222 protein-coding genes and 4 tRNA genes (2 of these 226 only partly in view) are annotated in these 230686 nt (G+C 32.5%); 114 read left to right on the plus strand and 112 right to left on the minus strand.

The genetic code is table 11. The annotated features are described in order from the left end of the window. The 5 genes in view from N534_RS0104120 to N534_RS0104140 are tightly spaced (at most 34 nt apart) and all read left to right on the plus strand, a layout consistent with a single transcriptional unit that may run on beyond the window. A protein-coding gene (locus tag N534_RS0104120; protein WP_028891269.1) for a queuosine precursor transporter crosses the window boundary here: on the plus strand, positions 1-106 show its end. Its footprint begins 584 nt before the window's first position; only the last 106 of its 690 coding nucleotides appear in the window; its start codon lies beyond the left edge, outside the window; it ends in the stop codon at positions 104-106. 12 nt (positions 107-118) lie between these two features. Beyond that, a complete protein-coding gene (locus N534_RS0104125; RefSeq protein ID WP_028891270.1) occupies positions 119-1384 on the plus strand; it encodes a mechanosensitive ion channel family protein in 1266 nt (421 codons plus the stop codon). Beyond that, positions 1377-2444, plus strand: a complete 1068-nt coding sequence (locus tag N534_RS0104130; protein WP_028891271.1) for an ABC transporter permease — start codon at positions 1377-1379, stop codon at positions 2442-2444. Before N534_RS0104125 ends, N534_RS0104130 begins: the two co-directional genes overlap by 8 nt. A gap of 34 nt (positions 2445-2478) precedes the next feature. Then, positions 2479-2922: a thioesterase family protein gene (locus N534_RS0104135; protein ID WP_028891272.1), complete on the plus strand. Its 444-nt coding sequence runs from the start codon at positions 2479-2481 to the stop codon at positions 2920-2922. Beyond that, positions 2923-3729 (plus strand): DNA/RNA non-specific endonuclease, encoded by an 807-nt coding sequence (locus N534_RS0104140; protein WP_081728282.1) that lies wholly within the window; start codon positions 2923-2925, stop codon positions 3727-3729. Between the two features lie 2 nt (positions 3730-3731). Here the strand turns inward: N534_RS0104140 and N534_RS15005 are convergent, their stop codons facing one another. The 11 genes from N534_RS15005 to N534_RS0104195 form a co-directional block, all read right to left on the minus strand. Further along, a complete protein-coding gene (locus N534_RS15005; protein ID WP_028891274.1) occupies positions 3732-4694 on the minus strand; it encodes an AraC family transcriptional regulator in 963 nt (320 codons plus the stop codon). Positions 4695-4817: 123 nt separating this feature from the next. After that, on the minus strand, positions 4818-5390 hold the full coding sequence (locus N534_RS0104150) for a TetR/AcrR family transcriptional regulator (RefSeq protein ID WP_028891275.1): 573 nt from the start codon (positions 5388-5390) through the stop codon (positions 4818-4820). Positions 5391-5402: 12 nt separating this feature from the next. Then, a complete protein-coding gene (locus tag N534_RS0104155) occupies positions 5403-6818 on the minus strand; it encodes an efflux transporter outer membrane subunit (protein WP_028891276.1) in 1416 nt (471 codons plus the stop codon). A 2-nt stretch (positions 6819-6820) separates the two neighbouring features. Next, a complete protein-coding gene (locus N534_RS0104160; protein WP_028891277.1) occupies positions 6821-9958 on the minus strand; it encodes an efflux RND transporter permease subunit in 3138 nt (1045 codons plus the stop codon). 19 nt (positions 9959-9977) lie between these two features. Next, positions 9978-11105, minus strand: a complete 1128-nt coding sequence (locus N534_RS0104165) for an efflux RND transporter periplasmic adaptor subunit (protein WP_028891278.1) — start codon at positions 11103-11105, stop codon at positions 9978-9980. 10 nt (positions 11106-11115) lie between these two features. Next, positions 11116-11610 carry a GbsR/MarR family transcriptional regulator gene (locus N534_RS0104170; RefSeq protein ID WP_028891279.1) on the minus strand — a complete coding sequence of 165 codons (495 nt, stop codon included), beginning with the start codon at positions 11608-11610 and terminating at the stop codon, positions 11116-11118. Between the two features lie 114 nt (positions 11611-11724). After that, positions 11725-12765, minus strand: coding sequence for an META domain-containing protein (locus tag N534_RS15010; RefSeq protein ID WP_051435841.1), 1041 nt, complete (start codon positions 12763-12765; stop codon positions 11725-11727). 222 nt (positions 12766-12987) lie between these two features. Then, positions 12988-14430 (minus strand): cardiolipin synthase, encoded by a 1443-nt coding sequence (cls, locus tag N534_RS0104180; protein ID WP_038005494.1) that lies wholly within the window; start codon positions 14428-14430, stop codon positions 12988-12990. 77 nt (positions 14431-14507) lie between these two features. After that, positions 14508-15110: an NAD(P)H-dependent oxidoreductase gene (locus N534_RS0104185; RefSeq protein ID WP_028891281.1), complete on the minus strand. Its 603-nt coding sequence runs from the start codon at positions 15108-15110 to the stop codon at positions 14508-14510. 240 nt (positions 15111-15350) lie between these two features. After that, positions 15351-16382, minus strand: a complete 1032-nt coding sequence (locus N534_RS0104190; protein WP_028891282.1) for an MsnO8 family LLM class oxidoreductase — start codon at positions 16380-16382, stop codon at positions 15351-15353. A gap of 248 nt (positions 16383-16630) precedes the next feature. After that, positions 16631-16712: transfer RNA gene (locus N534_RS0104195), tRNA-Leu, on the minus strand. Between the two features lie 100 nt (positions 16713-16812). On the opposite strand from N534_RS0104195, the gene N534_RS0104200 reads away from it, so the two are divergent. Then, a complete protein-coding gene (locus tag N534_RS0104200; RefSeq protein ID WP_028891283.1) occupies positions 16813-18201 on the plus strand; it encodes a dipeptidase in 1389 nt (462 codons plus the stop codon). A gap of 37 nt (positions 18202-18238) precedes the next feature. On the opposite strand, the gene N534_RS0104205 is transcribed toward N534_RS0104200, so the two are convergent. Both N534_RS0104205 and N534_RS0104210 read right to left on the minus strand, forming a co-directional pair. Next, positions 18239-18895, minus strand: a complete 657-nt coding sequence (locus N534_RS0104205; RefSeq protein ID WP_028891284.1) for a DUF2490 domain-containing protein — start codon at positions 18893-18895, stop codon at positions 18239-18241. Continuing rightward, positions 18895-19458, minus strand: a complete 564-nt coding sequence (locus N534_RS0104210) for a hypothetical protein (protein WP_028891285.1) — start codon at positions 19456-19458, stop codon at positions 18895-18897. Before N534_RS0104210 ends, N534_RS0104205 begins: the two co-directional genes overlap by 1 nt. A 143-nt stretch (positions 19459-19601) precedes the next feature. Between N534_RS0104210 and N534_RS0104215 the strand changes: the two genes are divergently transcribed. From N534_RS0104215 to N534_RS14420, 6 genes are all read left to right on the plus strand, one after another. Then, positions 19602-19970: a BlaI/MecI/CopY family transcriptional regulator gene (locus N534_RS0104215; RefSeq protein WP_028891286.1), complete on the plus strand. Its 369-nt coding sequence runs from the start codon at positions 19602-19604 to the stop codon at positions 19968-19970. Continuing rightward, a complete protein-coding gene (locus N534_RS15015) occupies positions 19970-22045 on the plus strand; it encodes a M56 family metallopeptidase (protein ID WP_081728283.1) in 2076 nt (691 codons plus the stop codon). Before N534_RS0104215 ends, N534_RS15015 begins: the two co-directional genes overlap by 1 nt. 80 nt (positions 22046-22125) lie before the next feature. After that, positions 22126-23226, plus strand: a complete 1101-nt coding sequence (locus tag N534_RS0104225) for a DUF4407 domain-containing protein (RefSeq protein ID WP_028891287.1) — start codon at positions 22126-22128, stop codon at positions 23224-23226. 68 nt (positions 23227-23294) lie between these two features. Next, on the plus strand, positions 23295-25208 hold the full coding sequence (locus tag N534_RS0104230; protein WP_028891288.1) for a DUF3857 domain-containing protein: 1914 nt from the start codon (positions 23295-23297) through the stop codon (positions 25206-25208). A gap of 7 nt (positions 25209-25215) precedes the next feature. Continuing rightward, positions 25216-27237, plus strand: a complete 2022-nt coding sequence (locus tag N534_RS0104235; RefSeq protein WP_028891289.1) for a DUF3857 domain-containing protein — start codon at positions 25216-25218, stop codon at positions 27235-27237. 104 nt (positions 27238-27341) lie between these two features. After that, positions 27342-29189: a DUF3857 domain-containing protein gene (locus N534_RS14420; protein WP_197017693.1), complete on the plus strand. Its 1848-nt coding sequence runs from the start codon at positions 27342-27344 to the stop codon at positions 29187-29189. A 14-nt stretch (positions 29190-29203) separates the two neighbouring features. Here the strand turns inward: N534_RS14420 and N534_RS0104245 are convergent, their stop codons facing one another. Further along, on the minus strand, positions 29204-29662 hold the full coding sequence (locus tag N534_RS0104245) for an Lrp/AsnC family transcriptional regulator (RefSeq protein ID WP_028891290.1): 459 nt from the start codon (positions 29660-29662) through the stop codon (positions 29204-29206). 164 nt (positions 29663-29826) lie between these two features. On the opposite strand from N534_RS0104245, the gene N534_RS0104250 reads away from it, so the two are divergent. Both N534_RS0104250 and nhaC read left to right on the plus strand, forming a co-directional pair. Further along, complete coding sequence (locus N534_RS0104250) at positions 29827-31026, plus strand: aminotransferase class I/II-fold pyridoxal phosphate-dependent enzyme (RefSeq protein ID WP_028891291.1); 1200 nt, start codon at positions 29827-29829, stop codon at positions 31024-31026. Between the two features lie 194 nt (positions 31027-31220). Then, positions 31221-32705: a Na+/H+ antiporter NhaC gene (gene nhaC / locus N534_RS0104255; protein WP_038005498.1), complete on the plus strand. Its 1485-nt coding sequence runs from the start codon at positions 31221-31223 to the stop codon at positions 32703-32705. 56 nt (positions 32706-32761) lie between these two features. On the opposite strand, the gene N534_RS0104260 is transcribed toward nhaC, so the two are convergent. Together N534_RS0104260 and N534_RS0104265 are read right to left on the minus strand one after the other, a co-directional pair. Next, the gene (locus tag N534_RS0104260) at positions 32762-33010 is read right to left on the minus strand and encodes a hypothetical protein (protein WP_028891293.1); all 249 of its coding nucleotides are present in this window, start codon (positions 33008-33010) and stop codon (positions 32762-32764) included. A gap of 4 nt (positions 33011-33014) precedes the next feature. Then, entirely contained in the window at positions 33015-34976 is a 1962-nt protein-coding gene (locus N534_RS0104265) for a putative porin (RefSeq protein WP_028891294.1), read from the minus strand. Positions 34977-35046: 70 nt separating this feature from the next. Between N534_RS0104265 and N534_RS0104270 the strand changes: the two genes are divergently transcribed. Continuing rightward, entirely contained in the window at positions 35047-35646 is a 600-nt protein-coding gene (locus N534_RS0104270) for a ribonuclease HII (RefSeq protein WP_028891295.1), read from the plus strand. A 33-nt stretch (positions 35647-35679) separates the two neighbouring features. Continuing rightward, on the plus strand, positions 35680-36735 hold the full coding sequence (locus N534_RS0104275; protein ID WP_028891296.1) for a nucleoid-associated protein: 1056 nt from the start codon (positions 35680-35682) through the stop codon (positions 36733-36735). Between the two features lie 42 nt (positions 36736-36777). Here N534_RS0104275 and N534_RS0104280 read toward each other — a convergent pair whose 3' ends face one another. After that, on the minus strand, positions 36778-37368 hold the full coding sequence (locus N534_RS0104280) for an alkylphosphonate utilization protein (RefSeq protein WP_028891297.1): 591 nt from the start codon (positions 37366-37368) through the stop codon (positions 36778-36780). A gap of 51 nt (positions 37369-37419) precedes the next feature. Between N534_RS0104280 and N534_RS0104285 the strand changes: the two genes are divergently transcribed. Next, complete coding sequence (locus N534_RS0104285; protein WP_028891298.1) at positions 37420-37923, plus strand: GNAT family N-acetyltransferase; 504 nt, start codon at positions 37420-37422, stop codon at positions 37921-37923. Between the two features lie 539 nt (positions 37924-38462). On the opposite strand, the gene rimM is transcribed toward N534_RS0104285, so the two are convergent. The 3 genes from rimM to N534_RS0104305 form a co-directional block, all read right to left on the minus strand. Further along, entirely contained in the window at positions 38463-38990 is a 528-nt protein-coding gene (gene rimM, locus N534_RS0104295) for a ribosome maturation factor RimM (RefSeq protein ID WP_028891300.1), read from the minus strand. A 17-nt stretch (positions 38991-39007) separates the two neighbouring features. Further along, on the minus strand, positions 39008-39511 hold the full coding sequence (locus N534_RS0104300) for a 30S ribosomal protein S16 (RefSeq protein ID WP_028891301.1): 504 nt from the start codon (positions 39509-39511) through the stop codon (positions 39008-39010). 172 nt (positions 39512-39683) lie between these two features. Continuing rightward, positions 39684-39875, minus strand: a complete 192-nt coding sequence (locus tag N534_RS0104305) for a cold-shock protein (protein ID WP_028891302.1) — start codon at positions 39873-39875, stop codon at positions 39684-39686. A 240-nt stretch (positions 39876-40115) separates the two neighbouring features. On the opposite strand from N534_RS0104305, the gene dnaE reads away from it, so the two are divergent. Both dnaE and N534_RS0104315 read left to right on the plus strand, forming a co-directional pair. Next, positions 40116-44489, plus strand: coding sequence for a DNA polymerase III subunit alpha (dnaE, locus tag N534_RS0104310; protein WP_028891303.1), 4374 nt, complete (start codon positions 40116-40118; stop codon positions 44487-44489). A 6-nt stretch (positions 44490-44495) separates the two neighbouring features. Further along, positions 44496-44852: a hypothetical protein gene (locus N534_RS0104315; protein ID WP_028891304.1), complete on the plus strand. Its 357-nt coding sequence runs from the start codon at positions 44496-44498 to the stop codon at positions 44850-44852. Here N534_RS0104315 and gldA read toward each other — a convergent pair. From gldA to N534_RS0104355, 8 genes are all read right to left on the minus strand, one after another. Further along, positions 44830-45738, minus strand: a complete 909-nt coding sequence (gene gldA, locus N534_RS0104320; RefSeq protein ID WP_028891305.1) for a gliding motility-associated ABC transporter ATP-binding subunit GldA — start codon at positions 45736-45738, stop codon at positions 44830-44832. The genes N534_RS0104315 and gldA overlap by 23 nt on opposite strands. Positions 45739-45801: 63 nt before the next feature. Continuing rightward, positions 45802-46293: a dihydrofolate reductase gene (locus N534_RS0104325; protein ID WP_028891306.1), complete on the minus strand. Its 492-nt coding sequence runs from the start codon at positions 46291-46293 to the stop codon at positions 45802-45804. 18 nt (positions 46294-46311) lie between these two features. After that, the gene (locus N534_RS15285) at positions 46312-46488 is read right to left on the minus strand and encodes a hypothetical protein (RefSeq protein ID WP_156025549.1); all 177 of its coding nucleotides are present in this window, start codon (positions 46486-46488) and stop codon (positions 46312-46314) included. A gap of 64 nt (positions 46489-46552) precedes the next feature. Next, positions 46553-47377: a thymidylate synthase gene (locus tag N534_RS0104335; protein WP_028891307.1), complete on the minus strand. Its 825-nt coding sequence runs from the start codon at positions 47375-47377 to the stop codon at positions 46553-46555. Between the two features lie 136 nt (positions 47378-47513). Then, the gene (locus N534_RS0104340) at positions 47514-49259 is read right to left on the minus strand and encodes a NupC/NupG family nucleoside CNT transporter (protein ID WP_028891308.1); all 1746 of its coding nucleotides are present in this window, start codon (positions 49257-49259) and stop codon (positions 47514-47516) included. A 15-nt stretch (positions 49260-49274) separates the two neighbouring features. Then, a complete protein-coding gene (locus tag N534_RS0104345; RefSeq protein ID WP_028891309.1) occupies positions 49275-49892 on the minus strand; it encodes a bifunctional nuclease family protein in 618 nt (205 codons plus the stop codon). A gap of 148 nt (positions 49893-50040) precedes the next feature. Continuing rightward, positions 50041-50994: an electron transfer flavoprotein subunit alpha/FixB family protein gene (locus tag N534_RS0104350; RefSeq protein ID WP_028891310.1), complete on the minus strand. Its 954-nt coding sequence runs from the start codon at positions 50992-50994 to the stop codon at positions 50041-50043. Positions 50995-51076: 82 nt separating this feature from the next. Further along, a complete protein-coding gene (locus N534_RS0104355; RefSeq protein WP_028891311.1) occupies positions 51077-51817 on the minus strand; it encodes an electron transfer flavoprotein subunit beta/FixA family protein in 741 nt (246 codons plus the stop codon). A gap of 213 nt (positions 51818-52030) precedes the next feature. Between N534_RS0104355 and N534_RS0104360 the strand changes: the two genes are divergently transcribed. From N534_RS0104360 to N534_RS0104425, 14 genes are all read left to right on the plus strand, one after another. Beyond that, on the plus strand, positions 52031-53011 hold the full coding sequence (locus tag N534_RS0104360; protein WP_028891312.1) for a pyruvate dehydrogenase complex E1 component subunit beta: 981 nt from the start codon (positions 52031-52033) through the stop codon (positions 53009-53011). Positions 53012-53088: 77 nt separating this feature from the next. Next, positions 53089-55593, plus strand: coding sequence for a DUF5686 family protein (locus N534_RS0104365; protein WP_028891313.1), 2505 nt, complete (start codon positions 53089-53091; stop codon positions 55591-55593). A gap of 102 nt (positions 55594-55695) precedes the next feature. Then, positions 55696-56223 (plus strand): inorganic diphosphatase, encoded by a 528-nt coding sequence (locus N534_RS0104370; protein ID WP_028891314.1) that lies wholly within the window; start codon positions 55696-55698, stop codon positions 56221-56223. A 119-nt stretch (positions 56224-56342) separates the two neighbouring features. Continuing rightward, the gene (locus N534_RS14425) at positions 56343-58781 is read left to right on the plus strand and encodes a sodium-translocating pyrophosphatase (protein ID WP_038005503.1); all 2439 of its coding nucleotides are present in this window, start codon (positions 56343-56345) and stop codon (positions 58779-58781) included. 67 nt (positions 58782-58848) lie between these two features. After that, positions 58849-60165, plus strand: coding sequence for an aminodeoxychorismate synthase component I (gene pabB, locus N534_RS0104380; RefSeq protein WP_028891315.1), 1317 nt, complete (start codon positions 58849-58851; stop codon positions 60163-60165). Between the two features lie 65 nt (positions 60166-60230). After that, a complete protein-coding gene (locus tag N534_RS0104385) occupies positions 60231-60740 on the plus strand; it encodes a hypothetical protein (protein ID WP_028891316.1) in 510 nt (169 codons plus the stop codon). Beyond that, on the plus strand, positions 60740-61561 hold the full coding sequence (locus N534_RS0104390; RefSeq protein ID WP_028891317.1) for an alpha/beta hydrolase: 822 nt from the start codon (positions 60740-60742) through the stop codon (positions 61559-61561). Before N534_RS0104385 ends, N534_RS0104390 begins: the two co-directional genes overlap by 1 nt. A gap of 22 nt (positions 61562-61583) precedes the next feature. After that, complete coding sequence (gene tilS / locus N534_RS0104395) at positions 61584-62897, plus strand: tRNA lysidine(34) synthetase TilS (RefSeq protein ID WP_028891318.1); 1314 nt, start codon at positions 61584-61586, stop codon at positions 62895-62897. Between the two features lie 23 nt (positions 62898-62920). Continuing rightward, positions 62921-64885, plus strand: a complete 1965-nt coding sequence (locus N534_RS0104400) for a cytochrome c biogenesis protein CcdA (protein ID WP_028891319.1) — start codon at positions 62921-62923, stop codon at positions 64883-64885. A gap of 73 nt (positions 64886-64958) precedes the next feature. Then, on the plus strand, positions 64959-65543 hold the full coding sequence (locus N534_RS0104405) for a DUF4126 domain-containing protein (protein ID WP_028891320.1): 585 nt from the start codon (positions 64959-64961) through the stop codon (positions 65541-65543). A 58-nt stretch (positions 65544-65601) separates the two neighbouring features. Continuing rightward, positions 65602-67137, plus strand: coding sequence for a YifB family Mg chelatase-like AAA ATPase (locus N534_RS0104410; RefSeq protein WP_028891321.1), 1536 nt, complete (start codon positions 65602-65604; stop codon positions 67135-67137). A gap of 133 nt (positions 67138-67270) precedes the next feature. Further along, a complete protein-coding gene (locus tag N534_RS0104415; protein ID WP_028891322.1) occupies positions 67271-68278 on the plus strand; it encodes a TlpA disulfide reductase family protein in 1008 nt (335 codons plus the stop codon). Positions 68279-68382: 104 nt separating this feature from the next. Then, positions 68383-68676 carry a hypothetical protein gene (locus N534_RS0104420; protein WP_051435844.1) on the plus strand — a complete coding sequence of 98 codons (294 nt, stop codon included), beginning with the start codon at positions 68383-68385 and terminating at the stop codon, positions 68674-68676. An 81-nt stretch (positions 68677-68757) separates the two neighbouring features. After that, positions 68758-69264: a ferritin gene (locus N534_RS0104425; RefSeq protein ID WP_028891324.1), complete on the plus strand. Its 507-nt coding sequence runs from the start codon at positions 68758-68760 to the stop codon at positions 69262-69264. A 72-nt stretch (positions 69265-69336) separates the two neighbouring features. Here N534_RS0104425 and ahcY read toward each other — a convergent pair whose 3' ends face one another. Then, complete coding sequence (gene ahcY / locus N534_RS0104430) at positions 69337-70653, minus strand: adenosylhomocysteinase (RefSeq protein WP_028891325.1); 1317 nt, start codon at positions 70651-70653, stop codon at positions 69337-69339. A gap of 62 nt (positions 70654-70715) precedes the next feature. On the opposite strand from ahcY, the gene N534_RS0104435 reads away from it, so the two are divergent. From N534_RS0104435 to arfB, 5 genes are all read left to right on the plus strand, one after another. Further along, positions 70716-71342, plus strand: a complete 627-nt coding sequence (locus N534_RS0104435; protein WP_028891326.1) for a 4'-phosphopantetheinyl transferase superfamily protein — start codon at positions 70716-70718, stop codon at positions 71340-71342. 127 nt (positions 71343-71469) lie between these two features. Further along, a complete protein-coding gene (locus N534_RS0104440) occupies positions 71470-71730 on the plus strand; it encodes a hypothetical protein (RefSeq protein ID WP_028891327.1) in 261 nt (86 codons plus the stop codon). Beyond that, a complete protein-coding gene (gene pnuC / locus N534_RS0104445; RefSeq protein ID WP_028891328.1) occupies positions 71714-72346 on the plus strand; it encodes a nicotinamide riboside transporter PnuC in 633 nt (210 codons plus the stop codon). The genes N534_RS0104440 and pnuC overlap by 17 nt, the downstream gene beginning before the upstream one ends. After that, positions 72307-72960 (plus strand): AAA family ATPase, encoded by a 654-nt coding sequence (locus N534_RS0104450; protein WP_028891329.1) that lies wholly within the window; start codon positions 72307-72309, stop codon positions 72958-72960. Before pnuC ends, N534_RS0104450 begins: the two co-directional genes overlap by 40 nt. A 395-nt stretch (positions 72961-73355) precedes the next feature. Further along, on the plus strand, positions 73356-73757 hold the full coding sequence (arfB, locus tag N534_RS0104455; protein WP_028891330.1) for an alternative ribosome rescue aminoacyl-tRNA hydrolase ArfB: 402 nt from the start codon (positions 73356-73358) through the stop codon (positions 73755-73757). 287 nt (positions 73758-74044) lie between these two features. Here arfB and N534_RS0104460 read toward each other — a convergent pair whose 3' ends face one another. The 10 genes from N534_RS0104460 to N534_RS0104510 form a co-directional block, all read right to left on the minus strand. Further along, complete coding sequence (locus tag N534_RS0104460) at positions 74045-74755, minus strand: aromatic aminobenezylarsenical efflux permease ArsG family transporter (protein WP_028891331.1); 711 nt, start codon at positions 74753-74755, stop codon at positions 74045-74047. After that, positions 74756-75196 carry a nitrophenyl compound nitroreductase subunit ArsF family protein gene (locus N534_RS0104465; RefSeq protein ID WP_028891332.1) on the minus strand — a complete coding sequence of 147 codons (441 nt, stop codon included), beginning with the start codon at positions 75194-75196 and terminating at the stop codon, positions 74756-74758. Positions 75197-75215: 19 nt separating this feature from the next. Further along, positions 75216-76193: a permease gene (locus tag N534_RS0104470; RefSeq protein WP_028891333.1), complete on the minus strand. Its 978-nt coding sequence runs from the start codon at positions 76191-76193 to the stop codon at positions 75216-75218. Continuing rightward, positions 76186-76593, minus strand: a complete 408-nt coding sequence (locus N534_RS0104475) for an OsmC family protein (protein ID WP_028891334.1) — start codon at positions 76591-76593, stop codon at positions 76186-76188. Before N534_RS0104475 ends, N534_RS0104470 begins: the two co-directional genes overlap by 8 nt. Before the next feature lie 12 nt (positions 76594-76605). Then, complete coding sequence (locus tag N534_RS0104480) at positions 76606-76842, minus strand: thioredoxin family protein (RefSeq protein ID WP_038005507.1); 237 nt, start codon at positions 76840-76842, stop codon at positions 76606-76608. A 51-nt stretch (positions 76843-76893) separates the two neighbouring features. Beyond that, positions 76894-77199, minus strand: coding sequence for a helix-turn-helix transcriptional regulator (locus N534_RS0104485; RefSeq protein ID WP_028891336.1), 306 nt, complete (start codon positions 77197-77199; stop codon positions 76894-76896). 249 nt (positions 77200-77448) lie between these two features. Continuing rightward, positions 77449-78720, minus strand: a complete 1272-nt coding sequence (locus tag N534_RS0104490; RefSeq protein ID WP_028891337.1) for a DUF6161 domain-containing protein — start codon at positions 78718-78720, stop codon at positions 77449-77451. A 431-nt stretch (positions 78721-79151) separates the two neighbouring features. Next, positions 79152-80693 carry an acyl-CoA carboxylase subunit beta gene (locus N534_RS0104495; protein WP_028891338.1) on the minus strand — a complete coding sequence of 514 codons (1542 nt, stop codon included), beginning with the start codon at positions 80691-80693 and terminating at the stop codon, positions 79152-79154. 190 nt (positions 80694-80883) lie between these two features. Beyond that, positions 80884-82320, minus strand: a complete 1437-nt coding sequence (gene accC / locus N534_RS0104505; protein ID WP_028891339.1) for an acetyl-CoA carboxylase biotin carboxylase subunit — start codon at positions 82318-82320, stop codon at positions 80884-80886. A gap of 1 nt (position 82321) precedes the next feature. Then, entirely contained in the window at positions 82322-82807 is a 486-nt protein-coding gene (locus N534_RS0104510; RefSeq protein ID WP_028891340.1) for a biotin/lipoyl-containing protein, read from the minus strand. Positions 82808-83303: 496 nt separating this feature from the next. Here N534_RS0104510 and N534_RS0104515 point away from each other — a divergent pair, with 496 nt between their 5' ends. Further along, positions 83304-85646, plus strand: a complete 2343-nt coding sequence (locus N534_RS0104515; RefSeq protein WP_197017694.1) for a TonB-dependent receptor — start codon at positions 83304-83306, stop codon at positions 85644-85646. Positions 85647-85699: 53 nt separating this feature from the next. On the opposite strand, the gene N534_RS0104520 is transcribed toward N534_RS0104515, so the two are convergent. The 12 genes from N534_RS0104520 to N534_RS0104575 all read right to left on the minus strand — a co-directional run bounded on the left by N534_RS0104520 (position 85700) and on the right by N534_RS0104575 (position 101841). Beyond that, positions 85700-86080: a rhodanese-like domain-containing protein gene (locus tag N534_RS0104520; RefSeq protein ID WP_028891342.1), complete on the minus strand. Its 381-nt coding sequence runs from the start codon at positions 86078-86080 to the stop codon at positions 85700-85702. Between the two features lie 5 nt (positions 86081-86085). Beyond that, the gene (locus tag N534_RS0104525; protein ID WP_028891343.1) at positions 86086-87495 is read right to left on the minus strand and encodes a rhodanese-like domain-containing protein; all 1410 of its coding nucleotides are present in this window, start codon (positions 87493-87495) and stop codon (positions 86086-86088) included. Positions 87496-87507: 12 nt separating this feature from the next. Then, positions 87508-89238: a SulP family inorganic anion transporter gene (locus tag N534_RS0104530; RefSeq protein ID WP_028891344.1), complete on the minus strand. Its 1731-nt coding sequence runs from the start codon at positions 89236-89238 to the stop codon at positions 87508-87510. Positions 89239-89240: 2 nt separating this feature from the next. Further along, the gene (gene ruvB, locus N534_RS0104535; protein WP_028891345.1) at positions 89241-90263 is read right to left on the minus strand and encodes a Holliday junction branch migration DNA helicase RuvB; all 1023 of its coding nucleotides are present in this window, start codon (positions 90261-90263) and stop codon (positions 89241-89243) included. A 152-nt stretch (positions 90264-90415) separates the two neighbouring features. Beyond that, positions 90416-92185, minus strand: a complete 1770-nt coding sequence (locus N534_RS0104540; protein WP_028891346.1) for a cbb3-type cytochrome c oxidase subunit I — start codon at positions 92183-92185, stop codon at positions 90416-90418. A 33-nt stretch (positions 92186-92218) separates the two neighbouring features. Next, the gene (locus N534_RS0104545; RefSeq protein ID WP_028891347.1) at positions 92219-93226 is read right to left on the minus strand and encodes a cytochrome c oxidase subunit II; all 1008 of its coding nucleotides are present in this window, start codon (positions 93224-93226) and stop codon (positions 92219-92221) included. Positions 93227-93260: 34 nt separating this feature from the next. Next, positions 93261-94832, minus strand: a complete 1572-nt coding sequence (locus tag N534_RS0104550; RefSeq protein ID WP_028891348.1) for a hypothetical protein — start codon at positions 94830-94832, stop codon at positions 93261-93263. A gap of 22 nt (positions 94833-94854) precedes the next feature. Further along, on the minus strand, positions 94855-95403 hold the full coding sequence (locus tag N534_RS0104555; RefSeq protein WP_028891349.1) for a cytochrome c: 549 nt from the start codon (positions 95401-95403) through the stop codon (positions 94855-94857). Between the two features lie 9 nt (positions 95404-95412). Next, a complete protein-coding gene (locus N534_RS0104560) occupies positions 95413-95940 on the minus strand; it encodes a DUF3341 domain-containing protein (RefSeq protein WP_028891350.1) in 528 nt (175 codons plus the stop codon). Continuing rightward, the gene (gene nrfD, locus N534_RS0104565) at positions 95930-97330 is read right to left on the minus strand and encodes an NrfD/PsrC family molybdoenzyme membrane anchor subunit (protein ID WP_028891351.1); all 1401 of its coding nucleotides are present in this window, start codon (positions 97328-97330) and stop codon (positions 95930-95932) included. Before nrfD ends, N534_RS0104560 begins: the two co-directional genes overlap by 11 nt. Positions 97331-97357: 27 nt before the next feature. Next, positions 97358-100516, minus strand: a complete 3159-nt coding sequence (locus N534_RS0104570; RefSeq protein ID WP_028891352.1) for a TAT-variant-translocated molybdopterin oxidoreductase — start codon at positions 100514-100516, stop codon at positions 97358-97360. Between the two features lie 32 nt (positions 100517-100548). Beyond that, the gene (locus N534_RS0104575) at positions 100549-101841 is read right to left on the minus strand and encodes a c-type cytochrome (RefSeq protein ID WP_028891353.1); all 1293 of its coding nucleotides are present in this window, start codon (positions 101839-101841) and stop codon (positions 100549-100551) included. Positions 101842-102054: 213 nt separating this feature from the next. Between N534_RS0104575 and N534_RS0104580 the strand changes: the two genes are divergently transcribed. Next, positions 102055-102417 (plus strand): SPOR domain-containing protein, encoded by a 363-nt coding sequence (locus N534_RS0104580; RefSeq protein ID WP_028891354.1) that lies wholly within the window; start codon positions 102055-102057, stop codon positions 102415-102417. A gap of 72 nt (positions 102418-102489) precedes the next feature. On the opposite strand, the gene N534_RS0104585 is transcribed toward N534_RS0104580, so the two are convergent. Together N534_RS0104585 and N534_RS0104590 are read right to left on the minus strand one after the other, a co-directional pair. After that, positions 102490-104388, minus strand: coding sequence for an amidophosphoribosyltransferase (locus tag N534_RS0104585; protein WP_028891355.1), 1899 nt, complete (start codon positions 104386-104388; stop codon positions 102490-102492). Positions 104389-104466: 78 nt separating this feature from the next. Beyond that, entirely contained in the window at positions 104467-105393 is a 927-nt protein-coding gene (locus tag N534_RS0104590) for a PfkB family carbohydrate kinase (protein WP_028891356.1), read from the minus strand. 187 nt (positions 105394-105580) lie between these two features. Here N534_RS0104590 and N534_RS0104595 point away from each other — a divergent pair, with 187 nt between their 5' ends. From N534_RS0104595 to N534_RS0104620, 6 genes are all read left to right on the plus strand, one after another. Next, positions 105581-106000 carry a SufE family protein gene (locus N534_RS0104595; RefSeq protein ID WP_028891357.1) on the plus strand — a complete coding sequence of 140 codons (420 nt, stop codon included), beginning with the start codon at positions 105581-105583 and terminating at the stop codon, positions 105998-106000. Positions 106001-106021: 21 nt separating this feature from the next. Continuing rightward, positions 106022-106342, plus strand: coding sequence for a DUF59 domain-containing protein (locus N534_RS0104600; protein ID WP_028891358.1), 321 nt, complete (start codon positions 106022-106024; stop codon positions 106340-106342). 84 nt (positions 106343-106426) lie between these two features. Further along, the gene (locus tag N534_RS0104605; protein WP_028891359.1) at positions 106427-106936 is read left to right on the plus strand and encodes a DUF2480 family protein; all 510 of its coding nucleotides are present in this window, start codon (positions 106427-106429) and stop codon (positions 106934-106936) included. Positions 106937-106968: 32 nt separating this feature from the next. Next, positions 106969-107919, plus strand: coding sequence for a DUF3078 domain-containing protein (locus N534_RS0104610; protein ID WP_028891360.1), 951 nt, complete (start codon positions 106969-106971; stop codon positions 107917-107919). An 80-nt stretch (positions 107920-107999) separates the two neighbouring features. Next, entirely contained in the window at positions 108000-108839 is an 840-nt protein-coding gene (locus N534_RS0104615; RefSeq protein WP_028891361.1) for a DUF3078 domain-containing protein, read from the plus strand. An 87-nt stretch (positions 108840-108926) separates the two neighbouring features. Beyond that, entirely contained in the window at positions 108927-110003 is a 1077-nt protein-coding gene (locus N534_RS0104620; RefSeq protein WP_028891362.1) for a CNNM domain-containing protein, read from the plus strand. A 77-nt stretch (positions 110004-110080) separates the two neighbouring features. On the opposite strand, the gene N534_RS0104625 is transcribed toward N534_RS0104620, so the two are convergent. The 7 genes from N534_RS0104625 to N534_RS0104655 form a co-directional block, all read right to left on the minus strand. Further along, entirely contained in the window at positions 110081-112825 is a 2745-nt protein-coding gene (locus tag N534_RS0104625; protein ID WP_028891363.1) for a TonB-dependent receptor domain-containing protein, read from the minus strand. A gap of 43 nt (positions 112826-112868) precedes the next feature. Beyond that, a complete protein-coding gene (locus tag N534_RS14430) occupies positions 112869-113600 on the minus strand; it encodes an energy transducer TonB (protein ID WP_156025551.1) in 732 nt (243 codons plus the stop codon). 111 nt (positions 113601-113711) lie between these two features. Continuing rightward, positions 113712-114416 carry an energy transducer TonB gene (locus tag N534_RS15020; RefSeq protein ID WP_051435845.1) on the minus strand — a complete coding sequence of 235 codons (705 nt, stop codon included), beginning with the start codon at positions 114414-114416 and terminating at the stop codon, positions 113712-113714. Positions 114417-114787: 371 nt separating this feature from the next. After that, entirely contained in the window at positions 114788-115987 is a 1200-nt protein-coding gene (hflX, locus tag N534_RS0104640) for a GTPase HflX (protein WP_028891364.1), read from the minus strand. 73 nt (positions 115988-116060) lie between these two features. After that, positions 116061-116624, minus strand: coding sequence for a uracil-DNA glycosylase family protein (locus N534_RS0104645; RefSeq protein WP_028891365.1), 564 nt, complete (start codon positions 116622-116624; stop codon positions 116061-116063). Positions 116625-116739: 115 nt separating this feature from the next. Then, a complete protein-coding gene (locus N534_RS0104650; RefSeq protein WP_028891366.1) occupies positions 116740-117099 on the minus strand; it encodes a hypothetical protein in 360 nt (119 codons plus the stop codon). Beyond that, positions 117099-118454: a DEAD/DEAH box helicase gene (locus N534_RS0104655; RefSeq protein ID WP_028891367.1), complete on the minus strand. Its 1356-nt coding sequence runs from the start codon at positions 118452-118454 to the stop codon at positions 117099-117101. Before N534_RS0104655 ends, N534_RS0104650 begins: the two co-directional genes overlap by 1 nt. Positions 118455-118522: 68 nt before the next feature. Between N534_RS0104655 and N534_RS0104660 the strand changes: the two genes are divergently transcribed. Next, positions 118523-118984, plus strand: coding sequence for a hypothetical protein (locus tag N534_RS0104660; protein WP_038005515.1), 462 nt, complete (start codon positions 118523-118525; stop codon positions 118982-118984). Positions 118985-119287: 303 nt separating this feature from the next. Here N534_RS0104660 and nqrF read toward each other — a convergent pair whose 3' ends face one another. The 6 genes from nqrF to N534_RS0104690 all read right to left on the minus strand — a co-directional run bounded on the left by nqrF (position 119288) and on the right by N534_RS0104690 (position 125390). Then, positions 119288-120604: an NADH:ubiquinone reductase (Na(+)-transporting) subunit F gene (gene nqrF, locus N534_RS0104665; RefSeq protein WP_081728284.1), complete on the minus strand. Its 1317-nt coding sequence runs from the start codon at positions 120602-120604 to the stop codon at positions 119288-119290. Then, a complete protein-coding gene (gene nqrE / locus N534_RS0104670; RefSeq protein WP_028891370.1) occupies positions 120604-121353 on the minus strand; it encodes an NADH:ubiquinone reductase (Na(+)-transporting) subunit E in 750 nt (249 codons plus the stop codon). Before nqrE ends, nqrF begins: the two co-directional genes overlap by 1 nt. A gap of 85 nt (positions 121354-121438) precedes the next feature. Further along, entirely contained in the window at positions 121439-122083 is a 645-nt protein-coding gene (locus N534_RS0104675) for an NADH:ubiquinone reductase (Na(+)-transporting) subunit D (protein ID WP_028891371.1), read from the minus strand. Between the two features lie 2 nt (positions 122084-122085). Continuing rightward, complete coding sequence (locus N534_RS0104680) at positions 122086-122826, minus strand: Na(+)-translocating NADH-quinone reductase subunit C (RefSeq protein ID WP_028891372.1); 741 nt, start codon at positions 122824-122826, stop codon at positions 122086-122088. 2 nt (positions 122827-122828) lie between these two features. Beyond that, on the minus strand, positions 122829-124034 hold the full coding sequence (locus N534_RS0104685) for an NADH:ubiquinone reductase (Na(+)-transporting) subunit B (protein ID WP_028891373.1): 1206 nt from the start codon (positions 124032-124034) through the stop codon (positions 122829-122831). Positions 124035-124037: 3 nt separating this feature from the next. Next, positions 124038-125390: a Na(+)-translocating NADH-quinone reductase subunit A gene (locus tag N534_RS0104690; RefSeq protein ID WP_028891374.1), complete on the minus strand. Its 1353-nt coding sequence runs from the start codon at positions 125388-125390 to the stop codon at positions 124038-124040. 161 nt (positions 125391-125551) lie between these two features. Between N534_RS0104690 and N534_RS0104695 the strand changes: the two genes are divergently transcribed. From N534_RS0104695 to N534_RS0104705, 3 genes are read left to right on the plus strand one after another with little or no spacing between them, the layout of a single operon-like run. Beyond that, complete coding sequence (locus N534_RS0104695; RefSeq protein ID WP_028891375.1) at positions 125552-126784, plus strand: DUF5103 domain-containing protein; 1233 nt, start codon at positions 125552-125554, stop codon at positions 126782-126784. A gap of 50 nt (positions 126785-126834) precedes the next feature. Then, positions 126835-127221, plus strand: a complete 387-nt coding sequence (gene apaG / locus N534_RS0104700) for a Co2+/Mg2+ efflux protein ApaG (RefSeq protein WP_028891376.1) — start codon at positions 126835-126837, stop codon at positions 127219-127221. Then, positions 127221-128312 carry a DUF3667 domain-containing protein gene (locus N534_RS0104705; protein ID WP_028891377.1) on the plus strand — a complete coding sequence of 364 codons (1092 nt, stop codon included), beginning with the start codon at positions 127221-127223 and terminating at the stop codon, positions 128310-128312. Before apaG ends, N534_RS0104705 begins: the two co-directional genes overlap by 1 nt. 3 nt (positions 128313-128315) lie before the next feature. Here N534_RS0104705 and N534_RS0104710 read toward each other — a convergent pair whose 3' ends face one another. From N534_RS0104710 to N534_RS0104725, 4 genes are all read right to left on the minus strand, one after another. Continuing rightward, complete coding sequence (locus N534_RS0104710; RefSeq protein ID WP_028891378.1) at positions 128316-129644, minus strand: hypothetical protein; 1329 nt, start codon at positions 129642-129644, stop codon at positions 128316-128318. Between the two features lie 5 nt (positions 129645-129649). Then, positions 129650-131428: a hypothetical protein gene (locus tag N534_RS0104715; protein ID WP_028891379.1), complete on the minus strand. Its 1779-nt coding sequence runs from the start codon at positions 131426-131428 to the stop codon at positions 129650-129652. Between the two features lie 108 nt (positions 131429-131536). Then, positions 131537-132208, minus strand: a complete 672-nt coding sequence (locus N534_RS0104720; RefSeq protein ID WP_028891380.1) for a hypothetical protein — start codon at positions 132206-132208, stop codon at positions 131537-131539. Between the two features lie 35 nt (positions 132209-132243). Beyond that, on the minus strand, positions 132244-132960 hold the full coding sequence (locus N534_RS0104725) for an NRDE family protein (protein ID WP_028891381.1): 717 nt from the start codon (positions 132958-132960) through the stop codon (positions 132244-132246). A 139-nt stretch (positions 132961-133099) separates the two neighbouring features. Here N534_RS0104725 and pruA point away from each other — a divergent pair, with 139 nt between their 5' ends. Beyond that, entirely contained in the window at positions 133100-134725 is a 1626-nt protein-coding gene (gene pruA / locus N534_RS0104730; RefSeq protein ID WP_028891382.1) for an L-glutamate gamma-semialdehyde dehydrogenase, read from the plus strand. Positions 134726-134816: 91 nt separating this feature from the next. Here pruA and N534_RS0104735 read toward each other — a convergent pair whose 3' ends face one another. Then, a complete protein-coding gene (locus tag N534_RS0104735; protein ID WP_028891383.1) occupies positions 134817-135203 on the minus strand; it encodes a hypothetical protein in 387 nt (128 codons plus the stop codon). Positions 135204-135529: 326 nt separating this feature from the next. Between N534_RS0104735 and N534_RS0104740 the strand changes: the two genes are divergently transcribed. Next, the gene (locus tag N534_RS0104740) at positions 135530-136441 is read left to right on the plus strand and encodes a glutaminase (protein WP_028891384.1); all 912 of its coding nucleotides are present in this window, start codon (positions 135530-135532) and stop codon (positions 136439-136441) included. A gap of 195 nt (positions 136442-136636) precedes the next feature. Beyond that, entirely contained in the window at positions 136637-136870 is a 234-nt protein-coding gene (locus tag N534_RS15420; protein WP_197017695.1) for a hypothetical protein, read from the plus strand. A 138-nt stretch (positions 136871-137008) separates the two neighbouring features. Here N534_RS15420 and N534_RS0104750 read toward each other — a convergent pair whose 3' ends face one another. Next, the gene (locus tag N534_RS0104750; RefSeq protein ID WP_197017696.1) at positions 137009-137644 is read right to left on the minus strand and encodes a YceI family protein; all 636 of its coding nucleotides are present in this window, start codon (positions 137642-137644) and stop codon (positions 137009-137011) included. A gap of 155 nt (positions 137645-137799) precedes the next feature. Here N534_RS0104750 and chrA point away from each other — a divergent pair, with 155 nt between their 5' ends. The 5 genes from chrA (at position 137800) to N534_RS0104775 (ending at position 141755) form a co-directional block, all read left to right on the plus strand. Next, on the plus strand, positions 137800-138921 hold the full coding sequence (gene chrA / locus N534_RS0104755; protein ID WP_028891387.1) for a chromate efflux transporter: 1122 nt from the start codon (positions 137800-137802) through the stop codon (positions 138919-138921). 48 nt (positions 138922-138969) lie between these two features. Further along, positions 138970-140202, plus strand: a complete 1233-nt coding sequence (locus N534_RS0104760; RefSeq protein ID WP_028891388.1) for a DEAD/DEAH box helicase — start codon at positions 138970-138972, stop codon at positions 140200-140202. A 79-nt stretch (positions 140203-140281) separates the two neighbouring features. Then, on the plus strand, positions 140282-140611 hold the full coding sequence (locus tag N534_RS0104765) for a helix-turn-helix transcriptional regulator (RefSeq protein WP_028891389.1): 330 nt from the start codon (positions 140282-140284) through the stop codon (positions 140609-140611). Positions 140612-140659: 48 nt separating this feature from the next. Beyond that, positions 140660-141127 (plus strand): DUF6428 family protein, encoded by a 468-nt coding sequence (locus tag N534_RS0104770; RefSeq protein WP_028891390.1) that lies wholly within the window; start codon positions 140660-140662, stop codon positions 141125-141127. Position 141128: 1 nt separating this feature from the next. Further along, positions 141129-141755, plus strand: a complete 627-nt coding sequence (locus N534_RS0104775) for a low molecular weight phosphatase family protein (protein WP_028891391.1) — start codon at positions 141129-141131, stop codon at positions 141753-141755. On the opposite strand, the gene rsmG is transcribed toward N534_RS0104775, so the two are convergent. Further along, a complete protein-coding gene (gene rsmG, locus N534_RS0104780; RefSeq protein ID WP_028891392.1) occupies positions 141752-142381 on the minus strand; it encodes a 16S rRNA (guanine(527)-N(7))-methyltransferase RsmG in 630 nt (209 codons plus the stop codon). The two genes, N534_RS0104775 and rsmG, sit on opposite strands and share 4 nt — an antisense overlap. A 145-nt stretch (positions 142382-142526) precedes the next feature. Here rsmG and N534_RS0104785 point away from each other — a divergent pair, with 145 nt between their 5' ends. Further along, the gene (locus N534_RS0104785; protein WP_028891393.1) at positions 142527-143618 is read left to right on the plus strand and encodes an acyl-CoA desaturase; all 1092 of its coding nucleotides are present in this window, start codon (positions 142527-142529) and stop codon (positions 143616-143618) included. Positions 143619-143642: 24 nt separating this feature from the next. Next, a complete protein-coding gene (locus tag N534_RS0104790) occupies positions 143643-144830 on the plus strand; it encodes a pyridoxal phosphate-dependent aminotransferase (RefSeq protein WP_028891394.1) in 1188 nt (395 codons plus the stop codon). A gap of 62 nt (positions 144831-144892) precedes the next feature. On the opposite strand, the gene N534_RS0104795 is transcribed toward N534_RS0104790, so the two are convergent. After that, positions 144893-145372 (minus strand): retropepsin-like aspartic protease, encoded by a 480-nt coding sequence (locus N534_RS0104795; RefSeq protein ID WP_028891395.1) that lies wholly within the window; start codon positions 145370-145372, stop codon positions 144893-144895. Between the two features lie 36 nt (positions 145373-145408). On the opposite strand from N534_RS0104795, the gene N534_RS0104800 reads away from it, so the two are divergent. Beyond that, positions 145409-146173: a TatD family hydrolase gene (locus tag N534_RS0104800; RefSeq protein WP_028891396.1), complete on the plus strand. Its 765-nt coding sequence runs from the start codon at positions 145409-145411 to the stop codon at positions 146171-146173. After that, on the plus strand, positions 146166-146660 hold the full coding sequence (locus N534_RS0104805; RefSeq protein WP_038005526.1) for a methylated-DNA--[protein]-cysteine S-methyltransferase: 495 nt from the start codon (positions 146166-146168) through the stop codon (positions 146658-146660). Before N534_RS0104800 ends, N534_RS0104805 begins: the two co-directional genes overlap by 8 nt. A gap of 29 nt (positions 146661-146689) precedes the next feature. On the opposite strand, the gene N534_RS0104810 is transcribed toward N534_RS0104805, so the two are convergent. Continuing rightward, positions 146690-147139 (minus strand): nucleoside deaminase, encoded by a 450-nt coding sequence (locus tag N534_RS0104810; protein WP_028891398.1) that lies wholly within the window; start codon positions 147137-147139, stop codon positions 146690-146692. Between the two features lie 91 nt (positions 147140-147230). Here N534_RS0104810 and N534_RS0104815 point away from each other — a divergent pair, with 91 nt between their 5' ends. After that, a complete protein-coding gene (locus N534_RS0104815) occupies positions 147231-147998 on the plus strand; it encodes a UDP-2,3-diacylglucosamine diphosphatase (RefSeq protein ID WP_028891399.1) in 768 nt (255 codons plus the stop codon). 43 nt (positions 147999-148041) lie between these two features. Here N534_RS0104815 and N534_RS0104820 read toward each other — a convergent pair whose 3' ends face one another. After that, a complete protein-coding gene (locus N534_RS0104820) occupies positions 148042-150651 on the minus strand; it encodes a TonB-dependent receptor (protein WP_231517300.1) in 2610 nt (869 codons plus the stop codon). A 213-nt stretch (positions 150652-150864) separates the two neighbouring features. Here N534_RS0104820 and N534_RS0104825 point away from each other — a divergent pair, with 213 nt between their 5' ends. From N534_RS0104825 to N534_RS0104885, 13 genes are all read left to right on the plus strand, one after another. Beyond that, the gene (locus N534_RS0104825) at positions 150865-151854 is read left to right on the plus strand and encodes a MoxR family ATPase (protein WP_028891401.1); all 990 of its coding nucleotides are present in this window, start codon (positions 150865-150867) and stop codon (positions 151852-151854) included. Positions 151855-151930: 76 nt separating this feature from the next. Then, positions 151931-152797, plus strand: coding sequence for a DUF58 domain-containing protein (locus N534_RS0104830; protein ID WP_028891402.1), 867 nt, complete (start codon positions 151931-151933; stop codon positions 152795-152797). 9 nt (positions 152798-152806) lie between these two features. Next, positions 152807-153724 carry a hypothetical protein gene (locus N534_RS0104835; RefSeq protein ID WP_028891403.1) on the plus strand — a complete coding sequence of 306 codons (918 nt, stop codon included), beginning with the start codon at positions 152807-152809 and terminating at the stop codon, positions 153722-153724. Further along, complete coding sequence (locus N534_RS0104840; protein ID WP_028891404.1) at positions 153711-154718, plus strand: VWA domain-containing protein; 1008 nt, start codon at positions 153711-153713, stop codon at positions 154716-154718. Before N534_RS0104835 ends, N534_RS0104840 begins: the two co-directional genes overlap by 14 nt. A 5-nt stretch (positions 154719-154723) precedes the next feature. After that, positions 154724-155761 (plus strand): VWA domain-containing protein, encoded by a 1038-nt coding sequence (locus N534_RS0104845; protein ID WP_028891405.1) that lies wholly within the window; start codon positions 154724-154726, stop codon positions 155759-155761. 23 nt (positions 155762-155784) lie between these two features. Further along, complete coding sequence (locus tag N534_RS14440) at positions 155785-156480, plus strand: tetratricopeptide repeat protein (RefSeq protein ID WP_051435847.1); 696 nt, start codon at positions 155785-155787, stop codon at positions 156478-156480. Beyond that, entirely contained in the window at positions 156480-157025 is a 546-nt protein-coding gene (locus N534_RS14445; RefSeq protein ID WP_156025552.1) for a hypothetical protein, read from the plus strand. The genes N534_RS14440 and N534_RS14445 overlap by 1 nt, the downstream gene beginning before the upstream one ends. 53 nt (positions 157026-157078) lie before the next feature. Further along, positions 157079-158842: a BatD family protein gene (locus tag N534_RS0104860; RefSeq protein ID WP_028891406.1), complete on the plus strand. Its 1764-nt coding sequence runs from the start codon at positions 157079-157081 to the stop codon at positions 158840-158842. Next, on the plus strand, positions 158842-159594 hold the full coding sequence (locus tag N534_RS0104865; RefSeq protein ID WP_028891407.1) for a tetratricopeptide repeat protein: 753 nt from the start codon (positions 158842-158844) through the stop codon (positions 159592-159594). Before N534_RS0104860 ends, N534_RS0104865 begins: the two co-directional genes overlap by 1 nt. 58 nt (positions 159595-159652) lie before the next feature. Continuing rightward, positions 159653-159952 carry a hypothetical protein gene (locus tag N534_RS0104870; RefSeq protein ID WP_028891408.1) on the plus strand — a complete coding sequence of 100 codons (300 nt, stop codon included), beginning with the start codon at positions 159653-159655 and terminating at the stop codon, positions 159950-159952. Between the two features lie 185 nt (positions 159953-160137). Next, positions 160138-161718 carry a SulP family inorganic anion transporter gene (locus tag N534_RS0104875; protein WP_028891409.1) on the plus strand — a complete coding sequence of 527 codons (1581 nt, stop codon included), beginning with the start codon at positions 160138-160140 and terminating at the stop codon, positions 161716-161718. Between the two features lie 94 nt (positions 161719-161812). Beyond that, positions 161813-162442 (plus strand): carbonic anhydrase family protein, encoded by a 630-nt coding sequence (locus N534_RS0104880; RefSeq protein WP_028891410.1) that lies wholly within the window; start codon positions 161813-161815, stop codon positions 162440-162442. A gap of 140 nt (positions 162443-162582) precedes the next feature. Further along, on the plus strand, positions 162583-163209 hold the full coding sequence (locus N534_RS0104885; protein WP_028891411.1) for a carbonic anhydrase: 627 nt from the start codon (positions 162583-162585) through the stop codon (positions 163207-163209). A 39-nt stretch (positions 163210-163248) separates the two neighbouring features. Here N534_RS0104885 and N534_RS0104890 read toward each other — a convergent pair whose 3' ends face one another. Next, entirely contained in the window at positions 163249-163779 is a 531-nt protein-coding gene (locus N534_RS0104890) for a CvpA family protein (RefSeq protein WP_028891412.1), read from the minus strand. A 73-nt stretch (positions 163780-163852) separates the two neighbouring features. Between N534_RS0104890 and N534_RS0104895 the strand changes: the two genes are divergently transcribed. Next, a complete protein-coding gene (locus tag N534_RS0104895; protein ID WP_028891413.1) occupies positions 163853-164209 on the plus strand; it encodes a hypothetical protein in 357 nt (118 codons plus the stop codon). Here the strand turns inward: N534_RS0104895 and N534_RS0104900 are convergent. After that, the gene (locus N534_RS0104900) at positions 164206-165000 is read right to left on the minus strand and encodes an SDR family oxidoreductase (RefSeq protein ID WP_028891414.1); all 795 of its coding nucleotides are present in this window, start codon (positions 164998-165000) and stop codon (positions 164206-164208) included. The genes N534_RS0104895 and N534_RS0104900 overlap by 4 nt on opposite strands. A 126-nt stretch (positions 165001-165126) precedes the next feature. On the opposite strand from N534_RS0104900, the gene N534_RS0104905 reads away from it, so the two are divergent. After that, a complete protein-coding gene (locus tag N534_RS0104905; protein WP_038005531.1) occupies positions 165127-166512 on the plus strand; it encodes a TlpA disulfide reductase family protein in 1386 nt (461 codons plus the stop codon). Between the two features lie 57 nt (positions 166513-166569). On the opposite strand, the gene N534_RS0104910 is transcribed toward N534_RS0104905, so the two are convergent. Next, positions 166570-166929 carry a YraN family protein gene (locus tag N534_RS0104910; protein ID WP_028891416.1) on the minus strand — a complete coding sequence of 120 codons (360 nt, stop codon included), beginning with the start codon at positions 166927-166929 and terminating at the stop codon, positions 166570-166572. Positions 166930-166968: 39 nt separating this feature from the next. Between N534_RS0104910 and N534_RS0104915 the strand changes: the two genes are divergently transcribed. Continuing rightward, on the plus strand, positions 166969-167175 hold the full coding sequence (locus N534_RS0104915; RefSeq protein ID WP_028891417.1) for a DUF2892 domain-containing protein: 207 nt from the start codon (positions 166969-166971) through the stop codon (positions 167173-167175). 1 nt (position 167176) lies between these two features. On the opposite strand, the gene N534_RS0104920 is transcribed toward N534_RS0104915, so the two are convergent. Then, positions 167177-168160, minus strand: coding sequence for an LD-carboxypeptidase (locus N534_RS0104920; protein ID WP_028891418.1), 984 nt, complete (start codon positions 168158-168160; stop codon positions 167177-167179). Positions 168161-168274: 114 nt separating this feature from the next. Between N534_RS0104920 and metG the strand changes: the two genes are divergently transcribed. After that, on the plus strand, positions 168275-170329 hold the full coding sequence (metG, locus tag N534_RS0104925) for a methionine--tRNA ligase (protein ID WP_028891419.1): 2055 nt from the start codon (positions 168275-168277) through the stop codon (positions 170327-170329). Between the two features lie 51 nt (positions 170330-170380). Here metG and N534_RS0104930 read toward each other — a convergent pair whose 3' ends face one another. Beyond that, positions 170381-171001 carry a 2OG-Fe(II) oxygenase gene (locus N534_RS0104930; protein ID WP_028891420.1) on the minus strand — a complete coding sequence of 207 codons (621 nt, stop codon included), beginning with the start codon at positions 170999-171001 and terminating at the stop codon, positions 170381-170383. Between the two features lie 92 nt (positions 171002-171093). Here N534_RS0104930 and N534_RS0104935 point away from each other — a divergent pair, with 92 nt between their 5' ends. Further along, positions 171094-173217 (plus strand): Tex family protein, encoded by a 2124-nt coding sequence (locus tag N534_RS0104935; protein WP_028891421.1) that lies wholly within the window; start codon positions 171094-171096, stop codon positions 173215-173217. A gap of 63 nt (positions 173218-173280) precedes the next feature. Here N534_RS0104935 and N534_RS0104940 read toward each other — a convergent pair whose 3' ends face one another. After that, positions 173281-173616, minus strand: a complete 336-nt coding sequence (locus tag N534_RS0104940) for a single-stranded DNA-binding protein (protein WP_028891422.1) — start codon at positions 173614-173616, stop codon at positions 173281-173283. 171 nt (positions 173617-173787) lie between these two features. Between N534_RS0104940 and N534_RS0104945 the strand changes: the two genes are divergently transcribed. Continuing rightward, positions 173788-174330, plus strand: coding sequence for a GNAT family N-acetyltransferase (locus tag N534_RS0104945; RefSeq protein ID WP_028891423.1), 543 nt, complete (start codon positions 173788-173790; stop codon positions 174328-174330). Next, complete coding sequence (locus N534_RS0104950; RefSeq protein ID WP_028891424.1) at positions 174320-174670, plus strand: hypothetical protein; 351 nt, start codon at positions 174320-174322, stop codon at positions 174668-174670. The genes N534_RS0104945 and N534_RS0104950 overlap by 11 nt, the downstream gene beginning before the upstream one ends. Here N534_RS0104950 and N534_RS0104955 read toward each other — a convergent pair whose 3' ends face one another. Further along, entirely contained in the window at positions 174671-175135 is a 465-nt protein-coding gene (locus tag N534_RS0104955) for a CBS domain-containing protein (RefSeq protein ID WP_028891425.1), read from the minus strand. 105 nt (positions 175136-175240) lie between these two features. Here N534_RS0104955 and N534_RS0104960 point away from each other — a divergent pair, with 105 nt between their 5' ends. Next, a complete protein-coding gene (locus N534_RS0104960) occupies positions 175241-177541 on the plus strand; it encodes a M20/M25/M40 family metallo-hydrolase (protein ID WP_028891426.1) in 2301 nt (766 codons plus the stop codon). A gap of 52 nt (positions 177542-177593) precedes the next feature. Here N534_RS0104960 and pyk read toward each other — a convergent pair whose 3' ends face one another. The 5 genes from pyk to N534_RS0104985 form a co-directional block, all read right to left on the minus strand. Next, positions 177594-179021: a pyruvate kinase gene (gene pyk, locus N534_RS0104965; RefSeq protein ID WP_028891427.1), complete on the minus strand. Its 1428-nt coding sequence runs from the start codon at positions 179019-179021 to the stop codon at positions 177594-177596. 4 nt (positions 179022-179025) lie between these two features. Further along, positions 179026-179496, minus strand: a complete 471-nt coding sequence (locus N534_RS0104970) for an IPExxxVDY family protein (protein ID WP_028891428.1) — start codon at positions 179494-179496, stop codon at positions 179026-179028. Positions 179497-179579: 83 nt separating this feature from the next. Next, a complete protein-coding gene (rnc, locus tag N534_RS0104975) occupies positions 179580-180317 on the minus strand; it encodes a ribonuclease III (RefSeq protein WP_028891429.1) in 738 nt (245 codons plus the stop codon). A gap of 6 nt (positions 180318-180323) precedes the next feature. Beyond that, positions 180324-181574 (minus strand): beta-ketoacyl-ACP synthase II, encoded by a 1251-nt coding sequence (fabF, locus tag N534_RS0104980; RefSeq protein WP_028891430.1) that lies wholly within the window; start codon positions 181572-181574, stop codon positions 180324-180326. 6 nt (positions 181575-181580) lie between these two features. Further along, positions 181581-181817, minus strand: a complete 237-nt coding sequence (locus tag N534_RS0104985) for an acyl carrier protein (RefSeq protein ID WP_028891431.1) — start codon at positions 181815-181817, stop codon at positions 181581-181583. Between the two features lie 180 nt (positions 181818-181997). Between N534_RS0104985 and N534_RS0104990 the strand changes: the two genes are divergently transcribed. Further along, positions 181998-182567, plus strand: coding sequence for a phosphoribosylglycinamide formyltransferase (locus tag N534_RS0104990; RefSeq protein WP_028891432.1), 570 nt, complete (start codon positions 181998-182000; stop codon positions 182565-182567). Further along, on the plus strand, positions 182560-183198 hold the full coding sequence (locus tag N534_RS0104995; protein ID WP_028891433.1) for a viroplasmin family protein: 639 nt from the start codon (positions 182560-182562) through the stop codon (positions 183196-183198). Before N534_RS0104990 ends, N534_RS0104995 begins: the two co-directional genes overlap by 8 nt. Positions 183199-183254: 56 nt before the next feature. Here N534_RS0104995 and N534_RS0105000 read toward each other — a convergent pair whose 3' ends face one another. Then, positions 183255-183602, minus strand: coding sequence for a toxin-antitoxin system YwqK family antitoxin (locus N534_RS0105000; RefSeq protein ID WP_028891434.1), 348 nt, complete (start codon positions 183600-183602; stop codon positions 183255-183257). 173 nt (positions 183603-183775) lie between these two features. Here N534_RS0105000 and N534_RS0105005 point away from each other — a divergent pair, with 173 nt between their 5' ends. The 3 genes from N534_RS0105005 (at position 183776) to N534_RS0105015 (ending at position 185269) form a co-directional block, all read left to right on the plus strand. After that, on the plus strand, positions 183776-183976 hold the full coding sequence (locus N534_RS0105005) for a dodecin family protein (RefSeq protein ID WP_028891435.1): 201 nt from the start codon (positions 183776-183778) through the stop codon (positions 183974-183976). Positions 183977-184052: 76 nt separating this feature from the next. Further along, entirely contained in the window at positions 184053-184406 is a 354-nt protein-coding gene (locus N534_RS0105010) for a DUF1304 domain-containing protein (RefSeq protein WP_028891436.1), read from the plus strand. 56 nt (positions 184407-184462) lie between these two features. Then, entirely contained in the window at positions 184463-185269 is an 807-nt protein-coding gene (locus tag N534_RS0105015) for a mechanosensitive ion channel family protein (protein WP_028891437.1), read from the plus strand. On the opposite strand, the gene tsaB is transcribed toward N534_RS0105015, so the two are convergent. From tsaB to cyoE, 10 genes are all read right to left on the minus strand, one after another. Continuing rightward, the gene (gene tsaB, locus N534_RS0105020; protein ID WP_028891438.1) at positions 185266-185940 is read right to left on the minus strand and encodes a tRNA (adenosine(37)-N6)-threonylcarbamoyltransferase complex dimerization subunit type 1 TsaB; all 675 of its coding nucleotides are present in this window, start codon (positions 185938-185940) and stop codon (positions 185266-185268) included. The genes N534_RS0105015 and tsaB overlap by 4 nt on opposite strands. A 131-nt stretch (positions 185941-186071) precedes the next feature. Beyond that, entirely contained in the window at positions 186072-187439 is a 1368-nt protein-coding gene (locus N534_RS0105025) for a TolC family protein (RefSeq protein WP_028891439.1), read from the minus strand. A gap of 192 nt (positions 187440-187631) precedes the next feature. After that, positions 187632-187796, minus strand: coding sequence for a hypothetical protein (locus N534_RS0105030; protein WP_369791956.1), 165 nt, complete (start codon positions 187794-187796; stop codon positions 187632-187634). 43 nt (positions 187797-187839) lie between these two features. Further along, positions 187840-188364: a DUF420 domain-containing protein gene (locus N534_RS0105035; RefSeq protein WP_028891441.1), complete on the minus strand. Its 525-nt coding sequence runs from the start codon at positions 188362-188364 to the stop codon at positions 187840-187842. A 1-nt stretch (position 188365) separates the two neighbouring features. Next, positions 188366-189013, minus strand: coding sequence for an SCO family protein (locus tag N534_RS0105040; protein WP_028891442.1), 648 nt, complete (start codon positions 189011-189013; stop codon positions 188366-188368). Between the two features lie 13 nt (positions 189014-189026). Then, positions 189027-189674, minus strand: coding sequence for a hypothetical protein (locus N534_RS0105045; RefSeq protein ID WP_038005538.1), 648 nt, complete (start codon positions 189672-189674; stop codon positions 189027-189029). 63 nt (positions 189675-189737) lie between these two features. Continuing rightward, entirely contained in the window at positions 189738-190079 is a 342-nt protein-coding gene (locus N534_RS0105050) for a cytochrome C oxidase subunit IV family protein (protein WP_028891444.1), read from the minus strand. 19 nt (positions 190080-190098) lie between these two features. Continuing rightward, positions 190099-191082, minus strand: coding sequence for a cytochrome c oxidase subunit 3 (locus tag N534_RS0105055; RefSeq protein ID WP_028891445.1), 984 nt, complete (start codon positions 191080-191082; stop codon positions 190099-190101). 56 nt (positions 191083-191138) lie between these two features. Continuing rightward, entirely contained in the window at positions 191139-191723 is a 585-nt protein-coding gene (locus N534_RS0105060) for a cytochrome c oxidase subunit 3 (RefSeq protein WP_028891446.1), read from the minus strand. After that, positions 191723-192661 carry a heme o synthase gene (gene cyoE, locus N534_RS0105065; RefSeq protein ID WP_081728285.1) on the minus strand — a complete coding sequence of 313 codons (939 nt, stop codon included), beginning with the start codon at positions 192659-192661 and terminating at the stop codon, positions 191723-191725. Before cyoE ends, N534_RS0105060 begins: the two co-directional genes overlap by 1 nt. A gap of 137 nt (positions 192662-192798) precedes the next feature. Here cyoE and N534_RS0105070 point away from each other — a divergent pair. The 11 genes from N534_RS0105070 (at position 192799) to N534_RS0105120 (ending at position 200945) form a co-directional block, all read left to right on the plus strand. Then, positions 192799-192870: transfer RNA gene (locus tag N534_RS0105070), tRNA-Gly, on the plus strand. Between the two features lie 22 nt (positions 192871-192892). Then, positions 192893-192981: transfer RNA gene (locus N534_RS0105075), tRNA-Leu, on the plus strand. A 61-nt stretch (positions 192982-193042) separates the two neighbouring features. Further along, positions 193043-193128: transfer RNA gene (locus N534_RS0105080), tRNA-Leu, on the plus strand. A gap of 106 nt (positions 193129-193234) precedes the next feature. Next, positions 193235-193570, plus strand: a complete 336-nt coding sequence (locus N534_RS0105085) for an arsenosugar biosynthesis-associated peroxidase-like protein (protein WP_028891448.1) — start codon at positions 193235-193237, stop codon at positions 193568-193570. 2 nt (positions 193571-193572) lie between these two features. After that, positions 193573-194625: an arsenosugar biosynthesis radical SAM (seleno)protein ArsS gene (gene arsS / locus N534_RS0105090; protein ID WP_028891449.1), complete on the plus strand. Its 1053-nt coding sequence runs from the start codon at positions 193573-193575 to the stop codon at positions 194623-194625. Beyond that, positions 194622-195140, plus strand: coding sequence for a rhodanese-like domain-containing protein (locus N534_RS0105095; RefSeq protein WP_028891450.1), 519 nt, complete (start codon positions 194622-194624; stop codon positions 195138-195140). The genes arsS and N534_RS0105095 overlap by 4 nt, the downstream gene beginning before the upstream one ends. Continuing rightward, entirely contained in the window at positions 195133-195735 is a 603-nt protein-coding gene (locus N534_RS0105100; RefSeq protein WP_028891451.1) for a TIGR04282 family arsenosugar biosynthesis glycosyltransferase, read from the plus strand. Before N534_RS0105095 ends, N534_RS0105100 begins: the two co-directional genes overlap by 8 nt. A 127-nt stretch (positions 195736-195862) precedes the next feature. After that, on the plus strand, positions 195863-196681 hold the full coding sequence (locus tag N534_RS0105105; RefSeq protein WP_028891452.1) for a purine-nucleoside phosphorylase: 819 nt from the start codon (positions 195863-195865) through the stop codon (positions 196679-196681). Between the two features lie 184 nt (positions 196682-196865). Then, on the plus strand, positions 196866-197834 hold the full coding sequence (arsM, locus tag N534_RS0105110; RefSeq protein WP_028891453.1) for an arsenosugar biosynthesis arsenite methyltransferase ArsM: 969 nt from the start codon (positions 196866-196868) through the stop codon (positions 197832-197834). An 88-nt stretch (positions 197835-197922) separates the two neighbouring features. After that, positions 197923-198573, plus strand: a complete 651-nt coding sequence (locus N534_RS0105115) for a hypothetical protein (protein WP_156025553.1) — start codon at positions 197923-197925, stop codon at positions 198571-198573. A 182-nt stretch (positions 198574-198755) separates the two neighbouring features. Then, positions 198756-200945 (plus strand): transglycosylase domain-containing protein, encoded by a 2190-nt coding sequence (locus N534_RS0105120; RefSeq protein ID WP_028891455.1) that lies wholly within the window; start codon positions 198756-198758, stop codon positions 200943-200945. Between the two features lies 1 nt (position 200946). Here N534_RS0105120 and radA read toward each other — a convergent pair whose 3' ends face one another. The 4 genes from radA to panC all read right to left on the minus strand — a co-directional run bounded on the left by radA (position 200947) and on the right by panC (position 204595). Next, positions 200947-202308 (minus strand): DNA repair protein RadA, encoded by a 1362-nt coding sequence (radA, locus tag N534_RS0105125; RefSeq protein ID WP_028891456.1) that lies wholly within the window; start codon positions 202306-202308, stop codon positions 200947-200949. Between the two features lie 35 nt (positions 202309-202343). Next, positions 202344-203294: a lysylphosphatidylglycerol synthase transmembrane domain-containing protein gene (locus N534_RS0105130; protein ID WP_028891457.1), complete on the minus strand. Its 951-nt coding sequence runs from the start codon at positions 203292-203294 to the stop codon at positions 202344-202346. A 1-nt stretch (position 203295) separates the two neighbouring features. Further along, a complete protein-coding gene (gene panD, locus N534_RS0105135) occupies positions 203296-203646 on the minus strand; it encodes an aspartate 1-decarboxylase (RefSeq protein WP_028891458.1) in 351 nt (116 codons plus the stop codon). A gap of 100 nt (positions 203647-203746) precedes the next feature. After that, positions 203747-204595 (minus strand): pantoate--beta-alanine ligase, encoded by an 849-nt coding sequence (gene panC, locus N534_RS0105140; RefSeq protein WP_028891459.1) that lies wholly within the window; start codon positions 204593-204595, stop codon positions 203747-203749. 96 nt (positions 204596-204691) lie between these two features. On the opposite strand from panC, the gene N534_RS0105145 reads away from it, so the two are divergent. From N534_RS0105145 to N534_RS0105160, 4 genes are all read left to right on the plus strand, one after another. Next, on the plus strand, positions 204692-205507 hold the full coding sequence (locus N534_RS0105145) for a glycogen/starch synthase (protein ID WP_028891460.1): 816 nt from the start codon (positions 204692-204694) through the stop codon (positions 205505-205507). Next, positions 205507-207063, plus strand: coding sequence for a DUF4270 family protein (locus N534_RS0105150; protein ID WP_038005542.1), 1557 nt, complete (start codon positions 205507-205509; stop codon positions 207061-207063). Before N534_RS0105145 ends, N534_RS0105150 begins: the two co-directional genes overlap by 1 nt. A gap of 9 nt (positions 207064-207072) precedes the next feature. Beyond that, positions 207073-208929 carry a glutamine--fructose-6-phosphate transaminase (isomerizing) gene (gene glmS, locus N534_RS0105155; protein WP_028891462.1) on the plus strand — a complete coding sequence of 619 codons (1857 nt, stop codon included), beginning with the start codon at positions 207073-207075 and terminating at the stop codon, positions 208927-208929. Positions 208930-209301: 372 nt separating this feature from the next. After that, positions 209302-209634, plus strand: coding sequence for a hypothetical protein (locus tag N534_RS0105160; protein ID WP_147418470.1), 333 nt, complete (start codon positions 209302-209304; stop codon positions 209632-209634). A 77-nt stretch (positions 209635-209711) separates the two neighbouring features. Here N534_RS0105160 and gdhA read toward each other — a convergent pair whose 3' ends face one another. Further along, the gene (gdhA, locus tag N534_RS0105165; protein WP_028891464.1) at positions 209712-211055 is read right to left on the minus strand and encodes an NADP-specific glutamate dehydrogenase; all 1344 of its coding nucleotides are present in this window, start codon (positions 211053-211055) and stop codon (positions 209712-209714) included. Positions 211056-211234: 179 nt separating this feature from the next. Between gdhA and pheS the strand changes: the two genes are divergently transcribed. The 3 genes from pheS to N534_RS0105180 all read left to right on the plus strand — a co-directional run bounded on the left by pheS (position 211235) and on the right by N534_RS0105180 (position 214271). Then, positions 211235-212254 carry a phenylalanine--tRNA ligase subunit alpha gene (gene pheS / locus N534_RS0105170; protein ID WP_028891465.1) on the plus strand — a complete coding sequence of 340 codons (1020 nt, stop codon included), beginning with the start codon at positions 211235-211237 and terminating at the stop codon, positions 212252-212254. A gap of 167 nt (positions 212255-212421) precedes the next feature. Beyond that, positions 212422-212817 (plus strand): hypothetical protein, encoded by a 396-nt coding sequence (locus N534_RS0105175; protein WP_028891466.1) that lies wholly within the window; start codon positions 212422-212424, stop codon positions 212815-212817. Positions 212818-212906: 89 nt separating this feature from the next. Beyond that, a complete protein-coding gene (locus N534_RS0105180) occupies positions 212907-214271 on the plus strand; it encodes a sodium:alanine symporter family protein (protein ID WP_028891467.1) in 1365 nt (454 codons plus the stop codon). 57 nt (positions 214272-214328) lie between these two features. On the opposite strand, the gene N534_RS0105185 is transcribed toward N534_RS0105180, so the two are convergent. Continuing rightward, positions 214329-214550 carry a hypothetical protein gene (locus N534_RS0105185; RefSeq protein ID WP_028891468.1) on the minus strand — a complete coding sequence of 74 codons (222 nt, stop codon included), beginning with the start codon at positions 214548-214550 and terminating at the stop codon, positions 214329-214331. Positions 214551-214660: 110 nt separating this feature from the next. On the opposite strand from N534_RS0105185, the gene N534_RS0105190 reads away from it, so the two are divergent. Beyond that, positions 214661-215332, plus strand: a complete 672-nt coding sequence (locus N534_RS0105190) for a hypothetical protein (RefSeq protein ID WP_156025555.1) — start codon at positions 214661-214663, stop codon at positions 215330-215332. A 104-nt stretch (positions 215333-215436) separates the two neighbouring features. Here N534_RS0105190 and N534_RS0105195 read toward each other — a convergent pair whose 3' ends face one another. Next, positions 215437-215781: a HopJ type III effector protein gene (locus N534_RS0105195; protein WP_028891470.1), complete on the minus strand. Its 345-nt coding sequence runs from the start codon at positions 215779-215781 to the stop codon at positions 215437-215439. Between the two features lie 115 nt (positions 215782-215896). Here N534_RS0105195 and aspS point away from each other — a divergent pair, with 115 nt between their 5' ends. The 3 genes from aspS (at position 215897) to N534_RS0105215 (ending at position 221381) form a co-directional block, all read left to right on the plus strand. Further along, the gene (aspS, locus tag N534_RS0105205; RefSeq protein ID WP_028891471.1) at positions 215897-217651 is read left to right on the plus strand and encodes an aspartate--tRNA ligase; all 1755 of its coding nucleotides are present in this window, start codon (positions 215897-215899) and stop codon (positions 217649-217651) included. A 107-nt stretch (positions 217652-217758) separates the two neighbouring features. Further along, positions 217759-219522: an APC family permease gene (locus tag N534_RS0105210; RefSeq protein ID WP_028891472.1), complete on the plus strand. Its 1764-nt coding sequence runs from the start codon at positions 217759-217761 to the stop codon at positions 219520-219522. An 86-nt stretch (positions 219523-219608) separates the two neighbouring features. Continuing rightward, positions 219609-221381, plus strand: coding sequence for a chloride channel protein (locus N534_RS0105215; protein WP_028891473.1), 1773 nt, complete (start codon positions 219609-219611; stop codon positions 221379-221381). Between the two features lie 25 nt (positions 221382-221406). On the opposite strand, the gene N534_RS0105220 is transcribed toward N534_RS0105215, so the two are convergent. The 4 genes from N534_RS0105220 to N534_RS0105235 form a co-directional block, all read right to left on the minus strand. Continuing rightward, positions 221407-222114 carry an ion transporter gene (locus N534_RS0105220; RefSeq protein ID WP_028891474.1) on the minus strand — a complete coding sequence of 236 codons (708 nt, stop codon included), beginning with the start codon at positions 222112-222114 and terminating at the stop codon, positions 221407-221409. Positions 222115-222159: 45 nt separating this feature from the next. Then, positions 222160-223140, minus strand: coding sequence for a glycerophosphodiester phosphodiesterase (gene glpQ / locus N534_RS0105225; protein ID WP_028891475.1), 981 nt, complete (start codon positions 223138-223140; stop codon positions 222160-222162). A 3-nt stretch (positions 223141-223143) separates the two neighbouring features. Beyond that, positions 223144-224637 carry a YfcC family protein gene (locus N534_RS0105230; protein WP_028891476.1) on the minus strand — a complete coding sequence of 498 codons (1494 nt, stop codon included), beginning with the start codon at positions 224635-224637 and terminating at the stop codon, positions 223144-223146. A gap of 122 nt (positions 224638-224759) precedes the next feature. Next, positions 224760-225791 (minus strand): zinc metalloprotease, encoded by a 1032-nt coding sequence (locus N534_RS0105235; RefSeq protein WP_028891477.1) that lies wholly within the window; start codon positions 225789-225791, stop codon positions 224760-224762. 411 nt (positions 225792-226202) lie between these two features. On the opposite strand from N534_RS0105235, the gene N534_RS0105240 reads away from it, so the two are divergent. Beyond that, complete coding sequence (locus tag N534_RS0105240) at positions 226203-226904, plus strand: Bax inhibitor-1 family protein (protein ID WP_028891478.1); 702 nt, start codon at positions 226203-226205, stop codon at positions 226902-226904. Positions 226905-226974: 70 nt separating this feature from the next. Here N534_RS0105240 and N534_RS0105245 read toward each other — a convergent pair whose 3' ends face one another. Continuing rightward, on the minus strand, positions 226975-228186 hold the full coding sequence (locus N534_RS0105245) for an aminotransferase class V-fold PLP-dependent enzyme (protein WP_028891479.1): 1212 nt from the start codon (positions 228184-228186) through the stop codon (positions 226975-226977). Between the two features lie 92 nt (positions 228187-228278). Here N534_RS0105245 and N534_RS0105250 point away from each other — a divergent pair, with 92 nt between their 5' ends. Both N534_RS0105250 and N534_RS15550 read left to right on the plus strand, forming a co-directional pair. Then, positions 228279-229604 carry a serine hydrolase gene (locus N534_RS0105250; protein WP_028891480.1) on the plus strand — a complete coding sequence of 442 codons (1326 nt, stop codon included), beginning with the start codon at positions 228279-228281 and terminating at the stop codon, positions 229602-229604. Positions 229605-229607: 3 nt separating this feature from the next. After that, positions 229608-229949, plus strand: a complete 342-nt coding sequence (locus N534_RS15550) for an SdpI family protein (protein ID WP_028891481.1) — start codon at positions 229608-229610, stop codon at positions 229947-229949. Positions 229950-230034: 85 nt separating this feature from the next. Here N534_RS15550 and N534_RS0105260 read toward each other — a convergent pair whose 3' ends face one another. Continuing rightward, positions 230035-230686, minus strand: the 3' portion of a protein-coding gene (locus N534_RS0105260; RefSeq protein WP_028891482.1) for an SCO family protein. The gene runs 23 nt beyond the window's last position; only the last 652 of its 675 coding nucleotides appear in the window; its start codon lies off the right edge, out of view; its stop codon occupies positions 230035-230037.

A 230686-nucleotide genomic window follows, 5' to 3' on the forward strand; every position in this document is an offset into this window, starting at 1 on the left:
TAAAGTAATTATAGCTGCCCTAGATACCCCTATTTTATATATTGTGGTGTATTGGTTCCGAAAAAAATTCGGCTTAAAAGCTGGAGAAGAAATAACAGACTTATAACCTTGTACTACTATGTTAAACAAGTTTTTTTACAGAACTTTTAAAGAGCATTTTTCTCTTTCTGAAACCACCGCTATATACCTTAATCTGGTAGCAAACCTTGTTGTGCTTTCTCTATTAGGGTATATACTTTTTAAAGCTTTCAGATACTTTGGTAGAAAAGCTATTCGCAAAATGGCGAATAAAACATCTACAACTTTTGACGATTTACTTATTAAAAATAGAACTTTTTTAAATTTAACAAGAATTATTATTTTTATACTGATATATAATCTTCTGAAAGAAATTCTTGTTGATTTTCCTAACCTATTTACCTACGCAGAACGTATTACCACTATCGGTATTATTTTTGCCATTATCTGGTTTATCCGTAGTATTTTATTAACGGTTAAAGATTTTTTACGTACCACCGAAGCTTTTAAAGACAAACCTCTAGAAAGTTACGTTCAAATTTTTATGATTGTGTTATGGCTTATTGCTGCTATTTCATCTTTTTCAGTTTTAACAGGTAAACCTCTAATTCGTTTTTTAACTGCTTTAGGAGCTTTTTCAGCAGTCCTTTTGTTAGTTTTTAAAGATACTATTCTTGGTTTTGTATCGAGTATTCAAGTTGCGGTTAACGATACTGTTAGAATTGGTGATTGGATTACTATGGAAAAATATGGTGCTGATGGTGATGTAGTTGAAATCAATTTAACTTCAGTAATTATTAGAAATTTTGACAATACTATTTCCAGCATCCCTACTTATTACTTAACATCCGATTCGTTTAAAAACTGGCGAACAATGAATAGTTCGGGAGGTAGACGTATTAAACGAGCTATTTTGATTAAAATAAATAGTATCCACTTCCTTACCGATGAAGATATCGAGCGTTTTAAAAAGATAGAATTGATTTCCGACTACATTACAAAAAGCAGTGAAGAAGTAAAAGCATATAACGAAAAACACAATGTTGACAAGTCAGTGTTACTAAACGGTAGAAACCTAAGCAATTTTGGAACTTTTCGAATTTATTTAGATAAATACATTGAGAATCACCCCAAAATTAATCAAGACATGTTATTAATGTCTCGTCAGTTAGAGCCAACTCCTAATGGAATTCCGCTAGAGATTTATGCGTTTAGTAGAGAAAAAAATTGGGTAGATTATGAACGTGTTATGGCGAACATTTTTGATCATATTTTAGCTTCTGTAAAATATTTTGATTTGGAAGTTTTTCAAAATCCATCAAGTATTGATGTCAATAACTTGAAAGAAATACAAAAGAGTGAATAATAATACAGGTACATCTTTATGGCAAATAGCCATCCAAAAATTTAAACGTAGTAAAACAGGTATGTTTAGTTTTTGGTATATTGTTTTATGCGGATTTATTGCTGTTTTTTGCTATGTTTTAGCCCCTGATAACAGTAACTCTGCCAATCAAATGCATTTAGAAATTCACTCGAAACCTCCTGGATTTTCTGTTCAACTATTAAGTATTCCTTCAGAAGTAAAAAATCAACAATCTTGGTTTTCTATTTTTATGAAGGGAAAACAAAATTCATCAACAGAAATACCTATAAAATCATTTTCTGTTAAAAATAATCAGTTAGAAGTTATTAAATACTCCGATGGTTTACCAAAAGAGTTTCCTGCTTCCTACGAAAAGTACATTCAGCAAAAAACGTTTTATTTAGGAACTGATAAATATGGTCGTGACTTATTAAGCAGGTTATTAATTGGGGCTAGAATTTCATTTTTTATTGGGTTTATAGCTGTATTTATTTCACTTTTAATAGGAATTCCTATTGGCGCTATTGCAGGCTATTTTGGTGGAAAAATTGATGATTTTATTATGTGGGTTATCAATATCACTTGGTCTATTCCAACACTTTTACTAGTAATAGCTATTACATTGGCTTTAGGAAAAGGTTTTTGGCAGGTTTTTATTGCTGTAGGTCTAACTATGTGGGTAGAAGTTGCCCGTGTAGTGCGTGGTCAAGTAATTACTACTAAGCAGCAGCAATATGTAGAAGCTGCCAAAGCTTTAGGTTTTTCTGATTTTAGAATTATTTTCAAACATATTTTACCTAATATTTTAGCTCCTATCATTGTAATTTCCGCCGCAAATTTTGCAGCTGCTATTTTAATTGAAAGTGGACTGAGTTTTTTAGGTATTGGAGCCCAACCTCCTACTCCTTCTTGGGGTGCTATGATTAAAAATCATTATAATTATATCATTTTAGGCAAACCATTTTTAGCATTGATTCCTGGATTAGCAATTATGAGTTTAGTAATGGCTTTTATGTTAATTGGAAATACACTTCGTGATGCTTTGGATGTGAAAGCTTAAAAATTTGTAATTTCGCCTTCTTAAAATTTTAGATATGAGTTTTAGTGTACAATTTAAGACACGATGGGCAGATTTTGATGCCAACATACACATGCGTCATACCGCATACAATGATTACGCTGCTGAATTACGTTTACGTTTTTTTAAAGAGCATAATGTAACTGTTCAAGATTTCACAAAAGAAAATGTAGGTCCTATTTTATTTGAAGAGAACACCAAGTTTTTACGAGAAATTCACATGGGAGAAGACATTACTGTGAACTTAAAAGTTACTGGTTTATCTGGAAAAGGTGAACGTTGGAAAATTCAACATGAAGTTTTTAATGAAGCTGGAAAACTATCTGCTATTATTACTGTTTATGGTGCTTGGTTAGATTTAGTTAAGCGTAAATTAACAGTACCTCCTATTAAGTTTCAAGAAATTTTTAATGAAGTTGAAAAAACTGAAGATTTTAAAGAAATTTTGTTAGGTAATTAAATGAGTACTTCAAGGAAAATAAAGGTTGTTATTACCATTGTTGCTTTGCTTGTTGGCTATTGGTTACAACAAAAAGACACCAACATTTCTTCTTTAGGTTTAACTCAAACAACAAACAACTCATCTGATAACTTTAATTACTTTCCAACCTCTACAACTGGAGTCATTATAAAACATAATGGCTACCAGTTATCTTACAGTGAACAACACGAACAAGCTGAGTGGGTAGCTTATACTTTAGATAAAAGTGATATTGTTTACACCAACTATAAACGTCCGTTTTTTATTGAAGATCCTAAAGTAAAAACCAAATCTGCTGACTGGAGAAACTATAAAAGATCTGGTTATGACAAAGGACACTTATGTCCTGCTGGTGATAGACGTGCCTCTAAAAGTGCTCATGATGAAACTTTTTACACCTCTAACATTTCTCCGCAAAACCATGAATTTAACGCTGGTATTTGGAATAAACTAGAACAAAAAACTCGTTATTGGGCAAAAAAGTATAATCACTTGTATGTTGTTACTGGTGGTATTTTAGAACCTAATTTGAAAACTATAGGAAAGGAAAAAGTAAGTGTTCCTAATTATTTTTATAAAGTTTTATTAGATTATACTCAGCCTGAAATTAAAGCCATCGCTTTTTTACTTCCACATAAGGAAAGCAACAAGCCTCTATCTGATTTTGTAGTTTCTATTGATGAATTAGAACAAAAAACAGGTATTGACTTTTTCCCTGAACTTCCCGATGATATAGAAAATAAACTAGAAGCTTCTACAAATTACAAAAATTGGAGTTTTAGGTAAACCTACACACTTACTTCGCTAGGTAATATTCCAAAGTGATTTTTAAACGCTTTTGAAAACTGACTTAAATTAGAATACCCCATTAAAAAACCTGTTTCTGACACAGAGTAGTTACCTTGTTTTAAGGTTTCCATCGCTTTTTCCATTTTATTTTTTAAATGATATTTATACGGAGTTGTTCCTAAAACTTGTTTAAAAAGACGTTTAAACTTTGATAAACTCATTCCTGCTATACCTGAAAGATTGTTTAACAAAATTTCTTTTTCAGGGTTTGTATCTAATACTTTTCTTACCTTCATTAACTGCTTTAAATCATTTGGATGTATGTTTTGTTTACCTTCTTTTAAAGGTCTAGTTCCAAAACGAATAAATAAATAATCAACTATTTGTATAATATTAGAAATTGATGTTAACCTATTATCTTGGTTTAAATCAATTTTCTTTAATAACTCTTTGAGTTTATAATCTAAATTTTCCGATAAATATATAGGGCTTTCACAACTAAAAAAACCTCTTAAACTCTTATGATCGTCTAATACGTTTTTAAACAACCATTCTTTAGAAATAAGAATATTAAAAGCTTTTATTCTTTGGTTTTTAGGCAGTAATGCTTTTGATGCTGTGGTAGAAGAACTCAATACCATATTTACATTTTCAAAACTTTGCCTAAATGTTTTTCCTTCTGCACATCTTATTATTTCTGTATCGGACAAATAAAAATCAACTAAATAAAAATCATTTGTGTTTTTAGGTATTCGAAATAAACCTATTTCATCATGCAAAGTATAATCTATTTGTTGCGCCCATAAACCTTCTTGCACTTCTATATATTTCATTTTTCCTTTACCTAACTCTTCTTTAAGAGTAAGCTCAGTTCCTTTGATTTCTATAGGTAATGTTTTACCTAACTCTGCAAAAAAATCTTTGGGTTGTGCAAGTTGATATTTTATTATTCTTTCCTTCATTTACTTATATGACGATCTCTAACACCAAAAATAATTATTTTAAAACAATCTCTTTTATAAAAAAAGAAGTGCCATAAGTTTTAAAACTCTATGACACTTCTAAAAAACCACAAACTTATATCCCTATTTAGTAGTAGGTTTTAAAGAGTTTAAATTATTAACAATCATATATTCTAACAACACCTCTTTGGGGTAATTGTCAAACAAATTATCAGCATCAAACAAACGACGTTCTAAATCACTTAAATATAATTTGCTAAATAATTCAAGATCTACATCTGGTCTTATTTCTCCATTACTTTTAGCTTCTTCAAGTAACTTCATTACATCTGTTGAAACTACATCTTTAGTAATTTCTTTATAAGCATCGTACGCATTAGGGTAGTACTTTTTTAACCCGAAAATAAATGACGGTTTAAATTTAACTACGTACTTAAAAATTACTTCATAAACTGCTATTACCTTATCTAAAGCTAATTCATTAGAATTAAGAATAGGTTCAACATCAATTTTAAATTCATTTATTAGCGCTTTGATACTTTCTATAATCAATTCTTCTTTGGACGAAAAACAAGTATAGATTGTTTTTTTAGATATTCCGAGTAATTCGGCTATTTCATCCATTGTAGTATGTTTACTACCAAAAGCTATAAACTTTTCTTTAGCTACATCGATAAGTTTTTTCCTATTACTCATAATAAAACGATCTTATTTCCAACCGCCTCCTAATGCTTCATATAAATTCACTACACTTAATAACTGATTTAATTTGTTATTAATAACATTTAACTCAGCATTCAATGCACTTTCTCTTGCAGTTAATAAATCCAAGTAGTTTGCATATCCGTTTTTCAATAATTCTTCAGAGTTTACTTCTGCTCTACGCAACGCTTCAACTTCATTTTTTCTATACTCAAACTTCTCTGTTTCTGCGTTATAATCAAAAAGCGCATTAGAAACCTCATTTCCTGCTGTTAGCAATATTTTCTTAAAGTTTAACAACGCTTGTTCTTGTTGTGCTTTTGCTACTTCGTGTTGTGTTCTAATTTTTTTTTGATTGAAAATTGGTTGAGTTAGTCCGCCCACAATATTAGCAAACAACGAATTTGCACTTATCAACTCATCTAACTCTAAGCTTTGAAAACCACCATTTGCAGTTACGGTTAACGATGGATAAAAGTTACTTTTTGCTACATTGGTCATTTCAAAAGCATTGATTAAACCATATTCAGCAGCCATTACATCTGGTCTATTACTTAATAATGTAGCCGGTATGCCAAGGTTAATAGCTGCATTAAGCTCTTGCTGATCTAACTTACTTCTTTCAATAACTACAGAAGTTCTACCTAACAATAGATTTAACGTATTTTCTGCTTTAAAGATTGCTGCTTCTAAATCAACTTTTAAAGCTTTTGCTTTATTATACTGAGCTATATTCTGATCTACAGCAACCTGTGTTACTTGTCCAGCATTTTTCAGTTCTTTAATGGTACTTACACTACTCTCTCTAGTTTCAATAGTTTGTTCAGTAATTTCTAACTGAGCATCTAATGCTACTAACTGATAATAGGTTGATGCTATAGCTGAAACTAATTTTGTTTTAACCGCTTGGTGAGCTGCAACACTTTGTAAATAACCTGCTTTTCCTGCTCTTTTATTACTACGTATTTTTCCCCAGATATCTGCTTCCCATGAAAGATTAGCTGCTAAGTTAAATTGATCAAAATGATCAATATCTAAACCTGAAGCTTCTATTTGTCTTCCTACCTGACTACCTTTTGAAAAATAATTTCTTGACACAGAGCCGTTAGCACTTAAAGTAGGTAAATACCCTGCTTTACCTTGTTTCATATAAGCCTCAGCAGCTGCCATTTGTTGAATAGCCACACGAATATCAAGATTGTTTTGAAGCCCTTCATCAATATATTGCTTTAAATGAGCATCAGTAAACATATCTTTCCAAGACACATCTGCCATTGAAAGACTATCTTGTGGTAAATTATCGGTACGATACAAGTGTTCTGTTTCTTTTAGCTTAGGACGAGCGTAGTCTTTTGCTACAAAACAACTTTGTAAGGTTGTAGCCATTACGACTATAACCAAGGTTTTATTTATAAGTTTCATAATTAATCTTCTTTAGTTTCAACAACAGCTGGTTTACTTGATACTTTTTCTTGTAACCATTGGAAAAGGATGAATAAAATAGGGATTACAAATACTCCTAAAATTGTACCAATTAACATTCCTCCTGCTGCTCCTGTTCCGATAGAATTGTTTCCTTCTGCTCCTACTCCTTTTGCTAATACTAATGGCATTAATCCCAAAATAAAAGCAAATGATGTCATTAAAATCGGACGTAAACGTGCTTTTGCTCCATGAATAGCTGCATCTACTATACTTTCACCATTTTTCCTTCTTTGCACTGCGAATTCTACAATAAGAATTGCATTTTTTGCCAAGAGTCCTACCAGCATGATCAGTGCAATTTGGAAGTAAATATTGTTTTCTAAGCCCATTACTTTTGTTGAGAAGAATGCTCCGAAAACCCCTAAAGGTAACGAGAAGATTACTGCTAATGGTAAAATATAACTTTCATATTGCGCTGCTAGTAAAAAGTAAACAAAAACAAGAACTAATAAGAAAATTACAACTGTTTGGTTACCCGCACTCACCTCTTCACGAGATAAACCAGAATAAGCAACATCATAATTACTTGGTAAGTTTTTAATTTCTTCGTTTACAATAGCTATCGCATCACCTGTACTATATCCTGGGTTTGCTGCTCCGTTAATTTTTGTTGAGTTATATAAGTTAAAACGTGTTACTGATTGTGGACCATACACTCTTTTTAATTTTACAAACTGTGTTATTGGAGCCATTTCTCCACTACCCGTTTTTATATACAATTCATTTAATGAATTAGCATCGCTACGATCTTCTGGTAATGCTTGAACATATACACGGTATTGTTTACCAAACCTTGCAAAGTCAGCTGCATAAACCCCTCCAATATATCCTTGTAAGGTTGAGAAAATACTACTTATAGAGACTCCGTATTTTTTAGCTAACGGTACATCAATATCTAATTCATATTGAGGATATTTTGTATTGAATGATGATTGCCCATACTGAATTTCTGGATGTTTCATCAAATTCCCAATAAACTGTTGTGTTGTCTTATCTAAATCTTCAAAACTTCCTCCTGATTTATCTAATAAGTTTACTTCAAATCCTCCTGAAAGACCAAAACCTGGAATACTAGGTGGGGCGAAGAAAATAATATTAGCATCAGGAATTGTAGCTGCAACACCAAACAGTTTACCAATAATAGCATTAGCTGATTGATCATCTGCCCCTCTCTTATCCCAATCTTCTAACTTCACGAACCCTAAACCGTAATTGGTTCCTGCTCCACTAATTAAACTTCTACCATTAATTACCGTTACTCCTCTAACACCAGGAATTTCTTTTGCTTTCTTATACATTTCCTGTGTTACCACATTTGTTCTATCCATAGAAGCACCTGCTGGTAACTCTACGTTCATAAAGATAATACCACGATCTTCACTAGGAACAAATCCTGTAGGCGTTGTATTAGCAGCCCACCAAATTCCTACTCCTGAAAGAACTAATATTAATCCTGTTACCCATTTATTTTTATATAAAAAGGCTAATGATCTTCCATAACGTTCTGTCGTAGCATTGAATCCTGCATTAAATCGGTCATAAAACTTTTGTAAAAAGCTTTTGTTTTCATCTTCATGATCATCGTGCCCCTTTAAGAATAAAGCACACAACGCTGGACTTAACGTTAATGCATTTACTGCCGAAATTAAAATTGCCACAATAAGCGTAATACCAAACTGCTCGTAGAATACCCCTGTTGGTCCTTGAATAAAGGTTACAGGAATAAATACCGCTGCCATTACTAAAGTAATCGAAATAATTGCTCCTGAAATTTCATGCATTGCATCTAAGGTAGCTGCTTTTGCATCTGTAGCTCCTTCATCTATTTTAGCGTGCACTGCTTCAACAACTACGATTGCGTCATCTACCACAATACCAATTGCTAATACTAATGCGAATAATGTTAACAGGTTAATCGAATATCCGAATAAGTTTAAGAAAAAGAACGTACCTACAATTGCTACTGGTACTGCAATTGCCGGAATTAACGTTGATCGGAAATCTTGTAAGAAAATAAATACTACTAAGAACACTAATAAGAAAGCTTCTATTAACGTATTTCTTACCTTGTTCATTGAAGCTGTTAAGAAGTTATTTGTATCGTAGTTAATCTCGTATTTAATCCCCTCAGGAAAATCTTGTGATAAACGATTTAATTCTAACTTAATATTTTCAATAATTTCTTGTGCGTTAGATCCTGCTGTTTGATAAACTCCCATGTTTACAGAAGGGTGTCCTTCAGTAAAACCAAAAGAATCGTATCCTTGTGCATCTAATTCAACCTTAGCTACATCTTTTAATCGTAAATACTCTCCGTTATCTAATGCTTTTATAATGATATTTTCGTACTGATTTTCTGTTTTAAAGCGTCCGCTATATTTAATATTGTACGAAAATGCTTGTCCGTCGTTTTGTCCTAATGAACCTGCAGAAGCCTCTAAACTTTGCTCTCTTAAAGCAGCTGTAACTTCGGTTGGAACTAGATTATACGCTGCTAATTTTTCTGGTTTTAACCATATACGCATAGCGTAATCTTGGTTAGAAAACACGTTTACATTACCTACACCATTTACCCTTTGAAGTGCTGGTATAACGTTAATTTTTAAATAGTTTTGAACAAAAGTAGCGTTATAATTTTCGTTTTCAGAATATACTGATAAGAACATTAACGCCGATGTTTGTTGCTTTTGAGTTGTTACCCCTGTTTGAATTACCTCTTGTGGTAATAAAGGGTTTGCTCTAGCAACACGGTTTTGTACGTTTACTGCAGCAATATCTGGATCAGTATTTTGATCAAAATATACTGTAATGTTTGCTGTACCATTATTGGATGCAGAAGAAGTCATATAAGTCATTCCTTCTACCCCGTTAATTTGTTCTTCTATGGGAATAATAACACTTTCTAAAATGGTTTCAGCACTCGCACCAGGATAAACTGCATTTACCTGAATGGTAGGCGGTGCAATATCTGGATATTGTTCAACAGGTAAGGTTGTGTACCCTAAAACACCCAGAATAACTATGATAATCGAAATAACGGTAGATAATACCGGTCTTTCTATAAATGTTTTTAACATAATTTACTGATCTAAAATATTATTGAAATAGGGGTTTAATAGGCTTTACAATACTATCGAAAGCCACCTTTTGTGGTTGAACAGGCATTCCATTTCTTAACTTACCAATACCTTTAACTACAATTAAATCGTCCTTTTTTATACCTGATCCAACAACATATAACATTTCGCTTTTATCTTTAACAGTAATTAAAGTTGAATTTGCTGTATTGTTTTCTCCAACGCTATAAACGTACGTTTGTCCTTGTTGCTCATAAGTAGCTGATTTTGGTACTACTAAAGCTTCTTTATACAATTTAGGTATTTTAATTGTTCCACTATTTCCATTAGTTAATAACCTGTTAGGATTATCAAAAACAGCTCTGAAACTCACTGTACCTGTTTTAGCATCAATTTGACCTGTAACAGTTTCAATTGTTCCTTTTTCTTCATAAGCTTGCCCGTTAGCTAAAACTAATTCTACCTCAGGAAAATTCTTAATTTTTTCTTGTAGATTTTTACCTTCTGTTTGCTGAAGAAAATTTAAATATTCTGTTTCATTCATAGAAAAGTATGCAAACACTTTTTTAATACTTGCTACTGTAGTTAACGGTTTTGCACTAGTAGCACTTACAAGAGAACCTTCTCTGTAAGGAATTGCTCCTACATAACCATCTACAGAACTTCTTACTGTAGCATAACCTATATTTGCCACCACACTATTATAAGCACTTTTAGCTTGCGCCAACTTTGCTTTTGCCGTTTCTAATTGAACTGGACTTATAATATTTTTTTCTACTAAAGGCTTTAGTTTTTCTACCTCAACCTGCGCAGCATTAACATTTGCTTTTGCTGCTCCTGCATCTTGGCTTAACGATTGTGTTTCTAGTTTGAATAAAGCTTGACCTTTTCTTACTTTTTGCCCTTCATCTACCAAAACTTTTTGGATATAACCTGAAACTTTAGCTCTTACCTCACTATTAACAGTACCTTCAATAGTTGTTGGATAACTTGTATATGCTGTAACATTTTTTTGAGGAACAGCTACAACTGCTAAAGGCAAAGCTCTTTGTTGGTTGGCAGCCTGTTGTTGCTCTTTCTTACAGCTTGTAAAAGCCATAGCAACAATACCAAGCATGGTAATACCGTATATTCTCGTTTTTTTCATTTTTTTATAATTAGTGTTTGTGGTTTACAATTGTTTCTTTCAATTTGATAATAGATGTTATTGCTCCATCTAAAAATTCGATAAAGCTATCGTGAAAACCTAATTCAAATTGGTTTTCTTCTTCTAAAGTTTCATTAGCTTCTTCTTTATAAGCCTTTATTTCTATATGTAATTGCTTCTCTCCTTTCCATTCTTCAACCATGTCACTAATCCCCTGAAGCATTGTATCTTTATTTAAAACAAAATACTTTTTTCTATCTCCTGTCTTAGTAAAGTAATTCACCTTTTTTAAATCTTGTAAGTGGTTAAGGTGTGTTGATATTGTGCTTTTACTCGCGCAAAGACCAGACACCAGATCTTCAAAAGTTGTCCCTTGTTTTCCTGTTAAAATGATATGTGAAAAAATTCTTGCTGCTACAGGAGCCATTTGTTCTTTTTTCTCTATAAAGATCCCTAGCTTTTCAACTAATTCACATTTTCTCTTTTCTACTTGATTCATCTTCATTTAAAAATTTACTCTGCAAAGATAAGTTTAGTTCGGAACAAACCGAACTAAACGAAGTTAAAAAATTGTTAAATAGTTTTTTAACAAGGATGATATGTATTTGTTTTCAGTGTTTTACTTCACTGCTTTTAAAAATAAGATTGTTTCTACCCCTTCTTTATTGTAAAATTTTAGTGAATCGCCTTTGACTTTAAAACTAACTGAATTCTGTAACATTTTAAGATAATCAGCACCAACTTGCATATCTCTACACATTTTTTGTGTAGCTGCTATGTGCCCTATTTCAATTTTACTTTCTGAAATTTTATTAATCTGCGCTGTATAATCGTTACATCCATTATTTCCAGACAATATCATTTCATCTAATGAAATATTTATACGAGGAGTTTTTACCATTCGATTAATCGGAGCTCCTTCTATTCTAGTAGCAATCCAATTTCCACCCAACGAAACTTCTGATTCTTTTTTAGCTGATTTTGTGAAAGATACGATTTTTTTTCCTTCTTTATTAAAGAAAATCAAGTTGTTCCCTTTAATTAAATAGGTGTTTATTTCTCCTAAAGCTTTATTATAACTATTGGCAACATCCATTATAAAACACGATCTTCTAGTAGTTGCCACGGTTCTAATTTTTAAACTTTGCGAGGTAACATTTGATATTTGACCAGTATAATTATTACAGCTATCATTTCCTGAAACTCTATTTTTATTTAAGTCAATCGATAAACTTGGAGCATTTGTTGTTTCATTAAACTCTCTATTAAACAAACTTGTAACATTCCATTCTCCAGCTAAATAAGTTCTGATGTCTACATGACTCTCAATTTTTTCAATAAACGTATACTTTAAACTAGAGGCATCTGCTGGTACATCTTTAGGGTTTAATCGTTCTACTCTCACTTTTATTTTCTGAAGCATTCCTTCTTCAAAAGTAAATCCTTCAATAGGGGCATAAAAAAATTCCCAAGTCGCATCCGCAATATTATTTCCTTTATAAATATTTAAGCAATTCATCTTGCCAGCACCAGCACTACATTCTGTTTTTATACCACTTACCCAAAATACCTCTTCTGTATTTTTTGTATTCTTTAAACTACCACATGATTGCAACACTAATGAAACAATTATTGGTAAAAACAAACTTACTTTTTTCATCTTACTTATTTTATTTACAGTATTAATAATCTTTACAAAATTAAGCCTCGAAAAACCATACAACTACTCCTCAAGGATTATCAATTACCCCCAAACGTTCAAAAAGTAAACTGACATGAAAACAACTTTTATTAATTAATTGTACAGACTCTGCAAAATGGACTGAAGAAGAACATCAACTAAACCGTAGATCTATGTTTATAATTAAGGAATAATTCTTTTTTACAAAATAGGTGCTAACAAACGAGCTACTCTTTCTGCAAATCTTATAAAAATAGACCTGCTATTCCACTGCTTTACATCTATTTTTTCACTGTGTTTTAAATCTTCTAAAAAAGCTTCTTTTAACTGAAGAGCTAGTTCTTTATCATAAACCAAAGCATTAATTTCAAAATTGAGCTCAAAACTACGTTCATCTAAGTTTGCAGTTCCTACGGAGCTAATTAACTCGTCAAAAACCATAGTTTTTGCATGTACAAACCCTTTTTTATATCTATATACCTCAACTCCAATCTCTAACACTTCTTTATAAAAAGAATTAGACACTCCGTTTACCAATTTAGAATCTGAAACACTGGGTACTAATAATTTTATATTCACTCCACTTAAACTAGCAATTTTAAGCGCATCTAAAAAAGACGCTCTTGGAACAAAATAAGGCGTAGTTATCAGAATTTCTTTTTTTGATAATAAAATTGCTTGAATGAGCGCATACATTATATCTGGGTGATCAGAATCTGGTCCGCTAGAAATTACCTGAACTAACTGAGTATGCTCGCTTGTTATTTTTTGTTTATCTATAGGGAAAAGTTCTTCTTCTACGATAACATTTTGATCAGCACAAAAGTTCCAATCTGCTAAAAAAACACGTTGTAAGTTCAACACAGCCAACCCTTCAATTTTTATATGTGTATCGCGCCAATAACGATTGAACTTATTAGGATTTATATACCTTTCTGAAACATTAATTCCTCCTATAAAACCAACTTGACCATCAACAACAATAATTTTTCTATGGTTTCGATAGTTGATTCTGTTTGCTAACAGTAACCATTTTATTTTATAAAAAGGATATGCTTCAACGCCACATTCAATTAAAGAATCTACGAATGATTTACGAATATCTTTACTTCCAAAATCATCATATATAAAACGTACTTTTACACCTTCAGCAGCTTTTTCTTTTAAAACATCACCTATCTGTTTTCCTATAGCATCGTTTTGGTAGATATAATATTCAATATGTATATGGTTTTTAGCTGCTTTTAATGCTTTGATAACTTCAGGAAATTTGTGCTCTCCGTTTAGTAACAAACTAACTTTATTATTACTTGTTAAAACATTTTCTTGATGTATAAACTTAGAAAGATTGTAAAAGTGTTTTAGTTGAACTTTTGATGTTGATAACGTTTTCTTTGTGTAGTTTTTAAGCTGTTCTTTAAGTTCTATAAAAATACTCTTATCTACTTCGAGTTTTTTATTGTAGAGCTTATAGGTTCTATGGTTTATACCTACAGTTAAGTAAATAATTATTCCTCCGACAGGAAAAAAGATAAGTAAAAATAAGTAAGCTATTGCTTTAGGTGGTGTTGAGGTATTGATGATAATAACCGCAACGGTAAGAACAATAGCTATGTATAGAATTAAGAGTAATGTTGTGAGCACAATATAAATACCTTTTGGTTAAAGATATTTAAAATATCATAAATCCTATACTTAGCTATAAAAAAAGTAATTTATCCTTAATTAACAACCTCAATTACATCTTTATAAGGTCTTCTCGATTTTGGCATAACTTCAGGCTGATAACGATCATCTTCTGCTCTGTATCCTACTGATAATGCAAAAAGAGGTTTGTAAGCTGACATTCCTAAAATATCCATATACTTTTCAGGTTCTATACCTTCCATAGGGGTAGAATCTAACCCTAATGCGATAGAGGTACTCATAGCAACTCCTAACGCAATGTATACTTGTTTTGCTAACCACACTCGTAAATCATTTTCTGGTATGTTATCTTTTATATTATTATACCAGTCACTATGAGCTGTTGGTAGCTCTTTATCAACTACTTTTTGAAAAGCATCTAAATCTTCTGCCACACTAAAAACGATTAATAAATCTGCTTGATTTACTTTTTCTGTGTTATGAAGTGAAGCATCCGCTAGTTTACTTTTTATTGCTGTATTTTGTACAAACGTAAATTTCCACGGTTGAATATTAATAGACGAAGGTGCTAAATGTAATACTTCTTTTAACTCCTCTATCTTTTCTTGTGGTATTCTTTTACTACTATCGTATTTTTTGGTTGCGTAGCGTTTTTTAGCTAATTCTGATGGTTTCATAATTCTTGTTTTTAAACATTTATTATCTTCTACTACATACTCTAACAGGAACTAATTGTTGTTTTTGTGTCAGAGTATTTACTCTTAACAAGACACTCTCTATCTTACTTAAAAGATTCATTATTGTTTTCATACTCATTTTATCCAATAGACTATAATTACTTTACAAATTTACTTCTTATAACCTCTTAATCAATACCCTTAAAAACCTAAACACTACTCCTAAAAGTATATTTTAACCTACTTACCCTTTTTTAAAAATACTTCTGCTAATAGTTTTTGCGATTTTAGTCGTGCCTTGTGATTACCTGTAATAGTTTGCAACATAATTTCATCAGTTCCATAAACTTCAGCTATTTGAGTTAACCAACCGTATAATTTTTCAGGAGTACTTGCTAAAACTTTTGGTGGTTGTTTCGGGTCTATTAATTCTTCTGGTTTCTTAAACCTATCCCCTAGTAATTCTAAAGCAGTATCTTCATCCTCAAGCAAACTTTGAGTATCTGCCTTTGTTCTTAAACGATGTTCAAATAATTGAAAAGGAGCAGTCATTCGATGCGCTTCTTTTTCAGTTTCCGCAGCAAAAACATTCAACGCTAACATTAATTGTGGTTTTCTGCTTCCCGATTCGTGCGCTATTGGTTTGAAATTTTGATGGTAATGCTGAGCTATTCCGTAAGACATTGTAGGGTTGATAAAACCTGCAAAAGCATAACGCAAACCTAACTCGGCAGCAGCATTAGAACTCCAAGGACTAGACCCTAACAACCAAAACTCAGGAGTAGTGCCATTGTGATGTGACTTTATCTCAGAAAAAGGATTTTCAGCATCAAAATCTTGATTCATCCAATGCAACAATTCTATCAACTGATCTGCTGAATCATTTATGTTTTGACGATATACAGATCGATGTCGTTGCAATGCCATATCCACTATTTGTCCTCCAGTAGCCCTTCCAATTCCCATGTCTATCCTTTTAGGAAACAATTCTTCCAAACTATTAAAAGTTTCTGCTACTTTAAACGGACTATAGTGGTTTAACAAAACAGCTCCTGAACCTACTTTGATATTCTTAGTTTGCGCTGCAATAAACGGAATCATAACTTCTGGTGTACGTCCTGCTCCTGTTCCTGCCGCATGATGTTCAGCTACCCAAAAACGAGAAAACCCTAACGCATCTGCTTGTTGTGCTAATTCTAAACTATTCATTAAGCTCTGGTGTCTGTCTCCATTCTTTGGCACGATAGATAAATCTAATACTGAAAGCTTCATAATTTTATACTAAAAAGATTAATAGCACAAATTTACTCTCATTACCCCTTCTTATATACCCTTAAAAGCCTAAACACTACCCCTAAAAGATCAGCTAAAGGATTATAAACACCACTTTTTCAGCCCCTTATTTATTTCTAGATTTTAAAATAAAAATATTTTCTCAAAAAATGTGCAGATTTTGTACAAGTATAAAAACAAAAAAAGCCTTAACTCTTTACGAATTAAGGCTTTACTATTTCTATTTGTACGGGCGGAGAGACTCGAACTCTCACACCTCACGGCACTAGATCCTAAGTCTAGCGTGTCTACCAATTCCACCACGCCCGCGTACTTTGAATTTGTGGATGCAAATATAAACATTACTTGCAAACTACCAAGAACAAGTATACTATTTTTCTTATTTTTGAAGTTCATTAATATTCAACCCATGCAAAACGTAAAAGAATACATAGCTCAACATAAAGATCGATTTATTAATGAGCTTATCGATTTATTGAAAATTCCATCAGTAAGTGCAGATCCAGCTTACAATCAAGATGTATTAAATACTGCTGATGCGGTAAAAGAAAGCTTAGAAAAAGCAGGATGTGATAAAGTAGAGATTTGTGAAACTCCTGGATATCCTATTGTTTATGGAGAAAAAATAATTGATCCTAACTTACCTACAGTTTTAGTTTACGGTCATTACGATGTACAACCTGCTGACCCTATCGACTTATGGACTTCTCCTCCTTTCGAACCAGTTATTAAAAAAACAGACATACACCCTGAAGGAGCTATTTTTGCTCGTGGTGCTTGTGATGACAAAGGGCAAATGTATATGCATGTAAAAGCATTAGAATACATGACACATACAGGAAATTTACCTTGTAATGTGAAGTTTATGATTGAAGGTGAAGAAGAAGTTGGTTCTGAAAGCTTAGCGTGGTTTGTTCCTAGAAACAAAGAAAAGTTAGCCAATGATGTGATTTTAATTTCTGATACGGGAATGATTGCTAACGACATTCCTTCAATTACTACTGGTTTACGTGGATTAAGTTATGTAGAAGTTGAAGTAACGGGACCTAATAGAGACTTACATTCAGGTTTATATGGAGGCGCAGTAGCAAATCCTATTAACATTTTAACACAAATGATTGCTTCTTTACATGATGAAAACAATCATATTACCATTCCTGGTTTTTACGATAAAGTAGAAGAGTTATCTCGTGAAGAGCGTGATGAAATGGCAAAAGCACCATTCTCATTAGAAGATTATAAAGCTGCGTTAGATATTGATGATGTTCACGGAGAAGCTGGTTATACTACGAACGAACGTAACTCTATCCGCCCTACTTTAGACGTAAACGGAATTTGGGGAGGATATACTGGTGAAGGAGCAAAAACTGTGATTGCTTCAAAAGCTTATGCAAAAATATCAATGCGTTTAGTACCAGGACAAGAATGGGAAGAAATTACTGAATTGTTCAAAAAACATTTTGAGAATATCGCTCCAAAATCGGTTAAAGTAGAAGTAAAACCTCATCATGGAGGGCAAGGATACGTAACACCTATTGACAATATTGGCTACCAGGCTGCAAATAAAGCCTACCAAGAAACCTTCGGGGTTACTCCTATTCCACAACGTAGTGGAGGAAGTATTCCTATTGTTGCTTTATTTGAACAAGAATTAAAGAGTAAGACTATTTTAATGGGATTCGGATTAAACTCAGATGCAATTCACTCACCCAACGAGCATTTTGGAGTATGGAATTACCTTAAAGGAATTGAAACCATTCCATATTTCTATCAGTATTTTACTGAGTTATCTAAATAATAACACAAAAAAGTCATTACAATTGTAATGACTTTTTTTATAAAGATATATACCAAGTGGTTCTAAACCACAACGAATTCTTTTTTGGTGTATCTAGCAATTTTCCTAAACGATAGTCAAGACCAAACTCTAGTTTGTCTTTTTTAGAAAGCTGGTATCCTAAATATGGAGATAATCGTACCTCTAAATCTTCTTCATTAAACTGCCACAAATATTCATTTGACAACTTTACATACCATTCTTTAACATCAACTTTATCCCCTGACAATGCTTTTTCTAAAGAGGCTCGATAACGAGTTCTGTATTGAGGTTTAGCTCCTGATTCAAAAAATTGTTCAAAACCAAAGCGATGCCCTAATTTAAGTGCATCAAAACTTTGCACTAAATTAAAATGTTGAACTGCCCGATGAATAACATTATCCTCTTTAAACCGGAGGATATACCCTACATTAAAAGACTTATTCACATCTGATTTTATTGAAAAAATACTAGAAACATCTACTAAACTATGAGAAAAAGTAAACTCGTCTTCATAAAAAACTTCCCTTGCCTCTATACTATTTACCCACTTTGTAGTTGAAGATGTTTTTGCTGATACCACTACTTTAGGTAACCAACCTGATGTAAAACTTGTTTGCCCCTTAACCGACACTACAAACAATACAAGTACTAAAAATACAAGTTCCTTTTTCATTAGAATTCTAAATTTAGTGAATTAGACGGGGTAAACTTTAATTGTTTTACAATTGTTCCGTCAGGGTTAATAAGTACTTCATATAAACTTGTAGATTGTGTTTTTCTTCCTTTAAGTACTATTTCATAAAGCGTGTCTATTTTATATTCTTTATCACCGTTAATCAGCCCTTTCAATGTTTGCTCATCCGATTTCCATTGAACTTGAATTTTCCTTATCGTAAACTTTTCGAATTCATTCTTTAATGAATTTTCAATATTCTTTCTAATAGATGGTTCTATCTCCTTCCATTTAATCTTCTTTTCAACATCTAGCATATTACCTTTTATATCAAATTCTATACTGTACTTATAACTATTTTTATAAGACTTTGCTTCAATCGCTTTTCCATCTTGACTTTCTTCCATGTACCATTTTACTTTTTTATCAAACTTACATTGTTTAATAAAATTTTGTGCTTTTAACGGAACTTCTTCTAATGAAATTCGAAACTCACGCTCAAATTTTTCTTGAGAAAACCCCGAAAACACACAGAATAACAAAAGTGTTATTATAAATCTCATACTTTATTTTTTTCTTCAAAATAACAAATATTTACCTGTTACTTAGATAAGGAATTTATTAATTCTTTATTAAAAAAACACTCTACACTTGTAGAATTAAAAATTATTTCTACATTTGTAGAGTTAATTCTAATTTTGTAGAAATGCAATTATCAAAAACCGAAGAACAAGTAATGCAATACTTATGGAAGCTAAAAAAAGCTTTTATGAAAGATATTTTAGCTGAATTTCCCGAACCGAAACCTGCAACAACAACTGTTGCCACCTTATTAAAAAGGATGAAGGATAAAGGTTTTGTAGATTATAAACTATACGGAAAATCAAGAGAGTATTTTCCTATGGTTAAAAAATCAGATTACTTTTCGAAGCATGTAAACGGATTAATTAAAAACTTTTTTAACAATTCTGCGAGTCAATTTGCTTCATTTTTTACTGAAAAAACGGATTTATCGGTTTCAGAATTGGAAGATTTAAAAAAGATCATCGATCAGCAAATTAAAAAGCAACAATAATGATAACGTATTTTATCAAATCAGGAATTTGTTTAGCGTTGTTGCTTGCCTTTTATCACTTGATATTAGAGCGAGAAAAAATGCATCAATTCAACCGATTTTATCTGTTGGGTAGCGTGTTGTTTTCCTTTTTAGCTCCATTGTATAAAATATATATTGAAGTTACCCCACAAGCTTCCGAACTATTTGTTCCAATGATTGTTGACAGCAACACGGCAACAGAGATTGTTACTTCTCAAACACAAGAAATAGATTATATGCTATATCTAGCCTTTGCTTATACAATAATTGCTTTGATTCTTTTGGTTCGCTTTATAAAAAATCTGGTTAGCATTTATCTCAAAATTAAACATCATCAAAAAATTAAAAAAGAAAAAGCTACCATCATCTTGGTTGATGACCCTATTAGTCCACATACATTTTGGAACTACATTTTCATCAACAAAGAAGAGTACAATTCAAATAAGATTGAAACTGAACTTTATACACATGAATTAACACATGCCTTACAAAAACACACATTTGATGTATTACTTATTGAGTTTTTACAGGTGATGTTTTGGATAAACCCTACGTTTATATTCCTTAAAAAAGCTATTAAATTAAACCATGAATTTTTAGCTGATAACAAGGTAATTACAATTCATAAAAATACTACCGAGTACCAATATTTACTATTAAATAGAGCTGCTTGGAACAACGATTATTACTTGGCCAGTAATTTGAATTATTTATTAACTAAAAAAAGATTACTAATGATGACAAAACAAAGTTCTCGAACCAAAATCTTACTAAAAAAACTGGCAGTAATACCGGTACTAGCAGGATTTACATTACTTTTTGCCGAAAGAGTTGAAGCCTATGAAAATAATGATAAGTTGATAGACTCTGAAATTATACAAAAGGAACTTCCAAAAGAACAAATAACTAATAACTCTTCTTCATTAGAAGATATTAAAAACAAGCTCAATCAGGCAAATTCTCTGAAAATGAGTTTTGCAGAAAAAAAAGACACTTTTAATATAGGTTTAGCGAATGGAGAACAATTAAAAGTCTGGGAAGATAGAGTTACTGACTACAATAAACTAAACAAAGAATATGAGGAACTTAGAAATCAAAAACCTCATTATATTAAAAGTTCTGACGAAAGACAAAAACGATTAAATGACTTGTTCTCTAAATTGGGGTCTTTATATTTTAACCTACCAAAAACTGATAAAACAAAAGTAAAAAGACCTGTAAACCCACATAACCCTTACGTTAGATTAAAAAAAGATGGTGAAGTTTACTATAAATTAAAAAGTGAATTAACTAAAGAAGATAAAAAGTTACTTCCACCTCCTCCTCTAGCTAATAATAAAACTAAACACACATCTGTAAAAAGTGACTCAATACCAAAACTAAAAAGAATAGTTAACGGTAAGAAAGGAACATTTACCTACACAACAAAAGGTGGTAGAGAAATTACTAAAAAGATATCTGAATTAACTGAAGAAGAAAAGAAAATACTACCACCACCTCCACCTCCAGTTAAATTAAAACAGAAGACTTTATCTAATAAACTATTCCAAGATTTTAAAAACACTAAAAAGTATGCCATTTGGATTGACGGAAAAGCAGTTAACAACAATGTTTTAAATAGTTATAAAAACACCGACTTTTATAACTACACTGGAAGTTTTGTTCACAAAAATGCAAGAAGTAAGCGTTTTCCTCAAGAGTATCAATATCAGTTAAACACAAAAGAATACATACAAAAAATCAAAAAACAGTTACCACCTCCTCCTTCAAAAAATAAAAAGAACGTTAATTCCGAGAAAAAATTAGGGTGGATAGTAGGTAATAAAGCACACGAGATTAACATACCTAATAAATCAAATGAAAAACTTAATGTATTTGATATAATTAGTCATGATAAAATTTTAAATAATTATACTATCAAAAGATATTTTTTAAACAACAAAGAAGTTCCAGAGCAACACCTTAAAAAAATAGACTACTTGAATTTGGAAACTACAAGGATGAAAAAGATAAGCGATGAAGAAATTAACATATACATAACCACAAAAAACTAATTTTGTTAAAAGCCTCTTAAATGAGGCTTTTTTTGTAACAGAACCCTAAATAACTCGTTATTAAACTATAAGCTTATTTTATGTTAAAACGATTTTTCCTTCTTTGTTCTGGAGCTGATTTAGATTTGCTACAAAAATGTGCTAATGGAGAGCAAAATAAATATGCGGGTATTGGTGCTACAGTTTTCTTCACTGCACTTATGGCAACTATTGCATCTGCTTACGCTTTGTATACTGTTTTTGACAATATGTATACTTCCGTTTTCTTCGGAATTGTTTGGGGGTTGTTAATTTTTAATTTAGATAGATTTATCGTTTCTACCATTAAAAAAAGTGAATCTAAACGAAAAGAACTTATACAAGTACTTCCTAGATTATTATTAGCAATGATTATTGCTATCGTAATCTCTAAACCGTTAGAATTAAAAATTTTTGAAAAAGAAATCAACCAAGTGTTGTTGACTGAAAAAAACCAGATGACATTAGACAACAAAACTCAAATTGCACAACAATTTACTCCAGAAGTAAAAAAAATTGACTCAGAAATTACTGCTTTAAGAGATGAAATTACCACTAAAGAAAACGAGGTAAACACCTTGTATGAAACTTATATTGCGGAAGCTGAAGGCAGAAAAGGGACAAAACTTCTTGGTAAAGGCCCTGTTTATAAAGAAAAAAGAGAAAAACACGATGCTGCTCTTACTGAATTGAATCAGTTAAAAACTGAAAACACCAATAAGATTCAACAAAAAGAAGCTGCTATTGCTAATTTACTAGAAAATCAAAAACTGAAAGAAGCACAGAGCCAACCTATTATTTCTAATTTTGATGGATTAATGGCGCGCGTTAATGCTTTAAACAAACTACCTTGGCTACCTTCCTTCTTTATATTCCTGCTGTTTTTAGCGATAGAAACTGCTCCTATTTTTGCGAAACTCATCAGTTCAAAAAGTGAATACGATTATAAATTGGAAAATCATGAATCACAAATAAAAACTTGGATTCAGCAACAAGTTTATCAAAGGGAGGCTATTTTACAAACCGATAAGGATCTTAACGATAAAGTCTACTCTGATTTAAAAACAGAAGAAGAACTATACAATTACAAACAAAAAATGGCTCGTAACTTAATGAAACTACAAACCGATTCATTTTATAAAAATCAACAGGAGAATATATAAAGCTACGGTTTTTTATATTCTATTATTTTTTATATTTTCGTTTTTAGAAAACAAAATGAATTAATTGCATGAAAATTAACAAACTCACTATTTTTTTAATAGTGTTTATGCTATGTAGTACTATTTTCTCTCAAGAAGAACAAAACCTCTCTTCTCTTTTCATCTCAAAAGAACTAAAAGAAAATGCCAACGCTATACTACGGTTAAACGAATTAGTCATAACAATAGAAGCCGTAGATCAACTTACAATTAAACAAAAAAGAATTGTTACTGTTCTTAATAAACTAGGGAAAGGTCATATTAATGCTTATAAACATTATAATAATGATACTAAAATCACTCGTTTATCTGCTATTATTTATGATGCGTTAGGAAATAAGATAAAAAAATATTCTAAGAACGATTTTCAAGATGTTAGTGCTATTGATGGAGGTACACTATATTCAGACTCTAGGGTTAAATTTTTAGAACACACCCCTACATCATATCCCTATACAGTAGTTTTTGAATCTGAAGTAAAAAACTCTTCAACAGCTTTTATTCCTATATGGTTTCCTATTGAAGATTATTACTTATCCACAGAAAAAAGTGTCTATATTGTAAAAAACCCTCAAAACATTCCATTTAGAAAAAGACAAAAAAATTTCGATGGTTTTTCTATTAAAAATTTTTCTAGCGATACTAATATAAATTATACACTAACCAACCAACAAGCTATTAAACATGAATATTACACTTTAAATTTCGAAGAACTTGTACCCAATCTTTCCATTTCTTTTAACTCTTTCAGTTATAAAGGAGTTAAAGGTTATGCTAAAAACTGGAAAGAGTTTGGGACTTGGATGTATAAAAATCTCATAGAGAGAAGAAATCAGTTATCACCAGCCACAATTGCAAAAGTAAAAGACTTAGTTAAAGGTGTTAATGACCCTGTAAAAAAAGCTGAAATAATATACAAATTTGTACAAAACAAAACAAGATATATTAGTGTTCAGGTAGACATAGGTGGATGGGAACCTATAACTGCTAATAAAGTTGATAAAGTAAACTATGGAGACTGCAAAGGATTAACGAATTACACTAAAGCTCTATTAGATGTTGTTGGTATTATATCACACCACACTATAGTGTATGCTGATAATAAAAAAAATATTGATAGTAGTTTTACTTCCATGCAAGGAAACCATATGATTCTTAATATTCCTAATAACGGAAATGACATTTGGTTAGAATGTACTAGTCAAACTATGCCTTTTGGCTTTTTGGGTGATTTTACAGATGACAGAGATGTGCTAGTAATAACCCCTGAAGGTGGAATTATAAAAAGAACTCCTGCTTACATTAACAAAGATAATTTACAAATAAACAAAGCAACTATTAAATTATTACCTGAAGGAAGTATTTCAGCTCAACTTGAAAGAAAGTCATATGGAACTCAATATGATGACAAATATTATATTGAAAATTATACTCAAAAAGAGCTTAACAAACATTACAAAACCAATGTTTGGAGTTATAATAATAATTTAGAAATCAAAGACATTAAGCATGTAAACAACAAAGAAAAAGTTGAGTTTACAGAAAGTCTTAATGTCAAAATAGAAAAGTTTGCTACAGTTAGAGATAGCAGTTATTTGTTCAAACTAAATGTATTTAATAGAGTAACTGGAATTCCAAAAAAATACAGAAACAGGCAACGTTCTTTAGAAATAGAAAGAGGTTTTACAGATAAAGACGAATTTATCTTTAGTATTCCTCAAGGTTATACTTTAACGAATCTACCTGATGACATAAACATCACAAATAAATTTGGAACTTACAGTCTTCATTTTGAAAAGATTGATAGCACCTCTTTTAAATATAAAAGAGAGTTTTCTCTTTTTAAAGGAGTGCACCCTAAAGAAAATTACAAAGACTACAGAAAATTTAGAAAAACTGTTGCTAAATACGACAATCTAAGAACAGAATTAACCAAACTATAAAATTATTATGAAAAAAGCATTACTCTTATTTACTTTAATATTTATTTATAATTTAAATGCTCAAGAAATAAAATTTGGAAAAATTTCAAAAGAAGAATTAGAAGAAAGTATACACCCTTTAGATTCTACTGCTGACGCTGCTTATCTGATAAAAGATAGAAGAACTTATTTTGAATTTGATCAAAATAACGGGTTTCAAGTTATAACTGATTACCATGAACGAATTAAGATTTACACAAAAGAAGGACTTGACTATGCTACAAAAAAAATAATCTATTATAAGCCTGAAATAGGCGAAGCTGAAAAAATCACTTATTTAAAAGCTTACACTTTTAATTTAGAAAATGGTAAAACCACAGAACAAAAATTATCTAAAAAAGATATTTTTGAAGAGCAATTAAATAAATATAGAAGCCAAAAAAAAGTTACATTTCCTAATGTTAAAGAAGGGAGTGTTATTGATATTAGATATACTTTAACTTCTCCTTATTGGGATATTAAAACTATTAATTTTCAATACGGAATACCTGTTAAACAACTAAGTGCTCAAGTAGAAATACCTGAGTATTTTAGCTTCAACCAAAGACTTAAAGGTTATTATCATATTACCCCTACTAACACGAAAAAACATAAAAATATTACATTAAACTCAAAATCTAGATCAAAAGATCCTGGATTTTCAAGTGTTGTAACCTCCTTTAATTCTTCAAAAATAGAATACACCTCTAATATTAGTATTTTTAGCCAAAGTAATATTCCTTCTCTAAAAGATAACGAACCATATTCTGGGAATATTGATAATTACAGAGGAGGTATTGTTTTTGAATTAGCAGGAACAAATTTTATAAAAATTGGTGGAGGAGTTAAAAATTATTCAACCAGCTGGGAAAATGTTTGTAAAACAATTTATAACTCTTCCGAATTTGGAAATGAATTAGAAAAAACCAATTATTTTAAAGACGACATAACTAATTTAATAAAAACAACAAAAAATGATGTAGATAAAATAGCATTAATATTCCAATTCGTTAAATCTAAAGTTAAGTGGAATGAATATTATGGAAAATTTACAGAAAAAGGGGTAAAAAAAGCCTATAAGGAAGGAACAGGTAATGTCACTGAGATTAATCTAATGCTAACCTCGATGCTTCGATATGCAGGACTTGATGCAAATCCTGTTTTGACGAGTACAAAAGATAATGGTATTTCACTGTTTCCTACAAGAGAAGGTTTTAATTATGTTATCTCCAAAGTAAACTTACCAAACAATAAATATATTTTACTCGATGCTACCGAAACCCTATCAACCATCAACACACTACCTTTCAGAACTTTAAATTGGTACGGAACAGAAATTCTTAAAAAAGGAAATTCTAAAAGAGTAAGCCTTATCCCTTCAACCCTAGCTGAAGAAAATAACATTTTGCATATAAAAATTGATGAATCTGGAGAAATAAATGGAATGTTTAGAAAATCTTTAAAAGGGCATTCTGCAATGTTTTACCGTCAAAAAAATAACTTAAAAAAGGAAGAAGATCTTATAAATCTCATAGAGAGTCAACATAATATAGAAATTGAAGACTTTAAAATCTTAAATAAAGAAAGTTTATCAAAACCTATTATTCAAAGCATAAAATTTTCTGGTGAAGATTTTATTGAAGAGATTAATAATAAAATGTATTTATCTCCTTTATTATTCCTAGCTACTAAAGAAAACCCTTTTAAATCAGAGGAAAGAAATTTCCCAATAGATTTTGGTATGCCTTGGCAAGATCAATTCTCTGTTTCAATAACAATACCTAATGGTTACTCTGTAGACTCCTGCCCTAAGGAGTTAGCTATTGGTCTTCCAGAAAATATTGGTTTTTTTAAGTACAAAACTTTAGTTCAAGAAAATAAAATAAAAATATCTTCAGTAGTTCAATTTAATTCTAGTTTCATCGCCCCACAACACTATGAAACTCTTAAAGGCTTTTATAAAAAATTAGTTGAAAAACAAACTGAAAAAATTATATTAGTAAAGATATAATGAAAAGTATATTACTAACTTTAACTTGTCTATTCTTTATTAATAGTTTTTCCCAAAAGAAAAGGTCCACAAAAATTGGGAACGTAGACGTACAAGAATTAAATATGAATTGGTATGAAAAAGATACAACCGCAAATGCAGTTGTTCTTTACGAACATGCCAATTACTATATAGATGAAAGTAGAGACTACAAAAAAACTACTGATTATTATTTTAAAATAAAAATATTAAAAAAAGAAGGTACTAATAAAGCTACCATACAAATTCCATTTTATGGTGATGAAAGAGTACACTCAATAAAAGGGATAACTTATAACATCTCAAAAAGTAATACAATTTTTAAAAATCATTTAATTGATAAACAAGTTTATACAAAAGATCTCTATGGGGGATGGAAGGAAGTTACATTTACTTTACCCAACATTAAAGAAGGTAGCGTAATTGAATATACATACTCTGTCACCTCTCCTTACTCTAAAATTGATGATTGGTATTTTCAATCTGATATTCCTAAAATTAGAAGTGATTTTACTGCAGCAATTTTAGGAAACTGGAAGTATAACATAAGACTTGTAGGATTTCTTGATTTGAATAGGAGTGATGTTTCTGTAAAAAAAGGATGCATTTATATTCCTGGGCTTGGTGATGGTGCTTGTTTGATTTTAGATTACGGAATAGACAATATTCCTGCTTTTAAAGAAGAAGATTATATGTTGAGTAAAGAAAACTTTATTTCTAAACTTTGTTTTGATTTAGAATCTTTTCAAAATCCAAGAGGTGGCGTTGATAAATATACTAAAACATGGAACGATGCAGATAAAACTTTGAAATATAATTTCTTAGACAATCAAACCTCTAAAAAAAGTTTCTTCAAGAATAACTTACCCCCTTCTCTTATTTTAATTAACAATGATTTAGAAAGAGCCAAAAAAGTTTATTATTTTATTCAAAAATATTTTACTTGGAATGAAAAATACTGGCCATCAAAAAAAGTAAGAATTAAAGATGCTTTTGAAAATAAAACAGGGAATGTTTTTGATATTAATTTATCATTATACAACTCTTTAAAAGCAGCAAATATTGAAAGCTATCTAGTTTTAACTTCAACAAGAAACAAAGCAGTCCCTACAAGACTCCACCCAATAATTGACGACTTTAATTATTTACTAGTAAAAGCTATTATAAACAATAAAACATACTTTTTAGATGCTACTAATAAACAGTTACCTTTTGGCCTAGTACAACATGAATCGTTAAATGGTGATGGCAGAACTATGAATTTTGCTAGTGGCAGCTACTGGGAAACTATTAAGCTAAACAGAAAAAGCTTTAGAAATATTAAAGCCCAATTATCTTTCAATCAAGAAAATAGCTTAAGTGGTAATTTGATGGTTTCTAGTGATGGTTTCTACGCTGTAAATGATAGGGAGAACTTGAACTCTACAGACTCTGAAAGTTATATTGAAAATTTTGAGTCTAAGTACCCAAACATAGAAGTAATAAATTTAGAACATCAAAATTTAGAAGAAAAAGAAAACACTTTACATCAAATTTATGAAATCACAACCGATCCTATAAATTTTGAAACTAAACTCAGAATCAACCCTTTTTTGATAGACAGGTATACTCAAAATCCTTTCAAACTTAATCAAAGAGACTATCCTGTTGATTATGGCTACCCTAGGAATCATACCTATATGCTTTCTTTAAAACTACCAGAAGGATATATAGTAAATAATTTACCAGAAAATAAAGTTTTGTCTTTACCAAATAAAGGCGGTAGGTTTATTATTAATTTTAAAAACTTAAATAATGTAATTAGTGTATACTCAAGAATAAACCTAAATAAAAGAGTTTATACGAGCGAAGAATATCATTATTTAAAAGAGTTTTACAACCAAATAATAAAAGCACAAGATACTTTTATTGAAATTGAAAAATCGAGTAATTAGTTACTCGATTTTTTTTATAAAGCTATTGCTATAGAATTTTTAACTTCACCAATAGTAAAAATACTATGAGTACTACCTATATGCTTTAAGGCCGTAATTTTATTTACCATAAACTCACGATATTCATCCATATCTTTTACGTAGATTTTTAAAATATAATCGTAATCTCCACTTACATGAAAACATTCAGTTACCTCTTCTAGCTTATTAATTTCTCTTTCAAAAACAGCAATATATTCTTTAGTATGCTTTTCTAATCGAATATGGCAAAACACCAAAAACGATTTTCCTATTTTATTCTTATTTACCAAAGCAACATACTGCTTAATAACCTCTTCTTTTTCTAGTTTTTTTATTCGTTCGTAAACTGCAGTAACCGATAACCCCAATTGCAAAGACAACTGTTTAGTTGTTTGTTTACTATCTACTTGGAGTAATTCCAACAATTTTCTGTCTATTTTATCTAACTTCATCTGAAAAAAAATCTATTTATTTAAGATTCACCACAATAACAGTTGTAATAAAATCTAATAATTATCGCAAATCTAGTCTAAAAAACCACAAAAACTATTTTTAGTTGATTTTTTAACTCATAATATTGATTTTAGTAGTCATTAAATAACTAATTCAATTCAACATGAAATTTAAACCTGCAAACAACATACAAGACTTACAATATTTTGGAGAATTCGGTGGTGTAAACCCTTCTATTTCAGATTCTTCTACTTATACTTTCTTATCAGCAAAAACAATGTTTGATACCTTTGAAGGAAACACAGACGGTTGTTATTTATATTCTCGTCATTCTTCTCCTTCAAACTTATATTTAGCAGAAGCTCTTGCAGCTATGGAAGGAACAGAAACAGCCAATGTTGCTGCTACAGGTATGGGAGCTATTACCCCAACCATTTTACAGATTTGTGGTGCAGGCGACCATATAGTTTCTAGTAGAACTATTTACGGAGGAACTTATGCTTTTCTTAAAAATTTTACTCCTAGAATTGGAATTGAAACTTCGTTTGTAGACATAACAAAGTTAGACATCGTAGAGGCTGCTATTAACAAAAACACTAAGATGATTTACTGCGAAACTGTAAGTAATCCACTATTGGAAGTTGCAGACATTAAAGCACTATCAGTTTTAGCTAAAAAGTATAATTTACAGTTAGTTGTAGACAATACTTTTTCTCCACTGTCAATTTCTCCAGCTCAATTAGGTGCAGATATTGTAGTTCATAGTTTAACAAAATTCATCAACGGTTCATCTGACACCATGGGTGGCGTTGTTTGCGGAAGTACAGATTTTATCAATTCGCAAAAAAGTGTTATTGATGGTGCTAGTATGTTATTAGGAGCTTCTATGGATTCTTTACGTGCTTCATCAATTCTAAAGAATATGAGGACTTTACACATCCGAATAAAACAACACAGTAAAAATGCTAGTTATTTAGCCGAAAAGTTTGAAGCTGATGGTTTAAAAACGGTATATCCTGGATTAAAATCACATCCTTCTCATGAAGTTTTTAAATCAATGATGAATGAAGAATATGGTTATGGAGGAATGCTAACTATCGATGCGGGTTCTTTAGACAAAGCCAATGCTTTAATGGAATTGATGCAAGATAAAAACTTAGGATATTTAGCAGTAAGTTTAGGTTTTTACAAAACATTATTCTCTGCTCCTGGTACCTCAACCTCTTCTGAAATTCCTTTAGATGAACAAAAAGAAATGGGATTAACCGATGGATTAATTCGTTTTTCAATTGGTTTAGACAATGATATTGAACGCACCTATCAGATGATGAAAGAGTGTATGAAGGAAGTTGGTGTATTGTAAACACACTAAATTCATATTTTTAAACCTGTCACTTTAAACAGTATAAAAGCTATTGACTTTTTTCACACTGTTTAAAGTGACATTTTTGTTTATCTATCATTTCTTTTCAATTTTTCTTAAAGAAAGTCTTTAACTGATTCGATTTGTGTAATTCTATTCAAAATCGTAACATTACAATCCGAAAAATACTACACATGCAAGACGACAAAAACCTTTCAGAAATTAAAATTGAAGATCAAAAAATAATTCAAAATAAAGAGCTTAGTATTTGGGAAGCATTAATTCCTGTTTTTGCTTTAATTGCAATGTTAGCTTATAATGTATATGTTTTTGGTGATGATGCTTTAAGTGGTAGTAATCAATTTATATTATTACTAGGAGGTGCTGTTGCTGCTATTGTAGGATTCAGAAACAAGGTTTCTTATGAAAGAATGATAGAGGAAGTTGCTGAGAATATTAAATCTACAGCAGGAGCCATATTAATACTCTTAATGGTAGGTTCTTTAGCAGGAACATGGCTTATTAGTGGTATTATTCCTTCAATGATTTATTACGGACTTCAAATCTTAAATCCTACTATATTTTTAGTAGCCTGCTTAATAATTTGTGCTGTAATTTCTGTTGCCACTGGAAGTTCTTGGACAACCTCAGCTACTGTAGGTATTGCTCTAATAGGTATTGGAGAAGCTTTAGGAATTTCTTTAGGAATGACAGCTGGAGCTGTCTTATCTGGAGCTTATTTTGGAGATAAAATGTCTCCAATGTCTGATACTACTAACCTAGCTCCAGCTATGGCAGGAACCGACTTATTTACCCATATAAGATACATGGCTTATACTACAATCCCTACATTTGTTGTTACCATTATCTTCTTTATCATACTTGGATTTACGCAAACAACTACTGGAGATGCTAACACACAACAAATGCTTACAGATATTAACAAAGCATTTAATATCACACCTTGGTTGTTTATTGTACCTGTGTTAGTTATCATTTTAATTATTAAAAAAACACCTCCCTTAATTGCTCTTTTAGCAGGTACAATTTTAGGCGGAGTCTTCGCTTTAATTTTCCAACCACACATTGTTGCACAAGTTGCTGGAGTTGAAAAATTAAATTTTGAAGCTGCATACAAAGGAGTAATGCAAGCTATTACTGTTGAAACCTCTGTTGCCACAGACAATGAAGTTTTAAAAGATTTATTTACAGCAGGAGGAATGAAAAAAATGTTAGGAACTGTATGGTTAATTTTATTAGCAATGGTTTTTGGTGGAGTGATGGATGCTATCGGGGCTTTAGCTAAAATTAGCAGTTTTATGTTAAGCTTATTTGACTCTGTATTCGGATTATTTGCCAGTACAGTTGCTACTTGTATCGGGTTAAACTTTACAGCTTCTGATCAATACTTAGCAATTGTAGTTCCAGGAAAAATGTATGCCCAAGCCTATAGAGATAAAGGTTTAGCTCCTGAAAATTTAAGTAGAACACTTGAAGATTCTGGTACGGTAACTTCTGTTTTAATTCCTTGGAATACTTGTGGTGCTTACCACTCCGGTGTATTAGGAGTCCCTGTTATAGACTATGCTTTTTACGCTATGTTTAACTGGCTAAGTCCTTTTACTACCCTAATATATGCTGCCTTCAGAATTAAAATAAAACAACTTACATCTAAATAACATATAATAAAACCTCACTTTTTGTGAGGTTTTTTTTATAGAAAAAAGCAAGTATTCTATTTATTTTTTGAGCTTAAAGTTAAAAGGTTTAAGATTATGGAAACTATTAAAAGTATCCAAGGTGTTCCATGTAAAAACACATCAAACCAATCCATAAACTTCATGGCATGCTCTCCAGAAAAAGCATTTCCTCCTGCAATCCATTGTAGCTTTCCTACAATATGAGGTGGTTTAAAAGGTGCTAAACCTAAAGTTAAACTTCCTATTAAAAATAGCTTCCAGTTTTGTCGTAATTTTTCTTTCATATTATTAAATAAACCAATTCCAAACAACTCCAAAACGAATTACAAAATCTCTATATGGATAGTTAGGTGCTGAAAAATAATTCTTTTTTAACACGAAAGAACTAACATTATCTGCTTTAAAATAAATTCGAGTTCTTCTTACTCGTGCGTTAAAAAATAAATCAACTGTTGGATAACCTATTTCTGTATCGTTTTGTAACGTAAACTCTGCTAATAATGGGTTATAAGCATTCGCCTTATATTCTGAAAAGTATTTAAACGTTGCTCCTATCTGTACTAATAAAGGTTTTCCTTTAAACCATTCATCAGTATAATAAAATGTATTACGAGTAACAAATTCAGGCACTCTAAAAACACTTTCTCCGCTTGCTACTTTTTGGTACATTAAAGTATTATCTAAAGCAAATTTTCCGAAGGTAAACTCTTTAGAAACTTTCGCCTTTAAATAATTAACATCTCCTGAAAATTGTTTTGGCTGCCCATTTTCATCAAAATAGGCATAGTTACTAATATTAGTAATATCTAACGAAGCATTACCCCATTTAGAATCAATTACACCTCCTAAACTTCGAGTTCCTATTTGAGAAAAATTATTTTCCCAGTTATAATCATCATAACTACTTTGATGCAGCAAGAAGTTAAAATTTGGAGATTTGGTACTAATACCTAACCTACCTTTCACAGTAAACACACTATCTTTCTTGTAAAAAGCTTCTCCTGAAAATTGATTTCCTGATAAACGTCCGCTTCCTGGAGTAAGACTTCCTGAAGCATTTACATGAAAATTACCTATACGTCCATTCCAATCTGCTCCGAATGAAACAGCATCTCCTTTTAACTTATTTTTTGTTATTCCAACTGTATTATTTTGTAAATTTTCATATCCATAAGTATATGAAGTTACACCTGTTTTAACACGAAACTTTCCTAGCACATACTTTGATTTAAAATCTAAAAACAGTTGATTATCATACAGCAAATATTTTGTCTTATTACTTATTCCGCTAGAAACATTAACATTACCAAATACATCTGGTGTCGCTGTTCCTTGATTAAAACGATAAAATTTTGAATCTCTCGTAAATGAATGTCCTAATTTTAAATTCGAAAAATCTTTTTGCGTTACACTATCTTTCGATGAAAGTAGTTTAAAAGAGTGTTCAAAGTACAAACGTTTAGCATCTAGATTATTTTCCGCATTATCTAAAATCACATCCATCCTACCTCTATTAGTGCTAAAATTAGGATCATCGTTTAGAAAAGCTGTTAAAGAAGTTTCTGTTAACCCTCCACTTTCTTGATTAAAAAAATCTTGATTTACCACATGTCCTCTTATCGCATATTGTCCTTTTGGAGTTTCATAACTAAAACTCACTCTAAAATTACCTGTACTTGCTAATGAATGTCTATATTTTCCTAATGAACGAAGTCCTTTATAGGCTATCGCTAAATTAAATCGTTTAGAAAAATTTGTAGTAAACAATGCGTCTACAACTTGCCCTTGTTCCAAACCTGTTCGATACAGAATTTCAGATGTTGGCGTAGGCACATGGTAATAATTTACATCTTCTACATCCATATAACCAAACATTTTAGCTCTAAAACCTATATCTGGAAATTGTGAAATATTCGTGAAATCGTATGCTAAATTATTAAATGTTTGCCCTTGATTATGAAAAGCCAATAATTCAAAATTATCTTTTCGTAAAAAATTAAACTTATATTCTTTTTGTAGAGTAAGTGTAGTATCTATAATTGTAGTATCGTTCTTATGTGATATAATTTTATAATCGGTATACTTTGTTTTTCCACTAAGTCTTACATTAATCTCATTATCAGAAAGAGAATCTAAGTTTTGATTAAAACCTCCTGTAGGTCTAGCAAAACTTCTGTCAAGAGATTTTTTTTGAGAAAAAATTACCTGAATACTTATCAAACAAAAGAATACTAAAAGATTTTTCTTCATAACAGCAAAAGTAAAATAATTTAACGATTAATTTTAAGTTTAATTTCTTTGAAAACTGTTAATTTGTAGCATGTTGAAATTAAACTATAGCGGATATAAATTAGAAGCAGGCACTGATGAAGCAGGTAGAGGTTGTTTATCTGGTCCTGTAGTTGCTGCCGCTGTTATATTACCTGATGATTTTCAACATGAATTACTAAACGATTCCAAGCAACTTTCAGAGAAAAAAAGACAAAAACTTCGTCCATATATTGAAGAGCATGCATTGGCTTTTGGAGTCTCTTTCATCCATCAAGAAGAGGTAGATGAATTAAATGTTTTACAAGCCTCAATCACAGGTATGCATCGTTCTATTCAACAATTAAATATTCAACCTGAATTTATTATTGTTGATGGGAATAAATTCAAACCGCATGAAGAAATTCCTCATCAAACTATTGTAAAAGGTGATGCTAAATTTATGAGTATTGCTGCAGCTTCAGTATTGGCAAAGACCTACAGGGATGAATATATGGAGAAAATTCACCAAGAATTCCCACAGTATAACTGGAAAAAAAACAAAGGATATCCCACTAAAGAACATCGCGAAGCCATCCGTCAATTTGGAGCAACACCTTACCATCGAAAATCATTTAAATTGTTACCGGAACAATTAAAATTGGAACTTTAATTTTTCTATTTTTGTCTTCCAATTTTTTATAAGATGATTAAAAGAACTCGTACAGAAATTAACAAATGTATTATTCATAAAGTAGCTAATAAATACAATAGCGGACAAAATGCTTTTTCTGAAAGCTTAGTTCGTTTTGATGAAGAAAGTTATGAATTACTACTTCCTTTCTTACTAAAGCCTTTTGGTGCGGTTACACAAAGTTATCGTTTTAGTCATCATGCGGATGTACGTCTAAATGAAATCAACAAATACTCTTCTGATATTTTTGAAGATGACAGCAATGAAGTGTTTATTGAGCATTCTAAAAACATTGTAAATCATTTATACGAACAATCAAACTCTGCTAATATTAAAACAGGAGATGTAATTGTTGCTTATTTTGAAGGCATCGAGTATAAAGATGTTTTAACAGAGGCTGTCGGAATTTTTAAAATTGAAAGTAAGGTAGATTTCTTTCAAACTTATCAAGATGATGATAGTTTTGATGTAGTGGTTCAAAAAGGAATTTCAACCAAAAGATTAGACAAAGGTTGTTTGATATTAAACTCTTCTGACACCGAAGGTACTGTAGTTTTATCTGTAGACAACAATCAATACGATGCTCAATACTGGATTAAAAACTTTTTGAGTGTTAAATATGCAGATGACCGTAACTTACACACTCAGAACTATTTAGAAATGTGTAAAGAATTTTCTGAAGAAGTTATAAAACCTGAGTTCGGAAAACAAGAACAAAGTAACTTTTTAGCCAATACTGTTGATTACTTTAAAGAACACGAAAGTGTAGATTATCATAACTTTAAAGATGAAATCTTTGAAGAAACCAAGCACAAAGATTTATTTGAAGACTACAAACAACACTTTGAAAAATTAAATGATGTATTAATTCGTAATAACTTCGAAGTATCTGATGTTGTTTTAAAGAAGGAAAAAAGTAAGTTCAAAACAGAAATAAAGCTAGACACCAATATCCAAATTAAAATTGATGTTGATGCTCCTGATGCTTCTGCCGAATATTTGGAACAAGGCTATGATGAAGAGAAAAAAATGAAATTTTACAAAGTGTTTTATAACACCGAGAAATAAAAAAAGCAGAGAGTTAACTCTCTGCTTTTTTGCCTTTTAGCATTATTCCTTCTCTGCCATTTTCTTAACGTAATCAGTAATAATAACTATTTGTGTTCCGTCTACTTTACCCTCAATGTATTTAGCATTTTCAGGGTCTAATGAAATTCTACGTACTGCAGTACCTTGTTTAGCTACCATACTAGAACCTTTTACTTTTAAATCTTTAATCAACACCACGTTATCTCCTGCTTGTAAAATCGCTCCGTTCACATCACGATGAATAATTTTTTCGCTTTCATCTAAATGCTCACCAGTAGCTTCTGCAAAACGCACATCTTCATCTTCTAAATATAGCATATCCAACAAATCTTGTGGCCACCCTTCTTTTTTCAAACGATTTAACATTCTCCAAGCTACAACCTTTACCGCTCTATATTCACTCCACATACTATCATTTAAACAACGCCAGTGATTTGCATCGGTAGTTTCAGGGTTTTCTATTTGCTCAATACAAGTGCTACAAGCCAGTAAACTACCATCTACTCCCCCCGTAGAAATAGGTGGCACTTCATAAATTGATAAGTTATCTTTTGATGCACATAGCTCGCATTGATTTCCGCTTCTATCTTGTAATTCTTGTAATAAACTCATTTTGTTATTTTTTTGCTTCGCAAAAGTACATTTTTAATTTATATTTAAACCATGTTATTAGAAAGCGAACGATTAATCATAAGAGACGCTCTAGTGAGTGATGCTCCTTTTTACTTTGAATTATTTAACGATCCTGATTGGATTCAATTTATAGGTGACAAAAACTTAAAATCTATTGAAGAAACTGAAGTCTATTTAAAAGATATTTTATTTAAAAATTTAAAATTAGGTGGATTAGGTTTTTTTACGGTTATTTTAAAAGAAACCAACAGGCCTATTGGTGCATCTACCGCCTTACAAAGAAATACTCTTGATTTTATTGATATTGGCTACGCTTTTTTACCAATTGGAAGAGGCAAAGGTTATGCAACTGAAGCTACTAAATTAATTATTGAATACGTTCGCACAAAATTTAAACAAGAAAAAGTATTGGCTTTAACTATGCCTAAAAACGAAAAATCTCAAAAACTGTTAAAAAACTTAGGTTTTAATTACATAGGAATGCAACAAGTTTTTGAAAATGGAGAAGACTGCGTATTTGAGTATGTTTTCTAGACATTAACAAACATATACACTCTATGTTAATTTTCTTGTTTTTGGATGATTTCAAACTCTTATTTATAAAGTTTTAATTATTATTGCAATGCTTTAACAAAGTACACCTCATAAAAATAATTATACTTTGTTAACATTCCCCTCCCCAATTACATTTATCAGTCTTTTTTTTAAAAAAAGAGGAGTTTTTCTTGTTGTATTACACATAAAATTCTACTCAACCAAACTAAAAAAAGGAAATGAAAATTAACCTAAAACCCGCTCGAAAAAAAGTAAAAAACAAAATTAGTCGCTTTCTAATCTTCCCTTTAATTTTTAAAGGACAGTTCTTTTGGCTAGAAAGAGTTATTATAAAAAGAAATTTTAACGGTAGAAATCTTCAAATAACCGATGTTATTAGATCAAAAGACTTGATTGAAAAAGAGATAAACAAAAAACATTATAAATTAAAAGTTGTTAAAAAAGCTGTATAGTATAAAAAACGGAAGGGTTACTCCTTCCGTTTTTTATACTATCTAAATAAATACCTCTAACTAATTTTACCCTAAATACAACTCAATTAGTCCTTCTGGGGTATTTACTTCAATTACTTGATTTTCTCTGTCTACCTTTTTAATAAAATCGTCTATCATCGGGATAAAGATTTCTTTACCCTCTCTATCAATTTCAAACAAAGGTTGTGCAGAAGCATCATTAATACTAACGATAGTTCCAACTTCACCAAAATTATCATCTACAACCGTAAACCCAATAACTTCATGATAATAAAACTTATTTCCAGAAAGTTTTGGAAGCAAATCTAAAGGTAAATACACTTCTGAACGCAAAATAGCTTCTGCATCAGCTTCCGTATCTACATCTTCAAACTTTACTCTAAACATAGTTCCTTTACTCAACGAAGATTTTTCAATAAAAAAAGGAACCAGATTATTGCCTAAATCGACAAAAACTGATTCCAAATTTTCGTAAAGACCGGGTTCATCAGTATCTAACTTAATAATTACCTCACCCTTAAAACTATGTTTTTTAACGATTTTGCCAAGATAAAAGCAATCTTCTTTTTGCATCATCGTAGTACATGTTTTTATTCTTCGCTATCAGCACCTGTTTCAGCAACAGCAGCATCCTCACTATCAGTAGCAGGAACAGCAGCAGCAATACGTGCTTCGTTTACAGCTTTTTCAGCTTCTAAAGCTTTAGCTTTAGCATCAGCTTCTGCTTTCGCTAAACCATCTGCTTTACCAGCTACTTTAGATGCTTTTTCTTCTAACCAAGCAGTAAATTTAGCTTCTGCTTGCTCTTCAGTTAAAGCTCCTTTTTTTACTCCACCAGCTAAGTGATTCTTTAATAAAGCTCCTTTGTAAGATAAGATAGCTCTAGCAGTATCAGTTGGTTGAGCACCATTTTGTAACCATTTTACAGCTCCATCAACATCTAAATCGATAGTTGCAGGGTTAGTGTTAGGGTTGTAAGTTCCAATTTTCTCTAAGAAACGACCGTCTCTTTTAGCTCTAGAATCAGCAGCTACTACCCAATAAAATGGTTTTCCTTTTTTACCGTGTCTTTGTAATCTAATTTTTACAGGCATAATTTTTAATTTTTAAGGTTCGCGACCTTGGTTATTAATAAATCTTATCATCTCGTGATAAGTGGGCGCAAATTTATAAAATCTTTTTGATTTAAAATCAAAAAAAACACTTTATTAAAATAAAAAAGAGTCTGTAATACAGACTCTTAAGAAAAATAAAATATGAGATATATTATAATACTCTAACGCTAACTGCGTTTAATCCTTTTTTTCCTTCTTTAAGTTCAAACTCTACAGTATCACCTTCTCTAATCTCATCGATTAAACCTGATACGTGTACAAAATGTTCTGTGTTTGACCCTGACTCTGTAATAAATCCAAAACCTTTAGATTCATTGAAGAACTTTACTGTTCCTTCTTTCATTGTTAAAAATATTATATTAAAGTGCAAATGTAATCTTATTAATTGATTATCAATCACTTTTTCTGATATTTATTTTTAATTTAACCTATTAATAACACAATATTTAGTTACAGTCAACCAATCAAGCCTTTACCTCAACTCAAAAACACTCGTTAATAACTTCTCTCTCTAGCAATCTAAATTCTTCGTACTTTTACACTTTGCTTTACTCAAGAAAAACACTTCAAGTAATTTTTGCCCATGTATTTAATTTTCGATACCGAAACTACTGGATTACCTAAAAGCTGGAACGCTCCAATAACCGATACCGATAACTGGCCTAGAGCCATACAAATTGCATGGCAATTACATGATGAGTTAGGTAATTTAGTTGAACACAACGATTTCTTAATACAACCTGACGGATTCAACATTCCATACGATGCAGAACGAATTCATGGAATTTCTACTGATTTAGCTATTGAACAAGGTATTCAACTAAGTGAAGGACTGGAATTATTCAACAATGCTTTACAAAAAACAAAGTTTATTGTTGGACAAAATGTTGGGTTCGATGTAAATATCATGGGATGTGAATTCCATCGTTTGGGTGTTCAAAACAATTTAACTGAATTACCAGTCTTAGACACCTGTACTGAGCATACGGCTGAAATGTGTCAAATTCCTGGAGGTCGTGGAGGAAAATTCAAACTTCCTACCCTTACCGAATTACACAATCACTTATTTGGAACTGGCTTTGGAGAAGCACATAACGCAACTGCCGATGTTGAGGCTACAACTAGATGTTTCTTAGAATTAATTCGTTTACGCCAGTATACCGAAGAACAACTAGATGTTCCTTCAGATTATTTTAAACGTTATACCGAAGCAAACCCTAACCCGATACAAGTTATCGGACTTAAACACTTAAACCTTAAAAAGGAAAGTGAAAAAATCCGCAAAAGAAAATCTTCAGAAACTGAGGAAGCTACCACCATTTCTACTGCAGAAGGTTTAGCTGAACTTGAAGGAGTTAAATTTGCCCATTTACACAACCATACACAATACTCAATTTTACAGTCTACCATCCAAATTGGTAATATCGTAAATGCTGCTGCAAAAGATAACATGTCGGCAGTTGCTATGACCGACACTGGAAATATGATGGCTGCCTTTCATTTTGTACAAGCAGTTTTAGGACATAACAAAGCAGCAGAAGCCGCTAATCAAGAAGCTATAGAGAAAGGTGAAACACCTACAGAAACTATTTTAAAACCTATTGTAGGTTGTGAGTTTAATATTTGTGAAGACCACACCAATAAAAGTCAAAAAGACAATGGGTATCAAGTTGTGTTACTTGCCAAAAATAAAAATGGATATCACAACTTAGCAAAAATGTCTTCCATCGCTTTTGTGGATGGTTTTTACTATGTTCCACGAATTGATAAAAAAATCATTGAACAATACAAAGAAGATGTAATTGTTTTAACAGGGAATTTATACGGAGAAGTTCCTAGTAAAATATTAAATGTTGGTGAAACCCAAGCGGAGGAAGCTTTACTTTGGTGGAAAAAACAATTTGGTGACGATTTATACATCGAATTAATGCGTCATGGACAAGAAGATGAAAGAGTAGTTAATGAAACTCTTTTAGAGTTTTCAAAAAAACATAACGTAAAAATTGTTGCCACTAACAATACCTTTTATTTAGGAAAAGAAGATGCCAACGCACATGATATTTTATTGTGTGTAAAAGACGGAGAAAAACAAGCAACTCCGAAAGGTAGAGGAAGAGGTTATCGTTACGGTTTACCTAACGATGAGTACTACTTTAAATCTACCGAAGAGATGAAAAAACTCTTTGCTGATTTACCAGAAGCTATTATTAACATTCAAGAAATTGTAGATAAGGTTGAGCCTTTTGGTTTAGCTCGTGATGTATTATTACCCGCTTTCGATATTCCAGAAGAATTTAGAGATGAAAAAGATTTGGAAGATGGAGGGAAACGTGGAGAAAACAACTTTTTACGCCACTTAACCTACGAAGGAGCCAAAAAAAGATATGGAGAAATTACAGATAGTATTCGCGAACGTTTAGATTTTGAACTCGATGTAATTGCTAAAACAGGATATCCTGGGTACTTTTTAATTGTTGAAGACTTCATTCGAGAAGCTCGAAACATGGATGTATCCGTAGGACCAGGACGTGGTTCTGCTGCAGGTTCTGTTGTAGCCTATTGTTTATGGATTACTAATATCGACCCTATTCAGTACGATCTACTTTTTGAGCGTTTCTTAAACCCTGAACGTGTATCGATGCCCGATATTGATATTGATTTTGATGATGAAGGTCGAAGTCGTGTAATGGATTACGTAATTGAAAAATATGGTGCTAATCAAGTAGCACAAATTATTACCTATGGTACCATGGCAGCTAAATCATCTGTCCGTGATACCGCTCGTGTACTTGATTTACCTCTATTTGAAGCTGATAGAATTGCCAAGTTAATACCTGGAATGAAATTGGCTAAAATATTTTCTTTAGATGAAGCTGGTTTAAAAGCAAAGCTTCGTTCCGAAGAAATTGAAATGGTAAACGAACTAAAAGCCATTGCCGATGGTAATGGATTAGAAGCAGAGACCATTAACAAAGCCCGAATTCTAGAAGGTTCTGTTCGTAACACAGGGATTCATGCTTGTGGAGTAATTATTACTCCTGATGACATTACCAAATTCGTACCTGTATCGGTTGCGAAAGACTCCGACATGTATGTTACCCAGTTTGATAACTCGGTAGTAGAAAGTGCAGGATTATTAAAAATGGATTTCTTAGGGTTAAAAACATTAACCCTGATTAAGGATACTGTAAAAATTGTAAAAGCGCGTCACGGAGTAGAACTCGACCCAGAGAGTTTCCCTATTGATGATGAAGAAACGTATGCTTTATTCCAACGAGGAGAAACCGTGGGGATTTTCCAATACGAATCTCCAGGAATGCAAAAGTACATGCGTGAATTAAAGCCTACCGTTTTTGCCGATTTAATTGCAATGAATGCTTTATATCGTCCAGGTCCTTTAGAATATATTCCTTCCTTCATCCGAAGAAAACATGGTGATGAAGAGATTCAATATGACCTTCCTGCAATGGAAGAATACTTAGCAGAAACCTACGGAATTACAGTATATCAGGAGCAAGTAATGCTACTTTCGCAAAAACTAGCTGATTTTACCAAAGGTGAAGCCGATGTACTTCGTAAGGCAATGGGTAAGAAACAAGCCGCAGTACTGGCAAAAATGAAACCTAAGTTTGTAAATCAAGCAAAAGCTAACGGTCATGACGAAAAAGCCTTAGAAAAGATTTGGAAAGACTGGGAAGCATTTGCATCCTATGCCTTTAACAAATCGCACTCAACTTGTTATGCGTGGATTGCCTATCAAACTGCTTATTTAAAAGCTCATTATCCTGCTGAGTATATGGCTGCAGTTCTTTCAAACAACATGAATGATATTAAATCTGTTTCATTTTTCATGGAAGAATGTAAACGAATGGGCTTAGAAGTTTTGGGGCCTGATGTAAATGAATCGTATGCTAAGTTTTCTGTAAACAAAGACGGTGCTGTTCGTTTTGGTATGGCAGCAATTAAAGGTGTTGGTGGTTCTGCCGTAAAAGCTATTATTGATGAGCGTAAAGAAAACGGACATTACTCTTCTGTTTTTGATGTAGCAAAACGCGTGGATTTACGTGTAGCAAACAAAAAAGCATTTGAAGGATTAGTATTAGCTGGCGGATTTGATTCCTTTACCAGCACACATCGTGCTCAATATTATGTGAAAGATGAAAAAGGGCAAACTTTTTTAGAGAAAGCTATCCGTTTTGGGAATAAGTATCAAGAAAATCAAAACTCTTCGCAGGTATCTTTATTTGGAGAAGCTTCAGAAGTTGACTTGCCAGAACCTCAAGTTCCAGAATGTGAAACATGGGGAACTATGGAATTATTAGCTCGTGAAAAGGAAGTCGTAGGAATGTATATTTCTGCTCATCCTCTAGATGATTTTAAAAATGAACTAAAGTTTTGCAACGCTAGCTTAGCACATTTTAAAAACATAGCTCAATATGAAGGTTTAGGTTTATCTTTCGCAGGAATTGTTACTGATGTTCAACATCGTGTGTCGAAAGCTGGAAAAGGATGGGCTTCTTTTATTATGGAAGATTACAATGATAGCTATGAGTTCAGAATTTTTGGAGAAGATTATTTAAAATTCAAACACTTTTTAGTTCCGAATTCATTCTTATTTATAAAAACAACGATCAAACCTGGGTGGACCAACAAAGAAGGAATTAAAGGAGAGCCTAGAATCGGGTTTAATGAGTTTTTACTATTGCATGATATCATGGACAAAATGTGTAAAAAATTGACCATTAAAATTCCGTTACAAGAAGTAAAAGAAAACACCATTAAAGAGTTACAACACTTATTTGCTACTAACAAAGGTTCTCAAAGCTTATATTTTACTATTTGGGATACTGAAGAGAAAATTGAGCTAAGTTTACCAAGTAGAACGACTAAAATTAAAGTATCTAGTGAATTTTTAAAAGCTTTAGACGAGCAATTTATTAATTACAAATTGAATTAACCATAAATGCTACCTAGCTATCAAAATAGCGTTGATTTACTAAATAATGTAGCTAATACCAAGTTATACAAAGATCTTATTATTCAACTTAACAAAGATCTTAACTTAACCAGTATTGACATTGCTTTTTTAGAAGATTATTCACCTACACAATTAAAAGAAGCGCTTCAAAAATTGATAAAAGAATTAATTCAATATGATTTTAATTCGTACTCAAATCTCTTGTATCGTATTGATGTTTCTGAAAAGGAAATACAAAATATAGAATCAAGTGATGTTGACAGGTATTCTGAAAATGCTACTTTTCTAATTTTAAAAAGAGTTTGGAAAAAAGTATGGTTTAAACATCAGTTTTCTGGGTAGTCAACTCTCTAAACAAGCTTTCTAAATTTTTATTTTCAGTATTTAAACCGAGGATTTTTAATCCGTTTTCTTGAGCAAAATCGAAAATTACAGGACGCATATCTTCAGTAGTCTCAAAAGTTAAAATCCAGTTGTTTTCTACAGTATTTTTAAAGGCTTTAATATTAGGTAATCGTTTAATAAACTGCTCTTCTAGTTTATAATCAAAAGTTACTCGTATAACTTGTTCCGCATCTGTTTTTAATTCTGATATCGGCTTATCAATTACTATTTCTCCTTTGTTTATTATAATGACACGATCACAAACTGCCTCTACTTCTTGCATAATATGTGTAGATAGTAAAACCGTTTTATCTTTACCTAATTCTTTGATTAATTCACGAATTTCAACCAGTTGGTTAGGATCTAATCCCGTGGTAGGTTCATCTAAAATCAATACTTCCGGATTGTGTAAAATAGCTGCTGCTAATCCAACACGTTGACGGTATCCTTTGGACAATTGATTGATTTTTTTATGTGATTCTACCGATAAACCTACTTGCTCAATTACCTCAGCAACCTTAACCTTATCAATCTTATGTAAAGATGCTTGAAATTGTAGATATTCTTTAACATACATATCTAAGTACAATGGGTTATGCTCCGGTAAATATCCTATCTTTTTTTGAGCTTCAATAGGATTTGTAATTACATTTATACCACTTACCAAAACACTTCCATTTGATGGCTGAATAAAACCTGTTAAGATTTTCATCGTAGTTGATTTCCCTGCTCCATTTGGCCCCAAAAACCCCACTATTTCTCCTTTTTTAGCTTCAAAAGAAATAGCGTTTACTGCTTTTTGTGCTCCGTAAGTTTTTGATATTTCAGTAAGTTGTATTGACATGCTTTTAGATTAATAGATTTTTAGATAAAAGATTCGGGGCTTATTTACTTTAACCTTATCCCCTTAATCTTTTCTCTTTTCGTAAGAAACGAAACTGTAATCATATTTATTTTTCTCGTCTGCTTTAAAATCTTCTCTAGCTACTTCTTTCCAAACAGTTTTATCTATCTCTGGAAAAAAAGCGTCTGCGTCAAAATTATGATGAACAATAGTTATATCTAAACGATCTACTAAGTCTTGTTCTAAAGCTTGCTTATAAATTTGAGCTCCTCCTATGATGAATGCATTATTTCCTTTTGTAAGTTCTATTGCGTGTTCTATAGTATTCGCTATTAAACAACCATCTTTAAAATAATCATTATTTCTGGTAATAATAATAGATGTACGATTAGGTAACGGCTTACCTATACTTTCAAAGGTATTTCGTCCCATTAAAATATGATGCCCAGAAGTAATTTGTTTAAAACGTTTTAAATCGGCAGGTAAGTACCAAATTAAGTCATTATCTTTTCCTAAAGCATTATTTTTTGCAATTGCAGCAATAAGTGTAATCATAAATCTTTGTTGAAGGGTTTACATGCTTTTAACCCACTCTTTAATATATCCTGTAAGATCTCTTTTCTCTATAATCACTTCTTCAGTGCTAATATTATCTACTAAAGTATGAATAGCTCTTAATACATTTTCATCTTGAATATCGGCTATTTTTTCATAGAGAGCATCCTTTAAGGTATCGATATCTGTGGTCATTTTTTATAGATTTTAGCTGGTTTTCTACAAATTTACTAAACAAACTACAAAAAATAAAGTTAAATTATACAGCTACAATTCCTTTGATATGAGGGTGCGGGTTATAATCAATCAACTCAAAATCTTCAAAAGTAAAATCTTCTATATTCTTAACCTCAGGGTTGATTTTCATCTTCGGAAGTGGCCTTGTATCACGTGATAACTGCAACTCTAATTGCTCCATATGGTTGTTATATATATGTGCATCACCAAAGGTATGAATAAACTCTCCAGCCTCGTAACCGCAAACTTGAGCCACCATCATTGTAAACAATGCGTATGATGCTATGTTAAACGGAACTCCTAGAAAAATATCTGCACTGCGCTGATATAATTGACATGAAAGTTTACCATCAGCTACATAAAACTGAAAAAAAGCATGACAAGGAGGAAGTGCCGCTTTACCTTTTGCTACGTTTTCTGCAAACGATTTAGATGTATCTGGCAACACTGACGGATTCCATGCAGACACTAACATTCTACGGCTATTAGGATTACTTTTTAAGGTTTCAATTACTTCTTTTAACTGATCTATTTCATCACTATTCCAATTGCGCCATTGATGACCATATACCGGACCTAAATCACCTTTTTCATCAGCCCATTCGTTCCAAATACGCACTCCATTTTCCTGAAGATATTTAACATTCGTGTCACCTTTAATAAACCACAATAATTCATAAATAATCGACTTTAAATGTAATTTTTTAGTCGTCACCATTGGAAAACCCTCACTTAAATCAAATCGCATTTGATAACCAAAAACACTTTTAGTTCCCGTTCCTGTTCTATCTCCTTTTTCGTTTCCGTTGTCTAAAACGTGTTGTACTAAATCTAAATACTGCTTCATCCTTCTCCGTTTAATCGTTAAACCTTTATGTTATAAAACAAAGTAAAAATAAAAAAGCATCTACACAAAATGTAGATGCTCTTTAAAATTATATTAATAAGTTATTAACTTTTTATCTGTCTCTTGCAACTCACTACTAACCTATAATCATTCCTGCTATAGTTGCCGACATTAATGAAGCAATAGTTCCTCCAATTAATGCTTTCATTCCGAATTCTGATAAGTTTTTACGCTGACCTGGAGCTAAAGAACCAATACCTCCAATTTGGATACCAATTGAAGCAAAGTTTGCGAATCCACACAACATATAAGTTGCCATAATAATAGACTTATTGTATGTTAAATGTGTTGCACTCGCTGCATTTTTTAAATCTGCTAACTGAATATAGCCTACAAACTCACTTGCTGCCAACTTAACACCTAATAACTGTCCCATTAACGCCATATCTTCTTTTGCCACACCAATTAACCACATTAATGGTGCAAAAGCATATCCTAAAATAAACTCTAAGGACAATGCCTCATATGGTGTTACACTAGCAATTAACTCATTCAAAGATGTAAACTTCCAACTGAAATACTCAATTCCATCAAAACCTCCAATTCCTCCTAAAATTCCATTAATCATTGCAATAAAAGCAATAAACACTAATAGCATAGCTGCTACGTTCATAGCTAATTGTAAACCTTCTGTTGTTCCGTTTGCAATAGCATCTAAAATATTTGAACCTATTTTTTCTGACGATACTTGCACATCTGTATTTACCTCTTCAGTTTGTGGATATAATATCTTTGAAATAATAATTGCTCCTGGTGCTGCCATAACAGATGCTGCTAACAAGTGCTTTGCATATAGCAATCGTAATGCTTCATCATCCCCTCCTAAGAAACCAATATACGCAGCTAACACTGCTCCTGCCACAGTTGCCATTCCTCCTATCATTACTAATAAGATTTCAGAACGGTTCATCTTTTCTAAATATGCCTTAATTAATAAAGGCGCTTCTGTTTGCCCTAAGAAAATATTTCCTGCTACCGATAAACTCTCTGCTCCTGAAATTTTAAGGATTTTTGATAAAACCATCGCAAAAATCTTAACAATGAATTGAATAACACCTAGGTAAAATAAAAGTGAAGTTAATGCTGAGAAGAATATAATTGTTGGTAATACTTGAAAAGCAAAAATGAACCCGAAAGAATCCATATCAGCTACCAAACCACTGAATAAAAACTCACTTCCTGCCCTTGTAAAATCTAACACACTTACAAATAAACTTCCTACCAACTCGAATGCTTTTTGTACAAAAGGAATTTTTAATACTCCAACAGCAATCAATAATTGGAAGGCTAATCCTAACCCTACTATTTTCCAGTCAATTGCTCTTCTATTAGCACTAAATAAGAAAGCTAAAATCAATAACGAAACCATTCCTAAAGCTCCCCTCCATAAACTCTGAAAAGAAAAACCTTGACTCGGAATTATTTCACTAACTTTTTGTTGAGCCTCATCAGTTTCAGTAGCTGAAACTAGTACTGGCTCTGTTGTAAACTTATACAACACGTTTTTCTCAGAAAGTATTAATCCGTCTTCTGTTAATTCAACCACATTGTAATAACGAACAGTATCGTTAGGTTGGTTGTAATTAAAAATTAATAAGTTGTTTTGGTGAATGTAGTTTCCTGAAGCTTGTAAACTATCTTTATCAACTAATGAATAGTTGAATTTTCCTTCTGACAGATTAAGAATATCTGCAGAATTTATCGTAACAATTGAATCTCCTTCAGTTGTTGTGATTGATGAGAAATTCCACTTTTTTTCAATGCTTTGACCAAAAGTTATCATCGTAACGCAAAGCATAATGAAAGTAAATAGTTTCTTCATTTTAAATGATTTTAATTAAGAACGTTTGCTGATTTCATCACGGATTTTAGCCGCCAACTCATAGTTTTCGTTTGTTACAGCATCGTTAAGTTGTTCGTGCAATTCTTCTAAAGATAAGTGTGAATAGTAGTCTTCTTCTTTTTCGTCCTCATCTAAAGAAAACTCTATTTCATCTTCTTCATCCGACTCCAAATCTTCTTCAATAGTTAACTCTTCATCCATTTTCAGATAAATACCCGCTTTATCTAAAATATTCTCATATGTGTAAATTGGCGCTTCAAAACGAACTGCTAATGCAATAGCGTCTGATGTTCGCGTATCTATCACTTCTTCTACCCCTTCTCGCTCGCAAATTAAACTTGAATAAAACACACCATCAACCAATTTATGAATGATAACTTGTTTTATTAATATAGAAAATCTATCGGCAAATGTTTTAAATAAATCGTGGGTAAGAGGTCTTGGTGGTCGAATTTCTTTTTCTAAAGCAATGGCAATTGATTGTGCTTCAAAAGCTCCTATAATAATAGGTAGCGTTCTAGTTCCTTCCATTTCACTTAGCACTAAAGCATATGCCCCACTTTGTGTTTGGCTATACGAAATCCCTTTTATAGTTAGTTTAATTAAACTCATGTACAATCAATCATCATAAAATACAAAAAAACTGTCTAAATTTAGGCCTTTTGCTTAAAAATTTAGACAGCCTTCTAAAGTGGGCACAATTTACTAAAAATTATGAGTTGTACTCTAATTTATAGAAAAAGAAAAAATTACCACTATTTTATGCTTGTTTAAAAGCTTTTAATTTCTCTACTAACTGAGGTACAACTTCAAAAGCATCACCAACAATACCATAATCTGCAGCTTTAAAGAAAGGTGCTTCAGGATCTGTATTAATTACCACTTTTACTTTTGATGCGTTAATACCTGCTAAGTGCTGAATTGCACCAGAAATACCAATAGCAATGTATAAGTTTGAAGCTACTGGCTTACCTGTTTGACCAACGTGCTCGTTGTGAGGACGCCATCCTAAATCTGACACTGGTTTAGAACATGCTGTTGCAGCTCCTAAAACCTCTGCTAATTCTTCTACCATTCCCCAGTTTTCTGGTCCTTTTAAACCTCTACCTGCAGAAACAACGATATCAGCATCTGCAATTGTTACTTTTCCTGTAGCTCTACTGATGCTTTCAGATTTAACTCCTAATTCTGGCAATGCAGCATCAAAACTTTCAGTTGATCCACTTACTGCATTTTCATGTGCTCCGTAAGAATTTTTAGCTACACCAACTACTTTTTTCTCTGTTGAAATCTCAGTATTATTAAATCCTTTGTTAGAGAATGCTTTCCTCTTAACTACAAAAGGACTTGTACTGCTTGGTAAAGCTACAGCATTAGATGCATATCCAGCCTCTAAAGCTACCGCTACTAATGGCGCTACTGTTAATCCGTCAACACTAGAATCAATAATTACTGTGTTTGCTCCTTTCGCCTCAGCAACTTGTTTAATAATTGAAGCATATGCTTTAGCATTGAATGAAGACAAATTATTCTTTACCTCAACAACTTTCTCTGCTCCATAAGTATATAATTCAGAAGCATCACCTCCATTAATAGTTAAAACTACTAAATCGCTTCCTGATTGCTCTGCTACTTTTTTTCCGTATGAAACAACCTCAAAAGCTGTTTTTTTGAATTTTCCTTCCGATGAATCGGCAAAAACTAATACAGACATATTTTAATATATTTTATATCATTACGAGTACAAATGACAAGATTGCTTCACTTTGTTCGCAATGATGTGTTTTAAATTTTAATTAGATTACTTTTGCTTCGTTGTGTAATAAATTGATTAAATCATCAACATTATCAACTAACTTTACTGCTCCTTTTGGCGCTGGCTTTTCAAAGTTTTGAGTTGATGTTGCCGCTGCTGCTCCAATTGGTTCAACTACACTTAATGGTTTTTTACGAGCCATCATAATTCCACGCATATTAGGAATACGTAAATCTTTTTCTTCTACAATTCCTTTTTGACCTGCAATTACCATTGGTAACGTAGATGACACTTTTTCTTCTCCTCCATCAATCTCTCTACTTAAAGTTGCATTTGTTCCGTCTACTTCAACACCAACACAACCATTAACAAAGTTAAAATCTAATAAAGATGCTAACATTCCTGGAACCATTTGTCCGTTATAATCAGCAGATTCTTTTCCTGCTAACACTAAATCGTATCCTCCATTCTTAACAACTTCAGCTAACTCTTTAGCAACCATAAATCCGTCTGTAGGTTCAGCATTTACACGAATCGCATCATCTGCTCCAATCGCTAACGCCTTACGTAAAGTAGGCTCTGTAGATGCTCCTCCAACACTCACTACTGTTACGCTTGCTCCTTGCTTTTCTTTAAACCACATTGCACGAGTTAAACTAAACTCATCGTATGGATTTATTACGTATTGAACTCCGTTAGTATCAAACTTTGTGTCGTTATCTGTAAAGTTGATTTTTGAAGTAGTATCAGGTACATGACTGATACAAACTAATATTTTCATATATCGTTGTTTTAAAGAAACTTAATTTTGTGCGACGAAGTTAAGCATTTTTTTTAATTTACTATGCGTGCATAATAAATTTTTTACTCAACTTTAATCTGCCTCAAATTTAAGGTATTAATATGACTTTATCATTTGTTGATTTTAAAGCTACAATATTACCCCTATTTTTATTATTTTTGCACTCTTGATAAACAACTACTTATAAAACGTATGAAAACAGTACAATTTAGAGAAGCCGTTTGCGAAGCAATGAGCGAAGAAATGCGCAGAGATGAAAGCATTTATTTGATTGGTGAAGAAGTTGCTGAGTACAACGGAGCATATAAAGCCAGTAAAGGAATGTTAGACGAATTTGGAGCAAAACGTGTAATAGACGCTCCTATCGCTGAATTAGGTTTTGGTGGTATTGCTGTAGGATCAGCAATGAACGGTAACCGTCCTATTGTTGAGTATATGACTTTCAATTTCTCATTAGTGGGTATTGATCAAATTATTAACAACGCTGCCAAAATTCGTCAAATGAGTGGTGGACAATTTAACTGCCCTATCGTTTTCCGTGGTCCAACTGCATCTGCAGGTCAATTAGCAGCAACACACTCACAAGCTTTTGAGAGTTGGTATGCAAACTGTCCTGGATTAAAAGTAATTGTTCCTTCGAACCCTTACGATGCTAAAGGATTATTAAAAGCAGCTATTCGTGATGATGATCCAGTAATTTTTATGGAGTCTGAACAAATGTATGGTGATAAGATGGAAATCCCAGAAGGAGAATACATTATCCCTATTGGTGTAGCTGATATTAAAAGAGAAGGTACAGATGTAACCGTAGTTTCTTTCGGTAAAATTATTAAAGAAGCTTACAAGGCAGCTGATGAATTAGCTAAAGAAGGTATTTCAATAGAAATTATCGACTTACGTACCGTTCGTCCAATGGATCATAAAGCCATTTTAGAATCTGTAAAGAAAACAAACCGATTAGTTATTTTAGAAGAAGCATGGCCTTTCGGAAGTGTATCTTCAGAAATCACTTTTAGAGTACAAGACGAAGCATTTGATTATTTAGATGCTCCTATTAAAAGGATAACAACTGCCGATACACCAGCACCATATTCACCAGTTTTATTGGAAGAATGGTTACCTAATGCTGATGATGTTATAGCCGCTGTAAAAGAGGTAATGTATCGTAAGTAATTAAAAGAAAAAAAAGAAATTGAAAAAAATAAAATCCTTTTGGCACTCGTCAAAAGGATTTTGTAGTAAGTACACAAATGAAAAACCTACTAACACTACTATTATTCCTAACAACCAGCTACTTAAGTGCTCAAATAACACTACAAGGTAGAATTGTTGATGAATTTAACACTCCTTTACCTTTTGTTAATGTAGTTCTAAAAAACACCACTTTTGGAACTACTACCGATGATGACGGTAAATTCTATTTAAAAACCCCTAAAAATAGAGGTCTCCTAGAGATTTCATTTGTAGGTTTTCAAAAACAAACATTAAAAGTAAATCAAAAAACAAAATTTTTAAATGTTGTTTTAAGAGAAGAAAGTAATCAATTAGACGAGGTTGTTATTGTTACCAAACCTAAAAAACGCTTGAAAAAGAAAGAAAACCCCGCTTATAAAATTCTAAAAGAAGTTTGGAAACGTAAAAGAAAAAACGGGCTTGATTTAGTTAACCATTATCAATACAAGAAGAATACTTCAATAGAAATTGGTCTTAATAACTTAGACACACTTTTCCTGAAGAAGTTATTTAAAAACGAATACAAACAAGCAATTAAAGAAGTTCAATACGATAGTGATGGTATTAATTATTACATACCTATTTATATAAATGAACAGGTTTCTAATATTTATGGTAATAATGTAAGTAATGCTGTAAGAGAAGATATTGAAGCTGAAAAATCGGAAGGATTAAATGCGCAAGGGTTTGTTTTTGATCGAATGGCTAACACTTTTCAAAATATTGATGTATTTCAAAACGATATTACACTATTAAGAAAATCATTTGTAAGCCCGTTATCTACAGATGGTTTTTCTACTTACGACTATGTTTTATATGATAGTATTGTTGACAACAACCGAAAATTATACAATATTTACTTCTTTCCTAGAAGAGATGGTGATTTAGCATTTCAAGGAAATTTATGGATTGCAGACAAAAGCTTTTCAGTGAAAAAGCTAAAAATGAAAGTACATAAAAGTATTAACTTAAACTTTGTAAGAGGATTAACTTTTGAGAAAGAATTTGAGGTTAGAAATGATAGCATATACATTCCTACTAAAAATGCTTACGAAGGAGACTTTACCTTTCTTGACAAAAACGACAGTAATAAAGGATTAACAATTAAGAAAAACATTACGTTTGAAAACTACATTTTAAACAAACCTCTTTCTGAAAAATTCTACGAGGAAAAAATTGAAAAAATAAGACCTAATCAGTATGAAAAAGGAGACGCATACTGGGATTCTGTTCAAAATGATGAAAGTAAGAAAACGTATAAATTAATCAAAAACGTTAAAAAGAAAAAGCAAATCAAAAACATCACAGGACTTATCAACACTGTTTCTAGCGGATATATAAACACTAATTTAGGTTTTCAAGTCGGTCCTTTTTGGACTCTTTTTGCGAACAATCAAGTAGAAGGATTTAGAACTAAATTAGGATTTAGAACCTTTGTAACCAAAGACGATAGATTTCGCCTAACAGGTCATGTTGCCTATGGGTTTAAAGACAAAAAAGTGAAATATGCTGCCGAGGGTCGCTATCTATTATCCTACAAACCTAGAATAGCAATAGGAGCCGCTTATCAAAAAGATATTGAACAATTAGGTAGTACCTTGTTAAACACCACACAACTTTTAGGTAGAAGTTTTGGTACTGCTGCTGTATTTTCAAGAGGCGATAACTATTTCTTATCTAATGTAGAAAAGATTGCTACAAATTTTGACTATCAAATTCAACAAAATTTACACTTTGGCATAAATCTTTCTCATGCTAAAATCTCCTCTGCAGACGAAAGATATTTCTCTATGGATTATATTGATGAAAATGGAGATATACAGTCAAAATTAACAGATGTAGCCTCAGACATCTATCTTACATATACCCCAGGTAGATTTGTATATGGTTTAGGCGTAGAAAGACGTTTTGGAAGTAATGTTTTTCCAACCTTGGTTTTAAACTACCGTAAAGGATATAAAGACGTTTTTAACGGTACACACAGCTATGATAAAATTCAATTCAAATATAACCAGCCTATTTTACTAAGTAAATTTGGTGTTTTAGATGCTACTTTTGAAGCTGGAAAAACTTTTGGAAATGTACCAATAGCTTTACTAAGTCCTGTGCCTGCCAACCAGTCATTTTCACTGGTTAAAGACACTTTCACCTTATTAAACTATTATGATTTTGTTACTGATGAATATTTAGCAGGACATTTTGAACACCATTTTAATGGTTATATTTTAAATAGAATTCCATTATTAAAAAAACTAAAACTTCGAAGTTTAGTAACTTTTAGAGCAGCTTATGGAACCGTTTCAGCAGAAAACAAAGCTATAAACGCTGGAAACGTAAATTATAATGCTCCAAATAAAGTATACTATGAATATGGTTTTGGACTAGAAAATATAGGATATGGTAACTTACGTTTTCTTAGAGTTGATGCTATTTGGAGAAGTAATTACACCCCTCCTGTAGGCTCTACAGTTGCACCAACACCGAAGTTTGCTATTCGTATAGGAATTAAACCTGGCTTATAATCATACAATTAACCATAAAATAAACCACTTTTTTTCTTATAAAAACTAATAAATCGTTACTTTTGCAAACCGATTTTAGAAACGAAGAAAAGTTAAGAATATATGACCGCAAAAGAAAGAAAAACAGTAGATGTTTTAATTGAAATTCCAAAAGGAAGTAGAAATAAGTACGAGTACGATTTTGATTTAGGAAAAATTCGTTTTGACAGAATGTTATTTTCTTCAATGATGTACCCTGGTGATTATGGATTTATTCCTCAAACTTTAGCATTAGATGGAGATCCATTAGACGTATTAGTTTTAGGAGCAGAACCAACTTTCCCAATGTGTGTTATGGAAGTAAAGCCAATTGGTGTTTTTCATATGGCTGATGAAAAAGGTCCAGATGAAAAAATCGTTTGTGTACCTGTATCTGACCCTATTTGGAACAAATACAATGATTTATCTGACTTAAACCCTCACCGTCAACAAGAAATTACTCACTTTTTCCAAGTATATAAAGACTTAGAAAAGAAAAAAGTTGATATTGGAGATTGGGGTAATGCAGATGAAGCTTACGAAATTTTAGATAAATGTTTAGAGCGTTATGAGAATAGCGAACATAAAGCTAATGGAAATTTCAAGATTTAATCTGTAAAAATTATCCTATATAAAACAAAAAACCTCTCAGTTACAACTGAGAGGTTTTTTGTTTAGTTATTGATTTTGTTATATTTACGAACACTTATAACTAATCAAATAACAATAACATGAAACAAAACATGATATATGTGCCAATACTTTTGGCACTTTTAGGACTCATTTTTATGTATATAAAAATGATCTGGGTTAAAAAACAAGATGCAGGAAATGAAAAAATGCAATCCATTTCAAAAAGTATTAAAGAAGGAGCTCTTGCTTTTTTAGCTGCTGAATATCGATTATTACTAATTTTTGTTATTATCGCTTCATTAGCACTATTCGGTATTTCACAATTAGTAGAAACTACAAGTATAATGATTGTTCCTGCATTTATTATAGGAGCAATTTTCTCTGCCTTGGCAGGAAACATAGGAATGCGTATTGCAACCGATGCTAATGCAAGAACAGCAGAAGCTGCCAAAACTAGTTTACCACAAGCTTTAAAAGTATCTTTTGGTGGTGGAACCGTAATGGGACTTGGTGTCGCTGGTTTAGCTGTTTTAGGTCTAAGTTTATTTTTTCTAATATTCGTCGGTCAATTTATTACAGATGATGGAAATTTCTATAATGAAATGACTGTCGTACTAGAAGCTTTAGCTGGTTTTTCTCTAGGAGCTGAATCTATTGCTTTATTTGCTCGTGTTGGTGGAGGTATTTATACCAAGGCTGCCGATGTAGGTGCCGATTTAGTAGGTAAAGTAGAAGCAGGAATCCCAGAAGACGACCCTCGTAATCCTGCTACCATTGCAGATAACGTTGGTGATAACGTTGGCGATGTTGCTGGTATGGGAGCCGATTTATTTGGTTCATACGTAGCAACAGTATTAGCAGCCATGGTTCTTGGAAACTATGTTATTAGAGATATGTCAATAGACTCTACTTTTTCCGATGCATTTAACGGAATGGGACCAATATTACTTCCATTAGTAATTGCTGGAGTTGGTATTGTAGCTTCCATTATTGGAACTTTCTTGGTAGGAATTAAAGACAATACAGCAAAAGAAGCAGAAGTACAAAAAGCATTAGATACAGGAAACTGGGTTGCTATTATTTTAACCTTAGCAGCAAGTTTCTTCTTAATTAAATGGATGCTTCCTGAAACAATGCAAATGAAATTCTTTGGGGCAGGTTTTAAAGAAGTGCCTTCTATAAATGTATTTTGGTCAGCCTGTATTGGTTTAGCCGTAGGTGCTTTAATTTCTATGGTTACTTCTTACTACACAAGCCTAGGAAAAAAACCTGTATTAACTATTGTACAAAATAGTGCTACAGGAGCTGGTACTAATATTATTGCTGGTTTAGCTGTAGGTATGAAGTCTACTTTCTTGTCTGTTTTATTATTTGCAGCTGCAATTTACGGTTCATATTATTTTGCAGGATTTTACGGAGTTGCTTTAGCAGCTTCAGCAATGATGGCAACTACTGCTATGCAATTGGCTATTGATGCTTTCGGACCTATTGCTGACAATGCTGGTGGAGTTGCTGAAATGAGCGAATTAGAAGATCATGTTCGTGAGCGTACTGATATATTAGACTCTGTTGGAAACACAACTGCTGCGGTTGGTAAAGGTTTTGCCATTGCTTCTGCTGCCTTAACTGCTTTAGCTTTATTTGCAGCTTATGTAACTTTTACAGGGATTGACGGAATAAATATTTTTAAAGCAGATGTATTAGCTATGCTATTTGTTGGAGGAATGATTCCTGTAATATTTTCAGCATTAGCAATGCAATCAGTGGGAAAAGCAGCTATGGAAATGGTACATGAAGTTCGTCGTCAGTTTAAAGAAATTCCAGGAATTATGGAAGGAACAGGTACCCCTGAATACGCAAAATGTGTAGATATCTCAACCAAAGCTGCCTTAAAAGAAATGATTTTACCAGGGTTAATAACTATCATCACCCCAATTATTATCGGATTATTATTTGGCCCTGAACCTTTAGGTGGTTATATGGCTGGTGTTTGTGTATCAGGTGTTATGTGGGCTATTTTCCAAAATAATGCTGGTGGTGCATGGGACAACGCTAAGAAATCTTTTGAAGCAGGTGTTGAAATCAACGGAGAAATGACCTACAAAGGTTCTGATGCTCATAAAGCAGCAGTTACTGGTGATACTGTTGGAGACCCTTTTAAAGACACCTCTGGACCCTCAATGAATATTTTAATTAAACTTACATGTTTAGTTGGTTTAGTTATTGCTCCAATATTAGGCGGGCATACTTCTTCTGAAACAAATGAAGAGACAGAAAACATTAAAGTTTGGATTGACAAGAATGGTGAAAAACATGAAATAAAACTTTCTACTGATGCTGAATTTACCACAGAAAACAAATTAGAAAACATCGTTAAAGTAAATATTGAAAAGAATGACGATGGTACTGCTAAAGCAACCATTACAACCACTACTATTAAAAATGGTGAAGAAGTAACTGAAGAAAAAACTTTTAAAGGTACTTTAGAAGAAGTAGAAAAGAAAATTAAAGAATACGAAAATTCAAAAGAAGAATAATCCTCAAATTCGTATAAAACTCAAACCCGATAGCAGTATTTCTATCGGGTTTCTTATTTTTGTGGCGATGTCAAGAACCGTCCGTATTTTTTCTATAGACACCCCTGAGCTCTTCAAACAAAAGCTATTTGTTTGGGCTAAACAGTTTGAAACAGCTATTTGGTTAGATTCTAATAATTATGAACAACAATACAGCTCTTTTGATTGTGCTTTAGCTGTAGAAGAGTTTACTTCTATTAAAACAGATTACTATAACGCTTTTGATAAACTAAAAGAATATCAATCTTTCACCAAAGACTACATCTTTGGCTACATTAGTTATGATGTTAAAAATGATACTGAAAGACTAATCTCTGATAATTTTGATGGGCTTCATTTTCCTGACTTGTATTTTTTTCAACCTCAAAAATTAATTTTCATCAAAGGAAATACAGTTGAATTTCACTATTTACAAATGATTGATGATGAGCTAGAAGAAGATTTTGAAGACATTATTGAAACCAATCCTATTATTCAAAATCATGAACAAGAAGAAACAGATGAAGTAAAAATAAAACTCCGAATACATAAAGATGAATACCATCAAAAAGTAGAAAAAGTACTGGAGCATATCCATAAAGGAGATATTTATGAAGCTAACTTCTGTCAAGAATTCTATGCAGAAGACACAATCATAAATCCGTATAAAGTATACACGCAGTTAAACAAAATATCAGAACCTCCATTTGCTACTTTTTTTAGAAATGACAATCATTACTTGCTTTCTGCTACTCCAGAACGGTATATTAGAAAAGAGGGGGCTAAAATTATTTCTCAACCTATAAAAGGAACTGCAAAACGACTTATCAATCCTATTGAAGACGAGAAAATTGCTTTTGATTTAGCTCGTGATGAGAAAGAACGATCAGAAAATATTATGATTGTAGATTTAGTTCGTAACGACTTATCAAGAACAGCTAAAAAAGGAAGTGTTCAAGTAGAAGAACTATGTAAAGTATACTCTTTTAAACAAGTTCACCAAATGATTTCTACTGTAGTTTCAGAAATTGAAAATACTACACATCCAGTTGATGTAATCAAAGACACCTTCCCCATGGGCAGCATGACCGGAGCTCCCAAAATTTCAGCCATGAAAATCATTGAAGAATTAGAAGAAACCAAACGTGGTTTATACTCTGGAACCGTTGGCTATTTTACTCCAAATGGTGATTTCGATTTTAACGTAGTTATCCGAAGTATTTTATACAATTCAGAAAACAGATACGTTTCATATTCAGTAGGTGGTGCTATTACAGCAAAGTCTACTCCAGAAAAAGAATATGAAGAATGTTTACTAAAAGCCAAGGCTATGAAGTATGTTTTAACACATACTAATAAAAGTTAACTATATTTATAGCAAATACTCACTGAGTATTTTACAATCAAAAAACTATTTAAAAAAATAAAGAGATGAACAACGCCTTTAAAATTTTGCTTTTTGTTGCTGTAATTGCAACAGCAGTTTCTTGTAAATCAAACAAATATTCATTTTTAAATGAGTATCCGACTAAAACTGTTCCTTTAACTGACAGCACTAATTTTAGCAATCATGCAGAAGGTAAACTATTAACAAAATCACAGCAAGAACTTTTAAAATTACCTTCAATTTTTGAAGATCAATTAACTGAAGAAAGTAAAATTGGTGTTTCTTATCTTCCTAAATTATCAGAAAATTTCCAATCAGTTGTTTATTATTTTTATCCAAACAACAACGAGCTTATTTCGATGTTAGTAACTTATGATAAGCAATTCAATATAATTAACAGTCAAGTACTAGCTTATGATGAAATTGCTGAAGGAATGCTAAGAACTACCTCTACTCTTAACAAAAACAGTATTGAATTAGTTGAATACATTTCTGATTCTCCTTCTACCATAATTTTTAATATTTTAGAAGACGGAAACATAACCAGAGACTAATGACACACAATACTTTTACATTCAATTTTCATAAAACCGAGTTTTTTGGTCAATATTGGCAACCTGAAACTATTAAAGCTATAGTTGTTATTATTCACGGAATGGGAGAGCACTCTGGTAGATATGACCATGTAGCGAAAAAGCTAACAGATAATAATTTTGGAGTAATTGCTTTTGACCACTTCGGTCATGGAAAAACCACAGGAAAAAGAGGTCATAACCCAGGGTTTGAATATGTATTAGAAAGTGTAACCAAACTTATTGATAAAGCTAAAGAGGTTTTTGGTGATAAACCAATCTTTTTATATGGGCATTCAATGGGAGGAAATACTGTAATTAACTACACACTTAGAAAAGAACATCAACTACAAGGAACCATAGCTACAAGTCCTTTTTTACGATTAGCATTTGAGCCACCTGCATGGAAATTATCATTAGGAAAGCTTATGCAAAAAATCGCACCTTCAATTACTTTGGGCAATGAGTTAGATGTAAATGATGTATCTCGCGATCCGGTTGAAGTTCAAAAATATATTGATGATCCACTAGTGCACGATAAAGTAAGCCCTAATTTCTCTTTATCTTTTATTGATACTGGCGAATGGGCTATTAACAATGCCAATTCTTTAAAAACACCTATGCTTTTACTACACGGTACTGGCGATAAAATTATTGACTATAAAGGAACTGAAGCTTTTGCTAACAATAGCTCAAAAGCTAGTTTAAAATTATACGAAGGTGGATATCATGAGTTACAAAATGACTTATGTAAAGAAGAAATGCTACAAGACGTAGTTAACTGGTTAAATACTCAATTATAATAGTTACCTCCTGTTGTTTTTTATGCTCCAAGAATTAGCTAAACATATTGACAAACATTTTTCTTTTTTAAAAGGTAAAAAACTACTCATTGCTATTTCTGGTGGAGTTGACAGCGTTGTATTAACACATTTATTACATCAACTTAAATTTGATATTTCCTTAGCGCATTGCAACTTTCAATTAAGAAGTGAAGAAAGTGATAAAGATGAAGAATTCGTTAAAAATCTAGGAAAAAAACTAAACCTTAACACATATACAATTCGTTTTAATACGAATGAATATGCTGTTAACAATAAATTATCAACACAATTAGCTGCGAGAGAACTTCGTTATAGTTGGTTTGAAAAATTAAGCAACGAACATTCTTTTTCACATTTACTTACAGCTCATCATGCCGATGATAATTTGGAGACTTTTTTAATTAACCTATCTCGTGGCACAGGATTGGAAGGCTTAACAGGCATCCCTCCTATTAATGGAAGTATTGTACGCCCGTTACTTGTTTTTTCTCGCGAGGAAATTTTAAACTATGCAAAACAAAATAATATTGAATGGCGTGAAGATGAAAGTAATTCAGAAATCAAATATCTTCGAAATAAAATACGCCATCAAGTTACCCCTATATTAAAAGAACTGAATGCTAGCGTTTTAAAAAACTTCAATAAAACAATTGATCACTTAAAAGAATCTCAACAAATTATTGATGATAAAATAGAGGAAGTTGCCCATGAAATTATTACAAAAGAGGGTGATTTATTAAAAATCAACATTGAAAAACTGTTAAAGTTATCCAATCCAAAACCCTACCTCTATCAGTTGCTAAAGCCCTATGAATTCAAGGAATGGAACGATGTTTACAACCTTATTTATGCGCAATCTGGAAAGCAAATTTTAACAAAAAATTATACTTTGTTGAAAGACAGAGATTTTTTATTACTTTTACGCACTAGTGAAAAATCCTCTAACGAAGAGGAGGTTTACACTATTAGGGAGGAAAACAAAGAAATTACAGCTCCAATTAGGCTGCTACTGAAAAGGGTTCAAAAAAAAACAGATACTGATCAAAAAAGTATTTATGTTGATAATGAACTTCTTAGTTACCCCCTAAAACTTAGACGGTGGAATTCCGGCGATTTTTTTTATCCTGCAGGAATGCTAGGTAAGAAAAAAATAAGTAAGTATTTTAAAGACGAGAAAATATCAATCATAAATAAAAATAAAATTTGGCTCCTCTGTTCTAGTAAAAATGAGATTATTTGGATTATAGGAAAACGACAAGACAGACGCTTTTTACCAACAGAAAGAACGACCAAACTATTACAAATTAGTATTTAATTAACCCCATCAAACTACATAGAATGAAAAAATTCTTTACTCTATTTTTATTATTCATAGGTTTAGCGGTTTATTCTCAATCTGATGATAACCCTGTTGTTGTAACTCCTAAGGTAGAGAAGATCTCTGATACCGAGTACGACCTTATTTTTGACGTATTAATAGCTGAAGACTGGCACTTATACTCTCAGTATAACCCAGAAGACGCTTCTTTACCTATGACAATTTCACCTGCAGAAGGACAAACTGGATATACCCTAAACGGTAAAGCTAAAGAAAGTGAAACAGAAACACAGTTTAGTGAAATCTGGGGAAAAGACGAGATCTTTTTCGTTGAAGAAGGTAAATTAGTACAGCGAATTACTGTTTCTGACTCTACATTAACGAAGGTAACTTTAAATCTTGATGCTCAAGTTTGTAAGGAATACTGTTTACCTTTTGATGAAGATTTTACATTCTCTTTAACAGGCGAAGTTGTAGAACAAACGGTTGCAGAAGTTGATGATAAAAGTAAAGAGTTATCACAATCTTTAAATTTAGATTTAAAAAATACTGTTTTATTAAAAAGCTCAACAGACACAAGTGCTGATGGAGAAGAAAAGGATAACAGTTTATTAAATATCTTTTTATTAGGTTTTGTTGGTGGATTATTAGCGTTTTTAACTCCATGTGTATTCCCAATGGTTCCTTTAACTGTATCATTCTTCACAAAACGTACAGAGAAAAAAGGTAAAGGTGTTGGTAGTGCAGTTTTATATGGTTTCTTTATCGTATTAATCTACGGATTAATAAGTCTTCCTTTCCATTTCTTAGACACATTAGATCCTGAGATTTTAAATAACATTTCTACCAATATTTGGTTAAACTTATTCTTCTTTGTTATTTTAATATTCTTTGCAGGTTCTTTCTTTGGTTTCTATGAATTAACTTTACCTAGTTCTTGGAGTAATAAAGCAGATAGCGCTTCTAACGTTGGAGGTTTCTTAGGAATATTCTTCATGGCATTAACATTAGCTATTGTATCGTTCTCTTGTACCGGTCCAATTTTAGGTTCTTTATTAGCAGGATCGTTAAGCGGTGGTGCTATGCAATTATCTATAGGTATGGTAGGATTTGGTTTAGCTTTAGCATTACCATTCGCTCTATTTGCAATGTTCCCTAACTGGTTAAACACTTTACCAAAGTCTGGTGGCTGGTTAAACACAGTTAAAGTTGTTTTAGGTTTTATTGAATTAGCTTTCGCTTTCAAATTCTTATCTAACGCAGACTTAGTTGGTCACTGGGGACTATTAAAAAGAGAAATCTTTATCGGTATTTGGGCTTTAATTGCATTCTTATTAGCTTTATACTTATTTGGATTTATTGGAAAAAAATATGGAAAAATGACTCTTTTCAGAGTGTTAGTAGGTATAGGTGCATTAGCTTTATCTGTATACTTAGCTCCTGGAGTAATGGAAAAACCAGCTTGGAATCAAAATGAATTATTAAGTGGTTTTGCTCCACCTAAATTCCATAGTATTTATGAAAAAGACAATCACTGTCCACTTAACTTAAACTGTTTTAAAGATTTTGACGAAGGTATTGCTTACGCTAAATCTGTTAACAAACCAGTTTTACTAGATTTTACAGGATGGGCTTGTGTTAACTGTCGTAAAATGGAAGAAAATATTTGGAGTCAACCAAACATCTACTCTTTAATTAATGATGATTATGTATTAATTTCATTATATGTAGATGACCACCAAAGAATGTTACCTGAAGATGAGCAGTTTGATTTTATAAAATCTAACGGTAAGGTAAAAAGAATTAGAACGTATGGTGATAAGTGGGCTACATTACAAGCAGCTAACTTTAAAACTGCTTCTCAACCATTCTATGTATTAATGAGTCCTGAGTTAGAAGTATTAAACTCACCTCAGCAGTATACAGATCATACAACATACTACAATTGGTTAAAAACTGGTTTAGACCGTTTCAATAACAACTAATACAGTATTTCATAATATTTATAAAGCCTCTTTTTTTAAAGAGGCTTTTTTTATATCTTACATAAAAAAATAGATGACGCCAGAAACAATCATCAGTATCTTTTTAGGTATTGGGTTAGCCGCTTCAGTCGGATTTAGAGTCTTTTTACCCTTATTTGCTTTAAGTTTAGCTGGGTATTACCAAATTATTCCTTTAAATGAAAGCTGGGTATGGGTAGCAAGCGCCCCTGCTATTATTACCTTGGGTGTTGCCACTTTACTTGAAATATTTGCCTATTACATCCCTTGGTTTGATAATTTACTCGATACCATAGCAATTCCGTTAGCTGCTATTGCAGGTACAGCAGTAATGGTTTCAACCGTTGCCGATTTATCACCTGTAATTACTTGGGCTTTGGCAATTATTGCTGGTGGAGGAACTGCAAGTGCTATAAAAGGCACTACTGCTTCGGCTCGTTTAACTTCTACAGCTACAACAGCTGGAGTTGCAAATCCTATAATTTCAACAGTAGAAACAGGCTCTTCTGTAGTTATGTCTGCTTTCTCCATTTTTTTACCTATAATAGCTATCATTTTTGTTGTTCTTATCTTCTTAAGCATGCGAAAATTATACAGATTTGTTTTTCCTTCATTAAAAAAAGAAGAAGATCTACCATAACTAAATCATCAATAACACCTTAACATATTTTTTATATCTTTAACAGAAAGAGAAAAATATGCTAGTAAAAGTTTATGGAAGCGCTGTTTTTGGTATAGAAGCAACCACCATTACTGTTGAAGTAAATATTGATAAAGGAATAGGTTATCATTTGGTAGGATTACCTGATAAAGCGGTAAGTGAAAGTTCGTACAGAATCTCGGCTGCTTTGGCAAACAATAACTATAAACTTCCTGGTAAAAAGATAATCATTAATATGGCTCCTGCTGATATTCGAAAAGAAGGTGCTGCATATGACCTAACCTTAGCTATTGGAATTTTAGCTGCGTCTAATCAAATCCAATATGAAAACATAGGAGATTATATAATTATGGGAGAACTTTCTTTAGATGGAGGTTTACAACCTATTAAAGGAGCATTACCTATAGCTATAAAAGCGCGTGAAGAAGGCTTTAAATACTTAATTCTACCTAAAGAAAATGCGAAAGAGGCTGCTATAGTTAATGACCTAAATATTTTGGGCGCAGATAATATTATGGAAGTTATCAATCATTTTGAAGGCAATAAACTAATAGAGCCGACGACAGTGGATACTCGAGCTGAATTTTATAAACACATGGATTTTCCAGAGTTTGATTTTGCCGATGTAAAAGGACAAGAATCAATTAAACGCTGTATGGAAATTGCCGCTGCTGGCGGACATAATATTATATTAATTGGGCCTCCAGGTGCAGGAAAAACAATGCTAGCAAAACGACTTCCTTCAATTTTACCTCCAATGACCTTGCATGAAGCTTTGGAAACTACTAAAATACATTCTGTAGTAGGAAAAGTAAAGAATACTGGTTTAATGTATCAACGTCCCTTTCGTTCACCTCATCATACAATATCTGATGTTGCACTAGTAGGTGGCGGACAATATCCTCAACCGGGTGAAATCTCTTTAGCACATAACGGAGTTCTATTTTTAGATGAGCTACCTGAATTTAAACGTACAGTTTTAGAAGTGATGCGTCAACCTCTAGAAGATAGAGAAGTTACGATTTCTCGTGCTCGTTTTACAGTAAATTATCCCAGTAGCTTTATGTTAGTAGCAAGTATGAACCCTAGTCCTTCAGGGTATTTTAATAACTCAGACGCTCCTATTACCTCCTCTCCTGCTGAAATGCAACGTTATTTAAGTAAAATATCGGGCCCACTATTAGATCGAATAGATATCCATATAGAAGTAACTCCTGTCCCTTTTGAAAAACTCTCTGAAGAACGTAAAGGAGAAAGTAGTATGGATATTAGAAACCGTGTTACTGAGGCTAGAGAACTACAAACGGAACGATTTAAAGAATTTGACAATACTCATTACAATGCTCAAATGAACGTAAAACAAATACGTAAATTCTGTAAAATTTCAGAAGAAAGCAAACAACTTTTAAAAATAGCTATGGAGAAACTAAACCTTTCTGCTAGGGCCTACGACAGGATTTTAAAGGTATCTCGAACCATTGCAGATTTAGCAAACTCAAAAGATATTCAATCAGAACATATTACTGAAGCTATTCAATATAGAAGCTTAGACCGTGAAGGTTGGCTAGGATAATTATAAAGCTAGAATTCAAGCAAGTATACAACTTTAAAACAGTTAGGGAAATGTTAAAAAATTGTGCTTTCATTTAAAATCACTAATTTAGACGCTTATTATAACGCTGGATAGCAAAATTAAACACACCCTAATGAAAAAACTAGTTTACTTATTGGCATTTTCTATTGCCTTAGTTTCATGTAAAGAGGAACAAAAAGATTATGTGACTTTTTCTGGAAAAATAACCAACAAAAACTCTGATTCTGTTGTAATATCTAACCCTCAATTTAAATTCAACAGAGTGATAAAAGTTGATGAAAATGGTATGTTTAAAGATACTATGAATGTAAAAGATGGCTTTTACAGACTTTTTGATGGTAAAGAATACGCTACTTTATACTTAAAAAACGGAGCTGATATTAACATGACTCTTGATACTAATGAGTTTGATGAAACTATCACTTTTACAGGAGAAGGTTCTAAAGAAAGTGCTTTCATCGCTAAATCTTCTATAGAGCAAGAAGCTTTATTTGGAGATAAAGAATTAATGGATTTACCAGAATTAGACTTTAGAGCTAAAGTTTCTGATTTTGTTGATGGATTTAACAAAAGAGTAGATGAAGCTGCTTTAGATTCTACTTTTGCTGCAAATCAAAAACAAAGTATTACTGGTTTAGAAAAATACTTAACTAAAGTATATAACGACAAACAATACTTAGCAAAAAACTTAGCTAAAGGAATGGAGTCTCCTAAGTTCGTAGATTACGAAAACAATGCTGGAGGTACTACTTCTTTAGATGATTTAAAAGGAAAATACGTTTATATCGATTTATGGGCTACTTGGTGTCAACCTTGTAAAAACGAAATTCCTTTCTTAAAGCAAGTTGAAGAAAAATATCACGAGAAAAATATCGAGTTTGTAAGTATTTCTGTTGACAGACAAAAAGATTATGAAACTTGGAAACAAATGATTGTTGACAAAGAATTAACAGGAGTTCAATTATACGCTAAAGAAGACAAGTCTTTTATGGATGCGTATAAAGTATCAGGAATTCCAAGATTTATTTTATTAGATCCTCAAGGAAATATTGTAGATGCTAATGCTCCAAGACCTTCTAATCCTAAATTAGTTGAGTTATTTGAATCATTAAACATCTAAGTCTTAAAAGACATTTATAACTTAAAAAGCCTGCAAAATTTGCAGGCTTTTTTATTACTCTGCTATTCTTCTTTAGATTTATTAAAAATAACTATATTTGCCGAATGAATTTTTTCGTAGAAGATATATCATTTAAAATTTCTTATGGTGGTAGAAACTATTACCAGCTAGATTTAGGTTATAAAGTAATAGACTTTACTTTTTGTCAATTACTAGCCTTTAGGAAAAAAGTCTTAGAATATGCTTCTTACGAATCATTAGAAACGATTATCGACGGCGATAACTTCGTACTCCTTTTTGCAGCAGACAACAAGCACCTATTATTCTTAGATGTACCTCAACTTATAGAGTTAAAAGAGCTTCTTTTATCAGTATTTAAGCAGAAAAGTCTTTACTAAGACTAGCTTTAAATTAGCCCCTCTATTCTTTTTAGAGTCTTATAATCTGTATCTTTATAGTATTAAAACTAAACAAATATTATGGAAACAGCAATAAGAAGAGACATGATTTTAGATGTGGAAGTAGTTGATTTGCTAAACCACCAAATAACGATGGAGCAACAAGCTTCTTCTAAATACCTAGCTATGGCATCTTGGTGCGACCAAAGAGAGCTTAGAAATAGTGCTACTTATTTTTATAAGCAAGCGGAAGAAGAAAGAGCTCACATGATGAAGATTTTTAAATTTGTAAACGATAATGGTGGTAGTGCCATCTCTCCTACTGTAACAGAAGTAGCACATGAATTTGAAAGCTTACGAGCTATTTTCGAGGCTTCTTTGGATGCAGAAATAGAAGTTACTAAATCAATTCATAACGTATTTAAAACTGCAAGAAAAGTAGGTGATTTCACTTCAGAAATCTTTTTACAATGGTTTGTAACAGAACAGGCCGAAGAAGAAGAAAAAGTAAGAGATATTTTAGACTTAATCGATTTAATGGAAGGTATGCCATTAAAAATGATTGATGAGCGTATTCCTACCGAATAAAACTTTTATAAACAGTATAAAAAAATCCCGCAACTAAGTTGCGGGATTTTTTTATGTCTTGACTCTATGAATCTAGTATCTATAGTGTTCTGGTTTGTATGGACCTTCAACAGTTACACCAATATATTTCGCTTGGTCTTCACGTAACTCAGTTAACTCAACACCAATCTTCGCCAAGTGTAATTTTGCTACTTTTTCATCTAAGTGTTTTGGTAACATATACACATCATTTTCATACTTATCAGCATACTTCCATAATTCGATTTGCGCTAGCGTTTGGTTTGTAAATGAGTTTGACATTACAAAACTTGGGTGACCTGTAGCACAACCTAAGTTTACTAAACGTCCTTCTGCCAATACAATAATATCGTTTCCTTTAACTGTATACTTATCAACTTGTGGTTTAATTTCAACCTTAGTATCTCCGTAAGTTTCATTTAACCAAGTCATTTGAATTTCATTATCAAAGTGACCAATGTTACAAACGATAGTCTTGTCTTTCATTGCTTCGAAGTGCTCAGAACGAACGATATCTTTGTTACCAGTAGTAGTAATTACGATATCAGCCTTTCCTACAACAGTTTCTAATTTCTTCACTTCAAAACCGTCCATTGCAGCTTGTAACGCACAAATAGGGTCAATTTCAGTAACAGTAACGATAGAACCAGCTCCACGGAAAGATGCCGCAGTACCTTTACCAACATCACCATAACCACAAACTACTACTCTTTTACCTGCTAACATTACATCAGTAGCACGACGAATTGCATCTACTGCAGATTCTTTACATCCGTATTTGTTATCAAATTTCGATTTAGTAACCGAATCATTTACGTTAATCGCTGGCATTGGTAACGTTCCGTTCTTTACACGCTCATATAAACGGTGAACTCCAGTCGTAGTTTCTTCTGATAATCCTTTAATTCCTGGCGCTAACTCAGGATATTTATCCAATACCATGTTGGTTAAATCTCCACCATCATCTAAAATCATGTTTAATGGCTTCTTATCTTCACCAAAGAATAATGTTTGTTCAATACACCAATCAAACTCTTCCTCGTTCATACCTTTCCAAGCATACACAGGAGTACCTGCAGCAGCAATAGCAGCAGCAGCTTGATCTTGCGTAGAGAAAATATTACAAGAACTCCAAGTAACCTCAGCTCCTAAAGCTTGTAACGTTTCTATTAAAACCGCAGTTTGAATCGTCATGTGTAAACATCCTGCAATTCTTGCACCCTTTAAAGGTTGCTCCTCTTTATACTCTTCTCGTAAACTCATTAACCCTGGCATTTCAGCTTCTGCCAATTCAATCTCTTTTCTTCCCCAATCAGCTAAAGAAATATCTTTAACTTTGTAAGGAACATATGTTGCGGTTTTTGTGCTCATATTTTTGTATATTTATGTATCTTAAATTTGAGTCGCAAAATTACGAAATAACTTTCTAAAATATGCCTCTTTACAAAACATTAACGGTAAACAACCATGCTAAAGCATTGATTTGGAAGATTGAAGAATCTTTTGAACAACTTTCTAACGGCGTTTCTTTAACAAAAGGAAATCAACAAAGAGTAAACGGTATGAAGTCCGATTTACACCAAAGAGGCTTTATGAGCGTACGTCACTTACTAAAAGAAGTTGGCTATACCGATGACGATTTACTGTACGATGGCTACGGAAAACCACACCTAAAAGACGGCAAATTCATTTCAATAACCCATTCATTTACCTTTTCGGCAATAATTATTTCCGATACACAACCTGTGGGGATAGATATTGAAATGCAACGCGACAAAATTCTGAAAATTGCACACAAGTTTACTCCTATAGAAGAATACAAATCTATTGCCAACCACGATGCTTTGGTAAGTAAATTAACCATTGTTTGGGGAGCCAAAGAAAGTTTGTATAAAATCTACGGAAAGAAAAAACTCCGCTTCTTAGAAAACATTTACATTGAAGATTTCTCTTTTGAAACAAATGTAACTACTGGAAAAATTTTATACGAAGGACAAACCTCTGAGTACGACATCCACTTCTTAGAAATGGAAGGATTTACCTGCGTATGTGCTTGTTAAAAAAGGCAACATACCCTCCTACTCCAAAACTCTGCATCTTTGAAACTTTGAAAAAACTCCCAAAACCTTTACCATGCAACAACAACTTAACTTTAGTAACTTTGCATCTTTCTAATTTGGAACAACAATGAAAATATCCGTAGAATTGACTTTAAGTCCGCTTCAGAACGAATTTGAAGAACCAATTATCAATTTCATCAAAAAATTAAGAGCCTCAGGTTTAACCGTATTAGAAAATCCGTTAAGTACGCAAGTGTATGGTGATTATGATACCGTGATGAGTTTAGTTACTTCTGAATTAAAAAATGCTTTTGAATTAATTGACAACGGATTGCTATTTATGAAAATCGTAAAAACCGATCGTAGCGATTATGAGCCAACTTTTTGATTTCCTTTTTGGGCAGTATGCTGATTACAACCCTATCCATGTTTGGCTGGAAATTATTGCGGTAATCTTTGGGTTTTTATCCGTTTGGTATTCAAAACAGAATAAAATTTGGGTATTCCCTACGGGGATGATAAGCACCGCTATTTTTGTATATCTCCTATTAAAATGGGAACTGTTAGGCGATATGATGATTAACGGGTACTACTTTATGATGAGTGTATACGGTTGGTATATCTGGACACGAAAAGTAGACGCCACCCATGTAACTCCTATCTCTAGAACCACCTCTAAAGAAAAAAAACAAAGCATAGCTATATTTGTAGCCACCTTAGTTTTCGTCTATGCTGTTTACACCGTTTTTGATAAATGGACTAGCTGGACAGCTTATGTAGACACCGTTACTACTGCTATTTTCTTTGTAGGAATGTGGCTGATGGCAAAACGAAAAATAGAAAACTGGATTTATTGGATTATTGGCGATATTATCTCCGTTCCACTGTACTTTTACAAAGGATTCACCTTTACCAGTTTTCAATATTTATTATTTACCTTTATTGCAATTGCAGGATATTTAGCATGGAAAAAGCACTTACACAACAACCCATCAACCTTGTAAAGGTGGTATTATTTGGACCTGAAAGCACAGGAAAAACAACACTTTCTGGTCAGTTAGCACGTCATTACAATACCGTTTGGGCTCCCGAATTTGCGCGTGAATACTTGCAAGATAAGTGGAACAACGAACGTAAAACTTGTGAGCAACACGATTTAATTCCGATTGCCGAAGGACAAATGGACTTGGAAAATGAATTGGCTAAAAAAGCGGATAAAGTACTCATCTGTGATACCGATTTATTGGAAACCAAAGTATATTCTGAAGAGTATTATGGCGGATTCGTAGATCCGAAATTAGACGAGGCTGCCATTGAAAACACTTACGATATTTATTTTTTAACCTATATCGATACGCCTTGGGAAGCTGACGATTTGCGCGACAGACCTGAGCAACGTTTGGAAATGTTCAAAGCCTTTGAAAATGCGTTAAAAAAATACAACCGTCCGTATGTGTTGTTGAAAGGTGATAAAGAAACCCGTTTGAAAAAAGCAGTAGAAATTATTGATGCGTTACTCTCTAAAAAAGAAAACTTATACTCTTTTTCCGACACCCTTACCGATTTAGATATGCATTTTATGCACCAATCACCCGACACACCTAATTACGATATGTAAAACACACGTGTTGTCATTACGAGCCTTTCGACTGTCGCTCAAGACAGATTAAAAACGAAGCAATCTTTAAATTATGAGTTCTCAATATACAGATTACTTCGTCGTATTCTCCTCGTAATGACGTTAGGTTTCTTCTTACTCGTCATTGCGAGTGAAGCGAACCAATCTACTTAACTCTAGCTACAAATACTATTGAGAGTTACTAACTTTCAAGTATAAGATTTCTCACTTCCGTTCCACTACAGTTCGAAATGACGCACGTTTTGTCATTTCGACCAGAGAGAGAAACCGCAAGGTTCAGCGGAGCTAAATCTCACCAATAGGAGTAACTTCTATTATTAAGCCCCTTTACAAACAGCAATAGATTTTCTATATTTGAGACATTCACAAACACTATGAACAAAGAACAACTTTTAAAAGAACTCAACTTTAAAGCCGTACGAAGCTCTGGTGCGGGCGGACAGCATGTAAACAAAGTATCCTCTAAAGTAGAGTTGAGTTTTACTATTGAAGACTCGTTAGGACTCTCGGACAAAGAAAAAGCACTACTCCTTAAAAACTTAGCTAATAGACTTTCTAAAGAAAATACACTCATACTAAGCTCTCAAGAAAGCCGCTCACAACACCGTAACAAAGAATTGGTTACGGAACGATTTTTTAACCTAGTAGAACAAGCTTTAGTGGTTCCTAAAGTACGTAAAGCTACCAAACCTAAAAAAGCAGCGATTACCAAACGATTAGATGAAAAAAAACAACACGCTGAAAAAAAAGAAAACCGAAAAAAGTTTCGGTTTTAGTTTTATTAAATAATTTACAATGCTCGTATTTATTATTTCCAATGGTATTTTATATGAAAAAGTAGCAGATTTCACGCACGAACTTTTCGGTTAAACACAGATTTTAAATTTGTAAAATTCATTTTGATTTGACACTTAAACCGTTATTTTTTATATACATCTTAAGTTAGCAATTGGATTTATTCCGTTCAACTTGGTTTTCAGTGTTGGCAAAACATACTCTTTGGCAATTTTTAGAGTAGTGTTGACTGGTGCGAATTGTAAATGTGTATGGCTTTTAACTTTGACTATTTCAAAATTCCCGTGAAAATTAAAACATAATACAATCCTGTCAAAATGAAAACAACTCCTGCAACTGTTCGCATTACTTTTTCGATTTTTGTAATTCTGTTGTAGAATATACCAACTTTTCCTGCTGTAAAAGCCAATAAATAAGTAAAAAGAATTACAGGCAATCCTGTTCCCAATGCGAATACAATGGGCAAATAGAGTCCGTCAGCTGATGTAATTGTCATAGGAATTAACATTCCAAAAAACAATGCTCCACTATAAGGGCAAAATGCCAAAGCAAAAACGACACCTATTAAAAAAGAACCTAAAAGCCCTTTGTTCTTAAATTTTTCAGATAGTTTTTCTTGAAAACTTAATTTTTCTAAAAAATTGAGCCTGATAATATTTAACATAATCAACCCAATGATTATCAATAATGGTCCTAAATATTTCTCTCCATTCTGATTGAAAAATCGAGCGATATGAAATTTACTTGCACCAAAATATAATATCAAACCAATTGTAGTATAACTAAACCCTCTACCTAAAAAATATAACAGTCCGCTTAAAAATACTTTTCGTTTGCTCGAAATGTTCTTGGAAATAAATGCGGTTGCGGTAATGTTCGTCGCCAAAGGACACGGACTAATGGCTGTCATTAGTCCAAGTATTAATGCCGATAAAATAGGAATATTGTAGTTCTCTAAAAGCGATTGCAAAAAATCCATTTAGAGCGTTTTTAATTCCGTATCTATTTTAGCTTTCAACTCTTTGGAAAATGCATCTTGGTCATTTCCATTTATAAAGGCAAAATCCGTAAGATTTATTTGGGTTTCTTTTCCTTTTTTAATCACATTTAAGATTAAAGAAGTTCCTGATGCCTCAAATTTTTCAGCAATTTTTTCATTCTCCTTTTCATCTACATTGATAACCTGAAACGTAATTTTACCTTCTTTAAGTTCTTTTGCAAAGTAAGTGTCCAAAGTGTATTTCGTATTTGCTTCAATTGCATTGCACGTCATACATCTATGTGTAGAATGAAAGTCCAAAACTTCAATTTTTGAAATGGATTTATTTAAATAAGTTGTTTTGTTTTTATTTTGACCATTGCAAGATGTAAGTATTAGTCCGATTGCTAAAACTGAAAAAAAAATGATTGTTTTATTCATTTTGTTTAGATTTTATGGTTTATAATATGATGTTAAATAAGTACCCTGAAATGATGATGCAAAGTGTAACGACTCCAAAAAAGATGGCAATTAATTTTAAGGTCATTACTTTTTTTAATAACATAGCTTCTGGCAATGAAAGTCCAACAACTCCCATCATAAAAGCGATTGCAGTTCCTAACGGAATTCCTTTAGCAACCAATACCTGAACTACTGGAAGTATGCCTGATGCATTTGAATACATTGGTACAGCCAAAACCGTAGCAATAGGAACAGCAAAAAGATTGTCCTTGTCCATATATTTTTCAAAAAAACCTTCTGGAATATATCCGTGCATTAGTCCACCAATTGCAATTCCGATAATTACATAAGGAATGATACCTTTAAGAATTTTCATAACTTCTGCCCAAATAATTGGCAAGCGTTGTTTAAAGGTTTGTTTTTCTGCTTGAAAGATATCTTGTTCTCTTTGTGCGTTTTCTAAAACTTTTTTAACCCAAGGAGTTAAATAGGATTCCAATTTTAATTGTTGAAGTATTATACCAGAAATAGTTCCTAACAAAACGCCACTAACCACATAAATTAAGGTTGTTTTAATGCCAAATAAGCCAACAAAAAGTCCGATTGCAACTTCATTAACCAAAGGTGAAGTAATCAAAAATGAAAAGGTTACACCTAACGGAATTCCTCCTCTAACAAAACCAATAAATAACGGAACTGAAGAACAAGAGCAAAAAGGCGTTACTACGCCAAAAAGACTTGCCATAAGATATTCTAATCCATATAATTTATTTCTTGACAGATAGTTTTTAACTTTGTCAATTGGAAAATAGCTGTTGACGATTCCCATAAAAAATATGACGACAAAGAGAAGTAATAAAATCTTTGTGGTATCATAAATAAAGAAATTTAAAGCTTCTGCAAGATGTTGTTCTTGGTTCAAGTTCAAGACATCATAAACAAACCAATCCGCTATATTTTGTATCCAATCAAACATTTTCAATCATGCTAATAGTACCTGAAATTGAACAAGATAATTTTACTGTATTGTAGATAGTTCCAAACTTTTCAATATTCTTTTTAAGTAAACCAGAATTTAATTTTTTATCGTTACTGTAAATTGTGAGGTTGTAAACAATATTTTCCATTCTTGGTGGGTTTTCAAGACGTGTTGCATTTACTTCAATAGTGGCTTTTGTATAGGTGAATTTCATCATACCTGAAAACCGTTCCACGTTTTTCAATATACAGGAAGCAAAAGACCCCAAGAATAATTCGGCAGGATTTGGCAAGTTTTCGGCAGTTTTTGCAGTTGTTCCGAAATCTATATTTGATTGCTTAACATGGATAATTGCATCTTTATTTGAAATGGAAGATGCTTGGATTTGATAATTCATAGTTAGGTTGAATTAGTTTAAAAGAGCCAAAACTTCATCTTTCGAAGGCACTCTACCTTTTATTGTAATCACATCATCTATAACCAAAGCTGGTGTTGTCATTACGTTAAATTTCATAATTTCCATTATATCTTCAACTTTTTCAATTGTTGCATCAATGTCATTTGCTGAAACAACATCTTTAACTACAGTAGTCATTGATTGGCATTTTGAACATCCTGTCCCTAAAATTTTAATTACTTTCGTCATAATATTTATATTTGTTTATCGCCAATATACGATAGGTTTATTAAAAAAATATCAATCAAAAAAATTCTGAAATAATGTTTTTGCAACTTTCCAGTTTTCTTGATTGATACAGTACCTTATTTTTGGCGGTTTTAATTCTCCTTGTATTAAACCTGCATTTTTTAATTCTTTTAAATGTTGTGAAACGGTCGATTGTGAAATCGGTAATACGTCAACCAAATCTCCAGTAAAACAACACGATTGATTTTCAAGATGTTTTAAAATAGCAATACGAGTTGGGTGTCCTAAAGCTTTAGCAAATTTTGCCAAAGCTTCGGTATCTTCCTTATATTCTATATGTTCTAAACTTCTTTTCATATTTCTTATCGCGAATTTACGATAGATATTCAAAACATAATGTAACAAAAGTCACTTTTTATATATTCTCTGTCGATTGGAAGAAACAGCTCTTTTATTTTTTTGTTGCTTTTCAACGTTTAGAAAAATAAACGTGCTGTTTTGCGTGATGGTTTTCAAGCTTGCAGGTAACGGTCTCGGCTATGATTTATACTTTTATTTTGGTGTGGCACAAAACCACAATGAATTATAGCCATTGTTAGCCACTGGCTATTTATTTATTATTTTACTTATAAAATCATTCGGCATTGTTGGTCCTGAATCTTCTTTTAAAAGTCCTGTTTCCGAGCGACTAAATAAGGATTGTAAAATTAGTTTTCTATCTTCTGAATCCATCGATGTTCCTTGTTCATTTAACAACGATAGGTACACGAAAGTCAGAGCGTGTCTTTCTTCTGCATCTCTTGATAAATGAAGAGAACTGAACATAATTTTATTTACAGCTCTTATCGCAAATGCCATTAATGCTAAAAATGCAATAAAGATTAAAGACCAACGAACAATCGTGACTTCGTTTCCGTTAAACACCTGTTTGAAAATATAATCAGGTGCAACAATCAAAATTGCTCCCAATAATATTGCACAAAAACCAATTAGAACCATTAAAATAGTTCGAGCTGTTTTATAATTCTTAAAATAGATTCTTGCTTTAGTCTGCCAGTATCTTGCAGGTTTTGATAATTCAAGTTTTTTGTCATAAGCAATTTCTAAATTCTCCCTTCTCCCTTTGGATTCTTCGAAAAATTTTATCAGTTCCTTTTTTATTCCATCATTTTCATCATTTCCCTCAAACCAATCATTAATTAGGGTTTCTTTATTATTTTTTAAGGTATCTATCGCTTCTACATAATTTTTGTATTCCGTATTAGCATTGATTAGGTGTTCGGTTAAATCTTTCTCGGATTCAGTAAGTTGTTCTTGAAACTTATTACGCAGTTTGCTTATTGAACTTTTTTCTTTACTCCGTCTGTTTATAATTTCTGAATAGTCTTTGGACTCAAATTCATAAGCCAATAAAGAGCCGATAAAATCATTTCTGTTACTTGCACGATAAGAGCCAACAACATAATAGTATGCTCCTTGAAAACTATCTGGTTTATTCTGATGTATATCAATCAGAAATAACGTGTAAGGTGAATCAGAAGTGAAAAATTTGGAATTACTCGATAATTGTCCTGATTCTTGTCTCCAATAACTATCTAAATTTCCTGAATTTGTCTGATTGTAATGAGAATTAATGAAATTCTCTATTCTGGTCTTTAAGTTAACGAAATGCCTTTTGGACTGCTCAAATTCGTTTGGTAATGAACCATATTCCTCCCAGCCATTTATTTGTTCCGAAAGCCATTTATGTATTGAACTGAATCCTTCTAATTCAATCGAAAAGTTAATATGAGGATAGCTGATATTGGCAGTAGCTGAATTGAACCAATCAGGTAATTCAGTTTCCGCAATTTTCTTTCTTAATTCAGTTGTTGTCATTTTTCAGCTTGTAGCTAACACGTTATATACCAAACTTTAGTTCTTTATCTCGAAAAAAACATGGGATATCATAAGGTTTAGCAATTTTTATACGCTATCAAATATATCAAAAACAATACTTTATCAAAAGTAAAGTTATCAACGAGTTATTGTTATTTATTAATTATAAAAAGCTAATTGCTCTTACAATTCTTGCGAACCTAACACAAAGTGTCTATACATTCTTACGGAATCCCATAAGCTCAACTATTTAGGTAATAAAAGTTGTTTTTTAGAGTAGTAACGGTTCTTTATATCACTGTTTTGGGGCGCTGATATCAAGATATACTAATCATAACAAGGAAAGTCATTGAGTAAATACGAATCCTTATAAAACAAAAAAGACGCTTCAAAAAAGAAGCGCCTTTAAAAAAATATTGACATGTATTTTGTTACAACGGAATATTGCCGTGTTTTCTATTCGGTCTTTCTACCTTTTTACCTTCTAACATCGCAAAAGCTTTGATTAGTTTTCTACGGGTGTCTTGTGGTAAAATTACCTCATCTACAAATCCGCGTTCTGCTGCACGGTACGGATTTGCGAATTTATCAGCATACTCTGCCTCTTTTTCGGCAAGTTTTGCTTCGTGGTCGTCTGCTTCCGCTATTTCTTTTTTAAAGATAATTTCACTCGCTCCTTTGGCTCCCATTACCGCAATTTCTGCACTAGGCCATGCAAAGTTCATATCGGCACCAATGTGTTTAGAGTTCATTACGTCATAGGCTCCACCATAAGCTTTACGGGTAATTACACTTACTCTTGGCACGGTAGCTTCACTCAACGCATATAATAATTTTGCTCCGTTGGTAATAATCGCATTCCATTCTTGGTCGGTTCCTGGTAAGAATCCTGGTACATCTACCAACACCAATAACGGAATATTAAAGCAATCACAAAAACGGGTAAAACGTGCTGCTTTTTTAGAACTGTTTACATCCAAACATCCTGCTAAACTCATCGGTTGGTTGGCTACAATTCCAACACTTCTACCTCCTAAACGTGCAAATCCAACCACGATATTATCCGCATAATCTTTATGAATTTCAAAGAACGAATCAGCATCAGCAATACCGTCAATTACAGCACGCATATCGTACGGCTTGTTGGCATTATCTGGAACAATGTTTGCTAATTCTTCTCTAATTTCATCGCCTAATTCAAACGGTAGCTTTGCTGTAGTTTCTTGATTGTTCTGCGGCATATAACTCAACAATGTTTTAATATCTTCTAAACATTGTACATCGTTCGCTGCCGTTAAATGCGTAACTCCCGACTTGGTTGCATGCGTACTTGCTCCTCCTAATTCTTCCGAAGTTACTTCTTCATTGGTTACTGTTTTTACTACGTTAGGTCCCGTAACAAACATATAACTTGAATTTTCTACCATAACGGTAAAATCGGTCATGGCTGGTGAATACACTGCTCCACCTGCACAAGGCCCCATAATTGCAGAGATTTGTGGAATGACTCCTGATGCTTGTACATTTCTGTAAAAAATATCGGCATAACCACCTAACGAACGTACTCCTTCTTGAATACGTGCTCCACCAGAATCGTTCAATCCGATTAAAGGTGCGCCTACTTTTACGGCTAAATCCATAATCTTACAGATTTTTTCGGCATGTGTTTCCGATAACGAACCTCCAAACACCGTAAAATCTTGTGCAAATACGTACACAAGACGTCCGTTTACAGTTCCGTATCCTGTTACTACTCCGTCACCATAAAACTTCTGATTTTCCATTCCAAAATCAGTCGTTCGGTGTGTTACCAAAATACCTACTTCTTCAAAAGAACCTTCATCTAAGAAATAATTAATACGCTCACGTGCAGTTAATTTTCCTTTTTGATGATGACGGTCGATACGTTGTTGTCCGCCTCCTAATTTTGCTTCGGTTACTTTATCTTGTAATTCTTCTATTTTAGATTTCATCTATATTCTTTTTTGGGCGTTCCCCAAGGGTCGGGCTTTCCGCTGTATCTTTTTTGTGAGTCATTGCGAAGCAAATAACTATTTGCTGTGGCAATCTCTTAAATTGATGAGATTACTTCGTTTCACTCGTAATGACGGATTTATTAACACAAAAAAGGATGCCGCTTTAATCCCTAACGCACATTATGTATTAACAAGTTTTTAAAATACGTTGCTCATTTAAATACTGCTGTAAGGCTACTTGTGCAGCAATCTTTGCTTCTTTTTCATATCCTGCTTCTAACAACTCAGGCGTATAATATTTCTTTACAAAATGAGTATCGAAATTCCCTGAGGTGAAAGCTTCGTGTTCGCATACGAACTTTCCAAACGGCAACGTAGTTTCTATTCCTTTTACTTTATAATTACTAATAGCTTGCTTCATTAGCTCGATGGCTTCTTCACGTGTATTTCCGTAGGTAATCAATTTAGAAATCATCGGATCGTAATAAATAGGAATTTCCATTCCTTCTTCAAAACCATCATCTACACGAATATTTTCTCCTTTCGGATGTTGATACACTTCCAACCCTCCAATACTCGGTGCAAAATTGTCTAACGGATCTTCGGCATATACACGTAATTCTAGCGCGTGTCCGTTAATTTGTAAATCATCTTGAGTGAATGATAGCTCCTCTCCTCTTGCTATTTTTATTTGCTGCTCTACTAAGTCTACTCCTGTAATAAGTTCCGTAACTGGATGCTCTACTTGTAGGCGTGTGTTCATTTCTAAGAAATAGAAGTTTTTGTTTTCATCTAATAAAAACTCTACGGTTCCTGCTCCTAAATAATCACAGGCTTTCGCAACTCTTACCGCTGCGGCTCCCATGGCTTCTCTAATTTCTGGAGTTAATACACTTGATGGTGCTTCTTCAACTACTTTTTGATGGCGACGTTGTACCGAACATTCACGTTCAAATAAGTGTACTACGTTTCCGTGAGCATCTGCCAATACTTGGATTTCAATATGGCGTGGTGACCCTACATATTTTTCTATAAACACCGAGCCGTCTCCAAAAGCTGATTCTGCTTCTGAAATTGCACGCTGCATTTGTTCTTTTATATCAGCTTCTTTTTCAACAACACGCATTCCTTTTCCTCCTCCACCTGCTGAGGCTTTGATTAAGATTGGATAGCCAATTTCATTCGCTACTTTCGATGCATACTCCACATCGGTTACCGCTTCATCAATCCCTGGAACCATTGGAATGTCATAGGCTTTTACCGCATCTTTTGCCGCAAGTTTGCTCCCCATCACCTCAATAGCATGTGTTTTAGGACCTATAAATACAATTCCTGCTTTTGCTACGGCTTCTCCAAAAACTGCATTTTCACTTAAAAATCCGTATCCCGGGTGAATTCCGTCTACATCTAACTCTTTCGCTACTTCAATAATTTTATCTCCTAATAAATATGATTGATTGGAAGGTGCAGGACCAATACATACTGCTTCGTCTGCAAAAGTTACGTGTGGTGAATTTCTGTCTGCTTCCGAATAAACAGCTACCGTTTTAATTCCCATCTTTTTTGCCGTACGCATAACACGCAACGCAATTTCTCCTCTGTTTGCTACTAATATCTTTTTCATATTACTCCATTTCTATTAAAACCGTATTCTTTTCTACTTTATCTCCTGCTTGTATCGCTACCGATTTTACGACTCCGTCTCTTGGTGCTTGTAAGGTATTTTCCATTTTCATGGCTTCTAACACTAAAATCCCATCTCCTTCTTTCACTTCTTGACCAATTTCAACATCTACAGAAACAATTAACCCAGGCATTGGTGCCTTGATATCGTTTTCTTTTTTCTCTGCAGCTACTTCTAATCCTAACTCATCAATTAACATATCTAATTCATCAGCAATATTTACCTCGTAAGTATTTCCGTTGATTTGAATGGTATATGTTTTTTTATTGAAATTTGTTTGAAGTATGGTAGCTTGATACGATTGGTTACCCTCAAGTACATGGTAGTTATTTTTTGATTTTTCTACTATATCTAGCGTCTCTATTTGCGCTTCAGTAAAGTCAAAATCATGCGTTTTATTAACGCTCGTTTTAAAAGATTTACTCATAAATATCTGATATTTTCACCACTAAAATATTAAATTTACAATGGAATGCATGAGTTAAATCTATAAATTGATTAGAATGTTTTTTTACTTACTTAATAACTCCTTATTCTTTTATAAACAAGCCTAGAAAAACCCGCTATTTATCGCGCTTAATTCATATTTCATATTTACCTTTGCACCGTTCTCATAAAGGGGTGCCTTTTTGAGTTATTAATGTTTAATGAATAGTTGTTAGTTAACTTAAAATTCAACATTTATAACTTATAATTAAAAGTAGGGCTGAGATCATACCCAACGAACCTGGAACAGGTAATGCTGTTTAGGGATTTTATCGTCATTGCGAAGTAATTTGGAAAATTACTGTGGCAATCTGTTTATTGATGAAAAGATTACTTCGTCCTAAACTCCTCGTAATGACAAATTTTAATTATTCAATGTTTAACTAAAGAATAATTACCTCTTTTTATTCGATTTTGTTTTTTATAAAATGAGACCGATGTCTTTTCAAAAGAAAGTGAAAGTAATCGCTTTTTTACTCGCAGTGTTTACAACATTAACAACGAGTGCACAAACATTTATTTTGTCTGGTAAAGTAGTTGATGGCAATCAAAAGCCTTTGGTTGGTGCTACCGTTACTGTTACAACTCAAAACAAAGGAACTTCAACCGATTTTGAAGGCAAATTCAAATTAAATTTACCTAAAGGAGCACATTTTATTGAAGTTTCTTATGTAGGATTTAAAACTACCTCACAAGAAGTTGACCTTACCAACAACCAACAAATCACCTTTCAATTAATTTCTGACGAAACGGTTTTAGACGAGGTATTAGTTTCTGCGGTTCGTGTAAAAGCAGATGCCCCAGTAACCCACTCTAACCTTAGCAAACAAGAAATAGAAAAGCGTAATTTAGGACAGGACATTCCTGTATTATTAAACTATTTGCCTTCGGTAACATCTTCATCAGATGCAGGTGCAGGTGTTGGATACACTTATATTCGTGTACGTGGTTCTGATGCTTCTCGTGTAAATGTTACCATTAACGGAATTCCGTATAACGATGCCGAGAGTCAGGGAACTTTTTGGGTTAATATGGGAGATTTTGCTTCTTCTACCCAAAGTTTACAATTACAGCGTGGTGTAGGAACTTCTACGAACGGTTCTGGAGCTTTTGGAGCTAGTTTAAACATCTTAACCGATGCCGTTTCAGAAGAAGCAAGTGGAGAAATTTCGAATGCTTTTGGTTCGTACGGAACAAGAAAGCATACCGTAAAGTTTACTACTGGAAAATTAAACGATCATTTTGAGTTTTCTGGTCGTTTGTCTAACATTTATTCTGACGGATATGTTGATCGTGCTTTCACCGACCTAAAATCGTATTTCTTACAAGGTAGCTATACCGATGATAATACGTTGATTAAAGCTTTAGCTTTTGGGGGAAAACAACAAACATATCAAGCTTGGTATGGGTTAAGCGCTGAGGAATTACAAGAAAACCGTCGTCAAAACCCATATACGTACGAAAATGAAACCGATAATTATTGGCAAGATCACTACCAATTACACTGGAATGAACAATTATCAGAAAACTGGTCTACCAATATTGGTTTAAATTATACACCTGGTAAAGGATATTTTGAGCAGTTTAAAAAAGATAGAGACGCTGATGATTATAACAAAATAATTGTTGATGGAAGTGATGTTATTGTTCGCCGTTGGTTAGACAATGATTTTTACGTGGCTAATGCTAATGTAACTTATAAAACTAAAAAATTCGAGTTAATCTCTGGTGCTTCTTATAGTAATTATAAAGGAGATCATTTTGGTGAAGTTATTTGGGCTACACAATTTGCCGATGGGGCTAATATTAGAGATCGTTATTATTTTAGTGATGCTAAAAAGGATGATTTTAGTGTTTTCTCTAAAGCTACTTTTAATGTTTTTGACAACTTAAAAGCTTTTGTTGATGTGCAAGGTAGATTTATTGATTATACAACTGGCGGATTTACTTCTGACTTAAACCCTTTAAATATTGACACTTCGTTTAGTTTCTTTAATCCTAAGTTAGGATTTACATATACTATAAATAAAGAAAATAGCATTTATGCTTCGTATGCACGTGCGAACAGAGAACCGAACCGTGATGATTTTCAAAATGGTATCAACGTACAACATGAAACGTTAGATGATTTTGAATTGGGATGGCGTTTGCATAATAAAACGGTTCAATTAAACACCAACATCTACTACATGTCTTACGACAACCAATTAATTCAAACTGGTGGATTAAATGATGTAGGAGAATATTTAAGAGAAAATGTGAAAGACAGTTATCGTTTAGGAGTAGAAATTGATGCTAACTTTAACATTTCAGATAAGTTTAGCATTAACCAAAACCTTACCGTAAGTAGTAATAAAATCAAGAATTTCATGTTGGATCGTGATGGTGTTCAACGTAATATTGGGACTACGAATATTGCTTTTTCTCCAAACATTATTGCTGGAAATGCATTAGTTTACAAACCTACAAAAGGGCTACAATTAGCTTTACTTTCTAAATTTGTTGGTGAACAATATTTGAGTAACACTAATACAGAATCCTCTAAACTAGATAGCTATTACGTTAGTGATTTTAATGTTAGTTATGAACTTGAAATGAACAAAATTTTTAAATCAATTGTGTTTACAGGATTGGTTAACAATCTTTTTGATAAAGAATATGTTGATAGAGGATACACCTATTTAAATACTTGGGATACTCCTGGAACTTCTTTTGAAGTACAAGGATACTATCCGCAAGCTACTAGAAACTTTTTAGTAGGCGCAACGTTAAAATTTTAAGTGGGAAAAGAGCTAAGAAAAAGTAAAACCGAGACAATTGTCTCGGTTTTTTTTTATTCTTTATTTTTTTCTTCCCATTCTAAAATTCCTCCTAAAACATTGTAGGCTTTATACCCTTTTTTGGCTAGGAGTTCCGTAGCTTTTTTACTTCTACCTCCAGATCGACAGTAAATATATACAGGTCGAGTTTTATCTAACTTTTCTAAAACCTTTCCTTCAAAATCTTCTCCTGTTATATCTATTTTTATCGGATCTTTAATTACGCCCTCTGCCCATTCTTGCGGTGTTCTAACATCTAATAACTGTACATTATCTTCATTTTCTAAAACTACCTGCAAGTTTTCAACCGTGATATCTTTTGCCTCATTGGTTTGAGGTTTGCATGATAATACCACTGTTAAAAATAAACCTACTAAAAATATACCTCTCTTCATTATTCTTATTTTAAAGTTGACGGACAAACAGCTTCTGATCTTGGAATATCAGTTTCTTTAATTGCCTTATATCCTCCAGCTACATCAATTATATTATGGAATCCTCTTGCTTTTAAAATAGATGCTGCAATTACTGAACGATACCCTCCTGCACAATGCACATAAAAATCTCCTTTTGTTGGAAACTCTTCAATATGATCGTTTAAGAAATCTAACGGTGTACTTGGCGCATCTATAATATGCTCACTTGTATATTCACCTGGTTTACGAACATCAAAAACTGGAGCTCCTTTGGTAAGTTCTTCTGCTAAAACAGTTGCAGGAACCGAACGCAAAGTATCTACTTCTTTTCCTGCTGCTTTCCAAGCATTAAAACTTCCACCTAAATACCCTAATACATTATCAAAACCAACACGAGATAAACGTGTAATAGTCGTTTCTTCTTCTCCTTCAGGAGTAACTAATAAAATTGGCTGTGTAACATCTTTAATCAATGCTCCTACCCATGGAGCAAATGTTCCTCCTAAACCAATAAAGATTGATTGAGGAATAAATCCTTTAATAAATTCTGCTTGATTACGAACATCTAATACTAACGCATCTGTTTCGTTAGCTATTTTTTCAAAGTCTTCTACAGATAAGGCTTTTGCTCCACTCTTGATAACTTCATCAATAGATTGGTACCCTTCCTTATTCATTTTTACATTTAAAGGGAAATATTCTGGTGGAGGTAATAAACCATCAGTCACCTCTTTTACAAATTCCTCTTTAGTCATATCTGCACGAAGTGCGTAATTGGTTTTCTTTTGATCACCAATAGTACCAACTGTTTCTTTGCTTAAATTCTTACCACAAGCAGACCCTGCTCCGTGTGCTGGATATACGATTACTTCATCTTCCAACGTCATGATTTTTGTACGTAAACTATCGTACAATAACCCTGCTAACTCTTCTTGTGTTAAGTTTGCTGCTTTTTGCGCTAAATCTGGGCGCCCTACATCACCTAAGAATAAGGTATCACCACTAAAAATCGCGTGGTTTTTTCCATCTTTATCTTTTAATAAATAAGAAGCACTCTCCATTGTATGTCCTGGAGTATGTAATACCGTAATGGTAATATCACCTAATGTGAACACTTCTCCATCTGTGGCTATATGAGCCTCATAATTTGTTTTTGCTGTTGGTCCGTATACAATTGTTGCTCCTGTTTTTTCAGCAAGCGTAACATGACCACTTACAAAATCTGCATGAAAATGCGTTTCGAAAATATATTTGATTTTAGCGCCATCTTTTTCAGCTCTGTTTATATAAGGATCTACTTCACGTAATGGATCTATAATTGCAACTTCTCCGTTACTTTCAATATAATAGGCTCCTTGTGCTAAACAACCTGTATAAATTTGCTCTATTTTCATAATATTATATAGTTATTTATACGCTTGATGTATGTATTGTGCGTATTTTTTTTGGTTTTGATTATCTCCTGTTTTATAAAAATTTACGGCTCCGTTGGCACGCATAAAAAAGTGATCTAAACTTACAACGTCTAATAAACCTCCTCTAAAAAAGGCATCTCTTACTGGCCCTTTCACTCCTGCAAAATAGAATTGAATATTATGCTTGTTAAAATAAATAATGCGTTCTTTTAACATATCAATACCTGTACTATCTACTCTGTTAATACTCTCTGCATCTAAAACAATCAACTTTAATGCCTTTCCTTTTTCTGCTGCCATTTCGTCTAATCTATCACGAAAATAGTTTGAATTGGCATAAAATAATTGCGCATCAAAACGGAACACTAAGATTTCTTCTTCTATGATAACTTCCTTAAATCTGTTTTTATTACGATAGAAATCTGAATTTGGCACTTTTCCTAACTCAGCCACATAAGGTCTTGACGTTCTAAAAATTAAAACAATCAACGATAAAACTACTCCTATTAAAATTCCGTACTCAATTCCAAAGAAAATCGTTGCTAAAAAAGTAGCTAGCAATAACCAGAAATCTAAATTATTCGCTTTCCATAACCTTCTTGCTTCTTGTACATTTATCAAGTTAAAAACTGCAACTATAATAATTGCTGATAAAATAGTTTTAGGCAAATGATAAAACACCGGTGTTAAGAAAAGTAAGGTGATTACTACTAATAATGCCGAAACAATTGCTGAAACTCCTGTAGTACCTCCTGATTCTGCATTGATAGCCGAACGAGAAAAACTTGATGCCGAAGGATATGATTGAAATAATGACCCAACCATATTACTTAAACCTAAAGCTACTAACTCCTGATTTGGTCTTACTCTATATTCGTCTTGTTTAGCCTCCAACGTTTTTCCGATAGAAATGGTTTCTAAATATCCTACCATAACTAAGGTTGCTGCTATAGGCATCAATTCACGTATTAGAGCTACATCTATAACAGGTATTGAAAATTTAGGAAGTCCTGAAGGAATATCTTTTACAATAGCTACATCTGCAAGTTGATCTCCAAAAAGACGTATTGTTACAATTCCTAAAATCACAACAATTAATGCATTTGGAATCTTCCTATTAACTTTTCTAAAAATTATAATAATTATACAGGCAATTAAACCTATGATGGTAGTATTTGTTTTAAAGTATTGAAGTCGGAATACAATATCTTCTAACAATACATGTATTTGATCACTTTGTACAAAATCTACCCCGAATAAATTTCTAAATTGATTGAGTCCAATAATTAAAGCTACGGCAGATGTAAACCCTGTTATTACAGGTCTCGACAAGAAGTTAACTACAAACCCTAAGCGGAAAATTCCCATTAAAAATTGAATAGAACCTACCACCAACGCTAGCAATATTGCTATGCCTATATAACTCTCAGAACCTGTTAATGCTAAGGTAGAAACCCCTGTTGCTACGATTAATGAATCCATTGCCACAGGACCAATTGCAACTTGGCGTGATGTACCAAAAATAGCATACATTAATTGAGGCATTAATGCTGCATATAACCCATAAATAGGTGGTAAACCAGCAATAAGTGCATACGCTATACCTTGTGGTATTAACACAATAGCAACAGTTATACCTGCAACTACATCACCTCTTAATTGTGATTTTTTATAGTTAGGCAACCATTCTAGTATCGGTATGAGTTTTTTTAACAGTTTCATTTTTAAAAGAGCTCTCCTTGGCTACTTCCTTTAATTCTACCTAAATGTTTATATGCCAAATCGGTTACTTCTCTTCCTCTTGGCGTACGCATAATAAACCCTTGTTGAATTAAAAAAGGTTCATATACTTCTTCTATTGTTTCTGAATTTTCTGCTACTGCAGTAGCTAAAGTACTAATCCCTACTGGACCACCTTTGAACTTATCAATAATGGTAGATAATATTTTATTGTCCATTTCATCTAGCCCATGCGCATCTACATTTAAGGCTTTTAGCGCATATCTAGCTATTTCAATAGTTATGGTACCATCTCCTTTTATTTGTGCAAAATCACGTACTCTACGCAATAATGCATTGGCTATACGTGGTGTTCCTCTACTTCTTCCTGCAATCTCAATAGCAGCTTCCATAGAAATTGGAACTTTTAATATAAAGGCACTTCGTTGGATGATGTTTGTTAACAGTTCAGTTGAGTAGTAATGCAATCGGCTACTGATTCCAAAACGGGCTCTCATTGGTGCAGTAAGTAACCCTGATCGAGTAGTAGCTCCAACTAAAGTAAACGGTTCTAAATTGATTTGTACTGTACGCGCATTAGGCCCAGATTCAATCATAATATCGATTTTATAATCTTCCATAGCCGAATACAAGTATTCTTCTACTACAGGGCTTAATCGATGGATTTCGTCTATAAAAAGCACATCCCGTTCATCCAAGTTCGTTAGTAATCCTGCTAAGTCTCCTGGTTTATCTAAAACAGGACCTGAGGTAACTTTAATACCAACTCCCAATTCATTCGCTAAAATGTGTGCTAAAGTCGTTTTTCCTAATCCTGGAGGTCCATGAAATAAAGCATGATCTAACGCTTCATCACGCTGATTGGCTGCTTCAACAAAAATCTTAAGATTTTCTATTGCCTGATCTTGACCTGTAAAATCATCAAATGATAGTGGACGTAACTTTTTTTCAACGTCTAACTCTTCATTGGAATAATGTTTATTTTCAGGGTTTAGGTTTTCATTCATATAGTTGCAAATATACTTGAAATAAAACGGTTGTTTTGTAATATATGTTACTTAGCTCTTTACTATGCTAAGATACGTATTATAAGGATTTCTTATGCTTATAAAAATAAAAAGCCTCCCAGAATTGGGAGGCTTTTTATTTTTACTTTTTATTAAGATGGCTCTTCTCCATCTAATAATGGTACTGTTTGCGGCACGAAATCTTTTCCGTGAACATACTCACCATTTTCATCTGTTTTACTGTAATCGTAAGCCCATCTGTGAACTTCAGGAATTTCTCCTGGCCAGTTTCCGTGGATATGCTCTACAGGAGTAGTCCACTCTAATGTATTTGCATTCCAAGGGTTTTGCGTAGCTTTTTGACCTCTGTACATAGAGATGAAGAAGTTAGCAATAAAGATTAACTGAGCAGCTCCACCAATAATTGCCATGATAGTCATGAATACGTTGATATCTGCTAAGTCATCAAACATTGGGAAACTTGTATTTGTATAGTAACGACGTGGTAAACCAGCTAAACCAATAAAGTGCATTGGGAAGAATACTCCATAAGCTGTAATAATCGTTAACCAGAAGTGCCAGTAACCTAATGTTTTATTCATCATTCTACCATACATTTTAGGGAACCAGTGGTAAACACCAGCAAACATTCCTAATAAGGCAGATACACCCATTACTAAGTGGAAGTGAGCTACTACGAAATATGTATCGTGAACGTTGATATCTAATGCTGAATCTCCTAATACTAATCCTGTTAAACCTCCTGTTACGAATGTAGAAACTAATCCGATAGAGAACATCATTGCAGGATTTAACTGTAGATTACCTTTCCATAACGTAGTAACGTAGTTAAACGCTTTTACTGCTGATGGAATTGCAATTAATACTGTAGTAAATGTAAATACTGATCCTAAGAATGGGTTCATTCCTGATACGAACATATGGTGACCCCATACGATTGTAGATAAGAATGCAATTGCCATAATAGATCCAACCATTGCACGGTATCCGAAGATAGGTTTACGTGCGTTAGTAGAAATTACTTCAGAACTAATACCTAATGCTGGTAATAAAATGATATATACCTCAGGGTGACCTAAGAACCAGAATAAGTGTTCAAATAATACTGGTGATCCTCCTTGGTAGTGTAATACTTCTCCAGAAATAAAGATATCTGATAAGTAAAAAGAAGTACCAAAGCTTCTATCAAAAATTAATAATAATGCTGCTGATAATAATACTGGGAATGAAATTACACCAATAATTGCTGTAATAAAGAAAGCCCACATTGTTAATGGCAATCTTGTCATTTTCATTCCTTTAGTACGTAAGTTTAAAACTGTTACGATATAGTTTAATGATCCTAGTAAAGATGAAGCAATGAAAATTGCCATTGATACTAACCATAATGTCATACCTGTACCTGAACCTGGAATTGCTTGTGGCAACGCAGATAATGGAGGATAAATTGTCCATCCTGCAGATGCTGGTCCTGCTTCAACAAACAATGAAATGATCATGATTACTGATGATAAGAAGAATAACCAGTATGATACCATGTTTAAGAATCCTGAAGCCATATCACGTGCTCCAATTTGTAACGGAATTAAAAGGTTAGAGAATGTACCACTTAAACCTGCCGTTAATACAAAGAATACCATGATTGTACCATGTATTGTAACTAACGCTAAGTACATATCTGGGTTCATAATTCCATCTGTTTGATGGTTACCTAAGAACGCTTCAACAATTGAAAACGACGTATCTGGCCATGCAATTTGTAAACGAAACAACATAGACATAAAACCTCCTATGATACCCATAAATATACCTGTAACTAGGTACTGCTTAGAGATCATTTTGTGATCTTGACTAAAGATGTATTTAGTTACAAATGTTTCTTTGTGATGATGATCTGACATAATCTATATCTTTATATACTTTTAAAAAATACCTTATTTAATTACTTGAGCTAATGTTTTTTGTTCTGACAACCACTTATTGTATTCGTCTTCTTCAACAACAGTAATTTTCATTTGCATATTGTAGTGAGATGCTCCACAAATTTTGTTACATAATAAAATGTAGTCAAACTCATATGGATCTTCTCCTTTAGCTCTTCTAATTTTGTTAATTCCTTCTGTTTTAGCAACTACTTCTGAATTCTGACGCATTTCAGCAGTTGTATACTTTGGTGTGAAAGCAAATTGAGTAACCATCCCTGGAACACAGTTCATTTGCGCTCTAAAGTGAGGCATATAAGCAGAGTGTAATACGTCTTGTGAACGGAACTTGAATAATATTTTCTTACCCTTTGGTAAATATAATTCTGTTACTTGCTTATCATCTTGTGCGCTTGGGTCTGACATATCAACACCCATAGTGTTAATTCCTTTGATAAAGTTTACATTACCAAGACCTAATTGGTTGTCTTCTCCAGCATAACGAGCATCCCAACGGAATTGTTGAGAATAAACCTCAATAACGATTGGGTTTTCATCATCTCCAACATACATAATGTTGTTCCAAGCCCATAAACCGTATCCAATTAACAATACAATTGTTACTGCTGGAATTGTTGTCCAAATTAACTCTAATTTGTGGCTATCTGCATAAAATAATGCTTTGTTGTTCTTATTTCCTCTGTACTTATAAGTAAAGAAGAAAATTAAAAACTGCATACCAAATTGTACGATACCAATTAACCAAAATGTAATATTGAATAAGTTATCGTCATGCTCTCCTTCAATAGAAGCAGCTTCTGGTAACATAATTACGTTCATGGCAATTAAACAGTAAATCATCATTGCGTAAAGGAATGCTAAGAAACCTAAAGCGTATTTACCTTGTTTTTCGTTGTCTTCATCTGTAGCAATTACAGAACGGAAATTCATTATACGAGTAATTTGCCAAAAACTTACTCCAATTGCAACTGCTATGAAAATATAAAATAAAGCGAGCATATTATCTAAACTATTTGTTTATTAATTCTTTTTATTAATGATGATTACTATCTTCTCCTGTGTGTTCGATGTTATAGTAATGATAGGTTTCACTTTCGTGTAAATATGGATTTCCTTTAGGTACTGGATTCGCTTTAGCAAATGCACTAAACGTAGCAAAGATGAATAACCCTGCAAAGAATAATAATCCGCTTATTTCACCAATTCCGAATCCCCATTGACCACCAACAGTTCCTGGCATAATCATAACAAATAAATCGATATAATGACCTGCTAAGATTACAACACCACCTAAGATTACAAACCAAGGTCTGCTCTTAAAATCACTGTTGATTAATAATAATACTGGGAAAATAAAGTTCATTACAACCATTGCTAAGAATGGTACTTTATATTCGTTAAAACGTAATAAGAAATACGTTGTTTCTTCTGGCATATCTGCATACCAAATTAACATGAACTGAGCAAACCATAAGTATGTCCAGAATACTGAGAAACCAAACATAAACTTCGCTAAATCGTGAATATGACTATCGTTTACTAATGGTAATACTCCTTTTGAACGCAAGTAAATAGTTACCATAGCAATCACTGTTAAAGCTGATACTAAGAAAGTAGCTAATACATACCATCCAAATAATGTTGAGAACCAGTGTGGGTCAATTGCCATAATCCAGTCCCAAGAAGCCATACTCTCTGTAATCATAAAGAATACTAAGAAGATAACTGTTGCATTATAGTTTTTCTTATGTTGTTTTAAATCACCATTATCTTGTGCTAAAGACCACTTTCTGATTAAGAAACGGTATACATTCCAACCTGCTAAGTAGATAATACTTCTAATTAACCATCCTGGTGTATTTAAATACCATTTCTTACCGTCTACAATAGCATCGTAGTTTGGACTTGTAGGGTCGGTTACTCCTTCTCCCATCCAAGTAAATAAGTGGTTCATGTGCATTGCTGTTGCAATTAAGAAAACTAACATTACTAAACTTACATAGTGTAAGTTAGAAGAGATAGCCTCCATTACTCTGTGTAATACTACCGACCATCCTGCTTGAGCAACGATTTGAGATCCGTAAAAAGCTAATACTAATAACGTAATTCCTAAAGAGAATAATAAAGCTACATACATTGCAGACCATGGTCTGTTTTGCATTTGGTGTAAAGCATGTTCTGCGTGAGCATCTCCATGATCTTCACCGTGTGCTTCAGCTACTGCATGTGTTTCTTCTTTTGCTTCTGTGTGTGCTACTTCTTCCTTAACTTCAGCTTCATTAGCTTGAACATTTGTTGAATCTTGTGCTTGTTCTGCAACATTTACTACATGTTCTTCTGCTTGTGTTGCTGTGCTATCTGCTTGAGTTTCTTCAGTAACAACTTCTTCTACATGCTCTTCAACTTTAGCTTCCTCTACATGCTCCTCTTCTGCGTGAGTAGCTGTTGCTTCATGACCACCATGGTGAGCATCTTGTTTTGCTAAAATTTCTTTTGCGTCATCTAATGTTTTAGGTGCTGAAAAGAAACTATAACCTGTTCCTAAAAGTCCTACAGCCATTAAAACAATAGCTAGCATTTTTAATTTTCCTGAAAACTGGTACATATCTTAACTATCTATTATAGACTTATTTTAATTCGCTTCTTAATTTTTCTACGTATTGTACAACTTGCCAACGCTCGTTGTATTGTAATTGTGATGCGTGAGATCCCATTACTCCTTTACCATACATTATTACATGGTAAATATTTCCTGGAGTTAACTCTCTATCAGCGTAATTTGGGATACCGTTGAATTTATCTCTTTGAGATAATACTCCATTACCATCACCTTTTGTTCCGTGACAAGAAGCACAGTAAATTCCGTATAACTCTTTACCTTTTTCTAAGTTTGCCTCAGTTGTTGGTAATGGGCTTTTTAATTCAGCTTTTGCTTTTTCATATCCTTCATTAGTATTAGGAATATCATAAGCTACTACACCGTTTCTACTTACAGTACCTGCAACAGGTAATTTGTTAACCATTTTTCCGTTTAAACCATCTGCACCATTTACATCGTAAGGTACAGATACATACATATCTGGCATGTATTGTACTTGTGGTTTACGTTTATCGTTACAAGAACTTAAGCTTGTTGCTACTACAGCTAAAGCGATAATTATTTTTAAACTCTTCATATCTCTTTATTAGTGCGTTTCTACTACGTTAATTTCTACAGCTCCTGTTGTTTCTAACAATGCCATTAACTCTTCTTCGTTTCCATGAACTGGAACTTCCATTAAGAAGTGATCATCTGTAGTTCTTGGATCTGGGTTTTCAGCTTCTTTAAATGGCCAAATTCTACTTCTCATATAAAAAGTAATTACCATTAAGTGTGCTGCAAAGAATACTGTTAATTCGAATAAAATTGGCACGAAAGCTGGCATGTTAGCAGCCCAAGAAAAGTTTGGTTTACCACCAATGTCTTGAGGCCAATCAGCAATCATAGTATACCATGTTAACCAAACTGCTACTGATAAACCTGTAATACCATATAAAAAAGCAGTAATTGCTAAACGTGTTGGTGCTAAGCCCATTGCTTTGTCTAATCCATGAACTGGGAATGGACAAAATACTTCTTCAATGTGATGATTCTCTGCTTTTACCTTCTTAACGGCATCCATTAAGATATCATCATCATTATATAATGCGTGAATTACTTTATTAGTGCTCATTGTTCTCTTCTCTTGATTTTTTAAAATTCTCACCTGATGATTTCAAAATAGTCTTAATCTCTGCTGTAGGGATTACTGGGAAAGTTCTTGCATATAATAAGAATAATACAAAGAAGAACCCGATAGTTCCTATGAAGATACCTACGTCTACAAACGTTGGCTCAAAACGCCACCAAGTAGATGGTAATTGTCCTTTACTTAATACAATTGCGATAATATCAAAACGCTCAAACCACATACCGATATTAATTACAATCGAGATAATGAAAGACCAGATAAAACTTCTTCTGATTTTTTTAATCCATAATAACTGTGGTGTGAAAATGTTACAAATTAATAACGACCAGAATGCCCATCCATAAGCTCCTGCTTCTGCTCCAAACGATAAGTATGTGTAGTTTTCATAAGGAGATCCTGTATACCATGCAATGAAGAATTCTGTTGCATAAGCTACTGCTACGATACCTCCTGTTAAAATGATTACGATGTTCATATACTCAACGTGTAAACGTGTAATATATGCTTCCATATTTGTAACCTTACGCATAATACCTAATAAGGTTTGTACCATTGCGAATCCTGAGAAAATTGCTCCTGCTACGAAATAAGGAGGGAAAATTGTTGAGTGCCATCCTGGGTTGATAGAAGTTGCGAAGTCCATCGATACAATTGTGTGTACAGAAAGTACTAATGGTGTTGCTAATCCTGCTAACACTAATGACACTTCTTCAAAACGTTGCCAGTCTTTTGCTCTACCTGACCATCCGAAAGATAACAATGCATAAATTTTCTTTTGGAAAGGTTTAACAGCTCTATCACGAATCGTTGCAAAATCAGGTAATAAACCAGTCCACCAGAATACTAATGATACCGATAAATACGTAGAAATTGCGAATACATCCCATAATAATGGTGAGTTAAAGTTAACCCATAATGATCCGAATTGGTTAGGAATTGGTAATACCCAGTATCCGTTCCATGGACGTCCCATGTGGATAATTGGGAACAATCCTGCTTGGAATACCGCAAAGATTGTCATCGCTTCTGCAGAACGGTTAATTGCCATTCTCCATTTTTGGCGGAATAATAACAATACGGCAGAGATAAGTGTTCCGGCGTGACCGATACCTACCCACCATACAAAGTTGGTAATATCCCATGCCCAACCGATGTTTTTACTTAATCCCCAAACACCAATACCTGTTCCTACGGTGTAAAAGATACATCCAAATCCCCATAACATTGCTGCTAAAGAAATATAGAATGCTATATACCAATTTTTGTTTGCTTTCCCTTCAATAGGTCTAGCAATATCTTCAGTAATATCATGGTAACTCTTGTCACCAAGTATTAAAGGTTCTCTATAAGATGATTCGTAATGAGACGACATAAATCTATATACTTATTAATTTTACTATTAAGCTTCGTTTGTATTTCTTACTTTCACTTGATACACTACGTTTGGTTTTGTACCAATATAATCTAACACGTGGAAAGCTCTTTTATCTTCTTTTAACGCTGTAACTGTATCTTCTGAGTTGTTTATATCTCCAAATACCATAGCTCCAGTAGAACAAGCAGATGAACATGCTGTTTCAAACTCATCTTTGTTAACAGCTCTACCTTCTTTCTTAGCTTTTAAGATAGTAGCTTGCGTCATTTGGATACACATAGAACATTTTTCCATAACTCCACGAGAACGAACAACTACGTCTGGGTTTAACACCATTTTTCCGTATTCATTGTTCATGTTGAAGTCAAACTCGTTGTTTTCAGCATAGTTAAACCAGTTGAAACGACGAACTCTATATGGACAGTTGTTTGCACAGTAACGAGTACCTACACAACGGTTATATGCCATTTGGTTTTGACCTTGACGACCGTGTGATGTTGCTGCTACTGGACATACTGTTTCACATGGCGCGTGGTTACAGTGCTGACACATCATTGGTTGGAAAGCAACCTGTGGATTCTCAGCTGGGTTTTCTAAAGCATCAAATAAATCTCCCTTGCTTAATTCTAATACTTTTTCAGTATATCTTCTTTCAACTTCTTGGTTCGCTAAATTAGGATTCTGTGCTTTGAACTCTTCTAAAGTAATTCTAGGCTCACCATTTTCATTTTTCTCATGTTGTTTATCAACAACAGTTGAAGAATAATAACGATCAATACGTAACCAAGCCATATCTCTACCAACTCTCATTTCATCTTTACCAACAACAGGAACGTTGTTTTCTGCGTGACATGCAATAACACAAGCCCCACATCCTGTACAAGATGTTAAGTCGATAGATAAGTTGAAGTGGTGTCCTAAACTTCTATCATGCTCATCCCATAAGTCGATTTTACTTCCTTCAACTTCTTGGTGATCGTAAGAAACCATAAATGGTTTGTTCCATGTATGTTTAGGATCTAAACTAGTATCGTTTACTTCTTTTAATGAAGCTTCTTTTAAAATATCATGGCGTCCTGCTAAAGTACTTTGTACTTGCATACAAGCAAATTTGTGCCATCCTGAAGCTTTTTCAATAGAAACATTAAACTGTACGTTGTTTCCGTTTTGGTAGAAAGGATATGCATTGATACCTACTTGCATCTCTGGTTTTAATCCTTGAGTTCTACCATAACCTAATGCTAAACCAATTGATCCTTTAGCTTGCCCTGGTTGAATGATTACTGGAATTTTATTAATTGTAACTCCATTAACCGTTACATTAGCATAGTTACCATTAATTGCTCCGTTATCTTTTACTGGATTCTCAAAACCTAACTCTTTGGCATCAGCCATAGACATAGTTAAGTAGTTATCCCAAGAAGCACGGGTAAGAGGATCTGGTAATTCTTGTAACCAAGGGTTGTTGGCTTGTTTACCATCTCCTAATGCAGTTGATGAATATAAGTTTAATTCAAATCCTGATGCACTGTTAGCAGATCTTACTAATCCCACTGCTGCAGCATTTACATCTACTGTAGATTCAAAAGCAGTTGCCTCTGCAATAGTTGTAGCTTTAAAGAATCCATCATGTAATGCTTGATTCCATGAAGCTCCTCCTAAAACATTAGTACTCCAAAATTCTTTTAATGTATCATAATAGTTTACAGTACTACCTGTCCACTTTAATAACACATCTTGTAACTGACGTGTATTAAATAATGGTTGAATAGTAGGCTGCATTAAACTATAAACACCTTCTTTCGCCATAACATCTCCCCAACTTTCTAAGTTATGAGGTGCTGGCAATGTATATTGTGTAGCATTAGCTGTTGCATCATTCTGAGTAGATAAAGCAACAGATAATTTTAAGTTTTTAATCCCTTCTGCAAAATCAGCGGCATTAGCTAAAGAGTAAACTGGGTTTACGTTGTAAGTAACTAAACCTTTTACTTTTCCTGCTTTAATATCTGCTACTAATTGTGCAACTTCAGTATCGTTACCTTGGCGAGTTAAGTTTACCGCTTGTGTATCGATTACTTCACTGTTTAATGCTTTGTTAATTGCTAAAGCAATTAATTGTGCATTTTTATCATTTAATCCAGTAACTACAACTCCTTTTGAACCTGCTTTTTTAAGATCATTAGCTAATTGCTTAACTTCTGCATCAAAAGCGGTTGCTTTAGAAGGAAGACTAATTCCTGTTACTGCATTGTATAAATTGATTAAAGCGAAAATTTGTTCAGATGGCTTAGCAACAATTCTTTTGTCGGCACTAGCACCTGTTAAAGACATGTTACTTTCAATTTGAACGTGGTAAGACATCTTACCTGTTGCTACTCTACGACCATCTGCATAAGATTTCTCATATCCACCTTGCCAATCTCCTAAGAAATCTGCTCCGATAGATGCGATAACTCCTGCTTTGCTAAAATCGTAGTCTGGTAAAGCTCTCTTACCATACATAGCTTCAAAGGCATCAGCTGTAGCACTTTCAGAAATTGCATCATATACTACATGCTTAACGTTTGGATAAGCTGCAATAAAATCTGCAATAACTTTATCAGTAGAAGGACTTGCTAAAGTTCCTGTTAATAACACTACTGGTTCGTTAGCGTTCTTTAACTCGTTTAACTTAGCCACGATTTCTTTATCAGCATCAGCCCAAGAAATTTCAGTTTCACCTTTTCTTGGTTCTCTTAATCGTAATTTACCATCGTATAATGATAAAACCGATGCTTGCGTACGTGCGTTGGTTACTCCTCCTGCCTCTTTGTTAGGCATGATTTGAATTGGACGCCCTTCACGTGTTTTTACTAATACGTTTGCGAAATCAAAACCGTCTGCGATTGTAGTTGCGTACCAATCAGCAACACCTACTACGATATCATTAGGTTGCACTACATAAGGAATTGATTTTCTTACTGGACCTTCACAAGCCGCTAAAGAAGCTGCTGCTGTGGTAAATCCAACATATTTCAAGAAATCTCTACGCGATGTTGATGAAGTTTCTAAGGTCTCTTTATCACCTAAAAACTCATCTGTAGGGATATCTTGTACAAACTCATTATTACGTAGCGTTTCAACAATAGAACTTCCTTTAAGTTCCTCAACACTTTGCCAGTATTTTTTGTCTGAAGCCATTTATATATGTGTTTTTCTACTTTCTAATTTGATTAATAGTGGCACTTACCACACTCTTTTCCTCCTAATTGTGCAATTGTTACTTGCTCAACACCGTACTTTTTAGCTAAATCTTCATGAATCTTAGCATAGTACTCATTACCTTTTAAGTCAACCTTAGTATCCTTATGACAGTCAATACACCAACCCATTGTTAATGGAGAATGTTGATATACTTCTTCCATTTCTTCCACTGGTCCGTGACATTTTTGACAAGCAACTCCACCTACTGTTACGTGTTGTGAGTGGTTAAAATATGCAAAATCTGGTAAATTATGAACTCTAACCCATTTTATTGGCTTAGTATTACCTGTGTACTCTAATTTATCAGGATCCCACCCAGCAGCTTCGTAAATCTTAGCGATTTCTTTATCTAAATCTGCTTTTACTAAGGTATGATCATCCATTACAACTTTAGTGTCATCTGCTACTTCTGAAATATTTTTATGACAGTTCATACAAACATTTACTGAAGGAATTCCAGATGTTTTACTATGTTTAGCAGAAGAGTGACAGTACTGACAGTCAATCTTATTATCTCCTGCGTGAATTTTATGTGAAAACGCGATTGGTTGAATTGGCTGATAACCTGTATCAACACCAACTTTAAACAACGTACCGAATAAGAAGTATGCCGCCACTAAAGCACCAAAAATTACCGTTAACACTTTTAAGAATGTATTACGCTTAATTCCTTCCCATAATTCAGCAGTTTGCCCCATTAAACCTGGAGTTTTCGGAGCTCCTTTTAATTCACTAATAGTCTTTAATAAACTACCAATAATTAAAAATGCCACAACGATTGCTGCTGCTAATATATAGATCAACCATTGAGGAGCTTGATCTCCTTGAGGCTGACCAGTAACTTCTGCACCTGCAACAGGAGCCTTCTTCAATTCACCAACAGTTGTATAATACAAAATATCATCAACGTTCTGATCAGTTAACTGAGGAAAAGCGGTCATATTAGACCCATTGTACTCTTCAAAAATTGCAATAGCATCTTTATCTCCAGAAGCTCTTAAAGCAGCATTATCTTTAATCCATGCTTTTAACCACTCATTGGTTCTTTTGTCTTCAATACCAGCTAAAGCAGGCCCTACAAGTTTTTTATCTAATTTGTGACATGATGCACAAAGAGACTTAAATAATTTTTTTCCTTCTTTTTGACGCGCTTCGTCTACATCTTGCGAGAACGCCGAAAAACTTACTAAGAAAACTAAAAAGAAAGCTAAACTCCTTACTAGAGTTTTGGTTAACCGACTGTGATGATTCACACTTTTCATACTATAAAATATAAGTTTTGTATCTATTTTGGTACAATTTTTTCTGTACAACTAATTTTAATTTAGCACACAGAAAGTTGCACAAAAGTACTACTTCTGTCTAAATTGTGAAATGCAAAGAGATTGCTTATTTGCAATTTATAACAATTCTAAATAATAAACATTAACAATCTATTAACGGACAAGTCGTTACTTTTGTAAAAAGATTCAAAAATGAAGAATAGTAGTTTAATAATAACACTTATATTTCTATTATCAGCTGGTGTTTTTAGCGTAACCGCACAATCTAAATATGCTGACAACAAAAACATTAACTCTTTAATAGAAAAAAAGAGAGCTTACAATAAGCACAACGGAACTGGTTATAGAATACAATTATATAATGGTCAGGAAGGACGCGCTAGAAGCTTACGAAATAGATTTCAGGTTGAATACCCTGGTGTATATACCAAACTAACATATTCTGCTCCTGAATGGAAAATACAAGTAGGAAACTACAAAACTCGTTTACATGCAGACAGAGCTTTAAATGAAATTCGCGAGAAGTTCTCTGGAGCCATTGTTGTACCTATGTAAAACAATGCTTAAATAAATAAAAAAAAGAGTGATCGTTCGATCACTCTTTTTTTTATCACTAATACTTACTTATTAATAAGCTCTAGCATTGCTTCCTTCATAAAAATTGATGAACGCTTGGTTTACTACTCTATGTCCACCATCAGTAGGATAATCTCCTGTAAAATACCAGTCTCCTAAATTATCAGGGCATGCCTTATGTAATTCACTAACAGGCTGGAAGATTACTTCTACTTCCGCTTTAATTTCTTCAGTTTTTAACATCTGAGCAATCTTTGCTGAAACTTCTTCGTCAGTAAAAGGAGCATAAATTTCTTTTACGTAGTTCACTACGTCTTTATCCTCACTATTTTCTTGCTGCTTACACTTTTGATACACTTCGTCAACAATATGATATTGATCTGTTTCTTTCAACAACTCTAAAGCAGCTTTGAATGCAATAAAATCATTAATCTTAGCCATATCAATACCATAACAGTCCGGGTAACGAATTTGAGGCGCTGATGAAACCACTACAATCTTCTTCGGATTCAATCTATCTAATATCTTGATGATACTTTTCTTTAGTGTAGTTCCTCTTACAATACTATCATCAATAATAACCAAGTTATCGGTTGGTTTTACAACCCCATAAGTAACATCATACACGTGTGCTACTAAATCATCACGACTACTATCATCAGTAATAAAAGTACGAAGTTTTGCATCTTTAATAGCTATCTTTTCAAAACGTGGTCTTTTAGATAGAATTTCAATTACCTTTTCTTTTGATAATTTTCCTTCACCAGCTAAAATAGCATCAGTTTTTTGCTGATTTAGCACATCTTCTGCTGCTTCCATCATTCCGAAGAAGGAAGTTTCTGCTGTGTTTGGAATGTATGAAAATACTGAATTTTCTATATCACTATCAATAGACTTTAAAACTTCAGGAAACACATATTTCCCTAAATTTTTACGTTCTTCATAAATTGAAGCATCACTACCTCTAGAAAAATAAATACGCTCAAATGAACATGCTTTTTTAGGACGTTGCTCTAAAATTGGAGACATGCTTGTTTGACCATTTTTCTTAATAATTAATGCATGACCTCTTTCAATTTCTTTTATTGAATCGATATCTACATTAAAAGTTGTTTGAATTACTGGACGTTCAGAAGCTACAACTACCACTTCTTCATCTTCATAAAAGAAAGCTGGACGAATAGCTGATGGATCTCTCAACACAAAGGCATCTCCGTGCCCTAACATACCCGCCATAGCATAACCTCCATCCCAATTTTTGGCTGAACGTTTTAAAATACGTTGAATATCTAAATGTTCTTCAATGTAAGGAGAAGCATCTTTTTTATTAAACCCTTCCTCTTTTGCTTTTAGGTACAAATCAGAAACTTCTGACTGTAAAAAGTGTCCTATTTTTTCTAAAATAGTAACCGTATCTGTAGACTCTTTAGGGTGCTGTCCTAACTCTATTAAATCATTTAATAACTGTTTAGAGTTCGTCATATTAAAGTTACCTGCAACAATTAAGCTTTGGTGCTTCCAGTTACTTTGACGTAAAAATGGATGAACATTTTCGATAGAATTCCCACCAAAGGTACCGTAACGAACATGCCCTAAAAATAAATTACCTAAATAAGGTACATTTTCTTCTTGCCAATTAACGTCATCAACTTTATCAGGATTTTCTTCAAAAACCCCGTTGATTCTTTTATTAATCTTCCCAAAGATATCTTGAATAGGTTGTGATTCATTTGATCGAACTCTACTTATATACCTTGTTCCTGGCTCTACATTAAATTTAATACTTGCTAATCCAGCTCCATCTTGACCTCTGTTGTGCTGTTTTTCCATTAACAAATACATTTTGTTTACACCATAAAACGCGGTACCGTATTTATCTTTATAATATTGTAATGGTTTTTTTAATCGAACCATTGCAATTCCGCATTCATGTTTAATAGCGTCACTCATTTAATTTCAAGTATTTAGTTGTGTTGTGGTTTTGTGTGTTGTATAAAAAAATCCGCACCAAAAAGCGCGGATTTATTGTTATGATAGTTCAATATCAAATTGTGTTAATTCTTTAAAAGCTTGTAAACGTGTTTGCACTTCTTGGTTTGTTAGCTCTTCCATACGTTCTGTTCCAAATTTTTCAACACAGAACGATGCTAAGTTAGATCCGTAGATAATAGCACTCTTCATGTTTTCAAAAGAGATATCTTCAGTCTTCGCTAAATATCCACAGAAACCTCCAGCAAACGTATCTCCTGCTCCTGTTGGATCAAACACTTCTGCTAATGGTAAAGCTGGCGCAAAGAACATGTTACCTTCATTGAATAATAAAGCTCCGTGCTCTCCTTTTTTAATCACTACATACTTTGGCCCCATTTCATGGATTTTTTGAGCTGCATTAACTAATGAATACTCTCCACTTAACTGACGAGCTTCTTCATCGTTAATTGTGATTACGTCTACACGTTTCAATACTTCGTGCAAATCGTTTAAAGCGATGTCCATCCAAAAGTTCATAGTATCTAATACTACTAATTTTGGGCGCTCATTCATCTGATCTAATACAGATGCCTGAGTTAATGGGTGTAAATTACCTAACATTACAATCGGCGCATCTTTGAAAGATTCTGGAACTACGGGTTGAAAATGCTCTAACACATTTAATTCGGTAACCAAAGTATCGCGAGAATTCATATCGTTGTGATATTTTCCACTCCAAAAGAAAGTTTTTCCTTCTTTTACGATTTCAACTCCGTCGGTATTAATTCCTTTGTTGTTCATCATATCTAAATATGACTGAGGAAAATCTCCTCCAACAACAGAAACTACTCCTGTTTTTACTCCAAACTGTGAAGCTGCTAATCCTACAAACGTACCTGATCCTCCTAAGATTTTATCAGTTTTTCCAAATGGCGTTTCAATAGCATCAAATGCTACCGTACCTACTGCTAATAATTTACTCATAACTCTACCTAATCTTCTGTACTAGAAGAAATGTTTCTTTTCTTTTTGCCTTAACAAATTAAGACTTAAAGTTTTACTAATTATATGTATTAAGACGCAAACTGTCATGTTAACTGCCTTTTTTGTCGTAATTTTGCCCCTTTAATTAAAAACGGTCTTTTTGACTTTGCAAAAATAGTTTTAAAAAATGACTATCAAAGAAATACAAGAAGAAATTATTGATGAGTTTTCAATGTTTGAAGACTGGATGGAACGTTACGAGTACATCATAGAATTAGGGAAATCATTACCATTAATAGATGAAGCTTACAAATTAGATGAAAATTTGATAAAAGGCTGTCAATCAAAAGTATGGCTACATTCTGAATTAAAAGGTGATACTATCGAATTTACTGCAGATAGCGACGCTATTTTAACCAAAGGAATTGTGGCTTTATTATTGAGGGTATTTTCAAACCAGACACCAAAAGCTATTTTAGAGGCTGACACTAATTTTATTGATGAAATTGGGCTTAAAGAGCATTTAAGTCCAACCAGAGCTAACGGATTAGTATCAATGGTAAAACAAATAAAAATGTATGCGATTGCTCAGCAGTCGAAATTATAAGATTATAAAGAGTTAGAACTAATGACTGAAGATCAATTAGAAGAATTAGGAGATAAAATAGTTCGTGTATTAAAAACGATATACGATCCTGAAATTCCAGTAGACATCTACGAATTAGGATTAATTTACGACGTATTTATTTCGGAGGAAAATGACGCCAAAATATTAATGACGTTAACTTCTCCTAATTGCCCTGTAGCAGAAACTTTACCTGTTGAAGTTGAAGAAAAGGTAAAAACACTAAAAGAAATTAACAACTGTGAGGTTGAAATCACTTTTGATCCTACTTGGACTCAAGACATGATGAGTGAAGAAGCTAAATTAGAGTTAGGAATGTTATAAAAATGTTTCTCTTTTTAGAGATGCTTTTGCAATACTTAAACCTGAAGCAGTCAAGTTTTAACTCAACAACTATTGAACAAAAATATGGCAGAAGAAATTATTAACAGAATAGCAAATAGTAATCTTACTACGATAGACCTTGAAGACTTTTATCCAAAAGGAAATCGCATTGTATTTGATATTAAAGGTTGGCTGTATGAAGAGTTAATACTACGTGAAAAGGATTTTAGAGAATCTGTAAAAAATCACGATTGGTCTCAATACCAAGATAGTTATGTTGCTCTTACTTGTTCTTCTGATGCTATTATTCCTTCGTGGGCTTACTTATTACTAACTGTAGAGCTTACTCCTTTTGCTAAACAAGTTGTTGTTGGTGATTTAGCTCTACTTGAAACTGTTATTTATCAAGATATTATAAACCAAATTGACATATCTGATTATCAAGACAAGCCTATAATTATAAAAGGTTGTGCAAACAAACCTATACCTTCTTCTGCATACACCTTACTAATTCAAAAAGTTAAACCTGTGGCAAAAAGCGTTATGTTTGGTGAAGCTTGTTCAACCGTGCCTCTTTACAAGAAAAAAAAGTAATTCGATTTATAAACTCCTTAACTTAACTATAGATGAAAAAGCTCTTTTTATTTCTTTTTGTATGTTATTCTTTCTCTGTCTTTTCCCAGAAAACTAAAAAGGATAGCATTTCAGCATTAAAATTAGTTAGTGCTCCTGTAGAAGTTAACTATAGTTCTACTATTATAAGACGATTCCTTGCTCCTGAGGTATTAATAAAAAAGAATCCACCAAAAAAATGGATGGTTACAGGAAAATATACTTTTTTGTTCAATCAATCTTCTTTTGCCAATTGGTCCGCTGGGGGAAACAATACTGTTGCCGGAAACATGACACTAGGCTACGATTTCAACTACAAAAAAAAGAAGTGGAACTGGGATAACAAAGTTATATCTGCCTACGGGTTAAGTTATGTTGACGGTCAAGGAATTAGAAAGACAGAAGACCAGTTTGAATACAACTCTTTACTAGGTTTAAAAGCCTCTAAGCTTTGGTTTTTCTCTTTTTTCAGCAACTTTAAAACACAATATTCTAGAGGATATGATTATAAACAAGAACCAAAACTAGCTGTTTCTGACTTTTTCTCTCCTGCATATTGGAGTTTCGGTCCTGGTATGCTTTGGAAACGAAATGATGATGCTAGAATAAACATTGCACCAGCTACTGCTCGTTATACTTTTGTTTCTAAAGAGTTCTCTGGAAAATATGGTGTTGAAGAAGGCAAAACCTCAAAACTAGGTTTAGGTTTCAACCTTTCCGCTTACTACAAGAAAGAAATCATGAAAGACGTAACAATGGAAAACATTCTTGCAGTCTATTCAGATTACTTAAACAAACCACAAAACATTGATATAGATTACCAATTAAACATCTTTGTAAAGATTAACAAAAACCTTTCTACAAACCTTGGCTTGCATGCTATTATTGATGATGATGCTTCTAAAAAAATACAATTTAAAGAGGTTTTCGGACTCGGCTTAAATTATATTTTTCACAAAACGTGACTTTTAATCAATAACTTTGTCTAAGCTTTATGTAAAGCGTACATTCGCGCCCTCAAAAAAATAAATTAAAATTCATTAAAATGAAAAAATTATTAGCAATCGCTGTTTTGTTTGGTGCTTTAACAGCTAATGCACAAGAAGAAAAAAAAGAAGAACCTAAAGAAGGGTGGAAAAGAAACGGTAACATCTCTTTCCTATTTAACCAATCTGCTTTTAATAATTGGTTAGCTGGAGGTACAAATAACATTTCTGGTACCATTGGTTTAAACTATGATTTCAACTACACAAAAGGTGATTGGACTTGGGACAATAAATTAATTGCTTCTTATGGTTTAACAAAACTAAAAGGAGAAGAAATGAAAAAAACGGATGACCGCTTAGAGTTAAACTCTTTAGTAGGTAAAAAAGCTATCGGAAACTGGTACTACTCTGCTTTTTTCAACTTTAAAACACAAATGTCATCAACTGATGTTAATGGCGAACAAACTTCTCACTTCTTTTCTCCTGCATACTTTCAATTAGGACCTGGTATGCTATGGAAAAAACATGATAACTTAAAAGTTAACATTGCTCCTGCAACCTCTAAATTAATAGTAATGCACGGGCATTTAACTGAAATGGGAAACGCTTTTGGTGTTGCACAAGGAGAAACTACTCGCTATGAATTAGGGGCTGCTTTAAACGCTTACTACAAATTAGACGTAATGAAAAACGTTTCGGTAGAAAACATTTTAAACCTTTATAGCAACTATTTAGAAGATTTTCAAAATGTAGATATTGATTATACTGTTAATGTTGTTATGAAAGTTAATAAGTATCTATCTGCAAACCTTTCTATGCAAGCAATTTATGATGATAATGCTTTTGAAGGATTTCAAACAAGAGAGGTATTTGGTTTAGGTATTAATTACGGTTTTTAAAAACATTACTAAACACATATTCAAAACCTCAAGAAGAACTTCTTGAGGTTTTCTTTTTTATGTATTTTAGCTTAAAAATTTTAACGAATGACACTTTTAATTGTTTACGCAACTTTATCTATATTTTTTTCCTTTTTATGCTCCATACTCGAAGCTGTTTTATTAAGTGTAACACCCACTTTTGTTAATGTAAAAAAGAAAGAAGGAAAAGCCTACGCTGACGGTTTAGAAGCTTTAAAAAAAGATGTGGACAAACCTCTTATTGCTATCCTTACTGTTAATACTATTGCTCATACTGTAGGAGCTATTTTAGTAGGTGCGCAAGCAAAAAAAATATTTAGCGATGATGGTAATGGGGTATTTATTGTTTCGGCTGTAATGACAATTTTAATTTTAGTTGCTTCTGAAATTATCCCTAAAACTATAGGAGCTACTTACTGGAAATCTTTAGCTGGCTTTTCAACAAAGGCTTTAAACATTTTAATCTTTTTCTGCAAATACACAGGAATTATCTGGACACTTCAACTTTTCACCAAAATATTTGGAAAAGGAGCACATGGTGAAAGTGTACTTAGTAGAGAGGATTTTACCGCAATGACCGATATTGCAGAACAAGAAGGGGTTTTTCATGAAAGTGAAGGGAAAGTAATTAGAAATATGCTAAACTTTAAACAAGTACAAGCTAAACATATTATGACTCCTCGTACAGTTCTAACTACAGCAGATGAAAATCAAAGTATAAAATCATTCTTTGACGAAAACAGACCTTTACGCTTTTCTAGAATACCTATTTACGCTGAAAATCCAGATAACATAACTGGTTATGTTTTAAAAGACCAATTATTACTTTCATTAGTAGATAATAAAGGAGATGAACCTTTAAAAACTATTAAAAGAGAAATTATAATAGCTAGTAGAGAGCTATCTATTCCAAATTTATTCGAACGTTTAATTGAACAAAGAGAACACTTAGCTTTAGTGGTAGATGAATATGGTTCTGTTAGTGGTTTAGTTACTCAAGAAGACGTTATAGAGACACTTTTAGGCTATGAAATTATGGATGAAAGTGATAATGTAGCAAACCTTCAAAGTTTAGCTAGAAAAAGCTGGGAACAGCGTGCAAAGCGATTAGGAATTATTAATGACGATACAGAAAATGAATAAATCATTTTTATCTTTATACAAAAAGAGGCGTGAATTACAATTCACGCCTCTTTTATTTTATACGACTACTAAGTTCATTAGTCATTAATAGTCCAAGATATGTAATATAAAGAACCTATTGATCCTGCTCCAGGTGCTATAAAATACTCCTTACCCGTTAAGTTAGTTCCTCCTATTTTAAACCTTGATTTAATTGCTGGAACCGTATAGTTAACTTGAGCGTCTAATACTGTTCTAGAATCAACTAAACCTTGTAAGAAAGATGATTGCCAATAGTATTCATCTTGCCAACGAGCGTTAATATTAAAACCAAAGTTTTTAAATAAGTTAGGGTGACCAAACTGAACTTTTACTTTGTGTTCTGGTGTGTTAAATGCTGGCTCAAAATCTAGGTCTGAAGCTTCATCAAAATCAAACTTAGCATAATTATAACTTGCTCCTAATTCAAATCCTTTAAATATTTTGGTCAACATTCCTATTCCGATACCATAAGAAGTTACATCTGCATTCGAGTTGGTATTTACAGAGAAAGATGTTATATCATTATTTTGAAGCGCTAATAACGCTTCAGCATTTGGAGTTCCATCAGCATCAAATCCACCATAGTGAGGTACAATAACATCTTTTATTGCTGTAAAAGATTCATAATTGTTATAGTAACCATTAATATCTAACTCTAAAATCTTATCTGAATTTAAATTGATAATACTTCTATATCCTAATTCGTACGAGATAACTTTTTCAGGTTCTATTGTACTTAATTGAGATTTTTTATAATTTCCTCTATCAAGCTCAGCCTTTGAAAAAGAATTTTGAAAAGCGTCAACCCCTGTTAAAGTTTTTCCTCCTTCAATATTAACTACGTATCTGTCTAAATTATCTGCTACACCTCCTATTAAATGTCCTGTTCCAATAGGAAGACCAAAATATTGTTCTTGTAAAGTTGGGTTTCTAAATCCTGTTTGATAAGAAGCTCTTATTACGTGATCTTTATTTTCACCTAATGAGTAATTTAAAGATACCCTTGGAGAGTAGTTTCCTTTAAAGTTTGTTGACTTGTCATAACGAACAGATCCTGTAAACTTTAATCTTTCATCAAAAAACTTCTTTTGTAACTGAGTGTAAATACCAAATTCATCAAATGAAATTTTAGAATCTCCATCTGTAAATACTGAACCCTGAGAGTTTAAGTTCATTTTTCTATAAGAACCTCCAACTTGGATTTCTCCGAATTTAATAATATCACGGAAGTTATAGTTTCCATCAGCATGGTAATATGATGTTTGATCTGATAATTTCGCTCCTCCTTCTGCAACTGATTTAGAAACTACATCAGCTGCAGCTTCATTAAACTCTGCAGAACCTGGCATAAAACGACCACTATTTGCAAAATCTCTAGCTTTAGAGTGATCTCTTCCTTGGTTTAAATAAGCATTCAAATAATCACCAAACCAATTTTTATCTTCTTTCCAAACTCGGTTTATGTTAATTGCCTTAAAACGAGAATCAAAATAATCTCCTGAATCATTTGCAGTGTAATATCCTCTTAAGAAAAAGTTTTTTCCTAAAAACTCTAACCTATGTTGCTCAAAAGAAAACCCGTCTTGAACATATCTGTTTGCTCCTTGATAAATGTTTTTACCTCTTGCAAATCTTGAATTCCAAATGATTTCTAAATTTTCATTAGCCCAAGGACGATAATGTAATGAAGCATCAAACTTTAACCCGTTTGAATTATAATCTACTAAACTTGCTTCATCATACCCTGTTCTTGAAATTTTTTCATCAGGTAACGAATTGATAAGATCTTGTGTAATTAATGGATTTGTTTTACTTGCTTCAGTTGCAATTTGCTTTAATGTAGCAAACACTTCATCTCCGTATACATTAATACCATCATACCCTGGTAAAGATCTATCTCCATCTATTTCAACACCTCCAATTTCAGTAGAGTTCCCTGTGTTATTAGCGTGCCATTCCTCAGCACTGAAATAAGTAAAGTTTACTTTACCTGCAAATTTATCATTGAACTTATAAGCCATACGCATTCCAAAATCATAGAAAGGATTGTTTCCTCCTGCTTCTTGAGAACTATACCCTGATTTGAAATAAGTGCTAATACCAGAGTATTTAAATGGGCTTTTACTCTTTAACAACATGATTCCATTAAAAGCATTCGCTCCATATAAGGCTGAAGCGGCTCCTGGTAATACTTCAACACTCTCTACATCTAAATCTGAAGTTCCTGCTAAATTACCCATTGAAAATGTTAATGCTGGCACCGCTGTATCCATACCATCAACTAATTGTACAAATCGAGTGTTTTCAAAAGAAGAAAAACCTCTTGTGTTGATTGATTTAAAACCATAACCAGTTTCTCTAAGGTCAATACCTTTTAAATTAGCCATTCCATCGTAATATGTTACAGATGTATTTTTTCTAATATCATTAATCCCCATTCTTTCAATAGTAACGGGAGATTCTATAACTCGTTCTGGAGATCTTGATGCTGAAATTACAACTTCATCCAACGCTATATTCTCTTTTAAAATAACGTTTACTTCTTGACCTGCAGATAATACTTCTACCAATTCAGTTTTATATCCAAAAGCAGAAACCTGAAGGCTTATCGGGAACGTTTCTTTTACAGTAATAGAAAAGTTTCCATCAAAATCAGAAGTAGCTCTTGTATCTTTAGAAATAATTACAGCGTTAGAAAAAGGCTCTAGATATTCATCATAGACTTTTCCTTTTATAGTAGTTTGTCCATATACTGATATAGCACAAACTACTAAAAATATAGATAGTAGATTTTTAAACATAATGTTTATTTTAATTGATTTTTGTAAATTATTATTGATTTATTTACTCATCTAGAGCAAACATAATAGGGAATCCGTATTTAACTGAAGTATTACCTCCTTGCTTTATAGCTGGTATAAATTGAGGTAATTGTGATACCACTCGAACAGCTTCATTATTTAATAACTCTCCATTCGTTGGTCCTAGGGTTTTAATATTCTTTACCTGTCCGTTTTTATCAATAATAAAACGAACCCAAACCTCCCCCTGAATTGATTCTTTCACTGCTTGACTAGGGTATCTGAAATGTTTTTGAATATGTTTTACCATTTCAATATTGAAACAATCTAACCTATCTCCTTTTTTAGCTTTTTCACAAGCAGTAAAAAGAGGTATTTTATCTACAGTACTAAATTTTTCAGCTTTTCTTATTTCTTCGGCTGATAATTTACTGGTTAAATCTTCAATATTATTTTTAATTATTAAGGATTTGGCAATCTCTGTTGATTCTTGAGTATCATCAACTTTTGCTGTTCCTGCACCTGATAATTCTGTTGCAGTAGTGACAGCTTTCTTTTTAAAGATTTCTCTTTTCTTTAAATATCTTCTATTAGCAGAAACCTTTACGGAAATTTGACGTGTTCCTTTATTGTTTTTACTTTGAGGCTCAATAGTACATTTAGTAATACTATTTAAATCTAAATTTTCTTCGGGAGTTTCACAAACTTCACGCTGAGCCATTACATTAGTTGCATACAAACAAACTAAAAATATAAATATAACTACTTTTTTCACACTTAAGGGTTTTAATGATTTCCTAGTCAATTAATTAATTTATTAATCTATCCAGAAAAATCGGCGGGCAAAAGTACTCTTTTTTTGTGAAAAATTAAATTATTTATATAACTAATATGCTTCTGCATTTAACGTAAAACTCATTGGAAAACTATACAATACTTTTGAAGGTTCACCTCCTTGTTTTCCTGGTTTAAAATTTGGAAGCAACAACACAATTCTCTTAGCCTCTTCTTTTAAAAGTTCATGAACACCTTCTCCTTCTGTTTTTATATTGGTTACTTTACCTGTTTCATCAATTATAAAACTAACCAACACATTACCTTCTATACCTTTATCCAATGCCTTATTAGGATAAACTAAGGTGTTAAGTATATGTTGCTGCATTTCATAATTAAAACAATCTATTTTATCCATTGAAGAATCTGAGCATGATACAAACACAGGGATTTCATCAACTACATCAAAAGAAACACCTTTGTGTTCTGTTTTTCTTATAATCGGAGTAAGATTACTTAAGTGATATGAGTTTAATTCATTAATTGTTTTTAGAGAATGTAATTCTTTCGCTTTTAATTCTTCAGCTAAGCGAGTAGCTTTTTCAAAATAAATACGTTTTTTTAAATATCTTCTACTAGAAACCGTAGTTACTATTACAGGAGATTCGTCTTGATTATCATTATCTTTTTCAATCAAGCATTTATCTATCGTATTTACATCTTTTGAACCATGATCTTGAGAGGTACATTTTTCTTGCGCATTTAATAAATGCGTACTATACAAAATAGCTAACAAGAATATAATTATTTTTTTCATCACGATCTGTTTTGTTAAAACACGGTAACTCAATATAAAATTGAGCAGACAATTCTTTAGGCCTTTATTAAAAAATTAAAAGCTTTATGAATACTAACAAGTTTTAAGGCTGTATTAAACTAAATTAAGAGTATTAACAAATGAACTCTTACCTACTTGATGTTCTAATAAAAATCGTGCTGATTTTTTTTGTGAAGTTATTTTATTTTTCATTTTTTAGGGGGATAAAATGTTTAAAAATACTGATTAACAATGTTTAAAAAAACATAGAAAATTCTATGTTAACAATTATAAAGATAGTAAAAAAGAACTTAAACAGCAATTATCTAAGTTCTTTTTGTGTTATCGTTATGTTTTTTTAGCGTAAAAAACTAGTACTCTTGATATAAGAAATCGTTATAAGGAAAACGTTGTATATGTATCTTTTTTACCTCTTCATACACCTTTTCTTTAAAGTCTTCTAGGTTATCTTTGTTTAAGGCAGATATAAAAATACTTTCAGTTTCTAAATCATTCATCCATGTTCTTTTCCAATCTTCTAAAGTATAATGCTCTTTTGTTTTCTCTGTTATTAAATCGTCTTCTTCAATAGTTTCATGAGTGTAAGCATCAATTTTATTAAACACCATAACAGTAGGTTTATCTTTACTGTCAATCTCGTCTAAAATTTTGTTTACAGAAGCAACATGATCTTCAAAATTTGGATGTGAAATATCAACAACATGCAATAATAAATCTGCTTCTCTAACTTCATCTAAGGTAGATTTAAATGATTCTACTAACTGAGTTGGCAACTTTCTAATAAACCCAACAGTGTCTGTCATTAAAAACGGAATGTTTTTAATGACCACTTTTCTTACTGTAGTATCTAGTGTTGCAAATAATTTATTCTCAGCAAAAACCTCACTTTTACTAATTACATTCATTAAAGTAGACTTACCCACGTTGGTATACCCCACCAAAGCAACACGCACCATTTTTCCACGATTTTTGCGCTGTATTGACATTTGTTTATCAATCGTTTCTAATTTCTTTTTAAGTAATGAAATTTTATCACGAATAATACGACGGTCAGTTTCAATTTCCGTTTCTCCAGGTCCACGCATACCAATACCCCCTTTTTGTTTATCAAGGTGGGTCCACATACGTGTTAATCGAGGCAATAAATATTGATATTGAGCCAATTCTACCTGAGCTTTTGCCGAACTTGTTTGTGCTCTACTTGCAAAAATGTCAAGGATTAAGTTAGTTCTATCTAAAATCTTACAATCTAAAAAACGTTCAATATTTCTTAACTGTGCAGGTGATAATTCGTCATCGAAAATTGCTGTTCCGATATCGTTTGAATCTATATACGCTTTTACATCTTCTAACTTTCCTGTTCCTAGAAAGGTTTTAGGATTAGGCTTATCTAGTTTTTGCACAAAACGCTTTACTGCAACTCCTCCAGCTGTTAGTGTTAAAAACTCTAACTCATCTAAGTATTCTTCTGACTGTTTTTCGTCTTGATTTTGGGTTATAATTCCTATTAAAACCGCTTTTTCTGATATGGCTTCACGTGTTTCTATCATACGTTGCAAAAGTACGAATTTATCGATGTAAAGTAATTAACTTATTTCTTTGAGAACTGGGTTATTTTTAATTCTACAGTAACTCTTTAATTATCTTCTTAAATTGAGGTAATACCTCTTTTTCAAACCAAGGATTTTTAGTTAACCAAAATCGATTTCTTGGTGATGGATGTGGTAACACAAAATAGTCTGGTAAATATTCTTGAAAAGCATCTACTGTTTCTGTAAGCGTTCGTTTTGCTCTATCTTTTAGATAGTAATTCTGAGCATACATCCCAATTAAAACAACCAATTTCACCTTACTCATTTCATCTAATAAGGGTTGATGCCATTGAGGTGCACATTCTTTTCTTGGTGGTAGATCTCCAGATTTTCCTTTTCCTGGATAACAGAATCCCATCGGAATAATTCCGAAGTTATTAGCATCGTAAAATTGTTCGTTAGTAACTCCTAGCCAATTTCGTAATTGCTTTCCGCTCGCGTCATCCCAAGGAATTCCTGATTGATGTACTTTAGTTCCTGGTGCTTGACCTACAATAATAATCTTTGATTTTTTACTTGCTAAAACAACAGGATTAGGTTCTATAAAATCTTTACAGATAGTGCATTTTCGAATATCAGATAGTAATTCTTTCATAGTTAAAAATACTAAAACTCTATCGATTTAAAAATGCTATATCAGTAAGGTGTCTCGATACAATTTTGTTCTTGTTCGCTTCACTCAAGAACAAAATCACTCGATATGACAAATACTAAAACTTGATAAAATCATCAAAAGCTATGTAATACGGTTGATCTTTAAAAACAGGTAATTCTATACTTTCTGCATTAGCAATACCAATTCCTGCATACCAAACTTTTGCGTTTTGATTTTTTGCGTGTTCTTTAAAAGTTTCCATCCATAACACATCATATTCTTGTGGTGACTGAATGTTATTTGTAGTTTTTACCAACACAAAAATGGTAGGTTCTCCTTTTTTATACAATACAAACTGTGGATGCTTTTTTAGCTCGCTATTTATTGCAACAAATTCATAACCCATTTCCTGCAGTTTCTTACCCACAATGTTCATTCCTAAATTGTGGAGCTCTTGTTTAGTAAGTTCTTGCATTATTTCTTCTTATTGCGTTTGTTATAGTTTTTATCGCCTCTAGTCTTTGGTTTTTTATATTTCTTAGCCAACTCTCTTCTATAAGAACCTCCTTGATTTGTTTTTTTGTTCTTCTCCTTCTTTTCGTGGAAAGCTGGACCTGCTTCATACTCTTGAGAAGTTCTATTTTTATTTACTTCTCTTTCTTCCTTCGGACGCTCTTCTTCAGTTAATTGTTTGGTTATTTCAACTTGTTCAGGAATTTCTAACTTCGGAATTGTATAATCCATCAACTCCTCTATACGTTGTTTTGCTTCCTGCTCTTTTTCAGTAGCAAATAAAATCGTTTTTCCTTCGTGTTCTGCACGACCTGTACGACCTATTCTATGCATATAGTTTTCAGGGAAATGTGGTACATCAAAATTGATTACATGAGTAACTTCTTCTAAATCCAATCCACGAGCTATTACGTCAGTCGCAATTAAAATTCTTTTTTCTCCTTTGTTGAATTGTTCAATAGAACGCAAACGATAATTTTGTGTTTTGTTCGAGTGAATTACACAAGCTTGTGATGGATATTCTTCAGCTACACAATCAAACAACCTATCCGCATTTCGCTTGTTGGGAGCAAACACTAATACTTTACTAAATTCTGATTTATCAAATAACAAATAGTTCAACAAATTAACTTTTGTATAGAAATTTGGAACATCATAACTTGTTTGCTGAATATTATCTAACGGAGTTCCACTAACGGCAATAGCAATTTTATGTGGAGCTATAAAGAAATCATCAATCAAAGCTTCTACATCTTCGGTCATGGTTGCCGAAAACATGATATTTTGACGTCGTTGTGGCAACAAATCAAAAATGTTTAATAACTGAAAACGGAAACCTAAATCGAGCATTACATCTACTTCATCAATCACCAATTTTTGAATAGATTTTAACTTCAACACATTACTCAGTGCTAAATCGTATAAACGCCCAGGAGTAGCTACAATAATATCTGCTCCTTGCATTACTGCTTCTTTATGACGGTTCAAGTTAACACCACCATAAACCCCTACAGTTTTTAATGTAATGTATTTTGCTAACTTTTCAATTTCTTCAACCACCTGCACAACTAATTCACGTGTAGGTACTAAAATCATTACTCTAGGATGTTGTTGTTTTGAAAACTTTAAATCGCGGAGTATGGGTAATAAATATCCAAAGGTTTTACCTGTACCTGTTTGAGCAATACCTACAACGTCTTTTCCTGAACGAATTACAGGAAATGCTTGTTCTTGAATAGGTGTTGGATTAACGAAACCTAATTCTTCAATTGAATTTCTTAATGGATTTGATAAGTCTAAATCTTGAAAAGTAGTCATTAACAATAATTTGATGCAAAGGTACAACCAATATTTTGTATATTTAAAGGACTTAATTCATTTTGATTATGGAAACACCTAAAAGATTAGAGCAGGCACTTATAAAGCTTTATAATGCTTTTCATAATGACGAATTAAACCCAGAATGTTGTTCAGCTTGTGCTGTAGGTAATATTCTAGATAACCGAGATAGCTGGAAACACCTAACTAATGGTCATGGTTCGTTAGAGTTAAGCTATGTGGGTAGAGTGCATCAAAATTTAGGCAGAAAATTTAATGGCTACTCACCTTTAGAGCTTTTACAGATTGAAAAAGTATTTTTAGAGGCTTGCGGATTTACAGTTCCTCTATGTCATTACAACCCTAAACCTCAAAACCCAACCAATAAAGAAATTTTATTTAACGGTTTGTGTTTAGTGGTTAAGCATTTATGCGAGCTAGAAAACATACCTAATGTTATGGATTATGCTAAGGTTTTTGAATATGAACAAGATAATCCTGTTTATAAATTTGATGTGATTTACGAATAAATCATCTTGCAAAAAACATTGTTTTACAATCAAAACACTTAAATTTTTTCTTATTAAAAAAGATTATCTTTTGAAAGAGACTTCTTCTTTTTCTTCTAACCGAAATAGATTGGCAATTTGGACAATTCATAGATTTAGTTTGGTTTAAATATTTAGTAGATAGCTACAAAAGAAAACCATTCAGTTTAACTAAACGTTAAAAAATCTATAATTGGTTGATTATTAATTATAAGTGGTTGTTTTTATTGTATAAAAAAACCGATACAGTATTGTATCGGTTTTATATGTAGAGTCAATAAGTGATTATCCTCCAAAGTCATCAAAGCGAATGTTTTCGTCATCTAGACCAAAATCTTCACCCATTTTTTGTACTGCTTTATTCATTAATGGTGGTCCACAGAAATATAATTCTAAATCCTCAGGACTTTCATGCTTAGATAAATATTGGTCTATTACAACTTGGTGAATAAACCCAACAAAACCATCTCCGCTTTCATCATTAATATCTTTTTTAACCTTCCAGTTATCTTCTTCTAATGGCTCAGATAATGCCAAGTAGAATTTAAAGTTTGGAAAGTCTTTTTCTAATGCTCTAAAGTAGTGAATGTAGAATAATTCTGCTTTAGAACGACCTCCGTACCAGTACGTTACCTTTCTACCAGTCTTTAAAGTTCTAAATAAATGATAAATATGTGAACGCATTGGTGCCATACCAGCTCCACCACCTACATATAACATTTCAGCTTCAGAATCATTGATGAAGAATTCACCATAAGGTCCAGAAATTGTTACTTTATCTCCTGGCTTTTGATTAAAAATATACGAAGATGCCACCCCTGGATTTACATCCATCCATCCGCCTTTAGCACGGTCGAAAGGAGGTGTTGCTACACGAACATTTAACATGATCTCTCTTCCCTCTGCAGGGTAAGAAGCCATAGAGTATGCTCTCTCTACAGTTTCTTCATTCTTCATTACCAATGGCCTTAGGTTAAATTTATCCCAATCAGCCTCAAATTTATTAGGTTCACCTGGATGATCTTGTGGATGAGCAGAAATATCCATGTCAGCATATTTTACTTCACATGGTGGTATTTCAATTTGAATATACCCACCTGCTTTATAATCCATTTCTTCTGGAATCTCAACTACAAACTCCTTAATAAAGGTTGCTACGTTATAGTTTCTTACAACAGTTGCTTCCCATTTCTTAATTCCGAAAATTTCTTCTGGAATAGAAATGTCCATGTCTTGTTTTACTTTTACCTGACATGCTAAACGAATACCATGTTGTAATTCTTTACGTGTAAAGTGTGGCGTTTCTGTTGGTAAAGCTTCACCTCCACCAGAGTTTACGTGACACTCACATTGTACACAAGAACCACCTCCACCACATGCTGATGGTAAGAAGATTTTTTCATTACCTAAGGTAGATAATAAAGTTCCTCCTGATGGTACTTCTATTGTTTTTTCACCATTGATTGTAATTTTTACAGGTCCAGATGGTGCTAACTTTTGTTTTACAAATAATAATAATGCTACTAAAACTAAGATTACCGCTAAAAACGCTAATACTGTAATAGCAACTGTTCCTCCTGTGCTTACTTCTAAAAATACCATTATTCTGTAATTTCTTTAGTGTTATTAGCTAATTCTTCAGCTTTCTCTTCGGTTGTTTCAACTTTCTTCTCTTCTACTTCTTTCTTTTCAACCTGAACTGCTGTAGTTTCTTCTTTTTTACCTTCATCATCACCTCCTGTTAACATTCCACCGAAACTCATAAATCCGATAGCCATTAAACCTGTAATGATAAATGTAATACCTAATCCTCTTAATGCTGGCGGTACAGATGAATATCTAATTTTTTCACGAATAGCTGCAATTGCTAAAATTGCTAAGAACCATCCAATACCAGATCCTACTCCATAAGTTAATGATAAACCTAATGTTGGGATTTCACGAGATTGCATGAATAATGATCCTCCTAAAATTGCACAGTTTACAGCAATTAACGGTAAGAAAATTCCTAAAGAGTTATATAATGCTGGCGCAAATTTTTCTACAATAATTTCTACCAATTGTACCATGGTTGCAATTGTTGCAATAAACATGATAAATGATAAGAAACTTAAATCATAATCTGCATACTCAGCTCCTAACCACTTTAAAGCTCCTGGTTGTAATAAATACTGATCTAACAACCAGTTTACTGGTACAGTTACCGCTAATACAAAAATAACGGCTGCTCCTAAACCTACGGCTGTTGATACTTTTTTAGATACTGCTAGGTACGAACACATTCCTAAGAAGGTTGCGAATACCATGTTATCTATAAATATCGACTTGAAAAATAATTCTATATGTTCCATATTTTTATAGTATTTAGTATTGAGTAGTTAGTATTGAGTTTATTGATAGCATCTCAATTCTCATATCTAACGTCTCATTACTATTTTAATCTTCTACTAATGCTTTATTTCTTGTACGTTGTACCCAAATAATGATACCTACAACGATTAATGCCATTGGTGATAATAACATAAATCCGTTGTTTTCATATCCTAAAGCATACAATCCTGTTTTCTCAATAGGATCACCTAATACTTTAAATCCTAATAAAGTACCAGAACCTAATAACTCTCTAAAGAAACCTACAATAATTAAGATTACTGCGTATCCTAAAGCATTACCAATACCATCTAAGAAAGATCTCCAAGGTCCGTTTCCTAAAGCAAATGCTTCAAAACGCCCCATGATAATACAGTTTGTAATAATTAACCCAATAAATACCGATAGGGTTTTACTTAAATCGTACGCAAATGCTTTTAACACTTGGTCTACAATAATTACTAAAGTAGCTACTACAATTAACTGTACAATAATTCTAATTTTTGATGGAATAATATTTCTCATTAACGAGATTACCACGTTTCCTACTCCTAATACAAATAATACCGATAAAGACATTACAATAGAAGCTTTTAACTCTGCCGTAATTGCTAATGCAGAACAAATACCTAATACTTGAATAGTAATTGGGTTATTATCTGCTAATGGATCAGTAATTAACGCTGCGTCTTTTTTTGATAAAAGTCCCATATTTATTTTAATGTTTTAAAGTAAGGTACGTATAAACCTAATTCAGATTTAATCATTGCAGCCACACCGTCTCCAGTAATAGTAGCTCCTGCAATTGCATCTACCTCGTTATCATTTTTATCTTCATTCTTTGGATCATTGTTTGATTTAGAAACTGCAATTCCTTTAAAAGAACCGTTGTTCATTAAATCTTCTCCAATAAAATCATCCATAAAGTAACGTTGCTTAATGTTAGCTCCTAAACCTGGTGTTTCTCCTTTATGATCAAAGAAAACTCCTTGAACCACCATGTTTTTATCCATTGCAACATACCCCCAAATAGCATCCCAAAGACCTTTACCTCTAATTGGTGCGATGTAAAATGTAGTTCCATCTTTTTCACCTACAAATAATGGTAATTTTCTTGTTTTACCTTCTTTAGCTGCTGTTTGTTGTTTTTTAACATCAATTAAATATGCTTTAGCATCTTCAGAAACATTTTCTCCTTCAATTACTAATTGCTTTTTGATGTATTTAGCAAACTCTTCTGCTACTTTATCTTTTGAAACAAATACAATACTTGTTTCATCATTTTCGTTTACACCCATTGCATACAAAATATTTTGTTGCTTTTCGATACGTTTGTTAGCATCGATTGTTGGGCGAAGTGATGACGCTGTAAAAGCTAACAACGCACCTACTACTAGTACCATTCCTATTGCGAATACTACTGTATATACATTACTATCTGTCTTCTTACTCATAATTAGGCAGTTTTAGCTTTTAAACGTTTTAATCTTCTCTTTACATTTCCTTGAACCACATAGTGATCGATAGTTGGAGCAAATACATTCATTAATAAGATTGCTAACATTACTCCTTCTGGATATGCTGGGTTGAATACACGAATCATAATTGAGATAAACCCGATTAAGAAACCGTAAATCCATTTTCCTTTGTTAGTTTGTGCTGCAGTTACAGGGTCAGTTGCCATGTATACCGCACCAAATGCAAATCCTCCAATTAATAAATGCTTCCAGAAATCTAAACTCATTAATCCGTAAAACTTACTAGTTTCACCAACCCACCCCATATCAACTACTTGATTAAAGATGAATCCCATTACTAAAGCTCCGATTACTGAAGATAACATGATTCTCCAGCTTCCAATCTTTGTAAAGATTAAGAATAAAGCTCCTAATAAGATTAATAATGTTGACGTTTCTCCTACAGAACCTGGAATAAATCCGAAGAACATATCAGAAACTGAATAACTAATTGGTTGTGATTGTGCTAAACTCCCTAAAACCGTTTCACCTGAAATTGCATCAGCAGTTCCTGCAGCTTCTACTGCTCCGTGAACCCATACTTTATCTCCCGACATCCAAGTTGGATATGCGAAGAATAAAAATGCACGAATTGTTAACGCTGGGTTTAAGATGTTCATTCCTGTACCACCAAATACTTCTTTACCAATTACAACACCGAAAGCTACAGCTACGGCTAACATCCATAATGGTAAATCTACTGGTACAATTAACGGAACTAACATTCCTGTTACTAAGTAACCTTCTTCTACTTCATGTCCTTTAATTACAGCGAAGATAAATTCGATTACTAAACCTACTAAATACGATACAATTACTAATGGTAAAATTTTAGTTAAACCAACTAAGAAATTGTCCATATTCCAAAAGTCTCCACTAAAGAAAGACATTCCTTCTGTAAAGCCATTAATTGCAGCGTTATGTTGGTACCCTGCATTAAACATACCGAAAAGTAAACATGGTACTAATGCCATAATTACCGTATTCATAGTACGTTTTAAATCATCGGCTGCCTTGATATGAGTTCCTCCATGAGTAGTCTCATTTGGCAAATATAAAAAGGTGTGGATTGCGTTAAACGCAGGTGCCATCTTAGTACCTTTATATTTCTCTTTTAAATTATGTAAATTTTGTTTTAAGCCCATATCTTATCCTAATTCTTCTCTCATTAAATCTAATCCTTCACGAATTATTTTTTGGTGAGGTTGTTTCGATACACAAATAAATTCTGTTAATGCAAAATCTTCTGGTGCAATTTCATAAGCTCCTAATCCTTCCATTTCGTCAAGATCTTTATACATACAAGCTTTTAATAATTGCATCGGATAGATATCTAACGGAAAAATCTCTTCATACGAACCAGTTACCACAAATGCTCTGTGTTCTCCATTAGTATTCGTATTTAGGTCATATTTTTTCTTTGGGTTTAACCAAGAGAACGTCAATGCTCTAGAAGCAGATATCTTGTTAAAGATTGGCTTATTCCATCCGAAGAATTCATAATCATCTCCTTCTGGAATTGCAGTAATCATATTGTCATAGTATCCTAAGAAACCTTCTTGACCTACCTGCTCTCCGCTTAACACATTTCCACTAATAACACGTGCATTATCGGCATCTAAGTTTCCTTTAACAACATCAGCAATTTGCGCTCCTGCTTTTGCAGTTACATACTGTGGTTTGTTAAATTTAGATCCTGCTAATGCAATTGTACGGGTAATGTTAAACTTACCTGTTAATAATAACTCACCAATAACCACTAAGTCTTGAGGTGTAACTACCCACACAACTTCTCCTTTGTTAATAGGATCAATTTGTGCTATTTGAGTACTTACATTTCCTACTGGATGCGGACCTGAAACTTTATGCAACTCAACTCCTTTCACATTTTTAAATGGTGATAATGTTGAGTTTTTAGCTACAGAAACATGTACTTTACCAGCTGTTAATTTTGTTAACGCTGTTAAAGCTGCTTGTAATTCTGCTTCTTTGCCTTTTAACGCATAATCATAATCGGCTGCTAAAGGTGCACTTGCGTAGGCTGATACAAAAATTGCTTTTGGTGCTTGATTAGGGTTTGCAACCACGTCGTACGGACGTTGTTTTACAAACGGCCAACAACCTGAAGCAAACAAGTGGTTTTTAACCTCTTCTCCAGACATTGCGTCTACATCTTTTTTACCAAAATCTTTGTATTCCTGCTGTGCATCAGCAGTGATTTTAATTGCTAAAACTTTTCTTCGTGCTCCACGAACGATTTCTGTAACTTTACCACTAACAGGGCTAGAGAATAAAATACGCTCATCACTTTTTGAATAAAAAAGTGCTTCACCTGCTTTTACTTCTGTACCTTCTTTTGCTAAAATTTTAGGAATAACGCCGTGAAAATCATCTGGCTTCACTGCAAACACACCACCTAATGGAAGTTCGGTAGTTACCTGTTCTGCCTCGCCAACTAGCTTGATATCCAAGCCTTTCTTAATACGGATGTCTTTTGACATAGGAACTGATTAATTTGATTTTCTTAAAAACACGCAAATTTAAAAATTTTACCCCCCTTTACAGAACAAAACAATCCATATCTTTACTTTATCTTCTTATTTATATTTATTCTAAATAAAAACCTTGTCTTTGGCGTATATTTTGATATTTTTGTTACATCATGAAAACAAGAAACTTATTTATTGCTGTTTTTTTCTGTGCTATTTCAAGCTATGCTCAAAACATAAAAACAGTTCAGCTACGTCCTAAGAATAATACTGAACGGCATACTCCAATTGTTCGCTTAGGTGATATTTTAAAACTTTCTTTTGATGATTTAAACGCTGACAGCAAACAATATCAGTACAAAATTGAACACATGACACATGACTGGAAACCTAGTTCACTGTCTAGCAACCAATACATTCAAGGTTTTGAACAAAACGAAATTATCAATTTTGCAAATTCTTTCAATACACTTCAACCTTACACTCATTATTGGGTTGAAATTCCAAATCAGAATACTATTATTACCAAAAGCGGTAATTATTTAATTTCTGTTATTGATGAAAATTATGATGTCGTCTTTACTAGAAAATGTGTATTTTACGAAGATATAACTACTGTAGGTGTAGCAGTATTCAGAAGTAGAAATACCTCAACAGCTAATCAACAACAAACTGTTCAATTTTCAATAAACCACCCTGGTTTACAAATTAACAATCCTTCTCAAGAAATTAATGTAACATTGTTTCAAAATCACAATTGGAATACAGCCATTAATAACTTACAGCCTATTTTTATTAAACCTCAACAATTACTATACAATCATACTGTTGAAACTAATTTTTGGGCAGGTAACGAGTTTTTAAATTTTGACACCAAATATATTAGAAGTAGTAGTTTAAATGTAGCTAGAATTACACGCGACAATTTATATCATAGTTATTTATACACCGATGAACCTCGAGCTGATAAAACCTACACATATAACCCTGATATAAACGGGCAATTCGTGATAAGAACCACCGAACGAGACGTAAACAATGAACAAGACGATACTGAAGCTGATTACTCTTTAGTTCATTTTTCGTTAGACGCTTTTGAACCTTATGAAAACAAAGATGTATATGTGTATGGTGCTTTCAACAATTATGAATTATCAGAAGATAACAAAATGACGTACGATTCTAGTCAAGGAATATACAAAGCTATCTTACCTTTCAAACAAGGCTTTTATAACTATAGCTACGCAACCTTAAATTCAAGCGACGTTATTAACTTACATGAAATCGATGGGTCATTTTCCCAAACTGAAAATGAATATACTGTTATTGTTTACTACAAACCTTTTGGCGAAATTTACGATAGAGTCATTGGAGTAGGTAATGGTTATTTTAATCAAAACAGGTAAGTATTACAATAAACATTGACTGAAAAATGAAAAAGAACTATCTTTATCCTATGTTTCAGCAAGTAACTAAGGGGATAAAAATTTCGGTAAAAACTTCTTTTAAGGGTACCGTTTATAGGGGCTATCAGCAGTACTATGCCTTTAGCTATTATATCACTATTGAAAACAGATCTAAGGAAACCGTAAAACTACTTGAACGTTTTTGGGTCATTTTCGATGCTCTTAACAACACTGAATATGTAGAAGGTGAAGGCGTTGTTGGAGAAACCCCTACCTTAAAACCAAACGACATTTACAACTATAAATCTAATTGCTTCTTACTTTCAACAACTGGAGCAATGGGTGGTAACTACAAAATGATTAACACAAAGACTTTAGAAGAGTTCCTAGTTATCATACCAACTTTTCAACTAACTACTACGTCTATTTTAAACTAATGAGCAAAAAAAATAAAGTTACAGTTATAAAAGACCCTAACTGTTTAAATTGCGGATATCCTTTTACTCGTGGTGAAAAATTTTGTCCTGAATGCGGACAACATAATCGAGGAAAAAAAATCACCTTAAGTGTTTTTCTTCGTGAACTTTTTGCTGGTTTCTTTTCTTTAGACACAAAGTTTTGGAGAACATTAATTCCTTTGTTAATTAACCCTGGGAAAGTTTCGAAAGATTATATTGAAGGAAGAAGAATTCGATACACAAATCCTTTTCGATTTTATTTAGCTACAACAATTATTTTCTTTTTAATTCTGGGTGCAATTAATAGTTATGACCATTTTGAAAAACTTAGAAATGGAAATCCTAATAGCTCATTTTTGAATATTAACGTTGAAAACAAAAAAGAAACACAACTTAATATTAGTCAGCTACACGACCTTATATTTGGCGAAATAAAACTTAATCAAAAAAAGTTAGACTCTTTAAATCCTAATAAAAAAGACTCAATAACCGAATTAGGTTCAGTTGAAAATCATATCAACAATTCTGTTTTTTATAATTTTTTAAAGTTTGAAGAAGAAAACCCAACACTTTCCACCGAAAGCGCTCTAGATAGCTTAAAAATTGAAAAAAACTTTAGTAATCGATTTTTATACTCTAAAGTTAAACTCGTTAACTCATACGTAAGGAATGACGATGAACGCAATAAGTTTAATAAGCAACTTTTTTCTTATATCTCTATTTCTTTGTTTGTATTACTTCCTTTATTTACTCTTTTCTTGGCATTTATATACATTCGAAGAAAGTACACTTATGTTGAACATCTAGTATTTGTTTTTCATGTACAAACCGTATTTTTTCTACTCGCTAGTATTTTTTATATCATAGGTTTTATTAATAAAAGTAGTAATAATTTACCTCCAATTTTTTCAACACTATTTTTACTGTATTTATTTATAGCGATGAAAAAATTTTACGGTCAGTCATTCTTTAAAACCCTAATAAAATACTTTATTGTAAACACCGTTTTTATAAGCTTAATGTTTATAGGTATTGTAGTTGTTTGGGCTATAACCTTCGCCCTGTATTAATTTTTAATTTAATACTTGTAAAAAGAAATTTTTTGAAGTGTTATTTAGTTTTATAGTTCCTTTTAACTGATTGTTATTAGCTACTGACAATTGTAATACCTGAACTCTATCTAAATATTTGTTTTTGAAAGAATATACCCCTCTGTCTTTTGCTTGATATTGAGCTACATTGAATGAAAAATAAAACTTATCCTCTAGTTTTTTCATTTCATTTAAAACTGGCTGTTTTTGTGAAGTAATTTGTAACTTATCCTTATCACAAAAACTATAGGTAGTAAATAGAGGCATTAGGGTCAACACTTCATTACCACCCACTTGTTTTATTACCTCTTTTTTATGCAAATATTCACACAAGTCCCCTCCTTCTAGGTTAAAAATTATATTAGGAGTTATGTTATTTTGGATTTCTTTTTTGACTACTTTATTAAAATCATCATCGTACTCATAAGTTACGATAGTATCAGATTTTTCAACAAAAGAAGAAAGTTGAAAATCCATCGCTCCATTCCATTTAGTAGCAATGGAATCTAACGATAATGTGGTAAGCTTTCTAAACTTCTCTGAAGCGTTTTCAGGTAAGATCTTTGTTAGTTTTTTAGTATTTAATTTCCCTGAAATAATAGCAATACCATTAGTATCAAAACCTGTTTTAAAAGGCAAGAAAATATCGTTAGTTTCATTTAATTGCCCATCAATATTTAACTGACCTTTATCAACTAAAACCTTAAAAAAATCTCCTTTAGTTGTAGTAAAAGTTATCGGGCTTTTATGCTTTTTACTATTGATGAAAATTTCAGCATCTTCTGAAAAGTAATCCCTTTTATTAAGGGCTTCTATCAATTCATGGGGAACTTTATCATTTTTATTAACCTTATATATTACCTGAGCTTCTTTATTACTAACTACACAGGTAATTTGTTGTTTATCGTAAATGATAACTCCATCGCTCTTTTCTTCTTTAAATCCTTTTTCTTTTAAAACCTCAGCAAAGTTATTTTTAACTGAAATTTTACTACTAATTAAAAACCCTTTAAACTCTTGTTGATTTGTATACAGAAAGACACTACTAGGAATTTCAATTTCATCTAGTAAAGAACGTTGTTCCTCTTTTTTTGCTGCAGATTGTTTTTTAAAGTCTAGCTGAGAAAATGGGTGTTTTAAAAAACTAGCAAGTATGTTGTATTCTATTTCTCGAAGGTTGATATGTATAACCGTTTCAGCAGAAACAGGAACCTTTTCTGCATAAATTACGGTTGGATTATATCTAAAAAACCCAACCGTAACTATAATACAGCATACTATTATAAAGGTATATGCTATTTTTTTTATCATTCAGTTTATTTAGCTACCGAGTTGATAAATTTTAATAATAATTTTAAAGTGTTTTCTTCTGTACCCTGAGTAGAAAGCTTTAACTCAGATGAAATCGTATTTCCTTTCATTCTAGATACTCTAAATACAGCATCACTCATATTATCAGTAGAAAAATGCAACGCTTCTTTTTCTGACTTACTCATCCACTCGTTTGGCACCTTCTTTAAAATTCCGTTTACATCAACATACAATACTGTTGAGTTGTTTCTTACCAATTTATTGTGCTTTTTAGTATTGAAATTTGTAGTACCATTAGCAATATTTAAAGCTCCTGTTTTAGAAGTCGTTAAATACAATACATTGTTTTTCACTACAGAATACAACCCGAAAGGTAAGTCAGCTTTTTTAGTTACAAACTCAACTACACCGTTTTCAATTTTTACCGCTTTATGCTTTTCTCCTATCTGGTAGAACTTATTTAATAAATCTTCTTTTTCAGAACCAATCATTAAGGTAAAATCTGGTACAAAATCTTCTTTTGTCTTTGTTACCTCTTTGCGTTTGTAATCTTTATCATACTCATAGGTAGTGTACTCGATTTCTTTTTTTGCAAAATCATTCAATACCAATAACGCATCACCTGTAATTAATTCCCCTATCGCTTTTTCGTCAATTACTAAAGAAAATAAATCTCCAACAATTTCAATTTCTTCTTGAAACTTTGGTAAAATACCTCCGTACATTTTATTTACCAATTCTGGATATTGCTTTAATGTTTCTTCAGTATTTAAAGAAATACTCCAAAAAGCTAAAGCTTTATCATGATCAAAACTGTTAACTAAATTACGATCCATTCTCTTATTATAAATCTTTTTAAAAGATTTTTTCATATCCGAACTAACCGCCATATCTAACAAAACTCTTGCATCTTCCTTTTCAAAAAATAAGTTAGCAGTTACCTCTTCTACACCATAAACATTACGATCTCCTTCAGCATACAAAGGATAAAAGCTGCTTCCGAAAGACTTAAAAATATCAGTCATTAACTCACCATAATTACGTACCCATAATGTTGCTGATGAATTCTTCTTTTTGCTTTTTTGAAATTTACTATTTGATGCAATAGATCTAGAATAGTTTTTATCAAAAATATTCAGCCCATGTTCTTTTGACCATTCTCTAGCTAATCTTCTCTTGAAGTTATAATTGTATTCTCCTTCTTCTTTTAACTTCTCTAAACGCTCTTTATTATCAGAGAAAAATGATTTAGACATACTTCCGTTTACAAGTAATAATGCATGATCATTCCAAATTTTAAAAGAAGAACGCCCTGCTATATAACTATAGTTTCCTTCTGTTTTAAGTTTCTTTTTTTCTCTTTCATACAACAATGACTCAAATGTTTTTCTATCCTTTAACTCAACATAAAAGTTATGATACGAAACACTATCAGTCTTTGTTAAAAAATAATATGCATTTGCTTTAACATTTACGCCTGCATTAGCAACAGAAGAAACTTTATGTTTTATTACTTGATTTTCTTTGTTTCTTTCCTCATTCTCATCAACAACTACTGCTTGAGACTCAACCTTAGAAATATTATAATCTCTATTTAAATCTTTTAAAATTTCTTTTCCAATAGCATTTTCATCAATATCTGATACATTTATTAACTTAAATAAGTTTTCTGCATTTGCAGAGATTAGCACATCAACATTCTCAGGTATTTTAGTTTCTAATTTTTGAGCTTGTATAACTGTAAATGTGTTTAAAAGCAGTAGTGTAGCAATAATTTTTTTCATCTGTTTGTTTTTACTTTTTTAAAATCACATGTAACCTTTAATGATTAAAGTAATCTTTATATTTCTTATTTAAAAGATTCTTTTAATCATGTTGGTTTCACCCTAATTTTAATTTTCTAATTGAATTTTATTTTTGATTGATTGTTTGTTCGATATGATATCTTGAGCTTGTAAATGCAGCATAATTGCTTTTTTACTTTTTGATATTCTTGCTTGGTTATTTTCGGTTGATTTTATGGGTGTTTCAAATCTATAAACACTTGTGTAAGTAGCTGTTTCAAACACTTTTCGATCTTGATTTTTTGTTTTTTGAAACTCTTTTCCTAAATCGAAATGATGGCTACGTGTAAATGTTTTGTTTTCTTTATTATATGTAAAATGCTTATTCTTTTTAATCACTTCTATATGTTTTTTTGAACTGAAGTTAGAAATTACCTCATTTAAAGCTTCAACATTATCAAAATCACACGAAACCGTTACAATAAACTCGTTAAAATCTAAGGTGTTTTTTACATTATGAACCCCTTTAGTTTGCTTAATTTTATAAACTATTTCGTTTACTTTGTTCCTTATAGTAGTTTTAGATGGCACTTTGTAACCATTAATACTATCAAGCAACATTATTGAGGCTAATTTTGTTTTGCTTTTACTTAAATTGATTGTTAACACAGCACTACCCGAACCATCTTTATTAAAACTAACTTCCTCTACAAACTCAAAGCAGCTTGTAAACAAAAAAGTAGAAATAAGAGAGAATAGCAATATTAATCTTTTGTTCATATTAAATTTTTGGCAAAGATACCAAATAGGTTTAATTACGAACGAATGATTTCTTCTTGTATTGTGTTAATATTTGAGTGTAAATCGTAGTAAGTCATCCTAAGTTCATTGTCATTTTTTACAACAGAAGTAATACTTACCGTTTCAACATAACTACGCTTCATTTTTAATGAAATTTCTGGAGTTCCTCTAGTTTCATCTTGATGAAAATCAACAATATTTAACTGATTAATCTCTTGAGTAGTATTTAACCATTCTGAAAACCATTCTCTTCTTAACTGTTTCATTTCTTCACCATATAAGGTAGAAGATGACCATATTTTTGGTTCATTGCCTAGTTTTTGAAAATGCTTTTCAACTCCATCCCAAACCAGTTCGTATGTTGTTAATTCAGTAGCCCAATCTACCAGTACGATCGTAAACGGTTCTATTCCTTCAAAATTAAAATCATTAATTATTTCAACAGGATTATCAACCTTTAACAACTGCTTTACAATAACTCCCCTACTCATTCTGTACGATTCAGCTCTTTGATGTTTGGTAAAACCTCCATTCAACAAACATATCAATCTATGCTTTTCGCTTAAACCAATCCATGTTCCTCCTGCTAATTCATCTTTCGGATAGGTTAACTTCACTCCTTCTTCGCAATAGGTTTTTGGCGCAATTGTTTTACGCTTCGGATCTTCATCTCTGTTTGAAGTTAAAATAAAATTATTATCCCTTAAAGGTAAATAAGTTACCGTACACATGCTGTTTTCCTTTTATTAAATTCAAGCCTTTTGTCCACCTGTATATTCCCAAAATAACCTTAACTTTGTCATTTAAGAAAGTTTTTATAGACTTTTCAATAACAAAGAAAGAAATTTAATTCAACAAACAACATACAAAATGGGAAAAGGATTTTTTCACGTACCGACTGCCATTAATGAAACTGTAAAAGGATACGCTCCTGGATCTCCAGAGCGCGAAGCAGTTTCTAAACAATACAAAGAATATTTTAACGGATCTATGGATGTACCAATGTATATCGGTAGTGAAGAAGTTAGAACAGGAAAGACTGAAAACATGACTCCTCCTCACGATCACCAACACGTAGTAGGACAATTTCATGTTGGAGACAAATCGCACGCTGAAAAAGCAATTGCTGTTGCCTTAGAAGCTCGTAAAGAATGGGCACAAATGCCTTGGGAGCAAAGAGCTGCTATCTTTTTACGTGCTGCAGAATTAATCGCTGGTCCTTACCGCGCAAAAATTAACGCTGCAACGATGATTGCTCAGTCTAAAACAGTTCATCAAGCAGAAATTGACTCAGCTTGTGAGTTAATCGACTTCTTACGTTTTAACGTAGAGTATATGACTGATATTTACAGTGAGCAACCTAATTCTGACGACGGAATTTGGAACCGCGTTGAATACAGACCATTAGAAGGATTTGTGTACGCTGTAACTCCGTTTAACTTTACTGCTATTGCTGGAAATTTACCTGCATCTGCAGCAATGATGGGGAATGTTGTAGTTTGGAAGCCTTCTAGTAGCCAAGTTTTTTCTGCTAACGTAATTATGCAAATCTTTAAAGAAGCTGGTTTACCTGATGGTGTTATTAATTTAGTTTTAGGAAATCCTGCTGATATTACTGAAGTTGTATTAGCTTCTCCTGATTTTGCTGGAATCCACTTTACAGGTTCTACAAACGTATTCCAAGATATTTGGAAGAAAATTGGGGAAAACATCCACATCTATAAAACATATCCAAAAATTGTTGGTGAAACAGGAGGTAAAGATTTTATCGTTGCTCACCCATCAGCAAACGCTAAACAAGTAGCTACTGGTATTTCTCGTGGAGCTTTCGAATTCCAAGGACAAAAATGTTCTGCAGCTTCAAGAGTATACTTACCAAAATCATTAGCTGAAGAAACGTTAAACTATGTAAAAGAAGATATCGCTTCTTTTAAAATGGGTTCTCCAGAAGATATGAGCAACTTTATCACAGCTGTAATTCACGAAGGATCTTTTGATAAATTAGCTAGATATATTGATCAAGCTAAAGCTGATGCTGATGCAGAGATTTTTGCTGGTGGTAACTATGATAAATCGAAAGGATACTTTATTGAGCCAACTGTTATCTTAACTACCAACCCTAAATATACTACTATGGAAACTGAATTATTCGGACCTGTAGTAACTGTATATGTGTATGAAGATGCTGATTGGGCTGAAACATTACAATTAGTTGATGGAACTTCTGAATACGCTTTAACTGGTGCTGTATTCTCTACAGATCGTTATGCTATTGCAGAAGCTACAAAAGCATTAGAAAACTGTGCTGGTAACTTCTATATTAACGACAAACCAACAGGTGCTGTAGTAGGACAACAACCATTTGGTGGAGCTAGAGCTTCTGGAACAAATGATAAAGCAGGATCTGCTCAAAACTTATTACGTTGGGTATCTCCTCGTTTAATCAAAGAAACATTTGTTTCTCCTGTAGATTACCGTTACCCTTTCTTAGGATAAGAAAAGAACTTCCTAACAAGGAGTCTTACTATATATTAAAAGCAACCTCAAATGAGGTTGCTTTTTTATTTTCCTTCAAGAAGAAAAGTTTTTATTCGTGTTTTTTAGCCCACAATTCACCTTCTCCTTGATAGCCATCTTGTAGCCACATTTTATCAAAAGCATGACTAAGTGTTTTTCCAGTCTCTGCTCCTAAACAATCAAAAGATACATTTCCTTTTCCATGATCTTTCATTATCCATTCTTCTCCTTCTCCTTGCACACCATCTTGCAACCATAATTTACCAAAAGCATGACTAAGATACTTTCCTTTTTCAGCTCCTTTACATGCTAAGGCTACACGATTATCTTTTAATTTTTTAAGTTCAAAAACTTCTCCTTTTCCTTGCACTCCGTTTTGAAGCCATACCTCATCATTGGCATGACTAAGGAATTTACCTACCTCTGCTCCTAGAGCTTCTAATGCTATACTTGACATAATATAAAAATTTGGTTAGTTAATTTCCTACTCTATTTATAATAGGTTTTTCGGATTCCACCTTTTAAAATTCATAGTACTACCAAACCTTTTTCATTTTATACCTCTATAATCACTATACATAGATTTCTTGCTTTAATAGCACTTCATTTCGACAATGCTAAGTTCAAAAATAAATAAACTCGACATACAAAAAACACCATAAAACACTGATAATCAATCATGAATACATTTTAAAACAGTATAAATGAAGTAGTTACTTTCCTTTTTGTTTTCAAATAGAATTCAACTAATTTCGTTTAACACATATTTAGTGTTTAAAAACAATGAACTACAAAGAAATACTTGAAACTGTATATCAAAAAATAGCTCCTATTGAAAATGTTGGGGAGTTAGCTACCTATATTCCTGAATTGGCTACCATTGATGCTGATAAATTTGGCGTACATATTTCAACAGTTACTAATACTAATTTTGGATTAGGAAACTTTCAAGAAAAATTTTCTATTCAAAGTATTGCTAAAGTATTATCACTTTGTTTGGCGTATAAGCATCTTGGTGAATCTATTTGGGACAGATTAGGTGTTGAGCCATCTGGAAATAGTTTTAATTCATTGATACAACTGGAAACGGATAATGGTATTCCTAGAAATCCGTTTATCAACGCAGGTGCTATTGTTATTGCCGATATTTTAATTAGCAGTTTGGTAAACCCGAAGGAAGATTTATTGAATTTCATTAAAAGTCTTTCCAAAAATAAAAACATTGACTACTCAGCAAAAATTGCAGCTTCTGAAAAATCGGTAGGATATCGAAATGTTGCCTTATGCAATTTTATCAAGTCCTACGGAAATATATACAATGATCCTGAAGTGGTGCTCGATTTCTATTTCGATTTATGTTCATTGGAACTGACGTGCGAACAACTTTCTGAATTATTTTTCTTCTTAGCCAATAACGGACAAACACGACAAGGAGAACAAATATTGACCAAAAGTCAATCGAAAAGAATTAATGCACTAATGCAAACCTGTGGGTTTTATGACGAATCTGGTGAGTTTGCTTTTAAAGTTGGATTAGCGGGAAAAAGTGGAGTTGGTGGAGGTATTATTGCCATACACCCTAACCAGTATGCCATTGCTGTATGGAGCCCTAAATTGAACAAAAAAGGAAATTCCTATAGAGGAATGCGCTTTTTAGAAGAGTTTACCACACTCTCTGAACAGTCTATTTTTTAGGTTTGATTATTTACACCATTTAACCTAACTTAGCTACCATTGAATATAAATCAACAGGTTTATATTCCTAAAAGTTACATAACATTGAAAGCAATAATGAAAAAAAACATATTTCTAATTATTACAATTACAATGTTAATTGTTATTGAACTGTATTTAGTCTTTTATGTAGGTTATAACAATGAGATCTTCGTAATGAAATATGAATTCAAAGATTTTATTTACATCGGGTTATTTTTTAGTTTTTTATTTAGAGGGGAAGAAAAATTAGGATTACTATTTATAGCTTCATACCAAATAATCATAGGAATGATATATTTTTCTCATACCCCTGGGCTTGGAAATTGGATTTTGATGATATTACATCTGTTTGCAGCACCTCTGATATTTTTCCATAATCGGATTGAAGAAAAATTTGAATTAAAATAACATTTTATAACACTGTATACCTTAATCAGCTTGGAATTACTAAAGTCTGCCTTAACCCTAAAAACATACAAAATCATTATTTTAATAAAAAGCCCCAAATAAGTATCTAGATACTTATTTGGGGCTTTTTATATTCAATTAACTCAACTCAATTTTCATATTCAAATACAACCATTTTGTTGGAACGTTTGATGATTGCCCATTTACTAATTTATCATAATCAATACCCCAGTCTAATAAGTTTACCTGACCTTGCAATACCAGTTCGCTAGACATGCTTTTGTATGAATCTCTAATTCCTGTGGCAAAAAACTTCACTTCCTTTTCAACTCCTTTAATAGACATCATTCCGTTAATTTGATACCAATCTACCCCCATCACAAAAACATTCGTAGTTCTAAACGTTATGTTGTCGTTTTGATCATTAATAAACACTCCTTTGGTTTTAATTCTTGCAGTTAAATCAGCTTCATCACCTCTACATACTCTAAATGAGTTTGGGTCAACCTCAAACGAAATACGCATGTTTTCCAACGGATTTCCAGCATCCATTCGTACAGGAATATCCACTTTTAAATCGTTTACAATACCACCAAACGGTGTGCTACAATGACCATGTGTTACAAACATATTAATTGTCTTGTTTTTTACAACTTCGGTTACCTCTTTTATTTCTTTTGGTGTAACTGTTGAAGTACTTTTAGCAAACCCGCTTACAAGTACTATAACTAACAATGCGCCAACTAACAAAATTCTATTTTTAATGGTTTTCATACTATTCGTTTTTAAAGTTTTCATCAAAACTATCGCAACCTTCCGTTAAAAGTGTAAATCAATTGTCAAAAAAGTGTAAAAAAGCTTTAACCAGTGTACTTTTATTTAAATTTACCTCCAAAAACCACTAAAATCTATTTTTCTAACACTTTAAAATGTCACAAAAAACTCAACTTAAAGAAGTCGCCAAACTATTTTTTAAACTAGGTTGTATTGCTTTTGGCGGACCTGCCGCACATATTGCTATGATGGAAGACGAAGTTGTTAAGAAAAGAAAATGGATGACTCAGCAACATTTTCTAGATTTAATGGGAGCTACCAATTTAATACCAGGACCCAACTCTACTGAAATGACCATGCACTGCGGACATGAAAGAGCTGGTTGGAAAGGGCTAATTGTCGCTGGCTTTTGTTTTATTTTTCCTGCCGTAGTAATTACATCAATAGTAGCGTGGTTATACCAAGAATATGGTCAGCTTCCTAAAGTTGAACCCTTTATTTACGGAATAAAACCCGCAGTAATTGCCATTATTGTTATGGCAGCTTATCGATTAGGTAAAAAAGCTATAAAAAATACATCTTTAGCTATTTTAGGATTAATCACTTTAGTTGCATGCCTTTTAGGTGTTAATGAAATAGTGGCTTTGTTTGGCTGTGGCTTACTAGGTGCGTTACTCTATTTTTTCAACCAAAACCGTACTAATTTAATCAGCATACTTCCTTTTTTTCTATTTCAAGCAAGTGAAACGCTTCAAGCTAACAACCTGAAAATTTTATTGACTTTTTTAAAAGTTGGTGCAATTTTATATGGAAGTGGTTATGTCTTATTTGCTTTTTTAGATGCAGAACTGGTTGCTAACGGATGGCTTTCTAGACAAGTATTAATAGATGCTGTTGCTGTAGGACAAATAACCCCAGGTCCTGTTTTATCTACCGCTACTTTTATTGGTTGGCAAATGAACGGAATAACGGGTGCACTTGTGGCAACTGTTGGAATATTTTTACCTTCCTTCTTTTTTGTTTTAGTTTTAAATCCGTTGATTCCTAAAATGAGGGAATCGAAGCTTATTGGTGCTATTTTAGATGCTGTAAATGTAGCTGCCGTTGCGTTAATTATTGCTGTTTGTATAACAATGGCTAAAGATACTATTACAGATTGGCGCACTATTGTTATTGCCATCATAAGTCTGCTTGCTGTTTTTTATTTTAAAAAAGCAAACAGCGCTTTTATTGTTTTAGGAGGTGCTATGTTAGGATATATTTTAACTTATTGGTAAACCTCATAATATCATTCCTTTTAGCCTACCTTTGCAAAAAAATATTTGATGCAGTTTTCAGACCTACAACTTAGCAAGTCTATCTTAAAAGCACTTACCGAAGAAAGACACCACAAACCAACGCTGGTACAACAAGAAGTAATTCCGTTAGTACTTAACAAAAAAGATGTCATTGTAGCTGCACAAACAGGTACAGGTAAAACAGCTGCTTTTGCGTTGCCTATTATTCAAGAGCTTTCTAAAGAGGAAGATGTTGAAAAAAGAGCTAAGAAGATAAAAGCACTAATTGTAAGTCCTACTCGAGAACTGGCAATTCAAATTGAAGAAAACTTTAAAGCATATAGTAAGTATACTAATTTAAGAAGTACTGTTGTGTATGGTGGTGTGGCTACACAACCTCAAAAAGATGTATTGGCAAAAGGAGTTGATATTTTAATTGCTACTCCTGGTCGTTTTATCGATTTACACAAACAAGGAAGTATTGATGTTAGACAACTAAAAACATTGGTGTTAGATGAGGCTGATTTAATGCTAGACATGGGCTTTATTGACGATGTACAGAAAATTGAAGAGTTATGTCCGCGTAAAAAACAAACCTTATTGTTTTCTGCTACAATGCCTGATAAGGTAAACGATTTAGCTAAATCGATGTTGCGTAATCCTGAAAAAGTAGATATTTCACCTGCGGAAACCACTTCTAAAAACATTGGTCAGTTACTATACTACACCCCTAAAAAACACAAAGTCGACTTGTGTTTACACTTACTACGAAACACCATAAAAGGACGCATCATTATATTTCGTCGTACCAAATTTGGAGTTGACAAGTTAGAAAAAACACTACAAAAAAACGGTTATAAAGCAACCAGTGTACATGGTGATAAATCGCAAAATTTACGTAATCAAGCTATAGAAGACTTCAAAAATAACAAAGTCAATATTTTAATTGCCACTGATGTTGCTGCCAGAGGAATTGATGTAAGCAAAGTAGATGCTGTAATTAATGTAGATTTACCAAACATTCCTGAAACGTATGTACACCGAATTGGTAGAACAGGTAGAGCTGGTAAATCTGGAATCGCCTTTTCGTTATGTAGTGCTGATGAAACTTCTTACATCAAGGCAATTCAAGAATTTATGGATAGAACTATAAAAATTGTAGAAGACCATCCATTCCCTCTAGCAAAACCAAAGAAGAAAAAACAACCCAACACTGTTAGTAAACACAAAAAAGGAAGAAAATCAGAAGCTTCTAAAAAGAAGAAAAAACGCTGGTATTAAACTTTTTATAAAAAATAACACTAAAAAATAGTTGGTGTTTTATTTATTAATCGTAATATTGCAATATAATAATTAATCAATGGGGTTAACTAAATCAGAAATATTTACTGAAGAGCAAAATCAATTAGCTACGATTGCGAAAGTGTTAGGGCACCCAGCTCGTATTGCTATTATACAACACTTATTCAAATTGAATTCTTGTGTTTGTGGTGATTTGGTAAATGAAATTGGTTTGGCACAACCTACTATTTCGCAACATTTAAAAGAATTAAAAAAAGTTGGTATTATTAAAGGGACTATTGAAGGAACTAGCGTTTGCTATTGTATTAATCCTTCAACCTGGAAAGAAATTAAAACCTTACTTTCTTCTTTTTTAGACCTTGATACAAACAATAAAAATTGTTGCTAAAAAAAATTTGGAATCATTAATCGTAATATTGCAATAAATACTATAACCATGAAACTATCAGAAATCAAACAACACTTAAGCACACTAAAAACTATTGCTTTTCAATTACCTGACGGTAGCCTAGTTCCTAATCATTTTCATGTAACGGAAGTTGGAAAGGTTACTAAAAACTTTATCGACTGTGGTGGAACAGTTAGAAATGAAGAAGTAGTTAACTTTCAATTATGGAATGCAAATGATTACGATCACAGATTACACCCAGAAAAATTAATTCACATTATTGAGTTATCAGAAAAAGTATTAAATATTCCTGATTTAGAAATCGAGGTAGAATACCAAGGAAACACCATAGGAAAATACGGATTGGATTTTGACGGAACCAACTTCTTACTTACTACGAAACAAACGGATTGTTTGGCGAAAGATAACTGCGGAATTCCAACAGAAAAGCCAAGAGTAAAACTATCAGATTTACAAAAACAAACTGCTTGTGAACCAAATTCAGGGTGCTGCTAATATGAATACACAAACCTCATCACTATTTACTGAAATACAGCAAACTCTTTCAAGTTTACCAACTGTTTCAGAAGAGCGAAAACAAGTTTTACAATCTCTTGTAAGTTACATTCAGGAAAAATTGAGCAATAAAGAAGTCATAAATCTGAATTTTATTTGTACTCATAACTCAAGAAGAAGTCATTTATCGCAAGTATGGGCACAAACAATGGCGTTTTATTATCAAATTCCGAATGTACTTTCTTATTCAGGAGGAACAGAAGCTACTGCTATGAATGCAACAGTTGTAGATACTTTAGTAGGTAACGGATTTAGAATTCAGCAATTATCTGAAGGCACAAACCCTATTTATGCAATAAAGTACGCAGAAAACACGTCTTCTATAATAGGGTTTTCTAAAAAATATGATGATACATTCAATCCTACTTCTGCATTTTGTGCTATCATGACCTGCTCACAAGCCGACGAAGGATGTCCTTTTATAGCTGGTGCTGATAAGAGGATTCCTGTTACCTACGAAGATCCTAAATTATACGACGGTACATCTTCTGAAAAAGAGAAATACTTGGAACGTAGTTTACAAATTGCAGCTGAAATGCACTATGTGTTTTCTACTATAAAAAATTAACCTTTAAATTTCATAGGTAAATGCACTACTTTTTTGGTTTCAAAGAAATCTTCTTCAAAAAAGTCGGGCAAATTATAAATGGTGGCTTTAGGGAAGTTCGCAAGTTCTTCTGTAAGGTCACCTCCTTTTAAATATAAGATTCCGTTTTTTAACGCGTGGTTTTCTTTCTTTTTTACCTTATTTTTTACCCAACGATGAAAAGTTTCCATTTGCGCTACCGCTCTACTCACAATAAAATCATAAGTTTCATCTACCTCCTCTACGCGTCCGTGAGTTGTTTTTACATTTTCTAAACCTAATCCTTCAACAACTTCGTTAACCACTTTAATTTTCTTTCCGATAGAATCTACCAAATGAAATTGTGTTTCTGGAAATAAAATAGCTAACGGAATTCCTGGAAAACCTCCACCGGTACCTACATCCATCACATTTGCCCCTGGCTGAAACTCCATAACCTTCGCAATTCCTAACGAATGTAATACGTGACGTAAATACAATTCATCAATATCTTTACGAGAAACAACATTAATTTTTAAGTTCCAATCTTGATACAGTTCTTGCAACTTAGAAAATTGTTCTAATTGTGTTTCTGTTAAATTGCTAAAATATTTTTTTATAAGTTCCATGAAGTGATTTTTTCCTTTGCAAAAATAAAAAACTAATTGGTATTGTTAATTTTTATGCAAAAGATATTAATCTGGTTAAAAAGTTAGTCTTTAGCAATAACCATGAACCAAAAACGTTTATTTTTGCGATACAAACAAACAACAAATGACAACAGTAAACTTCTCAAGAATAGACAAAACAAAGTTTTTTAGAACTTTAAACAAAAGAGTTAATACTTACTTTAAAGAAAACGAGATTAAACGTACAGGAAACTGGAAGTTATACACAAAGGCAATAATTATGTTAGCTATGTTTATTATTCCTTTCGTATTAATTTTAACTATTGACATGTCTCAATGGATAAAATTAGCCTTAACTGTATTAATGGGAGTTGGAATGGCTGGAGTTGGAATGAATGTCATGCACGATGCTAACCATGAATCTTTCTCAAGCAAAAAATGGGTAAACAAACTTTTTGGAAGTAGTATTTATATCTTAGCTGGTAACGTATATAACTGGAAAGTACAGCACAATGTATTACACCACACCTATACAAACATTCAAGACCATGATGAAGATATGGATGCTGGTAGAATAATCCGTTTTTCTAAACACTCACAATGGTTATGGATTCATAAATTCCAAAAATACTATTCAATCTTTTTATATGGATTGTTAACTATTAACTGGGCAATTACTACCGATTTTAAACAAATGCACAGCTATTTAAAGCGTAAGTTATCGTATGGTGAGTTTCCAAATCCAGCTAAAGAATGGACTAAATTAGTGGTTTCTAAAGTGATGTATTATGCTCTTTGGCTTGTATTACCTATCGCGGTTATGAATGTTGCTTGGTGGAAGGTTTTAATCGGATTTTTTGTAATGCACTATACTGCTGGTATTATTTTAAGTGTAGTTTTTCAATTAGCACATATTGTTCCAAAAACAGAAACTCCTTTACCTGATGAAGATGGTAACATGAAAAACACATGGGCTATTCATCAGTTATATACCACTGCAAATTTTGCACCAAGAAACTGGTTTATTAATTTTTACACAGGTGGGTTAAATCATCAAGTAGAACACCATATCTTCCCTCATATTTCTCATATTCATTATGATAAATTAGCTAAGATTGTAAAAGAAACTGCCAAAGAATTTAACCTTCCTTACAACGAATACAATACTACACGTAGAGCAGTTATTGAGCACTTTAGACACTTAGCTGAATTAGGGAAAAAACCGCAATTAGCATAAATCAACATACAACATAACAACACAATGTCAAACGCATTATCAAACAGAATTAACAGTTTACCAGTATCGCAAACTTTAGCAATGGCTGCTAAAGCAAGAGAATTAAAAGCTGAAGGTAAAGACATCATTAGTTTAAGTTTAGGAGAACCAGATTTTAACACTCCTGATTTTATTAAAGATGCTGCAATTGAAGCTATTAATCAAGATTATAACTCATACACTCCAGTTGATGGATATGTAGAATTAAAAGAAGCTATTTGCGAGAAGTTTAAGCGTGATAATAACTTAACATATGCTCCAAACCAAGTAGTTGTTTCTACAGGAGCAAAACAATCTATTGCTAACGTAGCTCAGGTATTATTAAACCCTGGTGATGAAGTATTATTGCCAGCTCCTTATTGGGTAAGCTATTCTGCAATTGCAACTTTGTGTGAAGCTAAATTTACCGAAATTCCTTCTTCTATTGAAAATGATTTTAAAATCACTCCAGAACAATTAGAAGCTGCTATTTCGCCAAAAACAAAAATGATTTTCTTTAACTCGCCAAATAACCCAAGTGGAACAATTTATAGCGAGGAAGAATACAGAGCATTAGCTAAAGTATTAGAAAAGCATCCAGATATTTATATTTTATCTGACGAAATATATGAGCACATTAACTACGGAACAAAACCGTTTAGTTTTGCTGCTATTGAAAGCATGTACGACCGTACCATAACTGTAAACGGATTGGCTAAAGCTTTTGCCATGACAGGATGGAGAATTGGTTATATTGGAGCTCCTGAATGGATTGCTAAGGCTTGTACTAAAATGCAGGGTCAAATTACTTCAGGAACTAACTGTATTGCTCAACGCGCTGCAATTACAGCTGTAAAAGCATCGCCAGAAAAAGTACAATACATGGTAGATGAGTTTAAAAAACGTAGAGATTTAGTTTTACAGTTATTAGGAGAAATCGATGGGTTTAAACTAAACGTACCTGAAGGGGCTTTTTATGTATTCCCAGATATTTCTGATTTCTTCGGAAAAACAATCCAAGGAAAAGAAATTAAAGATGCCAACGACTTTTCTATGCTTTTATTAGAAGAAGCCAACGTAGCTACAGTAACTGGTGAAGCTTTTGGTGCTCCAAACTGTGTTCGTTTATCATATGCTGCTTCTGAATTACAATTACGTGAGGCAATTAAAAGAATTAAAGAAGTTTTAAGTTAATTAACTTAAATAAATTAAGTATAAAAAAATCCGTAAGACGTGTCTTACGGATTTTTTATGCTCTAAAATGGAACTTTTAATTTTCTAACTTTTTTCTTTTTAAGCTTCTTTAAATACAATGCTTTTTTGTTATAATCAATAAAGGCTTTTCCTTGCTCTAAAATATCTGCGCCTATAATTCCGTCTACCTCATCAGCATCATGTTGTTTTAAAGCTGTATTTACATGCGTTAAGTCAAACAATACTAAATCACACTCATTCGCTTTCCACTTTCCTATTTTAAGAGAATTATTTTCTGACTTGTGTGTTTCCATATCCGTCGCTCCTGCTCCAGCAGCTTTTACTTCACTTTCCTCAGAAACAAGTTTAAAACGCTCTATTAAATCTAACCCAACACACGAATTAGAAGCGCCTGTATCTAAAATAAACCTTCCTTTAACACCATTTATCTCCGCATCTAACTCTAAATGATTTGTAATCATTTTTTTGAGTTTTATTTTAATGTATTTCTTTTTTCGTAATACTTTTTTCAAACTTGCCATTTCTTGTACTTTTGTCTCGTAAAGATACGGCAATAAATGATTACAGATACACACACACACTTATATTCAAGTCAGTTTGACGAGGACAGGAACGAAATGATACAACGCGCTAAAAAAGCTGGTGTTTCTCGTTTTTTTATTCCTGCTATTGACAGCTCTTATACTGAACGTATGTTCGATTTGGAAAAAAACTATCCTGATGATGTGTTTTTAATGATGGGCTTACACCCTACTTCGGTAAAAGAGAATTACCAAGAAGAATTAGCACATGTAAAAGAATGGTTAGATAAACGTGATTTTTATGCGATTGGTGAAATTGGTATCGATTTATATTGGGACAAAACTTTTTTACCACAACAACAAGAAGCCTTCCGTACGCAAATTCAGTGGGCAAAAGAAAAAAAATTACCAATTGTAATCCACTGTCGTGATGCCTTTGATGAAATTTTTGAAGTATTAGAAACTGAAAAAGGAGAGGATTTATTTGGTGTTTTTCACTGCTTTACAGGAACCTTAGAACAAGCTGAAAAAGCAATTTCATACAACATGAAATTAGGAATTGGTGGTGTAGCGACTTTTAAAAATGGAAAGATTGATAAATTTTTAAATCAAATTGATATCAAACATATTGTCTTAGAAACCGATTCTCCTTACCTAGCTCCTACTCCATACCGAGGTAAACGTAATGAAAGTAGCTACATAACTAATGTTGTGGATAAATTGGTAGATATTTATGGATTGACTTTCGATGAAATTTCGGAAATTACAACACAGAACTCTAAAGACGTTTTTGGTGTCTAACCTACAGACCACATATTATAAAACTCCTATAGGAATTGCCAAAATAGAAGGTGACGAAAACGGAATTCAATCCATTTCTGTATTGGATGATGATACCTCAACCACAATCAGCTCCTCAAAGGAAATTCCAGCTTGCTTACAAGAATGTATTACCCAACTAAATGAGTATTTTGCTGGAACCAGAAAAGAGTTTATCCTAAAGTTAAACCCACAAGGAACAGCCTTTCAACAATCTGTTTGGGATGAGTTATTAAATATTCCTTTTGGTAGAACCAGAACCTATTTAGAACAAACCAAACAATTAGGGGACGTAAAAGCAATTCGTGCTGTGGCTTCTGCTAACGGTAAAAATCCTATTTGGATAGTAATTCCGTGTCACAGAGTCATAGGCTCTGACGGTTCTTTAACAGGATATGCAGGTGGTGTTTGGCGTAAAAAATGGTTATTAGAACACGAAAGTGGAGCAAAACAGCAAACGTTGTTTTAATTACATATTGATAACCAAGAGATTAAACCTTAATTTAAATTGCGTTTTTCTATAAAGAATTTCTTCAATAAAAAACCACATTCTTCTTCTAAAACCCCTGATACTACTTTCGTTTTCGGATGTAGTTTTGTTTTCAACACACTAAAGCCAAGTTTTGGTTCACTTGCTCCATACACTATCTTTCCTATCTGCGCCCAATAACTCGCTCCTGCACACATCTGGCAAGGTTCCAACGTAACATACAACGTGCAATCTTTTAAATATTTACCTCCTAAAAAATCTGCTGCTGCAGTAAACGCTTGCATTTCAGCATGTGCGGTAACATCATTTAACAACTCTGTTAAGTTATGTGCTCGTGCTATTATTTGATCTTTAAAAACAATAACTGCACCAACAGGAACCTCTCCTTTATCAAAAGCTAACTCAGCTTCCTGTAAAGCTTTTCTCATAAAGTAGGCATCATCAAATGGATTCATCAACAAGAGTTTTTGTAAATACGAAAACAAATGTAGCCAAAATTTGTTTGTGTAAACTCTAGGTAAAATACTTATTTTTACCAAAATTTACGATTTGATTTCAACCAATACTTCTGAGAATAAAAAAGTCTATTTTGCTTCTGACCAACATTTAGGAGCTCCAACTTCTGAAGCTAGTTTTCCTCGTGAACAAAAGTTTGTAACATGGTTAAACGAAGTTAAAAAAGATGCTGAGGCTATTTTTATTTTAGGTGATTTATTCGATTTTTGGTTTGAGTATAAAACTGTTGTTCCAAAAGGCTTTGTTCGTGTTTTAGGTAAACTTGCTGAAATAAAAGATAGTGGTATTCCGATTTACTTTTTTGTTGGAAATCATGATTTATGGATGCATGATTATTTTGAAAAGGAATTAAACATTCCTGTATTTCATTCACCTCAAGAATTTAAAATCAACGATAAATTATTTTTAATAGGTCATGGTGATGGGTTAGGCCCTGGAGATAAAGGATATAAACGCATGAAAAAAGTGTTTACATTCCCGTTATTTCAATGGATGTTTCGTTGGCTACATCCAGATATAGGTGTTCGATTAGGACAATACATGTCGGTTAAAAACAAATTGATTTCTGGTGATGAGGATGCTAAATTTTTAGGCGAAGACAATGAATGGCTAGTACAATATTGTAAACGTAAATTAGAAACCAAACACTACGATTATTTTGTTTTTGGACACAGACATCTTCCTTTAGAAATTCAACTTAAAGAGAACAGTGTTTACCTTAATACGGGGGATTGGATTCAGTATTATACCTATGCGGTTTTTGAAAACGATAAACTATTTTTAAAAGAATATAAACAATAAAAAAAGCACCTCAAAAAGGTGCTTTTTTATCTAACAATTAAGCTTAGAACTTAAAAGTTAATCCTGCTTTAAAAGTCATACCATTGAATCCAAATTGATTTACCTCCCATGGATACTTAAAACGACCACCTAAATCAGTTACAACATCTCCTTTTGTATCAATTTCATCTGGGTACACATCAAATAAATTATTTACTTGCGCATTAAAAGAAATCATATCAGAAAACTCATAACCAAAAGACACGTCGGTTATTACTTTCCCACTAAATGTTTGATCTTTATTGGGATCTGTTGCATGTTGCCAAGTTACTTCTCCAAAATAGGTGTTATTTAAAAAAGCGGTAAACTTTTTATACTTGTAATCTGCACCAAACAAAAGTTTGGTATTTGGTCTTGCACTAATAATTCTTGACTGCTCTTTTCTATTAAAAATAGCATTCTTATAATTTGCCAACTTAGTTGGGGTTTTCACTTCTCCTTCTAATTTAGTTTTATTAATGTTTAATGCTAAGTTTAACCCTAATTTACCTGCCGCAAAATCAATGTTTTTATAACGCATTGTATAATCAAAACCTTCTGTTTTAGTATCAGCAGCATTGATAAAAAACTTAATACTTGTTACTGAGTTATCATCTAAAATCTGTTGAACATCTGCATTTGGATTACCATTATCATCAGTTCCTCCAATTTCACCTGAAAATACAACTCTATCTTCTACTTTAACATTATAATAGTCTAATGAAATAGTAAAATCATTAGAAGCCTTAACAGTTAATCCTGCTGAAATATTTTTTGATGTTTCTGCAAACAATGAAGCTACTCCTAAATCTTTAATCACAGGACTAACGTTGTTGAATGTTCCTTGATTAGAGATTGTACCTCCAGAAACCAAAGTTTGTACATTACTTAAATATACTTGATGTAATGAAGGCGCTCTAAACCCTGTACTGTATGAAGCTCGTAACACTCCTGCTTCTCCAACTTTGTACCTAGAACTCACTTTCCATGAAAAATTATCTCCAAAGTCAGAATAATTCTCATAGCGTAATGCTCCACCTATTAAGAAATCTTCTGAAACATCCCAATCTAAAGTTCCGTAACCTCCAATATTTGTTCTTGTTTCATTTAGAGCGTTTCCTGGTTGTAAACCTGGAAATGACTGTGCTCCTCCATCAACATAAGACGCTTCTTCTCCTGCTGTTACTTCAAATCGTTCTTGACGTCCTTCAAATCCAAACCCTATACTTACATCGCCAAAAGAACGACTCATATCAAAGTTCCCAACAATATTACTAAAAGCATATGCTCCAGCATCAAAAGAAGTAGGACTATTAGCTCCTAAACTTACATTAATAGTATTACCTATTGTATAGTCAACAGAGTTACGTCCATAACTACCACTTAAATCAGCATTAAATCCTCCTAACTTAAATCTACTCCCTGCTGTAAACAAAATATCTTGAATATCTGTTTCAAAAGTTGGTTGAAATCCATCATAAGTTTCTCCCGGAGGTGTTAACAACCCAAAATCATCTGTAATCCAATATGGAGGTCTATAAAGAGCAAAACTTTTACCTTGACGCATATTAAATCCTCCAAAACCATATAGTGTAGTATTCTCATTTAAAGGATATTCTGCATTCACAAATAAATCTCCTTTTTTCATTTCTGGTTGTCCAATAATCATTCCTAAATCTGGATTATCTTGTGTCCATTGATTATCTACACCAAACAAATCATCTTTTCCTGGTTCTCCAGCCCTATCGGTTTTCTCTTGATAACTTAAACCAAGTGTAGCATTCACAAAACCTCCTTCACCAAAGGTAAATGTATGGTTAACATCTCCATCAATATTAAAACCATCTCCTTCTTTGGTTACCCCTGAGTTTACATTTACCTGAGTGAAGTCAATATTCTTCTTCAATATTATATTAACAACACCAGCTACTGCATCAGAACCATACTGAGCAGAAGCTCCATCACGTAAAATTTCTACTCTTTCAATAGCAGCAGTAGGGATACTTTTCATATCTACTCCAACTTCCCCTTTACCTGGTGTATCATTTACATACACTAAAGCACTTTGATTTTTACGCTTTCCGTTTACCAGAACTAAAGTTCTACTTGGTCCTAATCCACGTAAATCGGCAGGATCAAAATGTGCTGTTGCATCAGAAATTGTTTGATTACTTGAATTGTAAGAAGGAACTGTGTACGTTAACATTTGGTCTATGTTTGTTTGACCTGTAGCTTGCAACTCTCTCACACTTACATTATCAATAGGCACTGCAGAATCTAAAATTGTTCTAGGCTTAGCACGGTTACCTGTTAACATAACTTCTTCTAAAACATTATCTTCCTTTAAAACTATAGTAACGTATGAAACATTATATAATGTTTTTTCTAACGTAGTAAAACCTACTGAAGAAAACACTAGCGTAGCAGGCATCTGTTTAACATTGAGTACAAATTCACCCTGTTCATTCGTACTTACTCCATTAACTGTCTCCTTTTCCAAAACATTAACCAAAGCAAGTGGTGTTCCACTTTCATCAGTCACTTTACCTTTAATTGTCTGACCAATCATTGATGTAAATGACATCAATAAAATAAAGACAAAAATTTTGTTTTTTGCTTTCATAAGTGTATTCATTAGATTTAGTTTATATACAATGTTAAAAGTGTTAATTTTATATCAGAATAGCAAATTTTTTAATATAAAATTAACGCATGCATAAATAAAAAAGCTATTATTTAGCAAAAAAACATTCAATCACGGCTTTTTACCTTTAACCATACTTTAACAACTCTTATTTTCTTATTATTGTAGCTTTGTTTCATAAAATTCTAATTTATTTCAAATACTATGGATATAGACGTAAGAGCCATCAATGAAAAAATAGAAAGAGAGAGTGCCTTTGTAGATTTATTAACTACAGAAATGAATAAAGTAATTGTTGGTCAAAAACACATGATTGAACGATTACTTATAGGGCTTTTAGGAAACGGACATATCTTACTAGAAGGTGTTCCTGGACTAGCTAAAACATTAGCTATTAATACACTTTCTAAAGCTGTTGACGCAAGTTTTAGCCGTATACAGTTTACTCCAGACCTGCTTCCTGCCGATGTAGTAGGTACGATGATATACAACGTAAAAGAAAATGACTTCTCAATTAAAAAAGGACCAATTTTTGCCAACTTTGTATTAGCTGACGAAATTAACCGTGCCCCTGCTAAAGTACAGTCTGCTTTATTAGAAGCAATGCAAGAGCGTCAAATCACCATTGGAGATGAAACTTTTAAATTGGATGAACCATTCTTGGTAATGGCAACTCAAAACCCAGTTGAACAAGAAGGTACATACCCTCTTCCTGAGGCGCAAGTTGACCGTTTTATGTTAAAAACTGTAATTGACTATCCAAAATTACAGGACGAACAACTTATCATGCGTCAAAACTTAAATGGAAGTTTTCAAAAAATAAATCCTGTAATTTCTATAGAACAAATTATCAAAGCTCGTCAGGTAGTAAATGAGGTGTATATGGATGAAAAAATCGAAAAATATATTTTAGATATCATTTTCGCAACTCGTTACCCTGAAAAATATAACCTAGAAAAATTACAACCATTAATTAGTTTTGGATCTTCTCCTCGTGGTAGTATCGCTTTAGCAAAAGCAGCAAAATGTTATGCGTTTATTAAACGAAGAGGATATGTAATTCCTGAAGATGTTAGAGCTGTGGTAAATGATGTATTACGCCACAGAATTGGAATTACTTACGAAGCAGAAGCAGAAAACATTACTTCAATAGATATTATTAATTCTATTATTAACGAAGTACAAGTACCTTAATCAATTATCAATGAACAATTATCAGCCGAATATATTTTTACTGATTATTGATAACTGTTAACTGAGAATTGAAAACATGGATACAAAAGAATTACTAAAAAAAGTTCGAAAAATAGAAATTAAGACACGTAGGTTGTCTAATCATATTTTTGGAGGAGAGTACCACTCAACCTTTAAAGGGCGTGGTATGACTTTTTCTGAAGTACGCCAATATCAATACGGAGACGATATTAGAGCTATTGATTGGAATGTTACCGCTCGCTACAACGAACCTTATGTAAAAGTTTTTGAGGAAGAACGCGAACTTACTATGATGTTAGTAGTTGATGTTTCTGGTTCTGAGTTTTTTGGTACTTCCGAACAATTTAAAAAGGATACTATTACTGAAATTGCCGCAACGTTAGCTTTTTCAGCCATTCAAAATAACGATAAAGTTGGTTTAATCCTGTTTTCCGATCAAGTTGAATTATACATTCCTCCTAAAAAAGGAAAAAGTCATGTGTTAAGAATTATCCGTGAGCTTATCGAATTTCAGCCTAAAAGCAGACAAACCAATATTAGTGAAGCTCTTAAATTTTTATCTAATATTATGAAAAAGAAAGCGATTGTTTTTATGCTTTCTGATTTTATGGATGATGGCTACGAACGAACCTTAAAAATTGTTGGTAATAAACATGATGTAACAGGTATTCGTGTGTACGACAAACATGATGAGGAAATTCCGAATTTAGGTATGGTTCAAATGTTAGATGCTGAAACAGGAAAAACTCAATTGGTTAATACGAGTTCAAAATCAGTTAGAACTCACTATAAAGCTAATGCTCTACGTTTAACTGATTATTTTGAAACTACATTTACAAAGAGTGGTGCAGGAACTATTAATACTAGAGTTGATGAAAGCTACGTGCGTAAATTATTAGGTTATTTTAAACGAAAAGGATAAGAACAAACAATGAAACACAAACTACTTTACATATGCTTGTTTTTAACTTCTTTTGCCTTTGCACAACAACCTCAGGTAAAAGTAGAAATTGACACAACAAACATCAGAATTGGTGAACAGTTTCAATATAAAATATCTGTTGATGAAACAGAAAATGTTATCATTCCTAAATTAGAAAACCTAAAAGGGTTGGAAGTAATTGATACCCTAAAAATTGACACTATTGAAAACAAATTGGTTCAAAAATATATTTTAACAGGATTTGATAGTGGTGCATTTTACATTCCAAGGCAGCAAATATTTATTAGAAACCAAGCCTATTTAACGGATAGTTTATTAGTAAATGTTACTACTGTTCCTATCGATACTACCAAGGTTAAAAAATTCCCTATTAAAGGAATTAAAGGAGAACCTTATCAGTTTGATGATTTTAAACAATACATTTGGTGGAGCGTAATAGTTATTCTAGTCATAGTACTGTTACTTTATTTCTTTGTTTTCAAAAAGAAAAAAGAACAACAAGAAAAAGTTGTTGTTCCATTATTGGCTCCTTATGAAGAAGCAATGCAAAAACTAACCGAATTAGATAAGAAATTATTGTGGCAAAATAATCAAGTAAAACAATATTACAGCGAGTTAACTGATATTATTAGGGGATATATTGAACGAGAGTTACATGTACCTGCCTTAGAAAGTACTACTGATGAATTAATTGACATTTTAAAAGATTTTAACGATACAAAATCAATAGAAACATCTAGGGAAATTATTGACAAATTAAAAGGCCTATTACAAGAGTCTGACTTAGTAAAATTTGCAAAGTCTAAACCTTTATCATACGAAATAGAAGAAGACCGAAAAGATGCAAAGCTTATTATAGACAATTTAAAACCTAAAAAACAAGTAGAAGAAGATGAAGTGGAATAATTTCGAATTTCATAATCCTGAGTTTCTATGGTTGCTAGTATTAATTCCTTTATTAGCTTTTTGGAGTTTTTATACCCGAAAAAAAGATAGTGCAAAATTAAAAATGTCAAGCACCAAAGGTTTTAAAACACAAGGCTCTATTTTACCTAAACTAAAACCTTTATTACATCTATTACGTTTGCTAGCGTTAGCTTGTTTAATAATTGCTTTAGCTCGCCCAAGAAATGTGGCAGTTAGCAAAAAAACAAAAACAAATCGCGGTATTGATATTGTAATGGCTATTGATGTTTCAGCAAGTATGTTAGCCAAAGATTTACAACCTAATCGACTGGAAGCTTTAAAAAGAGTAGCTACCGATTTTGTAAATCGACGTCCAAACGATCGTATTGGTATTGTTGTTTATGCAGGAGAAAGTTTTACACAAACCCCCATTACTAGTGATAAATCTATTGTAAAAAGAACCATTTCTGAAATTAAATGGGGACAATTAGAAGATGGTACCGCTATCGGAATGGGATTAGGATCTGCTGTAAACAGATTAAAAGAAAGTAAAGCAAAGAGTAAAGTAATTATTTTGTTAACCGATGGTGTTAACAATGCTGGTTTTGTTGATCCTAAAACAGCTACCGAATTAGCGAAAGGAAACGAAATAAAAGTATACACTATTGGTATTGGAACTAACGGAATGGCTCCTGTACCTTGGGCAAGAGATCCTAGAACAGGCAAAATTTCATTTAAAAATCAACCCGTAGAAATTGATGAAGCTCTATTAAAACACATAGCATCAGAAACCAATGGAAAATATTTTAGAGCCACTAATAACACTAAATTAAAAGAGATTTACGACGAAATTGATAAGTTAGAAAAAACTAAAATCGAAGAATTTAAATATTATAATTATTCAGAGAAATACCGTTTTTTGGTATTTCTAGCAGGAATATTTTTATTATTAGAATTCACCTTAAAAAACACCCTTTTTAAAAGTTTTATTTAAACAAAATGTACAAACTAGAAGAACCAATATATTTTTATCTTTTTGCAATTATTCCAGTAATAATTGTGGTTTTCCTACTAGTTTTATGGTGGAAAAAACGAACACAAAAAAAGTTTGCTAGCGTAGTTACATTCGCTAAAATAGCGCCGAACACCTCAACCTTTAAATCAGTATTAAAACTTGTTTTCTTTTTAGTAGGATTATCGTTTTTAATTCTTTCGTTAGTAAACCCTAAAATGGGAACAAAATTAAAAACTGTAAAAAGAGAAGGTGTAGATGTTGTTTTTGCTCTAGATGTATCTAAAAGTATGTTGGCAGAAGATATTGCTCCTAATAGACTAGAAAAAGCAAAACAAATTATCTCTAAAACTATTGATAAATTAGGAAGCGATAGAGTTGGTATTATTATCTACGCAGGTAATGCCTATCCTCTACTACCTATTACTACCGATCATGCTGCCGCAAAAATGTTTTTGCAAAACGCAAGTCCAGATATGGTTTCTAGTCAAGGTACAGCCATCAATGAAGCTTTAAACTTAGCAAAAACTTATTATGATAACGACGAACAAACTAATCGTTTTTTAATTATTATTTCTGACGGTGAAGATCATCAAGAAGAAACCAAACAAGTTGCTCAAAATATCGCTAACGAAGGTGTAAAAGTTTACACCGTTGGAGTGGGTACTGAAAAAGGTGGTCCAATTCCCATCAAATTAAATGGCGCACTTATTGGTTATAAAAAAGATAGGATGGGAGAAACAGTAATTACCCAACGTAAACCTGATGTTTTACAAGGAATTGCTGATGCTGCTGACGGACAATATTTTGATGGAAATAAAACTGAAAATCCAGTTGAAGCTATCGAAAAAATTATTGGTAATGCACAAAAAAGCGAGTTTGAAACCAAACAATTCTCAGACTACAAAGATCAATTTCAATGGTTTGTAGCTATTGGTTTGTTATTTCTAATTCTCGACATGTTTTTGTTTGATAAGAAAACCAAATGGTTAAAGAAAGTAGATTTATTTAATGAGGAATCTTAAATTCCATTAAGTAGTAATGTAGTATGAAAAGTTTACAGCAATTAATATTTATTCTAGCTTTTATCACTTCAGCAGTGGTTAACGCACAACAAGACACGTTGAAGTTACAACGTGAAGCACGTGCTTTATTAAGAGACGGTAACAAACTATACAACAAAGAAAAATACAGTGATGCCGCTATTGCTTATAGAAAAGCCTTAGGTAAAGATAGTAAATACGAAAAAGCAAGTTATAACTTCGGAAACACCTTATATCAAGAAAAAAAATACAAAGAAGCTATTGAACAATACGAAGTAACTACTAAAACCTCCAAAAATAAGATAGCTCAGGCCGAAGCTTATCACAACATAGGCAATGCTATGATGGAAGAAAAACAATTTCAGCAAGCAGTTGAGGCATACAAAAATGCTTTACGAAGAAACCCTAATGATGATGAAACTCGTTATAACCTAGCGGTAGCTCAAAAAGAAGCCAAGAAACAAGAACAAAACAAACAGAACAACAATAACGATAAGAACAAAAATAACCCTGATGATAAAGACATTAAACCATCAGAGTATGCAAAAAGCATGAAAAGAAAAGCTGATAGCGCGTTAAACAATAATGATTTTTCTAAAGCATTAAGTTTAATGAAAGAAGCTTTAAGTAAAGACCAAACAACCAAACATTATCAAGACTATATTAAAAGACTTGAAGATATTAATCAAATTATTAAGTAATGAGAAGTTTTTTATTCATATTAGTTTGTTTGACTTCAGTACTGGTACAAGCACAAAATTCTGCTACTAATTTTTTTAATGCAGGAGCACAGTTATACACCTACGGAAAAACACAATCTGCAAAAGAAGTTGTTAATAATGGGCTACAAGCTTTTCCTAATGACAGAAAGCTAAATGCTCTAAAGAAAAAAATTGAAGAAGAAGAAGAGAAAAAAAATAAAGATCAGAAAGATCAACAAAATAAAGACCAAAAGGACAACAAAGACAAGCAAAACGATAAAAACAAGGATCAAAAAGGCGACGACAAGGATAAAAAGGATGATAAACAAGATCAGAAAAACGATGATCAAAACAACCAACAAAAACCTAATCAAGACCAAAAAGACAAACAAAATCAACAACCTAAACCTCAACAGGGTAAAATGACTCCCGAACAAATGAAGCAGTTATTAGAAAGTTTAAATAATGAGGAAAACAAAACACAAAAGAAAATAAATGCGCAAAAATCAAAAGGAAGAAAAGTAAAGCAAGAAAAAGACTGGTAATTTTTTCAGTTGTTAAAATCTTAATTATTTTTAGGCATTTTTGAAAAATGAATATGAAGTTGAAAGTATACATAACGTTATTAGTTAGTTTTATAACAATTGCCATTAGTGCACAAGACGCTGCATTAACAGCTATGGTTAGTAAAAACAAATTGGGGGTTAACCAGCGATTACGTATTGAGTTTTCAATTAACAAACAAGGAGGCGACAACTTTACTCCACCAAATTTTACTAATTTTAAAATAGTTGGTGGCCCTAGTCAATCAGTAAGTCAATCTTGGATTAATGGTAAAGTTTCTTTTAACCAATCCTATACTTTTATTCTTCAACCATTACGAAAAGGAGAATTCAACATTCCTTCTGCAAGCATTGAAATAGAAGGAAAGACCATTAAATCTAATCCTGTAAAAATTGTTGTTTTAGATGCTGTAGACATTCCAAAAAACCCAAATGACCCTAGTTATATTGCCGAACAAAACATTCATTTAGTTGCAGAAGTTTCTAAATCACAACCCTATGTTGGTGAAGGAGTTTATATAGAATATCGTTTATATGTTAGCGATAATGTAAGCATTTATGATTTTGGGGTTACAGAGGCACCGCAATACAATGGTTTTTGGAATCAAGAAATAAAAATTAATGGAACTCCAGTAAAAATAGGTACTTATAATGGAGAACGTCATCGTTACGCTGTTTTACACAAAGCATTATTAATTCCTACAACTTCAGGTAAACTGACAATAGACCCTATGAAAATGGATATTGTCGTAGCTGTACCTACTGGAAAAGCAGACTTCTTTGGAAACTTAATTACACGTCAAATACGTAAAGAATTTTCTTCAGCAAAAAAAGTAATTAACGCTAAAGCATTACCTCTTCAAAATAAACCTGAAGATTTTGCAGGTGCTGTTGGTGAGTTTTCTTTTGATGTTTCCCTTAGTAAAAACACCTTAAAAGCAAACGAGTCATCTCAAATTAGAGTTGCTGTTAATGGAAAAGGAAACTTGAAACTATTTGAACTTCCTAAAATTGAAACTCCTAAAGAACTAGAGGTTTACCAACCTGAAAGAAAAGAAAATGTTAGTGTTCTTTCTGATGGTTTAAAAGGATCAGTTACTGATAGCTATACAGTGGTTCCAGAATATAAAGGGAAATACAAAATCCCTAAAGTTAGTTTTTCTTACTTCAATCCTAAAGAAAAAGTATACCAAACCATAACTACAGATGATTTATATGTTGATGTATTAGAAGGAAAAGAAATTACTACAAATTCTGATAATAATGCTGCAATTAAACAAGACGTAAAAGTTACGGGTAGTGATTTTAGATATATTCAAACATCAACTAGTTTTCAACCTAAACAAAGAGAAGATTTCTTTAAATCAATCATATTTTATATTCTTTTATTACTTCCAATCTTAGCGATTCCTTTTGGAATATTTATTCATAAGAAAAAAGAAGAACGCGATGGCGATGTTATAGGAAACAAACTACGAAAAGCTGATAAACTGGCTAAAAAATACTTATCAGAAGCTCAAAAACAATTAGGCAATAAAGAAGCTTTTTACGAAGCGTTAGAAAGAGCTCTGCACAATTATTTAAAAGCAAAATTAAACGTAGAAACTTCTGATATTAGTCGTGAGAAAATCACTGAATTATTAGCTAATAAGAATGTTGATAGCACAACAATACATAGTTTTATTGATGTTTTTAATGATTGTGATTTTGCTAGATACACTCCTATTACCAATGTACAAATGAAAGAAGAGTACGAAAAGGCAAAACAAGTAATAACGCAATTAGACCGACAATTATAATGAAAAAGCTAGCTATATTATTATTCTTATTGGTGTCATTTAGTACGTTAGCACAAAACACCAACGATTTATTTTCAAATGCAAATTCTTTGTATAAAGAAGGTAATTATGATGAGGCAATTAAATTATATAAGCAAATTGAAAGTCAAAACATTGCTTCTTCTGAACTATATTACAACTTAGGAAACTGTTATTATAAACTTAACAAAGTAGCTCCTACAATTTATAATTACGAAAAAGCATTACAACTAAACCCTTTAAACGAAGACGCTAAAAACAATTTAATTTTAGCTAAACGATTAACTTTAGATAGAATTGAAGCCTTACCTAAATCAGTATTTCAAAAATTTAATGAAAATTATTTACAAAAGCTTACTTATAACGCTTGGGCTATCGTTACTGTAGTAATATCTTTTATTGCTTCAATATTGTTTTTACTTTTTTATTTTGCTTACAGTCCTAACAAGAAAAGACTTTATTTTTCAACAAGTATCATCTCTTTTTTACTTTTAATAATTTCAATTACCATTACTTATTCACAGTACAGTCAGTCTAAAAACACGGTTGAGGCTATCATTTTTACAGAAGAAATTTCTATTAAGAATGAACCTATTTCTGATTCAGACGATGTTTTCAGTTTACATGAAGGAACTAAAGTTTTTATTTTAGATTCGGTAGACAATTGGAAGAAAATAAAACTAGCTGATGGGAAGATAGGTTGGACTCAATCTAAAAATTTAAAAGAATTATAACACTTTAGCTTTAAAAAAATAATTACTTTTGCAGCTGAACTTATAATAGTTATATAGATTGAAGTCTAAAATCGCCATATTTTTTGTTGTACTATTCGTAGGAATCATTGTTGCTCCTTCGATAATTACGTTGGTAGATAAAGACCAAGATATTACTATCTTCTTAAGTTTAAGTGAAGAAGAAGAAAACACAAAACATGTTAAGGTTGCAGAATTAAAGGCTCATCCTAACGGTGATTACACTTCTTTTTTATACAGAACTATTCAAAAAAAGAAAAACGTACGTTTTGAATCTAAAAACTATGTTTCTCAGTACCCTAAAATTCTAACTCCACCTCCCGAGTTTTTTACTGCTTAATTTTTTGACTAATTATTTCATGGAATAAAACTCCGTGTGACATTTAGTATCTAAAAATATCGTTGTTTGGACGAAGATTTAATAAGTTTTCGTACCCAAAACTTAAATAAGTAAAATAATTCATTTATAATTTTAAAAATACACTCTAAATTTTCATTTGGAGTATCAAAATATACACATATATTATGTTTAAAACTATTAAAAGCGACTTGCCTGCAAGTATCGTCGTATTCTTTGTTGCCTTACCTTTATGTTTAGGTATTGCCTTAGCTAGTGGAGCCCCTCTTTTTTCAGGAGTAATTGCAGGAATTGTTGGAGGTGTTGTAGTTGGAGCCATTAGTGGTTCTAAAATTGGAGTTAGTGGACCTGCTGCTGGTTTAGCAGCTATTGTATTAACAGCTATTGCTTCTTTAGGAGGTTATGAAAACTTTTTAGTAGCTGTAGTTTTAGGAGGTATTATTCAAATTCTTTTTGGAATTCTTAAAGCTGGTGTAATCGGATATTATTTCCCTTCATCTGTAATTAAAGGAATGCTTACTGGTATTGGAGTTATCATTATTTTAAAACAAATTCCTCACTTCTTCGGATATGATGCTGAACCAGAAGGAGCGGATAGTTTTATTGAATCATCTGGTGAAAATACATTTTCTGCAATCTTTAATATTGTAGATAATATTACAATAGGGTCAATGGTTATTGGTTTTATCGGATTAGCTATTTTAATCCTTTGGGATAAAGTTTTAAGTAAAAAAGGTAAAATATTTCATATAATCCAAGGTCCATTAGTTGCTGTTGTTAGTGGTATTATTTTCTTTACTCTTACTCAAGGAGACGGAACATTAGCAATTCAAGCTTCTCACTTAGTAAGCGTACCAATTCCTGAAAGTGTAGATTCATTCTTAGCTCAATTTACTTTCCCTAATTTTAGCGCTATTACCAATTATGAAGTTTGGGTAACTGCGTTTACTATTGCTTTAGTAGCTAGTTTAGAAACTTTACTTTGTGTTGAAGCTACTGATAAATTAGACCCTGAAAAAAATGTAACCCCAACCAATAGAGAATTAGTTGCTCAAGGAACAGGAAACATTTTATCTGGTTTAATCGGTGGTTTACCTATTACGCAAGTAATTGTAAGAAGTTCAGCAAACATCCAATCTGGAGGTAAATCTAAAATGTCTGCTATTATTCACGGTTTATTATTATTAATATCGGTAATCTTAATTCCAACTTTATTAAATAAAATACCTTTATCAGTTTTAGCAGCTATTTTACTTGTAGTAGGTTACAAATTAGCAAAACCAAGCTTATTTAAGCAAATGTATGCTTTAGGATGGAAGCAATTTGTACCATTTATTATAACAGTTTTAGGTATAGTTTTTACCGATTTATTAACTGGTATCTCATTAGGTTTAGCAGTAGGAGTTATTGTTATTTTAATTAAGAGCTACCAAAACTCACACTTCTTACACATTGAAGACAAGAGTAATGGTGCACACAAAATAAAAATGACACTTGCTGAGGAAGTAACTTTCTTTAACAAAGGCGCTATCTTAAAAGAATTAGATAGTTTACCAAGAGATACGTATTTAGAGCTAGATGTACGCAAGACAAGATATTTAGACAATGATATTGTTGAAATATTAGAAGATTTCGCCGTTAAAGCCAAAGAAAGAAATATTAATATTAAACTTATTTCTGAACGTGGTGAGGTTGAAAATCCAGATAGCTTTATTCAGTTCTTCAAATTAAGACCGAAAGTAGCATAATACATTTAAAAAATACTATACTAAGAATACCTCACATAAAGTATAATTAGTATTCATTAAAAAGACATAAATAATTTTATAAAAAATATAAATCATGAAAGCACATACTAAAGAAACTCAAGCTACTATGACTCCTGAAAAGTCATTACAATATTTAAAAGAAGGAAATTTAAGATTTCAAAATAACTTAAAAGCAAACCGTAACTTATTAGAGCAAGTTAACGATACCAGAGAAGGTCAATTTCCTTTTGCTACTATTTTAAGTTGTATCGATTCTAGAGTTTCTGCTGAATTAGTTTTCGACCAAGGTTTAGGAGATATTTTTAGCGCAAGAATTGCAGGTAACTTTGTTAACGAAGATATTTTAGGTAGTATGGAGTTTGCTTGTAAGTTAGCTGGTACTAAATTAATCGTAGTATTAGGACACACAAGTTGTGGCGCCGTTAAAGGAGCTTGTGATAATGCTGAGTTAGGTAACTTAACCTCTATGTTAGCTAAGATTAAGCCAGCTGTTGAAGCTGTAACTGAGCCTAAAGATGAAAGTTTGAGAAACTCTTCTAACATCGAGTTTGTAAATAACGTTGCAGAAAAGAACGTACAATTAACTATTGACAGAATTTTAAACGAAAGTGAAGTGCTAGCAGATATGCATAAAAACGGTGAGATTATGATCGTTGGAGCTATGTATAACATTGAAGACGGTGCTGTTACTTTTTTCGAATAAAAATCACCCCTCTTGATTTTACACCACAAAGAGAATCTAAAATTAAATTTAGATTCTCTTTTTTTATTAACTTCGGAAATTATTTTTTTCTCGTTAATTAGAAACGATAAAAACTCTTCTAATAAACAATACTTACAACTATGAATCTATCTAAAATTTTTGACAACAATAAAGAGTGGGTAAAAAACAAACTTTCTTCCGATAAAGACTACTTTAAAAAATTAAACGAAGGGCAAAACCCAGAATTATTATATATAGGTTGTTCCGATAGTAGAGTTTCTGCTGAAGACTTAATGGGACTAGACCCTGGTGATGTTTTCGTACATAGAAATATTGCCAATATGGTTCCTGCAATTGATTTGAACTCTGCTTCAGTAATTGAATATGCTGTAGAACATTTAAAAGTAAACCATATTGTCGTTTGCGGTCATTATTCTTGTGGTGGTGTAAAAGCTGCAATGCAATCTGCCGATTTAGGGTTATTAAATCCATGGTTGCGTTATATCAGAGATGTGTATCGTTTACATAAAGATGAGTTGAATAAAATTGAAGATGATAATGAACGTTATGACCGTTTAGTTGATTTAAACGTACAAGAACAATGCGTTAACCTTATTAAAACTGCTGCTGTACAAAAAGCTTACAGAGATAGAGGTTTAAAAGTACATGGTTGGGTTTTTGATATTAAAACAGGTAACCTCATCGATTTAAAAATCGATTTTGAACACATATTAGCAGATATTATGGAGATTTACCATTTAGACTAAAAAACAAAAACGGATGAAACTTTTCATCCGTTTTTGTTTTTATATACTGAGATCTAATTCTAAAGTATTCTTTTCTTCTTCATTTTCATCATCCTTAATGATTGAAGGAAAAATGGTTGGTGCTATTTTTTTTACTGGTTTATATAATATAGACTCTTCTAAACTTTCTTGCTTTACAAACGGAATAGTATCATTCATCTTTCCGAAGAAAATAAAAACCACACTTAAAATCAATCCTATTTTTAAAGCTCCAAAAACACCTCCAAGTATTTTATTTAAAATTCCAAGGGAAGCAAAATCAGCTATTTTCGTTAATATTTTCCCTAGTAGAGCTATTACAATAATTATCACTACAAAAGTTCCTGCAAATGCTGCTAAAGAAATGTACTTTTCGTCCCAAGTAACACTATTTTTCAACCAATCTCCAATAAAATACGAAAAGTGAATCGCTCCATATACTCCAGCAACTAAGGCTACCAACGAAGCTATTTCAACAAATAATCCTTTCATTATACCTCTTACAAAACCGAAGAGTAACAAAGCTGTGATAATAATATCAAAAGTATTCATAAGTGTGAAAACAAATTACATGCTCAAATATACACAACTCATTTGTATCTTTGCTTTTTTCTAAAAAACACAAATGACTAAAGAAACCAACTTAAAAGAAAAATGGGACTTCGTGGTAACTCAATTATCACAACAATTCGCTGATGGAGATGAATTAAATATAGATGGGATTATTTATTTAATTGGTGTTCAAGAACTCGGACAAGGTCATAGAAAGTTTAAAAAAGATGAAAAAGTTAATCTGATGCACATTGCAATTTGTAAGTTGTTAGAACCTTACGGATACTATGAATTCGATTTTTTTGACAATGATGGTTGGCCTCACTATAAAACCTTAACTGAACTTCCAACGTTAAAACCTGGAGAACAGTCGGTTTTAATGAAAGAAGCTATTATTAATTATTTTGAAATAATTGACTTTTTTAATTAAGTAACACTTAATTTTCGAATCATTTTTGATAATAACTTCGGAAAGAAACGTTTGGTATAAACTCCTAATTTTTCTTTAACTCCGGCAATACATACCTCCTCTCGTTTCTTTCGAATAGCTTTAAGCATCTGTTTAGCAAACTCATCAGGATGAATACCATTTGCTGTGGCTGTATCCATCGTATTTTGTGGACTTCCGTCGCCAGTTAATGCATTTTTAGAAACATTCGTTGTTACAAAACCTGGACAAATTAAAGTAACAGTAATATTATCATTATGATGTTCTGCTCGCAAACTATCAAAAAAACCATGTAAAGCATGTTTAGTGGCAGCATAGGTAGAACGTAACGGAGTTCCAATTTTTCCTACTATGCTAGTAGTTACCACAAAATGTCCTGATTTATTTCCAATAAAATGAGGTAACAAAGCCTTTGTTAAAGCAACTGTTCCTAAATAATTAATATCCATTAGTCGTTTATCAACTGCTATAGAAGTATCTTTTACCAATGAGCGTTGACTTATACCTCCGTTGTTTACTAAAACGTCAATTCTACCAAAAACTGAAATAGCTTCATCTACTTTAGTAACTAAATCATCATAAGCTTCTAAATCTAGAGCAAGAACTGCTATATTTTCAGGAAATTCACATTGTTCCTTAACTTTATACAAAACACTTTCATTTCTCGAAGAGATAATTAACTTTGCTCCTAGATTAGCTAATTCAATCGTTAAAGATTTCCCTATACCTGATGAAGCACCAGTAATCCAAAATACTTGATCTTTAAATTTCATGTTATCAAACAATTAAAAAAACATTTCTAAAATACATAAGAAAAAATAAATGTGGTATACTTCTTGGATAGAAGTTTGTAAATACCTAGTTTTAAAACCTTATTAGCAACCCTTTAAAATATTATGATGAAAAAACTACTCGCTCTATTAATATTTACAACATCACTAGTTAATGCTCAATATACTATCAAAGGCACTATGACCCCTCCAGATAAAGGTGATTGGGTAATTTTATATAAGATAGAAGGTGCTAAACAAAACTTTGTTGCAAACACTACTATTCAACTAGATACTGTAATTATTAGTGGAGAAAAGCAAGTATTAGGTAAATTTAACTTTGAACTTCCTGGAACAGCTCCTACTGGTGCTTACAGGGCTACCTATAGAAATACAGGTGCTGGTTTTGTTGATTTTTTCTTTAATAAAGAAAATGTTGAATTTGTTTTTAATCCTAAATTTTCTGATCAATCAGCTGTAGTATTCACAAGTTCTAGAGAAAATAAATTGTATAGTGAATACCTACAAGCATACAATGCAGTGCAAAAAAAGATAGATTCTTTTCAAGCTTCTTACATAGAAACTGAAGATAAAGATGCAAAAAAAGCCTACAAGAAAGAAGTAAAAGAGCTTGAAGACGTACAAAAAACGTATGAGAATAAATCTGAAGGAATGTTAGTAAATAGCTTTATAAAAGCATCTCGTCGATACAACTCATACAATCCTCACGAAAACCTAAAAGATTATTTATCTGCTACTAGTGAAAACTTTTTTGAATATATTGATTTTAAAAGTGAAGACTTATTCAACTCTTCATTCTTAATTGATAAAATCAGTGATTATGTATTTTATTTAAATTATTCTGAAGATAAAGAAGTACAACAAGAATTAATTAAAGAATCTATCAAAAATGTTATGAAGAAAATTTCTTCTGACAAATTAGAAAAGGCTGTTACTTACTACTTAATAAGTGCACTTACTGATAAACGAAATGGCCCTGCTGTAGATTGGATGTTCGAAGAATATTTTGACAAATTACCTAGTAAAGACCAAGATGCTGAATTTAAAAAAGAAAAGTTAGATATTTTACTTGCAACTATAGATAGAATTGCTCCTGATTTTTCTTGGAAAGAAAACGGACAAGAATTAAAATTATCTACCTTAAACGATGGTGACAAGTACTTGTTAGTATTCTGGAGTACCGGTTGCCCTCACTGTATAAAAGAAATACCGGAGTTATATAAGTTCATGCAAACTCATAAAGAAATTTCTGTAATTTCTTTTGGTATAGAAAACGACGCTACCGAATGGACAGAGTTTGTTAAAGATTTACCAGAATGGCATAATGCAGTAGGAACTCATCCTGAGTACAAATTTGATAATGAAACAGTAAAGAAATATAACTTACTAGGTACACCTTCTTATTTCATATTAGACAAGAGCAAAAAAATTATTGCAATGCCTGATCATGTTGAAGATGTAGAAAAATATTTTAATGGAGGGAAAAGCAATTAATCCCCTCAATTAAACCATAAAAAAAGCTCAACAAATTTTGTCGAGCTTTTTTATGGTTTAAAAATATAGAAACGCATCTTTAATATGCGCTATTTTAAACACTCCTTTTTCTTTTAAAACAGCTATAATATCAAATTGTACTTCAACATCTAAATCTCGTTCATTTACATAATTATCAATAGCACTTACTAGTAATTTTATTTTCTTCGAATTCACAAAATCCTGAGGATTTCCAAAATCTATAGACGACCTTGTCTTTACTTCAACAGCTATTAACAAGTCACTTTTTTTAGCTATAATATCTACTTCCGCTTTTTGAAAACGATAATTTTTTTCAACAATTTCATATCCGTTTTTTAATAGATAATCTACTGCTAATTGCTCTCCTTTCTTACCAAGCTCATTGTGTTGTGCCATATAAAAACTTATATTTGAATAACCTTAAAACAATTTACCATGAAAAAAAATATGGGAAACACCGACAAAGCTATTAGAACTCTAATTGCTTTAATTATTGCGGCACTTTCTTACTTTGAGATTATCTCAGGAATTTTAGGTAATGCCTTACTCATACTAGCTATTATTTTGCTAATTACTAGTTTTATTAATTTTTGTCCATTATATCGTTTATTTGGTATAAATACTCGAAAAGACAAAAATTAAATTACTTAAATAGTACTGTGGAAGTTTCTTTTTGAACATTTAAAGAAACTTCTCTTCCTAAAATCAAAGCTCTGTTATCTGGCTCATGTCCTGCTGGAAAGTTAAAAAGAACAGGAATATTTTTTGGAACAACCTCTAAAATCAACTGTTCTATTGAACTTCCCCATGGAGTTGTGTTTCTTTTTATCTTAGTCATATCACCTACAATAATGCCTTTAACTTTTGTAAAGTAACCTGCGCGCTTTAAACTCTGTAACATTCGGTCAATCGAATATTTGTATTCCCCTATTTCTTCAATAAATAAAATTTTACCATCCGTAGATATTTGACTATCCGATCCCAACATTGAAGCTAAAATAGCAATGTTACCTCCTACCAATTCTCCCGAAACATTCCCTACTCTATTCTTGTTTGAAGAAGGAATTGAATATCGTAGCTCCCCACCAAACAAAGCTTTTTTAAAAGTAGCAATGGTTTGTACAAGCTCTTCTGGTTTTTCTTCCATGCTTGTACCCATCATAGCATGCAATGTTTCAATACCTAAATTATGAATATGATTATGAAATGCTGTAATATCAGAATAACCGACTATCCATTTAGGATGCTGTTTAAACTTCGTAAAATCTAATTTATCTAAAATTCTAACCGAACCATAGCCCCCACGAGCACTCCAAATTGCTTTAATATTCGAATTATCTAATGCATCTTGAAAGTCTTGACAACGTTCTTCATCTGTTCCAGCAAAATGATCGTTCTGATTGAATAAGTGTTTACCATAAACCACTTTTAATCCCCAGCTTTCAGCAAGTTCTTTTGCTTTATCAATTACATGTTTTCTGTTCTTTAAAATTCCTGCAGGAGCCACAATGGCTATTGTATCTCCTTTATGTAAATAAGGTGGTGTTATTAATTTCATAGTTTTATTTTGCGCATAAACCGATGTAATTATCAATAAAAAAAATAAAGTAAAAATTCTTTTTTCCATAAACAAGTCTCTTTCTCGATTCTAAAAGTTTAAAATCCATCAAATGTACCTAATTTATAACAGTATAAAAAATTGCTTTTTCGTACTTTTGCGCTTTAATTTTAGTCGAAAAACATGAGTACACCAAAAAGATATACAATTACAGCTGCATTGCCTTATACAAATGGTCCAATTCACATCGGTCACTTAGCAGGGGTTTATGTTCCTGGAGATATTTATGCTCGTTATTTACGTCAAAGAGGTAAAGACGTAGCCTATATTTGTGGTTCAGATGAACACGGAGTTGCCATACCAATGCGTGCTAAAAAAGAAGGTGTTACTCCGCAAGCTATTATTGATAAATACAACGGAATTATCAAAAAATCGTTTGAAGATTTCGGAATTTCTTTTGATAATTATTCGCGTACCTCTGCAGAAATTCATCACAAAACTGCTTCTGATTTCTTTACCAAATTATACAATGATGGTGAATTTATTGAAGAAGTTACCCAACAACTATATGATGAAGAAGCAAATCAATTTTTAGCAGATCGTTTTGTTATTGGTACTTGTCCAAAATGTGGAAATGAAGAAAGTTATGGTGATCAGTGCGAAAAATGTGGAACAAGCCATAATGCTACTGATTTAATTAATCCTAAATCGGCAATTACAGGAAATGTACCTACCTTAAAAGAAACCAAACACTGGTTTTTACCATTAGACAAGCACGAAGCTTTTTTACGCGAATGGATTTTAGAAGGACATAAAAATGATTGGAAACCTAATGTATTAGGGCAATGCAAATCTTGGATTGATGATGGATTGCGCCCTCGTGCCGTAACCCGTGATTTAGATTGGGGAATTCCTGTTCCTGTTGAAGGCGCTGACGGAAAAGTGTTATATGTATGGTTTGATGCACCTATCGGATATATCTCTTCTACTAAAGAATGGGCAGAACGAGAAGGTAAAAACTGGGAAGATTATTGGAAAAAAGACGACACTAAATTAGTACACTTTATTGGTAAAGATAATATTGTGTTTCACTGTATCATTTTCCCAGCAATGTTAAAAGCGCATGGCGATTTTATTTTACCAGATAATGTACCAGCAAACGAGTTTTTAAATTTAGAAGGAAATAAATTATCCACGTCTAAAAACTGGGCAGTTTGGTTGCATGAATATTTAGAAGATTTTCCAAATCAACAGGATGTATTGCGTTATACCTTAACAGCCAATGCACCTGAAAATAAAGACAACGATTTTACTTGGAAAGATTTTCAAGCAAAAAATAATAATGAATTAGTAGCTATTTTTGGAAACTTTATCAATCGTGTTGTAGTATTAACAAACAAATACTATAACGGTGTTGTTCCTACACCAAATGATTTTAGTGAAGTTGATGAAGAAACTTTAGAACAACTAAAACAATTCCCAGATATTATTGCAAAATCAATCGAGCGTTATCGTTTTAGAGAAGCCTCTCAAGAAATGATGAATTTAGCACGTTTGGGTAATAAGTATTTAGCAGATGAGGAGCCTTGGAAAGTTATTAAAGAAGATGAAGAACGTACAAAAACGATTATGTATGTAGCCTTACAAATTGCTGCTGGTTTAGCAGTATTATCAGAACCGTTTTTACCTTTCACCTCAACAAAGTTAAAATCAATTTTAAATATCGATGACAATCTTACTTGGAATGACATCGCTGAAAAAGACGTTTTATTAGCAGAAAACCATCAAGTAAATAAAGCTGAATTATTGTTTTCTAAAATTGAAGACGCTACTATCCAAGCACAATTAGATAAATTAGAAGCTACTAAAAAAGCCAATGAAGCTGCAAACAAAGTAGCAGAACCTCAAAAAGACACTATTGAGTTTGATGATTTTACTAAAATGGACATGCGCGTTGGAACCATTTTAGAAGCAGAAAAAGTAGCGAAAGCTAAAAAATTATTAAAGCTAAAAGTTGATGTAGGTATTGATGTTCGTACCATAGTTTCTGGTATTGCTGAAAGCTTTAAACCGGAAGATATCGTCGGACAACAAGTAACTGTTTTATGTAACTTAGCACCAAGAAAAATTCGTGGTGTAGAAAGTCAGGGAATGATTTTAATGACTGATACTCCTGATGGTAAATTAGCCTTTGTACAGCCTTCTGAAAAGGTGAATAACGGAGAGTTTATTTCTTAGATAATATATTCATAAAATAAAAAAACCTCGCAATTTGCGAGGTTTTTTAGTTTACACATTCTTTAACCAACCTACAATACTTAAGCGAGGTCTTGTCAACGCTACTTTTACCTCATGCTCGGTTACATCACTCTTAAAAAAAGCAACTCTTCCTCCAATTGGTAAAATAGTTTCTGTCTTTTCTTTAGTATACAGTACTAACTCTCCTCCGTCATCAGTATTCCACTCGTCATTTAAATATATGACGAATGAAAATAATCTTCCATTATCGGTTTGGAATTGGTCTATATGACGTTTGTAAAAACTACCAATATCATAATACGCATAATGAAACTCAAAAGCATTGATACTCGTATAACACGTTTTGTTTAGATAATCAGAAAATTCATTCATTTTTTGAAGAAAACTTTTTTCTAAATTATCTTCCGTTTTTTCGTTTATCCAACAAATAACATCTCGTCTTATCTCTTTGTCTTTTGTATAATCGGAGTCTTTTCCAATACCCGCTCTATACATGGTTCCTTCTTCATAATGTTGCATTAAATTATTCCGAAGTTCTGCTATCATATCCGCAGAAAAAAAATCATCACAAACTCCAAACTCGTTGGAAATTAAGCCAGTAATCAATCGTTCATACTGTTGCTTATGCAATTCATTTACAGTTGTTTGCATTAATAAATTTACAATTAGAGTAACCGCGAAAGATAGTCTAAAAACATATAGATTGTATACCCCCGAATAAAAATTTATATTTGTTTTATTTTATGAATTTACTATCCTTTATAGGTTCTCACACCAACCTTTCTTCAACTGCTATTCAAAGTACTATTGAACTATTAAATGAAGATTGCACCATTCCTTTTATTGCTCGTTATCGAAAAGAAAAAACGGGGAATTTAGATGAAGTTGAAATCGGTCAAATTGTACAATTCAAAGAACAATTTGAAGCCTTAGAAAAACGAAAAGCAGCAATTTTAAAAGCCATTGAAGAACAAGATGCCTTGACCGATGAGTTAAAAGTTAAAATTGAAAAAACTGAAGATTTAACCACTTTAGAAGACATCTATCTTCCCTATAAAAAGAAACGTAAAACCAAAGCGGAAACGGCTCGTAAAAACGGATTAGAACCGTTGGCAAAAATGATTATGAGCCAGCGAGTAAACGATTTAGAATTTACCGCTTCAAAATACCTTTCAAACGAAGTAGAACATGTTGATGATGCTTTAGAAGGTGCTCGTCATATTATTGCGGAATGGATTAATGAGCGAACTGATGTTCGAAATAATATTCGTTATCAATTAGAACGTTTTGCTACGATTACCACTAAAGTTGTTAAAACTAAAAAAGAAGACGAAGCAGCACAAAAATTTAAAGATTACTTTGATTGGGAAGAAAACCTAAGTCGTATTCCCTCTCATCGATTATTAGCTATTTTACGTGCAGAAAAAGAAGGCTTTATCCGTGTTAAGATTAGTATTGATGACGAACGAGCTCTTCAAAAAATAGAAGACAGAATTATTCGCTCACACAACGAATGTGCTGAGCAAATTGAATTGGCAATTGCTGATGCCTATAAACGTTTACTTTTTCCTGCATTGTCAAATGAAGCTTTGTCTATAGCCAAAGAAAAAGCAGATGAAAGTGCTATTAAAGTGTTTGCAAAAAACCTACAACAATTACTATTAGGGTCACCTTTGGGTGAGAAACGAATTTTAGCTATCGACCCTGGATTTAGAACAGGATGTAAAATAGTTTGCTTAAATGCTCAAGGAGATTTACTACATAATGAAACTATTTTCCCACATGCACCTCAGCATCAATCAAAAGAAGCAATGAACAAACTTAGCTCATTGGCTGATGCATATAAAATTGAAGCTATTGCGATTGGTAACGGAACTGCTTCTAGAGAAACAGAGCAATTAGTGAAACGTGTGTATTTTAAAAACTCGGTAGAAGTATTTGTAGTAAGTGAAGCAGGAGCATCTATTTATTCTGCTTCAAAAATTGCACGAGATGAATTTCCTAATTATGATGTAACAGTTCGTGGTGCAGTTTCAATCGGACGTCGATTAGCTGATCCTTTAGCTGAATTGGTTAAAATTGAAGCTAAATCAATCGGTGTTGGGCAATATCAACACGATGTAGATCAAACACAACTAAAAAAATCATTAGATACCGTAGTTGAACACTGTGTAAACAAAGTTGGTGTAAATGTTAATACAGCTAGTGCTTCTTTATTGAGTTATGTTTCAGGTATTGGTCCTAAGCTAGCAGAAAACATCGTAAATTACCGAAATGAATATGGTGCTTTTACTAACAGAACTGCTATTAAAAAAGTGCCTCGTTTGGGTGGAAAAGCTTTTGAACAATCAGCTGGGTTTCTTAGAGTAAAAAATAGTGACAATCCGTTAGATGATTCAGCAGTACACCCTGAACGCTATGCATTAGTAAAACAAATAGCAAAAGATGCTGGTAAAAAAGTAGATGATTTAATTGGAAACTCATCTGCTTTGAAACAAATTAAATTACAACAATACGTAACTGATTCTTACGGACTACCTACACTACAGGATATTGTAAAAGAATTGGAAAAGCCAGGGTTAGATCCTCGTGAAAAAGCCAAAGCTTTTAGCTTTAACGAACATATTAAAACGATTGATGATGTAAAAGAAGGTATGATACTTCCAGGCATTGTAAACAACATTACCAATTTTGGTTGTTTTGTTGATATTGGAATTAAAGAAAGTGGTTTAGTTCATGTGTCTAATCTAGCTAATACTTTTGTTAAAGATGTTAATGAGCATGTAAGTTTACACCAACATGTTCAGGTAAAAGTATTAGAAGTGGATACCTCAAGAAAACGTATCCAGCTAAGTATGAGTTTATAATATAAAAAGAGCGGTTAAAAACCGCTCTTTTTTCTTTTTCTTGCTTCATAGTAGTTTTCTCACTTATTTATTTCCTAACATTAATAATTCATTACAAACTACTTCAGTTACATAGCGTTTATTACCTTCTTTATCTTCAAAAGAACGTGAAGTAAGCTTGCCTTCAATCATTACTTCTTTACCCTTTTCTAAATACTTCTCAATAATTTCTGCAGTTTTATTCCAAGCAACCACATTGTGCCATTGCGTATCTGTTACTTTTTCTCCTTGCGAATTTTTGTAAGTTTCATTGGTTGCAATAGCAAATTTTGCTAATTTCTTACCACTTTCTAAAGTGATAACTTCTGGGGTGTTTCCTAAATTTCCAATTAACTGTACTCTGTTTTTTAGTGCGTTCATAATATTTGTTTTTAATGTTAAACAGTTAAGAATCTGTCATTCAAACGAATTGATACTGCAAAGATGAAACACCGTACAAATTAAAAGCGGTTAGTAATCGTTTATTTTCGTTTGTAATTGAATGTAATCGTTTAAATATTTTTAATATATTTGAAATCAAATAGTTAGAATATGAAATTTTATTTAGAAACAGAACGTTTAATTTTAAGAGAATTCAGAGAAAGTGAAACGGAAGGAATTTTTGAGTTAGACTCAAATCCTGAAGTACATAAATATTTAGGAAAGAATCCCATTACAACCTACAAACAAGCTGAAGACATCATAACATTTTTTGAAGAACAATATAAAGAAAGAGGCATTGGTAGGTTTGCTGCTTTTGAAAAATCTTCTGGAGAATTTATTGGATGGTCAGGATTAAAACTCAATACAGGGGAAAAAGAAGAATTAAATGGATTTACTGATTTTATAGACATCGGTTATCGTTTTATTCCGCGTTATTGGGGTAAAGGGTATGCTTCAGAATCTGCTTTTGCTTGTTTAGACTTCGGCTTTAAAGAAATGAATTATGATGTTATTTATGGTGCTGCTGATGTAGAAAATATCGGCTCTAACAAAATTCTACAAAAAATAGGTCTACAATTTGTAAATGAATTTGGCTTTAAGGGAGTAAATGTTAACTGGTACGAACTTAAAAAATCAGACTATGGAAAATAAACAATGTTTAGAGTGTGGAGAAAAGGTTATCGGACGAATTGATAAAAAATTCTGTTCCGATTACTGTCGCAATGCATACAATAACAAAGTAAACAAGGATAGTAAGAATCTTATTAGAAACACTAATAATCGCTTACGAAAAAACTATAAAATTCTTTCCGAACTGAACGTTACCGGTAAAACAAAAGTAACGCGTCGTAAACTATTTGATAGAGGTTTTGACTTTAAATTCATCACATCCCTCTATACCACAAAAACAGGAAACACCTATTTTTATGTATACGACCAAGGATATTTAGAGTTGGAAAATGAATTCTATCTATTAGTTAAACAGGAGTAATTACTTCCATGTATTTCCTTTGAGTTTCATGGCGGCAATTAATACATCCTTTTGACTAATCTGCCCAACTAGTTTTCCATTTTCAACAATAGGGAAACGCCTTCTACGAGATTCTAAAAACTTATTGGCAGCATCTAATATGTTTGTATTACCATCAATCGTTTCAACCTCTTTCACCATGGCTCTTCCAACGGTACTATTTTCTATCGGTAAATTATAATACCTACTATCTGAAATTTGTTTAATACAATCTCCTTCTGAAATAATACCTACAAGTTCATTATTCTCATTAATAACTGGCCCTCCTGATATTTTGTGATTAATTAAAATATTAATAGCCTCTTCAATAGATTGATCTTCCTTAAACGTAATAAGCTTCTTTGTCATGTAATCTGACACTAAAATTGGCTCCTCCTCTTTTTCTGGTGGATTATTTCGTTTACCTTGAAAATTGATAATTCCCATAATAATTAGTTTTAGGATAGACTTAAATATACTGATTTTTAACCAATTAAAAACAAGTGTGTTAAAAAATAAATTGCCTATTTTTATAAGGGATAAAATTAAACTATGAAAACATCAAGAAATTACCTAGCTGTAATCATTATCATTTTAACAGTTTATTGGAGCTTTAACGATATGATACCTAGTGTTTCACCTACTAAAAAAGAAGTGAAAGCTGTTGACTTTTCTATAGACAATGCACTATATCATCTAAAACAAATTTCACAAAAACCACATCATACTGGTACAAAAGAACACAAAATTGTACAAGAATATCTTGTTCAAGAATTAAAAAAACTAGGGTTAAAACCTGAAATTCAATATCAAACAGCTATCAATAAAAAATGGAGAGCTGCTACAACCACAGAAAATATTCTTGCTAGGATTAAGGGAAGCGATAGTAGCAAAGCTTTATTGCTATTATCACATTACGACTCAAATCCACACTCTTCTTTGGGAGCTAGTGACGCGGGCTCTGGCGTAGTAACTATTTTAGAAGGTGTTAGAGCTTACTTAGCAGCAAATAAAACCCCTAAAAACGATGTTATCATACTTTTTTCTGATGCAGAAGAATTAGGTTTATTAGGAGCTCAAGCGTTTGTTGAAAATCATCCTTGGGCAAAAGATGTTGGTTTAGTTTTAAACTTTGAAGCACGTGGTAGCGGCGGATCTAGTTATATGTTGATGGAAACTAACGGAAAAAACAAAACGTTACTTTCTGAATTTCTGAAAGCAAACCCAAATTACCCTGCAGCAAACTCACTAATGTATGGAGTATATAAAAAACTTCCTAACGATACCGATTTAACAATTTTTAGAGAAAAGGGAAATATTAATGGGTTCAATTTTGCTTTTATTGATGATCATTTTGACTATCATACCGAACAAGACTCTTACGAACGATTAAACAGAGAAACTCTACTTCATCAAGCTGATTACTTAACTAGTACATTAAACTATTTTGCGGATGCAAACTTAACTAATTTAAACAGTGACACCGACTATATTTATGTTAACTTTCCTTTTACCAAACTTTTAACTTATACTTTCTCTTGGGTTTTACCCACGTTGATTATTGCTCTGGTTATTTTTATTGCATTGGTTTTTGTAGGGATTTCAAGAAAAAAAATAACTACTGTCGGAATGTTAAAAGGATTTATCCCTTATATAATTTCATTGGTAGTTTGCATAGGAGTATCGTATGGTTTATGGCAATTACTATTAATTATTCATCCACAATATACCGATATATTACACGGATTTACCTATAACGGACATCAATACATTATTGCTTTTGTATTTTTAAACCTTTGGTTAATTTTTAAAACATACTCGTTCTTTAAAGAACAAAGAACAACAGACTTATTAATTGCTCCTATTACCTTTGGATTAATTGTAAATTACCTTATATATATAAACCTTCCAGGTGCTGGTTTTTTAATTATTCCAGTATATGCTTCATTATTTATTTTAGCAATTCTACTTTTAATGAACATTAAAAAGGAATCTAGAGGTACTTTATTTGCAATTCTATCAATTCCTACTATTTATATGGTTGCTCCAATGGTACAACTATTCCCTGTTGCTTTAGGTTTAAAAATGTTATTGATTTCAGCGGTACTTTTAGTACTTCTTTTCGGATTTATGCTTCCTGTTTTTCAACAAGAAAAACTAAAAAATGGATGGCAGTCACTTACAGGTTTTGTAGCGTTATTATTTTTTGTTTTGGCTACTTTTAATAGTGGATTTTCAATAGAAAAGAAAAAACCTAATAGCTTAGTTTTTATTCAAGATTCTGACACTAATACTTCGTATTGGGCTAGTCATAATAAAACCTTAGACGGATATACTAAACAATTTTTTAACGAAGATTCTCCTCAGGGAGGACAAAACTTAATTGCTGGAAATAGCAAGTACAATACTTCTTTCAATTATTATAAAAAAACAGACAATAAAGACATTGCTATTTCTAATATAAATATTAATAAAGACACTATTATTAGCGGGAAGAGAAACATCTCTTTTAGCATAGTTCCAACACGTACTATTGATAGATATGAATTGTTTACAGCTTCTAAGATAACCTTAACCAACCTTACTATTAACGGTACTTTATATGATTCTGGAAAAGCTTTTACCGCTGATAAAGGTACCTTACTTATTTATCAAATGGCAAATACAGATAAAGACTTGACTATTTCTTTTTCTATTGATAAAAATGTAAAACCAGATATTACATTACACGAAATATCTAATGATTTACTATCACATCCTAAGTTTACTATCAAACCAAGAAGTGAAGTAATGATGCCGATGCCTTTTGTAGTTAACGATGCTATTATTTGTAGTAGAAAAATAAAACTCTAAATAAAAAAGCTCAACTTTAAAAGTTGAGCTTTTTTATATTCTTTTTTCTTATTTAGTCAATATGGGAAACACGTAAAGTGTTTACCATTCCTTTGGCTTCAACAGGCATTGAAGAAAGGTTAATTATAAAATCTCCCGATTTTACATATCCTTTTTCTTTAGCTATTTCGTTAATATCTTCAATCGTATCATCGGTACTTAATTCTCTATCATAAAAATAAGCTCTAACTCCCCATAACAAATTCAACTTTCCTAAAATTCTCTTTTCAGATGAAAATGCTAATACATGTGATTTTGGTCTCCAAGCAGAAATTTGAAAAGCTGTATATCCACTATTAGTTAAGGTTGAGATAGCAGCTGCATTAATATCATCTGCCATTAATGCTGCATGGTGACAAACTGATTTAGTAATAAATCTTTTTGTACGGATATGTGGCGGTTCTTGCGGAACTTCAATTAAGTCTGAAAATTCAACACTACCAATAATTTCAGTCATTTTTTGAATAACTCTAACTGGATGTTTACCAACCGACGTTTCCCCTGAAAGCATAACTGCGTCAGCACCATCCATAATAGAGTTGGCCACATCATTTACTTCTGCTCTAGTTGGTACCGAATTTTCAATCATGGTCTCCATCATTTGCGTTGCAATGATTACAGGAATTCTCGCTTGTTTAGCTCTACGAACTAACATTTTTTGTATTAAAGGTACATCTTGCATTGGTACTTCTACTCCTAAATCACCACGAGCTACCATTAAACCGTCACAGTATGGAATTAAAGCATCAATATTTTCAACCGCTTCTGGTTTTTCAATCTTAGCAATTACTGGAACTCTATAACGTGACTTCTGTTTAATCAAATCACGAAGAATACGTAAATCTTCTGGCGTTCTTACAAAAGAAAGCGCAATCCAATCTACCTCTTGCTCTAAAGCAAAAACAACATCTTTCTTATCTTTTTCGGTTAAAGCAGGTAATGATATTTTAGTATTAGGTAAGTTTACTCCTTTTTTCGATTTTAAAGGACCACCTACAACAACTTTAGTTACAACTTCTTTCTCTTTGTCTGTTGCAACTACTTCAAATAATAGCTTACCATCATCAACTAAGATCTTTTCTCCAACTTTTACATCTTTAGGAAAGTGTTGATAGGTCATAAAAGCCTTTTCTTGGGTTCCTTCACATTTCTCTGTAGTAAAAATAAAGGTATCTCCTGCCTTTAACTCTACTCCTTCTTCCATTACCCCTACTCTTAACTTAGGACCCTGTAAATCGGCTAGAATTGCTACATTATAGCCTCTTTCTTCATTTATTTCACGTATTTGACGAATACGTTCTTTTACTACATCATAATCAGCGTGTGAAAAATTAATTCTAAAAACATTAACACCTGCAGCAGCCATATCTGCTAAAACTTCTTTAGTACTGGTTGCTGGACCTAATGTTGCTACAATTTTTGTTTTCTTGTTATGTGGCATATTATTAAAAAATTAAAAAGTCTTTCGACTTTAATGAGTTTACCTCTATTTCGTAAGAGGTTATTATTTGTGGAACTTGATTGATTTTTTCTATTAACTTCACGATAAAATCGTAATCAAATTCTCCTTCTATCTTTAAGAAAAAATCAACTTTTTTCTTTTCTGGAATCAAATAGCTAGTTGAATCACTTTGACCAAAAAGACTTATTGATTCTGTTTCAAGAGTATATTTAAATACATTGGATATTAAAAACCAATCTTGATCTAATTTTGTATTTGCATACTCGTATACGATGTATGAAGATTCTATATTCTTTTGAAAAAAATCTAAATCGTAATTTGCTCTACGAAAGTTAACTTGTAAGTGTTTATTTAACAAATACGCTAACCTATAGTCATTCAAAGTAGTATGGATGCCTATTAACGTGTAATCGTCGTTAGAAAAATCATTAATATTTACCTCATAAATTGGCATAAAACAACTATTTGCTTTTTGCTAAATTAATGAATGTATCTATAATAGTATGTAAATTTTTCGAAAACGTTTTCTCGAAAATGTTAAGAATTTAGCATTTGGCTTTGCATAGCATAGTACACTCTTTTAGCAGCTATTTCTTCTGCTTTTTTCTTAGAGGTCGCTCTACCTTTTGCTATGATATTACCATCTATGCTTACACGTACACTAAAATGCTTCTTATTTTGGTTACCTGAATCTTCATAAGACTCAAATTTGTACTTTTTCTTCTGCTTTTGACACCATTCTATAACAAAACCTTTATAACTTGATATTTTACCCTCAAGTCTTTCAATGTCTACATAAGGCATTATAACTTGTTCGTATATGAACTGATGACAATAGTTATACCCTCTGTCTAAATAAATAGCACCAATGAGAGCTTCAAAAATATTTCCATGAATGTTATTACTAACATGTTCTTTGGAAATATTACTTTTTACAAATTTAATTAAGTCCAAATCTTTACCTAAATCATTCAAGTGCTCTCTACTAACAACTTTAGAGCGCATTTGTGTTAAGTACCCTTCGTCTCCATCGGGTACTTTTTTAAATAGGTAAGAAGCGATTACCGTTCCTAAAATAGCATCTCCCAAAAACTCTAAACGTTCATAGTTAACTGGGTTTCCCTTACTGTCAACTAACTTTAGAGATCTGTGCGTAAATGCTTTTTTATAAAGTGATAACTTAATTGGTTTAAAATTAAGTAACTCTTTTAATTCGTAGTAGAAGTTTTCGTCCTCCTTATTTTGGGGTTTGACAATTCTACGAAGAAAATTCATAAAAGATTAATCTAGTTTTCTAAAGGCTACACAGGCATTATGACCACCAAAACCAAATGTATTGCTCATTGCAACCTTAATCTCTCTTTTTTGAGCTTTGTTTAACGTTAAATTTAACTCTGGGTTGATGTTTTCATCAACGTTACTGTGATTAATTGTTGGGGGAACAACACCGTGCTCCATAGCTAACAATGAAGCAATAGCTTCAACTGCACCAGCAGCACCTAACAAATGTCCTGTCATAGACTTTGTTGAATTGATATTAATGTTTTTAGCATGATCTCCAAAAACTTCAGAGATTGCTTTTAACTCTGCAACATCTCCTAAAGGGGTAGAAGTACCGTGAGTGTTGATATGATCTACGTCTTCTGGTTTTATTCCAGCATTTTCAAGACAGTTCTTCATTACAGCAATAACACCTATTCCATCAGGATGTGGTGCTGTCATGTGGTAAGCATCCGAAGATAAGCCTCCACCTATAACTTCAGCATAAATTTTAGCTCCACGAGCTTTGGCATGTTCGTATTCTTCTAAGATAATAGCTCCTGCTCCTTCACCTAATACAAATCCGTCACGCTCAGCATCAAATGGTCTTGAAGCTGTTTCTGGACTCTCATTTCTGGTAGATAAAGCATGCATAGCATTAAAACCTCCCATACCAGCAATTGTAACTGCAGCTTCACTACCACCTGTTACAACTACATCACAATGACCAAGTCTGATGTAATTTAATGCATCAATCATTGCGTTTGCAGATGATGCACAAGCAGATACCGTAGTATAATTAGGTCCCATGAATCCATTTTTAATAGAAATGTTTCCTGGTGCAATATCTGCAATCATCTTTGGAATAAAGAATGGGTTAAATCGAGGTGAGCCGTCACCTTCAGCATAGTTTAACATTTCATTTTGAAATGTTTCTAAACCTCCAATACCAGCACCCCAAATAACACCAACTCTTAATTTGTTTACTTCGTCTAAGTTTAACTTCGCATCAGCAATTGCTTCATCAGAGGCAACCATTGCATACTGTGTAAACCTATCCATTTTTCGAGCTTCTTTTCTATTAATAAATTCAGTCGCGTCGAAGTTTTTAAGTTCACATGCGAAACGAGTTTTGAACTTGGCAGCATCAAAATACGTTATAGGTGCTGCTCCGCTAACTCCGTTAACTAAGCTATTCCAATACTCTTCTTTATTGTTTCCTATTGGCGTTAATGCGCCAAGTCCAGTTACTACAACTCGTTTTAATTGCATATAATCTTATTTTTTTGCGTCTTCAATATAGCTAATCGCTTGACCTACAGTACCAATGTTTTCTGCTTGATCGTCTGGAATTTGAATATCAAATTCTTTTTCGAATTCCATGATTAACTCAACTGTATCTAAAGAATCTGCTCCTAAATCGTTAGTGAAGCTTGCTTCGTTAGTTACTTCGTTATCGTCTACTCCTAATTTGTCTACGATAATTGCTTTTACTCTTGATGCAATGTCTGACATAATTTGTTTGTTTTAAAATTTAAAATCGAGGCAAAAATACAAATCTTAGTTATTAATTCTAACTTTTGCTCAAAAATGTGATGTCTAAAATAAAAAAAATACCTGAATATTTTGCTACAAACACCACCATTGTTAATAATTATTCTTTTTTTTGTAGTAACAAAACAACTGATTTTTAACATGAAACGCATCGTAATTTTTGCTTCAGGTTCGGGTTCTAACGCCGAAAACATCATAAAATACTTCAATTCTACTAAAACTGCAATTGTTACTCATGTGCTCTCTAACAACGAACATGCCAAAGTTTTTGATCGTTGCGAAAGACTTGGAATAGACGCATCTCTCTTTGATAAAGAAAGTTTTATAAAGGACGATACTGTATTAAATTTTTTACATGTAGAAACTGATTTTATTATACTAGCAGGGTTTTTATGGCGTATTCCTGCTAAAATTGTTGAAGCTTTTCCTAATAAAATTATTAATATTCACCCTGCATTATTGCCAAAATATGGTGGAAAAGGCATGTACGGAATGAATGTGCACAAGGCTGTAAAGGAGAACAATGAGCATGAAACGGGTATCACCATTCATTATGTGAATGAAAATTATGATGAAGGAGCCATTATTTTCCAAGCAAAAACTGCTGTTTCTTCTGAAGACACACCCGAAACTATTGCTCAAAAAGTTCATGAATTAGAATATGAACATTTTCCAAAGGTGATTGAAGAAGTAATTTTACAAAATGAGTAAAAAGAAAAAATACTATGTTGTTTGGAAAGGTAAAAAAACAGGTGTTTTTTTATCTTGGGATGCCTGTAAAAAGCAAATTGATGGTTTTACAGGTGCACAATACAAAGCATTTGCCGACAAAAAAGAAGCAGAAATCGCTTTGAGTAAAAGCTATAACGAGTACAAAGGGAAAGACACAAAAAAACCTACCTTATCAGCTACAGAAAAAGCTAAATATGGCTCTCCTATACTTGAAAGCATCTCAGTTGACGCCGCTTGTGCTGGTAACCCTGGGTTAATGGAATACAGAGGTGTTTTAACACATGGTAAAAAGGAAATTTTTAGAATGGGACCATTTAAGAATGGTACTAATAATATTGGTGAATTCTTAGCTCTTGTACATGGAATTGCTTTATTGAAAAGTAAAAAAATGGACACTTACCCTATTTATTCGGATTCAAAGATAGCCATGAGTTGGGTTAAAAAGAAGCAATGTAGAACCAACATTACATTTGACAGCTCTAATAAAGAGATCTTAGACTTAATTAAACGTGCTGAAACCTGGTTACAACAAAACTCATTTAAAAACCCATTATTAAAGTGGGAAACTAAAGCTTGGGGCGAAATCCCTGCTGATTTTGGCAGAAAATAAAAAAACCGAGTATTTAAAATACTCGGTTTAATTCTCTTATTCTGCAAAATATTAACTTATTTCACTGCCATTTTGGTCTCTTCCTTCCAAGTTTGTACGCTTGCTATGGCATTATCTTTAAAATCGATTTCTTTCAATCCATCTTCTTTCCACATAAACCATTTACCTACTTTTTTTCCTGCTTCATAATGACCAATAGCCACTTTGTTACCTTTTGTATCAAAAGACGTCCAAGTACCTTCTAACTTTTTATCTTTGAAAAAACCTTGTTCTTTAATAGCACCATTTTCGTAAAAATACGTGACTTTTACTAACTCTCCTGTTACTTCATATTTTGGCTCTACTTCTTGAGCTTGTAACAATCCTACCGACAACATACATACTGCTAATACTAATTTTTTCATAATCTAAATCTTTTAAAGTTAACACCTGATAACACAAATATACAAAAAATTTACATATTTAAAACATTTACGTAACATTAAATTAACATTGAAGATTTTTTAAAATCTATTTATCTTTATAAAAAAGTTTAAAAATCTTATATTTACATGTATTAATCTTTAAAAAAATTATTATGGCAGTAATGAAAGTTATTGAAATTTTAGCTAATTCTGAGAAAAGTTGGGAAGATGCCACAAGAAAAGCTATTAAACAAGCTTCAAAATCAGTAAAGGGTATTAAATCTGCCTTTGTACAATCACAAAGTGTCGTTGTCAATAATGATGAGGTAACTGAATTTAGAGTAAACCTTAAAGTAACCTTTGAAGTAAACTAACCTTAATATAAACTAACTACTTACTATGTGCGGTTTTGATAATTATCTAAGCCGCATATTTTATCTTTAAATTATTATGAACACTACACAATACATCCTTTTAGGCTTTGTAGCTTTTATTCATTTATATATTCTTATACTAGAAATGTTATTATGGTCTAAACCTAAAGGAATAAAAACTTTTGGTTTAAAATCTAAATCTTTTGCTGAAGAAACTAAGGTTATGGCTGCCAACCAAGGTTTATATAACGGTTTTCTTGCGGCTGGTTTAATTTGGTCTATTATATCACAAAAAATTGATGTTGGTATATTTTTCATGGCTTGTGTTTTTATTGCTGGACTTTATGGTTCTTATTCTACAAAAAAACCTCGTATTTTTGTCATTCAGTCTATACCTGCTTTATTAGGATTAATCAGTTTAATGCTATAAAACCTAGCCACTACTAACTAAAATCATTCATTAACAACTAAAATTTACCATAACTAATGGAAAAGTATTTAGAAAAATTTCAAGAACTGATAGTTACATATGCTCCAAAAGCTATTGTTGCTATTATTATTTACATTGTAGGTTCTTACATTATCAACTTAATTCTTAGAGCAGCTAAAAAAGTAATGTCTAAAAGAGATGTAGATATTACGTTACAAAAGTTCTTAGTAAACCTTTTAAACTGGTCTTTAAAAATTCTTTTAATTATTACAGTAATAGCAAAACTGGGTGTTGAAACTACTTCTTTTGCTGCTATTTTAGCCTCAGCTGGTTTAGCTGTTGGCTTAGCCTTACAGGGCTCATTAGGTAATTTTGCTGGTGGTGTTTTAATTATGCTTTTTAAACCTTTTAAAGTAGGTGATTTAATTGAAGCCCAAGGAGAGATCGGTGTTGTAAAGGAGATTGAAATCTTTACTACCAAGCTTACAGGATTATCTAATAAAGAAATAATTATTCCTAATGGTTCTTTATCTAATGGAAATATTGTTAATTATTCTTCGGAAGGAACTCGTAGAGTGGATTTAACTTTTGGTGTTTCTTACGATGCTGACATTAAGCAAACTAAAGAAATATTAATGAATGTTATTACTTCACACCCTAAGGTATTAAAAGACCCAGCACCTACAGTAAATGTATCTGAATTAGCTGACAGCTCAGTAAATTTTGCCGTAAGACCTTGGTCTAAAACAGAAGATTATTGGGCTGTATACTTTGATATAACTGAAAACACTAAAATTGCCTTAGATAAAGCTGGAATTGAAATTCCTTACCCTCACTCTGTGGAAATTCATAAAGAGGGTTAACGCTTTTTTTCGGGTGTAACCACAAAATCTTTTAAATAAAAAGGTTCAAAATAAGCGACATCTTCGATGTCGTTTTTTTTGTACTTATCATAACTTAATTGTGCCATTTCTTTTGCTGAAGGGTGTTTACCATCAATAAAAACAGCATTTTCATGTGTAATAACTTCTTTACACTTCTCTGCTCCATCTCCTAAAAAATATACTTTTCCTTTTGAAAGATATTCTTGAAAAGAATTTTCATCAATAATTTCGGCTTTGATTTCTCTTAATTGATTATAATTACTATCGTAAACAGCGGCATAAACCTCCATACGACGAGCATCTAACATAGGCACAATTACACCTTCCTTAATAGTAGTTTTATGCGCTAGAGAATGTAAGGTTTCAATAGAAATTAAAGGTTTATCAAACGCAAAGCATAATCCTTTAGCTGCAGAGACTCCGATACGCAAACCTGTATAAGAACCTGGTCCTTTACTAACTGCTACAGCATCAATATCATTAAAAGACATTTTAGCTTCCTGTACCACTTGTTGAATAAATGGATGTAGTTTTTCAGCATGAGAGTAATTACCATCATTCAACTCTTGTAAAATAATGTTTACTCCATCTTTCGCTATACTAACCGAGCAGTTTTTTGTCGCTGTTTCTATGTTTAAGATTGTTGCCAAACTGAAATTATTTTTTGACAAAGATACATTTTTATAAAGTCGAGTAAAACATCATTACATGTCTTATAAAGAAAAACCCCGTTAGCATGAATCTAACAAGGCTCTTCCAACAATAAATATATCTTTCTTAGTTAGTCAACGATTGACTCTCCGTAGTAAAACTTCAATACTTTCGTTTTAAACACATAATCGTATTTAGCTCTAATCATTGCTCCTTCTGCATTCACTAAACGGTTACGTACTTGGTCAAAGTCAAACTGAGTCATTGATCCATAGTCATAGCTAACTTGAGCATTTTTAAAGGCTTCCTTTTGTGCCTCTAATGATACTTGTGCTGCTTCATACGTTTTGGCAGCTGCTTTGGCATCTAAAAAAGCACTTTCAATTTCTTGTTGCAACTGCAACTTTTGATTTTCAAGAGCTAATTCTGATACCTCTTTATCAATAGTAGATTTAGCTACTCTGTTTTTTGTTTGGAAACGATTAAATATTGGAATATTTAACGAAACCCCTACTCCGTAACTTAAATTATTATCTAATTGCTTAAAAAAGCCATAAGACTCATATATAGGTAATTGTGTCACTGGATCAACTCCAATAACCCTTCTATCAGGCTCTCCAAATACTGTAAAATAAGAAGTACCTGCATTTGCTGAATAGGTTAAGGTTGGCAAATAAGCTCCTTTAGCTAATTCTATTCCTAAATCTGCGTTTTCAAGATTTAATTCTGCTCTTTCAATATCTGGCCATTGTGTTAATGCTTTTTCGTATACAACACTAGAATTATCATACAATAAAGCCGCTGATGGTGACCCCACTTCAATATCAGCAATAGCAAAATCTTCTGAAGAAATTTGTAACAACTGACTTAATCTAAGTAAAGCAATACTTAATGTGTTTTCTTGTATTACTACATTTTGAACATCATTAGCAGCTGTAGACTCTACATTCAATAAATCTCCTTTAGGTATTGCTCCTCCTTCATATTGAGCTTTTGCTCTTTCTATTTGTTTTTTACTTATTTCTGCTTGAACTTTAGCTACTGCAAGGTTTTCTTTTGCAAACAGTACATTTAAGTATTCATTTACTACGTTTAAAGAAATATCATTTTCTATTTTTGCTAAGTCTAACTCACTCCCTTTAACATTAAGTAAAGCTTGCTTTTTAGAATTTAAGTTTCTAAAACCATTAAAAATAGTACCTTGAGTTCCTAAAGCAAAGTTTGTTGAATACCTATCTTGACTGGTATTAACTCCGCTAACCCCTGAAGACAATCCAAAAGACCCTCTATGAGAATTACTAAATCCTAAATCAGGCAAGAAATTTCCTTTAGCGATCTCAACGTCTTTTTCTGCTAAATCTACACTTAACCGATTTTGTTTAATCGTTATATTATTTTTTAGAGCGTAGTCTACACACTCTTTTAAGGTCCATTGTTTTTGAGAAAAAACAGCTAAAGAAGTAAATATAGCTGTGAATAATGCAATTTTAGTTTTCAAAAGACAAATATTTTTTTGTTTAAATTATTAACTAGTTGATATTTCAAAAAAAGAAATATATCATTTTATTGTTAATTAGAAAAACCTTTAAACTGTTTATAATCAACAACAAAAAGCAATTAATTATTTTTAACTGCCTCTATATGACGATTAAAAATATAATTTGTTACAAAAAATATTGCTAAATTAAAATTAGGCTTTGCCTTTCTTTTTATGACGGTAAATAAAATAAAAAAGTACTCCTACTAATAAATAAGGAAACACCATTAAATAAGTAATTCCGTTATTTACTCCTTCTGCAACGGTTTCATTACCTCCTTCAACAACTGCTTTACACATAGCGCACTGTGCAGACATGTTCAAAGAAAAGAAAAACAACAGAGCTAATACGATAAGTTTTTTATACATAATAAGGTGATATCATTAAATACACTACTACTCCGGTCACTGCAACATACAACCATAATGGAAATGTAATTTTTGCTATTTTTTTATGTTCTGGAAAGTTTCCTAAACGAGCTCTCATAAATGTAATTAAAACAAAAGGTATAATTACTATTGATAATAAAATGTGAGTTATTAAAATGAAGAAATACACGTATTTAACCATCCCTTCTCCTCCAAATTTTGTAGAGTCAGAGGTCATATGATAAGCCACATACATTACTAAAAATAGTGCAGAACAAATTATTGCTGTTGTATTTAACTGCTCGTGTAATTTTCTTTTACCATTTTTAATAGCTACAACAGATGCAACTAGTAATACTGCTGTAAAACCATTAATACTGGCATAAATAGGTGGTAAAAACGACAACGGTTCTACATTAGGTATTTTAATGCCAAATAAAGCTGCTACCGCAATAGGAATTACAATAGATACTATCGTAATAAGCTTTTTATATTTTTTTTCTTCTGTGCTACTCATGCTATTCTTTTAATAATAACTTAATATCTTCTTTTAACTCTGTTATCTGATCACCAAAACCATGTTCATCTAAAGCTCTGTAATACATTATAGGATTTCCATTTTCATCATATCGTGACCTGATATATCCATCTTTATCTACCAAGGCAAACAATCCTGAGTGTTCAAATCCGCCATGACTAACTTCTCCTTTACCTGCATATAGCTTAAATCCATCATTAGACAAATTATACACTACATCGTCTGACTTTCCTGTTAATAAATGCCAATTCTTATGGTTAATTCCATTGCTCTTAGCATATTCTTTTAGTAGATGTGGAGTATCTATATCTGGAGTAATTGAAAACGAAGCTATTCCGAAGTTAGGGTTCCCCATAAATTCATTTTGAATTTCTACCATTTTCTGATTCATTAAAGGACAAATGGTAGGACATGTAGCGAAGAAAAACTCAACCACATAAACTTTACCTTCATAATCTTTATTGGTAATAGTTTTCTCATCTTGATTGATAAACTCAAAATCAGGCACTTTATTAAACTTGTGTAAGTTCGCTGTTTGAAAGTGCGCTATAATTTTTGGTATAGCATAAATTCCAAAAAGTAAAATGACTAATGAAATACCTACGTATGAATAATTCTGTTTTTTCATGACTTAAACCTGGTTAAATTTGCCTATCTGCATTGTTCTTTTTTAATGCTAAACGATATTCTGCCAATACAACTTTAACATCGTCTTTCATCTTATTATTAAGCTCTGCTACCGATGTCATATTGTATCCAAACAACTTTCCATCAGCACTATCTTCATCATCTGTTCTTCCTCTTAAATTTCCTTCTTTGTCTATAATAAAAGCTTTAGATGAATGTAGTTTATTATCTAGCGATTGGTTCGTTTTAAAACTATCATACAACACATTTATTTCAGTATCATCAGCATAAACAAACTTCCAACTAATCATATTTGTATAAGCACCTATTTCTTTTTCAAGTTTTTCAACATCCTCTTTAACTTCAGGAGAAGCTATTACAATTAGTTGAAAATCTTTAAATCCATAAAATGGCTTGTATATTTTCTCATTAAGATTAAATAACTCTCCTTTAACTTCCGTTACATTCTTTCCTAAAAAAGTAACTATTGATATTTTTCTATCAAATTGATGTTGTTTACTTACGGAGGATATATCTATCACATTTTCTGTAAGCACGGGTAATTTTGCAAAATTATTGATTCCTAGTGACAGAAAAATATAAAACAATAGAGGCACTATAAAAAGTGCAAACAGTACTATGTATCTTTTTGTTTTATTCATTTTACTAAATCTTATATACAAAAAGAGGCGGTTAACACCACCTCTTTTCTCATTTTATTTTGATTACCACTTTACTAATGGTGCTAATGTATCGTGTAAGTAATCACCTTCTATTAGAATTAGTGTTACTAAATAACATATTAAGAAAACACCTGTCCAAACAATAGCTCTTCTTAACCATGGTTTTTCTCCTTCTAAGTGCATAAATGCCCAAGCAATATAATAAGCCTTTGCTATTGTTAAAATAATAAATATCCAGTTAAGCAAATGAGTTCCTAAAAAGTCATTGAAAACTAAGAAATCTGGTCTAACTATACCTAAGGCAACTTCTACAGTTGTTAACACTGTTAAAATTGCTAAAACAATCCAAATTCTTTTTGTATTTGATTCGTGTGCGTGTGCCATCTCTTCTTTTTTTAAAAATTTATACTAAGTAGAAGAAGGTAAATACGAATACCCAAACTAAATCTACAAAGTGCCAATATAAACCTACTTTTTCAACCATTTCGTAGCTTCCTCTACGCTCGTATGTACCTAACACTACGTTAAAGAAAATGATAATGTTGATTACAATTCCTGAGAATACGTGGAATCCGTGGAAACCAGTAATAAAGAAGAAGAAATCAGCAAAAATAGGGTTACCGTATTCGTTCTCAATTAAATTAGCTCCTTCAACAACTCTAGTTGCTGTAGCTAACTTTGCGATACTTTCCTCTCTAGATAAAATAATTTTTTTCTTAGTATCAGGATTGATTTTTTCGATTCTAACTAATAAAGAAGGATCTGCTTTAAAAGCCTCTTGAATTTGAGCTACTGAATATTGAGAGATTGTAGCTTCCTTTTCAAACCATAATCCATTTTCTCTTTGATGTTGAACTCTTCCATCCTTTCTATCACTATGAACAAAATCAGCCAAAGCTATTTGATGTCCGTCTTTTACAAATTGTAAAATGTGATTATCGGCAGTTTTAACAGCTCCGTAAGAACCATTAATAAAGTTTTTCCATTCCCAAGCCTGAGAACCAACGAAAATAATACCAAAAATGATGGTAGCAAACATGTACCAAGCTACTTTTTTCTTTTGCATTTTATGACCTGCATCTACCGCTAACACCATTGTTACCGATGATACAATTAAAATAAACGTCATTAATGCAACATAATACATCGGCGCATGAACACCATGTAAACCAGGAAAGTGTGTAAATACCTCATCAGCGATAGGCCAAGAGTCAATAAACTTAAAACGTGTTAAACCATACGCTGCTAAAAAGCCCGAAAAAGTTAATGCATCAGATACGATGAAAAACCACATCATCATTTTCCCATAACTAGCGCCAAATGGTTTTACACCACCTCCGCCCCAGGTCTCTTTGTTGTCAGAATTTACAGCAATATTTGCTCCCATAAATCTCTTTTTGTTAATTTTTGTTTAATCAGTGCGCCAAAATTACGCATTTTTCATCATCTAATAAAATAGAAAAAGAAAAATAGGTAAATCCACAATACATCTACAAAATGCCAGAAGATTGCACCTAGTTCAAATCCAAGCATATTGCTTGATGAATACTTCTTTTTAAAATGATTATAAATAACAACTAATAACACTAAAACCCCTGCTAACAGGTGTAAAACGTGCATAAATGTTATTCCTATTATAAACGATGTTGAAACTGTACTTTCAGGCCCGGTAAAATACAAACCTGTATTTTTTAATTCATTAAATCCTACCCATTGATACCAAACAAAGCCTAAACCTAGTATTAATGTACCCAACAATAAGATGAAAGAACCTTTAATATTATCCTTTTTTAGTAAGCTTTGAGAGAAAAACAACGTGATACTACTTAGTACAATTAACACGGTACTAATGTAAAATGCCTGAGGCAAATCGAATGTAACCCAATCTTCACGATTCATACTTACTACATAAGCACTAGTTAATCCTGCAAAAAACATAACCATGCTCACCATGGAAATCCATAGCATTGGTTTAGCTGATTTACGTTTAGCTACTTTTAATTCTTCTTGTAACGATTGTTCACTCATTAGTGTATAAATTTATCTACCACATATATAATGGGTACTATTGTAATATAAAAAACACTTGCCAGCATCAATTTACGCGCATCTGTGTTTTTTTCTGTTTTATATAATTGTATTGCATAATACAACATTAACAATCCTAATAACAGGATAATTACTGCTGTTAACGGATATATATATAAATCTCCTGTTACTTTTAACACAGGTGCAGTTGACATTAAAATCATTATGCAGGTATAAAAAATAATTTGCACCACAGCGCCTTTGTCTTTTTTATCCATTGGTAACATGTGTAAGCCTGCCTTGTTGTATTCTTCAAACTGTAACCAACCAATAGCCCAAAAATGAGGGAATTGCCAAAAAAACTGAATCATAAATAAAAATCCAGCTTCAATACCAAATTTACCCGTTGCTGCTACCCACCCTAACATAAAAGGTATAGCCCCTGGTATTGCTCCAACAAATACTGCTAAAGGTGTTACTGCTTTCAACGGTGTGTAAGCACTTGTATATAAAAAGATAGAAATCGCTCCAAATAAAGCACATTTCGGGTCAATTATATATAAAATTGTAATACCTGCTATTGTAAAAAGAGTTGCTATAGTTAATGCTACGGTTGTAGACATTCTTCCTGATGGTAACGGACGATTTTTTGTACGCTGCATTACCGCGTCAATATCCTTTTCTATTACCTGATTAAAAGCATTAGACGCCCCTACCATTAAGTAGCCTCCTAAAGCTAATAATACTATAGTAGTATAATCAATTGTTTCTGCTCCTAATAAATACCCTGTAACTGATGTAAAAACTACACTTATAGATAATCCAACTTTAGTTAATTGTTTAAAATCTTTAACTATTGATTTTACAGAGGGTTTAGTATGTACAGATGAAACAGAATTCACTTCTAATTTTAAAAAATTTCTGCAAAGATATTCCATTCTTATTGAACCACCATAAATTTTTATTGGAATTAAAATTGAAAAAAAATAAAAAGTGCTTTGTAATTAAAAAAAAGGTTTTATATTTGCACCCGCATTCGCAGTAATGCACGTTCATTAAAATAATAAATGACTACGCGAAAGTAGCTCAGGGGTAGAGCATCACCTTGCCAAGGTGAGGGTCGCGGGTTCAAATCCCGTCTTTCGCTCAAGCCTTTTTTAAAAGAGTATGCTGAAGTGGTGGAATTGGTAGACACGTTGGACTTAAAATCCAATGAGCCGTAATGCTCGTGCGGGTTCAAGTCCCGCCTTCAGTACCAAGAAACCTCACTTGTATGAGTGAGGTTTCATTTTAAAAGTAGTCATTAACAAAGCACATACGCTGAAGTGGTGGAATTGGTAGACACGTTGGACTTAAAATCCAATGGGCCGTAATGCCCGTGCGGGTTCAAGTCCCGCCTTCAGTACAAAAGCCTTAACAAATTTGTTAAGGCTTTTTTTGTACCTATACTTTTTATAATATTGCTTGTAAAGTATTAATAAACGTCTCGTCTAACCCCCAAAATAAAATACATGTCTAAAACATATTACGACCCTGCCGACTTACGTAAGTTTGGTAAAATAACAGATTGGAGTGAAGAATTAGGAAATAAGTTTTTCGAATACTACGGCAAGGTCTTTGAAGAAGGCGCCTTAACAGCACGAGAAAAAAGCTTAATCGCTTTAGCTGTCGCGCATACTGAGCAATGTCCTTATTGTATTGATGCGTATACAAAAGACGGATTACAACGCGGAATCACTAAAGAAGAAATGATGGAAGCTATTCACGTTGGAGCTGCTATTAAAAGTGGTGCTACATTAGTACACGGAGTTCAAATGATGAACAAAGTGAACAAACTAGAAATGTAAGTATGAAGAAATCGCTTTTAGCAAGAAATAACGATTTAGCAAACACGCAACGCCAGCTTGAAATCTTATCAAACGGAGTTTTTGCTGATGGCGAACTACCTACGTTTGCCAAAAAAATAAAAGAAACCAATCAGTTTCCATTACGTCCTAAAAAATTAGAAATTCTTCAAATTAATTTAGGATATATGTGTAATCAAGTTTGTGCACATTGTCATGTAGATGCTGGTCCTGACCGAAAAGAAATCATGACTAAAGAAACTATGGAGCAATGTTTAGAAGTGATTCGAACAACAGGAGCACACACGTTAGATTTAACGGGTGGTGCACCAGAAATGAATCCAAGTTTTCGTTGGTTTGTAGAAGAAGCATCTAAAGCAGGAATTAAAGATTTTATCGTACGCTCTAACTTAACAATTATCAGAGCAAATAAAAAATATCACGACTTACCTGAATTCTTCAAAAAACATAACGTACATGTGGTTTCTTCTATGCCACATTGGACTCGTGGAAAAACTGACAAACAACGTGGTGATGGTGTTTTTGATAAATCAATAGAAGCTTTAAAAATGCTAAATGCTGTGGGTTATGGAATTAAAGGAACTGGTTTACAACTAGATTTAGTCTACAATCCGTCAGGAGCTTTCTTACCAGGAGATCAGGTTGCCTTAGAAAACGATTTTAAAAAAGCCTTAGATGAAGATTTCGGAATCTCATTCAACATTTTATTTGCTATTACCAATTTACCTATCAGTCGATTTTTAGATTACTTAATTGCTTCTGAAAATTATGAAGACTATATGTATTCATTAGTAGAAGCCTATAATCCAATGGCTGTAGAAAATGTCATGTGTACCAATACACTATCAGTAAGTTGGGACGGATATTTATATGATTGCGATTTCAATCAAATGTTAAATCTGAAAGTAGCAAGCAAATCACAACACATTTCTGAATATAACGAAGCATTGTTACAAAACAGGAATATTATTATCAATCAACACTGTTATGGTTGTACCGCAGGTGCAGGAAGTAGTTGTCAAGGTACAGTAGCATGAAAAATATAGTTTTCTTTCTCACCTTTTTAATATCTGTAAATTCTTTTTCACAAAAGAACCTACAAGAATTATTAAAAAAATATAATACTGAAAGTGTTCCGTATATTTCTATTAGTGAACTACAAAAAGAAAAGCCTTTCGACTCTGCTCAAGGTAACAGCATAATTATACTCGACGCTCGTGAGCCCAATGAATTTGAAGTTAGTCATCTTAAAAATGCGGTGTGTGTTGGCTATAATTTTTTCAACTTAGAACACACCTTAGCAAAACTTCCGAAGAATAAAAACACTAAAATTGTGGTGTATTGCTCCTTGGGAATTCGTTCAGAAGACATTGCCGAAAAGCTACAAAAAGAAGGCTTTACCAATGTTTTTAATCTATATGGTGGCATTTTTGAATGGAAAAACCAAGGAAACACAACTGTTGATCTACAAAACAATCCTACAGAAAAAGTCCATGCTTTTAATAAAGAGTGGGGCAAATGGCTGTACAAAGGAGAAAAGATTTATGAGTAAAAACCTATTATTAATCTTTACCAGAAATCCAGAATTAGGTAACGTAAAAACACGTTTAGCAAACACTATTGGAGACGAAGCTGCATTAGCTATTTATAAATTCTTATTAGAACACACTAAACAAGTCACCCAAAACTTACCGTGTGACAAAGCCGTATATTACTCCGTAAAAATCCGTGAACATGATATTTGGAATCCAACTATCTATCAAAAAAAGCTACAAGAAGGCAATGATTTAGGGGAACGAATGCACAATGCTTTTCAACAAGCATTTTCTGATGGATATGAAAAAGTGATTATTATTGGTAGCGATTTACCCGATTTAACTTCCGAACACATCAATAAAGCTTTTAAAAAACTCAACTCAAACGATGTTGTTATGGGTCCTGCTGAAGATGGCGGTTACTACCTATTAGGCATGAAAAAACTACATGCTAACATTTTTCAACATAAAGACTGGGGAACTTCAACTGTTAGAAAAGACACCTTAAACGATTTACAAAACGAATCAGTACATTTGTTGGAAACCTTAAATGATGTAGATGTTTTTGACGACATCAAAAATAACCCAGTGTTCAATCAATTTTTAAACTAACCGTCATTACGAGGAAGTATACGACCGAAGTAATCTGTCTATTTCGAAGTCATAACTTAAAGATTGCTTCGCTTTAGCCTGTCTTGAGCGACAGTCGAAAGGCTCGCAATGACAAACACAATATAAAATGCAAAAAAAACAACAACTACAAGAAACACAAGAATTTCTTCAACATAAAGGAATTACCAACCCAGAAATAGGAATTGTTTTAGGAACAGGTTTAGGAAAATTAGTAGACGAAATTACCATAGAACATGAAGTACCATATGCTGATATTCCGCACTTTCCACAAGCAACTGTAGAATTTCACTCTGGAAAGTTAATTTACGGAACCCTATCGGGTAAAAAAGTGGTGGTTATGTCTGGGCGTTTTCATATGTATGAAGGATATAATTTATGGGAAGTAACCTATGGTATTAGAACCATGCACGCATTAGGTATTAGAACTTTGTTAGTTTCTAATGCTGCAGGCGCTATCAACCTTTCTTATAAAAAAGGAGATCTAATGCTATTGGAAGATCACTTGAATTTACAAGGAGGTTCTCCCCTAGCCTTTAAAGAAGCAAACGAGTTTGGGAATATTTTTGCTGACATGTTAGAACCGTATTCAAAAAAATTGAACACTCAAATGAAAGCTATTGCTAAAGCTAACGACATAGACCTGAAAGAAGGAGTATATGCAAGTGTTGTAGGTCCACAATTGGAAACTAGAGCTGAGTATAGAATGTTACAAATTTTAGAAGTAGATGCGGTAGGAATGAGTACCGTACCTGAAGTAATTGTAGCAAAACAACTCAACATTCCGTGTGCAGCCGTTTCGGTATTAACCGATGAGTGTGACCCAAAAAACTTACAACCTGTAGATATTACCGAAATCATTGAAGTTGCCGGAAAAGCAGAACCCAAAATGATTACGCTATTTAAAGAATTGATTAATAAATTATAACGTCATTCCGAACGCAGTGAAGGAATCTTTTTAAAAGATTGCCACGCCGTTTCATTCCTTTCAATGACAACAAACAAATTATAATGCAAGACTATTAGATTTAAGAACCAAGACGAACCCAAGACAAACAATTCAAGTCTTTATTCTTTTATCTAACAGCGAAGCGGTCTTTAATCTTAAAAATATGAGTTACTTAGAAACCACCAAAGATGTATATAAAGAAGCAGCCTTAACTCCAGATGTTGGTTTATGCTGTACAACAAACCCTATTTGGGAATTACCTGGATTAAAAATTCCTAAAATTATGCAAGAAATGAACTACGGATGTGGTTCTACTGTGCATGCTCGCGATTTAACCAACAATCCTAAAATATTATATGTAGGTGTTGGTGGCGGAATGGAGTTATTACAATTTGCGTATTTCTCACGTCAGAAAAACGGAGTGATTGGAATCGATGTGGTAGATGAAATGCTAGAAGCTTCTGAAAAGAATTTCGTTGAAGCAGAAGCACAAAACGATTGGTTTAAAAGTGAGTTTGTTGATTTACGAAAAGGAGATGCGTTACACTTGCCTGTAAAAGATAATTCGATTGATGTGGCTGCTCAAAACTGTTTATTCAATATTTTTAAAGCTGAAGAACTGAAAAAAGCCATTGCTGAAATGTACCGTGTATTAAAACCTCACGGACGTTTGGTTATGAGCGACCCTACCTGTGAGCAACCCATGAACGAAACCTTACGCAACGATGAACGTTTGCGTGCCTTATGTTTAAGTGGAAGTTTACCAATTGCTGAATATATTAAAATGCTGACTGATGCTGGTTTTGGAACCATTGAAATCAGAGCACGTAAACCGTATAGAATTTTAGACCCTAAAAATTATCCTACCAATGAATTGATTTATATCGAATCGATTGAAGTAGCAGCGATTAAAGATCCGATGCCTGCTGACGGGCCTTGTATTTTTACAGGAAAAGCTGCCATTTATTTTGGTGATGAAGACTATTTTGATGATGGTGCAGGACACACCTTATTAAAAAACCAACCGTTAGCGATTTGCGATAAAACAGCAGCCGCTTTAAAAGCGTTGGGAAGAGACGATATATTTTTCTCAGAATCTACCTATCATTACGATGGTGGTGGATGTTGTTAGAAACAAACTATATATACAAATAAAGCAATCTCAAATGAGGTTGCTTTTTTATTTGATTCTGATTTTCTTTTGATAATTTCGTTATCAAATGATATCAATCATTAAAGTGATGGATATCTTAACCGTCGTAAGTAATTATTATGAAAACAAAATGAGTCAAACCAAAATTATCTTTAAAAAATCACCTTTACTTGAAATTTCATTCAATAATACACATATTCATATTGTTGATTTTGAAATTGAAAAAAATAATGTAGTAATTTATTATGACGAAATACAAAACATTGAGTTAGTTAATAAATCTCTCCTAATTGAATTTTTTAATAAAGAAATTGAAATAAAAGTTGGTATAAATAATATTTCAAATGCAAAAAAAATTGTATCCGAAATTAAAAAATTGAAAACCTCAAAAGAAATATTATACCCTAAAACAGATTATAAACAAGAATCTTTCGAGGAGTTCAAGAAACGCTATAATGGTTATGGAAAAGAAATTCATGCTAAACTTAAAAATAAAAATCCTGAGCTATTTGATAAGTTAAAGTTTTATCAAATGATAGATCAACCAGAAGATAGTTTTTCAGAATATATTGATAACGGAAAATCGTTTATTATACAGCTTGATTATTATTCTGAATTAATCATTATTAGTAATAATAAAAAACATTTCGAAATTGGAAACTGGGAAAAAGATGAAATAAAAAAATCTATTAACTTCATATTAAAAGAATTAATATAGAATAAGAACTACATATAACAATGTACAACCGCAATTCTGAGTGAATTACTGAGATTTATTTACCCAATAACTGACAGTTATACAAAACCGATAGCGAAATATCATTTATGATTTTGTTATAATAACAGAACCTCGTTTTTAAACTTTACAATTTTACCAATTGATATTCGTTATTTTGTACAATGAAAACATTGAAAGAAATACAACTTCAACTTAAAGAAAATAAGAAATTAACTCTTTTGTTAAAATATACTACAGGCTTTATCCTGTTTGGAATTCTTTTAGTAGTACTATTATTCTCCTTAGTGTATTTTGAGGTGTTTGGGAAATTACCCAACAAAGAAGAATTAACATCTTTTATCAACGAAGAAGCTTCTTTAATCTATTCATCAGACGAGATACTTATCGGAAAAATATTCGCTGAGAATAGAACCAATGTCAAATTAGAACAAATTCCGAATCATTTAAAAGAAGCTTTAATAGCTACAGAAGATAAACGATTCTATTCACACAACGGATACGATGGTCAAAGTTATGCCCGCGTTTTCTTTAGAAGTATTTTACTACAAGATGCCTCTGGAGGTGGCGGAAGTACTATTACACAACAATTAATTAAAAACCTCTACGGAAGGCAATATCATGGTTTTTTGAGCATGCCTATCAATAAAATTAAGGAACTCATCATCGCTAGTCGAATGGAAAACCTATATAGCAAAGATGAAATATTGTTGTTGTATTTGAATTCGGTTCCTTTTGGAGAAAATAATTTCGGAGTAGAATCTGCTGCTAATCGATTTTTTAATAAATCAGTTAACGAATTAAACATTGAAGAATCAGCTGTATTAGTGGGCATGCTAAAAGCCAACACCTATTACAATCCGAGATTAAATCCAGAAAATGCAAAAAAACGTCGTAACACGGTGCTTCAATTAATGAACAACGAAGCGTATTTAAGCAATGAAGTTACCGATAGCTTACAAAAACTACCTATTACACTCAACTATCATAACCTTGATATAAATACAACAGCCGGTTATTTTACCTATCAAGTAAAGAAAAAAGCTGCTGAACTTATAAAAAAGAGCAATGAAGCTTCTAACAGCAACTATAATTTAGAAACCGACGGATTAAAAATTCATACAACTCTGAATTATGAGATTCAAAAGATTGCAGAAAAATCTGCTAAAGAGCAGCTCATCGTCAAGCAAAAACAATTAGACAAAGAGCTAGCTTCAAACAAACTAAAAAATAGATGGTTAAAAAAGCAACAATTCACAGAAAAAGATAAACAAAAGAGAACTATTCAACTTTTTGATTGGGACAGTACAAAAACAATTACTGGTAACAAAATTGACAGTCTTTGGTATTATGATAAAATGCTGAATGCATCTGTATTAGTTACGAATCCGAAGAATGGAGCAGTAATCAGTTGGGTGGGTGGAAATAATTTTAACACACTTCCTTTTGATATGGTGTTATCGCACCGTCAAATAGCCTCAGCTTTTAAACCGTTTTTGTATGCTACAGCGTTGGAAAATGGAATTTCTCCGTGTGATTATTTTGAAAACGAGGAAAAAACCTACCCAGAATACGATAACTGGAAGCCACAAAATGCCGACCATAGCACTACTCCTGATAAAAAAGTTGCCATGTGGTATGCATTGATTAAATCCATGAATATTCCTACTGTCAACCTTTATTTTAAACTAGAAAAAGAATGGCTAATCGATACTTGTGAAAAATTATTGTTCCCAGAAATTACCGACGACGCTCCTTCTATTGCTTTAGGAACGTTAGATTTATCCCTATTTGAAGCTACAAGAGCTTACGGTTCATTTGCTAATAATGGTGAAATGAACGACTTGTATATGATTAGTAAGATTACAGATAAAGAAGGGAATATCATATACGAAAGTGAAAAGCAAAAGGCAGAAAGAGTATTTACAGAAGAAAGTACACAAACGCTCACTACTATGTTACAACAAGCTGTAGAACAAGGAACAGGAGCCAGCATAAGAAACAGGTATAAAATTAAAAGTCCATTAGCCAGTAAAACAGGTACTGCTCAAAACTATACCAACGCTTGGTTTATGGCATATACACCGAATATTGTTCTTGGAACTTGGGTAGGAACTTCTAAAAACGACATACATTTTACTAGTGGAAGTGGTTCAGGCTCTTCTTTAGCGCTGCCAATTGTTGCTAACATTCTTAAAGAAATGGAAAATAATCCTGAATTAAGAAATAAATATTTAACCTCTTTTGATATTCCAGAAGAAATATCTTCCTCAATCGACTGTCCTCCCTACAGAGAAAAAGGAATTAAAGGTTTTTTCAACAGACTTTTTGGAAAGAAAAAGGAAGAAAACTAACCTAGGCAAACAACGTAGCAAAAGCTTCTTCAATCTTACTCACTAAAATCAGTTTTATCGAATGGTTTTTACTCGTAATCTTATTGTATTTTGAGGTTACAAACGTTTTATACCCTAACTTTTCAGCTTCGGTAATACGCTGATCTATCTTGGAAACAGGTCTAATTTCACCAGCTAAACCAACCTCTGCAGCAAAACACACATCTGGACTAATTGCTAAATCTTGATTTGATGATAAAATCGCTGCTACAACTGCTAAGTCTATCGCAGGATCATCTACATGAATTCCACCCGTAACATTTAAAAAGACATCTTTTGCTCCTAACTTGAAACCCGCACGTTTTTCTAACACTGCTAAAATCATGTGCAAACGTTTCAAATTATAACCTGTTGTTGTTCGTTGTGGCGTTCCGTAAACAGCTGTAGAAACCAATGCTTGAATTTCGATCATCAACGGTCGAATTCCTTCTAAAGTTGAAGCAATAGCTGTTCCGCTTAAATCAGCATCTTTTTTGGAAATTAAAATTTCTGAAGGATTGGATACTTCTCTCAATCCATCTGATAACATTTCGTAGATTCCTAATTCAGCCGTAGAACCAAAACGGTTTTTTTGCGAGCGTAAAATTCGGTAAGTATGATTTCGGTCTCCTTCAAATTGTAACACCACATCTACCATGTGTTCTAAAATCTTTGGCCCCGCAATATGCCCTTCTTTATTAATATGCCCTATTAACAACACTGGAGTTGCTGTTTCTTTCGCAAACTTGATGAGTTCTGCGGAAGTTTCTCGTATTTGCGAAATACTTCCTGGTGAAGCTTCAATAGAATTGGTATGCAAGGTTTGGATAGAATCGATTACCAATACATCGGGCTGAACTTCTTCTATGTTTTTAAAAATCTGTTGGGTATTGGTTTCGGTAAGAATTAAACAGTTAGGATTTTTTCCTTCTACACGCTCAGCACGCATTTTTATCTGTGACTGACTTTCTTCCCCAGAAACATACAACACTTTTTGTGGAATTTGTAAGGCTATTTGTAACAATAAGGTTGATTTACCAATTCCAGGCTCTCCTCCCAGTAACACAACAGCTCCTTTCACCAATCCACCACCCAAAACAGTGTCTAATTCTTGATTCTTCGTTCCAAAACGCTCTTCTGGATTTAATCGAATCTCATCAACTCGCAACGGCTTCGCTACTCTTTTTTGCTTATTTTCAGGTGATTTCCAACTTCTCTTTTCTTCTTTTTGAATGACTTCTTCAACAATAGTATTCCATTGTTTACAAGATCCACATTGCCCCACCCATTGTGCATGTTGTGCTCCGCAGTTTTGACAGAAAAAAGTTGTTTTGGTTTTTGCCATTCTATTTGTAAGATTTACTTACAAAGAAAAGAAAACTATTTGTTTTTATTATAGATGGGTAAGAACAAAAATGCCAATCCTCCAAAGACAATAATCATAGCCGTTTGAGCAGTCCACATAATCCAACCAAAAGCAGTTGCGGGTTCTTCTGCTATTCCGAATAAAGCTAGAGCCCCTGCTACAGCAACTGGATATAAACCTATACCCCCGTTAGTTGCAGCAATTGCAAATCCACCAGCGATAAACCCAATTAAAATACCTCCTAATGGAACATGTAATCCGTCAATTGCTGGAATGGTTGCCCAAAACATTAACACATACATTACCCAAATAAATACGGTATGAAAAATGAATGCCCATTTGCGCTTCATTTTCAAAATGCTAGTAACTCCCTCAACAAGTCCTGCTACAAAATTTTTAATTTTTAGTCCAATTCCTGATTGTGCCTTTTTTACAAAACGTGTAAAAATCACAAATACCAGCACCAAACCTCCTAAAAGAATTCCAATTTTTATCGGATCAAAGTTTTTAGTTAATAATTCAAAAATAAAATCGAATTGTACAAAAAGTGTAATAGCTATAATACTCAACATCATTAACAAATCTGCCATTCGTTCGGCAACGATAGTTCCGAAACCTTTTTCAAATGGAATATTTTCATAGTTAATCATCACTGCTGCTCGAGAAACTTCCCCTGCTCTTGGCACTGCATAATTCACTAAATATGCTACTAAAACCGCCATGGTACTATTACCAAAATCTGGTTTATAGCCCATCGGCTCAAGTAAAAACTTCCAGCGATAAGCACGAGATAGATGACTTAACACCCCAAAGAACAATCCTAAAGCTATCCAACCGTAATTAGCATCTTTAAAATATTGAACTAAGGTTTCAATTGAAATTTTTGATAATGAATACCAAACTAAAAAACCTCCCAAAATGAGAGGTAATAGTATTTTTGTAATTTTTTTGACTGATAAACTCAAACTATTCTAGCAAGTTGTTTTCTTCGTTAGGAAATACTAATTGTGGTTTAAACTTTTTGGCTTCTTCTAACTCCATAAAAGCATATACAATTAAGATAAGTACATCTCCTTTTTGAACTCTACGGGCTGCTGCTCCATTTAAAGTAATTTCACCACTTTTTCTTGGTCCTGGAATTGCATAGGTTTCTAAACGTTCTCCGTTATTGTTGTTTACAATTTGAACACGTTCACCTTCAATAATACCTGCTGCATCCATTAAGTCTTCGTCAATGGTTATGCTTCCTATATAATTTAAATCCGCATTAGTTACTTTAACGCGGTGTATTTTAGATTTTACTACTTGTACTAACATGCTGCAAAAATAGCTGTTTTTTAATGAATACTAAGTTGTTTTTTGATGATTTTAACATTGTTAAAAACTTTACCTGAAGTTTCAACTTCAATGGTTTATGCTATTTATTCAATCCGATATTATCAATCAAACGAATGTCTCCTGCAAAAACAGCTATAAAAGCACGATATTTTTTATCTGGTTCTATTGTTGTTACCGTTTCTAAAATTTTTTCATCTGCAATGGTAAAATACTCGAGCTCTAGCAACGGATGTTTTTTGAATTGCTTTTCTATCCATTTGGTCAACTCTTCAGGTTTTTTTACACCAAATTTCTTTTTTACCTTTTTTAAAGTTTTATAAATAAAAGGAGCTGCCTCACGATGTTCTTTTGTTAATCTCGTATTTCGAGAGCTCATAGCTAACCCATCATCTTCTCTAAAAATTGGTCTTCCTTTTATCTTTACAGGTAACTTATATTTTTCTACTAACTTCTTAATTATTTGTAATTGTTGAAAATCTTTCTTTCCAAAATACGCAGTATCTGGCTCAACAATTTCAAACAAGGTTTTTACAATTGTACCTACTCCATCAAAATGACCTTCTCTAAATTTTCCTTCCATTTGATACTCTAAACCATCAAAATCGAACTTTTCTGAAGCCACATTTTCAGCATAAATTTCTTCTACTGAAGGAAAAAACAACACATCACAATTAACCGACTCTAGTAAAGCCACATCGTTGTTGTATGTTTTAGGATATTTGGCTAAATCTTCTTTATTATCAAACTGAGTAGGGTTTACAAAAACACTAACCACAGCTATGTCGTTCTTCTTTTTTGCTTTTTTTATAAGTGACAAATGCCCTTGATGTAAAGCTCCCATTGTTGGGATAAATCCGATAGACTTTTTATCATTTTTTTGAGTTGATAAAAACTCTTTTAATTCGGATTTTCTTGTGAAAATTTTCATTGTTATTTTATTGAAATGCATGCAAAATTAGCAATTTAACACGATTTTTGCATTAAATTTCGTATTTTTGCACCTTCAATAAAAGAGACCGATTTAATGAAGGATAAGAGAATTTTATATGTTTCGTCTGAGGTTACCCCTTATTTACCAGAAACAGAATTATCGTCTACCGCATTTAACGTTGCTAAAAATGCACATTCTAAAGGAATTCAAACCCGTATTTTCATGCCTCGCTTTGGGGTAATTAACGAGCGAAGGCATCAATTACATGAAGTTATTCGACTTTCGGGTATGAACTTAATTATTAATGACATGGATATGCCTTTAATAATTAAAGTTGCCTCTATTCCTAAAGAAAGAATGCAAGTGTACTTTATTGACAATGATGAATATTTTAAGCGTAAAGCAGTTTATTCTGACGAAGATGATAAGCTTTTTGAAGATAACGATGAGCGCATGATCTTCTTCGCTAAAGGTGTAGTTGAAACAGTTAAAAAGCTAAACTGGGCTCCAGATATTATTCATGTTCACGGATGGATGGCCTCTTTATTACCTCTATATTTAAGAGAATATTATAAAGAAGAACCTTTGTTTGCAGAAAGTAAGATTGTAACTTCGCTTTACAATAGTGACATTGAAGATTTAAATAACGAAATGGCAAACAAAGTTCGTTTTGATAAAATTGAAGAATCGAAAGTAACAACAATAGAAACGCCAAGTCATTTAAATATTTTAAAAAGTGCTATTGAAAACTCAGATGCTGTTATAAAAGGTAGCAAAGTTTTACCAGACGAAATTGAAACTTTTATTGAAGAAACAAATCCAAAAGTGTTAGATTTCCAATCTGAAGAAACTTTAACCGAAGCATATTTAGAATTTTATAAAGAGAACGTTTTAGAATTAAGCGAATAATGATTAGAAAAATTGGGGTATTAGGTATTAGCCTGTTATGTTTTGCAGCTATTACATCATGTGAAAAAGATTTTAGCGAAGTAGGAACAAATGTTGTTACGAACGATAAATTTGAAACAGGAGAAATTTTATTAGATGTTGAAATCACTCCTATAGATCTTCAAAATGTTCAAGCTGACAACATTAATGCTAATATTAGTGATTATTGGCTAGGTGTATATAACAATCCTAATGCAAAAAAGATTGAAGCTTCTATCGTTTCTCAACTAGGTTACATTTCTGGTTTAAAAACTCAAGAAAATGTAGTAGATGGAGATACTATTTTTAGCTTGGATAAAGTAATTTTAAAATTACCTTACCAAGCCACAGCAAAAACATCTGGTGGGGTAACTAGCTATAAATTAGACTCCATATTAGGAGATCCTAATACTGCAGTAGATATCCAAGTACTACAAAACGAAACGTTTTTAAACACCTTAGATCCTTTGGATCCTACAAAGAAAAATTCTTTCTTTTCTGATGCCGAATATTTAGGAAATACTGTTTTAAATGAAAATAGCACTCCTTACAGTTTTAAACCTAAAGCCTCGGACACTATTTTTAAATTCAATAGAATTGACAGATCTATTTCTTTAGCTAATACAACCACGTACGAAGACACATTAAGAGTTTACAACGCTCAAGGAGCTAATATTCCTTTCTTAGCTATTCCTTTAGATCTTACAACAATGAAAAGTATTTTCTGGGATGAATTCGAAAACACTTCATTTTCTTCAAAAGACGACTTCGATGAATATTTTAAAGGGATAAAAATCATAGCGACTGGGAACGATGGAGCAATGGTGCCTTTTAATTTAGCCACTACCCCAACTCCTTCCGTAGATTTTTACTATACTAAATCTATTGTAGAAGCAGGAAATGTAAAAGATACAATTCAAAGCAAATACACTTTCCCTCTTTCAGGTATTAGAAATAGTCTCTATAAAATGTCTCCAATAGCAATGCAACCTCCCGCTAATAAATTTGTTATTCAGGGAACTGCAGGTAATTCTGCTGAGATTAAAATTTTAGACAACGCAAAAGTTCAAGAATTAAAAGCAAACAACTGGTTAATTAACGACGCTTCTCTTACTTTTTATGTGGATCAAACCATCAATACCGAAGCTAATATTATTCCCCAACAACTATTCTTATACCAAAATAAAGATAATGGAACAGGAAGTGTCTCACCCACTCAGTTAACTGATTCTTATATAGAGTCTAGTTTTTTTGGAGGGTTTTTACAAAAAAATGATAATGAATCTCCTGAAAAATATACTTTTAGGATTACTAATTATGTAACTAATTTATTAAATGGAGAAGCTGACTTTACCACTGAACCATTAATTTTAAAGGTATATAACCCTACTGACAACCCTATTGTTAATAACATTTTAAATACTAAAGTAAAAACTTATAATTGGAACCCGAGATCCGTTACATTGTTAAATGGAAACGAAGCCTCAAATGGAACAAAAAGAGCTGTTTTAAAAATATCATATTCAAAAGAAAAATAAGAAATTGTTATGTGTGGAATTACAGGTTATATAGGTCATAGAGATGCTTATCCTATTGTAATCAATGGTCTAAAGCGTTTAGAATATAGAGGGTATGATAGTGCAGGAATCATGATGTATGATGGAAAAACAATGCACCTGTCAAAAACTAAAGGAAAAGTTTCTGATTTAGAAACAATTACCAATAAAGAAGAAGAGCGAAAAGTTGGAAAAATAGGGATAGGACACACCCGTTGGGCTACTCACGGTGTACCTAATGATGTAAACTCACACCCTCATTTTTCTCAATCTGGAAACATCGTGATTGTTCATAATGGAATTATAGAAAACTACGACACCATTAAGAAAGAGTTAATCTCAAGAGGTTATGAATTCAAGAGTGATACAGATACAGAAGTTCTAGTAAACCTTATTGAAGAAGTTAAAAAAAGTGAGGGGTGCAAGCTGGGTAAAGCTGTTCAAATTGCCCTAACTAATGTAATTGGAGCTTACGCAATTGCTGTTTTCGATAAAACTAAACCAAATGAGTTAGTAGTAGCTCGTTTAGGTAGCCCAATTGCTATAGGTGTTGGAAAAAACAACGAAGAGTTTTTTGTAGCTTCTGATGCTTCTCCTTTTATTGAGTATACCAAAGATGCTATTTACCTTGAAGATGGTGAGTTAGCCATCATTAAAAAAGATAAAGGAATTAAAGTTCGTAAGATTGAAAACGATAAAGAAATCGATGCGAATATTCAAAAGTTACAACTAAGCTTAGAGCAAATAGAAAAAGGTGGGTATGACCACTTTATGCTAAAAGAAATTTACGAGCAACCTAAAGCCATTATCGATACTTATAGAGGTAGAATGCTAGCCAATGAAGGAATTATCCGAATGGCTGGTGTTGATGATAATATGTCTAAATTTTTAAATGCAGATAGAATTATTATTGTTGCTTGTGGTACGTCTTGGCATGCAGGGCTAGTTGGCGAGTATCTTTTTGAAGATATGGCTCGTATTCCTGTTGAAGTAGAGTATGCTTCTGAATTTAGATATCGTAATCCTATCATCACTCCAAATGATGTTGTGATTGCTATTTCTCAATCAGGAGAAACTGCAGATACTTTAGCAGCCATTAAATTGGCAAAATCTATGGGGGCTTTCGTATTCGGAGTTTGTAATGTAGTTGGTTCTTCTATTGCTAGAGAAACACATGCTGGAGCATATACTCATGCTGGACCAGAAATTGGAGTAGCTTCTACAAAAGCATTTACAACACAAATAACCGTACTTTCTTTAATAGCTTTAAAATTAGCGCAAGCTAAAGGAACTTTATCTACATCAGCTGTAAACACTTATTTACAAACAATGCAACAAATTCCTACGCAAGTAGAGAATTTATTGAAAATTGATGCTCAAGTTAAAGAAATAGCAGCTGTATATAAAGACGCTAAAAACTGTTTATATTTAGGTAGAGGTTTTAACTTCCCTGTTGCTTTAGAAGGAGCCTTAAAATTAAAAGAAATCTCTTATATTCATGCTGAAGGGTACCCTGCAGCAGAAATGAAACACGGGCCTATCGCATTAATTGATGAAAATATGCCTGTTTTTGTAATTGCAACTAGTAGAGGTCATTATGAAAAGGTAGTAAGTAACATCCAAGAGATTAAATCAAGAAGTGGTAAAATTGTGGCTATTGTTACTGAAGGCGATGAAACTGTTAAAGAAATTGCAGATCACGTAATTGAAATTCCTGATACTGAAGAAGCATTTACACCTTTATTAACTACAATACCACTACAGTTATTATCATATCACATAGCTGTAATATTAGGTAAAAATGTAGATCAACCAAGAAACTTAGCAAAATCAGTTACAGTAGAATAACAAATTGATTTTAATTCAAAATATAAATCCTGAGAAATTCTCAGGATTTTTTTATGCTTATTTTTAAAATTTAAGAAGTTTATAACCTAAAACTAACCTTACTAATTAATAATTATTCTTAAAATTTCTGAATAAAATTAACAACCAAAACAGAAAGCAAGTAATTAATTGAAAAAAGATAAATAGAATGAATAAAAAAGACAACTTTTCTCAATATTAACTACATGTAAACTACCTTAAAACTTCTTATTATTTTACCATTAAACAATATTTTATTAATCAATGAAAAAGATCTAGATTACTCATTTGCAATACTTTTACTACATCAAACTTTAATTCATAAACTTAAAACAAACTCTAAATCTCTAAAAAATGAAAAAGTTATTCGTATTAGTATTCGTTACCTTAATGAGCACTTCAGTATTTTCTACAAATGAAAATCCTTCTAAAAAAGAAGAAATCAGAACTAAAATTGTTGAGTTACTAGGTAACCCAAACTTTATCCTTGATGAGGAAGTAAAAACTACTGTTGAATTTTTAATTAATAAAAACGGTGAGATTGTTATATTGAACGTTAACTGTAATACTGAACAAATTTGTCAGTATGTAAAAAGCAGGTTGAACTATAAATTGATTAGTAAAAAATCAACATTAAAAAATAGCTTTTATAAGATGCCCTTAACCATAAAAAGCTCTTTAAAATAGCACATTTTCATTCCCCTAGTAAAAAATAAAACCTCATAGATATCTATGAGGTTTTTACTTTATATATGTGCAATTTACTACACAGCTCCTTGATCTAACATTGCATCAGCAACTTTAACGAAACCTGCAACATTTGCTCCTTTAACATAATCAACATATCCACCTTCTTGTGTACCGTACTTAACACAAGCTTCGTGAATATTATTCATGATTGAATGTAATTTAGCATCCACCTCTTCACGAGTCCAAGATAAACGTAATGAGTTTTGAGACATTTCCAATCCTGAAGTAGCAACTCCACCAGCATTAGACGCTTTTCCTGGCGCAAATAATATTTTTGCCTTTTGGAATACTTCAATCGCTTCTGGGGTAGAAGGCATGTTCGCTCCTTCAGCAACACAAATACACCCATTAGCAACTAAAGATTTAGCCTCTTCACCGTTTAACTCATTTTGAGTTGCACAAGGTAATGCTACGTCACATTTAGTTCCCCATGGTCTTTCTCCGGCAAAAAACTTAGCTGACGGGTATTGGTCTACATATTCACTAATACGTCCACGCTTTACATTCTTTAACTCCATTACAAAAGCTAATTTTTCAGCATCAATACCTGCCTCATCATAAATATATCCTGAAGAATCAGACATTGTAACTACTTTTGCCCCTAATTGAGTTGCCTTTTCTGTAGCATACTGTGCCACATTACCAGATCCAGAAACCACCACAGTTTTTCCTTCAAAAGAATCTCCTTTGGTTTTTAACATGTTTTCAGCAAAATACACATCTCCGTAACCTGTAGCTTCAGGACGAATTAACGATCCTCCCCATGTAGCTCCTTTACCTGTTAAAACACCAGTAAATTCGTTACGTAAACGTTTATATTGACCAAACATATAACCTATTTCACGACCACCTACACCAATATCTCCAGCTGGAACATCCGTATCAGGACCAATATGTCGTGCTAATTCAGTCATAAAAGATTGACAAAATGCCATAACTTCACGATCAGATTTACCTTTAGGGTTAAAATCAGATCCTCCTTTACCTCCACCCATTGGTAAAGTCGTTAATGAGTTTTTAAATACTTGTTCAAACCCTAAGAACTTTAAAATTGATAAGTTTACTGATGGGTGAAAACGTAAACCTCCTTTGTAAGGACCGATAGCCGAGTTAAATTCTACTCTATATCCTCTGTTTACTTGAGTTTCTCCGTTATCATCAACCCAAGGTACTCTAAACATAATAGTACGCTCTGGCTCAACCATACGTTCTAATAACTTTTTACCTTGATATTTTGGATTGTTTTCTATAAACGGAATTACTGTTTCTGCTACTTCATGTACAGCTTGCAAAAACTCTGGTTCATATGGATTACGTTCTTTAACGTAATCCATAAATGCATTTATTTTAGATTCCATAAATTTAGTTGTTCTGTATTTTTTTAATTTTACTATACAAATATAATTAATTTACTATTTTTTAATTTCCATTTCATTGGTTATTTTCTTTGTTTTACTAGTACTACAGTAAACACTCTTAAATTCTCTTTTATTTTAACAAAAAAACGTAAATTTGCCACTTAACTTTTGGATAGATTATGTTAGACAAGGTAAAAGAATTGATTGGAGAGGTAAATGCTTTTAATACTACTTCAAAAGAAGAAATTGAAGCATTTAGAATTAAATATTTAGGAAGCAAAGGAATTTTAAAGGATTTATTTGCTGAATTTAAGAATGTACCTAACGACCAAAAAAAAGAATTTGGTCAAACCATCAATTTACTTAAAACTTCAGCTGAAGATAAAGTAAACACTTTAAAAGAGGCTATAGAAAATGCTGTTGAAGAAAAAGGTGTTTATGGTGACTTAACACGTCCGTCTGAACCTATCAACTTAGGTTCACGCCACCCAATTTCATTAGTAAAAAATCAAATTATCGAAGTATTTAACCGTATTGGTTTTACTGTTTCTGAAGGGCCAGAAATTGAAGATGATTGGCATAACTTTACTGCTTTAAACTTACCAGAATATCATCCGGCACGTGATATGCAGGATACTTTCTTTATTGAAAAGAATCCTGATACGTTGCTAAGAACACATACCTCATCAGTACAAGTACGCTATATGGAAAACAACGAACCTCCTATTCGTACAATTTCTCCAGGACGTGTGTTTAGAAACGAAGATATTTCTGCACGTGCACACTGTATATTCCATCAAGTAGAGGGGTTATACATTGATACTGATGTTTCTTTTGCTGACTTAAAACAGACCTTATTATACTTTACCAAAGAAATGTTTGGTAAATCTAAAATACGTTTACGTCCGTCATATTTCCCATTTACTGAGCCAAGTGCTGAAGTAGATATTTATTGGGGCTTAGAAACTGAAACCGATTACAGAATTACCAAAGGAACTGGTTGGTTAGAGATTATGGGATGTGGTATGGTAGATCCTAATGTATTAAAAAACTGTAACATCGACCCAACTAAGTATAGCGGATATGCCTTCGGAATGGGTATTGAGCGTATTGCAATGTTGTTATACCAAATTCCAGATATTCGTATGTTCTACGAAAATGACAAGCGTTTCTTAGAGCAGTTTAAATCTGTAATTTAATCGCAGGGCGATAGCCAAGGGTGTTGAGATTTGATTTAAGTGCTAAAACTAGTATCCTATAAGCATCTCGTAAACTTACCCCCTGTTTATTTGATTTTTAAATAAGTTCAAACAAAATAAAAGACGAAAGCACTAAACTTTCGTCTTTCCTTTTAAAGAAGTATTCAATGAAAAAAGATATTGAAATCCCTAAAGTAACTGGTGTAGAAATAGCCGTTGTTTTAGAAACAAATGAAATCGACAACAAAGAGGATTGGAATGTATACATTCTTAACAAAAAAGATGTCGATTTAGAAATGGTAGTTATTGTTTCTCAAGGATTCTCAGACACTAAAACCACTTCTGTTTTCCGAAGAAAAATAGACATACTTCCTGCAAATAGTTATCAAAAGTTTGAGTTAATGCAACCTGAGTTATTTGATTTAGACAATCGTTTTCAGGTAACTTTCTTTGAAAACAACATACTACATGACAAAACCTTTATTTTTCAAGCTGAAACCATTCAAGAAGGTTTTTTAAGAGATATTGAATTCTTAGGAAAAAGAGGAATTGTTTGTAAATAAAAATTCACAAAAGAACGATAGTTGTTAATTCACAGCTATCGTTCTTTTTTTACTATCACTTTTTAGTACTTTCGTAAAAATCCTATTTCATGTTTTTAAACATTCAAGACTTAGTTGCTCAATTTTCTTCTTGGGTATGGGGAATTCCCTTGCTAATTTTATTAATTGGTGGTGGTTTATATCTATTCATCTATTCAGGATTGGTTCCTTTTAGATATATAGGTCATGCCATTGCTATTTTAAGAGGAAAATATGACAAAGCTGATTCTCCTGGAGATTTATCTCATTACGAAGCTTTATCTTCTGCCATTGCAGCAACAGTAGGAATGGGAAACATAAGCGGAGTTGCTATTGCTATTGCAACTGGAGGCCCTGGCGCAATTTTTTGGATGTGGGTAAGTGCTTTTGTTGGAATGGCTACTAAATTTTTTACCTGTAGCTTGTCTGTTATGTATCGTGGAAAAGATGAAGATGGAAACGTAAAAGGTGGACCAATGTATGTTATTACTGAAGGACTTGGAAAAAAATGGAAACCTTTAGCTATATTTTTCTCTGCTGCGGGGTTGATAGGAACGTTGCCTGCTTTTCAAGCAAACCAACTTACACAAACACTGGTAGATGTTTTTCAAGTACACGAAACCAATCATTTTACAGCTAAATTATTATTAGGTATTACCACTGCTATTATTGTGGCCATGGTGATTTTTGGTGGAATAAAACGAATTGGTAGTGTTGCAGGAAAACTAGTTCCTGTAATGGTTGTAGTATATCTTCTCACCGTTTTAACAATTTTGATGTTACGTTTAGAACAAGTTCCTGCAATTTTTTCTTTAATTTTTGAAGATGCTTTTTCGGGAAAATCTGTTTTGGGTGGTGCTTTAGGAGCATTGATAATTACGGGAGTAAAACGTGCTGCATTTTCTAATGAAGCTGGTTTAGGTACTGCACCTATGATGCATGGAACTGCTAAAACAAAAGAACCTATTCGTGAAGGATTGGTTGCTATGTTAGGGCCAGCTATTGACACCTTGTTAGTTTGTTCTTTAACTGCACTAGCTATTTTGGCTTCAGGAGTTTGGAAAGGTTTTGAAGGTAACGGAATTTCTATGACTTTAGCTGCATTTGATGCTGTGCTTCCTCACAACATAGGAAGTGTTATTTTAACCATTTGTGTATTGATTTTTGCTTTTTCAACCCTATTCACCTACTCTTTTTACGGGTTTAGTTGTTTAAGTTTTTTAACCAATACCAAAATTGGAAAATCATACAATTACATTTATATCATTACTATTGTAATTGCTTCTATTATAAAATTAGACTTTGTAATTAACTTAATTGATAGTGCTTACGCCTTAATGGCAATTCCTACTGTACTTTCAACACTAATTTTAGCACCAAAAGTAAAAAGAGAAGCTACAAAGTATTTTCAGAAGTTAAAAATGAATGAGTTTTAGCACTATTTCTGAAAAGCAAAAATGACAAGTAGTAATTTTCTATTTGTGTTGTTAGTTTTACTCTCTTCCTATAGGAAAATCTTCATAAAAATCTTCAAAAGTTTTATTGGTCGTATAATGATCTAGTAGTACTTTGTACACCATTAAAACTACTAATAATTGACCTATCACCGTAAGTACACCCCCCCAACTAAAACCTATTTTAGTAAACCCCAAAATAGTTAACACCAATAAAAAAACAGTTGTGAACAACACCAAAAAAATAGCTGAATTCTTCATAATCAAACGTCATTAATACAAATTAACCTATAATAAAATGATCATCAAACTTATAAGTGATGTTTTGGATTTTTATATTTATTCAAAAAAGAATTTATTATATTAATCTTATGAAAAGAATATTACTTATTTCATTATTGTTTTTTATGAAAATGTCTATTGCCCAAGAAGGAATTTGGGTATATAAGAAATATGAAATTATTGATAAGGTGAAATCTCGTAACCATCAGGTTCTAGGTTTAACAATTAATTTTGAAAAGCAAAATATTAGACCTGTTTATACTGATACAATCATTAATTTTATAATAGATAAAACAAATAAAAAAATTTCAACTTATAATAGTGATAATTGGGTAAAATATAAGGTTTATGATAAAGACTCAATAATTATTGAAGATATTGAATCTAATGTGTTAAGATATTTTTATCCTTTAAAATTAAATAAGAAAATAAAAAAGTCGAAAAGAGAAATTATTGATTTATTAGTCAAGGGTAAATTCAGCAATGTTAAAGACACTATAAATCTAAAATTCTTAAATCAATTATCCCACAAGACAATTGATAAATTTGGATTTGAAACTAACTATTTTAATGATGATGATTTAGGCGGCTGGTTTCTCCGAGAATTTAAAGGGAACTTCTTTATAGGGATAAGTTTTGCTCCGTACATTTCAGATTACAATATTTATCAGATTACAAAAATCAACACTCAAAAGATTTATTTAAAACAAATTATTAAAAGTGAGTTTGATTTAAATATCAAAGAATTAGTTTTTAATTAAAAAACAAAACTCTAATTACCTTACAAAGAGTCTCTTTAGTCTTTAAGGTGACTATGCAATATTTATTTGAGATAGAAGAAACAGACTAACTCTCTAAAAAATTCTTAACGTTTTTTTAGCGCATCTCCTTCAAAAAGTAATCCTTCAAAACCAGTTTTCATGAAATTTCTAATGTTTTGATGATCTGTTCCTTCAGGATTTTTTAAAACATCCTCAAAATAATACTGTCCAAAACAAGCTAAGGTTTCTTCTTTACTAAACCCCTGTTGTATAGCAAACGAAAACACTTTACATGAACCTTTATTTTTTTCAGCTTCATTGTATAAATCTCCATTTTTAAAGGCAGTGGGTGTAAAATTATATACGTTTTCAATCACTGACATAGTATCAGAAAACTCAACTTTTTCTGGTGCACTTTGTATCGTTTCTTTAAATCTATCTAGTGTCATTTTAAAAAGGTTTTACGCTGCAAAACAAAAGATTTAAACTCATAAAAACTAACTCGTAGTAATTTTTTACAAACTAACATTTATAGTTAAATTTGCACAGCAAAAATTTCAAGAAATGTACAGAACGCATACTTGTGGTGAATTAAGAGCATCGCACATCAATACTGAAGTTACCCTTTCTGGTTGGGTACAAAAATCACGTGATAAAGGTTTTATGATTTGGGTAGATTTACGTGATCGTTACGGAATTACACAATTAATTTTTGACGAAGAACGCACTTCTAAAGAATTAATGGAAAAGGCAAAGACCTTAGGACGTGAGTTTGTAGTGCAGGTAACTGGTAAAGTTATTGAGCGTCAATCTAAAAATGCCAATATTCCAACAGGTGATGTTGAAGTTCTAGTATCGAACTTAGAAATTTTAAACGAAGCTAAGTTACCACCTTTTACTATTGAAGATGAAACCGATGGTGGTGAAGATATTCGTATGAAATATCGTTATTTAGATATCCGTCGTAACCCAGTAAAAAACAGCTTGGTTTTCCGTCATAAAGTATCGATGGAAGTTCGTAAATATTTATCTGATAAAGGATTTATTGATGTGGAAACTCCATATTTAATTAAATCTACTCCAGAAGGAGCACGTGATTTCTTGGTGCCTTCACGTATGAATGCAGGACAATTTTACGCATTACCACAATCACCACAAACCTTTAAACAGTTGTTAATGGTAGGTGGAATGGATAAATACTTTCAGATTGTTAAATGTTTTAGAGATGAAGATTTACGTGCCGACCGTCAACCAGAATTTACACAGATAGACTGTGAAATGGCGTTTGTTGAGCAAGAAGATATTTTAGAGATTTTCGAAGGAATGACGCGTCATTTACTAAAAGAAATCAACGGAGTTGAAGTGGAAAAATTCCCAAGAATTACGTTTGATGAAGCAATGCGTAAATACGGAAACGACAAACCAGACATTCGCTTCGGGATGGAATTTGGTGAGTTAAACGAAGTAGCACAACACAAAGACTTTAAAGTATTTAACGATGCTGAGTTGGTAGTAGGAATTGCAGTACCAGGAGGAAACACATACACTCGTAAAGAAATTGATAAATTAATCGATTGGGTAAAGCGTCCACAAGTAGGAGCTTTAGGAATGGTATATGTGAAGTGTAACGAAGACGGAAGCTTTAAATCTTCAGTAGATAAATTTTACAATCAAGAAGATTTAGCTAAATGGGCTGAAGCTACAGGGGCTAAAGCAGGAGATTTAATTTGTATCCTTTCAGGAAAAACAAACAAAGTTCGTGCACAATTAAGCGCTTTACGTATGGAAATGGCAGAACGTTTAGGTTTACGTAAGCCTGATGAGTTTGCTCCATTGTGGGTAATTGACTTCCCGTTATTAGAGCTAGACGAAGAAACAGGTCATTACCACGCAATGCACCACCCATTTACGTCTCCAAAACCAGGTCAATTAGCATTATTAGACACAGAACCAGGAGCTGTTAAGGCGAACGCTTACGATTTAGTATTAAACGGAAATGAAATTGGTGGAGGTTCTATCAGAATCCACGATAAAGAAACTCAGGCTATCATGTTTAAGCACCTAGGATTTACCGAAGAAGAAGCAAAAGCTCAATTCGGATTCTTAATGGATGCTTTCGAATACGGAGCGCCACCACACGGAGGATTAGCTTTCGGATTAGATCGCTTAGTAGCAATATTAGGAGGACAAGAAACCATTAGAGATTTTATTGCCTTCCCTAAAAACAATTCAGGACGCGATGTAATGATTGATGCACCTGCAACTATAGACGATGAACAACTACAAGAATTAAGCATCAAATTAGATGTAAAAGCTTAAAAATAAGAACCCTGCAAATTATGCAGGGTTTTTTTATTACCTTTAATGTACAAATCGTTACACTTCTTGAAAAAGACTAAACCTCAGAAAAACTAATCAATAATATTATGAAACAAATAGTTTCAAAAAAACTGAATGAACTAGAATCAACTGCTATTTGTGGTAATGACATCAGCTCTTCTGTTTTGTATGTATCTGCTTTAGCAATAGCCTTTGCTGGTCAATATGCCTGGATAACCCTTTTAATTGTATCGGTTGTACTTTTCTTATTTCGGAAAATTTATGGTGAAGTTGTTGGTGCGATGCCTCTAAACGGAGGAGCCTACAATGCTCTATTGAATACGACAAGTAAAATGATGGCCTCATTTGCTGCAACATTAACCATCCTTTCTTATATGGCTACTGCTGTAATTTCCGCCAACGAAGCTATTCATTACCTACATCACTTAATCCCTTCTATGCCTATTATAATAGCAACCATAGGTCTTTTATTATTTTTTGCTTTATTAACTATTGGCGGTATTACTGAATCGGCTAAAGTAGCGGTTGGTATATTTTTATTTCATTTATTATCACTAGTTGTACTAACCTTATTTATTGTATTTTATTTATCTCAAAACGGAATTGACATTCTTTTTAAAAACTGGGGGCATCAATCAGAAAACAGTATTTGGTATGCTATATTTTTTGGTTTTGCAGCTTCAATGTTAGGAGTTTCTGGTTTTGAAAGTTCAGCAAATTTTGTTGAAGAACAGCAAAAAGGGGTGTTTCCAAAAACACTAAAAAACATGTGGATAATCGTAAGCATTATCAACCCTTTAATGGCAATTTTTGCCTTATCTCTATTCGCAATTCCTGTATTACAAAGTGCAGATTACCAAAACACTTTACTAGTTCAAATGGGGGATTTTGTTGGTGGTGAATGGGTAGCTGCTATTATTGCTGTTGATGCTTTTTTGGTTTTGAGTGGTGCTGTTTTAACTAGTTTTGTGGGTGTTACAGGACTCTTAGAGCGTATGACTCTAGACCGTATCATGCCTCGATTCTTTTTAAAGAAAAACAAAAGAGGAAGTTCTTACCGAATCATTATTTTATTCTTTATCCTCGCTGTTTCTGTATTAATCATAACTAATGGAAATGTAGGTTTACTGGCTGGTGTATATACAATTTCATTTTTATCAGTAATGGCTTTATTTGCCATAGGAAACATTCTTTTAAAAATAAGAAGAAACCAATTACCTAGACCAGAAAAAGCTACTTGGGCATCTGTTATTTTAGCTATTATAGCCGTGTCTTCTGCCCTTGTTGGTAACATCTTAATGGATCCTAAAGGCGATTTACCAAGCAACACTGTAGTCTTCTTAGATTATTTTATTCCTACAATTATTTTTGTCATTATTATGCTAAACCGTACGGTTTTACTAAAACTAGTACTACAGGTAATTTATGCAATATTTAATCCATTAAGAAGGTTCGTTTTTAACGTAGATAAAAAAATTACACAAACTGTAGATAAAATAAATGATCAAGAATTTGTGTTTTTTACTAAAGGCGACAATATTGCTACTCTTAACAAAGTAATGTTATATATTATTAAAAATGAACATACTAAAAAAATAAAAATTGTACTGGCTTTAGAAAAAGGACAAACTATCCCTAAAAACCTACCAAGTGAAATTACATTCTTAGACAAAGAATACCCTGAAATCAAAGTTGATTTTCAAGTAATTGAAGGAAAATTTAGTCCAGAATTAATCAAAGAATTATCCGAAAAATGGAATATCCCAATTAATTTCATGTTTATAGGAGCTCCTAGTGAAAAGTTCCCTTATAAAGTAGAAGAACTAGGCGGTGTACGCTTAATTGTATAATAAATTATTAATAAATTAAAAAGATGGTATTATCTTTATTTATTCATAACTAGGTTTTCATATATCAATTAAGGCTCTGAAGCACAATGCTATCATCAAAAGAAATTTACAAGAAAATACTTGTTTGGAGGTATAAACATATTTCTGAACGTCAATTTATCTATATATTGAGTGTTTTAGTGGGTTTTTTAGCGGGTTTAGGTACGTTAATCTTAAAAAACCTTACTTTCTTTTTTCATAATATTTTGGAAGACGGTCTTATTGAAGAATACCATCATTCACTATACTTTATATTTCCTATTATCGGACTATTTTTAGTGTACGGCATTAAAAAATATGTGATAAAAAAAGATATTGGTCACGGTATTTCTACCACCCTACAATCTATTTCCAAAAAAAACGGAATTATAGAACGTTACAAAATGTATGCGTCACTTATTACCGCACCTATAACTGTTGGTTTTGGAGGATCAGCAGGACTACAAGGACCTGCTGTAAGTACAGGAGCAGCTTTGGGATCTGGAGTAGCACAGCTATTTCATATGAACATGAGAACCCGAATGTTATTAATTGGTTGTGCAACCGCTGGGGCTATGTCGTCTATGTTTAAAGCACCCATTGCTGCTATTATTTTTGCAGTAGAAATTTTCAGTTTAGATATCGCTTTTGCATCCTTAGTTCCGTTATTATTAGCTTCAGTTTCGGCTGTAATAACGTCTTATTTCTTTTTAGGAAAAGATGTGTTATTTAGTGTAAAACTACAACAAGCTTTTGAAATTAACGACCTAATGTTTTACGTTGTTCTAGCCATTTTTACAGGTTTTTCATCAGTATATTTTTCAAAAATATATTTCAGAATTACAAATTTTTTCAAAAAATACACCCCTTTTAAACGTTTGGTTTTTGGGGGAATTGCAATTGGTTTAATGCTTTTCTTAATTCCTCCGTTATATGGTGAAGGATATGGAATCATCAATAACCTACTCTCAGAAAATGCTCCTGAAGCATTAAAAAGTATTCACTACAATATCGATTTTGAAAATGTATGGATGGTCATCATTTTTTTGTTAATCATCGGAATTTTTAAAGCGATTGCTATGACCACCACTTTTGCTGCTGGTGGAGTTGGAGGAATCTTCATTCCTACATTAGTAATGGGAAGTACTTTAGGAAACGTGGTTGCAAAAGTCATCAATCAATTTGGATTTGATGTTTCTGAAACCAATTTTACATTGATTGGTATGACAGGCTTAATGGCAGGAGTACTACACGCCCCCTTAACCGCAATTTTCTTAATTGCTGAAATCACGGGAGGTTACGATTTATTCGTTCCTCTTATGTTGGTTGCCGCCGTTTCGTTTGCTATCACCAAATATTTTGTGTCAAATTCTATTTATACAATTGAATTAGCCGAACGTGGAGAATTATTTACACATAACAAAGACAAAAATGTGATGATGATGATGAGAATGAGCCAAGTTATTGAGAAAAACTTTGTAAAAATTCATCCTGAAATGAGTCTTGGCGACATGCTAAAGCAAGCCGTATCAAAATCGAAACGCAATATTTTTCCCGTGGTTGATGATGAAAACAAATTTATAGGAATTGTTTTGTTAGATGATATTCGTCCTATGATGTTTAATCAGGAATTGTACGAAGCCACCAAAGTGAGAGATATTATGAAAATTGCCCCAGCTATAATTTTCTATAATGACACTACCGAAAAAGTAATGGAAAAATTTAAAGAAAGTGGCGCATGGAATCTACCCGTAGTTAAAAACGGGGTATATGTTGGCTTTATCTCTAAATCAAAGCTACTTTCGGTTTACCGTAAAAAATTATTAGAAGTTACTGTTTAGCTAAAAACTGAATCAAGTTTTAGTATTATTCTTGTTTCTTTTCAATAGATTTTGTGAGTGCAGAAGAGATAATTCCAGTAGGAATAGCCACAATCCCTAATCCAATCATCAATATACAAAAGGTAAAAACTCTCCCGCCCATTGTAATAGGATACACATCACCATAACCAACTGTTGTCAAAGTAATTATTGCCCACCACAGACTATCAAAAACAGACGCAAAATGTTCTGGTTGCGCTTCGTTTTCAAAATAATAAATTCCTACAGCCGAAAAGTATATTAAGATTAATGTAATAAACAAAAAAAGTAAAATTTCTTCTTTTGCAATTTTCATAGCCTTAGTAAAGTGATCAATAGCTCTATTATAACGAACCAGCTTTAAAATTCTAAAAAGCCTTAAGAAACGAAGTGCTCTCAATGAGCGTAAATCTACCCCAAAAGACATATAAAATGGTAAAATGGCTAAAAAATCTATGATTCCATAAAAACTAAATATAAAGTTCTTTTTATTTTCGGCTACATAGATTCTTAAAACGTATTCAATCGTAAAAACTATTACACAAAACACCTCTATACTTTTTAAAATATACCTTGTTTGTGGTTTTAAGTCAGGAATAGTTTCTATCGAAAATGTAACAACTGAAATTAAAATAAGTGCTTGAATAACAAAAGAAAATAATCGACTTTTATAATTATCATTAATTTCTACTATATTTTTTATTTGCTCTTTCATCTATGAAAAGTATAATATATTTAAAACACTAATTTTACACAAATGTTAGTCGTGTTCTACTAAAAACTGAACCATTTTATCTGGAAAATCGGTAAAAGCACCATCAATATTTGCTTCAAAAAAGAGTACTTGCATCATTTCGTCAAAAGAAGAAAACTCCTCTAACTGATCAGCTCTAAACGTATATGGGTGTACTTTTAAGCCTAATTTATGAGCATCTTCAACCAAGGTTGTGAACTGCCACTTCCCGTCTACTTTTTTATCTAATATTTGTTTGTACCAAGGCCCTAATCCGTCTGCATAGGTTGCAAAGTGTGATAATTGTTTCGTCTCCTCAGGAAACTCAATTAATTGCACTAAAAATAAGTCTGATTGTAATTCAGTACGCACTCGCTCTAACTCTTTTGCATCAAAACACTGAAACATACATTTATCTTTCTTTGTTTTATATCCGTATTCAGAAAGAATATCTAAAGTGATTTTAGCAATATCCTTCCCATTTTCATGATGAAATCTTGGATTCTTTATTTCAGGGTAAATCCCGATATTTTTTCCAGTAGAAGCATTTAATCCCTGAATCAATTCTATTTCTTGTTGTAAAGAATGAAGTTTAAAATTTCCTTTCCCTTTCGGAAATCGATTCGGGTACACTTGCTCTCCCGTCTTCGTATTGAAACGTTCTGTAACATTTAGTTGCTGCAATTCATCAAAAGTAAAATCAATCACATAAAAACGTCCATCTTCTCTTTTTCTTTCAGGAAATTTTTGGGCAACATCTGTAACATCATCCAACTCAATATCATGAATTACAATAGGAACATCATCTTTACTCAACACAAGGTCTTGTTCAATATAATCAGGATTCATTGCATAGGCCATTGCTTTGGCTTCCATAGTATGTTCAGGTAAATATCCTGAAGCTCCTCGATGTGCTATAACTGTTTTTGTATTCATATTTTTTGTTTTTTTTACAGGTGTACATCCGAAGAAAATACTAAAAAAAAGAAAGGTACAAATTCGTTTCATTGGTTATAAATAGACTTGAACGGTTAAAGCTATCATTGTAAAAACAGTTAAAATAATTACTAACGGAATTACAAATTTTAACCATTTATCGTATCCTACTTTTACTATGGCCAACGAAGCTAAAATTAACCCTGTAGGATTGATAAAAGCAAACAGACCCATTCCATATTGATAAGCATTTACAATTACTTCTCTACCTACTCCAACCGTATCTGCCAAAGGCGACATAATTGGCATCGTTAACACCGCCATTCCTGATGAACTCGGAATAAAAAATGATAGTCCTGAGTAAACAAAAAGCATCACATTTGTGAAAATTCCTTTGGACATTCCTGTGGTAAACTCACTTGCATGTTGTAAGATGGTGTCACTTATCAATCCTTGCTCCATTAACACCGAAACACCACGAGCAATACCAATAATAAAAGCTACTCCTAATAAATCGTTTGCTCCTTTTATAAAAGTAGTTACAAAGTTTTCTTCCTTCATTTTGGCTAAGAAACCAATTAAAATAGCTCCGATTAAAAATACCACTGTCATTTCTTCAAACCACCATCCTAAACGAGAAACTCCGTAAATCATAATCACAAAGCACATTGCAAAAACAGTTAATATGATACGTAATCTTCCTGTTAATCTGTGTGTATTTGATGTTGAGCTCCCAAAAAGACCTTCTATCATTTCTTTTTGATCATAAATAATTGATTTTGTTGGGTCTTTTTGAACCTTGTTCGCATAACGCAAAATATAAATCACACAAATAATTATTCCTCCGATTAACATTATTAACCTTCCTGTAAAACCTGTTGTCCAGTTAATTCCAGCTGCATCTGAAGCTATAATCACACTAAACGGGTTTACTGTTGAGCACATAGTACCAATTGAAGAACCAATATACACACAAGCTAAAGCTACAATTGCATCATATTTTGCTGCTAAAAATATCGGAATTAGAATTGGATAAAAAGCAATGGTTTCTTCAGCTAACCCAAAAGTTGTTCCTCCAACAGCAATTAAAGTAGTTACTACAAAAATTAACCAATATTCTTTTCCCTTCAGTGTTTTTGCTAACCACGAAATACCTGCGTCAAAAGCTCCGGTGAAGTTCATTATTCCTATAATACCTCCTAAAATTAATACAAACAAGATAATATCTGAAGATTGAATAATTCCTTTTATTGGTGATTTAAAAAAATCTAAAAACCCTTGAGGCTTTGGATCTAATTGAGTGTAAGTTCCGGGTACACTAATTGGTTTCGCAATATCTCCATTCGTGAATTTTTCTAACGGAATTTTAATTCCTAAGCCCTCTAAAGTTTCTTGATTCACTGGTATTGTTTTTTCTTCTTCTAAATGTTTATAAACAAAAGAGTTTCCAGCTTCTTGATACTGCAAAGTATCGTACTTACCCGCAGGTATAAACCATGTTAAAATAGCTACAAAACCTGCTATGAGTAATAAAATAGTATGTGGTGTTGGGAATTTAATATTTTTCAATGTGCACTGTTTTATTTGAGCTGTTAAAAATATAAAAAAAGCCAAGAGCTTAATATCTCTTGGCTTTATAATAATTATAAATAATTATTGAGAACGTCTTTTTTGAAGACTTTGGTTTTTTTCTAGTTTAACATAGAAGCTCTTGCACCACCTGAAGCAAATAAAGCTCTCATTCTGTTACGTTGACCATCAGTAAACATGTACATACAAGCATCGTTAGTATAATCCATGTAGTTCATAGTCATATCAGCAGTTTGACAACTAACATCAGGATATGTTGGACATCCATAGTTTGAAGCATCAGAAGATGGAGTATCAGCTACGAAATCGTCTTGACGACATCTTCCGTCTCCCCAAATGTGACGTAAGTTTAAGTAGTGCCCAACCTCATGCGTTGCAGTTCTACCCATGTTATATGGAGCAGAAGAACCTCCTGGTAAGCTTCCTGCTAATAACACAACTCCATCAGTAGCAGAGTTACCTCCTGGGAATTGCGCATATCCTAAGATACCTCCACCTATTTCACATACCCAAATGTTTAAGTGAGTTGAAGGAGTAATTGGAGGATAAGCAGCCTTTACAGCATCGTTAGTTCCCCAAGAAGACTTAGGATCATCATGTCTAAAAGTACCTGCTAATGTAAATTGAATTCCTGTATTTGTTGCATCATTAATAAAATCAGTAGCTCCTGAAGGTAGTTGATTTGTATTTGTACTACTAAAATCATCATTCAACACATTCATTTGTGCTTGAATTTGAGAATTTGTAACACTATTTGAGTTTGGTAAAACAACGTGTACGTATACAGGAATGTTAATAGTACCTAATCCATCTTCGATTGGTAATACATCTACATCGCTACTTCCTGATCCGCCACCTCCTGGCTTACCTTTAGCTGTTGTTAACTTTCTTGTAGCATACTCAATATCATACATTTTCTTGTATAATCCTGGGTTCTCTTTCACTTGTCTGTTTAAAACTCTCATTGAGTGACATTGCTCACTTCCTCCTTTATGAGAAACTTCTTCAGTTTCTACATAGAAATCGCTCATGTCGATTGCTTCTTGATTAGGTACAGCATCGTCTTTTGAGTTTTCCTGACATCCTACTAGTACAGATGCAGCTACAGCTAGTGTTAAAAAAATTCTTTTCATGTTGTGAAAAATTAAAAAAATTAGTTATACAAAAATGCCCCTACGGCATTAATTCTGTTAAAAAAACATAACAAACAAGAATTACATAATTTAAAGTGTTAAATACTTGTTTTATTAATAATATTTTGAAGGGTTTCTTTAACGATGTGCAATATATGATTTTTTTTCAATGCTAAAAAAAAGTTAAAAAAAAGTTAATTTCTTAGGTTTTATCACTTTGGAACATACATTTTTTAACATTATTTAAATGTTAAAATTTAACAACAACAAAGAAAAAACATCAATTTTAAACAATTTAAATCGTGAATATGGCATTTTTAAGAACTAGAAGATATATTTTCTACAATAAAATACATGAATTTAAAATCATCCAAAAAACATATATTTACATTCAGTTATTAAAAAATAATTATGGAAAACTCATTTGAACCAAAAGTGCTTGTAGCACACGTTTCAGAAGCTGACAGAATAGCTTTTTACAAAAAGACATACACACACGTTGCTGGTGGTGTATTATTATTCGTTTTATTTGAATATTTATTTTTACAAAGTGCCACAATTGTTGAATTCGCCTTATCAATGACCCAAGGTTACAAGTGGCTATTATTACTTGGTGGTTTTATGTTAGTTACTAGCTACGCTGAAAGTACCGCTTTAAAAACTTCGGATAAAAACTTGCAATACTTAGCCTATTCAGGGTATGTTTTTGCCCAAGCTTTTATTTTTATACCCTTAATTTACATTGCTATTTCTTATACCAACAACTTTGATATAATAAAACAGGCAGGAATTGTAACACTTGCATTATTTGTTGGAATATCTTCAATTGTATTTATCACAAAAAAGGATTTTTCTTTTATCAGAGCAGGATTGTCTGTTGGATTTTTTATTGCAATAGGATTAATTATTGCTGGAGTTTTATTCGGCTTTAACTTAGGATTATGGTTTTCAGTTGGAATGTGTGTATTAGCAGCTGGTTCTATTTTGTATCAAACATCTAACTTAGTTCATAAATTCTCTACAGATGATTACATTCCTGCTGCACTAGGACTATTTGCTTCTTTGATGCTATTATTCTGGTATGTATTACAAATATTTATGTCAAGAGATTAATAAGAAACTATTATACTAAAAAAGCCTCCATTCGGAGGCTTTTTTTATTCTTATCTAAATTAAGTTCCTTTTAACTTAACATCATCTGTGCTTTCTTAACAGCACTTACCAATACATCAACTTCTTCTTTAGTATTATAAAAAGAAAAAGAAGCTCGTACTGTTCCTGGAATACAATAAAAATCCATAATAGGTTGTGCACAATGGTGTCCTGTACGAACCGCTACTCCTAGTTTATCTAAAATTGCACCAACATCATACGGATGGATTCCTTCTAAATTAAAAGATATTACTGATGTTTTATTAGAAGTACCATAAATTTTCAATCCATCTATTTTTTCTAACTCTTGCGTTGCATACGATAACAATTCGTTTTCTTGCTCTTCAATAGAATCAAAACCAACTGAATTCATATAATCAATAGCAACTCCAAAAGCTATTCCTCCACAAATATTAGGTGTTCCAGCTTCGAATTTATGAGGCAATCCAGCGTAGGTAGTTTTTTCAAATGTTACAGTTTCAATCATTTCTCCTCCTCCTTGGTATGGCGGTAATAACTGTAACAATTCTTCTTTTCCATATAACATTCCAACACCTGTTGGTCCACACATTTTATGAGCCGAAGCCACATAAAAATCAGCATCTAATGCTTGAACATCTGGTTTTATGTGAGGTACTGCTTGTGCACCATCAATCAACACATAAGCGCCAAATTTATGAGCAGCGTGGATAATTTCTTTTACAGGATTAATTGTTCCCAATGCATTCGACACGTGGTTACAAAAAACTAATTTTGTTTTTGAATTCAATAATTCATGATAAATATCCATTCGTAGCGAACCATCTTCATCCATCGGAATTACTTTTAAAACAGCTCCTGTTTTTTCACATAACATTTGCCAAGGCACAATGTTAGAATGATGCTCTAAAGCAGATACAATAATCTCATCACCTCCTTGTAAAATAGATGCAAAACCTGATGCTACAATATTAACCCCATGTGTTGTTCCTGAAGTTAATATAATCTCATAAGAATGCTTCGCATTGAAATGTTTTTGAATCTTAATTCTAGCTTCCTCATACTTGTCAGTTGCTTCCTGACTTAATGTATGTACACCTCTATGAATATTTGCATTGTAATTAGAATAATAATCAACAATAGCATCAATTACTACCTGAGGTGTTTGCGAAGTTGCTCCGTTATCTAAATACACTAATTTTCTCCCATGTACTTCTCTATTTAAAATAGGAAAATCAGCTCGAATTTTATCTATACTAAACATGTAAAATATCAAATTTAGCACAAAGGTAGGGCTTGCGTTTCAAATACAAACATCAAACAATTAAATTCTTACATTTGCTAGAAACCTCTCACATGAAAAATTTTAAAAGAATACTTTTACTCGTTGTAATAGCCTTAGCTATTACGATTTATTACAACTATCCAAAGTTAAATATCCTTGCAGGATACTCTGCCAAAAACACTGCTTCATCAGTTTTTCTTGCCGGAAGAAGTTTAGAATTCACCGATGCAAACGACAATAATTTTTCACCTATCAACGTAACTTCTGATGAAATTAATGTTGAAGAAAAATCAGCTACAGGTTCAGTATACGGTTTACTAAAAAGAAAGGCTGTATACAGAGAAGGACTTGGTGCTGTTTTAGTTACAGATGATTTTGACATCACCAAACCTCAACTCACTCCAAAACGTTCTAAACCAGACAATACAACTCCATTTCCTTACGGAAATGCAGATCATAAAGACACTATTTTCGCTAACATTGATTATACAAAACTAAATGAGACTATTGATACTATTTTTAATGATAGAAATCAAACACGTTCAGTAATAGTGGTATATAAAAACAAAATTATTGCTGAAAAATACGATACTGGTTTTACCAAAGAATCGAAGCAACTAGGTTGGTCTATGACCAAAAGTATTACGGGTACTTTGTTCGGAATTTTAAAATGTCAAGGAAAAGTTGATGTTCAAGAAAACAACTTGTTTTCTGAATGGGAAAACGACAATCGTAAAAATATTACAATTCATAATTTGTTACAAATGAATTCTGGTTTAGAATGGGAAGAGGATTACAATACCATTTCTGACGTTACAAAAATGTTGTTTTTAGAAAAAGACATGACTAAAACACAAGTGCGAAAGCCTTTAATAGGGAAACCCAATGAAACTTGGAATTATTCTTCAGGAACCTCTAACGTGCTTTCTGGTATTTTACGAACAAAATTCGACACACACCAAGAGTATCTTGATTTTTGGTATACCGGTTTAATTGATAAAATTGGCATGAACTCTATGATTGTAGAAACCGACATGAGCAATCACTTCGTAGGCTCTTCTTACGCTTGGGCAACTGCAAGAGATTGGGCTAAACTAGGCTTATTATACCTACATAATGGAGAGTGGAACGGAGAACATTTGTTTGACAAAGACTGGGTTAACTACGCCACGACACCTACTCCAACTTCAAACGGAGAATATGGCACTCAAATTTGGTTAAATGCTGGAGGAAAATATCCTGATGTTCCTAAAAATATGTATTCTTTTAATGGTTATAAAGGTCAAAATGTATTTATTTTGCCAGATCAAGATTTGGTTGTCGTTCGTACAGGGCTTACCAAAAATGCAGATGTAAATACCTTATTAAAAGGAATTATAAATTCTATTAAACATTAAAACATGAATCCTTTTTATTATGTGCTTTCTATAAATGGAGTACTTCTTTTGTTCAGTGTTGTTTTTCATTTTTTCCCTCCGAAAAAAATCAATGCGATTTACGGTTATCGTACTAACAAAACCATGAAAAATGACACTATTTGGCAATTCGCTAATGCGTTTTTTACTAAGGAGTTTATGAAATATTCGGCAATTTCGTTAGTTGCAGCTTTAATTTTAGCGTACCTATCAAAAGAATTAACATGGCAACCTATGGCAATTATGTTATTGTCGTTAGCGGTATCTGTAATTAAAACAGAACAAGAGATTAACAAAAATTTTGATGAAGACGGAAACAAAAAATAAAAACTTATTTCCACTATAAAGAAAAGCCCTTGATGTTTAGCTAAACATCAAGGGCTTTTCTTTATATAAGTATTTCTAGAATTTACTATTTATACTCTTCTTTTAACAGAGTAATATCATCTATTATTTTTTGCATGTTTTCTTTTTTTGTTCCATCATACGAACCTCTAATACGACCTTCTTTATCTATTAACACAAAGTTTTCGGTGTGAACCCAATCACTCTCTCCTCCATCGCCTTCATCTAACACTGCAAAATAATGTTTACGTGCTAAATTATAAATATGCTTTTTTTCACCTGTGGTTACATTCCATTTCCCATCAATCACTCCTTTTTCAGTAGCATATTTTCGTAATTGTGGTACACTATCCATAACTGGAGTAACAGAATGCGATAAAAACATAATATCATCATCATTCTTATAATGCTCTTGCAACTCACTCATATTATATGCCATCGCAATACATATTGTTTGGCAACGTGTAAAAAAGAAATCTGCTATATATATTTTATCTTTATAATCAGCATTGGTAATGGTATCTCCATTTTGATTTATCAATTTAAAATCTCCTACTTTATGGTTTTTGGTTCTATTTCTTACAGAAGCATCAACTAGTTTTGGATTGATATCTGCCGGATTATAAATAGGTAATTTTGTATCAACCTTTACTAAATGATAAAATACAGGAACTCCAATAGCACTAAAAATAAGTATAAAAATTAAGGTGCTTTTTGAT

This window comes from Tenacibaculum sp. 47A_GOM-205m (assembly GCF_000518405.1).
Classification (GTDB): Bacteria; Bacteroidota; Bacteroidia; order Flavobacteriales; family Flavobacteriaceae; genus Polaribacter; species Polaribacter lutimaris.

What these genes read in the sequence shown, in the direction of transcription:
- N534_RS14440 (WP_051435847.1), top strand. Translation starts at nt 155,785, where the DNA reads ATGAAAAGTTTACAGCAATTAATATTTATTCTAGCTTTTATCACTTCA.
- N534_RS0104475 (WP_028891334.1), bottom strand. Translation starts at nt 76,593, where the DNA reads ATGAATTATCAAATCCAAGCATCTTCCATTTCAAATAAAGATGCAATT.
- N534_RS0104950 (WP_028891424.1), top strand. Translation starts at nt 174,320, where the DNA reads ATGGAAAATAAACAATGTTTAGAGTGTGGAGAAAAGGTTATCGGACGA.
- N534_RS0105005 (WP_028891435.1), top strand. Translation starts at nt 183,776, where the DNA reads ATGGCAGTAATGAAAGTTATTGAAATTTTAGCTAATTCTGAGAAAAGT.
- N534_RS0105190 (WP_156025555.1), top strand. Translation starts at nt 214,661, where the DNA reads ATGAAAAGAATATTACTTATTTCATTATTGTTTTTTATGAAAATGTCT.
- N534_RS0104625 (WP_028891363.1), bottom strand. Translation starts at nt 112,825, where the DNA reads ATGTTTAAAAATCTACTATCTATATTTTTAGTAGTTTGTGCTATATCA.
- N534_RS0104800 (WP_028891396.1), top strand. Translation starts at nt 145,409, where the DNA reads ATGATTACAGATACACACACACACTTATATTCAAGTCAGTTTGACGAG.
- N534_RS0105055 (WP_028891445.1), bottom strand. Translation starts at nt 191,082, where the DNA reads ATGGGAGCAAATATTGCTGTAAATTCTGACAACAAAGAGACCTGGGGC.
- N534_RS0104245 (WP_028891290.1), bottom strand. Translation starts at nt 29,662, where the DNA reads ATGAAGTTAGATAAAATAGACAGAAAATTGTTGGAATTACTCCAAGTA.
- N534_RS0104650 (WP_028891366.1), bottom strand. Translation starts at nt 117,099, where the DNA reads ATGCAAGAACTTACTAAACAAGAGCTCCACAATTTAGGAATGAACATT.
- panD (WP_028891458.1), bottom strand. Translation starts at nt 203,646, where the DNA reads ATGTTAGTACAAGTAGTAAAATCTAAAATACACCGCGTTAAAGTAACT.
- rsmG (WP_028891392.1), bottom strand. Translation starts at nt 142,381, where the DNA reads ATGGAACTTATAAAAAAATATTTTAGCAATTTAACAGAAACACAATTA.
- N534_RS15005 (WP_028891274.1), bottom strand. Translation starts at nt 4,694, where the DNA reads ATGAAGGAAAGAATAATAAAATATCAACTTGCACAACCCAAAGATTTT.
- N534_RS0104225 (WP_028891287.1), top strand. Translation starts at nt 22,126, where the DNA reads ATGTTAAAACGATTTTTCCTTCTTTGTTCTGGAGCTGATTTAGATTTG.
- N534_RS0104610 (WP_028891360.1), top strand. Translation starts at nt 106,969, where the DNA reads ATGAAAAAGCTCTTTTTATTTCTTTTTGTATGTTATTCTTTCTCTGTC.
- N534_RS0104995 (WP_028891433.1), top strand. Translation starts at nt 182,560, where the DNA reads ATGAGTAAAAAGAAAAAATACTATGTTGTTTGGAAAGGTAAAAAAACA.
- rnc (WP_028891429.1), bottom strand. Translation starts at nt 180,317, where the DNA reads ATGAATTTTCTTCGTAGAATTGTCAAACCCCAAAATAAGGAGGACGAA.
- nhaC (WP_038005498.1), top strand. Translation starts at nt 31,221, where the DNA reads ATGCAAGACGACAAAAACCTTTCAGAAATTAAAATTGAAGATCAAAAA.
- N534_RS0104990 (WP_028891432.1), top strand. Translation starts at nt 181,998, where the DNA reads ATGAAACGCATCGTAATTTTTGCTTCAGGTTCGGGTTCTAACGCCGAA.
- N534_RS15420 (WP_197017695.1), top strand. Translation starts at nt 136,637, where the DNA reads ATGAAATATGAATTCAAAGATTTTATTTACATCGGGTTATTTTTTAGT.
- N534_RS0104900 (WP_028891414.1), bottom strand. Translation starts at nt 165,000, where the DNA reads ATGAAATTTAAAGATCAAGTATTTTGGATTACTGGTGCTTCATCAGGT.
- N534_RS0105050 (WP_028891444.1), bottom strand. Translation starts at nt 190,079, where the DNA reads ATGGCACACGCACACGAATCAAATACAAAAAGAATTTGGATTGTTTTA.
- N534_RS0104795 (WP_028891395.1), bottom strand. Translation starts at nt 145,372, where the DNA reads ATGGCAAGTTTGAAAAAAGTATTACGAAAAAAGAAATACATTAAAATA.
- cyoE (WP_081728285.1), bottom strand. Translation starts at nt 192,661, where the DNA reads ATGGAATATCTTTGCAGAAATTTTTTAAAATTAGAAGTGAATTCTGTT.
- N534_RS0105240 (WP_028891478.1), top strand. Translation starts at nt 226,203, where the DNA reads ATGGAAAACTCATTTGAACCAAAAGTGCTTGTAGCACACGTTTCAGAA.
- N534_RS0105045 (WP_038005538.1), bottom strand. Translation starts at nt 189,674, where the DNA reads ATGAATAAAACAAAAAGATACATAGTACTGTTTGCACTTTTTATAGTG.
- N534_RS0105010 (WP_028891436.1), top strand. Translation starts at nt 184,053, where the DNA reads ATGAACACTACACAATACATCCTTTTAGGCTTTGTAGCTTTTATTCAT.
- N534_RS0104425 (WP_028891324.1), top strand. Translation starts at nt 68,758, where the DNA reads ATGGAAACAGCAATAAGAAGAGACATGATTTTAGATGTGGAAGTAGTT.
- N534_RS0104525 (WP_028891343.1), bottom strand. Translation starts at nt 87,495, where the DNA reads ATGAAAATAGAGCAAATTTATACAGGTTGTTTAGCACAAGGAGCCTAT.
- N534_RS0104515 (WP_197017694.1), top strand. Translation starts at nt 83,304, where the DNA reads ATGTCTTTTCAAAAGAAAGTGAAAGTAATCGCTTTTTTACTCGCAGTG.
- N534_RS0104275 (WP_028891296.1), top strand. Translation starts at nt 35,680, where the DNA reads ATGATTAAAAGAACTCGTACAGAAATTAACAAATGTATTATTCATAAA.
- N534_RS0104685 (WP_028891373.1), bottom strand. Translation starts at nt 124,034, where the DNA reads ATGGGCTTAAAACAAAATTTACATAATTTAAAAGAGAAATATAAAGGT.
- N534_RS0105030 (WP_369791956.1), bottom strand. Translation starts at nt 187,796, where the DNA reads ATGTCTGCACAGTGCGCTATGTGTAAAGCAGTTGTTGAAGGAGGTAAT.
- gdhA (WP_028891464.1), bottom strand. Translation starts at nt 211,055, where the DNA reads ATGGAATCTAAAATAAATGCATTTATGGATTACGTTAAAGAACGTAAT.
- dnaE (WP_028891303.1), top strand. Translation starts at nt 40,116, where the DNA reads ATGTATTTAATTTTCGATACCGAAACTACTGGATTACCTAAAAGCTGG.
- N534_RS0105160 (WP_147418470.1), top strand. Translation starts at nt 209,302, where the DNA reads ATGAAAAAGTTATTCGTATTAGTATTCGTTACCTTAATGAGCACTTCA.
- glpQ (WP_028891475.1), bottom strand. Translation starts at nt 223,140, where the DNA reads ATGAAACGAATTTGTACCTTTCTTTTTTTTAGTATTTTCTTCGGATGT.
- N534_RS0104605 (WP_028891359.1), top strand. Translation starts at nt 106,427, where the DNA reads ATGGCAGAAGAAATTATTAACAGAATAGCAAATAGTAATCTTACTACG.
- N534_RS0104785 (WP_028891393.1), top strand. Translation starts at nt 142,527, where the DNA reads ATGACAACAGTAAACTTCTCAAGAATAGACAAAACAAAGTTTTTTAGA.
- N534_RS0104230 (WP_028891288.1), top strand. Translation starts at nt 23,295, where the DNA reads ATGAAAATTAACAAACTCACTATTTTTTTAATAGTGTTTATGCTATGT.
- N534_RS0104775 (WP_028891391.1), top strand. Translation starts at nt 141,129, where the DNA reads ATGAATACACAAACCTCATCACTATTTACTGAAATACAGCAAACTCTT.
- N534_RS0104345 (WP_028891309.1), bottom strand. Translation starts at nt 49,892, where the DNA reads ATGAGTTTAATTAAACTAACTATAAAAGGGATTTCGTATAGCCAAACA.
- ruvB (WP_028891345.1), bottom strand. Translation starts at nt 90,263, where the DNA reads ATGAATGAAAACCTAAACCCTGAAAATAAACATTATTCCAATGAAGAG.
- N534_RS0104595 (WP_028891357.1), top strand. Translation starts at nt 105,581, where the DNA reads ATGACTATCAAAGAAATACAAGAAGAAATTATTGATGAGTTTTCAATG.
- N534_RS0104530 (WP_028891344.1), bottom strand. Translation starts at nt 89,238, where the DNA reads ATGAAACTGTTAAAAAAACTCATACCGATACTAGAATGGTTGCCTAAC.
- N534_RS0105035 (WP_028891441.1), bottom strand. Translation starts at nt 188,364, where the DNA reads ATGAGTAGCACAGAAGAAAAAAAATATAAAAAGCTTATTACGATAGTA.
- N534_RS0104355 (WP_028891311.1), bottom strand. Translation starts at nt 51,817, where the DNA reads ATGAAAATATTAGTTTGTATCAGTCATGTACCTGATACTACTTCAAAA.
- N534_RS0105085 (WP_028891448.1), top strand. Translation starts at nt 193,235, where the DNA reads ATGTCTAAAACATATTACGACCCTGCCGACTTACGTAAGTTTGGTAAA.
- N534_RS0104415 (WP_028891322.1), top strand. Translation starts at nt 67,271, where the DNA reads ATGAAAAAACTAGTTTACTTATTGGCATTTTCTATTGCCTTAGTTTCA.
- N534_RS0104760 (WP_028891388.1), top strand. Translation starts at nt 138,970, where the DNA reads ATGCAGTTTTCAGACCTACAACTTAGCAAGTCTATCTTAAAAGCACTT.
- N534_RS0104695 (WP_028891375.1), top strand. Translation starts at nt 125,552, where the DNA reads ATGAAAACAAGAAACTTATTTATTGCTGTTTTTTTCTGTGCTATTTCA.
- N534_RS0104210 (WP_028891285.1), bottom strand. Translation starts at nt 19,458, where the DNA reads ATGAGATTTATAATAACACTTTTGTTATTCTGTGTGTTTTCGGGGTTT.
- N534_RS0104725 (WP_028891381.1), bottom strand. Translation starts at nt 132,960, where the DNA reads ATGTGTACGGTAACTTATTTACCTTTAAGGGATAATAATTTTATTTTA.
- N534_RS0105175 (WP_028891466.1), top strand. Translation starts at nt 212,422, where the DNA reads ATGAAAAAAGATATTGAAATCCCTAAAGTAACTGGTGTAGAAATAGCC.
- chrA (WP_028891387.1), top strand. Translation starts at nt 137,800, where the DNA reads ATGTCACAAAAAACTCAACTTAAAGAAGTCGCCAAACTATTTTTTAAA.
- N534_RS0104450 (WP_028891329.1), top strand. Translation starts at nt 72,307, where the DNA reads ATGGAAAAAGCACTTACACAACAACCCATCAACCTTGTAAAGGTGGTA.
- N534_RS0104465 (WP_028891332.1), bottom strand. Translation starts at nt 75,196, where the DNA reads ATGAATAAAACAATCATTTTTTTTTCAGTTTTAGCAATCGGACTAATA.
- N534_RS0104480 (WP_038005507.1), bottom strand. Translation starts at nt 76,842, where the DNA reads ATGACGAAAGTAATTAAAATTTTAGGGACAGGATGTTCAAAATGCCAA.
- N534_RS0104835 (WP_028891403.1), top strand. Translation starts at nt 152,807, where the DNA reads ATGAAACACAAACTACTTTACATATGCTTGTTTTTAACTTCTTTTGCC.
- N534_RS0104200 (WP_028891283.1), top strand. Translation starts at nt 16,813, where the DNA reads ATGCAAAACGTAAAAGAATACATAGCTCAACATAAAGATCGATTTATT.
- N534_RS0104885 (WP_028891411.1), top strand. Translation starts at nt 162,583, where the DNA reads ATGAATCTATCTAAAATTTTTGACAACAATAAAGAGTGGGTAAAAAAC.
- N534_RS0104460 (WP_028891331.1), bottom strand. Translation starts at nt 74,755, where the DNA reads ATGGATTTTTTGCAATCGCTTTTAGAGAACTACAATATTCCTATTTTA.
- radA (WP_028891456.1), bottom strand. Translation starts at nt 202,308, where the DNA reads ATGGCAAAAACCAAAACAACTTTTTTCTGTCAAAACTGCGGAGCACAA.
- N534_RS0104495 (WP_028891338.1), bottom strand. Translation starts at nt 80,693, where the DNA reads ATGAAATCTAAAATAGAAGAATTACAAGATAAAGTAACCGAAGCAAAA.
- N534_RS0105000 (WP_028891434.1), bottom strand. Translation starts at nt 183,602, where the DNA reads ATGAAAAAATTAGTATTAGCAGTATGTATGTTGTCGGTAGGATTGTTA.
- N534_RS0104435 (WP_028891326.1), top strand. Translation starts at nt 70,716, where the DNA reads ATGCCTCTTTACAAAACATTAACGGTAAACAACCATGCTAAAGCATTG.
- N534_RS0104235 (WP_028891289.1), top strand. Translation starts at nt 25,216, where the DNA reads ATGAAAAAAGCATTACTCTTATTTACTTTAATATTTATTTATAATTTA.
- N534_RS0104315 (WP_028891304.1), top strand. Translation starts at nt 44,496, where the DNA reads ATGCTACCTAGCTATCAAAATAGCGTTGATTTACTAAATAATGTAGCT.
- N534_RS0104160 (WP_028891277.1), bottom strand. Translation starts at nt 9,958, where the DNA reads ATGTTAAAAACATTTATAGAAAGACCGGTATTATCTACCGTTATTTCG.
- aspS (WP_028891471.1), top strand. Translation starts at nt 215,897, where the DNA reads ATGTACAGAACGCATACTTGTGGTGAATTAAGAGCATCGCACATCAAT.
- N534_RS0104915 (WP_028891417.1), top strand. Translation starts at nt 166,969, where the DNA reads ATGAAAAAAAATATGGGAAACACCGACAAAGCTATTAGAACTCTAATT.
- N534_RS0105060 (WP_028891446.1), bottom strand. Translation starts at nt 191,723, where the DNA reads ATGAGTGAACAATCGTTACAAGAAGAATTAAAAGTAGCTAAACGTAAA.
- N534_RS0104205 (WP_028891284.1), bottom strand. Translation starts at nt 18,895, where the DNA reads ATGAAAAAGGAACTTGTATTTTTAGTACTTGTATTGTTTGTAGTGTCG.
- N534_RS0104825 (WP_028891401.1), top strand. Translation starts at nt 150,865, where the DNA reads ATGGATATAGACGTAAGAGCCATCAATGAAAAAATAGAAAGAGAGAGT.
- N534_RS0104615 (WP_028891361.1), top strand. Translation starts at nt 108,000, where the DNA reads ATGAAAAAATTATTAGCAATCGCTGTTTTGTTTGGTGCTTTAACAGCT.
- N534_RS14445 (WP_156025552.1), top strand. Translation starts at nt 156,480, where the DNA reads ATGAGAAGTTTTTTATTCATATTAGTTTGTTTGACTTCAGTACTGGTA.
- N534_RS0104585 (WP_028891355.1), bottom strand. Translation starts at nt 104,388, where the DNA reads ATGAGTGACGCTATTAAACATGAATGCGGAATTGCAATGGTTCGATTA.
- N534_RS0105210 (WP_028891472.1), top strand. Translation starts at nt 217,759, where the DNA reads ATGAAACAAATAGTTTCAAAAAAACTGAATGAACTAGAATCAACTGCT.
- N534_RS0104400 (WP_028891319.1), top strand. Translation starts at nt 62,921, where the DNA reads ATGAAAAAATTCTTTACTCTATTTTTATTATTCATAGGTTTAGCGGTT.
- N534_RS0104280 (WP_028891297.1), bottom strand. Translation starts at nt 37,368, where the DNA reads ATGAGTTTATTACAAGAATTACAAGATAGAAGCGGAAATCAATGCGAG.
- N534_RS0104720 (WP_028891380.1), bottom strand. Translation starts at nt 132,208, where the DNA reads ATGAACAAAAGATTAATATTGCTATTCTCTCTTATTTCTACTTTTTTG.
- N534_RS0104680 (WP_028891372.1), bottom strand. Translation starts at nt 122,826, where the DNA reads ATGAGTAAGAAGACAGATAGTAATGTATATACAGTAGTATTCGCAATA.
- N534_RS0104820 (WP_231517300.1), bottom strand. Translation starts at nt 150,651, where the DNA reads ATGAATACACTTATGAAAGCAAAAAACAAAATTTTTGTCTTTATTTTA.
- N534_RS0104265 (WP_028891294.1), bottom strand. Translation starts at nt 34,976, where the DNA reads ATGAAGAAAAATCTTTTAGTATTCTTTTGTTTGATAAGTATTCAGGTA.
- N534_RS0104440 (WP_028891327.1), top strand. Translation starts at nt 71,470, where the DNA reads ATGAAAATATCCGTAGAATTGACTTTAAGTCCGCTTCAGAACGAATTT.
- N534_RS0105015 (WP_028891437.1), top strand. Translation starts at nt 184,463, where the DNA reads ATGGAAAAGTATTTAGAAAAATTTCAAGAACTGATAGTTACATATGCT.
- N534_RS0104765 (WP_028891389.1), top strand. Translation starts at nt 140,282, where the DNA reads ATGGGGTTAACTAAATCAGAAATATTTACTGAAGAGCAAAATCAATTA.
- N534_RS0104740 (WP_028891384.1), top strand. Translation starts at nt 135,530, where the DNA reads ATGAACTACAAAGAAATACTTGAAACTGTATATCAAAAAATAGCTCCT.
- N534_RS0105180 (WP_028891467.1), top strand. Translation starts at nt 212,907, where the DNA reads ATGTTTTTAAACATTCAAGACTTAGTTGCTCAATTTTCTTCTTGGGTA.
- N534_RS0104570 (WP_028891352.1), bottom strand. Translation starts at nt 100,516, where the DNA reads ATGGCTTCAGACAAAAAATACTGGCAAAGTGTTGAGGAACTTAAAGGA.
- N534_RS0104945 (WP_028891423.1), top strand. Translation starts at nt 173,788, where the DNA reads ATGAAATTTTATTTAGAAACAGAACGTTTAATTTTAAGAGAATTCAGA.
- metG (WP_028891419.1), top strand. Translation starts at nt 168,275, where the DNA reads ATGAGTACACCAAAAAGATATACAATTACAGCTGCATTGCCTTATACA.
- N534_RS0104190 (WP_028891282.1), bottom strand. Translation starts at nt 16,382, where the DNA reads ATGAAGCTTTCAGTATTAGATTTATCTATCGTGCCAAAGAATGGAGAC.
- N534_RS0105145 (WP_028891460.1), top strand. Translation starts at nt 204,692, where the DNA reads ATGAAGGATAAGAGAATTTTATATGTTTCGTCTGAGGTTACCCCTTAT.
- N534_RS0104135 (WP_028891272.1), top strand. Translation starts at nt 2,479, where the DNA reads ATGAGTTTTAGTGTACAATTTAAGACACGATGGGCAGATTTTGATGCC.
- N534_RS0104875 (WP_028891409.1), top strand. Translation starts at nt 160,138, where the DNA reads ATGTTTAAAACTATTAAAAGCGACTTGCCTGCAAGTATCGTCGTATTC.
- N534_RS0104300 (WP_028891301.1), bottom strand. Translation starts at nt 39,511, where the DNA reads ATGCCTGTAAAAATTAGATTACAAAGACACGGTAAAAAAGGAAAACCA.
- tilS (WP_028891318.1), top strand. Translation starts at nt 61,584, where the DNA reads ATGCTCCAAGAATTAGCTAAACATATTGACAAACATTTTTCTTTTTTA.
- N534_RS0104880 (WP_028891410.1), top strand. Translation starts at nt 161,813, where the DNA reads ATGAAAGCACATACTAAAGAAACTCAAGCTACTATGACTCCTGAAAAG.
- N534_RS0104580 (WP_028891354.1), top strand. Translation starts at nt 102,055, where the DNA reads ATGAAGAATAGTAGTTTAATAATAACACTTATATTTCTATTATCAGCT.
- N534_RS0104770 (WP_028891390.1), top strand. Translation starts at nt 140,660, where the DNA reads ATGAAACTATCAGAAATCAAACAACACTTAAGCACACTAAAAACTATT.
- N534_RS0104750 (WP_197017696.1), bottom strand. Translation starts at nt 137,644, where the DNA reads ATGAAAACCATTAAAAATAGAATTTTGTTAGTTGGCGCATTGTTAGTT.
- N534_RS0104125 (WP_028891270.1), top strand. Translation starts at nt 119, where the DNA reads ATGTTAAACAAGTTTTTTTACAGAACTTTTAAAGAGCATTTTTCTCTT.
- fabF (WP_028891430.1), bottom strand. Translation starts at nt 181,574, where the DNA reads ATGCAATTAAAACGAGTTGTAGTAACTGGACTTGGCGCATTAACGCCA.
- N534_RS0105105 (WP_028891452.1), top strand. Translation starts at nt 195,863, where the DNA reads ATGCAAAAAAAACAACAACTACAAGAAACACAAGAATTTCTTCAACAT.
- N534_RS0104675 (WP_028891371.1), bottom strand. Translation starts at nt 122,083, where the DNA reads ATGGGACTTTTATCAAAAAAAGACGCAGCGTTAATTACTGATCCATTA.
- N534_RS0104905 (WP_038005531.1), top strand. Translation starts at nt 165,127, where the DNA reads ATGAAAAAACTACTCGCTCTATTAATATTTACAACATCACTAGTTAAT.
- N534_RS0105235 (WP_028891477.1), bottom strand. Translation starts at nt 225,791, where the DNA reads ATGAAAAGAATTTTTTTAACACTAGCTGTAGCTGCATCTGTACTAGTA.
- pheS (WP_028891465.1), top strand. Translation starts at nt 211,235, where the DNA reads ATGTTAGACAAGGTAAAAGAATTGATTGGAGAGGTAAATGCTTTTAAT.
- N534_RS0105185 (WP_028891468.1), bottom strand. Translation starts at nt 214,550, where the DNA reads ATGAAGAATTCAGCTATTTTTTTGGTGTTGTTCACAACTGTTTTTTTA.
- N534_RS0104960 (WP_028891426.1), top strand. Translation starts at nt 175,241, where the DNA reads ATGAAAACATCAAGAAATTACCTAGCTGTAATCATTATCATTTTAACA.
- accC (WP_028891339.1), bottom strand. Translation starts at nt 82,320, where the DNA reads ATGAAAAAGATATTAGTAGCAAACAGAGGAGAAATTGCGTTGCGTGTT.
- N534_RS0104510 (WP_028891340.1), bottom strand. Translation starts at nt 82,807, where the DNA reads ATGAGTAAATCTTTTAAAACGAGCGTTAATAAAACGCATGATTTTGAC.
- N534_RS15010 (WP_051435841.1), bottom strand. Translation starts at nt 12,765, where the DNA reads ATGAAAAAAGTAAGTTTGTTTTTACCAATAATTGTTTCATTAGTGTTG.
- N534_RS0104935 (WP_028891421.1), top strand. Translation starts at nt 171,094, where the DNA reads ATGAATTTACTATCCTTTATAGGTTCTCACACCAACCTTTCTTCAACT.
- N534_RS0104920 (WP_028891418.1), bottom strand. Translation starts at nt 168,160, where the DNA reads ATGGAAAAAAGAATTTTTACTTTATTTTTTTTATTGATAATTACATCG.
- glmS (WP_028891462.1), top strand. Translation starts at nt 207,073, where the DNA reads ATGTGTGGAATTACAGGTTATATAGGTCATAGAGATGCTTATCCTATT.
- N534_RS0104575 (WP_028891353.1), bottom strand. Translation starts at nt 101,841, where the DNA reads ATGAAAAGTGTGAATCATCACAGTCGGTTAACCAAAACTCTAGTAAGG.
- N534_RS0104270 (WP_028891295.1), top strand. Translation starts at nt 35,047, where the DNA reads ATGTTGAAATTAAACTATAGCGGATATAAATTAGAAGCAGGCACTGAT.
- N534_RS0104340 (WP_028891308.1), bottom strand. Translation starts at nt 49,259, where the DNA reads ATGAAGAAACTATTTACTTTCATTATGCTTTGCGTTACGATGATAACT.
- N534_RS0104405 (WP_028891320.1), top strand. Translation starts at nt 64,959, where the DNA reads ATGACGCCAGAAACAATCATCAGTATCTTTTTAGGTATTGGGTTAGCC.
- N534_RS0104550 (WP_028891348.1), bottom strand. Translation starts at nt 94,832, where the DNA reads ATGTACCAGTTTTCAGGAAAATTAAAAATGCTAGCTATTGTTTTAATG.
- N534_RS0104370 (WP_028891314.1), top strand. Translation starts at nt 55,696, where the DNA reads ATGACCGCAAAAGAAAGAAAAACAGTAGATGTTTTAATTGAAATTCCA.
- N534_RS0105115 (WP_156025553.1), top strand. Translation starts at nt 197,923, where the DNA reads ATGATATCAATCATTAAAGTGATGGATATCTTAACCGTCGTAAGTAAT.
- N534_RS0104690 (WP_028891374.1), bottom strand. Translation starts at nt 125,390, where the DNA reads ATGTCAAAAGACATCCGTATTAAGAAAGGCTTGGATATCAAGCTAGTT.
- N534_RS0104710 (WP_028891378.1), bottom strand. Translation starts at nt 129,644, where the DNA reads ATGATAAAAAAAATAGCATATACCTTTATAATAGTATGCTGTATTATA.
- pnuC (WP_028891328.1), top strand. Translation starts at nt 71,714, where the DNA reads ATGAGCCAACTTTTTGATTTCCTTTTTGGGCAGTATGCTGATTACAAC.
- pabB (WP_028891315.1), top strand. Translation starts at nt 58,849, where the DNA reads ATGTCAAGAACCGTCCGTATTTTTTCTATAGACACCCCTGAGCTCTTC.
- N534_RS0104940 (WP_028891422.1), bottom strand. Translation starts at nt 173,616, where the DNA reads ATGAACGCACTAAAAAACAGAGTACAGTTAATTGGAAATTTAGGAAAC.
- N534_RS0104250 (WP_028891291.1), top strand. Translation starts at nt 29,827, where the DNA reads ATGAAATTTAAACCTGCAAACAACATACAAGACTTACAATATTTTGGA.
- N534_RS0104715 (WP_028891379.1), bottom strand. Translation starts at nt 131,428, where the DNA reads ATGAAAAAAATTATTGCTACACTACTGCTTTTAAACACATTTACAGTT.
- N534_RS0105195 (WP_028891470.1), bottom strand. Translation starts at nt 215,781, where the DNA reads ATGACACTAGATAGATTTAAAGAAACGATACAAAGTGCACCAGAAAAA.
- N534_RS0105150 (WP_038005542.1), top strand. Translation starts at nt 205,507, where the DNA reads ATGATTAGAAAAATTGGGGTATTAGGTATTAGCCTGTTATGTTTTGCA.
- N534_RS0104420 (WP_051435844.1), top strand. Translation starts at nt 68,383, where the DNA reads ATGAATTTTTTCGTAGAAGATATATCATTTAAAATTTCTTATGGTGGT.
- N534_RS0105100 (WP_028891451.1), top strand. Translation starts at nt 195,133, where the DNA reads ATGAGTAAAAACCTATTATTAATCTTTACCAGAAATCCAGAATTAGGT.
- nqrF (WP_081728284.1), bottom strand. Translation starts at nt 120,604, where the DNA reads ATGGTATTTTTAGAAGTAAGCACAGGAGGAACAGTTGCTATTACAGTA.
- N534_RS0104555 (WP_028891349.1), bottom strand. Translation starts at nt 95,403, where the DNA reads ATGAAGAGTTTAAAAATAATTATCGCTTTAGCTGTAGTAGCAACAAGC.
- N534_RS0104840 (WP_028891404.1), top strand. Translation starts at nt 153,711, where the DNA reads ATGAAGTGGAATAATTTCGAATTTCATAATCCTGAGTTTCTATGGTTG.
- hflX (WP_028891364.1), bottom strand. Translation starts at nt 115,987, where the DNA reads ATGATAGAAACACGTGAAGCCATATCAGAAAAAGCGGTTTTAATAGGA.
- N534_RS0104410 (WP_028891321.1), top strand. Translation starts at nt 65,602, where the DNA reads ATGCTAGTAAAAGTTTATGGAAGCGCTGTTTTTGGTATAGAAGCAACC.
- panC (WP_028891459.1), bottom strand. Translation starts at nt 204,595, where the DNA reads ATGAAAATTTTCACAAGAAAATCCGAATTAAAAGAGTTTTTATCAACT.
- N534_RS15285 (WP_156025549.1), bottom strand. Translation starts at nt 46,488, where the DNA reads ATGACCACAGATATCGATACCTTAAAGGATGCTCTCTATGAAAAAATA.
- N534_RS0104600 (WP_028891358.1), top strand. Translation starts at nt 106,022, where the DNA reads ATGACTGAAGATCAATTAGAAGAATTAGGAGATAAAATAGTTCGTGTA.
- N534_RS0104590 (WP_028891356.1), bottom strand. Translation starts at nt 105,393, where the DNA reads ATGAGTAAATTATTAGCAGTAGGTACGGTAGCATTTGATGCTATTGAA.
- N534_RS0104520 (WP_028891342.1), bottom strand. Translation starts at nt 86,080, where the DNA reads ATGAAGAGAGGTATATTTTTAGTAGGTTTATTTTTAACAGTGGTATTA.
- arfB (WP_028891330.1), top strand. Translation starts at nt 73,356, where the DNA reads ATGAACAAAGAACAACTTTTAAAAGAACTCAACTTTAAAGCCGTACGA.
- N534_RS0104735 (WP_028891383.1), bottom strand. Translation starts at nt 135,203, where the DNA reads ATGTCAAGTATAGCATTAGAAGCTCTAGGAGCAGAGGTAGGTAAATTC.
- N534_RS0104260 (WP_028891293.1), bottom strand. Translation starts at nt 33,010, where the DNA reads ATGAAAGAAAAATTACGACAAAACTGGAAGCTATTTTTAATAGGAAGT.
- N534_RS15020 (WP_051435845.1), bottom strand. Translation starts at nt 114,416, where the DNA reads ATGAAAAAAATAATTATATTCTTGTTAGCTATTTTGTATAGTACGCAT.
- N534_RS0104350 (WP_028891310.1), bottom strand. Translation starts at nt 50,994, where the DNA reads ATGTCTGTATTAGTTTTTGCCGATTCATCGGAAGGAAAATTCAAAAAA.
- N534_RS0104185 (WP_028891281.1), bottom strand. Translation starts at nt 15,110, where the DNA reads ATGAAACCATCAGAATTAGCTAAAAAACGCTACGCAACCAAAAAATAC.
- arsS (WP_028891449.1), top strand. Translation starts at nt 193,573, where the DNA reads ATGAAGAAATCGCTTTTAGCAAGAAATAACGATTTAGCAAACACGCAA.
- N534_RS0104890 (WP_028891412.1), bottom strand. Translation starts at nt 163,779, where the DNA reads ATGAATACTTTTGATATTATTATCACAGCTTTGTTACTCTTCGGTTTT.
- N534_RS0104170 (WP_028891279.1), bottom strand. Translation starts at nt 11,610, where the DNA reads ATGAAGATGAATCAAGTAGAAAAGAGAAAATGTGAATTAGTTGAAAAG.
- N534_RS0104305 (WP_028891302.1), bottom strand. Translation starts at nt 39,875, where the DNA reads ATGAAAGAAGGAACAGTAAAGTTCTTCAATGAATCTAAAGGTTTTGGA.
- N534_RS0105095 (WP_028891450.1), top strand. Translation starts at nt 194,622, where the DNA reads ATGAAAAATATAGTTTTCTTTCTCACCTTTTTAATATCTGTAAATTCT.
- N534_RS0104705 (WP_028891377.1), top strand. Translation starts at nt 127,221, where the DNA reads ATGAGCAAAAAAAATAAAGTTACAGTTATAAAAGACCCTAACTGTTTA.
- N534_RS0104390 (WP_028891317.1), top strand. Translation starts at nt 60,740, where the DNA reads ATGACACACAATACTTTTACATTCAATTTTCATAAAACCGAGTTTTTT.
- nqrE (WP_028891370.1), bottom strand. Translation starts at nt 121,353, where the DNA reads ATGGAACATATAGAATTATTTTTCAAGTCGATATTTATAGATAACATG.
- N534_RS0104485 (WP_028891336.1), bottom strand. Translation starts at nt 77,199, where the DNA reads ATGAAAAGAAGTTTAGAACATATAGAATATAAGGAAGATACCGAAGCT.
- N534_RS0105215 (WP_028891473.1), top strand. Translation starts at nt 219,609, where the DNA reads ATGCTATCATCAAAAGAAATTTACAAGAAAATACTTGTTTGGAGGTAT.
- N534_RS15550 (WP_028891481.1), top strand. Translation starts at nt 229,608, where the DNA reads ATGAATCCTTTTTATTATGTGCTTTCTATAAATGGAGTACTTCTTTTG.
- arsM (WP_028891453.1), top strand. Translation starts at nt 196,866, where the DNA reads ATGAGTTACTTAGAAACCACCAAAGATGTATATAAAGAAGCAGCCTTA.
- N534_RS0105250 (WP_028891480.1), top strand. Translation starts at nt 228,279, where the DNA reads ATGAAAAATTTTAAAAGAATACTTTTACTCGTTGTAATAGCCTTAGCT.
- N534_RS0104385 (WP_028891316.1), top strand. Translation starts at nt 60,231, where the DNA reads ATGAACAACGCCTTTAAAATTTTGCTTTTTGTTGCTGTAATTGCAACA.
- N534_RS15015 (WP_081728283.1), top strand. Translation starts at nt 19,970, where the DNA reads ATGATAACGTATTTTATCAAATCAGGAATTTGTTTAGCGTTGTTGCTT.
- N534_RS0104545 (WP_028891347.1), bottom strand. Translation starts at nt 93,226, where the DNA reads ATGCTCGCTTTATTTTATATTTTCATAGCAGTTGCAATTGGAGTAAGT.
- N534_RS0104155 (WP_028891276.1), bottom strand. Translation starts at nt 6,818, where the DNA reads ATGAAACTTATAAATAAAACCTTGGTTATAGTCGTAATGGCTACAACC.
- ahcY (WP_028891325.1), bottom strand. Translation starts at nt 70,653, where the DNA reads ATGAGCACAAAAACCGCAACATATGTTCCTTACAAAGTTAAAGATATT.
- N534_RS0104985 (WP_028891431.1), bottom strand. Translation starts at nt 181,817, where the DNA reads ATGTCAGACATTGCATCAAGAGTAAAAGCAATTATCGTAGACAAATTA.
- N534_RS0104620 (WP_028891362.1), top strand. Translation starts at nt 108,927, where the DNA reads ATGACACTTTTAATTGTTTACGCAACTTTATCTATATTTTTTTCCTTT.
- pyk (WP_028891427.1), bottom strand. Translation starts at nt 179,021, where the DNA reads ATGCCACATAACAAGAAAACAAAAATTGTAGCAACATTAGGTCCAGCA.
- N534_RS0104335 (WP_028891307.1), bottom strand. Translation starts at nt 47,377, where the DNA reads ATGAAGCAGTATTTAGATTTAGTACAACACGTTTTAGACAACGGAAAC.
- N534_RS0104660 (WP_038005515.1), top strand. Translation starts at nt 118,523, where the DNA reads ATGGAAACACCTAAAAGATTAGAGCAGGCACTTATAAAGCTTTATAAT.
- N534_RS0104365 (WP_028891313.1), top strand. Translation starts at nt 53,089, where the DNA reads ATGAAAAACCTACTAACACTACTATTATTCCTAACAACCAGCTACTTA.
- N534_RS14420 (WP_197017693.1), top strand. Translation starts at nt 27,342, where the DNA reads ATGAATTGGTATGAAAAAGATACAACCGCAAATGCAGTTGTTCTTTAC.
- N534_RS0104970 (WP_028891428.1), bottom strand. Translation starts at nt 179,496, where the DNA reads ATGCCAATTTATGAGGTAAATATTAATGATTTTTCTAACGACGATTAC.
- gldA (WP_028891305.1), bottom strand. Translation starts at nt 45,738, where the DNA reads ATGTCAATACAACTTACTGAAATATCAAAAACTTACGGAGCACAAAAA.
- N534_RS0104860 (WP_028891406.1), top strand. Translation starts at nt 157,079, where the DNA reads ATGAAGTTGAAAGTATACATAACGTTATTAGTTAGTTTTATAACAATT.
- N534_RS0104910 (WP_028891416.1), bottom strand. Translation starts at nt 166,929, where the DNA reads ATGGCACAACACAATGAGCTTGGTAAGAAAGGAGAGCAATTAGCAGTA.
- N534_RS14425 (WP_038005503.1), top strand. Translation starts at nt 56,343, where the DNA reads ATGAAACAAAACATGATATATGTGCCAATACTTTTGGCACTTTTAGGA.
- N534_RS0104470 (WP_028891333.1), bottom strand. Translation starts at nt 76,193, where the DNA reads ATGTTTGATTGGATACAAAATATAGCGGATTGGTTTGTTTATGATGTC.
- N534_RS0105040 (WP_028891442.1), bottom strand. Translation starts at nt 189,013, where the DNA reads ATGAAAAAACAGAATTATTCATACGTAGGTATTTCATTAGTCATTTTA.
- N534_RS0104140 (WP_081728282.1), top strand. Translation starts at nt 2,923, where the DNA reads ATGAGTACTTCAAGGAAAATAAAGGTTGTTATTACCATTGTTGCTTTG.
- N534_RS0104645 (WP_028891365.1), bottom strand. Translation starts at nt 116,624, where the DNA reads ATGAAAGAATTACTATCTGATATTCGAAAATGCACTATCTGTAAAGAT.
- N534_RS0104845 (WP_028891405.1), top strand. Translation starts at nt 154,724, where the DNA reads ATGTACAAACTAGAAGAACCAATATATTTTTATCTTTTTGCAATTATT.
- N534_RS0104955 (WP_028891425.1), bottom strand. Translation starts at nt 175,135, where the DNA reads ATGGGAATTATCAATTTTCAAGGTAAACGAAATAATCCACCAGAAAAA.
- pruA (WP_028891382.1), top strand. Translation starts at nt 133,100, where the DNA reads ATGGGAAAAGGATTTTTTCACGTACCGACTGCCATTAATGAAACTGTA.
- N534_RS0104560 (WP_028891350.1), bottom strand. Translation starts at nt 95,940, where the DNA reads ATGAGCACTAATAAAGTAATTCACGCATTATATAATGATGATGATATC.
- N534_RS0104325 (WP_028891306.1), bottom strand. Translation starts at nt 46,293, where the DNA reads ATGATTACACTTATTGCTGCAATTGCAAAAAATAATGCTTTAGGAAAA.
- N534_RS0105220 (WP_028891474.1), bottom strand. Translation starts at nt 222,114, where the DNA reads ATGAAAGAGCAAATAAAAAATATAGTAGAAATTAATGATAATTATAAA.
- apaG (WP_028891376.1), top strand. Translation starts at nt 126,835, where the DNA reads ATGTTTCAGCAAGTAACTAAGGGGATAAAAATTTCGGTAAAAACTTCT.
- rimM (WP_028891300.1), bottom strand. Translation starts at nt 38,990, where the DNA reads ATGCAAAAAGAAGATTGCTTTTATCTTGGCAAAATCGTTAAAAAACAT.
- N534_RS0104215 (WP_028891286.1), top strand. Translation starts at nt 19,602, where the DNA reads ATGCAATTATCAAAAACCGAAGAACAAGTAATGCAATACTTATGGAAG.
- N534_RS0104490 (WP_028891337.1), bottom strand. Translation starts at nt 78,720, where the DNA reads ATGACAACAACTGAATTAAGAAAGAAAATTGCGGAAACTGAATTACCT.
- nrfD (WP_028891351.1), bottom strand. Translation starts at nt 97,330, where the DNA reads ATGTCGTCTCATTACGAATCATCTTATAGAGAACCTTTAATACTTGGT.
- N534_RS0104895 (WP_028891413.1), top strand. Translation starts at nt 163,853, where the DNA reads ATGACTAAAGAAACCAACTTAAAAGAAAAATGGGACTTCGTGGTAACT.
- N534_RS0104830 (WP_028891402.1), top strand. Translation starts at nt 151,931, where the DNA reads ATGGATACAAAAGAATTACTAAAAAAAGTTCGAAAAATAGAAATTAAG.
- N534_RS0105120 (WP_028891455.1), top strand. Translation starts at nt 198,756, where the DNA reads ATGAAAACATTGAAAGAAATACAACTTCAACTTAAAGAAAATAAGAAA.
- N534_RS0104790 (WP_028891394.1), top strand. Translation starts at nt 143,643, where the DNA reads ATGTCAAACGCATTATCAAACAGAATTAACAGTTTACCAGTATCGCAA.
- N534_RS0104540 (WP_028891346.1), bottom strand. Translation starts at nt 92,185, where the DNA reads ATGTCAGATCATCATCACAAAGAAACATTTGTAACTAAATACATCTTT.
- N534_RS0104655 (WP_028891367.1), bottom strand. Translation starts at nt 118,454, where the DNA reads ATGACTACTTTTCAAGATTTAGACTTATCAAATCCATTAAGAAATTCA.
- N534_RS0104360 (WP_028891312.1), top strand. Translation starts at nt 52,031, where the DNA reads ATGAAAACAGTACAATTTAGAGAAGCCGTTTGCGAAGCAATGAGCGAA.
- N534_RS0104150 (WP_028891275.1), bottom strand. Translation starts at nt 5,390, where the DNA reads ATGAGTAATAGGAAAAAACTTATCGATGTAGCTAAAGAAAAGTTTATA.
- N534_RS0105245 (WP_028891479.1), bottom strand. Translation starts at nt 228,186, where the DNA reads ATGTTTAGTATAGATAAAATTCGAGCTGATTTTCCTATTTTAAATAGA.
- N534_RS0104285 (WP_028891298.1), top strand. Translation starts at nt 37,420, where the DNA reads ATGTTATTAGAAAGCGAACGATTAATCATAAGAGACGCTCTAGTGAGT.
- N534_RS0104165 (WP_028891278.1), bottom strand. Translation starts at nt 11,105, where the DNA reads ATGAAAAAAACGAGAATATACGGTATTACCATGCTTGGTATTGTTGCT.
- N534_RS0104865 (WP_028891407.1), top strand. Translation starts at nt 158,842, where the DNA reads ATGAAAAAGCTAGCTATATTATTATTCTTATTGGTGTCATTTAGTACG.
- N534_RS0104930 (WP_028891420.1), bottom strand. Translation starts at nt 171,001, where the DNA reads ATGCAAACAACTGTAAATGAATTGCATAAGCAACAGTATGAACGATTG.